This is a genomic window from Candidatus Thiothrix putei (genome assembly GCA_029972225.1).
In the GTDB taxonomy this organism is placed as follows: Bacteria; Pseudomonadota; Gammaproteobacteria; order Thiotrichales; family Thiotrichaceae; genus Thiothrix; species Thiothrix putei.
Map to the genome: position 1 here is coordinate 1,821,896 of CP124756.1, position 230,686 is coordinate 2,052,581.

The window sequence follows — 230,686 nt, forward strand, 5'->3', positions numbered from 1 at the left end:
GTGGTTGTGGGATTAGGGATAAGTTCTAGCAAACAGTTGCTCTTGCCTTTGACCATGACTTTTATTGCAGCAGCGGCATTTTCGGCTGGGATGAGGATTCTATTGTTATGGGCTAATAGCCGTTTGACAGTAGCTATGGGTGTGCAATTGCGAAGTGAGTTGTACACCCTTGCCTTATACCAACCTTATGAATATCATGCAGCGAATAATAGCAGTGATTTAATTAGTATGACCACTGAAAAAGTCGCCAATGTTATTTACTCAGGCGTTTTGCACGTGCTGATGTTGGTCAGCGCATTGGTTATGAGTATTGCCGTGATTGTCACGCTGATGTTGGTGAATATTTGGGTTGCTTTGGTTGCCTTTGCTGTTTTAGGTGGGGGATATGTATTAATGGGTTTTTTGGTACGGCAGCGTATTGAGAAAAATAGTCAGATTATTGCACTAAATCAACCGTTAGCCGTTAAATGTATGCAGGAAGGCTTGGGTGGTATCCGTGATGTCATTATCGGTGGTAGCCAGCCTGTGTTTAGCCACCTTTATACAAGCGTGGTGTCTCGTATACAAACAGCAAGCATACAAAATATTTTTTTAGGTAGTCTTCCCAAACCTGTGCTGGAAGTTATCGGGGTTACTTTAATTGTATTACTCGCCTATGGCTTACAGGCTTATGGCAATCAACAACAGGCTGTGTTACCTGTATTAGGGGCACTGGCATTAGGTGCACAACGACTCCTGCCTAGCTTACAACAAGTCTATTTTTCTTGGTCAATTATTAAGAGTTCGCAAGCTGTGTTGGCGGATGTAAATCAGTATATCGCCCAAGCTGATCCGTTAAGAAAACCTCAGCCGCTTATTCAGCCGCTATCTTTTCAGGATGCTATTACGTTACAGAATGTTTCTTTTCGATATGCGGGAACGGATTCATGGGTATTGCGGGATATTGAATTACGTATTCCTAAAGGAGCTAGGGTCGGCTTTATTGGGGAAACGGGTAGTGGCAAGAGTACATTGGTGGATATTGTGATGGGTTTGCTGTCCCCAACACAAGGACAGTTATTGGTTGATGGGGTGGCGGCTGAGCGGCTGGGTATGTCGGCTTGGCAGGCTAATATTGCGCATGTACCACAGAGTATTTTCTTATCAGATACTTCAATGACAGAAAATATTGCATTTGGCGTTCCACTCGCCAAGATTGATCTGGAACGAGTCAAACAAGCCGCTAAACAAGCTCACATTGCGACGTTTATTGAAAATCTACCCGATGGTTATCAAACCTTGGTGGGTGAGCGTGGTGTGCGCCTATCAGGTGGGCAACGACAGCGGATTGGTATTGCACGGGCTTTGTATAAGCAGGCTTCGGTAATTGTGTTTGATGAGGCAACTAGTGCTTTGGATAATGAGACAGAGGCAAATGTTATGGAAGCGATTGAGTCGTTAAGTAACAACCTTACGATTATTATTATTGCACATCGCCTAAGCACTTTGAGAAAATGTGATGTGATTTATAACATATTTCGTGGAAAAATAGAAAAGACATCATGGCGCACTTAATAGTTGAGCCACTTGCAAAATTACATTTTCAGCGTGAACCTTCCTTCATCTGAAGGAAAAAAGAAGTGTGGGCTGCCGTTTTCGGCGATAATAGAAGCGTCAAAACAACCATTAAGCCCACGCTATGAATTCTACCGAACGCGCCCTGATTGCACAACGCTGGAGTTTGCTGCAAATTGAAATACTACCTTGCTTCAATGATGCCTTTGGCACATTGACCCCCAAGCTTGAAAAACTCATTCACGTACTGGAGCTGACGCGCATTGAAGATTTTGTGCGCTCTTTTCGTGATGGGTCTGGACGGCCAGCGACGGAGCGATCTTGGTTTGCCAATGCTTTTGTCGCCAAAAGCGTGCTCAATATTGTCAATACGCGAGCACTCATTGACCGGCTGCAAAACGATCGCTCCCTGCGACGCATCTGCGGGTTTCCCCTGACCAAGAAACTGCCTTCCGAATCCACCTTTTCACGTGCCTTCGCTGAATTTGCTGAACAGCGTTTAGCGGAACGTGTGCATGAAACGTTGGTGAAAACGTATTTGGGCGATGCGCTGATCGGCCACCTGTGTCGGGATTCAACAGCCATTGAGGCACGTGAACGGCCTGTTGCCGAGGAAAAGCCAAAGAAAAAACAAGGGCAAACACGGATTCAGCGCCAACGGGAACAGTCACTTCAGCAAGCACTCGATGAGATACCGGTTCAGTGTAACCGGGGGACGAAGAAGAATGCCCAAGGCTACAAGCACAGTTGGAACGGCTACAAACTGCATATCGATACCGCCGATTGTGGTGTCCCGATAGCAGCCATTCTGTCTTCCGCCTCCTTTCACGACAGCGGGGCAGCCATCCCACTCTCTCAAATCAGTGCCCAACGTGTCACCAGTCTCTACGACCTGATGGATGCGGCCTATTGCAGTGCTGATTTGCACGAATACAGCCGTCATCTGGGGCATGTCCCCCTGATTGATCACAATCCTCGCGGCGGACAGAAAGAAGCGTTTGAACCTGCTGATGCCGAGCGTTACAAAATTCGCAGCACCGTAGAACGAACCAATGCCCGCCTGAAGGATGAATTTGGTGGTCGGAATGTGTGGGTGCAAGGTGCGCAAAAAGTTTACAGCCACTTGATGTTTGGGATTTTGGTGTTGAGTGCTGATCAACTGATGCGTGTCTTGTTATAAAGCGACTGGGTTTGAAAAAACACGGGAAGACTGACTGAAAAACAGGAGCAGTCGCATCGGTATGGGTGAAATTTAGCAAAAGTTACGGGAAAACTGAAAAAGCTCAGGTTTCGTTGGTCAAATTGAGTAAAAAATCGGCTGAATATGCGGCGTTCGGTCAATGCTGAAAATTGAGCAACTCAGTTTGTCGGATTTTGCAAGTCGCTCAGTTATTACAAACATGAATTCACATTCAAACAATGGAATTTAAAAATCAATGAAAAAGCTATTAAAAAAACTCATCTATTCAATGGGCTATCATCTAGTCGCAAAAGAATACACTTCAAATTTATTACTTGCCGAACGCCTTAAGAGTATAATCAAGCATTATAGTGTGGATTGCATATTTGATGTTGGTGCGAATCACGGTCAATATGGAAACTTTTTAAGAAATGTTGTATTATACGATGGCATAATAGTTTCATTTGAACCTGATCCAGATGTTTATAATGCTTTATTGAAAACCGCTTTTAATGATAGCAAATGGAAAACATATAATATGGCATTAGGGAGAAGCTCTGGTTCGCTTCCATTTAATATCATGAAGAACAGTGTTTTTAATTCTTTTTTAACTCCAAGCTCGTATGATACCGATATATATGACGAATTTAATAGAATTTCCAACACAATTAATGTGGACGTTAGCACTGTAAAAATAATGATTCATGAAATAAAAAAGAAATACAACGTAAATAGATTTTTCTTAAAATTGGATACACAAGGATATGATCTTGAGGTTTTTCATGGTGCTACTGATTGTATGGATTATATAGTAGGAGTTCAAACTGAAGTATCAATCACTCCAATTTACAAAAACATGCCATCTTTTCAAGAATCTGTAAAGTTATTTAAAACCAATGGTTATGATATAAGTGGTTTGTATGCGGTTGACGAAAATCGCTTTCCTCATGCACATGAATTTGATTGCATATACTTACCAAAATAAACTTTTATTTTACTCAATCCACAACAGTTATAATTAAAAATGCATAACTATATTAATAATGTTTCTGTAATTATACCTGCATTCAATGCTGAGCGATTTATTCACAATGCAGTTAACTCTGCCTTACAGCATAGTTGTGTAGTTGAAATTATTATAATAGATGATGGCTCTGTAGATGGAACTCATAAAATCTGTACAGAAATATCAAACAATAACAGTAGAGTAAAAGTAATAAGCCATGAAGGAAAATGCAATAAAGGCGCTGGAATATCGAGGAATATCGGAATACAACATGCGACCTGTGAGTTTATTGCATTTCTTGATGCAGACGACTTATACCTTGAAAACAGGTTCAATAATTCGTTGGATATATTAAATAAGCATCAAAACATTGATGCCACTCATGAAGTGCTAGGTGTTTTATATCATGATAATGATGTAGAAAAAAAACATTTAATGAGAATGATTCAGTTAAAAAAAAACATATCAAAAAAAGTTCTTCCATTAGAATATACCGGCATAGAACAAAATATATTACCTAACGACCTTTTTTTGCACTTGCTTATGACTGATAAAGGTTGGATTCATTTAAACACATTAACCATTCGTCGATCTTCATTGGTGAATTTTTCTTTATTTAACTCTAACATTTTAGGTGAAGATTCTGATTTCATTATGCGATTAGCTTGCGAACGCACCGTGATAGGCACAAACTGCCTTAAACCTGTTGCAGTGCGAGGAATACATAATAACAATAGAATAACCGATCAAAAAATAATCAAAAAAGAAAGTAAAATTACTGATTGGTTGCAATTATTGGAATATTCATTGAAAAATAAAAAAAATGATGCAATTGTATATATAGTTTTTCGCTACACAGATAATTCTTCAAAAATAAAAAAATTACTTCTAATTATGTCATTATTAGCTAAAAAACCTAAATTTATCATTCCATTTTTCTTGGGGATAACGGCATACTATGAAAAAACTTAATGTAATATTAATTATCTCCCCTGAATCTTGGGATTCGCATACTGTTAGCAAACACAATTATGCCATAACTCTGTCGCAGCAAGGCTTTACTGTATATTTCCTAAACCCTTTCAACGATACAAAAAGACAACCACAAATTATCAAGATACAAGAAAATCTTTACACTGTAACTTCATCAAAAGTAGCCAAAGGTTTGCGTTACTACCCAGGCTTTTTACGGCATTGGCTTGAAAGACGCTGGCTGGAAAAATTAGAAAAAAAAATTAATGCATTTATAGATACTATCTGGTTATTTGAAAACTCACGCTTTTTTGATTTATGTTTTGCAGAAAATCGGCTAAAAATATATCATCAAGTAGACCTAAACCAAAACTTCAATCCAAAGAAAGCTGTTACAACTTCAGATATTTGTTTTTGTACGTCGAATATTATTCGCAATAATCTACTGAAATTTAGTACTAATATCTATAAAATTCATCACGGTCTAGCGAAAATTGACTCAAACATAGAAATAAAAAGAGAACAATTTAAAGTTTTTAACAAACAAGCAATACAATGTATTTATATGGGCAATCTGGATATGCTTTATTTAGATGTGGAGCTACTTGCTAATATAGCTTCTCATTTTTCAGATGTGCAATTTCATTTTGTTGGCGGATATAATAAGAACGGCAGGTTATACAAGTTGTCAGAAAAATTAACTAATATACACTGGTGGGGGAAGGTAGATAGCACAATAATATCTTTTATTTTAAAACACGCTGATCTTTTATTAGTAACCTACCAAGAGCATCATCACTCTGATCAAAGTAGTCCCCACAAATTCATGGAATATTTTGCGAGCGGTAAAGTCATTGTTGCAACTTACACTGATGAATACAAAGACAAACGTCATTTGCTTGAAATGGTTGATCATAACAAAGACTATCTAGATGCCATCAAAAAGGTTATCAGTAACCTAGACTACTACAACAGTCATGATAAACAACAACAACGTATCGCTTTCGCCCAAGAACATACCTATGAAAAACAACTGGACAGAATCTTCACTTTACTCAAAAAACATCAACTGGTTTAAAAAACATCTATGCCAAAATCCAAAAGAGTCATCATCTACCTATATAACCGCCTGTTTGATCCCCTGATTCAGTCCAACTTCTGGTTATACATCCGCAGTTATTTGGATGACCTCGCAAATCCGATACAATTCCACCTGATCACCTACGAAGACCCGCGCTTTCCTCTGAACGAAGAGCAAAAATCCAAAGTTGCGCAATGGCAGCAACAAGGGTTGAACTGGACTCCATTGACATGGCACGCTGGTACTGGTCTCGCCAACAAGTTCAAAGACTTATTCTCAGGTCACTTCGCAGTTGCCAAGCTGCGCACCAAAGGCTACAACCACGTTGTTTCTCTCGGTTCAGTAGCAGGTACCTTTGCCTACGTTTATGCGCAAACATTGGGCATACGCACTTTTCTCTACCAATACGAGCCGCACAGTGAATATGCTATCGACAATGGCATGTGGGCGGGCGATAGTTTGCAATACAAACTCTCCCACTTTCTGGAGCGCCGTTCCGCCGAATACGCCAGCGTTATCGCCTCTGGTACACGTTTTATGCAAGAGCGGTTGGAAAACGACTGGAAAGTAAAAGCCAAATTCTTCCGTATCCCTACCGTTGCCAATGAAGATAAATTCACCTTCAACCCCGTAGATCGGGCAGCAGTCCGCCAAGAGCTAGGCTTAAAACCGGATCAATGGGTGCTGTATTACCCCGGTAAATTTGGCGACTTATATTACCGCGAAGAACTGGCATGGATGTTCAAGTGGCTCAATGAAGAATGCCCTGATTTGCATCTGTTGATTGTCACACCACATACCGATGAGGAAGTTCACACCCTGTTTGCTCAAGCTGAAGTCCCTCAACACACTTACTCAGTGTGTCACAGCGACTATCAAGACATTCACCGCTATGCTTTTGCCTGTGACTTCGCCATTATTTCCGTCCCCCCCGGCCCTTCCAAATGTTTCATTTCCAATATTAAGGTAGGAGAATACCTCTGTGCCGGGCTGCCATTTCTGATTACTCGTGGTGTTTCAGAAGACTTTGAATACGCCGAACAACGTGGTGTTGGGGTAGTCGTCGATGATTTTGTCAAAGACGAAGCCAAAAAAGCCTGGCCAGAGATTAAAGCCTACCTAGAAATGGATGCCGAGCAACGCCGCCAACATTGCCGGGAAATCGGTTTGGGCTATCGTGGTTTTAGCACCCTAAACCCTATCTTCAAGGCCGCCATCGACACCCTGACCCGGAGAAACACATGAATCTCAGCGCATTAGCTAACAAAAAAATCCTGATTACTGGTGGCACCGGCTCAGTCGGTACAGCCTTGGTGGAAAGGATTCTGGAACTACAACCGCAAGTCCGCCAGATCATTATTTTCTCCCGCGATGAACAAAAGCAATTCAGTATGGCGCACCGCTGGCCTAGCAAACACTACCCAGTGCGCTATCTATTAGGTGATGTGCGCGACCGTGAACGGGTGATGACGGTGATGAAAGGCTGTGATTTAGTCATCCACAGTGCGGCGATGAAGCATGTACCAGCCGCCGAAGACAATCCCCAAGAGTGCATCAAAACCAATCTGATAGGCTCACAAAACATTATTGATGCCGCACTATTTCATCAGGTGGAACGGGTGGTAGCACTATCCACCGACAAGGCCGCACAACCCATCAACGCTTATGGCGCATCCAAACTGCTGTTGGAAAAATTGTTTGTCCACGCCAACCTGATTGACGACGAAAGCAATACCCGTTTCTCAGTCGTGCGCTTTGGAAATGTCTTTGGCAGCAAAGGCTCGGTCATCCCTTTTTTCCTGAAGCAACGCGAACAAGGTTTCCTGCCCATTACCGATGCGGGTATGACCCGTTTCAGCATTACCATGCGCCAAGCCGTGGATATGGTCTTATTCACCCTGATAGAAAGCTGGGGCGGGGAAATTGTCCTACCTGTTGCACCATCCTACCGCATCACCGATGTCGCCACCGCCATCGCCCCAAACGCAGAACAGCGTATTGTCGGCATACGCCCCGGCGAAAAACTGCATGAACTCATGTTCACCACACACGATGCTCCACGAGTCGTGCGCCAAGGCAACTACTACATCATCTGCCCTGAAGTCGGGTGCTGGCAACTCAACGACTACTGCCAAACCACCAATGCTGAATCCATCCCCTTGCAGCAGAATTATGACTCCGGCGAAAATAGTCAATGGATGGATATAGCCGCGATCCAGCAATTGCTTCATGAAGAAGTGATGATGTAATAATGTAATTCACTACTTTATATATCACCCGGAGTTTAATTTGTGAAAAATAAAAACATAAATATATATGAAGATAAAAATACAGTTCAATTTTACGAAAATTCGCAAGAATTACATGAAACTGAAAAAAAACTCTTTGACACGTACTTAAACAGCTCCATGTCAATACTAGATATTGGTATAGGTGCTGGTAGAACCACCCGACATCTGATTAAAAAATGCTCATGCTATATAGGCATCGATTACTCTCAGAAAATGATCGAATCTTGTAAAGCACAGTTTCCCAGCTTAGAGCTATTTGTAGTTGATGCTACTGATCTTAGTCAGTTTAAAAACAATCAGTTTGATATGGTAATTTTTTCTTTTAATGGCCTTGACTATATATCACCCGATACAAGAAGACATCAATGTATCAAGGAAATAAATCGAGTTCTTAAGAAAAATGGCACTTTCATTTTCTCTCATCATTATTCAAAATCCATCTATTTATACCCTGACCTATCAACTCCATATCTTTCAAAAAAATTATGGCGCACTTTTAGGTCAATAATAAAAACAATGTTTATATTTTCCAAAACCATTATATCGACAGCATATTGGAAGGAGAGTGGCTATGTGCATGACTACATACATGGGCATGGGGGATTGCTAACTTATGTCACTACACCAAATAAAGTGAAAAAAGAGTTTTCTTCACTTGGATTTCAAATCACCGATGTAATGAGCAATCTTTACCCTAAAACAGATAATCCAAATGCTACATTCTGGTATTACTATGCTGCACGGAAAATAAATAATGACATCATTCGATGATTTGATTTTTATTGACAATGACTGGATTTATCAAAAACACTATGGATGGGAAATATTATATGAAAATAGTAGTAATAAACTATTAGTGAAATCATTTTTCTTTATAAGAAGATACTTATTACTCTCTGTAGACACTAGCATAGAAGATATCTCATCTATAATTAAAAAGATCAATTATCCAAAAATCTTATCTGAAATAATAATTCATGACTTTAGTGGGAAAGATTTGTCGCTCTTAATTTATAGACATCAAAAGCCACAAAAAAGCACTCCAGAAAATCACCTTCTCTTTGATAAAACGCTGATTGTAAATTTATCAAAAAGCAAACAAGAGCTTTGGGAAGATATGTCAAAAGATTACCAGCGAAAATGTTTAAAAGCCAAAAATAATGGCATCACCATAGAAAAAAATACACAATCGTTAAGAGATTTATGCAGCTTTCACGTTGACTATACAAAGTTCGCAAACGAAAAGGGACTCTTTTTACCTGAAATTCAACAGATGAAATCCATGATTGATAAAAAAAGCATTATACTTTTCAAGAGCATGAAAGAAAAAGAGGTTCTTAGCCAAATTATTGTTTATACCTCTAATAAAAAAGCTTTGTTTTTGTATGGCGTAAATAATAAAAAGAGCAATGATGGAAATGGGCAGTACATTCAATGGTCTATAATGGAATATTTGAAAGAAAATAATTATTTATTTTATGATCTATGTGGCATACGCTCTATAGATCCCAATGATGGCCTATATAAATTCAAGCGCGGATTTACATCAAATATTGTAGATCTTGGTAGTGAATGGCACTACCAAAATAAAAGCATGCGCAAATTAAAATCAGTATTATCGAAACTAAAGAATTATTTTTATGTTTTATAGAAAAGCCATTATCACAACTCTATTTTACTCTGGAGTATTTCATGTATTCTATATATTTAATACATTTTTCTTTAGGAAATTTCCTGTACTACTTTTTCATCGAGTGACTGACGATTACGATCATTTTACTGAGCCACTTTCAATAGCAAACTTCGATGCCATCTTATCTTTTCTGAGTAAATACTATAATTTTATTGAATACTCAACTTTTTCGCAACTGACAACCTACAAAAAAATAAAGCCATTTTCCTTAATAACCTTTGATGATGCCACCAAGGATTTTCGTGACAATGCACTTCCTATTTTATTAAAAAATAGAATACCATGTATTCAATTCATACCCACGCATCATGCACATGATGGTACTGAAATATGGCCCATCCAATTATTCTCCCACGAAAAATTTTTAGATCCAACAGATGCTCACTATCGAGCAAAGAAAAAGCTTAACCATCTTATGTTAGAATCATTTGAACATCGAAGGAAATACCTAACCGAGGTAAAAACCATTAATCAAACAACTGTCCCCACATTGACATGGAATGAATTACGCAATATCCAATCAACTGCTAAGCAAGTTGTATCATTCGGGTCACATTCGGATACACATGAGATACTACCAACATTGCCGCCTAATGAGCTTTGTCATGAATTAAGTAAAAGCAAACTAGCTATAGAAAAAGAATTAGGTATATCTCCTAATGCGATTGCTTACCCAAGTGGTCAGTATGATAGCAAGACATTAGAAATTGCCTGTAATTACTATAAGTTTGGCTTCACAACAGATCAATGTTTAGCTAAAATAAGCCAGCTAAGCTCTGAGAATGGCAGACTATCCATTCCAAGATTCCTTATGTATACAACCAATCCTCACGAAGTTTTTATAAGGATAAATGGAATGCAACAAATTATTACTTATCTACGCTCATGTCATCATCTTATTAAAAAATCTGGAAAAAACGTGCGTGACTAAAAGAAATTTACTTTTCGTATCAATTGCTTTCCCACCAAAAAATGATTCTGAATGTATTCAGACATCTAAATACTTCAAGTATCTTATGAAAAGCAACCAATTCAATATAGATGTTGTAACTTCAGCAATACCCACTCTTTTTATGCCAGTTGATGAAAGCTTAAAAAAATACTCTTTAGGGGTTCGCCAACTAATTAATATCGCTTTTTTTGAATCGAAGCTGATTAACTTCCTTATAAAGAAAGTTACACCAAATATTTTACAACAACCTGATTCAAAAAGAAATTTTTCACTACAATGGAAACATGTAACCAATCAACTTTCACACAAGCCTGATATAATTTATTCAAGATCATTCCCTTTATCATCGACAATAATGGCATACTATCTGCATCAACACTATCAAAAACCTTGGATTTTGCATCTTAGTGACCCATGGACTTTGCCTCATAGATTAAGATTAATCAACATGGATTCCCGCACTCGAAAATGGAATTCATCAATGGAGTATAAATGTTTAGAAGCGGCATCGCTGATAACCTTTACATCGAATAGAATAGTCGATCTTTATAAAGAGCATTATCCCGAATTTTCTCACAAAATGAGAATCAGCTATAATGTTTTTGATACTGATGATATTACCATTTCCGAACCCAAAGACTTTTCAAATACTTTAAAAATTGTTTACACTGGAGGTCTTGATGCTGCCAGATGCCCTGATATGATTCTTGATGCAATTCAAATAATAAACGATAAATTCCCAAATCTTGCAAAGTACTTAAATGTGACTTTTGCCGGTCATTTGGACAGAAGAAATCGAGCCATTTTCAGAAATTGTCACATACCACAAATTCATCATATTGGTCATCTGTCGTTTAAAGACTCCTTGGATCTTCAAAAAAATGCAGATATTTTATTACTTATTGATACGCCTATGAACTCTATAGAAGAATCCATCTTTTTTCCATCAAAACTATTAGACTATATGCTTATGAAGAAGCGTATAATTACCATTACCAACATGAACAGTACTGCTTGGGAAGTCGCATCAGAATGTAATTTAGGAGACTGCATACCACACAATGAAGTTGATAAGTTAGTCACTGTACTGCTAAAAGCAATAGATAATTTTATAAACAGAAACATAGGGTACTTTACCATTAAAAATATTGACATGAAGTACTCAGCAGAAAAAAATGTCTCCTGTCTCATTAGGAGAATAGAGAATATCTGCAATGGATAAAAAAAATATTGCCATTATCCTTGGCACACGCCCTGAAGCCATTAAACTTCTGCCTGTATACAAAGCTCTTCAGCAAACAAAAGAGCTAATCCCGATACTCATCTCAACAGGTCAACACAAAGAAATGCTAAATAATATATTTACACTCTTTGATGTTACCCCTGATATTGAACTCAATGTCATGCAACCTAATCAAAGCCTAACCGAGCTTACCGCACGCTTATTCTCATCCATTGGACAAAAACTGGCAGCAAATCACTACCATACCGTCTTGGTACAAGGTGATACAACAACTGCCTTAGTCGGCGGTATTGTCGGGCATTACCAAAAGAGCCACTTGCAAAATTACATTTTCAGCGTGAACCTTCCTTCATCTGAAGGAAAAAAGAAGTGTGGGCTGCCGTTTTCGGCGATAATAGAAGCATCAAAACAACCATTAAGCCCACGCTATGAATTCTACCGAACGCGCCCTGATTGCACAACGCTGGAGTTTGCTGCAAATTGAAATACTGCCTTGCTTCAATGATGCCTTTGGCACATTGACCCCCAAGCTTGAAAAGCTCATTCACGTACTGGAGCTGACGCGCATTGAAGATTTTGTGCGCTCTTTTCGTGATGGGTCTGGACGGCCAGCGACGGAGCGATCTTGGTTTGCCAATGCTTTTGTCGCCAAAAGCGTGCTCAATATTGTCAATACGCGAGCACTCATTGACCGGCTGCAAAACGATCGCTCCCTGCGACGCATCTGCGGGTTTCCCCTGACCAAGAAACTGCCTTCCGAATCCACCTTTTCACGTGCCTTCGCTGAATTTGCTGAACAGCGTTTAGCGGAACGTGTGCATGAAACGTTGGTGAAAACGTATTTGGGCGATGCGCTGATCGGCCACCTGTGTCGGGATTCAACAGCCATTGAGGCACGTGAACGGCCTGTTGCCGAGGAAAAGCCAAAGAAAAAACAAGGGCAAACACGGATTCAGCGCCAACGGGAACAGTCACTTCAGCAAGCACTCGATGAGATACCGGTTCAGTGTAACCGGGGGACGAAGAAGAATGCCCAAGGCTACAAGCACAGTTGGAACGGCTACAAACTGCATATCGATACCGCCGATTGTGGTGTCCCGATAGCAGCCATTCTGTCTTCCGCCTCCTTTCACGACAGCGGGGCAGCCATCCCACTCTCTCAAATCAGTGCCCAACGTGTCACCAGTCTCTACGACCTGATGGATGCGGCCTATTGCAGTGCTGATTTGCACGAATACAGCCGTCATCTGGGGCATGTCCCTCTGATTGATCACAATCCTCGCGGCGGACAGAAAGAAGCGTTTGAACCTGCTGATGCCGAGCGTTACAAAATTCGCAGCACCGTAGAACGAACCAATGCCCGCCTGAAGGATGAATTTGGTGGTCGGAATGTGTGGGTGCAAGGTGCGCAAAAAGTTTACAGCCACTTGATGTTTGGGATTTTGGTGTTGAGTGCTGATCAACTGATGCGTGTCTTGTTATAAAGCGACTGGGTTTGAAAAAACACGGGAAGACTGACTGAAAAACAGGAGCAGTCGCATCGGTATGGGTGAAATTTAGCAAAAGTTACGGTAAAACTGAAAAAGCTCAGGTTTCGTTGGTCAAATTGAGTAAAAAATCGGCTGAATATGCGGCGTTCGGTCAATGCTGAAAATTGAGCAACTCAGTTTGTCGGATTTTGCAAGTCGCTCAAAAAATTCCTGTGGGTCATGTTGAAGCTGGCTTACGCACCTACAATAAATGGGCTCCTTACCCAGAAGAATGTAATCGCAGGATGCTAAGTGCTGTTGCAGACTATCACTTCACACCTACCAGCACAGCAACACAGGCATTACGAAAAGAAGGGATTAGCGAGGGAATTTTCCAAGTAGGTAACACTGTTATTGATAGCTTACTAGGCATACATAATAGCATTCAGCAAAATCTAAACCAGTATAACGCTCAATACGCCTTCCTACCATCTCATCCCAAATCAATCATTCTGGTTACAGGACATCGCCGTGAAAGCTTTGGGGAAGGCTTCCAAGCTATCTGCCAAGCCCTATTAAAAATAGCCAAACAGCATCCTGAAAAGTATTTGCTTTACCCCGTACACCTCAACCCTAATGTTCGTGCTACCGTTAATGCGCTACTAGCTGGATATGACAATATTAAGCTGATTGATCCCGTACCTTATGATGAAATGGTCTACCTGATGAGTCGAGCTTGGTTAATCATGACCGATTCAGGAGGGATTCAAGAAGAAGCTCCCAGCTTGAATAAGCCTGTTATTGTCATGCGGGAAACGACTGAACGTCCTGAAGGTATTGCGTCTGGCTGCTCAGTTTTAGGAGGTATTAGTGCCGAAAGCATTTATCAAAACTTTTGCAGAATAAATGATTCTGAAATCATTTATCGTCAAATGGCAGCAGCTTTAACTCCCTATGGAAATGGAAAATCATCGTTGAAGATAGCTTCAATCTTAAAAAACAGCTTAGTCACTGATAAAGTGAAAAAAAATCCTCCAAACAACCAACAATGATTATTTATTATCTATTATTTATAATTCCTGCGCTGATATTTATTGGCAAGCCTAATATTATAACTAAAAAACATGCTGATTACTTGTTTTTTTCTATTATTGCGATATTCTTAATTGGCTATCGCAGTGGAACAGGTGGTGATTGGGGGAATTATTTTCATCAATTTAAAAAAATTGGTGAAAATACATTATTTCAATATATTTTCGACAACACTAAGAATAGTCATGAGTTTGCTTTCGATACCCTGTTTTGGCTAGGATATAACTATGCTGACTTTTATTTAGTCATGACCGTATTTGCAGCCTTTTCTTTTTATGCTCTCTATTATTTTGCCAAAAATCAGCCTTATTTCTGGCTAACGGTTGCGATTGCCGTACCGTTTTTTGTTGTGATCATGGTGATGGGCTATACCCGCCAAGGCTTAGCATTGTCTGTACTCATGATCGCGATTGGCTATCTAGCTAAAGGCAAACCCATTTATTATTTATTAGGGGTAATTATCGCTACAGGATTTCATAACTCAGCTATTGTTTTTTCCGTACTCGCTATTCCTAGTTTTTTCAAAATGAATAAATACCGCAGTATCGGGCTAATGATAATATTTCCAGCAGCATTAATAGGCAGTAGTTTTGTAGAGGAATATTTTTCTACTAAAGTACAGAATTACATTGTAGAGGCAGGTTATAAAGGTAGTTATATGTCCTCCAGTGGGGCATTCATCCGTATTCTCATTAATGCAGCAGCAGGCAGTGCCTTTTTTCTCTATCGTAAACAATGGCAACAGATATTTCCTCATGATTATTACATATGGCAACTGTTAAGCATTGCTACCTTGGCTTCCATTCCACTTATGTTTTTAGCATCATCCACTTCGGCTGATCGCATGGCTCTTTACCTATTAATGGTACAAATGGCAATATGGCCTCGTGTGATCTACATGAGCAAACCTCAAAATCGTCAATTGTTGATGTTCGGCAGTATTGCTGCCTATGGCAGTATCCTAGCAATTTGGCTGAATTATGCAGACAATGTTTGGATGTGGCGTAAACGGTCATTCTAGCCCGTCGTTGATATCCGCAAACAAATCCGAGCGCAATGGCTTATCCGCAAACCGTTGTTTCCAACATCTTGGCGTAAGGTCTTGCACCTGAGAAGCGGGATGCTCACTAACGCGCAACAGAACATCCATCAGATAGACATACGGGTTAATGTCATGCAGGCGGCAGGTGGTGATCAGGCTTTGGATGATGCCCACGTGTTCCGCGCCGAGTTCTGTCCAGCAGAACAACCAGTTTTTCCTGCCCATGGGGATGGGCCGCAGGGCGCGTTCGATGTGGTTGGTATCCATTGGCACGTCGGGATCTTCCAGAAACACGCGCAGTTCGTGTTCGCGGCGGATGACATAACCAAGGGCTTTGGTCAGCGGGTTGGAGGGGACTAAATCGGTACGTTGTAATTGGGTTTGGCACCATTCAAAGAACTGGTCGACCAACGGCTTGCTGTGGGTGAGGCGGTAGGTACGTTTGGCTTCCCCGTCGAGTTTTTTCTCGTTAATCTGGGCTTCGTGCTGATAGAGTGCCGCGATAGTGTCAAGGGCTTGGCGTACTGCTTGTGGTTCAGCGGTTTCGGCGGCAATGAAGGTGCGACGGCTGTGTACCCAGCATTGGGCATGGGTAATCTTGTCATTGGCGTTGACGTAACTGGCATAAGCACGGTAACCGTCGCTGAGCAGTGTGCCGCTGAACTGTTGGCGAAGAGTCTTTTCAATGTGTTGCCGCCCACGGCTGGCGGAGAAGGTGAAGACGATTTCGTCCTGATCCCCGTACAGCGGCCAGAAGTAGCCTTGCTTCATCTTGCCGTTGCCTGCGGGGCTGGCTTTGATGGGGGTTTCGTCCATCGCCAGCAGCTTGCTTTGCAGTACACTGGCGAGTTGCGCTTCGGCAATGGGTTTGAGCAGGTCGATGGCACGTTTCACCGCATTGGTCAGCGTCGTGCGGCTGAGGGTGATCCCCGCTTGGGTCAGGCGTTGGTGCTGGCGGTACAACGGCAGGTGGTACTGGAACTTGTCCACCAACATCCCCACCAAAAAGCTGACATCGGTGACACTACGTTCCAGCACGTTGGCGGGTGCAGGGCTGGGAAGTGGTGGGTTGCTGAGCGAAGCCGAAGCACTGCCCTTACGTTTGATGACCGGGCGCTCGTATTGCAGGATGAGGTAGCTGGCAGGGCGTTGCGCCACCCGATGGGTCACCTGGGTGCCGATCACCTCATACTGGTCAGCCTCTTCCCCCTGAAGTTCCGGCGGGGTGAGGTGAATCACCTTGACCGGGACATCGGCGGTAAAGCGTAACCCGCTGTCATTCACGCAGTCATCCGGGCGCAGCTTGGGGGCTTTACCGCGTTGGTAGGTGACGGTAATGCTTTCACCCTCGGGTGCGGCAACCGGGGTGGCGGCGGGGGCAAACAACGGCAACTGCGCCACCGGTATCTCAACCGGACGCTTTTCCGATTTGCTGCCAAAGACCTGTTGCCTGAACCACACCAGTTGGCGTTTTAATTCAGAAACTGCCTGTTGCAGGACGGCATTGTCTGCACGTAACCCCGCATTTTCCTCACGCAACGCCAGCATTTCCGCCACAATCGGCGGCATGGGAACGCTGGTGTCAGACGGGGTGGATGGCTTTAAAATCATGGGCTTATTGTACCAGAATGTGGCTGCACAGGATACTGGTAACGCTTGAATTGTCTGGATTTTTGCACCTCAATGCCCGCCAAAATCAACTGCAAATCCGTCCGGGTCAGTTCGCGCTGCCCGCTGGTTGTCGGCTGCACCCGGTATTGGCCCTGCTCCAGGCGTTGGCTCCATAAGCAATAGCCGCTGGGTTCAAAATAGAGGATCTTCATCTGGGTTTTACGTAGGTTCACAAACACGAAATAATGCCCACTCAGGGGATTTTGCCCTAACTGGTTTTTCACCAAAGCGGTCAGCCCCGTAAAGCTTTTGCGCATGTCGGTGGCTTGGGTGCATAGCCAGATGCGGGCGGTGGCTGCGGGGGCAAACATCAGCGTTGGCTCAGGCGTAGTTCAACACCATTCCCCAAACTCAGCACAATGTGCCAGCCTTGCCCCAGCGCGGCATGACCCGCCGATAATGCTCCCAAGTCGATGAAGGTATTGGCGGGAACGGCTGGTTCCTCCACGCCATCTGCGGAGCGTAGACGCTGCCGCCATTGGCAAAAACTGGCGTAACCGATACTGTGCTGTTCACAAAATGCCGGGGCGGATAAGCCGCTGGCTTGCCATTGGCTAATGAGGGTTTGCCATTCGCTGGCACGGCGGTGAGGGCGTTTCATTGAGGTTTCCTTCGGTTGTTCAGGTTGGAAACCAGTTTAGGACGTGGAAATCGCGAGGGCTAGACGTGCTGAAATGGTCGCTTACTTTGGATGTGGCTACCTTACCGCCATCATCTGCTGGGAACGCTGTAAATTGCCAGTTTTCTCTAAAAAACGCGGCAAGCGCCTGCTATTTCTGACCAAGTACGACCAAACAGGAGCCAGCAGCCGTTACCGTACCTACCAATACCTACCACACCTCACGAGTATTGATTATAGTGTTTCTCCCCTGTTGACAGGCCAATACCTGCAACAACGCTTTACCCAAAGCCGTTTGGCACAACTGTGGTTTATTGCCAAGGCTTATGCAGCTAGGTGCTGGTGTATCCTACAAGCACCGCGCCATTACGACTTGCTATTTATCGAATACGAATTATTGCCTTATTTTCCTGCATGGCTAGAACGCTACCTGCACTGGCGTAAAATCCCTTATATTGTTGATTACGATGACGCACTCTTCCACCAATACGACCATCACCGTAATCCGGTTATTCGTCAGCTATTAGGTAACAAAATCGCTACCGTAATGCGCCTTTCCCAGCATGTGATTGCCGGAAACCGTTACTTGGCAGAATACGCCCATAACGCTGGAGCAAAATGCGTTAGTATTATTCCCACGGTGATTGACCTTGAACACTACCGAAAAGCGGCTGATTACCCCAAAGCTGAAGTATTCACTATCGTTTGGATTGGTTCACCCAGCACTACCCCTTATTTGAAGGAAGTCCTACCAGCCCTGCAAACACTCAGCCAACACTACCCGCTACGCTTACGTCTGATTGGTGCGGGCGATATAGACATGCCGGGTATTACCGTGGAACGGCTTGCATGGCAACAAGACAAAGAAGTTGAATACATCAGCCAATGCCACGTCGGCATCATGCCATTGCCTGACACCCCTTGGACACGCGGGAAATGTGGCTTCAAACTGATCCAATACATGGCTTGTGGCTTGCCTATCATAGCTTCTCCTGTAGGGATTAATGCTGAAATCATTGAGTCTGGTAAGAATGGTTTTTTAGCGTCAAATCATAAAGATTGGATAACTGCCATCGAGAAGTTTTTAAAACATCCAAAATCAGCAAGTGATATGGGGGAAACAGGGCTTAAAAAAATCATACAGAAATATTGCTTAAAGAAAACCCAGAAAAAGTTCGCTACATTAATTCGATGCAAACTGGAAAAATATGAATAAAGAAATGATTTATCACTTTCATTCGATAAAAATCTGTGAAATGTGTGGAGCAGATACAAACAAACACAAACTGATAGGTCAACGTTTGAATAGTTCACAAGGCATGAAGCCTAAAAGAAAACTGGGTATTTCTGTTTCAGTCATGCAATGCTCGAATTGTGGATTAATTTATTCATCTCCTCAACCCATACCCAACAACATTCAAGATCACTATGGCATTCCTCCCGAAAACTATTGGAAAAAGGAGCAATTTACCCATGATAAAAACTATTTTAAAACAGAAATTGAAAATGTCAAAAGTTTACTAAGTTTAACTTCCAAAGTTAAGCCAACAGCCCTTGATATTGGCGCTGGTCTTGGTAACGCCATGCTATCTCTAAAATCCGCAGGAATGGATGTCTATGGGCTAGAACCATCCATTCCATTTTATGAGCGCGCTATTTCTATTATGGGAATTCCAAATTCTCGATTAAAACTAGGTGCTGTCGAAGATATAGAGTATGAAGAGAATTTTTTCGATTTTATTACCTTTGGAGCAGTATTTGAACACATATATCAACCAAGTCTAGCACTGAAAAAAGCTTTGGCATGGCTTAAGCCGGGTGGAATCATACACATTGAAGTGCCTTCAGCAGATTATTTAATTCAGACACTGATTGATAAATACTTCAGGTTAGTTGGCACTAATTACACAACCCACATCAGTCCAATGCACCAACCCTACCACCTTTATGAGTTCAGATTAAAATCCTTTCAGGAATTGGGTAAAAACCTGAGCTTCACGATAGCTAAGCACCAATACTATGTCTGCCCAATTTCCCCTCCTGTGCCAAAAATGCTTCATCCATTGCTTAGACGCTATATGGCTGCAACCAGCACCGGTGCTCAACTTGCTGTTTACCTAAGAAAAAAAGATTAATGTGCGGTTTAACCGGATTTTACGCCATCACCCCATTCCCAGAAGCCACCGCCCAACGCATGGCTGCTGCCTTGCACCACCGTGGTCCCGATGATGCAGGCATTTGGTCAGACTCAGGCATCACGCTGGCACACCGTCGCCTTGCGATCCTCGACCTCAGCCCCACTGGGCATCAACCCATGCACGCCAATAATGGGCGTTACGTCATCGTTTTCAACGGCGAAATCTACAACCACCTTGAACTACGCCAACAACTCCCCACGCTTAACTGGCGCGGCACATCCGACACTGAAACCCTGCTTGCCTGCATTGAACACTGGGGCATCGAACGCACGCTACAACGTACCATCGGTATGTTTGCCATCGCTCTTTGGGACAGAGAACAACAACACCTCACCCTCGCCCGCGACCGCATGGGTGAAAAGCCGCTGTATTACGGCTGGCAAGGCAATACCTTTCTGTTTGGGTCGGAGTTGAAGGCACTGAAAGCGCATCCGGCGTTTCGTAACGAGGTCGATCGCGGCGCGTTGGCATTATTGTTACGGCATAACTATGTGCCGACACCCTATTCGATCTACCAAGGCATTTACAAACTGCCATCCGGCACGTATCTGACCTTGAACCCGGCACACACAGGGAAGTTACCGCAACCTATCCCTTATTGGTCATTACATAGCGCCATACAACGCGCCCAACAAAACCCCTTTGCAGGTACGGAACAAGAAGCGATTGATACCTTAGAGCGCACCCTGCAACACGCCGTGCAACAGCAACAAATCGCTGATGTTCCGCTGGGTGCTTTCCTCTCTGGCGGTATTGACTCCAGCACCATCGTTGCCCTGATGCAAGCGAATGCTTCCCGCCCCGTGAACACCTTCACCATCGGTACTGCCAGTCACAGCCATAACGAAGCGGAACATGCCAAGGCCGTCGCACGGCATCTGGGAACGCACCATACCGAACTCTACGTAAGCAGTGAGGATGCACTGGCACTAATACCACGCCTCCCCACCCTGTATGACGAACCGTTTGCCGACTCCTCCCAAATCCCCACTTTTTTAGTGGCGCAACTGGCACGCCAACACGTCACGGTTGCCTTGTCCGGTGATGGCGGGGATGAGCTGTTTGGTGGTTACAACCGCTATTTTTGGGCTGAACGCATCTGGAACCGTTTGGCATGGCTACCGGCATCCGTGCGTCACCGTCTGGGTCAAGGTATCCAACACATTCCCATTGCCCATTGGGATCGTATCAACCATGCCGCCCGTACTGTGCTGCCCAGACAGCTACGCACCGCCCAATTAGGTGAGAAAATGCACAAAATGGCGGAACGTCTGGGAACAGTACACGATCTGGATGAACTCTATTACAGCCTAATCAGCGAATGGAAACACCCCTCAGAACTGGTAAGAAATTCCGTAGAACCGCCCACCTTGCTGACATCCCCCCACCAATGGCCACCCCTCACTGACAGCCGTGAACGCATGATGTATCTCGACAGCATGACCTATTTACCGGATGACATCCTCGTCAAGGTAGACCGTGCAGCAATGGGCAACAGCCTAGAAACCCGTGTGCCATTGCTTGACCATCGGGTGGTGGAGCTGGCGTGGCGTTTGCCCATGCACCTGAAAATCCGTGACGGACAAGGCAAATGGCTATTGCGCCAAGTACTGTACCGCCATGTTCCCCCCGCTTTGATCGAACGCCCCAAAATGGGTTTTGCCATCCCGATGGATGATTGGCTACGCGGCCCACTGCGTGACTGGGCAGAACACTTACTGGATGAACAACGCTTGCAACAACAAGGGTATTTCAACCCTGAACCTATCCGCCGCCGCTGGCAACAACACTTGGGCAATGCTTGCAACGGGGCTTATTCGTTGTGGAGTGTGTTGATGTTTCAGGCGTGGTTAGACCACAACTAAACCGCTAGAACAGGAGGGCAATGCCATGCGTATTGCAGTCATTTCCAATACCACGTGGTATCTCTATAACTTTCGTCTCAGCCACATGCTGGCTTATCAGCAGGCAGGGCATGAAGTCATCGCTATCGGCCCTGATGAGCCGCATTACATCAGCAAGATTGAAGCCGCTGGCATCCCGCACCATGTTTTTAATGTTTCGGGGGATGGCATTAACCCCGTGCGCGAATTGCAGTCGTTGTGGTCGTTGGTCAAAACGCTGAAACGGTTGCGTATTCAGGTGATTTTGAGCAACACCCCTAAAGGCAATATTTATGCTGCCGTTGCCGCCCGCTTGTTGGGGATTGCCATTATTCCCAATGTTTCTGGATTGGGGCATGTGTTTATTCATCCTTCTTGGCTTACCCATCTGGTTAAACTCTTTTACCGCATTGCGTTTGCCTACCCGCAGCATGTGATGTTCCAAAACCGTGATGACCACGATTTTTTTATACAGCAACGCCTGATCCGCCCACAACAAGCCAAGTTGATTCCAGGATCAGGCATTGACTTACTGCGTTTTATCCCCCCTGCATCAACCACAGAGCAGGGTAGCAAGGAAACGTCGGATAAATCCCTCACCTTTTTGCTGCCTGCCCGCTTATTGTGGGATAAGGGGGTCGGGGAATTTGTAGAAGCGGCGCGGCACATTCGGCAACGCTACCCACAGATGCGCTTCCAACTGTTAGGGTCAACCGATATTGCCAACCCCGCCGCTATCCCGCAGGCAACAGTGAAGCAGTGGCATCAGGAAGGGGTGGTGGAGTATCTGGGCAAAACGGACAACGTGATACCTTTTATCCAGCAGGCAGATTGTGTCGTTCTGCCATCCTATCGGGAAGGCACTCCCCGCAGTCTGTTGGAAGCCTCTTCGATGGGCAAGCCAATTATCACCACCAACACCGTGGGATGCCGCAATGTGGTCGAAGAGGGTATCACGGGCTACTTGTGCCGCTTACAAGATGCCAATGATCTGGCGCAAAAGATGCTACAACTGCTGTCATTGGGTACAGAACAACGCTTACAGATGGGCTTGGCGGGACGGCGTAAAATGGAACGTGAATTCGATGAAAAAATCGTCATTGATACCTATCTGCAAACCATTCGTGATAAAACATACCGATTACGCAAACGTGATTTCATTATGAATGGTTTGAAAAAACTAACGTTCTACACCAAATGATCTTAAACGTTCTACACTAAATGATCTGGCTCAATATGCGTTTCAGGGTCTTATCCCAACAGCAGCGAAAGCAAGGACTGTAAGGCAGCTTGCCCCCGTTTCCTGATGTTGTGAAGAGACTCGAAGAATGCAAGGTAACACGGTAGCTTTTCTTGTGAGATCCCCCGATGAGGTCGTAACCATGAGCGTAACAGTGACCAAAAACCTTCCATCGTATTGACGTGGACTTCATGGAAACCGTCACCATCTTCGTCACGGGCATATTCGCCTGCGCCATGGTTGACGGTTTTGTGGGCATAGCCCCATTCTTCCAATCGGCTGTAAATGTTGTACTCATCGGTGTAGACCAGCGTGCCTGCTGCCACCGTTTCCACAATCAACGGCTTGATCGTCGTCTGTTTCACATTCGCCAGCATACGGATCACGACCTCCCCGGAACGCTGGATCATGCCGAAAATGGGTGGTTTGTCCTTTTCCAGTGTCCCACGCCCCGGCGCACCTTTCAGGGCGCGGCGGCGACCTTCACGCCCAGCATCCGCGACGGCTTCGGGGTTTCCCTTGTGTCCAGCCTTGACATAAACCTCATCAAATTCAACATTCCCAAACAGGTTTACTGGCGTTTTTTTCTCGACACCACGCCGTAACTGTTCCGTCATCGCCTGAACATCATCCTTGTTCAACCCCAATTCGCGGGCGATTTGTTGGTTGGACAGGTTCAACGACATCAGGTACAGGCACAACACCCACACCTTCAGCGGCTGGTGGTGGCCTTCAAACACCGTGCCCGTCAGGTCATCAAAACGCTTTTGGCAATCCTTACACTGGTAACGCTGGCGTTCCTGCTGGGTGTCATCCTTGCCTCGACGGATAGTGTCCTGTGAACCGCAGTGCGGACAAATCACCCCATTAGGCCAACGCACGGAACGGACTTGCTCGAAACAGGCGGCATCACTGGTCAGGCTGGAAATACTGATGAGCGAGGTCATAAAGCCTCTCCTTGGCTATCGGAAATGACTAACTTTACCGCTATCCATCACGTTTGCAATGCCGGGGAAAACAAGACCCTGAAACGCATATTGAGCCATGATCTTATAGGAGGATATATCCCATGACATGCCATAACCCCTTGAGCAAAGTAGTGCTTACCTTATCCTTAGCTGGCAGTTTGTTCTGCTCATCGGCAGTGTATGCGGCGGAAGATTTGCACCAGCCTGCCTTTAACGTGGCGCAGCAAGTGCTGGAGTGCATTGCTAAAGAATATGCCTATGGTAATCAAGTCCCACAATTCCTTGCGGATATTGTACAAAACAAGATAGCGGAACATGGCACAGCCGCGAAGCTCACACTAGAACGGCTGGCAACACGGGTAGGGCGGGGTACATTGAACAATGTCCCCCATTTGCCGCCAGCATTGGCAGCATGGGCAGCCAAAGAAGCCGCCCATATTAATCGGGAAGGTGCGGAAATCATTATTGAAACCCGTAGCGATGTAGACTCCTGCACAGCTCCAGGGCTGTATGTGCCCGGTGGTGTAGCGGGTGTCGGTGCTGGGGCACTTGGCACAGTCGGCACTATCAACATGACCTATGTGTTAATCGGTGGCGCATTGGTTACAGCCGGGGTTTTGGGTGGTGCTAGTAATGGCAGTAGCAGCGGGGATACGGGTGGTAATATCAGTCCATAACACAGCACGGTATTGTTTATAATGAAAAACCTCCCACAAAATAACGGGGTTCAGCCAAGGCAGGCATTGGCTGCCCAACCATCGCAGCCTGTTGCTTTTTCCACCTTACTGGCTGATGCTGCGGGACAAGATGACGCTGGCGGCATTGACCTGCGTGCCATCTGGTTAACGCTGAAACGCCACAAAATCACCATCCTGCTGGTGTTCTTGAGCGTTTTTATCATCAATGCCTTGGGCGCATTAGGCAAAACTCCCATTTATCAAGCGACTATCACGCTAGAACTTCGCCCAGAAGAACAGCGGGTGTTGAATTTCGGGGTCGAAGCCCAAGGGATGGCCGATTACATGGCGGCCTCGCTGTTTTACCAAACCCAGTATGAATTGCTGAGAAGCCGGACACTGGCTGAGCAAGTCATTGACAGAATGGGGCTGGAAAGCCGCTTTGCACAGGCAAACGCCCCAGTTATTCCTGTCGCCCAGCCTTTTTATGCCGAAACCTTAGCCGCTGTGAAACAAACGCTGCGTTCATGGCGGGATGCGTTGCTACCGACAACGCCAGACGAGCCAAAGAATGCTGAGGTTGTCAATAACACAGAAAGCGAGGGGGAAACCGAAAATCCGGCAGTTTCCCGTTTCATGGGAAGCCGGAAGATTGAGCCTGTTGAGGAGTCACAAGTCGTCACGGTGACATACGACGATGCTGACCCCAAGTTGGCGGCAGCGATTGCCAATGGGATTGCTGACACTTATATCAACATGAGTCTGGAACGGCGCACGGCTTCTACCCGCCATGCGGAAAAATTCCTGCAAGAGCAATTGGTTCAAGCCAAAAGCAAACTCGAAACGGCTGAAACTGAACTCGTACAATACGCAGAAAAGAAAGCCATCTATAATCTTGGCGACAAGCAACCCTTGATCGCCCAACAGCTTAACAGTGCCAACGAAGCCTTGATGGAAGCCCGCAAAGAGCGCATTGCGGCTGAAAGCGCCTACCAACAAGCCCAGCTCAGCAGTGTGCAAACCAAGGCACAGACCAACCCCGCGCTTGATGCCCTCAAGCAATCCCTTACCAAATTGCAAGTTGAGTATCAGGAAAAGTCCGGTATTTACGATGATGGCTACCCGGTCATGCAGGAACTGCGTAACCAGATGACCCTGCTGGAAAACAATATCCAGCAGGAAATCCAGTCAGAAACCCAAGTTGCCAGCACCACACTCAAAGCCAATTATCTGGCTGCAAAGCAAAAAGAAGACCAACTCCAAGCCGATGTCAAACAATACAAGGTCGACTTGCTCAGCAACCAAAACAGCGGGATCGGTTACAACACCTTGCAGCGTGAAGTGGAAATCAGCCGGGGGCTGTATGAGGCACTGCTGCAACGGGTCAAGGAGGTCAGCGTGGCAGGGCTTGCCACCACCAGCAATGTGGCGGTCGTGGATTCCGCGTTAATCCCCTCCTCCCCTTACAAACCGGACACCCGCAAGGACTTGTTAAGCGGAGCTTTGCTGGGGTTAGTCTTGGGGATCGCGGTGGCTTTTCTATGGGAATACTTGGATGACCGGGTGAAAGTGTTCGAGGAACTGGAACGCCACGTCGGCAACGTGCCATTATTGGGGATACTGCCTGCTCTGCACCGTAAGCAACTGGATGGGCACAACTATGCACTGTTGACTCAACAAAAACCCGCGTCCGCTGTCGCTGAAGCCAGCCGTTCCCTGTGTACCAACTTGATGCTGGCTACCCGTTCTGGTATGCCACGCCTCCTGAATATTACCAGTACCGAAGCAGCAGAGGGGAAAACAGCAACCGCCATCAATCTCGCCACAGCCTTTGCCCAGACGGGGAAACGGGTGCTATTGATAGACGCTGACTTACGCAAACCGACCATCCACAAACACTTAAAGATAGCGAATATTAAGGGCTTTTCCCACTACCTGATTGGGCAGGAAAACTTGCAGTCGTTAATCCAACCCTGCCTATTAGATGGGGTGGAAGTCATTACCGCAGGCCCTCCAGCCCCTAACCCTGTGGAATTGCTGCATAGCCTCCGTATGGCAGAGTTAAGGGCGTTTGCCTATGCGCCTGCTTGCCCGTTTGATGTGATTATTCTTGACTCACCCCCAGTATTGGGCTTGGCAGATGCACTCATCATAGGGCATAACACCCAAGCCACCCTGATGGTCGTGGCGACCAAACAAGTACGGATGCGTAACCTCAAAACGGCTATCAATCGCTTGAATCAGGCACAAGCCAATGTCATTGGGATTACCATGAGTAAAAATCCCCAAGATTCGCATGATAGCTATCACTACCATTATGGCGATGCGGCATCACTGCCTCCAAAAGAAACAGTCAGCCGGTGATTTCCCCCACCTTGTTGCTGCGCCGCCTGCTACTGGTGCTGCTAGTGGGAACTGCCTTGGTAATCAGCGCCAGCTACCGTACTGCCAAGGTCGGGCCGGAAGATTACCCCGATTCCGGTCGCCCACTCGCGCACAGTGGTATCGGTTGGCAAACACTCGATGCTCAGGACTGGTTGCAACGGGCACAACAAGCGGAAGTCAGCGGCGATTTGGCACAAGCACAAACCTTCGCACACAACGCGCTGGCCGTGGATGTCAGCAGCGGCAAGGCGATAGTGCGCCTTGCCAACCTTGCCAACCGTCAGGGGCAAATCCAACAAGCCCAAGCATTAGCGACCTATGCAGGGCAATTGGCAAAGGCACAAGACACGACACAAGTATACCTTGCTGCATTCTGGGGCAGCGTGGGGAATCTGCCTAAGCAACTGGCGGCGCTGGATGTGCTGATGACCCGCGATGGCTCCATGCAAGCCGCCTTTTTCCCTGTATTGCACGGGTGGTGGCTGAATGCCGCTACCACCCGCCCCTTATTTACCCCCCTGATGGCGAAACCGCCCGCGTGGTGGCCTGCTTTTTTCAGCCATATCTTGCAAGACTCGCAGACCCCGCCTGATGCTCTGGCAGCGTTATACCAGCAGCCATTAGTGGGCGGGTATCGCTTGCCGGAAACCCAAACGGCCCAATATATTCACTACCTGACCCAGCGGCAGCAATGGCGTGAAGCGCGGGAAGTGTGGCTGGAAAATCTGCCCGCAGACTACACGCCATTCAAGGGGTTGGTGTATGACGGGGGATTTGAAGGGGAGCGGCACAATACCGGCTTCGACTGGTTTTTTATCCCGCACGAATTGCTCAGCATCAAACAGCAGGCAACGTTTGATACGCAAGGCGAGCACTCATTGCGTCTGATCTTGCGGGATGCCACACACCTTAACGTCCAGCACGTATGGCAGCGGCTGGTATTACCCCCTGGGCAATACACTTGGCGTTTCCGTTACCGCATTGACCGGATGAGTACCCTCAAAGGCTTGCAATGGCGGATACGCTGTGTAGCTGATGAGCAGCGGGTATTAGCAGAATCTGCTGTGTTACGCGATGTCACCCCGTGGAAGGCTTTGCAGGCTACCGTCAAGATTCCGGCGGATTGCCCGGTGCAATTATTGCGCCTCGAAGCCAGTAGCCCCCGTTTGCATGAGCAGGTGTTTGCTGGGGATATTTGGTTTGATGCGGTGGAGATCAGCCCTGATGCGCCTTAATGCCCTGTTTGGTGTGAGTCTTGCTCTGTTGTGTTTTGCGCCGCTGATGCGCAGTGGGCGGCTAATGTCTGCCCTGTTGGTGCTGGAACTGTTGGGCGGGCTGCTGTTGCTGCTGGCATTGTGGACACCTGCACCGCCGCGCCGTATCCCCTTGCTGCTGAAGGTGTTGCTGGTGAGCATGGTGCTGCTGCCATTGGTGTATTTGCTACCGATTCCGGCAGAGTGGTGGCGGCAATTGCCGGGGCGGGCGTTATACGCGCAAAGTCTGGATATTTTGGAACAGGCGGGCAAGTCGCCTTACCTTACCCTGTCGTTGCTGCCACAACGCACGCTGTCGTCGTTGCTGGCACTGTTGCCGGTGTTGGGGATGCTGTTGGCGGTCTTGCTATTGCCGGTGCAGCGGGTGAAATGGCTGGTGTATGCGTTCCTGTTGATGGCGGTGGTGCAGGCGTTGCTGGGGCTGTTCCAGTATGGCACTGGGGCGGCATGGGCATTCAGCGGGGGGGTGGAAGCCGCCCGTTATCTGGCAGTGGGGACGTATGCCAACTCCGACCATTTTGCCGCGTTGATGGTGATGGCGTTGCCGATGGCGTTGGCGTTGACCGCGTATTATGCCCAGTCTGGCGACCCTAGGCGGGAAGGAGGCTTGAGTCGGTTGTCAGGTATGCACCGTGCGGGGGCTTACTTTTTATTGGGGCTATTGCTGCTGTTGGCGGGGGTGTTTGCGCGTTCCCGTACCGGGGTTGTGCTGGTGATGTTGGCTATCTTGCTGTTGGCGGGGGTGTTTTCTCGGCATTTGGGTGGGCGGCGTTCGGTTGGCATCGGTACCGTAACGCTGGTGGTTGCTGGCGCGGTGGCGGCAGATATTGGGCTAATCCCGGTACTCAACCGCTTTGCTGTTGACCCGTTAACCGATGTGCGGTGGCATACCTTTGCCGTCACTTGGCAGGCGATCCGTGAATTTTTCCCGCTGGGTAGTGGCCCTGGCACGTTTCAGGCGGTGTTTTTAGGGTTTCAACCACCAGATTTGCCGCAGTTTATTAACCATGTGCATAACGATTATCTGGAATGGCTGTTTGAAACCGGGATGCTGGGTGTAGTGTTGTTGTCACTGGCGCTACTGGTGTATGGCTATGGCTGGTGGCGACTGCGTGGGCGGGCGTGGGATGCCTTCCGCTTTATGCAAACGGCGGCAGGCTTGGGCGTATTGCTGCTGATGCTGCATGGTTTGCTGGATTTTGTGTTCCACACACCTGCCAATGCGGTGTTTTTCGCATTTTTGTCAGGGGTATTTTTGCACTTGGGCGGGGCAGATTGTGCCGTAACCAACAGATCAACTAAACTCAATGGTTGACAATACATTTCTCATTAATAACCGTAGGAGATTCGTCATGACCGATAAATTTGACCCCCAATCCCCGGAAGCCCAAGCCTTGGCGGCGGATGCACTGGCTCGCCGCGAGTTCCTGAAAAAGCTGGGTAAATACGCGGCTGTTACCAGTGTCAGCACAGCGACCCTGCTGACCGCACAGACCGCCACAGCGGCTTCTGCCGCATACTGCGCAAAGGCTAGTTGCCTCCCCTTTATCGGCTCCTGTAGTAAGGGTTCTTACGCTGGGTGCAGGTGTACGGTGTTTGGTTGCGTCCCAGACTAGTTCAGCATATGAACACTGCCAGCCTATTTGTGCAATCACTGTGTCACGGCGATACCCAATTCCTGTTCCAGCGGATGGGGGATGCGCTGCACGTTCCCGATAAGGCAACCTTCATGATCTGGGAGGCGTTGCAGGCGGGTATCGCTGCCAGCGACATTGCGGCGGCGCTGGCTGAGGCAAACCCCGCCGCAGACTGCCAACGCGATGTGGCGGCGTTGCAAGCGCAATGGGTGCAACTCGGTTTGCTGGGTGTTGCCCAGCCCGCTACGGATACCCCCCACTTCAGCCATTACTTCCAACCCGCCCTTGACACGGTGTGCGTGACCACCAACCAGCAGGCGCTGCATGATTACCTGCAAACACTCTACCCCGGTGTTGTGCCGCCGCCGCCCAGTGTCGGAACAGCGCATTTGCACATTGCGTTTGACCCGGCTCAAGCCACTTATACCCTGTGGCAAGACGGGCAGCATCAGGCAGATTGCCCCAGCTTTGACGATGCGGTCATCACGGCGGTCTTTTTGATAGGCGAAATCGCTACCCACGAAGAACCGCGCCTGCTGGTGTGCCATGCTGCTGCGGTGCAATGCCAAGGTGCAGCGGTGCTGATGCCTGCTGCTGCGGGTAAAGGCAAAAGCACCCTCACCGCGATGCTGTTGCAGCACGGTTGCCAACTCATCAACGATGACATCGTGCCGGTGAACCATGACGGCAGCATTACCGCGATCCAGCAACCGCTGAAAATCAAATCCGGTGCATGGGAGGTCTTGAGCAAGCACTACCCAGCCTTGCACACTTACCCTGCCCATACCCGCAGTGACGGGCAACAGATGAAGCATCTCCCGTTATCTAACGGGCGGTGCGCCGCCGGGGAACGCCTGTGGGTTAGCCTGATGGTCGTTCCCGAATACCGGCAGGGTCAGGCAGGTATCACCACCCAAGCCCTGAGCGAGACCGAAAAGCTGCAACATTTCATCACTGCCCAGCCATTTTTCACCCACCCGCTGACCCGACCTTACCTGCAACGGGTGCTGAGCTGGTTGGCAGCCATCCCAGCGTACCGTGTGGTCTACAGTGATGGTGCGGCAGCCGTTGCCCTGATCGAAACCCTTATTCTGCAAACTCACCTTCCGAAGGACACCGCATGACCACTGCCATCCACACCCGCTTGCGCACGCATGACAGCTTCCACCCGCTGCTGCATAACACTTTCGGCTTTGTGTTGTCTGCCCTCAGTCTGAGCCGCACCGCTGACGATCTGCGCCATGATTGCGACCTTGCCAGCCTCAACTGGATGTTCACTTATGCTCTGGCGGATGAAACGTTGGTTGCGACGTTGTTGTACTCGCGCATCCGCGAAAAGCAGCTTGAGGCGTATTGCCCCGCCGATTTCATCGCTGCCTTGCAGGTTATCCATGCAGCCAATGCCGAACGCAACGCCCAGCATCGGCAAATCTTGCTGCAAACGGTGGCTATCCTCAATCAAGCGGCGATTACCCCTTGCCTGCTCAAAGGCGCTCATGCCTTGATGGGGTTGATGCCGGATGCGGAATCACGCCTGATCCGTGACATTGATTTGCTGGTTGCCAAAGAGCAAGCGCAAACCGCCAAGCGAGCCTTGTTGCAAGCCGGTTATTATCAGGATAATCAGTTAGCGCAAGCGGCGGAAGACGATGAGGCGCATCACCAGCTTAAACCGCTTTACCACCCCAGTGGGCGTGGTTATGTGGAAATTCACCGCCACCCCAATTTTGCCCTGCTATACCCGAATCTGATGGATGCGGTATTTAACCCTGACCAGCTTAATCTTGCCGAGCGTGATGGGGTGCGCTTTTACTACAATCATCCTTGGCAATTGCTGCTGTACAATCAGATTCACCATTTCCACAGCGATCTTGACGCGACAGCCAGACCTGATTTGCGTCAATTGGCGGAACAATCTGCCTTATTGCACCGCCTTGCGGGAGATACGGAACTGGCAAGCCGCTTCGCTGCTGTCCTCGGCAAACAGGCGACTCAAGCCCACCTGCAATTTACCTTGTTGGCGGAGCTGTTTGGCGATAGCCCACCTGCTGCCTTGATGCCGCCGCTGCCAGGTCAAGCCGCTGCCCACTTGCAGGATATAGTGGGGAAAATGCTCGGAGACCCTGCTTCACTCAAACGCCGCCGTTGGGTGGCGTTTGCCTCGTTGTTTAGCTTCGCCGCCAAGCAATTGGTTAACCCCACCTTCCTCAAACATAACCTCACCAAAGCAGAGTGGTATCGGAACCTGATCCCCAAAGTTCTCAGTGCCGTCGTTGGAGGACGTAAGAAAGTATGAACAGCAACAAGCATACACCCCGTGTGGCATTGGCTATCGCCATCCTCACCCTCTCAGGCACTGGATGCAGCAGTAGCCCCGCCATCAGCACCACCCCTTCAGCCACGATTAGCGGGCTGGATGCGACGACCACCCAAGCGGAAGATTACCGTATTGGCGATTCTGACCTGCTCGACATCAAGGTATTCCGGGCGGATGAACTTTCCCGCGAAGTGCGGGTGGATGCCGACGGCAATATTACACTGCCATTGCTGGGGAAAGTTGCTGTCAACGGCTTAACCCAGAGTGCCACCGAAACCAAACTGGCCGAACTGTTTGTCAGCAAGCGGCTGCTCAAAAATCCGCAAATAACCGTCTTCATAAAAGAACGCACCTCACAGCGGATCACGCTCGAAGGCGAAGTCAGCAAACCCGGCATTTACCCCATTAGTGGTCAGGTGACGGTATTACAAGCGATGGCGTTGGGTGGTGGCCCTAGCGCTCTAGCGGCTACGGATAAAGTGGTTCTGTTCCGCCGCGACGGGGAACAAAGCAAGGGTTATTTAATTGATTTAGGTGCCATTCGGGGCGGCAAGCTGGCTGACCCCTATGTACGCAACGATGACCGCATTGTGGTACACCGTTCCGACAGCCGCTATTGGTTACGCGAGGCGGGTACACTGCTGAACCCGCTTACGACTTTGAACGGTTTGGTGCGTTAACGCTTTGTCATATCCCATGGGATCATATTCCCTCAAGGAGCTACCCACTCTTCAAAGCGCGGGCTATCCTTGAAGGCATCTTATCCACTCATGGTTATCAGGCAAAGCGTACATGAAACTTGCACCCCGAAGCACGTACAACCCCGAAATTACGCAGCGAAATCAAGGCGTCGCCACTCACGCAAGCAGCGCTGGCGAAGCAATACAATGTCAGCCGCCTGACGATCCGCAAATGGCAGAACCGTGAGGAGATGACCGACAAATCGCACCGCCCCGATACGCTGCACACCACGCTGACCGAAGCACAGGAATGGCTGGTGGTGGAGCTGCGCAAGACCCTGCTGTTGTCGCTGGATGACCTGACCCACATCACCCAGGAATACATCAATGCCGACGCCAGCCGTTCGGGTATTGACCGCTGCCTGCGCCGTCATGGGATTGCCAACTTGGCGGTGATGAAGCGGGAACTGTACGGCGAAGATCCGCCACCGAAAAAGGTGTTCAAGGACTACGAGCCCGGCTATATCCATATTGACATCAAATACTTGCCGAAGATGCCCGACGAGAAAGAACACCAATACCTGTATGTCGCCATTGACCGCGCCAGTCGCATGGTGTGCCTTGCCATTTACCCAGACAAAACCGCTGCCAGCACGGCGGATTTTCTGAGTAAGGTGGAGCAACGCTTCCCCATCAAGGTGCAATACGTGCTGACCGACAATGGCAAGGAATTCACCGACCGCTTTACCCGTAAAGGCGAACGTGACCCCACTGGCAAGCACAAATTCGACAAAGCCTGTGAACGCATCAAGGCTGAACACCGCCTCACCAAACCACGCCACCCCCAAACCAACGGCATGGTGGAACGCTTCAACGGGCGTATCAGCGACTTGTTGCAAACCACCCGTTTCGCCTCATCCAATGAATTGGCTGAGGCGATCAAACATTATGAACGGCTTTACAACCACTGCATTCCCCAGAAAGCACTGGGATACAAAACCCCTATTCAAGCACTCAAAGAATGGCAGAAAAAGAAGCCAGATTTATTCAAAAAGAAAGCATATGATCTGTCGGGACTTAACACGCGCAAGGTTAGGCCATCGGGGCGCGGGGGACATTGATTCAGATCAAGTCCGCTCACTCATAACCTTGATGTAAACCGTATAAATCAACCCCAGCAATACCAAACACCACACCGCAAACCCCACCCACACGATCAGCAGTGAAATCCACTGCAACGGTGGAAACTCCGCCGCCAAACCCAAGCGATAACTGGCAACCGCGTACATCCCCAGCGGAAACACCATGCTCCACATCGCCGGTTCGTAGCGTAGCGGGTAACGTTTCACCCCGTGCTTCCATACCCCAAAGATCACCAGCATCGGAATCCACCAAGTTGCCCACGACCACAACAACATTGCTACGCCATCAATAAACGGGTGCAAGGCTTGTAAAAAGTGCAGGCTAGGCGAGGTTTGCAATAACACCGTTCCGGCATTCACCCCTGCCGCCGCTGCACCCATAATGACCCACAACAAGGGTGAAGTGTCTTCCGGCTGAAATCGCTGGAAGAATATCCGGTAGCAAAATAAGGTGACAAAAATCCCGTATAACACCAGCCCCAGCAGCCACAGCAAATGCACTTCCACCAGCATGTAATCGGTGTAAATGCCCAAATCCGGCGCAACGTAAGCGACCATTTCAGCACGTCTAGCCCTCGCGATTTCCACGTCCTAAACTGGTTTCCAACCTGAACAACCGAAGGAAACCTCAATGAAACGCCCTCACCGCCGTGCCAGCGAATGGCAAACCCTCATCAGCCAATGGCAAGCCAGCGGCTTATCCGCCCCGGCATTTTGTGAACAGCACAGTATCGGTTACGCCAGTTTTTGCCAATGGCGGCAGCGTCTACGCTCCGCAGATGGCGTGGAGGAACCAGCCGTTCCCGCCAATACCTTCATCGACTTGGGAGCATTATCGGCGGGTCATGCCGCGCTGGGGCAAGGCTGGCACATTGTGCTGAGTTTGGGGAATGGTGTTGAACTACGCCTGAGCCAACGCTGATGTTTGCCCCCGCAGCCACCGCCCGCATCTGGCTATGCACCCAAGCCACCGACATGCGCAAAAGCTTTACGGGGCTGACCGCTTTGGTGAAAAACCAGTTAGGGCAAAATCCCCTGAGTGGGCATTATTTCGTGTTTGTGAACCTGCGTAAAACCCAGATGAAGATCCTCTATTTTGAACCCAGCGGCTATTGCTTATGGAGCCAACGCCTGGAGCAGGGGCAATACCGGGTGCAGCCGACAACCAGCGGGCAGCGCGAACTGACCCGGACGGATTTGCAGTTGATTTTGGCGGGCATTGAGGTGCAAAAATCCAGACAATTCAAGCGTTATCAGTATCCTGTGCAGCCACATTCTGGTACAATAAGCCCATGATTTTAAAGCTATCCACCCCGTCTGACACCAGCGTTCCCATGCCGCCGATTGTGGCGGAAATGCTGGCGTTGCGTGAGGAAAATGCTGCCCTGAAACAGGATATATACTTCAACCGCCCATAATTGCAGATTCCTCAAAGGTCTGAAAGTTGAGAGTCAGCAAGGAGTCCAAGGCTTTTTTATGCGTAGTGTGGGTTTGTGCCAAACAGGCATCAATGGCCTGCGCAAACGCGGTAAAGTTTTCATGGTAACGTGAATACAGGCATTCCTTCTTCACAAACTTCCAGAGGCGCTCAATCAGGTTCAGGTTGGGGGAATAAGCGGGTAGGAACAACAGTTCGATCCCGAGTGTTTGGGCGAATGTTTGTACCAGGCTACAGCGCTGGTAACGGGCATTGTCCATCACCAAGGTCACCGGGACATCCAGGGCCAATGCCTTGATTTGCCGAAGCAACTGACAAACACTTTGGGAGTTGATGTAACTGTCATTGGTCACGGTGACCAGTTCATGGGTGACTGCATTCAACGCACCGAGGACATTGTAGCGCTGGCGTCCGGCAGGGGCGCGGATGAACAGCCGGGTGAAACACCACAGGAACCCCAGAAACGGGGCCAGGACAAAATGGGCGGCGTCGACAAAGAAAACGGCGCGTTTTCCGGCCTTGGCCTCCTCAAGACGCGGCTCCAGCTCTTTTTTTAAAAGTCTCCTGGGCAGCAGGGTCGGCTTTCGCCGGTATCATCCCCACCTTCCTGACGGACAAACCCAAGTCATGCAGGAATAGCCGCACGGCTTCCCGCTTGAGTTCAAGGCCGGTTAAGCGCTGTATATCAGCGATCGCCTGACTGATCCGGGTCGGTGGATGCTTCTCAAAATGTTTCTTCAGGGGACTCACGGAAAGGTTCCAACCGGCGGGTTGGGCGACGGAAATCCAGTTGTTCCAAGGCAGCGATCCCACCTTGTTGGTAACGTTTCAAATAACGGGTGACCGTCGTTGAACTCACCTGTGCCAGCCGTTCAATGTCCCCATGCGCCATTCCCTGGCTTTTTAGCCACAACACTTCCATCCGTTGGCGGACGCGAGGGTGGGCATGGCGGTAACGCCCCTCATTCAAGGCGGTTTGATCGGATTCGCTGAAGTCTATCTGGATCATGGAAAGGACGACCGGTTGCCAATAACAGCCGTACTTTGCTTGAGGGCTTCTCATTATTCAACAGCTATTCACGGGCAAAGTATAGCTGAATTGAAACGCCAATTGGCGTGGTTCAGGCAACATGTCTTTGGCAGCAAATCGGAAAAGCGTCCGGTTGAGATACCGGTGGCGCAGTTGCCGTTGTTTGCCCCCGCAGTCGCCCCAGTTGCCGCACCCGAGGGTGAAAGCATTACCGTCACCTACCAACGCGGCAAAGCCCCCAAGCTGCGCCCCGATGACTGCGTGAATGACAGCGGGTTACGCTTTACCGCCGATGTCCCGGTCAAGGTGATTCACCTCACCCCGCCGGAACTTCAGGGGGAAGAGGCTGACCAGTATGAGGTGATCGGCACCCAGGTGACTCATCGGGTGGCGCAACGCCCTGCCAGCTACCTGATCCTGCAATACGAGCGCCCCGTCATCAAACGCAAGGGCAGTGCTTCGGCTTCGCTCAGCAACCCACCGCTTCCCAGCCCTGCACCCGCCAACGTGCTGGAACGTAGTGTCACCGATGTCAGCTTTTTGGTGGGGATGTTGGTGGACAAGTTCCAGTACCACCTGCCGTTGTACCGCCAGCACCAACGCCTGACCCAAGCGGGGATCACCCTCAGCCGCACGACGCTGACCAATGCGGTGAAACGTGCCATCGACCTGCTCAAACCCATTGCCGAAGCGCAACTCGCCAGTGTACTGCAAAGCAAGCTGCTGGCGATGGACGAAACCCCCATCAAAGCCAGCCCCGCAGGCAACGGCAAGATGAAGCAAGGCTACTTCTGGCCGCTGTACGGGGATCAGGACGAAATCGTCTTCACCTTCTCCGCCAGCCGTGGGCGGCAACACATTGAAAAGACCCTTCGCCAACAGTTCAGCGGCACACTGCTCAGCGACGGTTACCGTGCTTATGCCAGTTACGTCAACGCCAATGACAAGATTACCCATGCCCAATGCTGGGTACACAGCCGTCGCACCTTCATTGCCGCCGAAACTACTGAACCACAAGCAGTACGCCAAGCCCTTGACACTATCGCGGCACTCTATCAGCACGAAGCCCAGATTAACGAGAAAAAACTCGACGGGGAAGCCAAACGTACCTACCGCCTCACCCACAGCAAGCCGTTGGTCGACCAGTTCTTTGAATGGTGCCAAACCCAATTACAACGTACCGATTTAGTCCCCTCCAACCCGCTGACCAAAGCCCTTGGTTATGTCATCCGCCGCGAACACGAACTGCGCGTGTTTCTGGAAGATCCCGACGTGCCAATGGATACCAACCACATCGAACGCGCCCTGCGGCCCATCCCCATGGGCAGGAAAAACTGGTTGTTCTGCTGGACAGAACTCGGCGCGGAACACGTGGGCATCATCCAAAGCCTGATCACCACCTGCCGCCTGCATGACATTAACCCGTATGTCTATCTGATGGATGTTCTGTTGCGCGTTAGTGAGCATCCCGCTTCTCAGGTGCAAGACCTTACGCCAAGATGTTGGAAACAACGGTTTGCGGATAAGCCATTGCGCTCGGATTTGTTTGCGGATATCAACGACGGGCTAGAATGACCGTTTACGGCGCAACCATCACCCCCAACAATACCAGCGATTGCGTGGCAATAATCGAGGTCAGCCAGTCACCATGCACCACATTCACGGTATGCGGATGCGTCAAAAACGTCAGCACGCTAAAACTCAGGTACAACAGCAATGACCACACCACAAAGGCAAACGCCCAACACGCCAACGCCAATTGCGGGTAGCCGTGTTGATGCAGCAAAATCCCCACCACATTGGTCGATACCACCAGCGTAAAAAACGCAAATACCCGCCGGATATTCAACAAGTCGATTTTCACCGCTTGCGGGAAACGCCATAAACGCCAAGCACTCAAACCCAGCATGATGACCCATGTCAGCAACGCTGCCATGAATAGCCCCTCCGCCAGCAGCGTTTGCCCGATCATGTCAAACGCAATGCTCAAGATGCCGCTCGCCATTGCTACTGCGAAGTAGCCGGGTGGCAAGCCTTCCAGCCAGCGCAGGGTATTGTTATCTTTTAGATTTTCTAGCGCATTGTTCATGTACCCACACTTTCCTCATACGTTTTGCCATCGCGAATATGATACAGCCGTTTAAAGGTCGGAATAATCTTCTCATCATGCGTGACCACAATAATCGCGGTTTGATGCTGTTGCGCCATGTCGTTGAGGATTTTTACCACCGCTAATGCCCGTTCGCCATCCAGCGGCGCGGTGGGTTCGTCGGCAAGAATTACTGGCGGATTATTTGCCAACGCCCGCGCAATCGACACGCGCTGTTGTTCACCACCGGAGAGCAGTGCCGGATTGGATTTGGCGCGATGGGCTACGTCGAGAGCTTCGAGTAATTCCAACGCACGGCGGCGGGCTTCCTTGTTGGATTTGCCCGCCAGCATCGGCAACAGCGCCACATTGTCGGTCACGTCCAAAAACGGGATCAGGTACGGGGCTTGGAACACAAAGCCGATGCGGTCACGGCGTAAGGTGCGTAAATCTTTCACCTTCCATACCCCATCGAAAATGGCTTCGCCGCCCAAAAACATCTGCCCTGCGGTCGGGTCAATCACTGCGCCCAGACATTTCAGCAAGGTACTTTTGCCCGAACCGCTGGGGCCGACCAGCCCAACGACTTCGCCGGGGGCAATGCGCATATCCACGCCTTTGAGCGCATCCACCGCCGTGTCGCCGCTGCCGTAACGTTTGCATAAGCCGCGTAATTCAATCGCCGGAGTGGTGTTATCTGCCATGTTCAGCCTCCTATGGCTTCAGCGGGATCAACTTTTAACGCGGCGCGAATCGCCATGACGCTCGCCAGCGTACACACCACCACGATCACCAGCAGCCCCAGCACAGCATCCAGCGGTAACAGCAAGACGTATTTGGGGAAAACGGGTGCCCACAAGGTCGCCACCGTTTTGCCGATAATGAAACCCACCAGCCCCAAGCCGAGGGATTCCTGCAAAATCATCCACGAAATCGTGCTGTTGCGCGTGCCGATCAGCTTCAACACCGCAATTTCGCGGATTTTGCCCAGCGTCATGGTGTAGATGATGAACGATACAATCGCGGTGCTGACAATGGTGAGGATGACGAGAAACAAGCCGATTTGCTTGGCGGAGGTGGCAATCAGTTTTTTCACCGAAATCTCTTCCATGTCGGCGTAGGTGTAGGCTTGCAGGTGTTTCCAGCGTTGGATGTCTGCCGCCAGTTGCGCCGCATCCCACCCCGCCCGCACTTGCACCAGCACGGCATTGACGTTGTGGCTGGTGGTTTGGCTCATCTGCACCGCTTCCAGCAAACCCGGCACGTTGGGGCGGTTGAAAGCGGGGTTGGCGGCGGTACGTTCACGCCCGCTCACAATCGCGTCGTTGTCTTTTTGGAATTGTGCCGCTTGTGCATCCGCCAGCGGGATAAACACCATCGGGTCGCCGCCGGACGATACCGTGCGTTGGCTCAAGCCGACAATGGTGTACTCGTTGCGGCGAATGCGGATTTTTTCGCCCAGCTTGAAACCGGCTTTCACGTCCGCCACGGCTTCGTAATGCGAACGGGTCACGTGCCGTCCGGCAATCAGTGACGGCGGCGCACCCGGTTGCCCCGACCCGAAACCGACGACCATGACGCGGGTATCCTTACCCTGATGCTGCACTTGCATGGTGAAATAGGTGACATTGGCGGCTTGTTGCACCCCCGGCATTCCCAAAATGCTGCGGTAAACATCGTCGGGCAGGCTGGACGATTCGGCGTAAGGCCCTTGGGTATCTTTTTGCACCACCCATACATCCGCCTGACTGTTGCGCAATAACACCTGCGCGTCATCCACCATGCCACGAAAAATCCCCGCCATCGACAGCGTGACCCCGATCAGCAAACCCAAGCCAATGCCAGTGAGGACGTATTTTGACCACGAATGCGCAATGTCACGGGCGGCAAGGCTGATCATAGTTTCTCTACCACTTTGATTTTGCTATCAGCACTGAGGGCGCTGCTGGTGTAGACCACGATGGTGTCATCCGCCTGCAAGCCGCTGAGGATTTCTACCTGACCGTCGAGCGAATGGATGCCAGTTTGCACAGAGGTGAATTGCAGGCTGTTGTCAGGGTTGAGTTTCCATACGCCGGATTGCCCCGTTTGTTGCTGAATGGCGGCGTTGGGAATCACCAGCGCGGAATCTTTTTGTCCGGTTTGCAGGGTGACTTCCGCCAGTTCGCCAGAGGATAACGCAGCGGGAACAGGGGTGAACGCGATGCCGACAAGGCGTTCTTCGGTGACGCTATCGCTTAACGGTTCGATGCGTACCAGCTTGCCGGGTAAGGCTTGTTGCGGGGCAGAACGCAGGGTGATGCTTGCCGTTTGCCCCGCTTGTAAACCCAAGGCAAGGCGTTGGTCGATGCGGGCTTTGACCCAGTAGCTTTGCGGGTCAGCAAGGGTGAGAACCGCCTGACCTGCAACCAGCGTTGTGCCCGGTTCGGCATCGCGGCTGGTGATCATGCCTGCAACGGGCGCGGTCAGGGTGAGGTTGGCTTGTTGTTGGCGCAAGGCTTGCTGTTCGGCTTGCAGGCGTTGCTGTTCCTTTTTGGCGACAGCGGCGGCGGCATGGCTGGCTTCCACAGCGGCGTTGGCAACGGCTAAATCTTGCTGACGGGCATCGCTGCTGCTTTGGCTGACGAGTGCTTTGGCGGCAAGGATTTGCTGACGCTGGGCTTCGTGCTGGGCAAGGGTGAAACGGGCGTTCGCCTCCTTGGTTTGCGCGTTGGCACTGGCGATGCTGGCAGTGGCGCGTTCGGCGGCTAAACCAGCGGCTTGAATGCGGGAATCCAGGTCAACCGAATCCATGATTGCCAAGGTTTGCCCCGCTTGCACGCTGTCGCCGACATCGACCAACACTTGCTGGACGCGCCCCGCAGCCGTGGGGTCGATGCGGTAGTTGTAACGCGCTTCCACCGTACCAATGCCAAACACGCTGGCACTGATGGCTTGGTTTGTCACCGTCGCTACCGTGATGCGGGTGGCTGCCATTGACCCTTGTTGGGTCACGACCCAGCCAAAACCGCCCAGCACCACCACGACAATCAGCGGTAACAAGATTTTTTTCAATAACGGCGATGTCATGGCGCAACCTCCTGACGGATAGCACTTAAATACAATGCCCATACCCCCGCCATCATGGGCTGAATGCTGGTGCTTGAACCCAGCAACATGGCTTGCATCACCAAGCCCTGAATCGAGCCGATGAATAAGGTGGCAGCACTGCGTTCATCCAGACTTGGCGAGACTTGCCCAGCGGTTTTGGCTTGCTGGAGTACGCGGATCAGAATGCCGCTGTAGGTTTGCAACATCGCCGCGACTTGCTGCTTGACGGGGGAAGCGGCGGGTTGCTGCAACTCGTGGAAAATGAAGCGCGGCACACCGGGGTTTTCCTGCACAAATTGCAGGTGGGCGTGGAAAATATTGTCCAGACTGGTGAGCGGGTCGGGGGATGCTTGCGCCGCCGTTTGCACCAAGGGCAGCAAGGTGGCTTCCAGCCATTGCGCCACGTTCAACCAAATCGCCTGTTTATTGGGAAAGTGACGAAAGACTGCGCCTTGGCTCAAGCCGACCGCTTTGGCAATGTCGGTGGTGGTAATGCTGGCGGGTTCTTGTTGTGCCGCCAGATTTAGCACTGCCTGCACCATTTCGGCTTGGCGGGCTTGTGCCGGTTGGCGTAGGGAAACGGTGGCAGCATTCATGGCAGGTATTCCAGTGTTTATGTTAGCGAGTACTTACTAACATAGTACGGCGGACACGTGCGAAATGCAATCCCTGTGTTTATCGCCCGGTCAGCAAGGCATACAACTGCGGCAATTTCTGTGGCAACTCTTCCGCCTTTTTCACCAGCACCCAGCCGTTTTGCCCAAACAGACGCGGCAAATAATCTTCCGCCTTATCGTCGATGGTGACGCAAAACGGTTTCAAGCCTTTGCGCCGCGCTTCCTGTAACGCCATGCGCGTGTCTTCCAGCCCGTAACGCCCTTCGTAAATGTCGAGGTCGTTGGGTTTGCCATCGGTCAGCAGCAATAGCAGTTTTTGCTGCGAAGGCTCGGCTTCCAGCAATTGCGTGGCGTGGCGGATCGCAGCACCCATGCGGGTGTAATAGCCGGGTTGGGTAGCCATAATGCGTCCGCGTACTTGCCCGTCGTAGCGTTCGGTAAACTTTTTCAGGTGGTAAAAGCGCACGTTCTGGCGATTGAGCGAGTTAAAGCCGTAAAGGGCGAAACGGTCGCGGGTGGCACTCAGGCTTTCGGCAAACAGGATCAGCGCGTCACGCACCACGTCCACCACCCGCGCAGTATTGCTGACCCAACTGTCGGTGGACATGGAAAAATCCGCCAGCAACAGACACGACAAATCACGCCCTTGTTCACGGCAATCGCGGTAGACCATTGGCATATCGACTTGCCCGCGCTGGTGTTCGGTGAGGTGCAGGATGTAACTATCGGTGTCGAGTTCTGTGCCGTCTTGCTGGTGATTGCGCCATTCGCGGCGCGGTTGCAGGGCTTCAAAGCGGCGGCGTAGTTTGCGGGCGGGGGCTTGCAAATGGACGGGCAAGGCGAGTTCTTGCGCCCCGCGTGGCAGCATGACTTGCAGACGGCAATGGTTGGGCAACAGGCGTTGCTTGCGATAATCCCATTCGGGGAGGGGGATGCCTTCCCCTTGCGGAAGGTCGTCGTACTCGGCGTTGGGTAAATCCAGATCGAGTTTGATTTTCTGGGAACTGGCTTTGCGGTCACGCGCTACGGTGATCACGTCCATGTCTTCAGCAGCGCGGGCGGCATCGTCGTTGGGGTCTTCGTCGGTGGTGCGGTTAACGGGGGTGTATTCTGTCCAGGAAAACAGGCTTTCAAGGCGGAATAGTAATAAGCCGCTGTTGCCGTCGGGCATGTCGGTGCGTTCGGCGCGTTGGCGTTTGCTGCTGGCGGCGGGGGCTTGGCTGTTGGAGTTGGATTCGGGAGGCGCGGGTGCTGCTATACCTTACAGCGTCAAGACCTGAACATTTTTAAAGGTTTGAAAATTTGTTGTCATCAACTGGGTCAGTTCTTTCTTGTGATCGGTATCCAGCTTGTCGAGACAGTTGGTGATGGCCGCCTTGAAAGCGGGAAACTTATCATAGTATTTCGAGTACAAGCATTTTTTCTTGACGAACTTCCACAACCGTTCAATCAGATTGAGGTTGGGTGAATAGGTCGGTAAAAATAATAGTTCAATATTGAGCCTTTTCGCACAGGCAAACACGGCTTCACAGCGTTGATACTTGGCATTATCCAAGACCAAAGTGATCGGTATTTTGAGTGCTAACGCTGCAATTTTTTCCAATAATTCACACACGCTGTTAGCGTTGATATAGGAGTCGTTAGTGATCGTGATGAGTTGTAGCGTTATCGCATTGAGTGCGCCCAATACGTTGTAGCGTTGTCGACCACAGGGGGCTTTGATGAATACGCGGGAAAATGACCACAAAAACCCCAGAAACGGTGCTAACACGAAGTGGGCGGCATCGACAAAAAAAGGGCGCGTTTGCCCTCCTTAGCCTCCTGAATGCGCGGTTTTAGTTCATTTTCCAGGAACTTTTCTTGTGCTTCCACATCAGCTTTGGCGGGTATCATCCCCACTTTATGGATGTCCATCCCTATTTTCTTCATAAAGACACGTACCCTGTCCTCACTGCGTTTGATGCCTGTCAGCTCCTCAATCTTAGCGGCTGCCGCCTTGCTGGTTGCGGGGGGATATTCACGAAAATAGGCTTCAATCTTGTCTTTATATGCCATCAAATCACTCTGTGGTTTATTGAATCGTATTTCTTTAAGAGCTTCTAAACCGTTAGGTTGTAGGTAGGCGTTTAGGTAGGCAAGCAGCGTGGCTTCTGTAATCCTTTCCAATCGTTTGATTTCCTTATGCGTCAACTGTTGGGATTTCAGGTACAGCACGGACATTTTCTTACGGACTCTGGGATGAGGATGGCGCTCCTTCCAGTAGAACAGCTCCGCTATCTCATCCTCAGTGAAAGTGATTTTTAATGTCATACATTACTCATGGCTGCTTTTGTTACCAGTCATCTAACCATATTTCCCTGATCAAAAAAACTATTTTATGGCACGGACTGGTATAAGGAAACCGGCGTGGTGGGTTGTGGGGTGTTGGGTGGCGGAATGAGGGTTAGGGGGAGTTCGGTGGCTTCGGGGTGGATGGTTTGCCATGCGGTGAGGAGGCGTTGATGGCGGGTTGTCGGACTGAAGTCCGACCTACTGGCGGTGGTGGTTAGCCACAAATACATTTCGCGATTCAATTCACGTTGTGGGAATAGGGCGATGCTGTCGGGCAAATTCAGGCTTTCCGCATCACGCCATGCTGCTTGCGTTTTTAGCCCTGTTCCGGCAATGCGTTGCATGAGATTGCGCGGGGCATTGCTGGCAACGTCGGTGCTTTGGCGGATTTGTAAACCCGCGTCGCCGCTCAAGGCGCGTAATACAATGCCAAGGGTTTTGCGCATTTCGTCCAAATTGACCCGCGCTTGGGGGTATTCATGGTTTACACTTTGCGTAACCAATTTGTGCCAAACTTTACCTACCCATTCTTCCATTGTTAGCCTTTATTGCATGAAATTAGATAATTACACCCTGACTGTCTTGCACCGCTCGCCGCTGTTTCGCGCCCTTGAACCCGATCAGTTCAATGCCTTGGTGGATACGGCGCATTTGTACACCTTGAACGAAGGCGAATTTTTGTTTCGGCAGGGCGACCCGATGAACGAAGTTTTCGTGTGCAGCAAGGGCTTTATGAAACTGTTCCGCCTGACTCCGAATGGTGATGAGAAAGTGGTGGACATTATTGCCCCCGGTAGCAGTTTCGCCGAAGCGGTGTTGTTCATGGGCGGGCAGCAATATCCGGTACACGCGGTGGCGCTCAAACCCGCCATCGTTGTCGGCATCAATGCAGCGCAATACGAACAAATGCTGCGATCTTCCATCGACCTGTGCTTCGGCATGATGGGGCTGATGAGCCGCAGGATGCACTGGTTGCTGAACGAAGTTGACCGTTTGACGCTGCATAATGCTACTTTCCGCCTGGTAATTTGGTTGCTGGAAATGCGGTGCAGTGATCCTTCCTGTGACCGCATTGTGCTGGATGTGCCGAAGCATGTCGTGGCTTCGCGCCTGTCGATCAAGCCTGAAACGTTCTCGCGCATCCTCAAGCGCCTTGCCAGCCAAGAGCTGATTGCAGTGAATGATCAGCATATTACCTTGCTGGATGTGGCGGCGCTGGAAGCGTTGGTACGCATCGAGCTTTAAGCGAAAAATGTATTAACCACTTCCATTAAGGCTTCCACCGTTTCGGGGTCATCGGTCAGTGGCTCGACCAGCGCGGCGCGGCAGGCGGCGAGTGGCTCGAAGCCGTCCTGCATTAGCGTAGCGGTATAGACCAGTAAACGGGTGGAGTCGGATTCTTCCAGATCATGTTCTTTTAGCACCCGCAAGGCGTTTGCCAGCTTGACCAGTTGCGCGGCGAGTTGGGTATCCACACCGGTTTCTTGCGCCACAATACGGGTTTCGATCTCTGGTTTGGGATAGTCGAAACGCAGTGCCACGAAACGCTGGCGGGTAGAGGGTTTCATGCCCTTGAGCAAATTCTGGTAGCCGGGGTTGTAGGACACCACCAGCATGAATTCGGGCGGCGCGTGTAAGGTTTCGCCCGTGCGTTCGATGGGCAGGATGCGGCGGTTGTCGGAGAGTGGGTGCAAGATCACGGTGGTATCTTTGCGGGCTTCCACCACTTCATCCAGATAGCAGATTGCGCCTTCGCGCACCGCACGGGTTAAGGGGCCGTCGTTCCAGTAGGTTTCGCCATCGCCGATGAGATGCCGCCCGACCAAATCTGCTGCGCTTAAATCGTCGTGGCAGGCAACCGTGTACAGCGGTCTGCCCAGCTTGGCTGCCATGTGTTCGACGAAGCGGGTTTTGCCGCAACCCGTGGGGCCTTTCAGCAAAACCGGCAGTTGGCGGCGGAAGGCGTGTTCAAACAGCGTCACTTCCTGCGCTTGGGCTTGGTAATGCGGGAGGATCAAATCGTGTGCGCGGCAATTCATGTCTTATACCCATTCAAATCAAGCATGGGGCAAGATTATGGCAATGCAGCACACCGGGGCATTGACTCAGGTCAAGCGCCCGAACCCTGTTTTATGGGCCTGGTGCTTGCCCCGCCTGCAACAACTCAAAGATCAACCGTGCAAACTGCTTGGTCTTTTCCGGGCTTTCCAGCAATTGCAGCATCTGGTTCTGGTGCGCTTCGCTGCTGCCGATAATCGCGTCATCTACCGCTTGGCTGAAATCCCCCAGCATCGCTTGTTCAGCACTGTTGTTGGCAAGCTGGCGCATCACCAGACCGTTTTCCCGCACCTTGTCGCGCACGGTGTAGGCGTAATTCACCATGTCCGTCTCGCTCAGGTTATCGGTGACGAACACTTCATTCAGGCGAGCAATAATGGCGGAAAGGAAGGCTTCCTCGCGGCTTTTCGTTGGTTTTGTTCAAGCCCGATACCTCGTTGCAGCCTGCGGGGTTTGTAGGCAGGGAGATTTGTCTGGATGTTAGCACAGAATGGGGAATCGCTTGCGGTGAATAGGCGCGTTAATCACCGCAAGGTATGCGGCGATTAGGCTTGCGCTTGCGGTGATTAGCGGCTATAAACACCGTAAAAGATGCGGTGATTATGATGAAATGGATACACCAACAGCCTGAATGGCCTCAATTTCACTGGGATGACAAAGCCTTGAGTACGCCACTGGCACAACTCCGTCACCAACAAGGCCACTTGCTGGGGCGAATGTCGCACCTTGGGTTTTCACTCCAGATGGAAACCAGCCTGAATAGCTTGACCAGTGATGCAGTGAAATCCTCCGCGATTGAAGGTGAACAACTGGATCGTGAGGAAGTGCGCTCTTCGATTGCGCTCCAGTTGGGGATGGATAAGGGCGGTCATTTGCCCTCCAGTCGCCATATCAATGGCATTGTCGAAGTGTTGCTGGATGCGACGCAGGCTTACCAGCAACCGCTGACCGAAGAACGCCTGTGCGCTTGGCATTCCGCGCTGTTTCCGAGTGGCTTTAGTGGCATGACACCGATTATGGTCGGAATGTGGCGACCGCCTTCTGCCGGGGCGATGCAAGTTATCTCCGGGGCTTTTGGGCGCAGGCGGGTGCATTTTGAAGCACCGGATGCTAACCGGCTACCTGATGAAATGGCGGCGTTTCTCGACTGGTTTGAGCATGACGGCGGTCTTGACCCTGTGCTGAAAGCGGGTGTGGCGCATTTCTGGTTTATCACTTTGCACCCGTTTGAAGATGGCAATGGGCGGATTGCGCGGGCGATTGCCGATATGGCGTTGGCGCGGGCGGATGCTACTCCGCAACGCTTTTACAGCATGTCGGCGCAAATTGAAGCCGAGCGCAAACATTACTATGAGCAACTCGAACGCCAGCAACGCGGTTCGCTGGATATTACCCCCTGGCTGAGCTGGTTTTTGGCGTGTTTGGGGCGGGCAATTGCCAGTGCGGAAGCAGCATTGGGCGCGGTATTGCACAAGGCCAAGGTGTGGGAACACCTGCACCTTTACACAGTAAATGAGCGGCAACGTCTGATTATTAACCGGATGATGGGTGAGTTTGAGGGGTACATGAATACCTCGAAATACGCCACGATGGCGAAATGTTCGACGGATACGGCATTGCGGGATATTGGCGCGTTGGTGGCTTGGGGCGTGTTGGTGCAGAATCCGGCGAAGGGGCGCAGCACCAGCTATCGGCTGGTGACGGCGGAGGAGTTGAAGACAGCCGATGTCAAAGAAGTCGCTGAGGATATGGCTGTTCTCCGTGAATGGTTTCAGCAACAGGAATGCAGTGAATAGCGGGGCTAATCGCCGCAAACAATGCGGTGATTTTGCCAATATTGACACTTTTGGTGTTGAGGCGATTACGCCGGGGTGTTTGGAAGGTTAAGTGTCGCATCCTCCTGATCCTGTAACCGCAGCCGCGCCCGTTCTATAGCCTGATGCAAACGCTGCTCCAGCAAGGCTTTGGGTGGCAAGGTCGTCAGGTATTCCGCTACATGGATGCCGCTGTTATCCAGCTCCAGCAGTTCGATTTGTTCCTGCTTTTTTCCGGCGCAGAGGATAATTCCCAAGGGTGGTTGTTCGCCCGGTTCTTGTTCGTAACGGGCAAGCCAGCGTAGGTACAATTCCATCTGGCCTTTGAATTCGGGTTTGAAATGACCGATTTTCAGGTCAATGGCAATCAGGCGTTTGAGTTTGCGGTTGTAGAACAGCAGGTCAATGTAGAAATCATCGTTGTCGATGTGCAGGCGTTTCTGGCGGGCGATGAAGGTGAAACCTGCGCCCAACTCCAGCAGGAATTGTTCCAGATCACGCAGAATAGCGTCCTCCAAATCTTTTTCCAGATAGTGGTCGTTGAGTTCGAGGAAATCGAGTAGGTAGGGGTCTTTGAACAGCAAGTCCTGACTGATTTGCCCTTGGCTTTGCAGGTATTGCAGCTCTTTGGTGATGGTTTGTTCCGGCTTTTTGGAAATGGCGGTGCGTTCGTACAATTGGGAGTCGATGCGTTCTGCCAAGGTGCGGGTTGACCAACGGCTGGTAATGCTCATTTGCACGTAAAAATCACGTTTTAACGGCTCGTCAATGGCAAGCAACTGCCTGAAATGCGTCCAACTCAATTGTGTACGCAGTGCGTGCAAAATCTCATTATCGGGGAAATACTCGGCAAATTTCACCATATTCGCCAAATTGCGTTTTGACCAGCCGCGCCCGAATTCAGCGGATAGCTATTGCGCCAGCGTGCTGATGATTTGCTGACCGTATTCGCCGCGTTGACCCTTGAGGATTTCATCCGCGATACGCTTGCCGACTTGCCAGTACAACAGGGTCAGCTCTGCATTGACCGCAATAGCTGCCCGTTGTTTGGCGTTCTGGATGAGTGCTTTGATGTCGCCCGCCAGACTCGGATTGATTATTTCCTGACTCATACTGCCTCCTTGTTCGACTGCCAACCCCGCACATCAATCTTGCCTGTCACCGCCGCCGAAATCAGTGCCGCCCGCCGCTCTTGCAACAACCCAATCTGCTGAGATGCTCGATTCAGTAAATTATCTAGCTTTTTTTCGTATATTTTGCACTGGTTATACTTTGCCCGTGAATAGCTGTTGAATAATGAGAAGCCCTCAAGCAAAGTACGGCTGTTATTGGCAACCGGTCGTCCTTTCCATGATCCAGATAGACTTCAGCGAATCCGATCAAACCGCCTTGAATGAGGGGCGTTACCGCCATGCCCACCCTCGCGTCCGCCAACGGATGGAAGTGTTGTGGCTAAAAAGCCAGGGAATGGCGCATGGGGACATTGAACGGCTGGCACAGGTGAGTTCAACGACGGTCACCCGTTATTTGAAACGTTACCAACAAGGTGGGATCGCTGCCTTGGAACAACTGGATTTCCGTCGCCCAACCCGCCGGTTGGAACCTTTCCGTGAGCCCCTGAAGAAACATTTTGAGAAGCATCCACCGACCCGGATCAGTCAGGCGATCGCTGATATACAGCGCTTAACCGGCCTTGAACTCAAGCGGGAAGCCGTGCGGCTATTCCTGCATGACTTGGGTTTGTCCGTCAGGAAGGTGGGGATGATACCGGCGAAAGCCGACCCTGCTGCCCAGGAGACTTTTAAAAAAAGAGCTGGAGCCGCGTCTTGAGGAGGCCAAGGCCGGAAAACGCGCCGTTTTCTTTGTCGACGCCGCCCATTTTGTCCTGGCACCGTTTCTGGGGTTCCTGTGGTGTTTCACCCGGCTGTTCATCCGCGCCCCTGCCGGACGCCAGCGCTACAATGTCCTCGGTGCGTTGAATGCAGTCACCCATGAACTGGTCACCGTGACCAATGACAGTTACATCAACTCCCAAAGTGTTTGTCAGTTGCTTCGGCAAATCAAGGCATTGGCCCTGGATGTCCCGGTGACCTTGGTGATGGACAATGCCCGTTACCAGCGCTGTAGCCTGGTACAAACATTCGCCCAAACACTCGGGATCGAACTGTTGTTCCTACCCGCTTATTCCCCCAACCTGAACCTGATTGAGCGCCTCTGGAAGTTTGTGAAGAAGGAATGCCTGTATTCACGTTACCATGAAAACTTTACCGCGTTTGCGCAGGCCATTGATGCCTGTTTGGCACAAACCCACACTACGCATAAAAAAGCCTTGGACTCCTTGCTGACTCTCAACTTTCAGACCTTTGAGGAATCTGCAATTATGGGCGGTTGAAGTATACAAGAAAATCCTCCCCCAACCCCTCCTTTTGCAAAGGAGGGGAGCAAGAGAGTTCTTTGTCTTGCCTCCCCCTTTGCAAAAGGGGGATTGAGGGGGATTTTCTTCAACGCTTGAAGCGCAATGCCTCAGGATAGGGGAACACATCTTCGTACTTGCCCGCCTTGATCTTATCCTGCTTCTCTTTCCAATAACGTGCATCCAACAAATTCCGATGGTATTTGAGGAAAGTTTTGCGGATTTTGGGCGTAGACAGCAAAAACGTACCGAATTCTTCCGGGAACACGTCATTCGGCTCGACCGAATACCACGGTTCGGAACGGAACTCGTCTTCCGGGAAGCGCGGCGGTGGAATCTTGCGGAAATTGCATTCCGTCATGTAGGTAATTTCGTCGTAATCGTAGAACACCACGCGCCCTTGCTGCGTGACCCCGAAGTTTTTGTAGAGGAAATCGCCGGGGAAAATGTTCGCGCCCGCCAATTGCTTGATGGCATTGCCGTAGTCTTCGATCACCCCTTCCAGAACGTCATCGTCAGCGGTTTCGATGAAAATGTTCAGCGGAATCATGCGCCGTTCCATATAAACATGGCGGAACACCAGATTGTCGGTGTCATAACTGATGCTACTGGCACAGGTTTCTTGCAGTTCCTCCAGCAGGCTGGCATCGAAACGTTCCAGTGGCAGCGCAACGTTGGAATATTCCAGCATATCCGCCATGCGCCCCACGCGGTCGTGGCGTTTCACCAACTGGTATTTTTCCTCAACCTGTTGGCGGGTGAATTCTTTTTGTGTGGCGCGAATTTGTCCTTGATGATCTTGAACACGTAGGGGTAAGAGGGCAGGGTGAATACCATCATCACCATGCCGCGTATCCCTGGCGCGATCACGAATTCATCGCTGGAATGCTTCAAGTGGTGCAAAAAGTCGCGGTAAAACGCCGATTTGCCCTGCTTGTGCAAACCAATCGCTGAATACAGCTCTGAGGTATCGCGGCGCGGCAGCAATTGTTGCAGGAAGCACACCACCGCCGACGGCACTTGATGTTCCATCATGAAATACGCCTGCGAGTAGCTGAAGACCACGGAAAGCTGCTTTTCCCCCCACACCAGCGCATCAATGTACAAACCACCGTTTTCATTGTTGAGAATGGGCAGGGCGAAGGCGGTTTCTTCACGCCCATTGATCATGCGCCCGACCAGATACGCCGCCTTGTTACGGAAAAACGGGTGGCGGATCACGGCAAGCTGGAAATTCAGTTGTGCCTTGCGGTTGGTCTTGCCGGGGTAGTGCTTGACGATGGCGCGGTAAATATTGCGCAGGTCGCGTTCGAGGTTTTCAAACGGCAGCACAAATCCCGCATTGTGGAGGATGCTGATAATGGATTCGCGCAAGCCGCTCGTGCCGGGGTAGTAGCACACGTAGCTGGTTTCTTCTGAATCAATGTATTCGGTCGAAATCGAGCTACGCACAAAGATGAATTCGTTGGTGTAGTACTGGCGTGGAAATTGGCGGCAAAACACTGAGGTGTAGAAGGTTTCCGCCAGTTCCGGCTGTTGGTGATCCAGCAACAGGCGCATGTAACAGTGTTTGACTTCGCGCCATAGGCTGGGGTCGATGGTCTTGATTTCATACAAATCGCGGGTCAGGGCAATGGTTTCCTTGATGCGATGATCATACAACATAATGCGTTCGCGGGAGGCGAGTTGCACCGCTTTCCAATCCGCATCCTCAAAACGCTGACGTGCGCCAGCGGTGATTTGCTGGAAAATAGCAAAGTGCCGGTTAAAGCCTTGCAGGATGGTGGTGGCAATGCCGCGTGCAAGAGAATTGATCTGCAAAGCCTGTTCTGCCATACCCTACCCACCTAAAATATCCAAGGAAAGAGGTCAGAATATTACAGGAATATTTATGTGCGCTGCAACAAACGCATTGAAATGGCATGTTGTCGACAATTACCGAGATTAGGTTAGTGCGGCGGAGTTAGACGTGTCTCACTGACCGATGCTAACCAGCGGATGACGCCCTCTCCGACCTCTCGTCCGCTGGCAAAGCACGCTGTCAGGAGATAACCGCCTGTCGGCGCTTCCCAATCCAGCATTTCCCCCGCGCAAAATACCCCCGGTAAGTGCCGCAACATCAAATTTTCATCCAAGGCTTCAAACGGTACGCCGCCTGCGGTGCTGATGGCTTCGTCAATGGGCGTGGTCGCGGTGATGGTAATGGGAATGGCTTTTAAGGTTGCAGCGAGCAGTGGAATGTTTTGCCAGTGTGCTTTATCCAGCGTTTCAAACAGCAGTGCTGCTTTTACCCCATCCAATTTCCAATGGCTTTTTAGAAAGTTGCCCAGCGTTTTGTTGGCGGGCTTTTTGTGCAAGGCGGCTTCAAGCTGGGCGTGGCTGTGGTTGGGGAGTAAATCCAAGTGGAAGGTGGCTGAACCGTGTGTATCCAGCGTGTCACGTAAGCGAGCAGAAAAGGCGTAGATTAAGCTGCCTTCCACGCCGCGTGCGGTGACGATCATTTCACCCATGCGCGTTTCGGTTTGCCCCGTCAAATCGGTGAAACTTAAAGTGACGGATTTTAGCGGTGAACCGGCAAAGCGGCTGCTGAGGTGTTCGCTCCATGCACACAGAAAGCCGCAGTTGGTGGGTTTTAAGGGGGCGATGGGGATCTGACGGTCGGTTAGCAGCTTGACCCATGCGCCATCGCTGCCGAGTTTTTTCCAGCTACCACCGCCGAGGGCGAGAATGACTGCGGTGTAGGGAACGGTAATTGTACTTGGGGGTGTTTCAAACACAAGTTGCCCCTGCGCATCCCACCCCACCCAACGATGACGCGGATGCACCCGCAACCCGTTACGTTTCAGCCGTGCCAACCACGCCCGCAATAACGGCGCAGCTTTCATTTCCTTAGGAAACACGCGCCCCGATGTGCCAACAAACGTTTCTACGCCCAATTTCGCACACCACGCCCGCAATTCTTCTGCGCCAAAGCGTGCTAACAGCGGTTGTAATTGCGGTTGATGTTCGGCGTAGCGGCTGCAAAACGCCTCAAACGGTTCATAGTGGGTAATGTTCAAACCGCCAATCCCCGCCAGCAAGAACTTGCGCCCCAGCGTCGGCATGGCATCGTACAAATCCACCGCATAACCCGCGTTGGTAAGCTGTTCTGCCGCCATAAGTCCAGCGGGACCGCCGCCGATAACGATCACGCTCAACTGCGAATCCCAATGCCTTTATTCAACAAATACAGGCTAAATCCGCCCAACAAGCCGATAAAACCGATGATTACCGCGTAACTTACCCAAATCGCCATATCCGACGCGCCCAAAATGCCGTAACGGAAGCCATTCACCATGTAGAGCACGGGGTTCAGCAAGGAAATGTTCTGCCACAGCGGTGACAGCATCGCAATCGAGTAAAACACCCCGCCCAAATACGTCAGCGGCGTCAGTACGAAGGTTGGGATAATGGTGATGTCATCAAAACTTTTCGCGTACACCGCGTTGATTATCCCCGCCAACGAAAACAGTACCGATGTCAGCAGCACAATCGTAAAGGTGATGAAAATATGTTGCACACTCAGGGTACTGAAGATCAGCGATACCAGCGTGACTGCCAACCCAACCGCCAAGCCACGCGCTACGCCACCGCTTACAAAGCCTGCCAGAATGATCCAATTCGGCATCGGCGATACCAGCATTTCGGCGACATTGCCCTGAAATTTGCTGCCGTAAAACGACGACACCACGTTGGCGTAGGAGTTGGTGATCACGGTCATCATGATCAAGCCCGGCGTAATGAAGTCGATGTAGCTATGCCCTTCCATATCGCCAATTTGCGAGCCGATCAGATTGCCGAAAATCACGAAATATAGCGCGGTGGTGATCACGGGGGGAACAATGGTTTGTACCCAAATCCGTGCGAAGCGCAGCACTTCTTTGACCAGAATAGTGGTGTAGGCTGTCCAGAGTTGTTGAGCATTCATTGCTTGTTGTTCTCCACCAAATCCATGAAAAGTTGTTCTAAGCGGTTGGTTTTATTGCGCATACTGTTGACGATGACACCGTGTTCATTGAGGAAGGCGAACACTTTGTTGAGTGAGTAGTGTTCTTTGTGGAATACCGCTTCCAAAGTGGTTGGGTCTTGCAGGGTGAAATGGCACAGGTTGCTGGTAGTCGGTAATACCTGCACCGGGCTGGCAAGGTCGAAGACGTAGCTTTCGGTATCCAGTCGGTTGAGAAGCTGTTTCATGCTGGTGTTTTCGATCAACTCGCCTCGGTCGATAATGCCGATATTGCGGCACAGGCTTTCGGCTTCTTCCAGATAGTGGGTGGTAAGAATGATGGTTGTGCCATCCGCGTTGAGTTTGCGCAGGAATTCCCACATCGAACGGCGAATTTCGATGTCAACGCCAGCGGTGGGTTCGTCGAGAATCAGCAGGCGCGGTTGGTGGATGAGGGAACGTGCAATCATCAGGCGGCGTTTCATGCCACCGGAGAGGGTGCGGGCTTGGTCGCGGGCTTTTTCCCACAAACCGAGTTGTTTGAGCAGCACTTCGGCACGGGCAAAGGCTTCGGCACGCGGGATGCCGTAATAGCCGCCTTGATTGACCACGATTTCAACGACTGGCTCGAAAATATTGAAGTTGAATTCTTGCGGCACTAGCCCGATTTGCGCTTTGGCTTGTTCGCGTTGGGTATCGAGGTCGTAGCCGAAAATGCTGACCTTGCCTGCGGTTTTGTTCACCAAGGAACTGGCAATGCCGATGGTGGTGGATTTGCCTGCGCCGTTTGCACCGAGCAGGGCGAAGAAGTCGCCTTGTTCCACGCGCAAGTCGATACTTTTGAGGGCGGTGAAGCCGTTGCCGTAGGTTTTTTGTAAGCCTTGAATGTCGAGAGCCGTCGTCATGGTGATTTTTCTGTTGAAAACGAAACGTGAATGTTAGCACGTATCTCACGAGTGGGGATTTGTTGTGACATAATACGCGCCATTATGAAATTGTATGATCTGTTAACTGTTGGACAAGCCAAGCATTGGGCGCACTGGCTGTGGCGCGTGCCGTTGTTGCTGTTCATGGCGTTGTGTGTGTGGTTGCTGATTTTTCGTTGGCTGCCAGTGCCGACTTCTGCGTTTATGTTGCGCCAAGATGTGGTGGCTATCTTTAGCGCGGAAACGCCGTTTGTGCGCCACGATTGGGTGAGTTTGGAGGAGATTCCGCGCCACATGCAGTTGGCGGTGATTGCGTCCGAAGACCAGCGTTTTGCCGAACATTGGGGTATTGATATGGTGGCGACCGAGGCGGCGATTCGGGCGGAAATGCGCGGGCGTGGCAAAGGTGGCGGCAGCACGATTACCCAGCAGTTGGTGAAAAACCTGTTCCTGTGGGAAGGGCGGAGTTATCTGCGCAAGGGCTTGGAATGGGGCATTTCTGGGGTGATGGAAATCTTCTGGTCGAAAGAGCGGATTCTGGAGGTTTACCTGAATACCGCGCAGTTTGGTAAGGCGGATTATGGCGTGGGGGCGGCAAGTGCGAATTTGCTGCATAAGCCGGTGGGCAAGCTGGGGGCGGCGGATGCGGCGTTGCTGGCAGCGGTGTTACCCGCGCCGCGCAAATACAGCGTGGTGAAGCCGTCGGGGTATGTGCGGGCGCGGCAGAGCCGGATTTTGCGGCAGATGCGTTCGATTGGTGGGGCGGCGTATTTGCAGAAGTTGGATTGAGCTGCGTGGTGACCACGAAGGGTGGTAGTAGTGCTATTACATCGTTTTTGGCTAAATTCTACTAACGCACGATTTCCAACCGCACATCCGCCGTACCCGGCAATATCAGCCCAAGCTGTTCCGCCGCTGCCAACGACACATCGACAACCCGCCCCGCTTTGTAAGGCCCACGGTCATTAACCCGCACGACGACAGAACGCCCGTTTTGCAAATTAGTCACACGCAGCAACGTGCCGAAAGGCAAGCTGGGGTGAGCGGCGGTCATCGCATACATATTGTACGGTTCACCGCTGGCAGTCGGGCGACCGTGGTATTGGTGTGCGTAGTACGAAGCCTTGCCTGCCATTGCTGTTCCCGTGCCAAGTGTTTGGCAAGCGACCAGCAAGCAGCAGGACAGTAGCGGCAAGATGCTGGATTTATTCATGATTTCCAAAAAAAAACATACGACGGATTTTGTCAATAAATGCATTAACATTTAAGAATATACGGGAGTTGCGTTAGAATATCGACATGGCAAGAATCTTTATCTCCGCAACCCACAAATCCTCTGGCAAGACCACGCTTTCGATTGGTCTGTGCGCTGCTTTGCACGCTCAAGGCTTGCGGGTACAGCCGTTCAAAAAAGGCCCCGATTACATTGACCCGCTGTGGCTCGGTGCAGCCAGCCAGCGCCCTTGCCACAACCTCGACTTCAATACCATGACACCGGATGAGATTATCCAGACGGTGCAACATTATTCGCTGGACGCTGATATTGCGCTGATCGAAGCGAATAAAGGCTTGTACGACGGCATGGCGCTGGATGGTTCGGATAGCAATGCTGCCGTTGCCAAGCTGACCCGTTCGCCCGTCATTCTGGTGGTGGATTCGCGGGGGATGACCCGTGGCGTAGCACCGTTGTTGCTGGGTTATCAGGCGTTTGATCGGGAAGTGAATATTGCCGGAATCATCTTCAACCGTGTGGGTGGGGCGCGTCATGCTGCCAAGTTACGCGAATCTGTTGAGCATTACACCGATATTAAGGTGCTGGGTGCGGTGCAAAACAATTCTGAGATGGAGATTGAGGAACGCCATCTGGGGTTAATGCCGAGCAATGAGAGTGGCGAAGCAGAGGCGCAGATTGCGCGGATTCGGGAGCTGGTGGCAGAGCAGGTGGATTTGGGGGTGTTGTTGGGGATAGCGTCTGGTTCCTCTTCGCTCCCGCCACCCCTTGCGGGGGAAGGGCTGGGGATGGGGGGGAATGCTCCATCTCTCCGCATCGGCATCTGCCAAGACCCCGCCTTCGGTTTTTACTACCCCGGCGACCTCGAAGCTCTCCAACAAGCAGGCGGAACCCTCGTTCCCGTCAACACTCTGCAAGACACAGCTTTGCCAGCCATCGACGGCTTGTTCATTGGCGGTGGTTTCCCCGAAACCCACATGCAGCAACTCGCGGCGAATGCATCCATGCGCGAATCCATCCGCACCGCCATCGACAACGGCTTGCCCACCTACGCCGAATGCGGGGGTTTGATGTACCTATCCCGCAGTCTCATTTGGAATGGGCGGCAAGCGGATATGGTCGGCGTGATTCCCGGCGATGCGGTCATGCATACCAAGCCGCAGGGCAGGGGTTACGTGAAATTGCAGGAAACCGCTGACATGCCCTGGCCGGGTGGCGATATGCTGCACACCATCAACGCGCATGAGTTCCACTACTCGCGCCTTGAGAATTTGACCGCGACGGGTAAATTCGCCTACCGTATGCGGCGCGGAACCGGCATTGACGGTCAACACGATGGCTGGGTTTACCGCAATTTGTTAGCCTCTTACACGCACATGCGCGACACCTCGCAATTTCGCTGGGCGCAGCGTTTTGTTGAATTTATTCGCCAGACTCAAAGGAAAATTACTGCATGATCACAGTTACCCCCACTGCTGCTAACCAGGTTCGTACCGCATCGGTACAAGGCAATGCCATTGGCTTGCCGTTACGGATTGCCATTCAGAAAAAGCCGGATGGCGGATTTCATTACCTGATGGGATTTGATGATCAAAGCAAAGACGGCGACCAAAAAATGGAATCCGAAGGTGTGGCGTTAGTGGTGGATGAAGCTTCCCAACCTTTAGTGGCAGGCATGACGCTGGACTACGTGGAAATTGACGGTAAACTGGAGTTTGTCTTTATTAACCCGAATGACCCTAACTACCGTCCACCACAGGCATAATTTCGTGCAAGAAAGCGTTGTCAAACTCCCCATTCCCACCACACTGCGCCAGCAGGCAGAGGTTGACGATGCTACTGCTACGGCTTCACGTGACAGTTACTGGGCGAGTCAGGAAGGTCGCCCGGTGATTGATTTGCCTTGGCAGGCACAGGTGAGCCTGATGGTGTTGTTTTTCACGTTCACGGTAATTGGCGCAGTCTATTTTTGGGCAACCAGCAGCAAAGCCGAGTACCAGTGGATTGCACCGGTGATGACTGGCTTGTGGATCATGGCCGGTGGTGGGGTGTTATCGCTGCTGTATTGGGTGTGGCGTGAGTTTTCTAAATTTGGGGCGGAATTATCCCGATGGGCGATTCGTCTGCGTAAAGGCGATTTGAGTGCGCGGATGCCGATTTCAGGCAAAAGTTGCCCATCACGCAAAATTCGCGAGCAAATCAATGCGATTACCGAAGATTATCAAGCGCTGTCACGGGTGCAACAAAAGCGCATGAGTCGGCAGGAAAAGTACATTGCCCAAAAAAAGCGTCACTTGAGCGTTCTCTATGAAGTCGCAAGCTGTGTAAATCGTGCCGATAGTCTGGAGGATTTGCTGAACCGTTTTCTGCATACGTTGACCGATGTAGTGCACGCGGAAGCAGCGACGGTGCGTTTGCTGGATCGCGAAGGCAATATGCGCTTGGTGTCTAGCATTGGTTTGAATACCGCCGCCTTAAAAGCGGAAGAAACCTTGCCATTACCCGGTTGCTTATGCGGCAAAGCTGCCAGTGACCGCGAAATCAAAATGCGGGGTGATGTTTCACAATGCAATGTGATTCTAGGCAAGCCTTTATGTGCGGGTAAACAAGACTTGGAAATGCTGGCGATTCCGCTGCAATACCGTGATAAAATTTTGGGTGTTTATAATCTATTCATTCGTCAAGGGCGTTATGACAAACTGGAAGACGATGAATTATTGCTGAGCATCGGTCAGCATTTGGGTATGGCGATTGAGAAAGCCAATAGCGATGAAGACATGCGCACCTTATCCATTATGGAAGAGCGCACTCGTATGGCACACGAGTTGCATGATTCACTGGCACAAACCCTTGCCAGCTTGCGTTTTAAAGTGCGTTTGCTGGATGACTCGTTCAATCGCGGGGTGGAAGCCGATATGTGGCATGAGTTGGAGGTGTTGGAAAACACCATCGACGAAGCCTACGCGGAGCTACGCAGTCTGATCACGGATTTCCGTGCGCCGATTGATGGTAAAGGTATCTTGCGTGCCGTTGAGCGCCTGACGGAGCGTTTCCGCCAAGAAACTGGCATGGAAGTCTTTTTCTATCACAATTGGGCGCTAAAAGATTTGTCCCGTGAAGCGGAAATTGAAGTGATTCGGATTGTGCAAGAAGCGCTGACCAATATTCGTAAGCATAGCCAAGCATCCACCGTGCGTCTGCTCTTGCACAGTAGCGAAGAAGGCAAATGCAGTATTTTGGTGGAAGATGACGGCATCGGTTTGCCTGATCCTTTGCCTGAACCCAATCCAACCACTGGCGAACACATCGGTTTACGCATTATGCAGGAGCGAGCCGAAAAGATCGGTGGTGAGATACAGTTTGAAAGTGAGCCGGGTGAGGGTACACTGATACAATTGAACTTCGATGCACCACCAACCAAGAAGCTCTCTGACTTGTTTGGCGTGTAACCCGCTCTGATGACCACAGTAACAAGCGACCCCACATGAACGAAAAAGTATTGTTGATTGATGACCACACCCTGTTTCGTGCAGGTTTGGAAGATTTGCTGACACGGCGGGGTATCCGTGTGGTAGCTGCGGTCGGCAGCGGTGATGAAGGGCTGGCGGCTGCACTGAACCTTGAACCCGATATTGTCTTGCTGGATATGCGGATGCCACAAATGGATGGCCTCAGCGTATTACGCCAGTTACGCAAGAATACCCCTAATTTGCGCGTGGTCATGCTGACGACCAGCAGTAATGAAAATGATCTGGTGGAAGCGTTACGCAGCGGGGCACGCGGTTATTTGCTCAAAGATATTGAGCCGGATGAACTGGTTGTGGCATTGCGTGAAATCGTGGCGGGTAAAACGGTGGTTGCGCCCGAACTTGCCCCCGTATTGGCTAGAGTAGTGCAAGGCGGGGATGCACGTGCTAATGAAGATAAAATTGCTAACCCGTTTTCCGAGCTGACGCCCCGTGAATACGAAATCCTGACGTTGCTGGCAGAAGGTCAAAGCAACAAAGTCATTGCCCGCAATTTGGGTATATCGGATGGCACGGTAAAACTGCATGTGAAAGCTATTTTACGTAAATTGAATGTGAGTTCGCGCATTACGGCGGCGGTGATGGCGGTGGAGCACGGTATCCGTGTGGAAGCGGCTAACGCTGAGAATTAAATCTGCCTGAGACTATTATGAAGACTGAAAAAACCTTCGCAGCGTTGGTCGCTGATGCACTGCTGCATATTCAAGAAGTTATGCCGTGGGATGTTGAGGAAATGCAGGCGAGCAATCCTGATCTGCTCATTGTCGATATTCGTGAAGCGGATGAATACGCGGCTGCTCATATCGAAAACGCCTTGCATGTGCCGCGTGGTATTTTGGAAGCATCCTGCGATTGGGGTTATTCCGACACGATTCCTGAATTAGTACAAGCGCGGGATAAGCCGGTTGTATTGGTATGCCGTTCAGGAAATCGTACTGCATTAGCGGCATTAACGTTACGTTTGATGGGCTATCAGCAGGTGTATTCCATGAAAACAGGGGTACGTGGCTGGAATGATTATGAGCTACCGTTGTTCAATAACGCGGGTGAGCAAGTGGATATTGATTGGGCAGAAGCGGAATTAAATCCACCGGTACGCCCCGATCAGTTGGAGTCTAAACCATAGGTCGTGTACCCAAATACATTTTTTGTATGTATTACGCAACATATCAATAAAATCAACCAACGTATTGTCTCTTTACTGCTACACTTGCGTTACTTTGTGTGAAAAACGCCCGATGTGCCGGGTAAAGTAAGGAGATCAAGCGTGATGAAACAAACATCCTCTCAAACATTGGCAGGTATGCTGGTGTTGTTGGTAAGTTTAACCGTATCGGGTTGTGCAAACTTTTCTGAAATGATGGTGGGTGCAGTATCTAGTATCAATCCATTCAAGCAACAAACAGAGGCAGAAGCACCTGATGCGGCACCTATTAATAAAGGTGTGCCTTTAGCCGAGCCTAAATCCAGCATTCGGGTGGAAACCAAGCCACCCGAACCCAAAGGGCAACAAAAGGTTGAAGTTAACGTGGGTAACAATAAGCAATGCACAACCTTCTGTGCTTTGCCATTACGTAAACCTCCGGCGTCTAAGTAGCAAACGACTTTCCTGTTATGAGCTACAAGACAACATAGAACACCCTGCCTTATGCCGTGCCCATTCAGGGCGTTTTTCGGCAAATGTTGCGTATTGCGCTTGCTCGTCGTAGGGATGACGCAAGACTGTTAACAATTCCGTGATGAGACTATTATCCCCGCTGGCTGCTTGGTCAATCGCTTGTTGCGCAAGGTAGTTGCGTAGCACGAAACGTGGATTAACCGCATTCATGCGCTTCTGACGTTCACCTGTTGGCATGTTATCTTTTTGTAAACGCTGACAATATTGCTGTAACCAGTTATTCCACTCGGCATGATACTGTTGCAATAGGTCGTCACGGTAGAAAGCGGGGTAGAGTGGTGTGAGTGTCGGTTGTTGCACGTCTAGCATCGCAAGGTTGCGGAAGAACAGCGTCATGTCCACTTCCGTTTTGTGCAACAGCTCAAACGCGCTATTGATCCATGGTGCATCTTCATCGGAAAGTTCCCGAATTCCGAATTTCGCCGCTAGCATCGTACCGAAAGTTTCGCTGTAAGTATCGGCATATACTTGCGAACCGGCATCCAACACACTGACATCGCTGATCACCGGTTTCAGCGCATCTTTTAAACGTGCCAGATTCCAATGACCGATGTAAGGTTGCTGCCCGTAGCTGTAACGTTTGCCTTGTGCATCGGTGGTGTTAGGTGTCCACATGGGGTCGTAATCTTCCAGCCAGCCGTAGGGGCCGTAATCAATCGTTAAGCCGAGAATCGACATATTGTCGGTATTCATCACGCCATGCACGAAGCCGACGCGCATCCAATGCGCAATCATGATGGCTGTGCGGCGGCAGATTTCCAAGAACCATTGCCCGCGCTTTTCCTGTGTATCGCCTCGCAGTTCGGGGTAATCACGGGCGATGGTAAAATCCACTAACTGTTCCAGCAAACCGATGTCGCCGCGTGAGGCGGGCAGTTCAAAATTGCCGAAACGTATGAAGGAAGGCGCGACACGGCAAACAATTGCACCGGGTTCAATTTGCGGGTTGCCATCGTAAAACATGTCACGTACCACGCCATCGCCGGTTGCGACCAAGCTCAGGGCACGCGTAGTAGGAATGCCGAGGTGATGCATGGCTTCACTGCACAGGAATTCGCGCACGGAGGATCGCAACACGGCACGTCCGTCAGCGCGGCGTGAATAGGGAGTGGAACCTGCGCCTTTGAGTTGCAATTCCCAACGTTCGCCCGCGTTGTTGATGGTTTCGCCGAGGCTCATGGCACGTCCGTCGCCTAATTGTCCTGCCCAGCCGCCGAACTGATGCCCGCCGTAGCAGGCGGCGTAGGGTTGCATCCCGGTCATGAGCTGGTTGCCGCCGAATACTTGCGCGAAATCGGGGTGTTGCATGTCGGCATCTGTCCAACCTAATAGCGTGGCGACTTCGGATGAGTACGCCAGCAATTGCGGATTGGCTACCGGCGTGGGTTGCACGCTTGACCACAGTGCATCATACACTTGACGTGGCATATTAATTCCGTCGGTATCGCCGGGGAGTTCGCGTACAAAACGGTTATCAAAAATTAGGGGACGCATGGGGAATCCTGTTGGTGGAGTGTCCGCAAGCAAACCAGATGATGGGGAGCATGTCGAGAAGCCGTAATGAGCGGGGTGGATTCCGTTGTGCCATGAAAAAAGGGAGTGCTAACGCACTCCCTTAAATTCCGTTGTTGGAAATATTATCTTCGGAGGAGGATATTATTATTTCAATGCATCAGCAGCCAACGGCTTCATTTCTGCCGCGTTTGCTGCAACTTCTTTGCGCAGTGCATCTGGCATTGGGATCAAGCCTTTGTCTGCCAAATAACCGTCATTACCCCATGCTTCTTCGCTAGTGAATTCAGCAACGAATTCTTTGATGCCTTTCACTTGGTCAACGTGCGCGTTTTTCACGTACATGAACAATGGGCGAGAAACAGGGTAGCTGCCGTCAGAAATGGTTTCAAACGTAGGGGCAACACCACCTACTTTAGAGCCTTTCACTTTGTCGTTGTTTTGTTCCAGGAAGCTGAAACCGAAGATGCCCAGTGCATTCGGGTTAGCTTCCAGTTTTTGTACGATCAGGTTGTCGTTTTCACCGGCTTCGATGTAAGCACCGTCTTCACGCATGGTGGTACAAGCGGCTTTGTGCTCTTTTTCTTTGGCTTTAGCTTCGTCAGCTTTGCCGTCTTCTTTCAGCTTTTTGGATTCAGCGTGAATGGCATCCAGTGCTTCGATACCTTTACAGCCGCCTTCCATGACCATTTCGGAGAAAGCGTCACGTGTGCCGGAAGTTGGCGGTGGACCCAGAACTTCGATTTTTGCATCAGGCAGTGCTGGGTTGACTTCTTTCCACGTTTTGTAAGGGTTGGCAACCATTTCGCCTTTGTCATTCGGCAGGGTTTTAGCCAGTGCCATGAACAAATCTTTCATGCTCAGGTCATAATCAGCCGCGCTTTTTGCGTTAGCAATCGCGATACCGTCAAAGCCAACTTGTACTTCTGTGACTTTATCGACGCCATTTTTGGTGCAGTCTTCCAACTCGCTTTGCTTCATGCGGCGTGAAGCGTTAGTGACGTCAGGGGTTTCGATGCCTGCGCCGGAACAGAACAGTTTGAAGCCACCACCAGTACCGGTAGATTCAACTTTCGGTGCTGCATTGCCAGTTTTCTTAGCAAATGTTTCAGCAACGCTGGTAGAGAAAGGGTAAACAGTGGAAGAACCCACGATTTCGATGTTGTCACGCGCTTGTGCAGCAGTAGCAGACAGTGCAATACCCGCAGCAATCGCCAGAGCAAGTTTCTTCATTTGAAAGTCTCCAAAGTTTTAGGTCAATCGTCTTCAATCAGTGTCAGTGTTGAACTGCTGCGAACTATAAGCGCGGAATATGACAGCTTTGTGACAAACACAAAAAAATACGGTGATACACTTTCGTTCGGGAATGTAACCCAATAACCTCAAGGCATCGGAAACTAGGAAAATAAAATGCAGCGATTACGCAGAATAGTACGGTTGATTCGGTTAGCGACACACACAGGTGTCGGTGTGTTACTGACAGTGTTATTTGCCGGGGTGTGGCAAGCCACTTTCTATCCGCGTTTGGTGCGCTGGTGGCTAGGCAAAGCAGGGCGGATTATTGGGGTTCAACTCAATGTGGTAGGTAAGCCTGCGGATGAGGCAGTGTTGATGGTGGCTAACCATATTTCGTGGCTGGATATTGCGTTGTTGGGCGGGGTGGCTAATCCACGTTTTTTGTCAAAGCAAGAAGTACGTCACTGGCCGGTGATTGGTTGGTTGGCGGCGAAATCCGGAACGTTATTCATTACACGCGGTAAAGCGGGCGCGGCAGCACAAGCGGCTACGACGATTTTGCAAGCGTTACAGGCGGGGGATTCGGTATTGCTGTTTCCAGAAGGCACGACAACGACCGGAAATGATGTACGCACCTTTCATGCGCGTTTGTTTGCACCTGCATTTGAGGCGGGTGTGGCGGTGCAGCCGGTGGCATTGCGTTATCCGGGGCAAGACGGTTTGACGAACCCTGTCGTGCCGTATGTCGATCAGCAATCCTTGTGGGATAATTTGAAAGCGTTGTTAGCGGAAGCGGAGGTTCAGGCAGAAATTCACTTTCTACCGTTAATGACAACGCAAGGTATTGACCGCAAAGCACTGGCGGCGGCTTGTGAGCAACAAATCCGTGCTTTTTGTGCGATGCAGCAGTAAGCTTTAGGGATTGTTTTAACAGGAGCAGACTGATGGCGCACTGGGTACGTTTTTCCGCCGAGGGTGAAACCCGTTTTGGCACGTTGGCACACGGCATTATCACGGAATATTGCGGTGATATGTTCGCCGAACATTCGCTGAGTGGGCGTGAATTTGCCTTGGCAGCCGTGCAATTGTTGCGCCCGTGTGAGCCTTCCAAGCTGATTGGTTTGTGGAATAATTTTCAGGAACGGGCAATGGTCGAAAATCTGCATAAGCCTGCACATCCACTGTATTTCCTTAAAGCCGCTAACAGTTTTGCGGGGCAGGGTGAGGTTATCCCACGCCCAAGTACTTACAACGGCATGGTGGTGTTTGAAGGGGAATTGGGTATTGTCATCGGTAAACGTTGTAAAGGTGTTTCGCTGGAGCAAGCGCCTGACTACGTTTTCGGTTATACCTGTGTGAATGATGTCACCGCACGTGACTTGCTGAAACAAGACCCGGTATTTGTACACTGGACGCGGGCGAAAAGTTTCGATCAATTTGGGGTGTTTGGTCCGAGCATTGCCACAGGGCTTGATGCGTCTGAGTTGCGAGTTAGGGTTGAGTTGAATGGAGAGGAGAAGCAAAACTATCCGGTGGCGGATATGTTCTTTTCACCGCATGATATTGTGAGTCAGATTTCGCACGATATGACGTTGGAGGCGGGTGACATTATTGCTTGCGGCACATCAGTGGGCGTGTGCGGAATGAATGATGGGGATACTGTGGTGGTCAGCATCGCGGGTATCGGCGAGCTGACCAACCGTTTCGGTTAAGCGTTAAGTGCTTAGTGAGAATTGGTGGGTGGTTTGGCACTGTGGCTTAAGCGATCCGTGAGGGCATACAACACGCCGGATACCACAAAGGTTAGATGAATGCCAACCATCCACGCCATTTCTTCGGTGGAAGGAGCATGGGGTGAACCCAATGCCATGAAAGATTTGAGCAGATCGATCCCTGAAATAGCGACGATAGAGCCGATGAGTTTGAGTTTTAAATCGCTGAAACCGATATGCCCCATCCAGTCGGGGCGATCCGCGTGACCGTGGAGATCTTCCATTTTAGACACAAAGGTTTCATAGCCGCTAAAAATGATAATAATCAGTAGGTTCATGATTAGGGAAATATCGACCAGTGAGAGGACGCCAATGATAATGTCGTCATCGGTGGCCGTCATAATGCCTGCGGCTAACCCCCAGAGGATTTTCACCGCTTTGAACAGTAATACGACTAGAGCCGCTACTAAGGCTAAATAAACGGGAGCGAGTAACCAGCGGCTTGTGAAGAGGAAATGCTCAAATAAACTTTCAATGTATTTCATGGTGATGTTTGCTTTTTTGCTAGGTTGAGAATGGGCGCAATCATAGGGGGTGTGTCGGGCAGTGGCAATAAACATGGTAGCATTCGCCAAAATACGGGATGATAGACACCTTTTGTACCGACACGATGATGGAGATTATGGATTTCGACCACGCTGAACTGTTGACCATTAAGGATTATATTCGCTGGGGCGCAAGCCGCTTTGCTGAGGCTGAACTGAGTTTTTCTCACGGTATGTCCTCACCGTTTGATGAAGCCGCTTATTTGGTGCTGCATACGCTGCATTTACCAGTGGATACCCCCGACTTGTATTTTGACAGCCGTCTGACGGGCAGTGAACGTGCAGCCGTTGCTGACATCGTGCAACAACGGGTGGAAACGCGTAAACCAGCGGCGTATCTGACGAATGAGGGTTGGTTTTTAGGCTTACCGTTTTATGTGGATGAAAATGTCTTGATTCCGCGCTCGCCGATTGCGGAATACATTGAAAAACAGTTTTCACCGTGGATTGAACCGCATCAGGTACATACTATTTTGGATCTTTGCACCGGCAGTGGTTGCATTGGTATTGCTTGTGCTTATGCGTTTCCCCATGCACGGGTCGATTTGAGCGATATTTCTGAGGCGGCTTTGGAGGTTGCTCAGGTGAATATTGAGCGCCATAACCTTGCAGGGCAAGTGGAGGCGATTCAGTCTGATTTATTTGAGCATTTGCAAGGCCGTCAGTACGACATTATTGTCAGCAATCCCCCGTATGTGGATGCAGACGATATGGCTGCATTAACCCCAGAGTTTTTACATGAGCCTGCTGAATTAGCGCTCGCTTCTGGGGAGGATGGTTTGGCACATACACGCCGTATTTTGCGTGATGCAGCCACGCATCTTACGGAAAACGGTATTCTGATCGTGGAAGTGGGCAACAGCCAATACGCGTTGCAAGCGGCCTACCCAGAAGTTTTATTTCATTGGTTAGAGTTCGAGCGCGGCGGTGATGGTGTATTCCTGCTCACCGCCGATCAAGTACGGGAGTTAGCCGGTCACTGATACGAATAATAGGAGGTATTGTTACCTACCGCCTGTATACGGGTATGTGGTGCTGCCGCTGTTATTGTTGGTATAGCATTGGGTTTTTTGCGCTTCTGGCAAGCTGTTGAGTGGTGTGAAACCCTGTGCGAGAGCCGCATTCATGGAGTTGCTGGTTACGGTGAAAATATTGATTTTGCCATCAGCACCACCGCAGAATGCGGGGTACATGCGTCCATCCATGCCGCAACTGCTGGCGGTAACAATTGCACCACCGGCTTGGAGTTGACGCTGCATTTCTGCCAGTGGCACACCGCCACCTTCACACTGGCGCGAGCCTTGGTATTTGTACACATCCACATAAGTAACGGGTGTTGGCGTCGCTGGTGGATACGTGGTTGTGCCCCATGGATTCCACGGGTTGACGTAAGCGTCGTTGGGTACACAAGCACTTAACAAGAGGCCGGAGACTAAGGCCGCAACTCCGATTTTGATAGGCAACATAAGTGACTCTCCTTCGCAAAAAAATGGGTAGCATCATTTCAACGAATATTCATTTCAATGACAACTACCCATTTGAGTGGCTGGAATGGCTTTCAGTTCCAGCTTGCTGTATTAATGACTATCGGTGGCTTAACCCATCGCTAACATCAGCTTGTTCAGGCGATTGACGAAGCCCGCAGGGTCTTCCAGTTGCCCGCCTTCCGCCAGAATGGCTTGATCCAGCAAGATACTGGACCATTCGCCAAAGCGCTCATCATCGGTTTCCGCTTCCATGCGCTTTAGTAAGGGATGCGTCGGATTGATTTCCAAAGCAGGTTTGGTATCTGGCATTTCATGACCGGCCTGTTTCATTAGTTGCTGCATGTACAATGCCATGTCGTGCTCATTCAGTACAATGCAAGACGGTGAGGTGGTTAAGCGGTGTGAAACGCGCACTTCGCCAACTTTTTCGCCCAATGCTGTTTTTATGTGCTCGACCATGTTCTTGGCTTCGGCTTCAACTTTGGCTTGTTCCTGTTTGTCTTCCTCGGTTTCGAGTTTGGACAGGTCGAGCTGACCTTTAGCGACGGATTGCAGCGATTTGCCTTCAAACTCCATCAAATGCTGTACCAGCCATTCGTCTACGCGATCAGACAGTAACAGCACTTCGATGCCTTTTTTGCGGAACACTTCCAGATGCGGGCTGTTTTTCGCAGCGGTGTGGCTGTCGGCGGTGATGTAGTAGATTTTGTCCTGACCTTCTTTCATGCGGGCGATGTAGTCTGGCAAGGAGACGGTTTGTTCTGCACTGTCATCCAGTGTGGAAGAGAAGCGCAGCAATTTGGCGATTTGTTCGCGGTTGCTGAAGTCTTCGCCTGGGCCTTCTTTGAGGACTTTGCCGAACTCTTTCCAGAATTTCGCGTATTTTTCCGGTTCGTTGGCAATCATGTTTTCCAGCAAACCAATGACTTTTTTCACTGAGGCATTTTTCATGTTCTCGATGATTTTATTGCCTTGCAGGATTTCACGCGACACATTCAGCGGCAGGTCGTTGGAATCCAGTACACCGCGCACAAAACGCAAATAGCGTGGCATCAGCTTGAATTCTTTGTCTTCCATGATGAAAACACGCTGTACGTACAGCTTCAAGCCGTGGGTGTTGTCACGGTCGAACAGGTCGAAGGGGGCTTTGGAGGGCAGGTATAGCAAGGACGTATATTCGTACTTACCTTCGACGCGGTTGTGTGACCACGCCAGCGCGTCTTCCCAGTCGTGTGAAACGTGTTTGTAGAATTCCTGGTATTCCTCATCCTTCACTTCGGATTTGGCACGTGTCCACAGCGCATTGGCTTTGTTGACGGTTTCCCATTCATCCTTGATTTCACCGGCTTCGGTTTTACGCATGTTCACCGGCAGCGGGATGTGGTCAGAATACTGGCGGATGATATTGCGCAAACGCCAGCCGTCAGCCAACAGCTTTTCGTCTTCTTTGAGGTGCAGGACAATTTCTGTACCACGGGTGGCTTTCTCGACCTGTTCCAGCGAGTAGCCGGATTGCGCATCGGATTCCCAACGGACACCTTCAGAAGCAGCAGCACCCGCGCGGCGAGTGGTCAGCGTTACTTTGTCGGCAACGATGAAAGAGGCGTAGAAGCCTACCCCGAACTGCCCGATCATGTGCGAGTCTTTTTTCTCGTCGCCGGTCAGTTTGCTCAGGAATTCTTTGGTGCCAGATTTGGCAATCGTGCCGATATTGGTCACGACTTCATCGCGGCTCATGCCGATGCCGTTGTCGCGCACGGTAATCGTGCCTGCTTGTGCGTCGAATTCGACTTCCACGCGCAATTCGCTGTCGTTCTCGTAGAGGCTGTCGTTGCCAATGGCTTCAAAACGCAGCTTGTCGCACGCATCCGAACCGTTAGATACCAACTCGCGCAGGAAAATTTCCTTGTTGGAATACAGTGAGTGAATCATCAGGTGTAACAGTTGATTCACTTCGGTTTGAAATTGCAGGTTTTCTTTATTGCTTGTTGCCGTCATGGGTTGTGAGTCCTCATATCTTGTGTATTTCGATGTGCACAGAATGGGGGGTAAGGTGAAAATTTCAAGGGGCGAGTCTGAGTACTATTCAGTTCATCGAGATTCTTCTTCAGTTCATCATTTGATCGATATAAAAAATACTTTGTCTTTCATATAGTGAAGTTGAGAGCTAATGATGAAATGGTGTTGAATAATTTTCATAATTTATCTTGAAACATCTGCTATTTTTATACTAGATATTAACAAGGATTAGTTCGTGAAGAATTTTATCTTGTATTCATGGTTTATTGTCATTTCTGGTTGTTTGGGCGTTTTTTTACTAAAAAATGGAGTTGGATATGTCTAAAAAATTATCAATTATCGCGTTTGGGTGTGCTGTTGCATGGTTAGTATCCGGTTGTTCCAGCGTCATGGTGGGAAGTGCGCCTGATAAAAATCCACCTAAGTTGTTGAAGGCTGAAAATGTGCGGGGTTTGGATAAAGGGAAAGTCGCAGATGTACAATGGGATCGGCCCATCGCTTTTGGTCCAGTCCCAACGAACCTCCAGGTAGTAGGCGATGCTGCGTGTCAAGCGGGTGGTTTTGCCAAAGCCATCGGATACCATCCTTCTGCTATCGGCTTAGATGGGAAAGCAATCGCAGGTGGCGGCTACTTTTGCTCCAATAGTTAACAAAAATAATTGTTTGGTCTAGCTAAAAGGCTGTTCTGTAGCCTTCTCTCTCTCTTGTGAAGGAGAAGGCTATTTATTATCAATTAATCATCTGCTCACAAAACACATCACCCTGACCTTTATCACGGAACCATTTGGTGATGATAGTTTTTTCACCTTCCTCGACAGGCATTCCATGATGCAGTGTTTGACGATTAGGTAGGCCATCTGGATAGAGGTTGTTCCAGATGACAGCCTGCCCTTGTTTTGGATAAAAGGTATGGTCTAGGTACAGAAAATGTGTTCCCCCACCTTTAAGGGTATTATTTAAATAAACCATAAAAGTCCATGTCCGTTGGCCTTGTTCTTCTGCAAATTCGTGATAGGCTGGTGTGTTAGGCGTAAAATGATCATGGTGTGCTTTAAGTTCTTTGCCTACCCCGTAATGTTGGGCTTGGATTGGCTCTGAATAGGGTAGGCAGATGCCAAGGGTGCGGGCTATTTTTTCATCTATGTAATCAACAAAAGGATCTTCGTTATGACGCAGATGACAGGTCATGCTGGTGCGGAATGCTGGGTCACCATTGTAATGGGAAACCGTGGAAGGGGATAAATTCTGTTTCGTGAGAGCAATGATGCGCTCGCACTCACTTGGACTGAGGAAGTTATCAATAGTATAGAGTTGTAATATATCAGTCTCGAAACGTTTTGCGCCTAAAGCTAAACCACGCACATCCATAAGTGTCGATAGTGTTTGATGGTCAAAGGTTGTGTTTGTCTGTATGGGCTGTGTTTCTATACCTGTTGGGTACATGTCCCCCATCATTTGTTGAATCGTGTTGGCATTGAAGCCGTTGTTACGCATGATTCTGTATATTTCTTCTGTATTACACTGACGTGAAAGGTTGGTATCTAACCAGTCTTTCCATTCTTGATCCATTGCAAACATGACAACCCCCTTCTTTATCCATCAATAATCACATTTATATAGTAAGTCTCTGACTATTTTCTATGTCATAGGTCAATATTTTTAATATCAATCCGGCATAACAATAAATACATTGTCACCTTGCGGTGTTACTTGAGTAGGTTGCACTTTTTTCTTGGGCGATGTAGCTGGTGGTGAACCCACAACAAAGGTACTTTCTGTCACAGGGATGACAACTGCGGTAGTAGCTGGCGTTGGTTTTGGGTGAGTTATAGGTTGTGAAATGGTTATCGGTGGTGCAGGCGGTGTCACAACAGCAACGGGGATAGGGGGAGGGGGGGCTTCTCGAACATCTGTTGGTGCTGGTATATCGACCGTTGCCTGAGTCTTCATTGAAACGTTGTTATTTTGATGTGGCATCTTTATAGGTGTCTGTGCCTTGTCAGGTAACGGTTTTTGGGTCGACTTTTCTACAGGCTGGTATTTTTTATTTTCGGTTGTTGTTTTAGTTACAACTTGGGCGGTCGTTTCAACGATTTGCTTTTCAGTGGACGTTGTAGTGGCGGTCAATACAGCATTGCCTATCGGTGTGACGGGCTGTACGTTCATTTCTTTGGAAAGAATGGGTTGTTCCGTTGGCGATACGCGATTAGCCGTTATTGAAACAGCATGGGTGTCGGGTGTGGCAATCGTTAGCTTTTCTGAACTTTCCAAGTTTGGGGTAATAGTGGTGGCAATGGGATTTACTATAGCTGGTAAAGATTGCTGGTAAAATTGATAGATGCCTGTCAGGAGTAAAAGTATGAGAGGTACTGCTGCAATCGTTACAGGGCGGGCAAAGCGTGAGGTTGTTTGTTGAGTAGCATCATTGTTCATGGGTATGCTGGTAAACGCATGTACTAACTCATAGGGGGACGTTTGGCGTTCATAACGTTCCAGCGCCAAGCCTCGTTGCAGGCTTTTTTGGGATTCCGGGGGTAAGTTTGTCAGTAAAGAAGGAGAGGTTTTCTTCTCGTAAGCCTCCAATGTACTCAGCGCACCGAAAGGAGGAGAGTCATGTAAGATCTGGTAAGCAATACAGGCAATAGAGAAAGTATCATCTTGATGAGTGGGCAGAATGCCACGGGCTGCTTGAGGGCTGCAATAGGCAGAATATATAGAAATTTTGGGTTTTATTTCTGCATTTAAGCTTGTTAAAATTCTCAGGGCAATTACAACTGGTGCATTCAAAAAAACATATTGACTTTCTTTGCATAAAATAGCACCAGGTTCAATGAAGCCAAAACCGTTCTTATGACTGATCTGTTTAGCGGCTTGTAAGGTTCCAAGTAGCAAGGGTTGTACGCGTTCCATAGCTATAGCTACACTTGATGAGCATGACTCTATGAGCTTGTGTAGTAATAGCTCTGTACACGGCTCATCCAACACAATCCAGTAAACGCCTTGAAATTCGCAAGTACCTGCCACCTTCAAAGGAGAGTTTTTCTGAGTAAATCCCTCTATTACCCTTGGCATAACATCATGAAAATTTGGATAAGCAGCGATCTCCGGTGCGACGGCTAACATTATGACCTGCTTTGGTGCATCGTCTTGATGAGCACTGATGAAATCATGTGCACAAAAAAACTTCCCTAAAGCGGTTGTTGAAAGTGGTTCGCCCAGTTCGTAGCGATCGGCAATAATAAGATTATGCTTGGTTTGCATGTTCAGCGGTTATTCCCCAAGTATACTTGTCTCAGAATCAACTCTGGTATGGGTGATTCAGTCATACTAGAATTATATGTCGTTAAATACTTTTGTTTATATGGAAAGCACACTATAATAATATCACTTTATTATGGCAGTGATCCACTGCATAATAAACGGTGTATTTGTTCTGATTAAAATGATGGAAGGAGGCTTCCAATGAATGTCATCAAAAAACTTTCAATGTCCGCAATGGTTGCAGTAGCGCTGGTTGGTGGTGTGTCTACCCCAGCTTATGCAAATCTGTCTGACCAAGAATTATCCAGTGCACAAAGTGTCGTCTTTAACGCGGCTAATACAGCAGCTCAGAATGCGGTTTCAGCAGGTTTAACGGGTGAACCAGCCGCTTTTGCTATTGCCCAAGCTGCAAACACAGCAGCAGCCACTATTCCGGGTTTAACAGGTAGCCAGTTGGCTTCTGTTGTGGCTTCAGCTACGTTACAAGCGGCAGCAGCAGCTAACATTCCTGGCGTAACTGCTGCGATTGCTGCTGCACAAGCAGCGACTGTTACAGGTGTAGCTGCTGGTACGGCTATTTCCGTGATTCCAGCCGTTTCCGCAGCAGGGGGAACTATACTCGCGGGCGGTAGCTTTAATGTGTATGTGGCAACTGCGGCTGGTTTAGCTGCTGCTGTTGCTGCATCTAAATGTGGTGGTGGTACAAGTTCTAGTTCTACAAGCTTGAGTGCGGGTAGTCCTTCAGGTGGTGGTACGCCTGTTCCTCCGCCATCGCCACCGCCAACGCCAACGCCAACGCCAGTTAGTCGTGGCTAATAACTCTATGTTCCCATGAACAAAAAGCCCTCATGATTGAGGGCTTTTTTCTGTTAAGTGCCTTATCGCTTGAATAGTAAGCGACCATTTCAGCACGTCTAGCCCTCGCGATTTCCACGTCCTAAACTGGTTTCCAACCTGAACAACCGAAGGAAACCTCAATGAAACGCCCTCACCGCCGCGCCAGCGAATGGCAAACCCTCATTAGCCAATGGCAAGCCAGCGTAAACGGTCATTCTAGCCCGTCGTTGACATCCGCAAACAAATCCGAGCGCAATGGCTTATCCGCAAACCGTTGTTTCCAACATCTTGGCGTAAGGTCTTGCACCTGAGAAGCGGGATGCTCACTAACGCGCAACAGAACATCCATCAGATAGACATACGGGTTAATGTCATGCAGGCGGCAGGTGGTGATCAGGCTTTGGATGATGCCCACGTGTTCCGCGCCGAGTTCTGTCCAGCAGAACAACCAGTTTTTCCTGCCCATGGGGATGGGCCGCAGGGCGCGTTCGATGTGGTTGGTATCCATTGGCACGTCGGGATCTTCCAGAAACACGCGCAGTTCGTGTTCGCGGCGGATGACATAACCAAGGGCTTTGGTCAGCGGGTTGGAGGGGATTAAATCGGTACGTTGTAATTGGGTTTGGCACCAGGCGAATTCGTATCATAAGTGCATAGCCCGTTAATCGAGGCGGGATGCGGCTTTCCTCATCAGGTCAGAGGCAAAATGTGGTAAAAAGCATCCCGAAAAACCACTGACAGGAGAGCTTCATGGCTTACACACACCTTACCTCTGAGGAGAGGCATTATATCGAAACCCGGCACAAGATGAAGGAATCGACGGCAACAATCGCGTTAACCTTGGGGCGCAGTCAATCGACGATCAGTCGTGAACTGACCCGCAACCGAGGGCAACGCGGCTATCGGCACAAGCAAGCGCACGCCAAAGCGCAACAACGCCATGCGGACAAGCCCAAAGCGGTCAAGTTGACCCCGGAACTGGCGGTCAGCATTGATACGCTGCTGGAACAGCAATGGAGTCCTGAGCAGATCAGCGGTCGACTGAAAGCGGAAGGCAAAGCCACTATACCTTACAGCGTCAAGACCTGAACATTTTTAAAGGTTTGAAAATTTGTTGTCATCAACTGGGTCAGTTCTTTCTTGTGATCGGTATCCAGCTTGTCGAGACAGTTGGTGATGGCCGCCTTGAAAGCGGGAAACTTATCATAGTATTTCGAGTACAAGCATTTTTTCTTGACGAACTTCCACAACCGTTCAATCAGATTGAGGTTGGGTGAATAGGTCGGTAAAAATAATAGTTCAATATTGAGCCTTTTCGCACAGGCAAACACGGCTTCACAGCGTTGATACTTGGCATTATCCAAGACCAAAGTGATCGGTATTTTGAGTGCTAACGCTGCAATTTTTTCCAATAATTCACACACGCTGTTAGCGTTGATATAGGAGTCGTTAGTGATCGTGATGAGTTGTAGCGTTATCGCATTGAGTGCGCCCAATACGTTGTAGCGTTGTCGACCACAGGGGGCTTTGATGAATACGCGGGAAAATGACCACAAAAACCCCAGAAACGGTGCTAACACGAAGTGGGCGGCATCGACAAAAAAGGGCGCGTTTGCCCTCCTTAGCCTCCTGAATGCGCGGTTTTAGTTCATTTTCCAGGAACTTTTCTTGTGCTTCCACATCAGCTTTGGCGGGTATCATCCCCACTTTATGGATGTCCATCCCTATTTTCTTCATAAAGACACGTACCCTGTCCTCACTGCGTTTGATGCCTGTCAGCTCCTCAATCTTAGCGGCTGCCGCCTTGCTGGTTGCGGGGGGATATTCACGAAAATAGGCTTCAATCTTGTCTTTATATGCCATCAAATCACTCTGTGGTTTATTGAATCGTATTTCTTTAAGAGCTTCTAAACCGTTAGGTTGTAGGTAGGCGTTTAGGTAGGCAAGCAGCGTGGCTTCTGTAATCCTTTCCAATCGTTTGATTTCCTTATGCGTCAACTGTTGGGATTTCAGGTACAGCACGGACATTTTCTTACGGACTCTGGGATGAGGATGGCGCTCCTTCCAGTAGAACAGCTCCGCTATCTCATCCTCAGTGAAAGTGATTTTTAATGTCATACATTACTCATGGCTGCTTTTGTTACCAGTCATCTAACCATATTTCCTTGATCAAAAAAACTATTTTATGGCACGGACTGGTATATTTGCCATGAAGCCATCTACCAGCATGTACTCAGGGACAAGCGTAAGCGACCATTTCAGCACGTCTAGCCCTCGCGATTTCCACGTCCTAAACTGGTTTCCAACCTGAACAACCGAAGGAAACCTCAATGAAACGCCCTCACCGCCGCGCCAGCGAATGGCAAACCCTCATCAGCCAATGGCAAGCCAGCGGCTTATCCGCCCCGGCATTTTGTGAACAGCACAGTATCGGTTACGCCAGTTTTTGCCAATGGCGGCAGCGTCTACGCTCCGCAGATGGCGTGGAGGAACCAGCCGTTCCCGCCAATACCTTCATCGACTTGGGAGCATTATCGGCGGGTCATGCCGCGCTGGGGCAAGGCTGGCACATTGTGCTGAGTTTGGGGAATGGTGTTGAACTACGCCTGAGCCAACGCTGATGTTTACCCCCGCAGCCACCGCCCGCATCTGGCTATGCACCCAAGCCACCGACATGCGCAAAAGCTTTACGGGGCTGACCGCTTTGGTGAAAAACCAGTTAGGAACTGTCCCGAAATAACTTCCCTCTTTTCTGCTAACAGCGAAAGGGGGAAGATAGCCCCTTGTAATGCCAATCAACACCGAGGATGAGCCAATGGATGTTTACCCATCAGCCATAGAAAAACAAATGCAGCGGTTCTACCAATCGCTCAATGAGCGTGACCGCCGCCGCTACGCCGCCGTGGAAGCCGTCCGGCTTGGGCACGGGGGGCAGGACTACATTTCCCGGTTATTGGACTGTGACCCCAAAACCATCCGCCACGGGTTGACGGAGTTGGAATCGGAAGATGGCTTGCCCACCGTAAGGCAGCGAAAAAAAGGGGCGGGCGCAAACGGCTGAACGCTACGCACCTGCAATTGGATGAGCATTTTCGCCAAGTTTTAAAGGATCATACGGCAGGCGACCCCATGCGGGAGGCGGTGAAATGGACGAACCTGTCACGTCGGCAGATTGCCCGGCGGATGCAGGCATTGGGGACATCGGCTGGGAAAAACGTGGTGTCGCGCCTATTGCGGGAGCACGGCTACCGCCGCCGCAAGCCCCAGAAGAAACGCACCATGGGGCAACACGCTGACCGTAATGCCCAGTTTGAAAAGATTGCCCAACTCAAACAAACCTACCTGCAAGCAGGCAAACCCGTGATCAGCATTGACACCAAAAAGAACTCAACAGTCATAAGTTCTCCCCATTCCCCCAAGCAGCACGAAATCCCTTAGAGTAGGCGTTACCAGCGACCTATTATCCAAGGGACATCATGCTAGTTGATCTATACCAGAACCTTCACCACTTTAAAAGTGAATTTTCGCGCCAGCGAGCATGGCTATTGTTTTGCGCCATCATCCTGAGCTTTTTAGCGGCGACCGAGATGAGCGGGGTCACGTCGATGTGCCGTTACTGGTTATCGGATGAACGGGGCTACCATCGGTTGCTCCATTTTTTTCGTGCCGGGTCTTACCATCCTGAGCGGTTACGGGCGAGCTGGCAGCGGTGGGTGTTGTCCCATGCGCCGCCGGTTGAGGTGGCGGGGCGTTTGGTGGTGCTGGGCGACCATACCCATGTGGTTAAGGATGGTGGGCGGATGCCGGGGGTCGTTTCCTTGCGGGAAACCTCGGAAACCCAAAGCAAACCGGACTATTTCCGGGGGCAGTGTTGGGGAGCCGTGGGGTTGTTGGTGGGGAGCCTGTCCGCCTGTTTCTGCCTGAAGCTGAGTTTGCAAATCCATCAGGGGTTTCGGCATTTGGGGGAAGAGGATGCTAACGACCCGACACTCAAACTGGGGACACGGGTGGTGCAGATGGCGTTGTCGTTTGCGCAGGTGAATGACCGCCCGGTGTGGCTGGTGCTGGATGCGTTCTTTGCCACGGCTTCGGTGTTCCGGCTGGCACGCTCGGTTTGGTCGGTGGCGTTACAACAACCACTGGTGCAGGTCATCACCCGCGCTAAAAAGAACTATGTGGCCTACTTCCCTGCGCCACCCAAACCGCCGGGAAGGCGTGGGCGGCAACGCCAGTACGGGATGAAGCTGGTGTGTAAACGGTCATTCTAGCCCGTCGTTGATATCCGCAAACAAATCCGAGCGCAATGGCTTATCCGCAAACCGTTGTTTCCAACATCTTGGCGTAAGGTCTTGCACCTGAGAAGCGGGATGCTCACTAACGCGCAACAGAACATCCATCAGATAGACATACGGGTTAATGTCATGCAGGCGGCAGGTGGTGATCAGGCTTTGGATGATGCCCACGTGTTCCGCGCCGAGTTCTGTCCAGCAGAACAACCAGTTTTTCCTGCCCATGGGGATGGGCCGCAGGGCGCGTTCGATGTGGTTGGTATCCATTGGCACGTCGGGATCTTCCAGAAACACGCGCAGTTCGTGTTCGCGGCGGATGACATAACCAAGGGCTTTGGTCAGCGGGTTGGAGGGGACTAAATCGGTACGTTGTAATTGGGTTTGGCACCATTCAAAGAACTGGTCGACCAACGGCTTGCTGTGGGTGAGGCGGTAGGTACGTTTGGCTTCCCCGTCGAGTTTTTTCTCGTTAATCTGGGCTTCGTGCTGATAGAGTGCCGCGATAGTGTCAAGGGCTTGGCGTACTGCTTGTGGTTCAGTAGTTTCGGCGGCAATGAAGGTGCGACGGCTGTGTACCCAGCATTGGGCATGGGTAATCTTGTCATTGGCGTTGACGTAACTGGCATAAGCACGGTAACCGTCGCTGAGCAGTGTGCCGCTGAACTGTTGGCGAAGGGTCTTTTCAATGTGTTGCCGCCCACGGCTGGCGGAGAAGGTGAAGACGATTTCGTCCTGATCCCCGTACAGCGGCCAGAAGTAGCCTTGCTTCATCTTGCCGTTGCCTGCGGGGCTGGCTTTGATGGGGGTTTCGTCCATCGCCAGCAGCTTGCTTTGCAGTACACTGGCGAGTTGCGCTTCGGCAATGGGTTTGAGCAGGTCGATGGCACGTTTCACCGCATTGGTCAGCGTCGTGCGGCTGAGGGTGATCCCCGCTTGGGTCAGGCGTTGGTGCTGGCGGTACAACGGCAGGTGGTACTGGAACTTGTCCACCAACATCCCCACCAAAAAGCTGACATCGGTGACACTACGTTCCAGCACGTTGGCGGGTGCAGGGCTGGGAAGCGGTGGGTTGCTGAGCGAAGCCGAAGCACTGCCCTTGCGTTTGATGACGGGGCGCTCGTATTGCAGGATCAGGTAGCTGGCAGGGCGTTGCGCCACCCGATGAGTCACCTGGGTGCCGATCACCTCATACTGGTCAGCCTCTTCCCCCTGAAGTTCCGGCGGGGTGAGGTGAATCACCTTGACCGGGACATCGGCGGTAAAGCGTAACCCGCTGTCATTCACGCAGTCATCGGGGCGCAGCTTGGGGGCTTTGCCGCGTTGGTAGGTGACGGTAATGCTTTCACCCTCGGGTGCGGCAACTGGGGCGACTGCGGGGGCAAACAACGGCAACTGCGCCACCGGTATCTCAACCGGACGCTTTTCCGATTTGCTGCCAAAGACATGTTGCCTGAACCACGCCAATTGGCGTTTCAATTCAGCTATACTTTGCCCGTGAATAGCTGTTGAATAATGAGAAGCCCTCAAGCAAAGTACGGCTGTTATTGGCAACCGGTCGTCCTTTCCATGATCCAGATAGACTTCAGCGAATCCGATCAAACCGCCTTGAATGAGGGGCGTTACCGCCATGCCCACCCTCGCGTCCGCCAACGGATGGAAGTGTTGTGGCTAAAAAGCCAGGGAATGGCGCATGGGGACATTGAACGGCTGGCACAGGTGAGTTCAACGACGGTCACCCGTTATTTGAAACGTTACCAACAAGGTGGGATCGCTGCCTTGGAACAACTGGATTTCCGTCGCCCAACCCGCCGGTTGGAACCTTTCCGTGAGCCCCTGAAGAAACATTTTGAGAAGCATCCACCGACCCGGATCAGTCAGGCGATCGCTGATATACAGCGCTTAACCGGCCTTGAACTCAAGCGGGAAGCCGTGCGGCTATTCCTGCATGACTTGGGTTTGTCCGTCAGGAAGGTGGGGATGATACCGGCGAAAGCCGACCCTGCTGCCCAGGAGACTTTTAAAAAAAGAGCTGGAGCCGCGTCTTGAGGAGGCCAAGGCCGGAAAACGCGCCGTTTTCTTTGTCGACGCCGCCCATTTTGTCCTGGCCCCGTTTCTGGGGTTCCTGTGGTGTTTCACCCGGCTGTTCATCCGCGCCCCTGCCGGACGCCAGCGCTACAATGTCCTCGGTGCGTTGAATGCAGTCACCCATGAACTGGTCACCGTGACCAATGACAGTTACATCAACTCCCAAAGTGTTTGTCAGTTGCTTCGGCAAATCAAGGCATTGGCCCTGGATGTCCCGGTGACCTTGGTGATGGACAATGCCCGTTACCAGCGCTGTAGCCTGGTACAAACATTCGCCCAAACACTCGGGATCGAACTGTTGTTCCTACCCGCTTATTCCCCCAACCTGAACCTGATTGAGCGCCTCTGGAAGTTTGTGAAGAAGGAATGCCTGTATTCACGTTACCATGAAAACTTTACCGCGTTTGCGCAGGCCATTGATGCCTGTTTGGCACAAACCCACACTACGCATAAAAAAGCCTTGGACTCCTTGCTGACTCTCAACTTTCAGACCTTTGAGGAATCTGCAATTATGGGCGGTTGAAGTATATATCCTGTTTCAGGGCAGCATTTTCCTCACGCAACGCCAGCATTTCCGCCACAATCGGCGGCATGGGAACGCTGGTGTCAGACGGGGTGGATAGCTTTAAAATCATGGGCTTATTGTACCAGAATGTGGCTGCACAGGATACTGATAACGCTTGAATTGTCTGGATTTTTGCACCTCAATGCCCGCCAAAATCAACTGCAAATCCGTCCGGGTCAGTTCGCGCTGCCCGCTGGTTGTCGGCTGCACCCGGTATTGCCCCTGCTCCAGGCGTTGGCTCCATAAGCAATAGCCGCTGGGTTCAAAATAGAGGATCTTCATCTGGGTTTTACGCAGGTTCACAAACACGAAATAATGCCCACTCAGGGGATTTTGCCCTAACTGGTTTTTCACCAAAGCGGTCAGCCCCGTAAAGCTTTTGCGCATGTCGGTGGCTTGGGTGCATAGCCAGATGCGGGCGGTGGCTGCGGGGGCAAACATCAGCGTTGGCTCAGGCGTAGTTCAACACCATTCCCCAAACTCAGCACAATGTGCCAGCCTTGCCCCAGCGCGGCATGACCCGCCGATAATGCTCCCAAGTCGATGAAGGTATTGGCGGGAACGGCTGGTTCCTCCACGCCATCTGCGGAGCGTAGACGCTGCCGCCATTGGCAAAAACTGGCGTAACCGATACTGTGCTGTTCACAAAATGCCGGGGCGGATAAGCCGCTGGCTTGCCATTGGCTGATGAGGGTTTGCCATTCGCTGGCACGGCGGTGAGGGCGTTTCATTGAGGTTTCCTTCGGTTGTTCAGGTTGGAAACCAGTTTAGGACGTGGAAATCGCGAGGGCTAGACGTGCTGAAATGGTCGCTTACGCTGGTGTTGTGGGAAGCCTTTGACCATGCTGATTTTTTCCGTGAAGTGACCCTGTGCATTTATGGCAAGGAGGAGTCGGTACGCCTGATGTCCCATACCCTGTGGTGGAAACCGTTAGGGCAGCCGCTGCAATTTGTCTGGGCAGTCACTTCCCGTGGCCCCATCCTGCTGATGTGTTCGGATTTGGTGCTGGACGCGGAAACCATCCTCACCCTGTACTGCCGACGCACCCGGATTGAAACCTTGTTTGATGCCCTGAAAAATACCATGGGCGCATTCCGCTTCCACTTCTGGAGCCGTTACCTGCCGCGCCATTCCCGGCGACCTACCGCCAATCGGCATCTCAAAGCCCCCCAAGCACAGCACCTCCCCACGGTGGTGGCCTGCTGGCAGGCAATGGAAACCTTTGTGTTGTGTGCCTGCATCGCCACCGGTTTGCTACAACTGTTTTCCCTCAAGTACCATGAGGGGCTTTGGAAGCAGCAGGTCTTGTATTTGCGCACCCGTTCCCGTGAATTGCCTTCCGAGAACACCGTGCGACAGATTTTAGCACCACTACTGGCACGGCAATTACTGCGCTCTCCCCCCAAAGCCTTCTGGTGGCGAATTAACGCGGCCGTCAACGGCGATGAGGACGATGATAGGCAAACATGAACCGCTAACAGCGGGAAAATACCCATAATCAAGGTGTTAAAACAGCAGTTCAGTAAGGCTGCTGCCTAACATCATGCTTGGTTTTGGGGGAATGTCACGACTGTTGAGAAAAAGAAGGAACTGCTGGGCAACTTTTACCGTGAAGGGGTAACGGATGCCGTCGAACCCACGGAGGTCAATGACCATGACTTCCCCAGCTATGGCAATGGTCAGGTGATCCCCCACGGCATCTACGACCTTGCCCGCAACGAAGCGGCACTGCACCTGAACACCAGCCACGACACCACCGAGTTTGCCTGCGAAAGCCTTGGCTTATGGTGGCGTGAGCAAGGGAAACCCAACTACCCCGAAGCTGACGAGCTGTTGGTCTTATGTGACGGTGGTGGCAGCAACAGTTCCTCTGCGTACCTGTTCAAGCAAGACTTGCAGGCATTGGCGGACAGCCTGAACCTGACAATACGCATCGCCCACTACCCGCCCTATTGCTCCAAATACAACCCGATTGAACACCGACTGTTCCCCCATGTGACCCGTGCCTGCCGGGGTGTGCCGTTGGAAACGGTCGAAACCGCCAAACACTACATGGCAAAAACGGAAACCACCACTGGCTTGAAGGTCGCTGTCCGCATCATCAGTAAAGTTTTTGAAACCGGGCGCAAGTATACCCAAGCGTTCAAGGATAACATGACCATCCAGTTCGATGACTTCCTGCCAAAATGGAACTACTCCGCTGTCCCTCAGTCCCCCTGATTTCGGGAAGTTATTTCGGGACAGTTCCTTACTGCGTCTGGCACGCCTGATTGTCCACTTGCATAACCGCAGGCTCGCAGGCGCTTACGCTGACAGACTCTACCGGCAACGTATGGATAAACTCCGCGAAGCCTTTCGGCAGACATTGGTAGCAGGTAGCGGCTTACGGCAAGCACAACATCCTGATAAGCCCACTAAAACCGCTAACCAGTGCCAACGTTTACTGGATGATGAGCTTATGTTATGGACATTTCTGCGTCATCCCGGTGTTCCTCTGACCAATAATGCCGCCGAACGGTAAACGGTCATTCTAGCCCGTCGTTGATATCCGCAAACAAATCCGAGCGCAATGGCTTATCCGCAAACCGTTGTTTCCAACATCTTGGCGTAAGGTCTTGCACCTGAGAAGCGGGATGCTCACTAACGCGCAACAGAACATCCATCAGATAGACATACGGGTTAATGTCATGCAGGCGGCAGGTGGTGATCAGGCTTTGGATGATGCCCACGTGTTCCGCGCCGAGTTCTGTCCAGCAGAACAACCAGTTTTTCCTGCCCATGGGGATGGGCCGCAGGGCGCGTTCGATGTGGTTGGTATCCATTGGCACGTCGGGATCTTCCAGAAACACGCGCAGTTCGTGTTCGCGGCGGATGACATAACCAAGGGCTTTGGTCAGCGGGTTGGAGGGGACTAAATCGGTACGTTGTAATTGGGTTTGGCACCATTCAAAGAACTGGTCGACCAACGGCTTGCTGTGGGTGAGGCGGTAGGTACGTTTGGCTTCCCCGTCGAGTTTTTTCTCGTTAATCTGGGCTTCGTGCTGATAGAGTGCCGCGATAGTGTCAAGGGCTTGGCGTACTGCTTGTGGTTCAGCGGTTTCGGCGGCAATGAAGGTGCGACGGCTGTGTACCCAGCATTGGGCATGGGTAATCTTGTCATTGGCGTTGACGTAACTGGCATAAGCACGGTAACCGTCGCTGAGCAGTGTGCCGCTGAACTGTTGGCGAAGGGTCTTTTCAATGTGTTGCCGCCCACGGCTGGCGGAGAAGGTGAAGACGATTTCGTCCTGATCCCCGTACAGCGGCCAGAAGTAGCCTTGCTTCATCTTGCCGTTGCCTGCGGGACTGGCTTTGATGGGGGTTTCGTCCATCGCCAGCAGCTTGCTTTGCAGTACACTGGCGAGTTGCGCTTCGGCAATGGGTTTGAGCAGGTCGATGGCACGTTTCACCGCATTGGTCAGCGTCGTGCGGCTGAGGGTGATCCCCGCCTGGGTCAGGCGTTGGTGCTGGCGGTACAACGGCAGGTGGTACTGGAACTTGTCCACCAACATCCCCACCAAAAAGCTGACATCGGTGACACTACGTTCCAGCACGTTGGCGGGTGCAGGGCTGGGAAGCGGTGGGTTGCTGAGCGAAGCCGAAGCACTGCCCTTGCGTTTGATGACGGGGCGCTCGTATTGCAGGATCAGGTAGCTGGCAGGGCGTTGCGCCACCCGATGGGTCACCTGGGTGCCGATCACCTCATACTGGTCAGCCTCTTCCCCCTGAAGTTCCGGCGGGGTGAGGTGAATCACCTTGACCGGGACATCGGCGGTAAAGCGTAACCCGCTGTCATTCACGCAGTCATCGGGGCGCAGCTTGGGGGCTTTGCCGCGTTGGTAGGTGACGGTAATGCTTTCACCCTCGGGTGCGGCAACCGGGGTGGCGGCGGGGGCAAACAACGGCAACTGCGCCACCGGTATCTCAACCGGACGCTTTTCCGATTTGCTGCCAAAGACCTGTTGCCTGAACCACGCCAGTTGGCGTTTTAATTCAGAAACTGCCTGTTGCAGGACGGCATTGTCTGCACGTAACCCCGCATTTTCCTCACGCAACGCCAGCATTTCCGCCACAATCGGCGGCATGGGAACGCTGGTGTCAGACGGGGTGGATGGCTTTAAAATCATGGGCTTGTTATACCAGAATGTGGCTGCACAGGATACTGGTAACGCTTGAATTGTCTGGATTTTTGCACCTCAATGCCTGCTAAAATCAACTGCAAATCCGTCCGGGTCAGTTCGCGCTGCCCGCTAGTTGTCGGCTGCACCCGGTATTGCCCCTGCTCCAAGCGTTGGCTCCATAAGCAATAGCCGCTGGGTTCAAAATAGAGGATCTTCATCTGGGTTTTACGCAGGTTCACAAACACGAAATAATGCCCACTCAGGGGATTTTGCCCTAACTGGTTTTTCACCAAAGCGGTCAGCCCCGTAAAGCTTTTGCGCATGTCGGTGGCTTGGGTGCATAGCCAGATGCGGGCGGTGGCGGCGGGGGCAAACATCAGCGTTGGCTCAGGCGTAGTTCAACACCATTCCCCAAACTCAGCACAATGTGCCAGCCTTGCCCCAGCGCGGCATGACCCGCCGATAATGCTCCCAAGTCGATGAAGGTATTGGCGGGAACGGCTGGTTCCTCCACGCCATCTGCGGAGCGTAGACGCTGCCGCCATTGGCAAAAACTGGCGTAACCGATACTGTGCTGTTCACAAAATGCCGGGGCGGATAAGCCGCTGGCTTGCCATTGGCTAATGAGGGTTTGCCATTCGCTGGCACGGCGGTGAGGGCGTTTCATTGAGGTTTCCTTCGGTTGTTCAGGTTGGAAACCAGTTTAGGACGTGGAAATCGCGAGGGCTAGACGTGCTGAAATGGTCGCTTACGCCGAACGTGCCATCCGCCCCTATGTCATCTGGCGTAAGACCAGTTTTTTCAGCCAATCTTTCCGGGGCGACCAATTCCGCCCGTTGATACTGACTATTGTGGAAACCTGCAAACGCCTAGGTGTCAGCGCTTACCGAATTATCCGCCAAGCGTGCCAGCAGGCATTGGCTAAAAAGCCGGTGACGGTGCGTTTGCCTATTCCTCCACCGCGAGTACTGAATCCGGTTACTGGACTTATTGCCGCTTAAGGGGAGCTGTTCCGTGAACAGTTACCGGTGCGTTTGCCGATTCCTCCACCGCAAGTACTGAATCCGGTTACTGGATTTCTTGCCGCTTAAGGGGAGCTGTTCCGTGAACAGTTACAACGGTTACTCCGTGAACAGTTACCAATGGGCATTATCGAGTTTGTTATATTTCCACGAAACATGACAATTATCATTAAAAAAGTCAAACAAAATACACTTGTCACCCCACCACCACCTTGTTCAGAAATATTATTTATACTCAGTGGGGAATCTATAACTTCCGTTGAAGGCATTGGTGATGCTTGATAAGAACTTGTTAAAGTCATCGCAGCTCTCGTGTCTACTAAACCGTAGCCACTATCGAAATCAAATCCAGCACCTGCAAATGTTTTAACACTATCATTAAGCTGTAGGATATCAGTTGCACTTCGCTGCAATATTAATTGAATATCCATTGGTTGTAATTGCGGTTTACTTTCCAGCAATAAGGCGACAACCCCTGCAATATGAGGTGTTGCTGCTGAGGTGCCTAAAATATTCGGCATTCCATCATCGTCAGTATCTATCTGTCCAAAGAACGTCGTATTCACATCATCAGGGGCAACAACATCAGGTTTTTTTGCAACAATAATCTTATCAAGTGCATTCCCTTTTAAATCAAACAACAATGGCATACCACCTGATGAAGAGTAAAATGCAACCAAAGGAGGGGAAACTCCAAATGCTGGTGTTTCTTTGTAATTCGCAGCACCAACAGTAATCGCAAATTCTGAGTTAGCATGGCCAAATATTGAACTACTACTAGTGTTAAACTCTTGAATAGCATAATCGGGACCATCAACAACAATGTATTTTAGTAAACCCGGAGATTTTCCCGAGGCTTTTGTAATCATAAGATCAAATTGTGTTTCACCAGAACCAATCGGGTTAAAAAATGATAGGATTTCTACCGGATCCTTACCAAGATTATTATATTGAGAAGCTGCCAACATCTTGCTATGCGATTTATTAAAAATAAACATATCAAGATCTGTTTCAGTACCAGGTGAACCACTAATTGAAAAAGCAGGTGAGTCCCATTGAAATAGGAATACTATATTATTACCTTCTGGGATATTAATAGTTTGATAAACATCAACCTTAGAGCTAGGATCAAAGTCATGGGCATTCAAATGAAGGGTGGAGTTTACATAATCATCATAATAACTTTGATAAGATTGTCGACCATTGTTACCCGCTGCAGATAAATACACGACACCTGACTTCACAACACGCTCTACTGCTTGCGATATTATGTCTTTTTGAAAAAAACTAGCGGATAGAGGTTTGAAGTCATCTATAATAATATTAGCTTTATACTTAAATGCCAAATCCAGAATCGCATTAGCCGTATTAGCAAATCCATTAGCTGCACTAAAAAAAACAAGGTTAGCATCAGGCGCTATATCATGAATGATTTGCATCAATGCTCTACCTTCATCTGTTTTCTCCGAACAGTCTAATGCATCTTGAACAGCAAACGCCTGTTCTGGGAGGTCTTTGCTCTCTTTATCTTTGGAAGCACCATGCAAACAATCATAGCTATCTGATAAAATCCCTATAGTTATTCCCTGACCAGTTTTCCCAAACTGTTGACGAGCTACATCGGCTTGAAGAGCAATATCACCATTAGAAACAACAGAACCGGCAGCAGTCATCACTTGACTGAGACGTATTTCATTCAGAGATACCAGCGAATCCACTAATTTTAATGAACTGACAGGAAGTTGACCTGAAACAATACGTCCATGGATAGAGGCTGATTTTATCCCTAATTTTTTTAAGTCATTCAAAAGAGTATTAGGATCATGCTTAGCAATAGCATCTATTACCAACAACTCTTCACTACTTTCAGATTTCGCCTGTAGTTTACCTAAGAACTCGGACGTTTCTGTTTTATTTACCTGTTGTAAGAGTCGCACTAATTCAGGTCTGAGTTTCGTTGATTTGACTGATTGATTATTATAATCATCAAGACTATAAATCTCATCAGCCCAAGTAACGTTCAAGGTGAATACTGAATAACAAAGCAACATACCCAAAATATATATAATGCGCATACTATATTTAGCCATAAATATGATAACCGAATGTCATTGTAATTTTAACAGCGCTCTTTTCGGATAATATTGCAAGGAATCTCGCATTAACCTTACCTTATTATCTAAACCTAATAAAGAATTAATAGCCAAGTTATGATCAACAGGTGTTCCAAATCCTTTTTTACCTAATACAAAAGTCTCTCCTTTCCAATTTTTTATAAAATCATGGATAGACTCAGCAATATTGCCAGCACTCGGATCAGCTAAAAAAACTTTATCTTCTTTAATCCCCCTTAAAACCACAAAATGTTTATAACTCTTTCCGCTCAAATAAACAATAACAGGTCCCGTCAGCTTTTTAAGAGCTGACAATTCCAAACGAACACTAGCTGCTTGATAACCGTATGACTGACTAATTTTTTCAAGCTCAAGAAAAGACAGTCCATCTTTCTGAATCCGTGAATACTCTTCCTTATCAAATATTTCTTCTATTTTATCTAATATTTCTTGTTCAGTAACATCATCGTTGAAATAATACCTCATTAACGTTGCCAATGATGAAGCACCGCAGGAATAATCATAATTTTGAATAACAACATTATGTTGAGTAGTGCCTTTCCAAGTAGTTATTTTATTGCTTGAGCTATTGATAGGATGTCCCATATTGCTAAGCAATGGATCATGAGAAACACAAGATGTGGATAAAACACTGATAAATGATGCTATAGCAACATAATGTAAAAAACGGACAATCATCTAATATCCTTGATCACAGTGACACCCACACCAACATCCTGAGCGTCATCTGTCAACCCTATATTAAGGCTAGTTTCAATATTAGTATCTGAACTAAACCGGTATGACATAGCTCCAACAAAATCAATAGGTTCAGAACTTGATCCATTCACTGTTTTCTGATTCACTTGACTTTCTTTCTGATAGCTACCAGACACTCTGCCAGAAAAAGCAACTGCGCTATTAACCGCTAAGCCTGTACCAAATCCATAGTTAAACGACTCACCTAGTTTTACATTATACCCGTATTGTTCATCATCAAAAGTGTGTGTATAACCAGCATTCACAAAGACAAAAGCTGGATCGATTGTTTTTGCCAAAGAAAAACCTAATGAAGTAGACAACAACCCAGAACTATTGGTTAAATCATTCAGACTATCAGGATTACTGCCTTCACCGGTAGGGATAGAAACACCTAAAGCAGCAGTAACCGAGGGGGTGGTTGCAGACTCTGTTTTTATTTTATATTTTGCTCCTAAAGCAAGGTCACCTATCCCTGATTCAGTTTCTTTGCTTACATCAGTAACAGAAACCACTTGGTTTTCAAGATATTGAAAAGGGAGGGACGCACTTACTTCCAAAGAATCAGCTAAACCATAACTAACGCCGACAGGAATTGAAGCTTGCCGAGTACGGGATTCCCTAAAATTTTGCTGACTTTCATCGGTTGCATAACCTATGCCGATAGATACCTGCAATTTTTTAGGCTTCAACAACACCTCAGAATCACGCAGAAATAAACGATTTATTTCCTCTTCGGAAGATGGGGATTGCCCGATAATTTGCGAATCGGCTTTGGTCACCTCATCAGCGTAAACTACATTTGCAAGTAGAAGAGCACTTAAAAAAAAAGCTTTAATCGTTTGTAGCATGATGATACTAAACCCTTAAACTGTTATTGTGTTTTTAACAATTATTTTTCTCATCGTAACACTGCACCAAGCGCCTAAGCAAGAGCAATCACATTAAAACTTAGGGTAAGTGATCGTGATGAGTTGTAGCGTTATCGCATTGAGTGCGCCCAATACGCATCTCCTTATACACAAATCAGTCCTCCCCCAACTCACTAGCCATCTGAATGCCATAAATGCAGTCAAGCACCCTTGAGTAGCCAAGCCAGATACTTTTAGACCCCGGTTCGCCGTCGGATTTTCTGCCCAGAAAGCCGCCCAGTTCTGCCAGATTGCGGATCACTTGATTGAGGGTAGGTATGCCATCGGGTAGTGCTTTTTTGCCGAGTCGGAAGGAGACTTTCCATTCCAAGGGGTCAAACACCAGATCAGCAGGAAGTTCTGGACAGGTACGCCCCAACCGCATCAGAAACATAATCCGCCAGGCCACCATGATGTAGAGCGCGAGGGCTTTTTCGATGCGCTCTTTGGTGTCCAGTTGCAGTTTTTCGACGCGACAACCGACTTTGAGGACATCAAAAAACATCTCGATCTCCCAACGTGCCCGATACCAGTCGATGAGTTCACAGGCAGCATCGGCGGTCTCCACACAGCGGTTGGTGACTAAACGCCAAATGAAGGGCGATTTTCCGGCGGGTGGGTTGATTTCTTTGGCTTGTAAACGGTCATTCTAGCCCGTCGTTGACATCCGCAAACAAATCCGAGCGCAATGGCTTATCCGCAAACCGTTGTTTCCAACATCTTGGCGTAAGGTCTTGCACCTGAGAAGCGGGATGCTCACTAACGCGCAACAGAACATCCATCAGATAGACATACGGGTTAATGTCATGCAGGCGGCAGGTGGTGATCAGGCTTTGGATGATGCCCACGTGTTCCGCGCCGAGTTCTGTCCAGCAGAACAACCAGTTTTTCCTGCCCATGGGGATGGGCCGCAGGGCGCGTTCGATGTGGTTGGTATCCATTGGTACGTCGGGATCTTCCAGAAACACGCGCAGTTCGTGTTCGCGGCGGATGACATAACCAAGGGCTTTGGTCAGCGGGTTGGAGGGGACTAAATCGGTACGTTGTATACCTTACAGCGTCAAGACCTGAACATTTTTAAAGGTTTGAAAATTTGTTGTCATCAACTGGGTCAGTTCTTTCTTGTGATCGGTATCCAGCTTGTCGAGACAGTTGGTGATGGCCGCCTTGAAAGCGGGAAACTTATCATAGTATTTCGAGTACAAGCATTTTTTCTTGACGAACTTCCACAACCGTTCAATCAGATTGAGGTTGGGTGAATAGGTCGGTAAAAATAATAGTTCAATATTGAGCCTTTTCGCACAGGCAAACACGGCTTCACAGCGTTGATACTTGGCATTATCCAAGACCAAAGTGATCGGTATTTTGAGTGCTAACGCTGCAATTTTTTCCAATAATTCACACACGCTGTTAGCGTTGATATAGGAGTCGTTAGTGATCGTGATGAGTTGTAGCGTTATCGCATTGAGTGCGCCCAATACGTTGTAGCGTTGTCGACCACAGGGGGCTTTGATGAATACGCGGGAAAATGACCACAAAAACCCCAGAAACGGTGCTAACACGAAGTGGGCGGCATCGACAAAAAAAGGGCGCGTTTGCCCTCCTTAGCCTCCTGAATGCGCGGTTTTAGTTCATTTTCCAGGAACTTTTCTTGTGCTTCCACATCAGCTTTGGCGGGTATCATCCCCACTTTATGGATGTCCATCCCTATTTTCTTCATAAAGACACGTACCCTGTCCTCACTGCGTTTGATGCCTGTCAGCTCCTCAATCTTAGCGGCTGCCGCCTTGCTGGTTGCGGGGGGATATTCACGAAAATAGGCTTCAATCTTGTCTTTATATGCCATCAAATCACTCTGTGGTTTATTGAATCGTATTTCTTTAAGAGCTTCTAAACCGTTAGGTTGTATACCAGTCCGTGCCATAAAATAGTTTTTTTGATCAAGGAAATATGGTTAGATGACTGGTAACAAAAGCAGCCATGAGTAATGTATGACATTAAAAATCACTTTCACTGAGGATGAGATAGCGGAGCTGTTCTACTGGAAGGAGCGCCATTCTCATCCCAGAGTCCGTAAGAAAATGTCCGTGCTGTACCTGAAATCCCAACAGTTGACGCATAAGGAAATCAAACGATTGGAAAGGATTACAGAAGCCACGCTGCTTGCCTACCTAAACGCCTACCTACAACCTAACGGTTTAGAAGCTCTTAAAGAAATACGATTCAATAAACCACAGAGTGATTTGATGGCATATAAAGACAAGATTGAAGCCTATTTTCGTGAATATCCCCCCGCAACCAGCAAGGCGGCAGCCGCTAAGATTGAGGAGCTGACAGGCATCAAACGCAGTGAGGACAGGGTACGTGTCTTTATGAAGAAAATAGGGATGGACATCCATAAAGTGGGGATGATACCCGCCAAAGCTGATGTGGAAGCACAAGAAAAGTTCCTGGAAAATGAACTAAAACCGCGCATTCAGGAGGCTAAGGAGGGCAAACGCGCCCTTTTTTTGTCGATGCCGCCCACTTCGTGTTAGCACCGTTTCTGGGGTTTTTGTGGTCATTTTCCCGCGTATTCATCAAAGCCCCCTGTGGTCGACAACGCTACAACGTATTGGGCGCACTCAATGCGATAACGCTACAACTCATCACGATCACTAACGACTCCTATATCAACGCTAACAGCGTGTGTGAATTATTGGAAAAAATTGCAGCGTTAGCACTCAAAATACCGATCACTTTGGTCTTGGATAATGCCAAGTATCAACGCTGTGAAGCCGTGTTTGCCTGTGCGAAAAGGCTCAATATTGAACTATTATTTTTACCGACCTATTCACCCAACCTCAATCTGATTGAACGGTTGTGGAAGTTCGTCAAGAAAAAATGCTTGTACTCGAAATACTATGATAAGTTTCCCGCTTTCAAGGCGGCCATCACCAACTGTCTCGACAAGCTGGATACCGATCACAAGAAAGAACTGACCCAGTTGATGACAACAAATTTTCAAACCTTTAAAAATGTTCAGGTCTTGACGCTGTAAGGTATAGGTGACGGTAATGCTTTCACCTTCAGGCGCGGCAACTGGGGCGGCGGCGGGGGCAAACAACGGCAACTGCGCCACCGGTATCTCAACCGGACGCTTTTCCGATTTGCTGCCAAAGACCTGTTGCCTGAACCACACCAGTTGGCGTTTTAATTCAGAGACCGCCTGTTGCAGGACGGCATTGTCTGCACGTAACCCCGCATTGTCTGCACGTAACCCCGCATTTTCCTCACGCAACGCCAGCATTTCCGCCCCAATCGGCGGCATGGGAACGCTGGTGTCAGACGGGGTGGATGGCTTTAAAATCATGGGCTTATTGTACCAGAATGTGGCTGCACAGGATACTGGTAACGCTTGAATTGTCTGGATTTTTGCACCTCAATGCCTGCTAAAATCAACTGCAAATCCGTCCGCGTCAGTTCGCGCTGCCCGCTGGTTGTCGGCTGCACCCGGTATTGCCCCTGCTCCAGGCGTTGGCTCCATAAGCAATAGCCGCCGGATTCAAAATAAAGGATCTTCATCTGGGTTTTACGCAGGTTCACAAACACGAAATAATGCCCACTCAGGGGCTTTTGCCCTAACTGGTTTTTCACCAAAGCGGTCAGCCCCGTAAAGCTTTTGCGCATGTCGGTGGCTTGGGTGCAGAGCCAGATGCGGGCGGTGGCTGCGGGGGTAAACATCAGCGTTGGCTCAGGCGTAGTTCAACACCATTCCCCAAACTCAGCACAATGTGCCAGCCTTGCCCCAGCGCGGCATGACCCGCCGATAATGCTCCCAAGTCGATGAAGGTATTGGCGGGAACGGCTGGTTCCTCCACGCCATCTGCGGAGCGTAGACGCTGCCGCCATTGGCAAAAACTGGCGTAACCGATACTGTGCTGTTCACAAAATGCCGGGGCGGATAAGCCGCTGGCTTGCCATTGGCTAATGAGGGTTTGCCATTCGCTGGCGCGGCGGTGAGGGCGTTTCATTGAGGTTTCCTTCGGTTGTTCAGGTTGGAAACCAGTTTAGGGCGTGGAAATCGCGAGGGCTAGACGTGCTGAAATGGTCGCTTACGGCGGAAATGCTGGCGTTGCGTGAGGAAAATGCGGGGTTACGTGCAGACAATGCCGTCCTGCAACAGGCGGTCTCTGAATTAAAACGCCAACTGGTGTGGTTCAGGCAACAGGTCTTTGGCAGCAAATCGGAAAAGCGTCCGGTTGAGATACCGGTGGCGCAGTTGCCGTTGTTTGCCCCCGCCGCCACCCCGGTTGCCGCACCCGAGGGTGAAAGCATTACCGTCACCTACCAACGCGGCAAAGCCCCCAAGCTGCGCCCCGATGACTGCGTGAATGACAGCGGGTTACGCTTTACCGCCGATGTCCCGGTCAAGGTGATTCACCTCACCCCGCCGGAACTTCAGGGGGAAGAGGCCGACCAGTATGAGGTGATCGGCACCCAGGTGACCCATCGGGTGGCGCAACGCCCTGCCAGCTACCTGATCCTGCAATACGAGCGCCCCGTGATCAAACGCAAGGGCAGTGCTTCGGCTTCGCTCAGCAACCCACCGCTTCCCAGCCCTGCACCCGCCAACGTGCTGGAACGTAGTGTCACCGATGTCAGCTTTTTGGTGGGGATGTTGGTGGACAAGTTCCAGTACCACCTGCCGTTGTACCGCCAGCACCAACGCCTGACCCAGGCGGGGATCACCCTCAGCCGCACGACGCTGACCAATGCGGTGAAACGTGCCATCGACCTGCTCAAACCCATTGCCGAAGCGCAACTCGCCAGTGTACTGCAAAGCAAGCTGCTGACGATGGACGAAACCCCCATCAAAGCCAGCCCCGCAGGCAACGGCAAGATGAAGCAAGGCTACTTCTGGCCGCTGTACGGGGATCAGGACGAAATCGTCTTCACCTTCTCCGCCAGCCGTGGGCGGCAACACATTGAAAAGACTCTTCGCCAACAGTTCAGCGGCACACTGCTCAGCGACGGTTACCGTGCTTATGCCAGTTACGTCAACGCCAATGACAAGATTACCCATGCCCAATGCTGGGTACACAGCCGTCGCACCTTCATTGGGGTGTGAACAAAAGTGCGGTAAACCTCATGCCGCCTCAGCGGTGTTTCGCCAATAATGCTTCCATTGCTGGTTTCCCCGCATGACCCTCAACGCCAACATATCCGCCGCATTATCACTTTTCCACCATGCCCCCGATTTTTTTAAGCGTTGCTGGATGATGTAACGGTGTGCACTTTCTATTTCGCCCGACCCCACGGGCAATCCGAGGGATTTTGCTGTCGGGTAATCCAGTTGCTCAATGCGGTTGCTCAGGTAACGGTGACAAGCTCGTACTGGGGCGTTACTGTCTTCTACCGTTTCTGCTTCGAGGAAAGGTTTCAGTGTGTCGATGACCGCTTGAGCTTGACCATCCTGTAGGGCTTTTTTCTGTTTGGCAAACCATTTATCCTTGTCCTTGAGGCATGAACAGCTTGCGGATGCTGCTGATAGGTATTCACAAACATGATAAAAATCAATCAGGTAATGTCCTTGTGTGCCAAATTGTTCATCCACTTGACGGTTGATCCAGCTTGCCCCATCACCCACCGCATGGAGGAACGTGCTTTTTCCAAATCCAGCACGGCAGGCGGTGTCGAATAAGATTTTTCCAGCATCTTCTACCGTGCCACCGAATATTGCGCCAAACGTTGGCGTAGCACTGCCTTTGGCGTGGGCAAGACACAGGCGGGCTTCTTTCCAGCTTTCCTTTTTGCCTTTGCGCTTGTCGGGGGCTGTTTCGTCAATCTCGACGATGGGGATCATGCTGCCGTCCATTTCGGCAATGACATAGGCTTTTCCCAACGTGCTTGGATAGTCTTTTATCAACACTTGGGATTCATGGATGCGTTTGGCGTGACCTTCGGTGATGTGTCGGATGCTGCTGGATGCCAGCCGTATCCCGTAATGTTCTTCTAATTTATCAGGCACTTGAGCAAATGAACAGTCCGCCCCAAAGTCCGTCACCGCCCGTTGCAGCGGGAGCGAACAGCCTCGGCAAACAACCTCGGCACTCTGGCTAAAGGGGCGGACACGCTTGCCGGGAATCCGGTAGACCGGTTCGCTTATGTGGATTTTTCCGTAGGTCGTGTGCCAATGACAGTTTTTTTTCCACTCTTTACATACTTCCCAATGCCTTCTTCACAGGCTGGGGCTGTGCATTTTTCTACACGTTTGTTTGCCCATGCAGTGATCGCATCATTTCCCATTTGGCGCAGTTCTTCTATCACCCGCTGTTCGGCGTCTGCTGCTTTGATAATGTCATCACCGGCATTTTCAACCACCTCGATTAGCCCTTCCATCCGAGCTTTTAATGCTGGGTTGCGGTTCAAGGCTTCTAAAAGTTTTTGGTCGCGGGAGCTAACTGTCAACATGGGAAAGTCCTTTTTCTCTGGTTTTAGGGGATGCCATCTTAGTCTACAGGACACCGCACTTTTGTTCACACCCCAAGGAAGATGGCAAGTTCAAAGTGCCAACCTTGCGCAATGTGGCGGTGACAGCGCCGTATATGCACAACGGGGTGTTTGCCGATTTGCGCACCGTTGTTTTATTTTACGACAAATTTAATAATGCGCAACGCACGCTCAACCCAGAAACTGCTAAACTGTGGGTCGCCCCAGAGGTTGATAAAAATCTGGCTTTGGAAACCGAAGAGTTTCAAGCATCTGCCTTGAAAGATTCGGAAGTTGATGCGTTAGTCGCCTTTATGAAAACGCTGGCTGATCAGCGTTATGAGCATTTACTCAAATAAAACACGTTTACTTTGGAGCTTATTGAACATGTATGCAGTTAAATTTTTGGCATTGGCTATTGCCATCACTACCGCCGCCAGTTTGGGGGCTTGCTCGAAGGCAGAAAGCCTTGGGGCGAATAGCACGGTTGCGGCTGCCCAGCAGGGTTCGGTGAGCAATGTGTCGAATGCCGAATTACAAACCTTGCTGGATCAAAAAGTCACGCTGGTGGATATTCGTTTGCCGGAAGAGTGGCAGCAAACCGGCATTGTGGCGGGTAGTCATCCGATTACGCTGTTTCAGAAAGACGGCTCGGTGGCAGCGGATTTCCTCGCAAAAATTCAGAAAGTTGCGCCGACAGATAAGCCTGTGGCGCTGATTTGCCGGACGGGTAATCGTACTCGTGCGGGGGCGGACATGTTGGCTCAGGTGGGTTACAAGCAGGTGTATAACGTGACCAACGGGATTATGGGCTGGATCAAGGAAGGTAAGGCGGTTGTGCGCCAGTAACACAGCCGCAGTCTTATGGATTAACGGCTGCATGGTGGAGCGTCAATTAGCATTGAGCAGGCGTTGGAATTGGTTGCGATCAAGTTGTGCGCTGCTGCTCCACAAGGCCATGCGGGCGCTGAACGAGGGCGTGCTGTCTGTGCGAGCCTTGCGCCAACACTTTGCCTACCCGGAAGGTTGCTGCGGTAAATGTCATCGCTGCTTGCGTGAAATGATCAACGAGCATTTGCAGGGTGAGTCAACAAACCGAAGCTGTCAGCGTGTGGAAGCGTGTCCGGCCTGATACCAAGCGTTGTTCAGACAATGGGAATACAGCACCTTTTAAACCAGTCGGCAAGTTCTGCCTCTGCAATATTTCCAGCCGCTAATTGCTCAAACATAATGACCGCTTCGGGTTCGGGAGCATCCAGCTCAAAACTGTTGAGTTCCAGAAAAATTGCACCGACTGCCAGGGCTACCCGCTTATTGCCGTCAATGAACGGATGATTTTTGGCAATGCCAAAGCTGTAGGAAGCGGCGAGTTCAAACAGTGTTGAATGCGCTTCATAAGTTAAGCGTTGCTTGGGTCGTGCGAGGGCTGAATCCAGCAGCGACTTGTCACGAATGCCCGGACTGCCGCCGTGTTCTGCCAGCAACATCTGATGCACAGCTAACGTGACATCTTCCAACACCCATCTCGGTTCAATCATTTTGCCAACTCACGGAAGGCATTGCGGTATTTTTTCAGCACTTTTTCAGCAGCCTGCATTTGGTCGTCGAAATCCTGCTGATAGGGTGTCAGGGTGAAACCTTCCGGGCTTTCCACCAGATACAGGCTGTCGCCTTTGCCTACTTTCAGTTTTGCCAGTGCTTCTTTGGGAAGGACGATGCCAACGGAATTGCCGATGGCGGTGAGTTTGACTTGTAACATGGGATGGTTTTCCGTTAGTACGAATGTAATAACGTCAGTGTAGGCGTAGGGTGGGTGGAGCGCAAGCGATACCCACGATTACCCATTTATCCAACCAATTTCGCCAACAACGCCGGTTTAATCGCCTCAATCCAGGCACTCAACCGTGCCTCGGTCAGCAAGCTTTGTGACTGCTGATCCAGCACCAGCCCGACAAACTGCCCATCCACCACCGCAGGCGATTGCTTGAAGTTATAACTCTCCGTAGACCATTGCCCAACCACGTCCGCGCCACCCGCCACGCCCCAACGGTACAAATGAATCAGCGAATGAGCAAAGCGGTCGGGGTATTTTTCCTGATCGCCCAGCCCATACAGCGCAATCACCTTGCCGGACAAATCCTTGCCCGCCAGTTGCGGCATGAAATCTTCCCAACTGCCATCCTGAATATCGGTGCTTTTGCCCGGTAGCTGGTCGATGCCGTAAGTGGCAGTGCCCAGAATCAGCGCATTGTATTGCAACAGTTCTTCGGCAGTATACCTTACAGCGTCGAGACCTGAACATTTTTAAAGGTTTGAAAATTTGTTGTCATCAACTGGGTCAGTTCTTTCTTGTGATCGGTATCCAGCTTGTCGAGACAGTTGGTGATGGCCGCCTTGAAAGCGGGAAACTTATCATAGTATTTCGAGTACAAGCATTTTTTCTTGACGAACTTCCACAACCGTTCAATCAGATTGAGGTTGGGTGAATAGGTCGGTAAAAATAATAGTTCAATATTGAGCCTTTTCGCACAGGCTTTTTCCAATAATTCACACACGCTGTTAGCGTTGATATAGGAGTCGTTAGTGATCGTGATGAGTTGTAGCGTTATCGCATTGAGTGCGCCCAATACGTTGTAGCGTTGTCGACCACAGGGGGCTTTGATGAATACGCGGGAAAATGACCACAAAAACCCCAGAAACGGTGCTAACACGAAGTGGGCGGCATCGACAAAAAAAGGGCGCGTTTGCCCTCCTTAGCCTCCTGAATGCGCGGTTTTAGTTCATTTTCCAGGAACTTTTCTTGTGCTTCCACATCAGCTTTGGCGGGTATCATCCCCACTTTATGGATGTCCATCCCTATTTTCTTCATAAAGACACGTACCCTGTCCTCACTGCGTTTGATGCCTGTCAGCTCCTCAATCTTAGCGGCTGCCGCCTTGCTGGTTGCGGGGGGATATTCACGAAAATAGGCTTCAATCTTGTCTTTATATGCCATCAAATCACTCTGTGGTTTATTGAATCGTATTTCTTTAAGAGCTTCTAAACCGTTAGGTTGTAGGTAGGCGTTTAGGTAGGCAAGCAGCGTGGCTTCTGTAATCCTTTCCAATCGTTTGATTTCCTTATGCGTCAACTGTTGGGATTTCAGGTACAGCACGGACATTTTCTTACGGACTCTGGGATGAGGATGGCGCTCTTTCCAGTAGAACAGCTCCGCTACCTCATCCTCAGTGAAAGTGATTTTTAATGTCATACATTACTCATGGCTGCTTTTGTTACCAGTCATCTAACCATATTTCCTTGATCAAAAAAAACTATTTTATGGCACGGACTGGTATATTATCCAGACTTTCGTAATCCTCCACACGCAACGGTGAGGAGAAGTCCTTGTAAAAGCGGGAAAATGTGCCGTGTGACTGATCGGAATCGAACCCTGTAAACGGTGTTGCGCTGTCGATGAAATATTGCGCCAATAGACGTGCGGTCAGCGATTTGCCAACGCCGCCTTTCTCGCCGCCGATGAAATGTACCCTGCCCATTATTGTCTCCATGATTACTGGTGGTTAAGATGCGCATTATGCAACATTCAAGCCAGCCCGAACCAATTCTCCCAGTTGATGCCGTCCTCAACGACCTCAAACAAGCCCTGCGTGAACGTCACGAAGTCGTGCTGGAAGCCCCACCGGGCGCGGGCAAAACCACCCGTGTTCCCTTGGCTTTGCTGGATGAGCCGTGGCTTTTGGGCAAAAAAATCCTCATGCTCGAACCGCGTCGTATTGCCGCCAAAAATGCCGCGCACCGCATGGCAAGCCTGCTGAACGAAAGCGCCGGCCAAACCGTCGGCTACCGGATGCGGTTGGACAACAAAACCAGCCGCCAGACCCGTATCGAAGTCATTACCGAAGGCATCCTCACCCGGCAATTACAGCAAGATCCATCGCTGGACGGCGTTGGCTTGGTGATTTTCGACGAATTCCACGAACGCAATCTCGATTCCGATCTCGCCCTCAGCTTGTGTTTGAAGGGGCGTGAACTGTTCCGCGATGACAGCAATCCGCTGAAACTGCTGGTCATGTCCGCCACTTTGGATAGCGTTGCGATTGCTAGTTTGCTGGATGATGCGCCAGTGGTACGCAGTGAAGGCCGTACTTACCCAGTAAACATACGCTATGGGCAAGCCGCCAAACCCAATGAGCGCATCGTCGAACGCATGGTTGCCACCCTGCGGCAAGCCTTGAGCGACAACCCTGACAGCAGCATCCTCGCTTTCCTGCCCGGTCAAGGCGAAATCCACCGCACCACCGAAGCCCTCGGCGAATGGCTGGTGGAACGCCGCATCCGTGGCGTGCACTTGCGCCCGATGTACGGCAACCTCACGCTGGACGAACAGCAACAAGCGATTGCTCCATTAACCGCTGCCCACGCGGGCGAACGCAAAGTGGTGCTGGCAACCAATATCGCCGAAACCAGCCTGACCATCGAAGGCGTGGATGTGGTGGTCGATTCCGGGCTGGTGCGCGAAGCCCGTTTCGACCCTGGCACTGGCATGACCGGCTTACACACCACGCGCATTTCCCGCGCCTCCAGCACCCAACGTGCCGGACGTGCGGGCCGACTTGCCCCCGGTGTGTGCTATCGACTTTGGACGGAAAGCCAGCAGGAACAACTTGCCGCGCACAATACCCCCGAAATCTTACGTGCCGACCTCGCCCCACTCGCCCTACAATTGTTGCAATGGGGCGTGGATGATCCGGCGGAACTGCGCTGGCTGGATGTGCCGCCCTCCGGCCTTTGGCAACAGGCATTGGACTTGCTGGAAACGCTCGGCGCGATTCAACGCAAAGGCAAAGCCACGGTGCTGACCGCGCACGGGCAAGTCATGTGCAATCTGCCCGTGCATCCGCGCCTTGCCCACCTGCTGATTTGCGGCGCACAAGCCGGACACTTGAACGCCGCTGCCAACCTTGCCAGCTTGCTTTCCGAGCGCAATCCGTTCAGTCAGGATAATCCCGACATTAGCCACCCGCTGGAAATACTGGCAGGCACAAGCCGTTGTCCGTACCAGCAGCAGGACTGGTTACAACGCACCCGCCAACTGGCAAACCAGTTCGTGGAACAAATCCGCAGCCAGAAACTGCCGGAAAGTGGCGTGAGTTTTTTGCTGCCCGCCACGCAAATCAATGGCTATTTGCTGGCCTGTGCCTACCCCGATCGAATTGCCCGACGGCGGCATTCCGGCGGCTACCAACTTGCTAACGGGCGCAGTGCCGACCTGCCCGACAAACACGCGCTCGGCAATCAGGCATGGCTGGCGATTGCCGAAGTCAGCAGCATGGTGGGCAAAAGCAGTGATACTATCCGCTCCGCTGCCGCACTGGATGACAAGCTGTTTGCGAGTGCATTGGCAGATCAGGTGCGCGAGCAAACCGTGGTGGAATGGGATAACAAAGCGGGGCGTTTCATTGCCGAAGCCCAGCAAAAAATCGGCGCGTTGGTACTACAGCGCAAAGCCCTGCAAGCCGTGCCGAGTGAAGCCAAAAGCACCGCGCTGATCGGTTTCATCCGCAAGCAAGGGCTGGATGTATTGCCCTGGCAGGCGGAACAGGAACAATGGTGCGCACGGATTAACCTGTTACGCAGCGTCGAGCCAGAACGACACTGGCCTGATGTCAGTCGCGCCAACTTGCTGACAACACTGGAAGAGTGGCTTGCGCCGTATCTGAATGCAGTTAATGTGCTGGGTGATTTCAAAAAGCTCGATTTGACCACTATTCTCAGCGGTCTATTGCCGTGGGACATGCAACAACGTCTCGAACAGCTTGCCCCTAAATCGCTTGAAGTGCCTTCTGGGCATTCCATCGCTATCGACTATAGCCAGTCGCCGCCGGTACTCGCGGTGAAATTGCAGGAAATGTTTGGTTGCCAACAAACCCCGACCATTGCCAATGACAGGGTGGCGTTGCTGGTGCATTTGCTGTCTCCGGCGGGCAGGCCGTTGCAGATTACGCAGGATTTGGCGGGGTTTTGGCGCACTTCTTACCATGAGGTGAAAAAGGATATGAAGGGGCGGTATCCCAAACATCCGTGGCCGGATGATCCCTTGCAGGCAATTGCTACGCGCAAGGTCAAACGGTTAATGTGAGACTCGCCGAAACACCCAAGGCTGCAATAAACGCCGGATCGTGCGAGACCACCAGCAATGCGCCGGGGTAATCCGCCAAGGTTTGTTCCAGCAATAAGCGCGAATCCAGATCCAGATGGTTGTCAGGTTCATCCAGCAACAGCAAGGTTGGGGCATTCTCACCCACCAGCACAGCCAGTAAAGCTACTTTCAAACGTTCGCCGCCGCTCAGTTCCTTCAAGGGTTGCAATGTCTTGTCGCCGCGCATCCGCAACCCTGCTAGTTCGGTGCGCAGTAGGGTTTCGCTGGTATCAGGGTGCAAGCGTTGCAGGTTGGTTAGCGCGGATTCGTGCTCATCCAGCAGACTGAAGTGCTGATCGAGATACACGCAACGCCCATGCACTTCGCAAACACCTGAGATTGGTTGTTCCAACCCGGCAATCACGCGCAGAAGGGTGGATTTGCCAGAACCATTCCTGCCTTGGATATGCCAGCGTTCGCCCTGCTGTACGGTGAGGGTCAACGGCGCATGGTGTACGTAAGGCAACACCAGTTCGGAAAGGTGCAGGCACAGGCTGTGATGCGCGGCTTCGGGGGCAGCGCGTAAGGTTTGCGGTTTGATGATCTCCAGCCGGGTTTGGGTAGTGCCCAATTCGCTTGCCAACTGTTCGGCGCGTTGCTGGTGTTGCTGCTTGAGTTTGGAGAGCGTGTTTTCTGAGCGATCTTGTTGCGCATCCATCAGCAATTTGCTTTGCGAACCGGAATGGCGTTGGCGTTCACCCTGTTTGCGGCGATGGGCGGATTTTTCCAACGCAGCCTGTTGTTCGAGTTTTTGTTGCTGGCGGTTGCGTTTGAGCGTCGCTACTTGCTGTTCCGTGGCGGAAACTTGGGCATCACGGATGGTGTGGTAGATGGCGTAATTGCCGCCGTATTCGTTCAGGCCGTGCTGATCCAGTTCCAGAATCCTCTCCACCTGTTGCAGCAATTCGCGGTCATGGGTGGAAACCAATGCGCCCGCCGGGTGTTGGGTCAGCTTCGCCAATAGCCACTGGCGACCTGCGGTATCCAGATGGTTGCTGGGTTCGTCCAGCAGCAGGTAGTGATCAGGTTGCAGGAATGCACGGCACAGTGCCAGCCGGGTTTGTTCGCCGCCACTCAGGTGTTGGATGGGTGTCGACAGGGGTAACTCCAGACCCGCTTCATGCAGTTCCTGTTCCCACAAGGCGGGCAGATGCCAACGGTCTTCGACTTGTGCAAAATCTTCCGCGCTGGCTTCACCGGACTGGATGCGCTCGAAACTGTCATACAACACGCCAACGCCCAAAGCATCCGCCAGGCGCAGACCTTGCAGGCGTTGCAGTTGCCGCACCCAATAGAACGGCACAAGCCAGCGGATGCTGCCGCTAGTGGGTGGGAAATCTTGCGCCAGCAGGGCAAGCAATACTGATTTGCCTTGCCCGTTGCGCCCGACCAGCCCGGTCAATCCGTCGGTCAGGGTTGAGGAAAGCCCGGAAAATACGGTCTTGGTATCAAACTGCTGGGTTAACTGGGAAAATTGGCAGACTACCTGCCTCATAAATACCTCCAAGCATTCTGCCGAGATTTCCGCTCAGCCATTTTGCATCAGTGTTGTGCTTTGGAGTAAGCTACAACCATCATTTTTGGATAATTCTGGAAAGTAACATGACTGCATGGTCGCTGGTACATTACCACTGGAACGCATGACGCTGGCTGATAAATTGGCGCTGATTGAACGGGTGTGGGAAAGTCTGACGCAGAAGAACGCTGATTTTGCATCCCCAGCATGGCATGGTGAATTATTAAGATCCAGATTGGTAGCAGTGGAAAATGGCACGGTGACTTTCCGCCCGTTGGATGAGGTCAAACAACGTCTGCGTCGCCCGACTACCCCATGAGAATTCGGCTTTGCATGAGGGGAGGATGCTGTTGTGCTTGATACGGGCATATTCCAATTCACGCACATTACCCGGCCAGCCGTGGTGCATGAGCGCACGAATCGCGCCGTCCCCAATATCCAGTGCTCGCCCTTGCTTGTTACTGATCTTGTTGACCAGAAAGCGGGCAAGGTCGGGGATGTCTTCCAGCCGTTCGCGCAACGGCGGCATAATGATCGGCATCACGTTAAGGCGGTAATACAAATCTTCGCGGAATTCGCCCGCTCGCACTTCCTGTTCCAGATTGCGGTTGGTGGCGGCGATGACGCGCACATCGACCTTGAGAGTGCGCGTACCGCCGACGCGCTCGAACTCGCCTTCCTGCAATACCCGCAGCAGTTTGGCCTAGAATGCAGGGGTGATTTCGCCGATTTCATCCAGAAACAACGTGCCGCCGTCGGCTTGCTCGAAACGCCCTTTGCGTTGGCTGACCGCGCCAGTAAACGCGCCTTTTTCATGCCCGAACAGTTCGGATTCGAGCAAATTGTCCGGTAAAGCGGCACAGTTGAGTTTGATGAAAGCATTGTTTGCACGGGGTGAATGGTAGTGGATGGCGTTGGCAATCAGCTCTTTACCCGTGCCGGATTCGCCGCGAATGAGTACGGTTGTGTTCCACTTGGCGACTTGCCGCGCTTGGTCGAACACCACCTGCATCACGCGGGTGCGTCCGATCAGGTTGGCGAAACCGGATTCGCCCTTGACCTCGCGGCGCAAGGAGTCGCGTTCCTTTTGCAGTTCCTGCTTGTCGCTGGCGACTTCGTTGGCAAGGACTACATTTTGCCCGATCAGGTTGCCGATCATTTCGAGGAAACGGCGGCGTTCGCCCAGCAAATGCAGTTCGCCTGCATCCGCTGCGCAAGTTGCGTGCAAGCCTGCCCGTGCGGGCTGTTGCTGCTGGAAATGGCTGCCAATGCCCGCGCTGGCAACCTCGACGATGCCGTCACCAAACTGGGGCTGATGGATTGCATCGCTTGCGGCTCGTGTTCCTACGTTTGCCCTGCGCACATCCCGCTGGTGCAGTATTTCAACTACGCCAAGGGTGAACTTGCGGCTCTGGTCAAGGTAGCACCAGTGGTTATGGTCAGGGTTATGGCAGTGGTGCCAGTGATGCTTCTGGATTTGGGCGTGGCAAAGGTGATGCTGATGGTGAGGTTGATTTCACCATTACCCTGAAGGGTAAAGGTAAAACAGACATGGCAAGTGACATGGCCGGTAGTGGTCGTGGCGATGGTGCCAGCAATCTGCAAGGCAGTGGTTATGGCTACGGCAACGCCTACAACAATGTGTACGGCACGGGTAATTCATCACAAGGTGGTTATGGTAACAACCCTTGGGGTGGTTACGGTGGTTATGCCTAACAACATGATGCCGCAGGGGGCGCAAATGCCTCAGATGCAAATGCCGATGATGCCGGGCTATGGTGCTGCCCCCATGCAGCAAGCCCCAAGTTTTGAGCAAATGTATCAGCAGATGTTAATGCAACGTGCGCAAGCCGATGCTTTTTTCAAGAAAGTAGAAGAGCAGCGTAAGGCTGCGGCGGAAAGACAAGCTGCGGCAAAAGCGGCAGCATCGGCTGCTGCACCAGCACCGGCTGCACCGGCTACGCCTGCGGCTGCGACTCCAGCAGTCGATATGCCACCTGCACCGCCAGCGCCTGCTGTACCAGCAGCACCAGCCGCTAAGTAATCGCGGAATCTGTAATCAGGGCGTGTTTATTCACGCCTTGATTATGGTGATAATGAACTCAGCCGACCTGTAACGCTTGCTCTAGTGTTTGCCGGATTTGTGCTTGTTGCTCTTCATCTACAATCATTTCGCAGTCGCGTGTCGTGACATAGAAAATATCCTGCGCTTGTTCCCCTAAGGTGTTGATACGTGCATTATGCACGCGGATACCTAAGCCATCCATTGCCTCACCCAGTCGAGATAGCAGCCCCGGCATATCGCCCGCGTTGATTTCCAGCAATGTCAGGTTTTTTTCGGGTTGCTGGCTAAAAGAAATGCGTGTTGGCACATTGAAATTGCGCAGAATTCGGGGTTTACGATGCATGGGGTGGTAAGGTTTTTCGCGTTCGAGATTGTCAGTCAGGGTATCAATAATGTGTTGCTGGTCAGTGTCATTGATAATGAGCTGATTGTCAGGGCCTAGAATGTGCAGGGTATACAGGTCGAAACCTTCGGTGGTGGAGACGATCCGCGCTTGCACGACGTTGAGATTAAGCTGCTCTAACGATGAGACTACCCGTGAGAAGAGATCGTCCCGATCTTTGCTATACACAAATAATACATTGCTGCTACCCGATACCGTGCGCCGGATATGGATCAAGGTGGGCTTGAGGGCAGCTTCGGTGAGAATATGGCGGGTATGCCACAGCACCGATTCCACGGAATGTTGCAGGTGATAGTCCGCCCCAAATTGGTTCCAGAGTGCGAGGCATTCGGCTTCGTTAAAGCCTTCGAGCAAGAGTGGTTCCAGTACGGCATTGCGTTTTTCTTCGATCAGTAGTGTGCTTTCACGCGACAGCAGGGTTCGATTGCTCAACACGCGGCGGGTGGAATGGTAAAGCTCGTGTAGCAAGGCTTGTTTCCAGCCATTCCACAGTTTGGGATTCGTGCCGCGAATATCCGCAATCGTGAGCAAAAACAGGCAATCGAGGCGGCTTTGCGAGGCAACAATTCCGGCGAACTCCTGAATCACCATCGGGTCACTGATGTCTTTGCGTTGCGCTGTCATACTCATGAGTAAGTGATGACGGACTAGCCAGCTAACCAAGGAGGCATCATGCAAGTTAAGCCCGTGTTCACGGCAGAAATCATACGCATCGCTTGCGCCGAGTTCAGAATGGTCGCCGTTACGCCCTTTGGCAATGTCGTGAAATAACCCGGCTAAATACAATAATTCAGGGTCACGCAGGGTTTTGAAGACTTCTGCGCACAAGGGGAGTTCTTGAGCGCCAACGGCGGTGCTGTAACGCCGTACATTGCGTAATACAAACAGGGTATGCTCATCCACCGTGTACATGTGGAACAGGTCGTACTGCATCCGCCCGACAATATTGGCAAACGCCGGGATGTACGCCGCGAGGATGCCGTAGCGATTCATCAAGCGCATCACAAACGTAATGCCCTTGGGTTGGCGCAAGATTTGGATGAACAGTTGCCGATGACGCGCTTGCTGGCGAAAACTGGCATCAATCCGGTGTAAATTGTGGCGAATCAGGCGGGTAGTATCCGGTGTTAACCCTGTGACCCCCGGTGTCATTTGCAGTAACAGGAAGATTTCCAGCAAGGCGGTGGGGTACAGCACAAAAACATCGGGTGAGTTGACCGAAATCAAGTTACCACGTTTTTGATACCATTCGCCCAACATTTCCGGTAGTGGCGGGTGTTGCGTGAGGATACGTTCACGGAAAATCCCCATCAGCATGTCGCTGAGGCGCTCTAACTCGGTGATGGTGCGGTAATAGCGCTGCATGAAGGCTTCGACAGCCGCATTATTGGTGTCATCGGTATAGCCGAATAAGTGGGCAAGGCTGCGCTGATAATCAAACAGCAAGCGGTCTTCTTTGCGTTTAGCCAGTTCATGCAGGGCAAAGCGAATGCGCCACAGAAATAAGCGGCCTTCCCGCAAGGTTTCAAACTCATCGTATTCCAGTAAGCGGTTTTCGTAGAGTTCTTGTAAGGAGAGCGTGCCATATTCGCGGTACGTCACCCAACTGATGGTTTGGATGTCACGTAAGCCGCCGCGTCCTTCCTTAAGGTTGGGTTCGACACGGTGTGAGGTGTCACCCAGCTTGAGGTAGCGCTTTTGCTGCTCTTCCAGTTTGGCTTGGAAGAATTCACGGCTACTCCACATGTGCTCGGTGGATATGGCTTCATGTAAGCGCATAAATAGCTTTTCGTTGCCACTGAGGTAACGCGACTCAATCAGGTTGGTGATAACGGTCAGGTCTTCACGCGCGGTTTCTAGGCATTCATCCAAGGTGCGTACACTGTGACCTACATCCAAACCAACATCCCAGAGTAGGGTGATGAAGGAGGACAGGCGTTCACAGCATTCTTCCCCCGGCGTTTCGGTCAGCAGGATTAGCAGGTCAATATCCGACGCAGGGTGTAACTCCTGTCTGCCATAGCCACCGACAGCAATCAGCGTGGCACGGTGGTATTGAGGAATACCGTTTAAGCTCCACAAATGCCGTAAGAGTGTGTCAATGAATTCGGCATGATCCGCCAGTAAGGTGCGAATATCTTTGCCCGTGTGAAATTCTTCGCACAGCAGTTTACGCGCATTCCGGATGGCTTGGGCGTAATCGGCGATGTGTAGCGTGTCACGTTCGAGCAGCCGGTCATAAACCTCTAATAGAGGATTGGTAGGCATCATAGGGTGTTACGCCAGTTAGCTTCTTCTTCACGGAGCGTGAGGATTTCAAAGCCAGCGTCTGTTACTAAAATGGTGTGTTCCCATTGAGCAGACAATTTGTGGTCTTTGGTAACAGCCGTCCATTGATCCGGCAGGATTTTCAGGTGGCGTTTGCCTTGATTGATCATTGGCTCGATGGTGAAAATCATGCCTGTCTCCATGATGATTTTATCGCTGTCTTTGCTGTAGTAGTGCAGGATTTGCGGTGCTTCATGGAAGCGGTTGCCAATGCCGTGACCGCAGAACTCTTCGACCACACTGTAGTTATACGCATGGGCGTGGCGCTGGATGGCTTTGCCAATATTGCCAAGTGGCGCACCTGGGCGTACTTCCAGAATGCCAAGGTACATGCATTGTTGGGTGATGTGGCTCAGACGCTTGCCTGCAATCGTGGGTTCGCCGACATGAAACATTTTGCTGGTGTCGCCGTGGTAGCCGTCTTTGATGACAGTAATATCAATGTTTAACGCATCGCCCTGTTTGAGTTTTTTGTCACTGGGGATGCCATGGCAAACTTGATGGTTAATGGATGTGCAGATGGATTTAGGGAAGGGCGGTTCACCGTAATTCAGCGGTGCCGGAATCGCTTGCTGTACATCGACAATGTAGTCGTGGCAGATTCGGTTGAGTTCGTCAGTGGTCACGCCCGGTTTGACGTATTCCCCGATCATGTCCAATACATCGGCTGCCAGTTTACCTGCTACCCGCATTTTGGCGATTTCATCCGCCGTTTTGATGGTTATTGCCTGATCTCGTTGTGTCTTCGCCATTTGTGGTTGTTCCCGGTAGCACTCAAAAGCGTTTCATGGTATAAAGCGCCCGCGAATTCCGCAAATAGTTTTACATTTAATCCACACATACATCGACACGACACGCAGGGTGCTTGCCTTAAAAACAAGTTGCGTTTGTTGGGATGTATGGAGGCATAACCCATACAGGAGCTTATCATGCCTAAAGTTACCATGCGCCAAATGCTCGAAGCTGGCGTTCACTTCGGTCACCAGACCCGTTACTGGAACCCTAAAATGGGTCAGTTTATTTTTGGTGAGCGTAACAAAATTCATATCATCAACCTTGAGCAGACACTGCCAATGTTTAATGATGCGACCAACTTTATCGGTAAGTTGGCAGCAAAAGGCGGCAAAATCATGTTTGTCGGTACGAAGCGTTCGGCACGTGAAGCGGTTCAGGATGCGGCAACTGCTTGCAAAATGCCTTATGTTAACCACCGCTGGTTGGGTGGGATGCTGACTAACTTTAAAACCGTTAAGCAATCCATCAAGCGCCTGAAAGATCTGGAAAAAATGGCTGAAGATGGCACTTTTCAGAAGCTGGGTAAAAAAGAAGTGCTGATGCTGACTCGCGAATCTGAAAAGTTAGAGCGCAGCCTTGGCGGTATCAAAGACATGCGTGGCCTGCCTGATGCGATTTTCGTGATCGACGTAGGCTACGAAAAAATTGCAGTTCAAGAAGCTAACAAGCTGGGTATCCCGGTTATCGGCGTGGTGGATACTAACAACTCCCTGCAAGGTGTTGATTATGTCATTCCGGGCAACGATGACGCGATCCGTGCTATCCAACTGTATGTTTCTGCTGCTTCTGATGCGGTTAGCGAAGGTCACACGGCGGCGGCTATTGCCCCAGAACCTGAAGCACCTGCCAGCACGGAAGAAGTGGCTGCTGACGACGCAACGACTACCGACGCTGCTGGCGAATAAGCCAGCCCGTTCAAACAAGGAGTTATCCCAATGGCAATTACTGCTGGAATGGTGAAAGAACTGCGCGAACGTACTGGCGCAGGCATGATGGAATGCAAAAAAGCCCTGACTGAAACCAATGGTGACATGGAAGCGGCTATCGACCTGATGCGTAAATCCGGTGCAGCGAAAGCTGACAAGAAAGCCGGTCGTGTGGCAGCGGAAGGTCGTGTCATCGTAGCACTGGCTGACGATGCAAAAACGGCGGCTATCGTTGAAATCAACAGCGAAACCGACTTCGTTGCGAATGACAGCAACTTTGTTGAGTTCGCCGATGCAGTTGGTTTGGCAACGCTGAAAGCACAACCGGCTGACGTTGCGGCTTTGTCTGCATTGACACTGCCAAATGGTCAAACCGTAGAAGAAAACCGTACTGCCCTGATCGCTAAAATTGGCGAAAATATTCAGGTACGTCGTTTCCAGTTGGTTCACGCCGGTGAGTGTGGTCAAATCGCTTCATACCTGCACGGTACACGTATTGGTGTGGTTGTATGCATCGAAAACGGTGAAGCAGAAATGGGCAAGCATATTGCTATGCACATTGCTGCCAGCCGCCCGGCTTGTGTAGACGAGTCTGGCGTACCTGCCGAATTGGTTGAGCGTGAACGTGAAATCCAGATCGACATCGCCATGCAAAGCGGTAAGCCACGCGACATCGCTGAAAAGATGGTGGTCGGTCGCATGAAGAAATTCTTGGGCGAAATCACCTTGGTTGGTCAGCCGTTCGTCATGAATCCTGATCAAACCGTTGGTGATTTGCTGGCATCCAAAGGTGCGAATATTGCCCAATTCGTGCGTCTGGAAGTTGGTGAAGGCATCGAAAAGAAACAAGAAAACTTTGCTGATGAAGTGGCTGCACAAGCAGCGGCAGTAGCAGCAGGGAACTAACGAAGCGCCTAGCGGCTCTTCTCGCAAAAAGGGGCACTGGTTGCCCCTTTTTGCTGTCACCTGTATAAATACATCCATTTTACCCAATAGCAGCAGGCGTACCTATGTCATCTATAGCTTCCAGCCCTCAACCCCGTTTTCGTCGTATTTTGTTAAAACTCAGTGGTGAAGCCTTATTAGGTAACCAAGACTCTGGCATCGACCCTGACATCCTGTACCGCGTGGCAGGCGAAGCCCTTGCAGTACAACGTTCCGGTGTACAAATCGCGATTGTGATTGGTGGCGGCAATTTGTTCCGTGGTGCTGGCTTGGCAGAAAAAGGCATGGATCGGGTGCGTGGCGACCAAATGGGTATGTTGGCGACAGTGATGAATTCCCTTGCCATGCAGGATGCTATCGAGAAACTGGGGGGTAATTGCCGGGTGTTGACTGCATTGGGTATTGATCAGGTGGGCGAACGTTATTCCGCCCATCAGGCACGCCGCTATTTGGAGCAGGGCGACATCGTTATTTGCGCAGCAGGCAGTGGTAATCCCTTTTTTACGACGGATACGGCTGCCAGCTTACGCGGGGTTGAATTACAATGTGATTTGCTGCTGAAGGCGACCAAAGTGGACGGTATCTATGATGCTGACCCGAAAAAAAATCCTGCGGCTAAACGCTTTGATCGGTTATCCTTCGAGACAGCAATCCAGCGCCAATTAGGCGTGATGGACTTAACGGCAATGGTAATGTGCCGTGACAATAAACTGACCTTGGGTGTGTTCGATATGTTCGCACCGGGGGCGCTTGCTGCAATCGTTTGCGGTGAGAATATTGGGACTTTGGTTGAGGTTTAAGGTAATGATTGCAGACATTAAAAAAGATGCAGAGCAGCGGATGCAGAAAAGCATTGAAGCCCTGCGCAATGATTTGACTAAAATTCGTACTGGTCGTGCGCATCCCAGTTTGTTGGATCAGGTCACGGTGGATTATTACGGTTCAGATGTGCCTCTCAGCCAAGTGGCGAATGTCAGCACCGAAGATGCGCGTACTTTGAAAGTCGTGCCATGGGAAAAGCAGATGGCCTCCAAGATTGAAAAAGCCATTTTGACCTCTAACCTTGGTTTGAACCCTGCGAATGATGGCAATGCGATTCGTGTACCTTTGCCTGCATTGACCGAAGAGCGCCGCCGCGATTTGGTCAAAGTGGTAAAAGGTGAAGCGGAAGGGGCGCGAGTGGCTATTCGCAATATTCGTCGTGACGCTAACTCTGATTTCAAAGCCTTGCTCAAGGAAAAGGAAATTTCGGAAGACGAAGAGCGCCGCGCTACGGATGAGATCCAGAAACTGACTGACCATTTCATTAAGGAAGTGGAAGCCGTGCTGGAAAAGAAAGAAAAAGAATTGATGGAAGTTTGATTGTTGCTGCCACTTGGTTAATAAGTGGCATTGGCATGGGGCCTGAATGACAAATACAACGCCAAAAGATGCGGTTCCCCGGCACGTTGCTATCGTGATGGATGGCAACGGACGCTGGGCAAAAGCACGTTATCTTCCTCGTTTAATGGGGCATCATCGTGGGGTGGAGTCTGCCCGCAAGGTTATTCGTGGGTGCAGTGACGCAGGGGTAGAATGTCTAACCCTGTTTGCCTTTAGCAGTGAAAATTGGCGGCGACCGGAAGAGGAAGTCAGCGGTTTGATGTCACTGTTTATGTCTGCGTTAGAACGTGAAGCGGCAGCGCTGTTCCGGCATAACGTCAAAATGTGTTTTATTGGTGATCGCAGTGGTTTTTCTGCTAGTTTGCAGGAAAAAATTCACCAAGTTGAAGCGATGACGGCGACTTGTACCGGGATGCGCTTGCTAATTGCGGCGAATTACGGTGGGCGTTGGGATATTTTGCAAGCGGTACGCACTGTTGCCAGCCAAATTGCAGAAGGTGAAGTGGATGTTGCGACGTTAGATGAAGCAACGTTCAGTCGTTTGCTATCCACAGATGGTGTACCTGAACCTGATTTGTTTATTCGCACAGGTGGGGAAAAACGTATCAGTAACTTTTTGATGTGGCAATTGGCATACGCTGAATTGTATTTCACGGATGTATTATGGCCGGAATTCGATGAGCAATGCTTGCGCGATGCCTTGCAGGACTTTGCGCGTCGGCAGCGGCGTTTTGGAATGACGGGTGAGCAGGTATCAGGAGGAAAACATGCTTAAACAACGGGTTATTACGGGGTTGGTGCTGATTTTATTGGTGTTTGCCGGTATTCGATTTTTGCCAACCGAGTTATTTGGCTTGTTTTCATTAATGTTCATTGTTGGCTTGGGGGCTTGGGAATGGGCAGGATTGACCGGATGTTATCTGCCAGAAAAACGCATGGCAGGCACAATGATGATTCTAACAGCTTCGATTCCGCTGGTATTTATTCGACCTGACCCGGTATGGGTGTTGTCCGTGAGTGTGCCGGTGTGGCTTCTCGTGTTAGTGGCACTGAAAATTTACCCGCGCAATGCTGGTTTTTATAAGAAACATGCGTTGGCGATGCGTTTGTCTGGCATTTTAGTGTTATTGCCTGCTTGGTATGCGTTGATGCATTTGCATGTGATGCATTACAACTACGTGATCTATCTGATTACGTTAATTGCTCTGGCGGATACCGCCGCTTATTTTACCGGTCGGGCGTTTGGCAAAAATAAGTTGGCACCGGATTTAAGCCCCGGCAAAACCAAGGAGGGTGTGTCAGGTGCGGTGGTTGCAACAGCAGTGTGGGCCTCTCTTGCCGTTTTCTGGCTGGATATTCCTGAGGGTAAGAGTACTATTTTCATGGTGTTGTCGATGTTAGTAGTATTGATGTCAGTGGCCGGTGACTTGTTTGAAAGTTTGTTGAAGCGTGAGGCGGGGGTGAAAGACAGTGGGCGAATTTTACCTGGGCACGGTGGAATTCTGGATCGAATTGATAGCTTGTTAGCAGCAGCACCATTATTCGTACTGGGTTTGTTGTGGTTGGGGATTTATCGTGGCATCTAAAGGCATTACGATTTTAGGTGCAAGTGGCAGCATTGGGGTAAGTACCTTGGATGTATTGGCACGTCACCCTGAGCGCTTCCATGTGTTTGCTTTGACCGCCAACAGCAATGTGGATAAGTTGTTTGAGCAATGCCAGCAGTTTCAGCCGCGTTATGCGGTGATGGTCGATCCCGTGGCAGCGGCAGTGCTGGAACAGCGTTTGCAAGCAGTAGGCAGTGACGTGGTAGTGTTGGCTGGCGCGGAAGCTTTGGATGCGGTTGCTGTCAGCCCTGATACCGATTATGTGATGGCAGCCATTGTCGGCGCGGCGGGTTTAGTACCAACGTTAACGGCTGCACGTGCAGGTAAGCGGGTAATGTTGGCGAATAAAGAAGCATTGGTAATGTCGGGGCAGTTATTCATTGACGCAGTGCGTGAACATGGCGCGGAATTGTTGCCGATTGATAGCGAACATAACGCGGTGTTTCAGTGTCTACCTAGTGATGGTAGGAACGGGGTAGAAAAGATTTTGCTGACGGCTTCTGGCGGTCCTTTCCGTACATGGGCTGCTCACGATTTGTATGACATTACCCCCGAACAGGCAGTAGCACACCCCAATTGGTCGATGGGGCAAAAGATTTCGGTAGATTCTGCGACCTTGATGAACAAAGGTTTGGAAGTGATTGAGGCTTGCTGGTTATTTGGTCTGCCAGCCGAGCGTGTGGAGGTGGTCGTACACCCGCAAAGTACCATTCATTCGATGGTGTCCTATAATGATGGTTCGGTGTTGGCTCAGTTGGGCAACCCGGATATGCGTACCCCGATTGCGTATGCGTTGGGGTGGCCTGAGCGCTTAGCGTCAGGGGTAGCACCGTTGGATTTGTTTGCTACCGCAAGGCTGGATTTTGAGCAGCCGGACAGGGAACGTTTTCCGTGCCTGCAACTGGCTTACGATGCCCATGTGCGCGGTGGTTATGCCACGATTGCACTGAATGCGGCAAATGAAGTGGCAGTTAAAGCCTTTTTGGAGCGGGAAATCGGGTTTACCGATATTCCGATACTGGTAAAGGATGTGATGCTTCAGGCATCCACAGGCACACCGATGAACCTCGAAGAAATACTTATTCAGGATGAGGAAAGCCGTTTGCGTTCACTATCTTGGATAAAAAGCAAGAAAATACATTAAATCATGAACTTGTTGATCATAATTCCTGCATTTCTCGTCGCGATTGGTCTACTGGTAACAGTACACGAATTCGGGCATTTCTGGGTCGCCCGCAAGCTGGGCGTCAAAGTATTGCGTTTCTCGGTTGGTTTTGGCAAACCGCTGTGGCGGCGTGTTTCCAAAGACTCCGATCAGATTGAATACGTGGTAGCAGCATTACCGTTTGGTGGCTACGTTAAAATGCTCGATGAACGTGAGTGTGAGGAAGGTGGCGAAATTCCTGAGCATGATTTGCCGCGTGCGTTTAATCGTCAAAAATTGTGGAAGCGTGCGGCGATTGTGGTCGCAGGCCCCATGGCTAACTTTATTCTGGCTATCCTGATTTATGCGATGGTGAATATGATCGGTCAGGATGCGATGCGCCCGTATGTCGATGTGGTGAAAGATTCCCCGATGGCGTTGGCAGGGTTCCAGCCCGGTGATGAGGTCACGGCAATTAACGGTATTGCGACGACTTCATGGGAAGATATGCGCATGTTGTTGATTGAGGAATACCTGAAATCGCCACAATTGCTACTCAGTGCCAAAACGCAAGAGGGTACAGCGGTACAACGTGAGTTAAATCTTACGGGTGTGGCGATGTTTAAGGAAAAAGCCGGAGCATTGGATAAGCTAGGTTTGAATCCTTGGTTGCCACCTTACGATGTGGTGGTTCATGCAGTATTACCCGATACGCCCGCTGCACAAGCAGGTTTACAAGCGAACGATAAAATCTTGCAAATAGATACGCTTAAGCCGACGAACGGGCGTGTTTTCATTGAATATATTCAGCAACATGCTGACCAGCCAGTGACATTAACGGTGGAGCGTGCAGGCAATATTCATACCTTGAATATCACGCCACGGATTAACCCAGCCAGTGGTGTCACAACCGCAACCATCGGGGCGCAATTAGCCCCCCCACCTGCCAGTTTGCGTGAGCAAGTATATTTCACCCAGTCGTATGGTTTGGTGGAGTCTTTAGGGCGCGGTGTGGAAAAAACCTGGCAAATGTCCGTGGTGACATTAAAATTAATGGGACGAATGCTGACAGGTGAAGTTTCGTTGAATAATATCAGTGGCCCGGTGACTATCGCGCAATATGCGGGTGTTACTGCTTCGATTGGTTTTACGGTTTACCTTGGTTTTCTCGCGATTGTGAGCATTAGCCTTGGGGTATTGAACTTATTGCCTATCCCGATGTTGGATGGTGGGCATTTGTTTTATTATCTGCTTGAGTGGATAAAAGGTAGTCCTGTGTCGGCAGAAACGGAAGCGGTAGGTTTCCGGGTGGGAATGGCAATCATTGGCGGACTGATGGTGCTTGCTTTGTATAATGACATTACACGGTTATTAAATTAATTATGAAAAAACACACACTTGTAATTTCAGCGGTAAGCTGTTTGTTGGCTGTTTCTCAAGCTGCCTGGGCTGCTGCCTTTGTAGTACGCGACATTGAAGTGAATGGTTTAGAGCGTATTGCGGCGGGTACTGTGCTGAATTACCTGCCAGCTCGTGTTGGTGAACAGTTCAACGATGCACAATCGGCGGAGGCTATCCGTTCGTTGTTCCAGACCGGTTTGTTTGAAGATGTGCAACTGGGTCGCCGTGGTGATGTGTTGGTGGTAAACGTGGTGGAACGTCCTGCCATCGGTGAGTTAACGATCACCGGTAATCGCAAGATTCCCACTGAGAAGCTGATGGAGGTCTTGAAACTGCGCAATATCAGCAAAGGTGACACGCTCGATAAAGCCGCTTTGGCAACGATTCAGCGTGAACTGGAAGAGCAGTATCAAGGCATGGGGCATTACGGTGTTGACATTAAGACCACCATTGAAGCGCTGCCACGTAACCGAGTAGCGGTTAAGATTAATATCAATGAAGGTAATGTTGCCCGTATTCAGAAAGTCAATATTATCGGCAATAAAGCCTTTCCAGAGTCTGTATTGTTGAAACAATTGGAGTCTGGGCCACGCGGCGCATTTTCTATTCCTTTTTTGAGCGATAGTGACCAGTATTCCAAAGAAAAGCTGATGGCAGATTTGGATGCGCTGAACAGTTTTTACCGTGATCGTGGCTATATCAATTTTGAAATCACTTCGGCTGATGTGTCGATGTCACCGGACAAGAAGAATATTTTTCTGAATGTCAGTGTTAACGAAGGTGATCAGTACCGTATCGGCAATGTCAGCGTGGCAGGCAATCCGGGCTTGTCACCAGAGCAATTGGGTGAAGCGGTTAAATTGCGTAAGGGCGAAGTCTTTTCGCAAAAAGCCTTGGAGGAAACGCGCAAAAACTTGTCCAACAAGCTCGGTGCGCAAGGCTATGCATTCACCAAGGTTGCAGCAACCCCTGATTTTGATGAAGCCAATAAGCAAGTGGGTATCTTGTTGTCAGTCGATCAGGGTAAGCGCACTTATGTGCGGCGTATCGACATTCGCGGGAATAACCGTACCAAGGATGAAGTCTATCGCCGTGAATTGCGTCAGGTAGAAAGTTCATGGTTCTCAAAAGAACAGGTAGAGCGTTCTAAAACCCGTTTGCAACGTTTACCGTATGTTGAAGAAGCAACCATTGAAGTCGAGCCAGTAGCAGGTACTAATGACCAAGTTGACCTGATTGTAACCGTGAAGGAGCGTTCCTCTAACCAGTTTCGGGTGGGCGCAGGCTATTCCCAATCGCAAGGGGTATTGTTCAACGTCAACCTGAATCAAGACAACTTCATGGGGACGGGTAAAAAGCTGGATGTAAACGTTGATAACAGCAAGGTCAACAAAAATTACAGCATCGGTTACACCAATCCTTACTATACACCGGATGGTATCAGCCGTGGTTTTAGTACCTATTACAAGGAATACGATGCAGAGGCAGAAGATATTTCGAGCTATGCATCCAACCGTTACGGTGGTAGCGTTAATTACACTGTGCCATTGAGTGAACATGATTCTGTGTATGCCAGCGTCGGTGCTGAGAAGCGTGAAATTGTTCTTGGTAGCGATCCAGCCCAGCGCATTAAAGACTTTGTGGCAAGCAATGGGGATGAATATACCCAATTACCGGTAACAGTGAGTTATGTGCACGATACCCGCAACCGTACTGTGTTCCCCACAGAAGGTCAGCGTCATCGGGTCTCTTTGCAAGCAGCAGCGCCGGGCAGTGATTTGCAGTACCAGAAGTTAAGCTATGATGGTGCTGCCTATAAGCCGGTGACTGACAATGTAACTTTCGCGGTGAAAGGTAAAGTTGGCAGCAGTAATACCGGCGGTGATCTCGATAGTTTACCGTTTTTCGATAAGTATTATGCAGGTGGTATCAACAGTGTGCGTGGCTTTGAGCAAAGTTCCCTAGGGTCACGTGATGAGAAGGATGACCCTACCGGGGGCGATTTGTCGGTAACAGCGACGGCTGAAGTCCAGTTCCCGGTTCCCTTGGCTGAAGATGTCAAAGGTCTCAAAATGAGCACTTTTGTGGATGCTGGTAATGTCTTCAATGATACCGGCGACTTTAAAGCGGATGAATTACGTTACTCAGCAGGTGTGGGCGCGGTGTGGTTGTCACCGATTGGCCCGTTCGAGGTTAGTTACGCTAAACCCTTGAATGCTGAAGACGGTGATAAAGAGCAAAAAGTACAATTCAGTATTGGGGCGTCGTTCTAAATCATGCTAAAAGCCAGTGCGTTATGGTTGTGGGTGCTGATTCTTTGGGGTCAGCCTGTGGTGGCAGTCGATGAGGTGGCTGCTCAACATTCCGTGCGCATTGCCATTGTGGATGTTGCCAGTTTGCTTGAAAACGCGCCGCAGTCGAAAGCAGCAGACGCTAAATTGAAGTGGGATTTTGTGCCGCGTGAGCAAAAATTGGAGGCTGATCAAAAAGCTATTCGTCAATTAGAAGATGAGTTGACTGCCCGTAGCGAAGCAGGTGTGTTGTCTGAAGCAGAAAAAGTACAGCGTCAGCGTGAATTGCGTGACTTACAGCGCAAATATACCCGTGAAATGGAAGATTTCCGTGAGGCAGTGCGCAGTGCTCGTGATATGGCCATCGATACCTTGCAAGCAGGTATTATTCAAGCTATTGGTGAGGTACGTGAGCAAGAGAAAATCGACATCGTGTTGCGCGAAAGTAATTACATTGTTGCCAGTGACCGTATTGATATTACTGCCAAAGTTATGTTGCATTTGGAACAAAAGTTTCAAGCGCAACAGACGTTAGAGCCTCCTGCGGGTAAACAGGAATGAAAGCCATGCCAAAGGGTTTCTCGTTACAGGAATTAGCAGAATACACAGATTCTGATATACGAGGTGATGCTCAGTTACGCTTGTATTCAGTTGCTTCCATTGAGAAAGCCGTGTCAGGCGACCTCAGCTACATTCGTGATGCCAAATACCGGCATTATTTACAAACGTCTGAAGCCAGTGCGTTAATTTTGCCGCCCGATATGGCGCAAATCTATCAGGGTAACTGTCTCGTTAACCCGAATCCTTATCTTGCTTATGCGAAAGTCGTGACTCTGCTGTACCCGGTTACGCGCCCTACGGTGCTGATTCACCCTAGTGTGGTGATCGGTGACGGGGTTGAGCTAGGCGCAGATGTAGTGATTGAAGCTGGTTGTGTTATTGGTGATGGTTGTGTCATTGGTGATGGGAGCTGGCTGCACGCTAACGTTACCTTGTATGCGGATACGCGCATTGGCAAACGCTGTATCATTCATTCTGGTGCAGTCTTAGGTGCTGATGGCTTCGGGTTTGCTCCCGATCAGAAAACATGGTTTAAGATTCCGCAGATCGGTAATGTGGTGGTTGGCGATGATGTCGAGATAGGTGCAAACACGACGATTGACCGTGCGGCGATGGGATCAACCGTGATTGGTAATGGCGTGAAACTCGATAACCTGATTCAGATCGGGCATAACACCCAGATTGGTGATTACACCGCGATGGCTGCCTGCACTGCGGTTGCGGGTAGTGTGCAGATTGGCAGGTATTGTCAAATTGCAGGCATGTGCGCGATTGCAGGGCATTTGAGTATCACGGATCATGTGGTAGTAACAGGTACAAGCATGGTTTCGCATTCGATTACCAAACCAGGGGTATATTCTTCCGGCACAACAATAGAGGAAAATGCTGTCTGGCGTAAGAACGCAGTGCGTTTTAACCAGTTGGATACGTTAGCTCGCCGTTTACAGGAGTTGGAAAAACAACTAACGGCTTTACAAAATAAAGGGAGTACTTGAACCGCAATGGGCACAATGAACGTTGAAAAAATTAGAAATTACTTGCCGCACCGTTACCCGTTTTTATTGGTCGATCGGGTGTTGGACTATGAAGTCGGCAAATCTTTGACCGCGATTAAAAACGTGACGGTGAATGAGCCGTGGGTCAACGGGCATTTTCCACACCAGCCAATTATGCCGGGTGTGCTCATTATTGAGGCGTTGGCGCAGGCAACCGGTTTGCTTGGTTTCCGCACCATGGGAGAGGAACCGCAAAACGATACCTTATACTTGTTGGTAGCCGTGGATAAAGCCCGTTTCAAGCAAGCGGTTGTCCCCGGTGATCAGTTGGTGATGAAGGTTGAATTAGTGAAGCGTAAAGGCATTATGTGGGTTTTCAATGCCGAAGCACGGGTCGATGGTAAGCTTGCGGTGTCGGCTGAACTCATGTGTGCGGCGAAAAAAGAGACGGTTGCTTGAGTAGCCTGATTCATCCCACGGCGATTGTGCACCCTGCTGCGCAACTGGCTGAGGGTGTGGAAGTGGGGGCGTATAGCGTGATCGGTGCTGATGTCAGCGTCGGTCGTGCGACACGTATTGGTTCGCATGTGGTGATTGAGGGGCCAACACGCATTGGTGCGGAAAACCAGATTTACCAGTTTGCCTCGGTTGGGGCAGCGCCTCAGGATAAGAAGTTTAACGGTGAACTTACCGAATTGATCATCGGTGATCGCAATGTGATCCGTGAATGTTGTACCTTGAATCGCGGGACAGCGCAGGATAAAGGCAAAACCGTCATTGGTAATGACAACTGGATTATGGCTTATGTCCATATTGCCCACGATTGCATCATTGGCAATAACACTATTTTTGCGAATAGTGCGACCTTAGCCGGACACGTAGAGATTCGTGACTGGGTGATTTTAGGTGGATTTACCTTGGTTCACCAGTTTTGCACCATTGGCGAACATGCTTTTACGGGGATGGGGTCAGCTATCGGCAAGGACGTTCCCCCTTATACCATGGTGACAGGCGCACCCGCTGAACCGCGCAGTATCAATCTGGAAGGTTTGAAACGCCGTGGTTACAGCATGGATGCGATTCACCGCATTAAGGAAGCACACCGCATTCTTTACCGCCACAACCTGACGACTCAGGAAGCACTCGCCAAAATTGACGTGGATTACGGTGAATACCCTGATATTCGCTTACTGCTTGATTTTTGCCATAATAGTCAGCGGGGGCTGATTCGTTAACGCATGAAGCGTATTGCCATCATTGCTGGGGAAACGTCAGGTGATTTGCTGGCGGCGCGTTTGATTCTTGCTTTACGTCAGTGTATTCCTGAGCTTGAATTTGAAGGCATTGCAGGCAGTGAAATGCAAGCAGCGGGTTGCCAAAGCTTATTTCCCTTAGAAAAACTCTCCGTTATGGGGTTGGTAGAGGTTTTAGCACATTTGCCGGAGCTGCTGTCTATCCGTCATCAGTTGTTACGGCATTGGCAGGCAAATCCCCCCGACTTATTCATTGGCGTGGATGCACCTGATTTTAACTTACCGCTTGCAGCCAAATTACACGCTTTAGGTATTCCTACCGTGCATTACGTGAGTCCTTCTGTATGGGCGTGGCGGGCTAAACGGGTGCGCAACATGCGTGGCAATATTGATTTAATGCTAACGTTGTTTCCATTTGAAGTGGATTTTTACCGTGAACATGGCATGACGGCTGAGTTTGTCGGGCATCCCCTTGCAGACGAAGTGGCGTTTGATGCGAGTCGTGAACTAGCCCGCGAACAGTTGGATTTGCCGTGCCGTCAGCGTATTCTGGCTATTTTACCGGGTAGTCGCAGTGGGGAAGTGCGCCGTCTTGCCCCTGATTTTTTGCGAGCGGCTTGGCAATTGCAGCAGCGTCACCCTGATTTATGTTTGGTGGCACCGGCTGCAACGCCACGGTTACGGCAAGAATTAGAGGCGATACGTCAACAAGTAGCGCCTGATCTTAGTCTCACCGTGTTAGATGGGCAATCGCGTACCTTGATGCAAGCGGCTGATTATATCGTGTTAGCGTCCGGTACAGCGGTGTTGGAAGGCATGTTAGCTGGTCGTTTGATGATCGCCGCGTATCGCGTTGCCCCGTTGACGGCGTGGTTGATTCGTACCTTCCATTTGTTGAAAGTTCGTTTTGTGACCTTGCCCAACAACTTGGCTAATGAGGCGTTGGTAACAGAACTGCTTCAAGAGCAGGTCACCCCGTTGAATCTTGTGCAGGCAGTAGAAAATTTGTTTACCCTACCTGTTGAACGCCAACGCTACATTCTGCAACGTTTTCAAGCATTACACGCACAACTGCGCCAAAACGCGAGTGCCAGTGCCGCTAATGCCATTCTTACCCATTTTTCGGTTAAAAAATCGTAGAGACACGACACCATGGTCTACCTTACCAAACTTAAACACACTGGCTCTGTTATCAGTTCCAGTGATCAATTTGGCGCAAAAATGTTTGAAGTGGCGGCACGCTACTTTTCTCACTATACACGCGGTATTTTTATTGGCACGGGTAGCGGGGTGGTGGCGCAATACTTCATGCAAACACCTGTGCCATTTTCCTTTGTGGAAAAGCACCCAGCGTTTGTGCGTCAGTTTCATGAGCGTTTTGGTGTAAATACGCCGTTACTGGCACAAGATTTTTTCACCCTGCCGATTGATAACAGTGACGCAGGCTTAGCCAATTGCATCATGGTGTCGTGTATGCCGGTGACCGGGCCGTTTTATTCTGAAAAGTTGGTGGAACAGTTCCGCGATGCGCTCAATAGTGGTTCGACGATTGTGCAGATGAGTTATACACCCTTTATTAGGCAAATTCGTTTGTTTGAGCGTTTACAACGTGAAGGTTTTAAGGTGCAACGGGTGAGTACGGTCTTTTTCAATATTCCCCCAGCTTCTGTCTTTGTGTTGAGAAAAGCCTAATGGTGGTTGCGGGCGTGGATGAGGTGGGGCGAGGGCCATTGGCAGGTGCAGTAGTGGCGGCTGCGGTTATTCTTGACCCAAACCAGCCAATCGTTGGCTTGAATGACTCCAAAAAACTCACGGCAAAGCGTCGTGAGCAGTTGGCGGTTGAGATTCGGGCCAAAGCCTTAGCATGGAGCTTAGGACGGGCGGAAGTAGAAGAAATTGATCAGATCAATATTTTGCAAGCAACATTTTTAGCGATGCAACGGGCATTAGAAGGTTTGGCGATTCAGCCCGATTTGGTCAAAATTGATGGTAATCGTTGCCCCGTATCGACGTATGCGATGCAGGCAATTGTCGGTGGGGATGCAACGGTAGCGGAAATCAGTGCGGCGTCGATTCTGGCAAAAGTGGTGCGTGATGCGGAGTTGGTGGCATTGGATGCGATTTACCCACAATACGGGTTTGCTAAACACAAAGGCTATGGAACGGCGGCACATTTAGCGGCATTGCGTGAGTTTGGCGCTACGCCGATTCATCGACGTAGCTTTGCACCGGTCAGGCAAACGCTCGCAGCGTCTTAACCATTGCCCAGCAGTTTTAAGAGTTGCTGTTGAGCGTTAATAGCTGCGGCTTCCTCCCCCTCAGGTTGTTGGCGCAAGTATGTGCCATCAGCCTGCAATTCCCACGCCTGCGTATTGTCTTGCAAGTGCAATTCAAATGCTTCGTGAATAATCCGTTGCCGCAGTTTCTGATCCAGAATCGGGAAAGCCACTTCCACGCGGCGGAAGAAATTACGCGGCATCCAATCCGCACTGGAACAATACAATTCCTCATCACCGGCATTCTGGAAATAAAACACCCGTGGGTGTTCTAAAAACCGCCCCATGACCGAGCGCACATGAATATTTTCGGAAATGCCCGCAATGCCGGGGCGCAGGCAACACACCCCGCGTACCACCAATTCCACCCTTACACCCGCTTGCGAGGCTTGATACAAAGCGCTAATCGTTTGCGGTTCAATCAAGGCATTCATGCGAGCGCGGATCAACGCGGGCTTACCTGCTAAGGCGTGTTGGGTTTCACGCTGGATTTTATCCATGATCGCGAGGTGCAAGGTGAATGGCGCTTCCAGCAAATATTTCAGGTCGCGCATTCGCCCCAGGCCCGTGAGCATGTGGAAGACTTTGTGCACGTCTTCGGTCATGTCTGCTTGACAGGTGAGCAAACCAAAATCGGTGTAAATCCGTGCCGTGCCGGGGTGATAGTTGCCTGTGCCAAGGTGGGCGTAACGGCGTAAGTGTTGACCTTCGCGCCGCACCACTAGACACAGTTTCGCATGGGTTTTGTAACCCACCACGCCATACACCACGTGCGCCCCGGCATTCTGCAATTGATTGGCAAGCCCGATATTGGCTTCTTCATCGAAACGCGCCCGCAATTCGACTACCACCGTGACTTCTTTGCCTAAGCGTGCTGCCCGAATCAGGTGCTTGACCAGTTCGGATTGTTTGCTGGTGCGGTACAGCGTCATTTTAATCGCCAATACATTGGGGTCTTTGGCGGCTTGCTCAATAAAATCCAGCACCGTTTGGAAACTTTGGTAAGGGTGATGCATCAAGACATCGCTGTGTTTGATGCGTTCAAACAAATCCGGGTGGCGCTCAGCGACCGATGGGGCAGGGCGGAACGGTGGAAAGCGCAAGTCAGGGCGATCCACCAAATCGGCAATGGCCATTAAGCGGTTAAGGTTGACTGGGCCATTGACGTTGTAAACATCCTGTTCACACAGGTGGAATTGTTCCATCAGGTATTCGATATTGTCCGTTGGGCAATGGTCGGCGACTTCCAAACGCACCACCGCGCCGTAATTGCGTTGCGGCAATTCGCCTTGCATGGCTTGCAACAGATCGTCGACTTCTTCCTCATCCACGTACATATTGCTGTTGCGGGTGAGGCGGAATTGGTAGCAGCCCAACACTTCCATGCCGGGGAACAGCCGATCAATAAAAGCGTGCAAGATGGAAGAAAGGAACACGAAACTGTCATTGCTGGCAGCCATGCCTTCGGGCAGACGGATAATGCGTGGCAAACTGCGCGGTGCTTGCACAATGGCGGTATCAATTTCACGCCCGAAGGCATCCGTACCTTGCAAGCTGATAATGAAATTCAGGCTTTTATTGATGACATTAGGGAACGGGTGCGCGGGGTCTAGCCCCAGTGGACTCAACAAGGGCATGAGTTCGCGGTCGAAATAATCCGATAGCCAAGCCAGTTGCCGTTCATCCCAATGGGTACGACGTACAAAGTAAATGCCTTCTTGGCGCAGCGCAGGAATGATGGATTCGTTCAACAGTTTGTATTGGGATTCAACCAGTGCGTGTGCCGTGGTCGTAATTTGCCTCAATGCTGCCGTCGGGGTTAAGCCATCTGCACCAATGGAGGCGACATCCAGTTGCAACTGTTGCTTGAGACTGGCTACCCGGACTTCAAAAAACTCATCCATATTCGCACTGGAAATACACAGAAAGCGCAGACGTTCCAGTAGCGGTACACGCGGGTCTTGCGCCAGCTCCATGACGCGGCGGTTAAAGGCAAGCAGGCTGAGTTCGCGATTGAGGTAGTAATCGGGGTTATTCAGGTCGGGTGCAGCATTTTCCTGCATGATAACATCCTGTTCCGTGTTCGGTATTGTTGGTGATGGCGTGCAACCATAGACGCAAGATGTGACAGTTTGATTACAGTTTGTGCGTAGATGGTCATCTTCGCCCAAACGCCAAAGATAGCGCAACGGTAACGACGGCAGGTTTACAGGGGCAGTTGTTGTTATTCTCATGATCGACAGTACACTGTGTAAAGGTTTTATTGGTATAGTTGTATTAACAGTTACCAATCATACACCATGTGGGCTGAATCATAAAAAAATGAGGCATGATTAGATATGTTTGAATTAGTCAAATCTGGCGGGATTATGATGTTCCCCCTGATTCTGAGTTCGATTATTGCATTAGCGATTATTATTGAGCGTTTTTTGTCGTTGCGTGTTAGTAAGGTTGTGCCTTCCAGCGATATTGAACGTGCTCGCAAACTTGCTGGTATCAATAAGCTGGCGGATGTGCAAGTCGATGAACTACGCAACGGTTCGTTGCTGGGGCGTGTTTTGGCAACAGGGCTGGAAAGTCGCGAATTGCCACGCCACATTATGAAAGAGGCTCAATATGCGTTTCAGGGTCTTGTTTTCCCCGGCATTGCAAACGTGATGGATAGCGGTAAAGTTAGTCATTTCCGATAGCCAAGGAGAGGCTTTATGAGCTCGCTCATCAGTATTTCCAGCCTGACCAGTGATGCCGCCTGTTTCGAGCAAGTCCGTTCCGTGCGTTGGCCTAATGGGGTGATTTGTCCGCACTGCGGTTCACAGGACACTATCCGTCGAGGCAAGGATGACACCCAGCAGGAACGCCAGCGTTACCAGTGTAAGGATTGCCAAAAGCGTTTTGATGACCTGACGGGCACGGTGTTTGAAGGCCACCACCAGCCGCTGAAGGTGTGGGTGTTGTGCCTGTACCTGATGTCGTTGAACCTGTCCAACCAACAAATCGCCCGCGAATTGGGGTTGAACAAGGATGATGTTCAGGCGATGACGGAACAGTTACGGCGTGGTGTCGAGAAAAAAACGCCAGTAAACCTGTTTGGGAATGTTGAATTTGATGAGGTTTATGTCAAGGCTGGACACAAGGGAAACCCCGAAGCCGTCGCGGATGCTGGGCGTGAAGGTCGCCGCCGCGCCCTGAAAGGTGCGCCGGGGCGTGGGACACTGGAAAAGGACAAACCACCCATTTTCGGCATGATCCAGCGTTCCGGGGAGGTCGTGATCCGTATGCTGGCGAATGTGAAACAGACGACGATCAAGCCGTTGATTGTGGAAACGGTGGCAGCAGGCACGCTGGTCTACACCGATGAGTACAACATTTACAGCCGATTGGAAGAATGGGGCTATGCCCACAAAACCGTCAACCATGGCGCAGGCGAATATGCCCGTGACGAAGATGGTGACGGTTTCCATGAAGTCCACGTCAATACGATGGAAGGTTTTTGGTCACTGTTACGCTCATGGTTACGACCTCATCGGGGGATCTCACAAGAAAAGCTACCGTGTTACCTTGCATTCTTCGAGTCTCTTCACAACATCAGGAAACGGGGGCAAGCTGCCTTACAGTCCTTGCTTTCGCTGCTGTTGGGATAAGACCCTGAAACGCATATTGAGCCATGAAAGAAAACGTCGAAGAAGCCGGACGGCACGTGGTACAAGAATTGGAACGTTACCTGCCAGCCTTGGGTACAATCATTACGATTGCGCCAATGATGGGTTTGCTGGGAACCGTGCTGGGGATGATCGGGGTTTTCAGTGCGATCAATACCGCTGGGGTGGGCAATCCGCAGCAGATGGCGGGCGGGATTTCCGAGGCATTGGTGACAACGGTCGTCGGCTTGTTGATTGCGATTACCACCTTGGTGTTCGAGCGCTATTTCAAGGCAAAAGTCGATAGCTATGTGGCGATTATGGAACGCGAAGCGCTGCGTTTGATTGAAATTGCTAATTCCAGCCGCAAAACCTTACCGGCGGCAATAACACCAGCGCCAGCCGCCGCTCGCTCTGCGGTGAGCACGCCAGCAGCGTCTCAAGCACGCCCAGCGCCTGCATCAGCACCGCTACCACGCGGGGGTAAACCTGCATGAAGTTTCGTACCCGTGAACGCAGTGAAAGCAAGGTGGACTTGACCTCGCTGATTGATGTGGTATTCATGCTGTTGATTTTCTTCATGGTCACGACTACCTTTGACAAGAACGCTGAACTCAAGATTGAATTGCCCACCGCGAGTAACGTGGCAAGTGCTTCCCCTGAAGACAAGCTGGAGTTATTGATTGACGGGCAGGGGCGTTACTATATCAATGGGCGTGAGGTGTTGAATAATCAGCCCGAAACGCTGTTCCAAGCCATGAGCATGACGCTGGAAGAGATGGGAAATAACACCCCGCCACTGGTCATTTCGGCGGATGCCAGTGTCAATTATCAAGCAGTCGTGACGGCAATGGACATCGCCGGACGGTTGGGGTTGACCAATTTCTCAATGGCAACGTCGCAATCGACCCGCAAACCACAGGAATAGGATGACAACACCACGCACGACGGGTTGGCAGGTTTACCGCCGACTGATTGCTTATTCGCTGGGTTACTGGCACTACTTGGCGCTGGCAGCGGTGGGATTGGTGATCAGTGCGGCGACTCAGCCGTTCTTTGCGTGGGGTCTGAAGCCCTTGCTGGATAAGGCCATCATTCAACGTGACTCGGATACCATTTTGTGGTTGCCCGTCGGTATTCTGGGGTTGTTTTTGTTGCGTGGTGCGGCGATGTTTTTGTCGGGTTATTACATCGGCATGATCGGGCGGCAAGTGACCAAAACCTTGCGCAATCAGGTGTTTAATCAGTTATTACGGATGCCGGTCAGCTTTTTTGAGAATACCCAGTCGGGCAAATTATTGGCTTACGTCAGTTATTACATTGATCAGGTAGCGAATGCCAGTATTCGCGGTATGACGACGTTGGTGCAAGATTCGGTCACTATCTTGGGCTTGTTGGGCTTAATGTTGTGGTATAGCTGGCAATTAACCTTGGGTATTTTGGTGGTGGTGCCGCTGATTGCGCTGATTGTGGTGTATGCCACGCGCCGTTTGCGCCGCTTGAGCCATAAAGTGCAGGATTCGGTGGGGGACGTGACCCAGATTGCCAATGAAATGATCCGTGGTTACAAAGTGGTGCGGATTTTTAATGGCGAACCGTATGAAGAGCGCCGTTTCGGGGCTGCTAATGAGCAGAATATCGAGTTGCACATGAAGCGCATGGTGACTGAATTGCTCAGTACGCCCTTGGTGCAATTCATGGTGGCGTTGGCGCTGGCTGCCATTGTTTTCATGGCAACTCGCGAATCGACGCTGGAAGCTTTGTCGCCGGGTACTTTCATCTCCTTCATTATGGCAATGATTCTGATGCTCACCCCCATCCGCAATCTGACGCAGTTGAATGCGCAATTGCAGACTGCGATTGCTGCCGGTGAGGGTATTTTTGAGTTATTGGATAGCCCTACCGAAGCCGATACCGGCAAGCAAGCGCTCACCCAATGCCGAGGCGAAGTGTTGTTTCAAAACGTTTCCTTCCGTTACCCGAATACCGACAAGTGGGTGTTGCGTGATATTAATTTGCGCGTTAACGCCGGTGAAAAAATTGCTTTGGTGGGAAAGTCAGGCAGTGGCAAAACCACCTTGGTTAACTTATTGCCGCGTTTTTACGATGTGCAACAGGGTGAAATCTTGCTGGATGGGGTGAAACTTTCTGAGCTGAGTTTGTATAACTTGCGCAGCCATATTGCGTATGTGGGGCAGGACGTGGTGCTGTTTAACGATACGGTACGCAACAATATTGCTTACGGCGACATGCGCGGGATGAGTGAGGCGCACATTCGGGCGGCTGCGGAAGCGGCTTTTGCGTTGGAGTTCATCGAAAAACTGCCGCAAGGGTTTGATACCCTGATTGGTGATAATGGCGTAATGTTATCCGGTGGGCAACGCCAACGTTTGTCGATTGCGCGGGCGATTTTGTCGAATGCGCCGGTGTTGATTTTGGATGAAGCCACGTCCGCGTTGGATACCGAATCCGAGCGCCACATCCAAGCCGCGCTGGATAATCTGCTCAGTAACCGTACTACCTTCATGATTGCACACCGTTTATCGACGATTGAGAATGCTGACCGTATTTTGGTGATGCAAGATGGCGAAATTATCGAATCCGGTAAACATGCTGAATTGCTGGCACTGAATGGGCAGTACGCCAAGCTACACGCGCTGCAATTCCACGATGACACTTGAGCGCTGGCTGTTAAACGTTTGGTACGGCAATGATCGACTGGGTAAGTACCTGCTGTTGCCGTTGACGGGGCTGTTTTGTGTTTTAGCGGCAGTGCGGCGTTGGCAGCATAAACGCCAGCAAGTCAAACATGCCGTGCCGGTTATTGTCGTGGGCAATATTTCGGTGGGTGGCACGGGCAAAACGCCGTTGGTCATTTGGTTGGTGGAACGGCTGCGCGAGGCGGGATTTAAGCCGGGGGTGGTGAGTCGGGGGTATCAACGTCAAGCGGGGGATATTGGTGATGAACCGACGCTGATTAAGCAACGCACCCAAGTTCCTATCGCGATTGGCAGCGACCGCAACCAAGCGATTGCCACTTTGCTACAACAACATACTTGCGACATAGTGATTGCTGATGATGGCTTGCAGCATTACCGCATGGGGCGTGACGTGGAAATCTGTGTGGTGGATGGGCAACGGCGTTTTGGTAACGGTTATTGCTTGCCCGCAGGCCCATTACGCGAATCCATCTCGCGTTTGCAATCTTGCGATTTTGTGATCGTCAATGGCGATACCATGCAAATGCGTGGTGATACCTTGGTGAATTTGGTAACAGATGAAACGCAATCGTTAATGACATTGGCAGGCAAAACCGTGCATGTTGTTACTGGCATCGGCAATCCGCAACGCTTTATGCAGACACTGGAGCAGGCGGGTTTGCAGGTCATTCCACACCTTTACCCCGATCATCACGCATTTACTGGCACAGAATTATGCTTTAACGACACACATCCCATCATCATGACGGAAAAAGATGCGGTAAAATGCCGTCAATTCGCTGGGCAAAACGTTTGGTATCTACCGATTGAGGCGATACTGGACGAAACGCTTGCTCAGGCTCTCCTTACCCGTTTACAAGGATTCAAACATGGATAAGAAATTGCTGGAAATTTTGGCTTGCCCCGTCACCAAGGGCCCATTGATTTACGATAAGGATAAGCAAGAACTGGTGTCTAAATCAGCACGGTTGGCTTACCCGATTCGGGATGGTATTCCGGTGATGTTGGAAGAAGACGCTCGCACCCTGACACAAGAAGAAGTGGAGTTATTGCACGAATGAACCCAGTGTTAGTGATTCCGGCACGGTATGCGTCCTCTCGTTTACCGGGCAAACCCTTGCGTGAATTGGCTGGTAAACCCTTGATTCAGCATGTGCACGAGCGGGCAATGGCTGCCGGTTTTGCGACAGTATTGGTGGCGACGGATGACGAGCGCATTCGCCGCGTGTGTACAGGGTTTGGTGCGCAAGTGGTGATGACCGCCAGTACGCATGAAACGGGTAGCGACCGCCTTGCCGAAGTCGTGCAGCAACAAGGTTGGGCAGATGACACCATTGTGGTGAATTTGCAGGGCGATGAGCCACTCACACCGGTGGCAAATTTACATCAATTGGCGCGTAATTTGGCACAGTTTCCGCAAACCAGTATCGCCACATTAGCCACGCCAATCTTGACTGAGGCTGACTTTCTTAACCCTAATGTTGTTAAAGTGGTAAGGGATGTGGCGGGTATGGCATTGTATTTCAGTCGTGCGCCGATCCCGTGTCAGCGTGATACGGGTATTCCCTTACAGGATTATGCGTTGCGGCATATTGGAATGTATGCATACCGTGCGGGCTTTCTGAAAGCCTTTGCCGGGATGCCGCTCGCCCAAACGGAGCAATTGGAAAAGCTGGAACAGTTGCGGGCATTGGCTAACGGTTATCGGATTCACGTGGATATTGCCGCCGAGATTCCGGGGGCGGGGGTAGATACCGAAGAGGATGCATTGCGGGTTGCGGCAATCCTCCGTGATTGATTAATGCTCACTTGTAGATTTATATATTATTATATTCTAATAAGCTATTGTTTTGCTTAATAATAACCATTTGACAGCTTAATACTCCTCTGTCACTATTTCGCAACAAATTTTGAGAAATCGCAAAAATATAGTGGAGGAGTGATTATTTATGTTTAGAAAGACTACCCTGGCTGTGTCAGTATTATTAGCAGTTTCTGCACAACCTGCGTTGGCAACCAACGGTATGCTCATGGAGGGGTATGGCTCTATTTCGACAGGAATGGGGGGAGCCGCCTCTGCATTGGATGTTGGTACATCAGGGATGGCGAATAACCCCGCTACATTAACCATGATGGAAGATGGTGATCAGAAAGTTGAAGTAGCTCTTGGTAACTTACGTCCTGATGTCAGTGTTCAAGTACCAACACCGGGCGGTGTCGTGTCTAGCACATCGGGTGGTGACTCTTATCTAATGCCCGCAGCGGGTTATGTGCGCAAGCAAGGCAAGGTCAGCTATGGTGTCGGGGTGTTATCACAAGGCGGTATGGGAACTGAATTTGCGGCTGATACCCCATTAGGTGCTGCTGCTGGCGGTGGTGCGCGTTCTGAGTTAGGTGTCGGTGCTGTTATTTTCCCCGTCGCTTATGAAGTGAATGATAATTTGTCTGTTGGCGGAACCGTTGATTATGTCTGGGGTGGTCTGGACATGAAGATGGGGATGCCGATAGCCGCTGCGGGGGCTAACCCAGCCGCCCCCGGAACCTTCGCTGATTTTTCGCAAGGCCAGCAAGTTTTGGGTTCTGCCAGTGGTACTTTGGTGCAGGGTTTAGGGACGATGGTTGCTCCAGCAGCCATGACGAGTACTGCGGCAGCCTTTGATTTTTCGAATGATGATGATTTCAGTGGTAAAACCACAGGGGCAGGTGTCAGTGGTAGTCTCGGCGCTACTTATAAGGTAAACCCAAAGCTTACAGTAGGTGGCAGCTATCGGATGAAGACCGCTATGGACGATTTCACGGGTGATGGCAATATGAAGTTGGTTAACTTGGCGACAGGTGCGACCGACGTTAGCATTCCCGGTAAATATACCATCAAGGATTTTCAGTTCCCTGCGACCACTACAGTTGGTGCTGCTTATAAGTTGACGGATAAGACTACCGTAGCTGCTGATGTCAGTCGTATCGGCTGGTCAGATACCATGAAAGATTTTAATTTGAATTTTACAGCCGATAATGGTGCAGCAGCCGATATTTCGATGAAGCAAAACTGGGATGACCAAACCGTGGTGAAGTTAGGAGTTGCCCATGATGTTGATGAGAATTTAACGGTACGCGGCGGGGTTAATTTAGCGAATAATCCAGTACCTGATGCTTACTTAAATCCACTGTTCCCCGCCATTGTTGAAAATCATGTAACGGGTGGTTTGACTTATGGGGTTGGTAAGATGAGCAAAGTATCTGCTTCATTGGCTTATGCGCCGGAAGTTGAGCAAACAAATACCAATACCAATGTTGCCGCTAGTCATTCACAAACCAACGTTCAAGTAATGTACTCTTTCGATTTTTAAAAAATTGATTTGAGAACCTTAAAAATACGTGAGAAAAATAAAAAGCGGGACTTAATGTTCCGCTTTTTACTGAGCATTAGATGAGTGGATGTTCGTGTGTACCAAACGTATGTGAGGGTAGGCGTACCCGCAATAATGCTGATGGTGTTTTTAAAGCAATAGCGCCATGGGCTATGCTATCATGCGGAGAAATAATATAATCAGGTACACCGCACAGTGTGTCGCTGTTAGCATAAAACGTGCGATCAATATCTTCGCCAGCTTCAAATACCGTAAAATATGAATTCTGGTAACGTTCGGCTTGAGTTCGTGCGTTACGACAGGCTTCTGCGAAAGTTTTATGTGTTGAATGATATGTTCCGTCAAGAAAAACCTTGAACATTTAAAAAACTCCTGTCTGCTATTCTGTTGCTATGCTGTAAGAATAAGGTAACAACTTAGGTTGAAGATGTGACCGTAGACACACACCAAAGAAAACATCAATCAAATATTTCTTGCTTGTTTTTTTTTGTTTATAGCTGTGGTGGGTTGAATGATGCGATGTGCCAAAAAGAAAAAGCGGGATTATGTCCCGCTTTAATATGCTTTACGCACTCAGCAAATAGCCCCATTTACTGGATGTGCAAAGACTGTTTAACGAGCAAATAATATAGCCCGTTTAGCCCTGTTTTTATTGAGTTGTTTGTTTTTAATAGCCCCTAGAAATACCGGCTGCCCGACGTGATGTTGCAGCTAATGTGGCAATGCCTACGGTTCTTTTTTCTTCTTGTTTAGGTATGCAAGCATGTGGAGTAATAATGTAAGCGGGGACTCCCTTCATCACTTCTCTTTCTGCATCTAATACTTGTTTTTCCTTGGTATCTCCGGCTTCAAATACCGTGAAATAAGCTTGTTGATTAATGCTTGCTTGCATTCGTGCATACCGACAAGCATTCGTAAAGGTCTCATGCGTAGAGTCGTAGCTGCCATCCAGATAAACATTAAACATGTTGTTAGCTCCCATAAAGTCGTTTCCCATGGGTGCAGAATATTTAAAAAACAGCATGGAGAATGTGACAGTAAACACACTTTTTTATTTTTTCTTAAAAGTTTCTTATTCTATATTTTTTTTACTTATTCATAATATTTTACCATTAAATTAATTAATTTTTGTTATGAATGATAAGGCTGTGTGAAAAATATTTCATAGAGATAAAATGCTGCAATGCCGCATCATACCTTGCTTTGCAGGCTCTCCACACTAATATTGTCGACAATCTTGTTAAAAATCCGCTGTGCACATATAGAAATTACCTTCCTTCCCGTTCTATCATTTGCATTTCCTAGTCCTTAGCTCTTGAAGGTAAATATGGTCGCAAAGAATGTAAACGTGGTGCTGGTAGGCGCAGGCACAATGAGTGCCACCTTGGGCGTGTTGCTGAAACAGTTAAACCCATTGTTGACAATCAGCATCATTGAGCGTTTGGATGATGTCGCTCTGGAAAGCACCAGTGGTTGGAACAATGCCGGTACGGGTCATGCTGCTTACTGTGAACTGAATTACACGCCAGAACAAGCGGATGGCAGTGTCGAAGTGAGCAAGGCTTATGCAATCAACGAGTCCTTTGAGCGTACTCTACAGTTTTGGTCTTATTTGGTGCAACAAGGGGCATTGCCAGAACCCAGTTCCTTCATTAACCCGACGCCTCATTTAAGTTTTGTGTGGGGCGAACGAAACGTGCATTTTCTGCGTAAACGTTTCGAGATGCTGAGTCAGCATCCAATGTTTGCTGGCATGGAGTACAGCGAAGATCCTGCCGTGTTGCGTGAATGGATGCCTTTAGTGATGAATGGGCGTGATCCAGCTCAAGTAGTCGCAGGTACGCGAGTGAAACATGGTTCGGATGTGAATTTTGGTTCCTTAACTCGCAGCATGATCGGTTATTTACAACAGTTTGATGACGTTGACATTCACCTCAAGCATGAAGTCAAAAGCTTGCGCAAGCAGGCTGGCGGTAAGTGGTGTGTTGTAACACAGGAAACAAACAGTCTATTCGATACGCTGACGTTGACAGCGGATTTTGTGTTTTTGGGCGCTGGCGGTGGTGCTTTGCCATTGTTGCAAAAATCTGGCATTGCAGAAGGCAAAGGCTACGGTGGTTTCCCTGTCAGTGGTCAATGGTTGGTGTGTAAAAAACCAGAAATCGTGAGTCAACATTTTGCCAAGGTCTACGGTAAAGCGTCGATTGGTGCGCCGCCGATGTCAGTACCGCATTTGGATACACGCATTATTGATGGTGAAAAAGCGCTGTTGTTTGGGCCATTTGCAGGCTTCACCACCAAATTCCTCAAAGAGGGTTCGATTTTGGATTTGTTCGAGTCGATCAAGCCCAATAATTTGCTGCCGATGACTAAGATAGGGCTAAGCAGTTTTGACCTGATCCGTTACTTGGTGTCGGAGGTTATGCAAAACCACGATTCACGTATGCGTGCTTTGCGCGAGTATTTCCCTGAAGCACGTAACGAAGATTGGACATTGGCAAGTGCAGGGCAGCGGGTACAAATTATCAAAAAAGACCCTGTGAAGGGCGGCAAACTTGAATTTGGCACAGAAGTTATCACGGCTGCGGATGGTTCCTTAGCTGGATTGTTGGGAGCTTCACCGGGTGCTTCGGTCACAGTGACAGCGATGCTGCAAGTATTGGAGAAGTGTTTTCCTAAGGAAATGGCTTCGGATGCTTGGAAAAGTAAGTTGAAAACCATGATTCCATCCTATGGTGAATCATTGGCTAACAATGTTGCGTTGCTTCAGCAGACCCGTGCTTTTACATTGTCGACATTGGGATTGATCAAAGTAGATGACTACCATTGATTCAGACAATGGTAAGAATTGAATTAATTTTATTGTCGACAGATTGAAGGTTTATTACTATCAAATGCCCCAGTGATACGGATATTTGTCTGACATCTTAGGGGATGGCAAGATTCGCAGCAGCGAGCAGAGAGAGGAATAACAGCTTGCTCTAAGCAAGCAATGGCAGATTGCCGACATTTTACCGGTTTCGTTCACTTTATTGATTCTGAGGAACACTACATGACTATGACTCGTGAAGCGCAAATTGCAGCTCTGGAAAAAGACTGGGCAGAAAACCCACGTTGGGCAAACGTCAAGCGTACTTACAGCGCGGCTGACGTAGTACGCCTGCGCGGTTCTTTGCAAGTTGACCACACACTGGCAAAACGCGGTGCTGCGAAACTGTGGGATCTGGTTAACGGCAGTGCGAAAAAAGGCTACGTTAACGCTTTCGGCGCAATCAGCGCGGGTCAAGCGATGCAACAAGCTAAAGCAGGTCTGGAAGCAGTTTACCTGTCCGGCTGGCAAGTTGCGGCTGACGGCAACACCTCAGAAACCATGTACCCTGACCAATCGTTGTACGCTTATGATTCCGTACCTACCATGGTTCGCCGTATCAACAACACCTTCAAGCGTGCTGACGAAATCCAATGGAGTCGTGGCATCAGCCCGACTGACGAAGGCGGTATCGACTACTTCCTGCCTATCGTTGCTGACGCAGAAGCCGGTTTCGGCGGCGTTCTGAACGCGTTTGAACTGATGAAGAACATGATCACCGCAGGTGCGGCTGGCGTTCACTTTGAAGACCAATTGGCCGCTGTTAAGAAATGCGGTCACATGGGTGGCAAAGTATTGGTTCCAACTTCTGAAGCGGTTGAGAAGCTGGTTTCTGCACGTTTCGCTGCTGACGTCATGGGCGTTCCTACCGTTATCCTGGCACGTACTGACGCAGAAGCGGCTAACCTGATCACCTCTGACCATGATGCTAACGACAAGCCGTTCCTGACTGGCGAGCGTACTGCTGAAGGTTTCTACCGCGTTAAGAACGGTCTGGAACAGGCCATCAGCCGTGGCGTTGCTTACGCACCTTACGCTGACATGGTTTGGTGTGAGACTGGTACACCTGACCTTGGCTTTGCGCGTGAATTCGCCCAAGCGGTTCAAGCAGCTTGCCCAGGCCAGTTGTTGTCTTACAACTGCTCACCGTCTTTCAACTGGAAGAAAAACCTGTCTGACTCACAAATCGCATCCTTCCAGGAAGATTTGGCAGCAATGGGTTACAAATACCAGTTCATCACCTTGGCGGGTATCCACGTCAACTGGTTCAACACCTTCCAGTTTGCACACGCTTACGCACGCGGCGAAGGCATGAAGCACTACGTCAATATGGTTCAAGAACCTGAATTTGCTGCTCGTGACAAAGGTTACACCTTCGTTTCCCACCAGCAAGAAGTGGGTGTTGGCTACTTCGATGACGTTACCACTGTTATCCAGGGGGGCGCTTCATCCGTAACAGCGTTGACTGGCTCTACTGAAGAAGAGCAGTTCCATTAAGATTTAACGTTCAGACCGCAAGGTTTGAATAAGTAATCTGGAAAAGCCCGACGCTAACAACGTCGGGCTTTTTAATTTCAGCCATTGCAAGGAGATTTTCATGACAGATTTCAAAACAGCCGACCTGCTCGACGACAACGAAGACAAGCCACTGCAAGTGGTTCAACCGGGTTTTAACAACTACGGTGGTCGCAGCAAATTCTCTGGTGAGATCGTCACCATCAAGATTTACGAAGACAATTCACTGGTGCGGGAACTGGTTGCCGAAGATGGCAAGGGCAGAGTGCTGGTGGTGGACGGCGGTGGTTCTACCCGCTGCGCCTTGCTGGGCGATATGCTCGCTGAAAAAGCCGTGAAAAATGGCTGGAACGGCATCGTCGTTTATGGCCTGATTCGTGATTCTGTCGACATTGGGCAGATGGACATCGGTGTGAAAGCCATCGGCACGCTGCCACTGAAAAGCGTCAAGCGCGGCGTAGGTTTGCGTAACGAAGTGGTGCGTTTCCACGACGTGACGTTTACCCCCGGTCAATACCTGTATTCGGATGAAGACGGGATGATTGTGTCCCCAGTTCCTTTATTAGGTGAAGTTCACTCATAAATGGTTGTAAGTGTCATGGTTTGGTTATGTAAGTCACATGTGCCTTTGCTAAAGGGTGACATTTCCCCGTAAGAATAAAACCCGATTTGTGTGGTGTGCTCTGGCAGATTGTCTAACACGGCTTCGACTTCTTCTTCAGCATCTGCACCCATTACCATGCGACGCCCGACGCAACTGATGGCGATGCACAATACAGGTTTGTCTGTATCAACATCGCACATGAGTGCCGCATTTTCGGCTCCTTCAACCAGTTGCTCTAAATTGGCTCTCATGAGTCGTGCGTGCATGCCGACGGGAATATCACCGGCAAAAGTAAGTGATTGGGTGGCCTCGTCAACCGCTAAAATAGTGCGTACTAACTCTTTGACTTCACCGGGTTTGCATAAGGTTAAAGGGAATCGCAAACCAGTAGCTGGTAGTCCTGCTGCCATTTCACCGAGATAGGTTTTGTATAAAGCCAGTGCTGGTTTGCCCGCTAACTCATATAAGACATTATTCTCAGCACGGGTGACTTCACGTGCTGGGCCAAACGGTTTCCAGCCACCTTTGGAACCGTGGCTGAGGTGGACATCGCCATACAAGCCTAAAGCAGCAACAACACCACTAGTGGGTTTGCCATCTTTTAAGACCCATGTTTTAGTAAAACGCTCACCATCACCCGCCAAGCCACCAGTAACAGTAACGCTTGGGTTAACGACAGCGTTGAAACCTTGAGTGAGTTCACTGCCATTCACTTTCAACCCATCAGAGAGAGTAAAAATACCGCGTAGTCCTTCCCCCATGAGACGGTCTGCCAGTAAGCGTCCGATGGTATATGACTCTTGTGAGTCGTGAATGGCAACGTGTGTGAGACGTAATAAAGTCGATTCAAATGATACCAATGCAATAACGAGACTATCATCGTAAATGTTGCCATTCATGATTTCACCAGCACTGGAGCAGCCCATGAAAATAGCTTGTGGGTATTGTGCCGTTAAAGCGTCGAATGGTTCTGATTTGTCCAAAAAGCCAGAGTGTCCAAACACTAAGACGAGCAGTTGTGGTGCTGTAATCACTGGCAGTTCAGTTGAAAATCCGTGTGTAACAGTATAAGACAGCGTATTTATTTTCATTGCGATACCATTGCATTAATGTGCGATCATTTTTATTAATTGTTAATTCGGTTGAAATGATGGCATAGCTTGCAGCAGTATACCAGCCTTATGGATGAGCAGAATTTACCTTGGCTAACATTTGACTGTTAGTATCAATAAATTCACGGAGAAAAGGTTTGGTACGAGCGCTGCTAAAACGCGCAACTTCCTGACCTTGCTCAAATAATATGACAGTGGGAAAGCCACGAACTTGATTGCGCCCGGCTAATTTCATGTTTTCGTCTTCGTCCGTGTCGATTTTGGCAAGCAACACTTTGCCGTGGTATTCGGGGATAACCGCTTTCAGCACTGGGTCGAGAAATAAGCAGGGGCCGCACCAGTCTGCCCAAAAGTCGACTAGAACAGGATTGCGTAGTGAGGCTTTCAGTACGCGTTCTTCAAAGTCAGCGATACCGTTAATGTTAAAAATGAATGAGTAACTGGTCATGTTGAGCCTTCTGTTTGTGTCGTAGGGCGCAATTATAGCGGCCTGGCAGCAGATGTGTATAATCCCTATGCCTTACTAGAGAGGAATTGGCGCTGATGCACACGATAGTACCGGCAAAAACGGTTTTTTCTTCCCCTATTCATTTTTTGGCTTTCGGTTTTGGTAGTGGTTTGTCACCGGTTGCACCAGGAACTGCTGGAACATTGGCCGCAATTCCTTTGTACTTGTTGCTGGTGCAGTTGCCGCTGTGGAGCTATGTACTGGTACTTTTGCTTATTTCAGTGGCAGGTATCTGGATTTGCGGGGAATCTTCCCGTCGTCTTGGTGTACATGATCATGGTGGAATTGTGTGGGATGAGTTTGCAGGTTTTTTGCTGACGATGCTTGCGGCACCTGGTGGTTGGGTGTGGATTGTGGTCGGCTTCGCCTTATTCCGTTTGTTTGATATATGGAAGCCATGGCCAGTGCGTGTGGCTGACCGTCAAGTGGTCGGCGGCTTGGGTATCATGTTAGATGATATACTGGCTGGTATTTATGCTTGGTTTGCATTGCAAGGATTGGCTTATTTCTTTGCCGCTTAAACAGGAAAAAGCCTTCCAGAAGGAAGGCTTTCAATGCCTGAAACTTGTGATTATGATTAGGCGCTTCAGTATGGAATAAAAAGAAGGGGCGTAGCCCTGTTATTATTTTTCTACCCCTTTAGCCCTTGAACGAGGCTGATTATGTGGGGTGGGCACTGAATTTGAACTGAATATTTCGACTATTTTTCATTCAGTTTTGCTTAAGGTATTATTTAAAAATCAATCACTGGAATGTCATGAACGTCAGAACTCGCTTTGCCCCCAGCCCGACTGGTTATTTGCATATTGGTGGCGCACGTACTGCGCTATTTTCTTGGCTGTATGCCCGTAAGATGGGCGGCACTTTCATTTTGCGTATCGAAGACACCGATCGTGAACGCTCCACGCAAGCCTCTGTGGATGCGATTCTGGAAGGCATGGCATGGCTGAATTTGGGGCATGACGAAGGCCCGTTCTACCAAACCCAACGCTTCGACCGTTACGCGGAAGTGATTCAGCAATTGCTGGAGAGCGGTCATGCCTACCGTTGCTATTGCAGCAAGGAGGAGCTTGAGCAGATGCGCGAAGCGCAAATGGCACGCAAAGAAACCCCGCGTTACAACGGGCTATGGCGTGACCGTCAGGATGAAACACCGCCCGCAGGGATTGAGCCGGTAATACGTTTCCGTAACCCGCAAACGGGTGTGGTGGAAATTAATGATGTGGTGCGTGGCAAAATCACCATTAGCAATGCCGAAATGGATGATTTAATCATTGCGCGTTCTGACGGCACACCCACGTATAATTTGACTGTGGTGGTGGATGATATTGATATGCAGGTAACGCACGTTATTCGTGGTGACGACCATATCAGCAATACGCCGCGTCAGATCAATATTATGCGGGCATTGGGTTTTGAACCACCGAAGTTTGCGCATTTGCCGATGATTTTAGGTTCGGATGGGCAGCGTTTGTCGAAACGTCACGGTGCAGTGAGTGTGATGCAGTACCGTGATGACGGTTTCCTGCCGCAGGCGTTGCTGAATTATTTAGTGCGTTTAGGTTGGTCGAATGGTGATCAGGAGATTTTCTCGCGTGAAGAGATGATCGAATTGTTTTCACTGGAAGCCATCAACCGTGCGCCATCGGCGTTTAATGCGGATAAATTGTTGTGGCTGAATCAGCACTACATTAAGACCTTGCCAGTGGCGGAATTAGAAGCGCAGTTGCAGTGGCATTTGCAGGCGCAAAACTTGGATGTCTCGCAAGGCCCAGCCTTAGCCGATGTGATCAATGCCCAACGCGAACGTGCCAAAACGTTGGTGGAAATGGTGGCGATTAGCCGGTATTTCTACGAAGAGTTTGCTGAATTTGATGCCGCAGCGGTGCAAAAGCAGTTCAAAGCGGATACGGCTGATAATTTGCAGGTGGTGCATGATGAATTGGTTGCTTTGACTGCTTGGCAGGGTGAGGCGATCCACGCAGCCATTCAAGCCGCTTGCGAAACATTAGGCTTGAAATTGGGTAAAGTGGGGCCGCCGTTGCGGGTGGCGGTGACGGGTAGTGCGTCTTCGCCCTCACTGGAAATTACCTTGGAATTGATTGGGCGTGAGCGCACTTTGCAGCGGATTCAGCGGGCAATTGGCTTTATTCGCACTTTGGCGGCTTAAGGTGAGCAATATCCCCCTAAGCTAATACGATTTATGGGGGGTTTTATGCTATGTTTGTATGACTAAAACCTAGCATGAATGAGGAGGATAAATGAAAGTCAAAGACATCATGAATACCAGCGTCAAAACCGCTAAGCCCAATACCCCGGTGCGTGATTTGGTCGAGGTTATGTGCTTTAACAAGATCAGCGGTATGCCGGTCGTGGATGACAATAACAATGTCGTCGGCGTCGTTTCTGAAAAAGACGTGTTACGCAAGATGTTCCCTGACATCTCCGAGGTTGCCAGTGAAGAGGGCGTGCCTGATTTCGAGAAGATGGAAAAAGGTTACAGTGATGCCTTGGGTTTGCAAGCCAGCGATTTGATGAGTAAGTTGGTGGCATCTGCCAGCCCTGAAATGCCGTTGATGAAGGCGGTTTCTATCATGTGTGTGCAAAAAATTCGCCGTATTCCCGTGGTCGAAGCGGGTAAGTTAGTGGGCATTATTAGCCTTGGCGATGTGCACAAAGCAATCTTCGCAAATTCTTTAAAAGGCGCTTGACAGAAACGGCGGATTCCTTCAGAATTCGCCTCTCTTTCGCCGTGGGGCTATAGCTCAGCTGGGAGAGCGCTACAATGGCATTGTAGAGGTCAGCGGTTCGATCCCGCTTAGCTCCACCAATATTGACCGACGTGAGAGTATTTATGGATCGTCTTGGTCGCTACAGCTTAATCACTGGTCTGGTGATAACAGTCGTAGGCTTAGTCTTCGGATTTGGCTTCATGTTTGCAGACAGCGATGAGTTGGCGAAAATGTTTTTACTGGCAGTGCCACTCGGTTTTTTAATAACATTTGCCGGGTTGTCTACCATCGTCATTTTCTCACCACGAGATAATGACACACAATAGGTTTGGAAGTTTACATCAGCGACCCTATCGTCTAGAGGCCTAGGACACGACCCTTTCACGGTTGTAACTGGGGTTCGAATCCCCATAGGGTCGCCACTTTTTTCAGGTTCACATCAGCGACCCTATCGTCTAGAGGCCTAGGACACGACCCTTTCACGGTTGTAACTGGGGTTCGAATCCCCATAGGGTCGCCACTTTTTTCTCGCTGCTCACTCCTTCTCCAATCAAACATTATCACAACATTGTTGTAACCTCTTTGCGCCGAAAAAGTCTATACTGGCATTCTACACAATACATCTAGTCTTGCAGGGTGGAGAACAATAATGGCTTATCAAATTCGTCGCGTGTTACCGTGGTTATGGCTGTGTCTGTTACTGTTACTCATGGGGCAGGCAAGGGCAGAAGAGCCTGTGTCAGTTGCTCCTAGCCCGCAATACAGCAATGAAGCCTTACTGACACAAATGCTGGTGGTGGATGTGTCTGAACGTACTTTGGATACCAGCCCTGCCTTAGCCGTGACGTTTTCACAAGATTTGAACCCGACGGCAGATTACAACACCTTCATTACCTTAACAGCTAACGGCAAAATGGTCGAAGGTAGTTGGGTAATGACGAATGAGACACGCCGTTTATTTTTCAGTAATATCAAGCCACAAACCGATTACCGTGTGCAAATTAGACCGGGTTTAACCAGTAAAAACGGTCTGCAATTGCAAAAACCCTATGATACTAATCTTAAAACCCGTGATATTAGCCCTGCGTTTGATTTTGCCACCACAGGCAGTATTTTGCCTGCGAAATTAACGGGTGGTTTACCGATTCGGGTGGTGAATGTGCCAGAGTTGGATATTGAATTTCTGCGGGTGCAACCAGAAAAATTGCCAGATATGCTGAAAACAATCAGTTTAGGGGGGCGCTTGTCGCAGTGGCAATTGGAAGAAATCCATGCAGTGACAGAAAGTGTTTATTCCCGCCGCTATGTCACCGATGCCAAGTTGAATGCGCGTACTTCGATGTTGATTCCGGTAGAAGATATTCAAGAGTTGAAAACGCCGGGCGTGTATTTTGCCGTAATGCGGGAACCGGGGCGTTTTAACGATGAGGCTTACCGCATTACGCAGTTCGTTGTCACGAATATTGGTTTACATGTGCGTTTGTACGCGCGTGGGTTGGAGGTTTTCGCCAATGCTTTGGATACGGGAAAACCGTTGTCTGGGGTTCAATTGAAATTGCAAGGCGAAAAAGAGGCTTTGACGCTGGAAACGGATGAGGAAGGACGTGTCAGTTTTGAACATCGGCCTGGCGGCGATTTATTGCTAACGGCGCAACAGGAAACACAGTTTGCTTTCTTGGATTTACGTGAAGCGGCGTTGGATTTGTCAGAATACGCAGTAACAGGCTTGCCTGATAAACCCATTGCGCCGTTTATTTACAGTACACGTGATCTATTCCGGCCCGGTGAAGCGATGGATTTATCTGTGCTGTTACGTGACCGTGATGGTCAGGCCGTTTCAGCAAAGAATCTGAATTTACGCATCGTCCGCCCTGATACAAAATTGTTGTTGGAAGAAAACTTGCTTGCGGCTAACGCTGAGTTGGGTTTTTTTACGTATCGCTTACCGATTCCTGTTGATGCTCCCACAGGGACATGGAAAGCGGAAGTTCGCATTAATGCTAAAGATGTTGCGCCTGTTAGCAGTTTTACGTTTCATGTAGAAGACTTCATGCCCGAACGCATGAAGTTGACCTTAACTGCCGAAAATAAATTACTGACTGCTGGTGAAAAGCTCGTTGTGGCGGCGCAGGGGGACTATTTATATGGTGCGCCTGCCAGTGGCAATAAATTGACAGCGGTGCGTACTGTCAGTGTGAATCGTCACCCCTTGCCAGCATTCAACGATTATTATTTTGGTGATCCTCGTGATGAAAAACTGATTAGTCGTGAAGATTTACCAGAAATTTCCTTAAATGAAACGGGTGGTGGCTTTGTGGAAAGTCCTGCTTTGGTGGGAAAAATCAGTTCTCCGCTGACTTTGAGCGTTATCGGTAGTCTGCATGAAACAGGTGGACGTAGTGTCACCCGTAAGCTAGATGTGCCATTTTGGCCGACTCAGAATTTGGTGGGGATTCGCCCCTTATTCAGCAAAGACACGGTTGCTGATAATGGTGAAGCGGGTTTTGAGTTGGTGCGCCTCAATGCACAAGGGCAGCCCGCCCCAGCAACCCAAGCGCTTGCGGTGACGTTGGTAAGAGAAGAAAAAGACTATTTCTGGGAATACAACAATGCTGAAGGCTGGCAACGTAAGGATATTTCCAGTGAATACCCGATTTTACAGCAAAAACTGACATTGGATGCAGCGGCACGAGGTAAAGCTGTGTTTGCTGTGCAATATGGTCACTATCGTTTAGAAGTGGAAGACGCTGAGACAGGTTTGAAAGCGGTTTACCCCTTTCATGCAGGTTGGGATTGGGAGCAAGACGCGAATAATGCAGCACGCCCTGACCAGATTGAATTAGCTTTAGATAAAGCGAAATATCAGGCTGGTGATGTGGTCAAGTTAACCATAACGCCGCCTAGTGCGGGTGAAGCCATTGTTGCCGTGGAGGGTGAGTCACTCTTATGGTCGAAGCGAGTAACCTTGCCAGCAGAAGGCTCAATTGTGGAGATTCCGGTGAGTCAGGAATGGAATCGCCACGACTTGTACATCACGGTGACTTCCTTCCGCCCAGCCAGTAGCCAGCAAAAGATCGCACCTAATCGCGCCTTGGGTGTGATTTTCTTGCCGCTTGACCGGGAACAACGGCGCTTGAATCTCAGTATTGAGGCCGCAGAAAAAGTCTTGCCAGAACAAACTACCACTGTCACCGTGAGTGCAGACAATCTCAGTGGAGAAAAAGCAATAGTCACGTTGGCGGCAGTGGATGCGGGGGTGTTGAGCATTACCGATTTTAAGGCACCAGACCCATTGGCCTTTTATTTCTCACAGCATCAATATACGACCAGCCTGTATGATGCTTACGGCAAAATCATTGAAGGTGTTGAAGGTACGCCATTACGTCAACGTTTTGGGGGAGATGCGAGTGCACGACGTGGTGGTGCTTTGGGGCAAGCAGATGTGCATATCGTCTCGCTATTCAGTGGTGCTGTAGCATTTGATGCCGCAGGTAAAGCAAAAATTGAACTGCCATTACCCGGCTTTGATGGGACATTACGCTTGATGGCGGTTGCCGCAACAGAAGATCGTTTTGGTAGCGCCGAGCGTGAGATGAAAGTAGCCTCTCCGGTTGTGGCGAATCTTGCTGCACCGCGTTTTCTTGCCGCTGGTGACAGCAGTTTCTTGACGGTGGATGTGAATAATACAACGACTGAAGCGCAAGTTGTGAAGCTGAAACTCAGCAGTAATGATTTATTATCCGGCGTGGCGGATACACGAGAACTTATTTTAGCGGCGGGTAAGCGTGAAACCTTGCGATTACCTGTATCGGCTCAACAAGCTTTCGGGCGTGGGCAAATTAATCTGGAGCTGACGGGAAAAGGCTTTACGGCGAGACGCCAAGTTCAAGTCGCAGTGCGTCCTGCCTACCCTGCACAATACTTTTCACAAAACAGTGAGTTAAGTGCAGGTGAAATCTTAACGTTGGATGCCACAACGATTCAACAGTATCAGGCAGCAGGTTTGCAAGCGAGTTTGAGTTTGGCGGCGACCCCACCGTTACCTTTGCGGAGTGCTTTGCAAGGCTTGTTACAGTACCCCTATGGTTGTTTGGAACAAACGACCAGCAGTGCATGGCCTTACTTGTTTTTGGACGCGAACGTCTCTGAAGCGTTGGGTTTAGAACCCTTGGAAATGAAGGAGCGCAATGAGCGGGTGAATGCGGCGTTATTACGTCTTGCAGGAATGCAATTAGCTAACGGTGGTTTCACCTTGTGGGGTGATGCGAACGGTGGGCAGGAAGAATATTGGCTAACACCGTATGTGGTGGATTTTTTGCTGGATGCCAAAGAACAAGGCTTTATCGTGCCTGAGTGGTTGTTACAGCGAGCACTTCAGAATTTGGAAGAACGTTTGCAGGAGGGTGAAGATGCGGCGGAGAGCCGTTATGCGTTTTCGGACATGCCTGCACACTTGGATTTTGCGGCACGTGCCTACGCTGGGTATGTGTTGTCACGCGTAAAGCGTGCGTCACCAGGAACGCTAAAAGTGATGTATGAAAAAGATGTGAGTAAAGCGGCTTCTGGTTTGCCCTTGGTGCATTTGGGGTTGGCGCTTCAGATGATGCCGGGAGGGGATAAAACACGCAGCGAGGATGCGATTCAGCGTGGCTTAGCAATGGTTCGTGATGAACAAAAGTACCTTGGTGATTATGGCAGTAGCTTACGGGATCAGGCGGCGGTGCTGTATTTGTTACTGCGCCACAAAGCCAAGCTGCCACAACTGGCGACTGAAATAAATCAGTTGGTAGAGTTGTTGCATAACCGTACTTATTTCAGCACGCAAGAGCAACTCTTTACCTTGTTGGCTGGCTTAAAGGTACAAGAAAAGGCTAAAACGGGTTGGCAAGCTACACTGACAGTAGGCAATGACACGGTGGATTTGTCGGGTAGTAGTACGCAATACCGTTCCTTAAGTGCTGACGATTTCCAGCAAGGTATTCGGGTGACGGCTAAAGAGCCGCTGTATGTGGCTTTGAGTGTGGATGGTTACCCGAATACAGTACCTGCACCCGACAGTGACCCGATTGAGATACAACGGAGTTGGTACAGTTTGGATGGTAAAAAAGTAGCGCCAGATGGGATTAAAACGGGTGCATTATTGTTGACCCATCTTATGGTGAGTAGCAATAGTGATATTAACGATGCACTGGTTGCGGATTTATTGCCTGCTGGATTTGAGATTGAAAATACCAACTTGTCGAATAACGAATCGTTAGAAGGTTTGCAATTGGAGGGGATGGATAAGCCTGTACTGGAGTTGTTGGGTAGTAGTGAATTGCGTACTCAGGAGTTCCGTGACGATCGTTATGTGGCGGCTTTGCCATTGAGAGCTAAAACGCGCCATCATCTCTTTTATTTGGTGCGGGTGGTGTCAGCCGGACGCTTTGCTGTACCGCCGCCGTATGCGGAAGATATGTATCGACCGGAACTGAATGGTTTAGGTGCTGTGCCGTCTGCATTGGTGATTCCGTAAGAGGGAGCCTTAATGCGTCGTTACCTGATCAGGCTGGGAGCCTCGGTATTGGTTTGCCTATTGCTGTTTATGTTGGCAGATCGGGTATGGCGATTACCAGAGCCTGAGCGGGTACGCAGCGTGTTGATTCTGGCGCAAGACCGCACGCCGTTACGTGCATTTGCCGATAATGAAGGGGTGTGGCGCTATCCGGTGACGTTGGATGAGGTTTCACCCTTGTATGTTGAGGCTTTGCTGACATACGAAGACCGTTGGTTTTACCAGCATCCGGGGATTAATCCATTTGCTTTGCTACGGGCTGGCTGGCAATGGTTGCAAGGTGGGCAAGTTATTTCGGGTGGCTCTACCTTAACCATGCAAGTAGCACGGATTCTGGATCCCCATGAACGTACTGTTGCTGGAAAAATTCAGCAGATGTTCCGTGCGTTGCAATTGGAATGGCATTATAGCAAAACAGAAATTCTGACTTTTTATCTCAATCTTGCGCCGTTTGGTGGACCTATTGAAGGGGTGCAGACAGCCAGTTTTGCATGGTTGCATAAACCTGCCTTGGCCTTGAGTCATGCGGAGGCGGCATTGTTAGCGGTCTTACCCCAAGCACCCTCGCGCTTGCGCCCTGATCGTTCTCCTGAGTTGGCACAACGTTACCGTGATAAAGTGTTGCGGCGTATGGCTACGCAAGGTGTTTGGCAACAGGAAATCGTGGACGATGCCATGCTTGAGCCAGTGATGAAGCTGCGTTTTCAACAGCCACTGAAAGCACCGTTGTTTGCACAACGCATGAAAGCACGGGCGTTTGCAGCAAAGGTATCACGGTTACAGACGACACTGGATGCCAATACACAGTGGGTCGTTGATAATGTATTGCGTAACCGTGTGAACAGTTTGCCAGAGAAAGCGTCCATCGGTGTATTGGTCGTTGAAAATCGTACCGGTTACGTGCGGGCGTATGCGGGGTCGGCTAATTTTCATGATGCTGAGCGTTTTGGGCATGTGGACATGGTGCAAGCTGTGCGTTCGCCGGGGTCAACATTGAAACCGTTTTTATACGGCATGGCACTGGATGATGGCTTGGTGCATTCTGCCAGTTTATTGAGTGATGTGCCGCTGAAGTTGAACGATTATGCGCCGCAGAACTTTTTCCGGCATTTTTCGGGGGCGGTTAGCGTGGCACAAGCCTTACAGCAATCCCTGAATGTTCCGGCAGTGGATGTGTTGCAACGCTTAACACCCAGCGTGTTCGTGGCGCGGTTACGTAATGGTGGCGTCGTCATCAGTTTTCCTGAACAAGCTGAACCGAATTTGAGTGTGATTTTGGGGGGAGCAGGCACAACGTTGGAAGATTTAGTGCGTGGTTTTACTTCACTAGCACGTGGTGGGGTTAGCATCAAACCCCGATTTGTCGAAGATGATCCGCTGGAAGAACGAAGGGTATTGTCAGAAGGGGCTGCATGGATTATTCAGGAGATATTACGGGCGATTCCTCCACCAGAAGGCAGCACGAATGCAGTAGGTGTGGCATGGAAGACCGGGACTAGTTACGGTTTTCGGGATGCTTGGGCGATTGGAGTCAGTGATAGCCATACGGTAGGCGTGTGGACAGGGCGGCCTGATGGCACGCCATTACCCGGTCGTTTAGGTGTCGCGGCAGCCGGACCTATTTTGTTTGATGTGTTTCGGGCATTGCCTAATGGTGTAGATGTTAAGGCGCGTCGTCGCCCTGCTACAGTGATGCAGACAGACATTTGCTGGCCTTTGGGGGAGAGTGCGGCGCAAACGTCCGCTGAACATTGTCATGTGCGTCAGCAAGCGTGGATTTTGGATGGCAATATTCCAGCGACTTTACCGCATTTGCGGCAGCACTCTTGGTCAGCCGGATTGCAGACCTACTGGGTTAACCCCGTAACAGGATTGCGGGTAACGGCAGCCTGCAATACGTCTGAACGCAGTGCCCGGCAGGTCGCACAGTGGCCGTTGGAGTTGCACCCGTGGTTGGCGAATCATGTGTTGGAAAAAATACGCTTACCGGATTTTGATCCTAGTTGTCCACCCGGCAGCGAATATCAGAGTGGGACACAACTGGCTATTCGTAACTTAGATGCTAGTAGCCTGTTGTATTTACCCAAAGACCTTACTGGGCAGCTAGGTAAGGGTGTGACCTTGGATTTGTCTGCGGAAGGTGGCGAAGGGCAATATTTTTGGCTAGTTAATGGTGAGCCAGCAGGCGTTGATACTAAGCGTGGTGGTTTACGTTATACCTTTACACGGGCAGGTGATTATGAACTGACGGTATTTGATGCGGCTGGCTCTGTCGATAAAGTGAGTATTCGAGTCATTAGCCAACCGTAAGTACAGCATTGTGTTGTTATACCGGCAGGTGCAAACGTACCCGTGCGCCAACGTAGGGAGAGACTAGCAATTCAATTTTGCCGCCAATGGCAGAAACAATTTCGGTGCTGACAGCCATACCAATACCTTGACCATCACTCTTACTATCTTCACGAATACCACGCTGCAAGAGTTTATCCGGGTTGTTGATCGGAAAGCCTAATCCATCATCATCAATATCAATAATTAGCATATTGTTATCATGGTGTGCAGAGATTTCTACAATATCTTTACAGAAACGGCAGGCATTGTTGAGTAGGTTGCCAAACAATTCCATCATGTCTTCAGCATCCATACGGCACTTGGCATATTCGTCGACATTGATGCGAATCTCAAAGTGTTTATCACGGTAAACTTTCTGCAAGGTTTCGCGTAGTCGGAACAACACAGGGCGTACTGGCTGGGACAAAATCATCGCGCCTTGGTTGGTCACCATGGCGCGGCGTAACTGATGTCCAATGATTTCGCGAATACGTTCAATTTGTGACTCGAATACCGTCGTGGCTATCTTGATTTGGGTATCAGGGTTAGCATCGCGTCGTAATTGATCAAGCTGATTTTGCATCGTCGTGAGCGGTGTTTTGATGCTGTGTGCCAAGTCATCTAACGTGTCTTTATAGCGCTGTTTTTGGCCTTTTTCATAGCTGAGTAAGCCATTTAGGGCATTTTTGACGGGAAGCAGTTCTTCAGGATAATGGTCACTGATACTGTCTTTATCACCGGCTTCAATCGCTTTAACTTCGTTTTCAAATTCTTTGATGGGGGCAACAACCCAAAAACTCAAGGCCAGTTGCGCAATCAGAACGAGTACGGCGGATAGGAATAACAACACGGCAAATTTTTGCCGCATGTCCTGCATTTCCTTTTGAATGTCAGCAATGGAAACGCCTAAAACAAATTGGAACGTCCCGTATTCTGGATGAAGGAAGCTTTGAATCGCGAGTAAATATTCTTGAGAGTATGTTTGTTGAAGTGTCTGATTTTCTACTAACTTATTGGGATCTTTGGGAGGTAAGGGCTTTAATTGATCAAACGTTGGTTCAAAACTAACCGGGATATTTTTCTTAATGTTGAAGCGCAGCAGGTAGTCATCTTCCATTTGCTGATCTGGCTTGCCCATTGAAGATGCAGTCCAAACAATATCATTATCATTAGTATTTGTGTCGATGATGTAAGCAAAACGGTTTTGCTCCGCATCGTCTAATTTACGAAGGCGAATCATTTCCTTCATTTTTTCTTTCATATCCTCATCATCGGCTAATGGTGAGAATTTTCCATCTGAAAAGTTGAGATAGCCTAAAACATCATAGGAGGTTTCCCTAAGTTCTACTTTTTTTTGATCTATTTTATAGCTATAGGAAAACCAGTGCAGCATCCCGCCGAGCATCAGAATACCGACCATAATAACGCCAAACCCACTGATGAGTTGGCGGCTACGTAATGAACTGAGCATAAGGATGCCTACCGAGTATTCGTATACTTTGCCCGTGAATAGCTGTTGAATAATGAGAAGCCCTCAAGCAAAGTACGGCTGTTATTGGCAACCGGTCGTCCTTTCCATGATCCAGATAGACTTCAGCGAATCCGATCAAACCGCCTTGAATGAGGGGCGTTACCGCCATGCCCACCCTCGCGTCCGCCAACGGATGGAAGTGTTGTGGCTAAAAAGCCAGGGAATGGCGCATGGGGACATTGAACGGCTGGCACAGGTGAGTTCAACGACGGTCACCCGTTATTTGAAACGTTACCAACAAGGTGGGATCGCTGCCTTGGAACAACTGGATTTCCGTCGCCCAACCCGCCGGTTGGAACCTTTCCGTGAGCCCCTGAAGAAACATTTTGAGAAGCATCCACCGACCCGGATCAGTCAGGCGATCGCTGATATACAGCGCTTAACCGGCCTTGAACTCAAGCGGGAAGCCGTGCGGCTATTCCTGCATGACTTGGGTTTGTCCGTCAGGAAGGTGGGGATGATACCGGCGAAAGCCGACCCTGCTGCCCAGGAGACTTTTAAAAAAAGAGCTGGAGCCGCGTCTTGAGGAGGCCAAGGCCGGAAAACGCGCCGTTTTCTTTGTCGACGCCGCCCATTTTGTCCTGGCCCCGTTTCTGGGGTTCCTGTGGTGTTTCACCCGGCTGTTCATCCGCGCCCCTGCCGGACGCCAGCGCTACAATGTCCTCGGTGCGTTGAATGCAGTCACCCATGAACTGGTCACCGTGACCAATGACAGTTACATCAACTCCCAAAGTGTTTGTCAGTTGCTTCGGCAAATCAAGGCATTGGCCCTGGATGTCCCGGTGACCTTGGTGATGGACAATGCCCGTTACCAGCGCTGTAGCCTGGTACAAACATTCGCCCAAACACTCGGGATCGAACTGTTGTTCCTACCCGCTTATTCCCCCAACCTGAACCTGATTGAGCGCCTCTGGAAGTTTGTGAAGAAGGAATGCCTGTATTCACGTTACCATGAAAACTTTACCGCGTTTGCGCAGGCCATTGATGCCTGTTTGGCACAAACCCACACTACGCATAAAAAAGCCTTGGACTCCTTGCTGACTCTCAACTTTCAGACCTTTGAGGAATCTGCAATTATGGGCGGTTGAAGTATAGTATTATGTACGTGTTAAGGTGAAGCGGTAGCCACGACCACGCAGGGTTTCGATAGGCTTGAGGGTATCATCCGGGTCAAGTTTAATGCGTAAACGGCGAATAAACACTTCGATAACATTGCTATCGCGATCGGTATCTTCTTCATACAAGCTATCAGTCAAGCGTGTTTTAGAAATGACTTCACCGGCGTGTAACATTAAGTGTTCTAATACCCGATATTCATAGGCTGTCAGTGTTACTTCCTGCTCATGCACATAAACGCGTTGTTCAGAGGTGTTTAAACGAATCGGGCCGCAACTGAGTTCAGCTTGTGTCCAACGACCCGTGCGCCGTAATTGCACCCGCAAGCGAGCAATCAGTTCTTCAGTTTGGAAGGGCTTGGTCACATAATCATCTGCACCTGCTTCCAGCCCCTCCACTTTACTTTGCCAACGGTCGCGTGCTGTCAAAATGATGATGGGGTAACTCAAGCCTTTAGCACGAATGGAACGGATAATATCCAGCCCCAGATCATTGTTAACAGCCCCCCCTTTTGCATGAGGTAAGCCCAAATCAATCACAGCAATATCAATAGGGTATTCGAGAGCGACATACAGCCCTTGGGAACCATCAGCCGCTAAGTCTACGGTGAAGCCGTTCTTTTTAAGGTTTTCGGCTACTTGTTCGCGAATAATGTTTTCATCTTCTATTATAAGTACGCGCATGACACAGCTCTTTCTTGGTTGGTCAATTGATCATTATTTGGTCAATACAATTCGGGAGCTTTTTAAGCAGCAAACCCCGGTAAGAGCAATCATACACCAGCTTGCCTGTAATAAAAAACAATCAGTGGTAATTATTAATAAAAACTATAAAAAAATACCCGAAGATTCGTTCAGAATTTCGGGTACTTTAAATTAAATTTCTTTATTTTCAATGCTTTTTAGCAGGTTTTTTAGTCACTACATGCAACTTTAATGGTTAGGTATTCACCTTCTAATGAAAGCATTCGCACGATATGACAATCTGGATAGTCAGGTAAAGGTTTTTCCTGAACAGATAATATTCGACCTTTGTAGGCTGCTTTCACTTTTGAAAGGATAGCATCCCGCCCGATTGGTTCTGCAGGATTGCTGCGCTTGAGTGAAATCTTTTTATCACTGTCAGCCGCAACCGCAAAATTTGGTAGCATGGTGATAGCAGCACCCGCAACCATTACGCCGCATAAAGCAGCAAATATGGATCGTTTGAAATCCATCGTGTTTCCCCTGTTACATAAAAAATCAGCTAAAGCGCTAAAACACTCTCGATTGAGAGGTAAGTCATTTATTGGTTAGTATATTAATCGAGCAAAACTGAACAGGGGGTGAATAATCATTAGTTTAACTTATCCAAGGTAATGATAATTATAGGAAAATATTTAAACAGAATAGTCGGTGGATGACCTATTTTCTTACTGAGAAAACACCGATTGATAACAATTCATGTAAGGTGTCAAAACAGGTTTCTTTCGTAAGAAAATTAGAATAATTTTTAGGCAATAGCATGGGGTTTTGGCACAGGTATTCAATAAATTGAAGGTGTTGGGCGTCAATTTTGTAATGGTTACCGTTCGCAAATAGGTGTAAATCACTGGCTGATAGAAAGTACAATATCCGTGCATCCAGCGACTTTTCAAAGCGTTTTTTATGCCTAACCAAACGGCTAAACTCAGCGCGGCTAACAGGTTCAGCTTCAATGGCGGGTGCATTGCCTTTCGGCATGGTTAGGTATTTTCCTACCCATCGCTGTAAAGATTGTTCATCTTGTGGCAGCGCATCGACCACAAAATCAATTAAGCGATCCATGTCCTTGTTGGTCAGTTCACCGGGGTTAGCTTGCGGGATACGCTCAGGATCAGCGAATCGTTGTTGCAACCGCGCATCTTCCAGCGAATCTTCGAGCAACTTTTCCAGCATATCCGCTTGAGAGGGAGCGCGGAAACCGATGGAATAAGTCATGCACTCGTTTAGTGCCACCCCGTAATGCGGCACATTGGGCGGCAGATACAGTAAGTCACCGGGATCAACAATCCACTCCTGTTCGGCTTGGAAATCACGCATGATGCGTAATTCCAAATCAGGCAAGAAATTGTCAGGGTGGGCTGGTTGCGTGGTGATTTGCCAGCGGCGTTGCCCTTGCGCTTGCAATAGGAAAACGTCGTAGGCATCCACATGCGGGCCTACCGAGCCGCCTTCCACCGCAAAACTGATCATCAAATCGTCGATACGCCAGTCGGGGATAAAGCGAAATGGTTCGATGATAGCTTTTAATTCGGGCAAATGTTGATCGGTGTCGTTGACCAGCAATGTCCAATGCGTTGCGGGCAGATTGCTGAAATCGTCATCGTCGAATGCGCCGTGGCGGACTTCCCACGGGTGTGCGCCGCCTTGTTCGATGACGATACGGGCGGTATCGGTTTCACACGCCAAGCCCGCCAACTCGTCTTGGGTAATGGGCGATTGGAAATTGGGGAAGGCATTACGGATCAGTAGTGGTTTTTTTTGCCAGTAATCACGCAGGAATTCTTCAACAGAAATATCACCAAGCATACCCGCCATGTTACACCGCCTTGGCTTGCGCGATGGCATTGCCGATGTACGTCGCGGGTGTCATCGTGATCAGCGCGTCTTTAGCTTCCTGCGGCATATCCAGCGTATTAACGAATTCACGCAAGCCTTCTGGCGTGATGCGTTGTCCACGGGTCAGGGCTTTGAGTTTTTCATACGGTTGTTCGATGCCGTAGCGGCGCATGACGGTTTGGATGGGTTCAGCGAGTACTTCCCAATTGGCATCGAGGTCGGCGGTGGTGCTGGCGGTATTGACTTCGAGTTTGCTGATACCTTTTAAAGCCGATTGGTAGGCAATTAAGGAATGCCCCAAGCCGACACCAAGGGTGCGCAACACCGTGGAGTCGGTGAGGTCACGCTGCCAGCGCGAAATCGGCAGTTTTTGTGCCAGATGCGTCATGAGGGCGTTGGCAATGCCGAGGTTGCCTTCCGCATTTTCAAAATCAATCGGGTTGACTTTGTGCGGCATGGTGGAGGAGCCGACTTCACCCGCGATGACTTTTTGCTTGAAATGCCCTAGGGAGATGTAGCTCCACACGTCGCGGCAGAAGTCGATCAGGATGGTGTTGAAACGCACTACCGCATCGAAGGTTTCAGCGATGTAATCGTGCGGCTCGATTTGGGTGGTGTAAGGGTTCCAGGTTAAGCCGAGTGAGGTGACGAATTGTTCGGCGGTGGCTTGCCAGTCAATGTCGGGGTAGGCGCTGATATGCGCGTTGTAATTGCCGACTGCGCCGTTGATTTTGCCGAAATATTGGGTGGCAAGAATCTGCTGTTGTTGGCGTTGCAGGCGGTAGGCGGTATTCGCCATTTCTTTGCCCAAGGTGGTCGGGGTGGCGGGTTGCCCGTGGGTACGCGATAGCAGTGGAATTTCGGCGTAGTCGTGGGCAAGCTGGCGGATAGCGCCAAGGGTTGCCGCCATGTCAGGCTGAATCACCTGTTCCATGCCGCCTTTGAGCATGAGGGCGTGGGAGAGGTTGTTGATGTCTTCGGAGGTGCAGGCGAAGTGGATGAATTCGCTGACGGCTTCCAGTTCGGCTTGCCCGGCGATTTTTTCCTTGAGGTAATACTCGACCGCTTTCACGTCGTGGTTGGTGGTGCGCTCGATGGCTTTGATGCGCAGCGCATCGGTTTCAGCAAAGTTGCTGATAATGCCTTCTAAAAAAGCGTTGGTGTCAGCGGAAAAAGCGGGGACTTCGCTGATTTGTGGGTGGGCGGCGAGCATTTGCAACCAGCGGATTTCGACGAGGACGCGGTGGTAGATCAAGCCGTATTCGCTGAACCACGGGCGTAATGCCGCTGTTTTGCTGGCGTAACGCCCGTCAGTGGGGGAAAGAGCGGTGAGTGCAGAAAGTTCCATGCCGTATCCTGAGCCAAAAGTCTGAAAGGCTGGGATTGTACCGCAAATTCATCGGGTGTTAAGTCTGTTAATGTGGGTGAAATTATTGTTTGGAAGCATTCATCAAGAATTAATTAAATTGTTAAGTCTGTGTATATTTTTATTGAAAGTGTTTTCTGCTTAAATTACTATCATTGGTAATTATGGGGCGGGCAGCTCTCACGGCTGCCACATAAATCAAGGGGCAATTCATGGGCGATGTCTGTTCGAGAGTCAGCGATACGGTGATTATTGCACATCAGCGTGAGAAGGATGGTGCAAAGCAAACGTTGCAGCAGCACTTGCAAGGTGTAGCCACTCTTTCAAAAACGGCAGCGGCAAAACTGGGGCTGGATGATGCAGGTGAGTTGATTGGCTTACTGCACGATCTTGGCAAGTACAGCAAAGAGTTTCAGGACTACATCAATTCGGCGCTTGGCAATATTGATTCAGATGCTGACGATTACGTGGATGCCAAAGGCAAAAAAGGCAAGGTTGACCATTCTACGGCTGGTGCACAAGCCATTTGGGATGTGCTATCACCGCAAGGGCAACTCCAATCCATCACGGCACAAATTCTTGCGCTTTGTATCGCTTCTCACCACTCAGGTCTGATTGATTGCCTTGAGTCGAATAGTCATACACCTGCTTGGGATAAATTTTCCCACCGAATGCGTAAGCCGGAAGATCGTGCCCATCTCGACGAAGCCCTGTCAAAAATGGATGAAGCCATTCGGCAACGTTTCCAGCAATTGATGGCATCACCGACCCTACATGAATCCGTCATCAATAAGCTGACAGACATTGGCAAGCAAAACAAAGGCGGTGCGCTGACTGCCAGTTTCAAGCAAGGGTTGTTAGTCAGATTATTGTTCAGTTGCCTGATTGATGCTGACCGAGTGGATACGGCCGATTTTGAAAATCCAATCGCTGCGCAAAAACGCTTGAAAGGGCGTTATGCCAGTTTCGACAAGCTGATTGATAGACTGGAAACAAAACTCGTCAGCTTCAAGGCGGATACGGATGTCAATAAAATCCGTAAGCAGATTTCCGATCATTGTTTGCAACGTGCTGGCAGCAAACCCGGTATTTTCACGTTGTCCGTTCCCACAGGGGGTGGCAAGACGTTGGCAAGTCTGCGTTTTGCCCTAAACCACGCCCAAACGCATGAGTTGGAACGAATCATTTACATCATTCCTTTCACCTCCATCATTGACCAGAATGCAGAGGAAACCCGCAAGATTCTTGAACCAATAGGCAGTGGTGATGAAGGCAATATCGTGCTGGAATACCATTCCAACCTGACGCCTGAAGAACAGACGTGGAAAACCAAAATTCTCTCAGAAAATTGGGATGCATCTGTGGTTTACACGACGATGGTACAGTTCCTTGAGACGCTGTTTGGCTCAGGGACTCGTGGCGCACGCCGGATGCACCAACTCTCCAAATCCGTATTGATCTTTGATGAGATTCAAACCCTGCCCATCAATTGTGTTCACCTGTTCAATAATGCTATCCACTTTTTGGTTGATCATTGCGGTAGTTCAGTGGTGTTGTGTACGGCAACCCAGCCTTTATTGAATGAAGTTGATCCGAAAAAAGGTCGGATTGAACTTGCGCCTGATAGTGAAATGATGCCCGAAGTCAAAGAACTGTTTGCGGATTTGCGGCGTGTTGAAGTCATTGATCAGCAGAAACCGGGTGGTTGGAGCTTTGATGAGGTGGCTGATCTTGCTATCGAAGAAATCACGCAATGCGGTAGTTGCCTTGTCATCGTCAATACCAAAAAAGCGGCGCAAAAAATCTTTGAGCTTTGCAAATCACAAATGGATAACAACATTTTCCATTTGAGCACCAGCATGTGTCCGGCGCATCGTAAAGCGATATTAAGCCAAGTCAGGCAGTTGCTTGAGGCAGATGAAGACGTGCTGTGTATCAGCACCCAATTGATAGAAGCTGGGGTGGATGTCGATTTTGGTGCTGTCATTCGTTTTACGGCTGGACTGGATTCGATTGCACAAGCCGCAGGGCGGTGTAATCGGAACGGTAAACGTCCCACGAAAGGGCGTGTCAGTATTGTGAATCCAGCCGAGGAAAACCTCGATATGCTGCCTAGCATCAAGGAAGGTAAGCAGATCACGGAACGCTTACTGGGTGAGTTTGCGGAAAATCCTGAACGGTTTGATCAGGGTGATTTGATTGGCCCGACGGCGATGCAGTGGTATTTCCGTTACTACTTCTTTGAGCGACAGGATGAAATGACCTACCCGGTCAAGTCTATCGGTTGGGATGATAACTTACTGGGCTTGCTATCGAGCAATGAGAAGCTGGTTCAGGATTTTGCACGGGTGAACAACACCAAACCAGCCATTTATTTCAAACAGTCTTTTATGACCTCTGCCAAAGCCTTCAAAGCCATTGATGCCCCAACCCGTGGAATCATTGTGCCGTATGATAAGCGTGGCAACGAAATCATCACCGCTTTGTGTGCCGTTTACGAACCCGATAAGCAATTTGCTCTGCTGCGAGAAGCGCAGCAATACACCGTCAATATTTTTCCTAATCTGCTGACAGCGTTGGATGAGGCTGAAGCCATTCATGCCGTTCAGGACGGTATCGACATTTTGTACCTGATGAAACCAGAGTATTACAGCGAACACTTTGGACTTGCGGATCTCCCAACCCAAAAGGGGACAAACTTTTATGATTTTTAGATCAAGAACCTACGAGTTCAAATTGTGGGGTCGATACGCCCTATTCACTGATCCTGTCACTAAGATTGGTGGGGAAAAGTGTTCGTACCATATCCCGACTTATGAAGCTCTGAAGGGTGTTGCGAAGTCGATTTATTGGAAGCCGACTATTGTGTGGGTGATTGATGAGGTTCGTATCATGAAACCCATCCGCACCCAAACCAAAGGGACGAAGCCACTCGTATTTAGTGGTGGGAATACCTTAGCTATCTATACCTTTCTCGCCGATGCGGAATATCAAGTACGAGCGCATTTTGAATGGAATCTCCAACGTCCAGAACTGGAACATGACCGCAATGCCGCCAAACATTTGGCGATGGCGGAACGCGCATTGAAGCGGGGTGGGCGACAGGATATTTTTCTCGGCACTCGTGACTGTCAGGGTTACGTTGAGCCGTGCGAGTTTGGTGCTGGCGAAGGGCATTACGACAACATCGACGAGTTGGGTTTTGGGTTGATGTTCCACGGTTTTGATTACCCCGATGAAACAGGCGGCAATGAATTACATGCACGTTTTTGGTATCCGACGATGAAAAAAGGTGTGATCTGTTTTGACAGACCGGAACAATGCCAAACCAGAAAATACGTGCGCGAGATGGAATCAAAGCCATTCAATCAGGGCAAGAACTTTTCGGTATTGACCGATGAGGAGATTGAAGCATGAGCTGGTTACAACAACTGTATGACACCTATGAAGAATGCAGCAAAGTACCTGAATTTGTTTCAGGCGATAATCCACTGCTGCCTATTTGCCATACCACGCAAAACGCCCATATCGAGGTTGTTTTGGATGGAGAGGGGCATTTTTTACGGGCGAAAGTGCTATCCAAAGGTGAGTTGCTAACTGTTGTACCTTGTACAGAAGGTTCGGCGGGGCGTTCCGGTAGTAAGCCTGTCAATCATCCACTATGCGATAAGTTGCAATATGTGGCGGGTGATTACGTGGCGGTAGGCGGTGATGTGACGGTGGGATTCAGCAAAAATTCTCAAGAACCTTATCAGAATTACCTGTCACAACTTGCAGCGTGGGTAAATTCTTCAGCTTCTCACCCTAAAGCCAAGGCTATTTATGAGTACGTTAGCAAGGGAACGCTGATTGCCGATTTGGTGAAAGCACAATGCTTGTTTCTGGATGATAAGCAGCAATTGCTGAAAAAATGGGATAAAGCTGAAGATGCGCCTGCCATTTTCAAAATCTTGCCTGCTGGACAAACCGCTGAAGCGGCTTTTATTCGTTGGCGTGTAGAAACACCAAGCGAGTTGGCAACGGCAACGTGGGAAGATCACAACCTAATGTCGGCATGGATTCGCTTTTATAATCAGCGCGAATCAACCAAAGGCTTGTGCATGGTGACAGGTGAAACGGTTGCTTTAGCCACTCAGCATCCATCCGGTATTCGGCATGGTGCTGATAAAGCCAAGCTAATTTCATCTAACGATTCATCGGGTTATACCTTTCGGGGGCGATTTACAGATAGCGAGGGTTCGCAAGCGTGTTCGGTATCATCCGAGGTTTCCCAAAAATCCCATAATGCGTTGCGTTGGTTAGTACAACGTAAACAAGCGTACCGTTTTGGCGATCAGGTGTTTGTGTCATGGGCGAAATCAGGGGAAGAAATTCCTGACCCATTCGCCGATAGCCATGCGTTATTAGGTACTGAACCGGAAGAGGCTGAAACCACCAATATTGGCGATGTCGGGCAGGCATTTGCTAAACGCTTGTCGAAAAAAATCGCTGGTTATCAGACTAATATCGCTGATACCTCCAATATCATCGTCATGGGTTTGGATTCTGCAACACCGGGGCGGATGGCGATTACGTTTTATCGTGAATTAGAACGCTCCGAGTTTTTGGCGCGTCTTGAACAATGGCATACACAATTTGCATGGCATCAGAATTTCAGTAAGGACGTTAAATTCATTGGTACGCCAGCACCCAGAGATATTGCTGAAGCGGCTTACGGACGACGTTTGGATGACAAACTGAAAAAGGCAGTCGTAGAGCGATTGCTACCGTGCATTATCGACCAACACCCCTTTCCGAATGATTTGATGTTTTCCACGATTCAGCGTGTTTCCAACCGTGTCGGAATGGATGGGTGGGAGTGGGAAAAAACATTAGGCATTGCTTGTTCCCTGTTTCGGGGAACGCATCAACAGGAGAATTACCGTATGAGTTTGGAAGAAGACCGCACAACCCGCGATTACCTGTATGGTCGTTTGCTGGCTGTGGCGGATTATATTGAAGAAGTTTCGTTGTCAGACAGTGAAAAGAACCGTCAAACCAATGCGGCTAGATTTATGCAACGGTTTGCCAGTAACCCTTACAAAACATGGCCGATGCTGTATGACCAGTTAACGCCTTACATTGCCAGATTGAAAGCCAACCGTAAGGGTTTGTGGATCAAACTCGAAAATTTGCTGGATGACATCAAATGCAAATTCACAGCAGAGATTTTTACGGATAACGCCCAGCTTTCCGGTGAATACCTGTTGGCTTATCACTGCCAGCGTAAAGAGCTTTGGAAGAAGATTGAAAAAGACACTGCAACCGACCAGTCCGACGATTAATACAAGGAATTCAACACATGACATTGCAAAACAAAATTGATTTCGCGGTTATTCTGCGTGTGAAAAATGCTAATCCGAATGGTGATCCACTCAATGGCAATCGTCCACGTACTGATTATTCAGGAGTTGGTGAAATTACCGATGTGGCGATTAAACGCAAGATTCGGGATCGGCTATTAGAAAAAGGCTACCCGATTTTTGTGCAATCCGATGATCGTAAGAATGACGATGCGACCAGCTTGCAAGATCGTGCTGATAAGCTGTTGGGTAAAAAACTCAGTAGAGAGACAGCATGTGAGGCTTGGTTTGATGTTAGGGCATTTGGGCAAGTATTCGCTTTCAAATCAAAGGATAAAAAAGCAGGTGATGGTGTTTCTATTCCTGTGCGTGGCCCGGTGAGTATTCAATCGGCTTTCAGTACTGAGCCTGTTAACGTGACCAGTACCCAAATCACCAAAAGCGTCAGCGGCGAAGGCGATGGTACAAAACGGGGTTCTGACACAATGGGGATGAAGCACCGCGTGGATAACGGTATCTACGTTTTCAAAGGCAGCATGAATCCGCAATTGGCAGAGAGAACCGGGTTCAGTGATGCGGATGCTGCGGTACTTAAAGAAGTGTTACCTAAGCTGTTTGAGAACGATGCGTCATCTGCCCGACCTGAAGGCAGTATGGAAGTGCTGAAGGTGTTCTGGTGGCAACACAATTCCAAGGGTGGGCAGTATTCTTCTGCCAAGGTTCATCAGACATTGAAGGATGTTAAGCCTGACGGTTCGTTTGAACTGGCTGCGTTAGAGGGTTTGCAGGTTGAAATTCTGGATGGGTTTTGATGGATTGCAACACGGTTACTTTCAGTAGTGAAGCTGGTACACTCTTGAGTATGACTTGTCATACAAAAGGGTATTGCCATGAGAATTAATGCAAGACTGGATGATAGCTACGAGCGCAAGTTTCAGCTTGTGCAGCAGCGCGAGCGGAAGAACCGTTCTGACATTTTGAAAGAGGCGTTGGATAGCTATTTTGCAATCAAGCTTCGCCAAGATGAGGACGAGGCGTTAGCGAAAAACCAGAAACTGTTACAGATGCTGGGCGGTATTATGTCTGCTCCGGCAGATAGTTCTGTGAATTACAAAAAGTACGTGAAAGGGTATCTGGATGAAAAATTCGGTCATCGCTGATACGGGATTCTGGGTCGCCTTACTCAACAAGGATGATGCTTTTCACACGCAAGCAACCACCTATCTGGCGGGTTGTCGTCAAACCTTGGTCACAACCTGGCCTGTGATTACCGAGGCTTGTTATATGTTGTTGAGCCGTCGCGGAATTCAGGCGGTTCGACAATTTCTGGATATGGGGGCGCAGGGGTATTTTGTGATAGTTCCGTTGGAAGTCGAGCAATTGCAACATGCCGCCACATTGATGGAAAAGTATGCCGATTTGCCAATGGATTTGGCAGATGCTTCGATGGTGTTACTGGCTGAAGCCTTGGGGCATGGTCGAATTCTCTCCACTGACCAGCGCGATTTCGATTGTTACCGCTGGAAAAGTCGTCAACCCTTTGAGAACTTGTTGCTACCCAATGTCTGAACCACTCCTCCCCATCATGCTTTCCGCACTGCAACACTACAGCTATTGCCCGCGTCAGTGTGCGTTGATCCATCAGGAGCAGACGTTTGATGACAATGTGCATACGGTGCGCGGCAATTTGGCGCATGAGCGTGTGGATAGTGGTGAAAGTGGCACGGAATATGGGGTGCGGGTGGAGCGTTCGTTGCCGTTGTACAGCGAACGTTATGGGCTGACGGGTAGGGCGGATGCGGTGGAGTTTCTTGATGATGGCACGCCTTACCCCATCGAATACAAGCAGGGTTCGCGCCAGAAGAAAATGCACGATGATGTGCAATTGGTGGGGCAGGCGTTGTGTTTGGAGGAAATGACGGGGAAGGTTGTGCCGGAAGGCGCGATTTTCCACCATAAAAGCCGTCGTCGCCGCGCTGTGCCGATTACGCCGGAGTTGCGTGAATTCACCATTGGTTTGATTGCGAAGGTGCGGGCGTTGCTGGAATCGGGGCAGATGCCGCCGCCTGTGGATGAACGGGCGTTATGTAAGGAATGTTCGTTGCAGGACAGTTGTCAGCCGGATTTGATGGGCAATCGGGGGCGTATTCGCCGTTTGCATGAGCGTTTGTATGACGCGGATGATGAGGGGGATGCGTGAAACAATTACTCAATACCTTGTATGTGTCGACTGATGGGGCGTACCTGCGGTTGGAGGGTGAAACGCTGGTGTTGTCGGTGGATAAGGTGAAGAAGCATCAAGTACCGCTGCATCATTTGGGTGCGATTGTGTGTCTGGGGCGGGTGGCTATTAGCCCAGCGTTGATGGCGCGGAGTATGGAAGACGGGCGCAGCATTGTGTGGTTGAGTGAACACGGGCGGTTTCAGGCACGGGTGGAAGGCCCGGTGAATGGCAATATTTTGTTGCGGCAGGCGCAGTTTCGGGCGGCTGATCGTGTTGAAACTGCACTGGAAATCAGCAAGGCATTCATCGCGGGTAAGTTGCGCAATAGCCGTAATGTGTTGTTGCGCAGTGCGCGTGATAGCAAGGATGAGGCGGCGAAAACGCAATTGGTGCGGGCAGCGAAGTCGTTAGCGATTAATTTGCGCAATTTGGCTCATGCGGAATCGGCGGCGTCGGTGCTGGGCTTGGAAGGCGATGCGGCGCGGGTGTATTTCGAGCAGTTTAATACGATGATCAAGCCGCAGATGCGCGAGGAATTTGAGTACAAGGGGCGTAGTCGGCGTCCGCCGAAGGATACGGTGAATGCGTTGATTTCGTTCTTGTATGCGTTGTTGCTGAATGATTGTCGCAGTGCGTTGGAGACTGTGGGGCTTGATCCGCAGTTGGGGTTTTTCCATGTGGTGCGCCCCGGTCGCCCTGCGTTGGCGTTGGATTTGTTGGAGGAGTTTCGGGCGGTGCTGGGGGATCGGTTGGCGTTGACGTTGATCAATCGCGGGCAGTTGCGGCAGAAGGATTTTGATCTTCGCCCCGGTGGTGCGGTGATGCTGAATGATAGCGGGCGTAAGACGGTAATCATGGCGTATCAGGAGCGCAAGAAGGAAACGTTGCAGCATCCGGTGTTAGAGTCACAGGTGGAGATTGGGTTACTGCCGTTGCTTCAGGCGCGGATGTTGGCGCGGTATTTGCGCGGGGATGTAGAGGCATATATCCCGTTCTTTAACAAATGAGAAAATCGAATGTTGATTTTGGTGAGTTATGATGTTTCGACGCTGGAAGCGGCGGGGCGCAAGCGGTTGCGGCGGGTGGCGAAGGTTTGCCAGAATTATGGGCAGCGAGTGCAGAAGTCGGTGTTTGAGTGCAAGGTGGATGCGATGACGCTGGAAATTTTGCAGGACGCGCTGCTGAAGGAGATCAGTCTGACGGAGGATAATTTGCGGATTTACCGTTTGACTGAACCGCTGACTAAGAACGTGAAGGAGTTTGGCAAGTTTCGGGCGATGGACTTTGATGCGCCGTTGATTTTGTGAGATTTAAAATGCAATCTAACCTTATGATTTTATGATTTTATGATGAATGTGCTATAATCCTTAGGTGAACTGGCGAGACGCGAACCTGTAGCAATGGTGAATTAGCGGGGGGGGTCGCGGAATCGTAACCTATTGATTTTATTTGGAGCGAAACAATGAACCCTAGCCGCGATCCATCCTTCTCGTCCCCACCTTTTTGGCTCGCGCAACCTCGTCAAAAATCTCTTGTATTTTATGCCCTTACAGATGGGCGATTCTCCCGGCTTTATTAGTTGGGAGTGGATTGAAACACTGATCGGGGCTTTTACGTTCCATCCACTGGTATTCTCCCGGCTTTATTAGTTGGGAGTGGATTGAAACCTTTATCCGTATCCAAGGCTCACCGGCTCGCGTGTATTCTCCCGGCTTTATTAGTTGGGAGTGGATTGAAACGCGTTGGAGATTCGCGCCGCCAGTTACCAAACGCTGCATTCTCCCGGCTTTATTAGTTGGGAGTGGATTGAAACATCCTCGTAATCAGATAGACACATATCAAAAGTGTATTCTCCCGGCTTTATTAGTTGGGAGTGGATTGAAACCTCATTTGTTTTGCCAACGCCCGAAATTATTTGATTCTCCCGGCTTTATTAGTTGGGAGTGGATTGAAACTCCCGCTCAGTGTCATATATGGCAATGCGCGAATATTCTCCCGGCTTTATTAGTTGGGAGTGGATTGAAACATCGGTGGCGTCATCCACTGCGCGGTCATAAGCAGATTCTCCCGGCTTTATTAGTTGGGAGTGGATTGAAACAAAAAGCGTGGGCAACGCTACGTTACCCACGCCCACATTCTCCCGGCTTTATTAGTTGGGAGTGGATTGAAACAGGTGATGAGCAACGGATTCTGTTTGCCGAACAACAGATTCTCCCGGCTTTATTAGTTGGGAGTGGATTGAAACTGAACTTGACTTACAGCACGTTGTAGAGGAAATAGAATTCTCCCGGCTTTATTAGTTGGGAGTGGATTGAAACTACTTTAGACCAGGAACATGGTGAATGTGACTGTATTCTCCCGGCTTTATTAGTTGGGAGTGGATTGAAACACACCAAGAACCATCAGGCCAGATGCAAAGGTTTATTCTCCCGGCTTTATTAGTTGGGAGTGGATTGAAACATCCAGTCCATGTACAGCCATTTTGATAGCCAGATAATTCTCCCGGCTTTATTAGTTGGGAGTGGATTGAAACTTACATCTGTAAGCTATTTCTAGATTAGCTTACCTATTCTCCCGGCTTTATTAGTTGGGAGTGGATTGAAACTTCTCTGGTGTGCTTGTTGGTGGCCTTTGGGCTGATTCTCCCGGCTTTATTAGTTGGGAGTGGATTGAAACCTCGTTGTTAAAAAAATCATGGGGTAGCTTGTTACATTCTCCCGGCTTTATTAGTTGGGAGTGGATTGAAACTCAACACGCCCTTAGCTCCTTGCGTACCGCTAACATTCTCCCGGCTTTATTAGTTGGGAGTGGATTGAAACCAATGCTATGGATTTTCCCGTCGTCTTGGTTGTTATTCTCCCGGCTTTATTAGTTGGGAGTGGATTGAAACCCCTTGATTTTATTGTATTTTGTATATAATGAGATTCTCCCGGCTTTATTAGTTGGGAGTGGATTGAAACTCGTGAGCCACTTTCTTTTCTAGGGCGATGACTTATTCTCCCGGCTTTATTAGTTGGGAGTGGATTGAAACACAAGACACCACCGAGACACTGAGAGACACCCCAATTCTCCCGGCTTTATTAGTTGGGAGTGGATTGAAACCACCACCCCGAATCCTTCCCCCTTGATCCATTCCGCATTCTCCCGGCTTTATTAGTTGGGAGTGGATTGAAACATAACGGTCGTAGTCGTCACAGTAGCGGCTCTCGTATTCTCCCGGCTTTATTAGTTGGGAGTGGATTGAAACAGCCGCCGCTTTAAGCGTTGGGTCACTGCCTAATGGCATTCTCCCGGCTTTATTAGTTGGGAGTGGATTGAAACAATGCTGGCGACTATTTACGCCTCCTCCCAGCCCTGATTCTCCCGGCTTTATTAGTTGGGAGTGGATTGAAACAATATCTGCTGCCAGCGTAGTTTGGTTAACTGTCTATTCTCCCGGCTTTATTAGTTGGGAGTGGATTGAAACAAGCCGCGATTGCAAAGAAAGACGAACAGGCAAGATTCTCCCGGCTTTATTAGTTGGGAGTGGATTGAAACGCGGGATAAAAACGCCAGTACCTGCTTAGCAATGATTCTCCCGGCTTTATTAGTTGGGAGTGGATTGAAACCACTATGCCCGCACAGTCACGCATAGAGGCACAGGATTCTCCCGGCTTTATTAGTTGGGAGTGGATTGAAACAATAGCGCCATCGGGTCAGGGATCGAAAACCATTATTCTCCCGGCTTTATTAGTTGGGAGTGGATTGAAACAATGCTGGCGACTATTTACGCCTCCTCCCAGCCCTGCATTCTCCCGGCTTTATTAGTTGGGAGTGGATTGAAACCGCGATGACCGTTTAAAAGTAACGGCGGCATTAATTATTCTCCCGGCTTTATTAGTTGGGAGTGGATTGAAACATACTCTAACGTCGCCGTGCCAGTCATCCTAGGTTATTCTCCCGGCTTTATTAGTTGGGAGTGGATTGAAACTTTTTAAGGGATGCACTGCGCAATCAGCCATCAATATTCTCCCGGCTTTATTAGTTGGGAGTGGATTGAAACAACAGTTGGGGACGTTACTACCACGACCACGACCACATTCTCCCGGCTTTATTAGTTGGGAGTGGATTGAAACTTGTGGGGCTGCTGCTGCGCTCGATTTACTTGGGTATTCTCCCTGCTTTATTAGTTGGGAGTGGATTGAAACCTTTACCCATCAAAAATTCACTTAAATTTATATCATTCTCCCGGCTTTATTAGTTGGGAGTGGATTGAAACCACTCAAACGACTGCAACTTGTGGCTCTGTGCCGATTCTCCCGGCTTTATTAGTTGGGAGTGGATTGAAACGTTCCAGTCCGCTTTTCCACCCGCCTCACGGATGATTCTCCCGGCTTTATTAGTTGGGAGTGGATTGAAACATCCACTGTGAGCCGTCCCACTCCATCACCCGCATTCTCCCGGCTTTATTAGTTGGGAGTGGATTGAAACACGGTCACGTTGAGGGTTTGGTGGTGAAATGGCTATTCTCCCGGCTTTATTAGTTGGGAGTGGATTGAAACTGCCATATTTTCACCTCCTGCATTGAATGGTGATATTCTCCCGGCTTTATTAGTTGGGAGTGGATTGAAACCGTCATTGCCTATCTCTCAGAAAAACGCACGGCATTCTCCCGGCTTTATTAGTTGGGAGTGGATTGAAACTCCCGTTGGTCGAAGGCCAACAAGGTGGGTACAACCATTCTCCCGGCTTTATTAGTTGGGAGTGGATTGAAACATCCCGAAAGGCTCACAGATCAATTCTGAGCGTTCATTCTCCCGGCTTTATTAGTTGGGAGTGGATTGAAACACCCCCACGGCCTCACGTTGTGGGGGTTCGGGCAGGGATTCTCCCGGCTTTATTAGTTGGGAGTGGATTGAAACACCCCCACGGCCTCACGTTGTGGGGGTTCGGGCATTCTCCCGGCTTTATTAGTTGGGAGTGGATTGAAACGCAGCCTGCGTCTGCTTTTTATTCGTTGCCATGTCATTCTCCCGGCTTTATTAGTTGGGAGTGGATTGAAACAGACTGAAGCGCCGCATAGTCAAAAGTCGTGGTATATTCTCCCGGCTTTATTAGTTGGGAGTGGATTGAAACTGACTAGGAGTTTTGTTATGAAATAGTGGTGCAGCATTCTCCCGGCTTTATTAGTTGGGAGTGGATTGAAACAATGGCGTTTTTCGGGTTGTGGTAAGGGTTGGGGAATTCTCCCGGCTTTATTAGTTGGGAGTGGATTGAAACTTAGCTAATATAGTACGAATGCGCGGGATATACAATTCTCCCGGCTTTATTAGTTGGGAGTGGATTGAAACCAGTCGGATACAAGCGCCTTCGCGCTGGAAAAAACATTCTCCCGGCTTTATTAGTTGGGAGTGGATTGAAACAACCACACGCTGATACTGTCGCCGTTTGCGTCAAATTCTCCCGGCTTTATTAGTTGGGAGTGGATTGAAACAATCGCATCGCACGTACTTGTACTACTCCACCAACATTCTCCCGGCTTTATTAGTTGGGAGTGGATTGAAACACCATATTGCTCTAGTGCTTTGGTGCGTAGATTCAATTCTCCCGGCTTTATTAGTTGGGAGTGGATTGAAACATCCACTGTGAGCCGTCCCACTCCATCACCCGCATTCTCCCGGCTTTATTAGTTGGGAGTGGATTGAAACCAACACCTTGCAGCCCTTAAGCGCCTCCACTTCGGATTCTCCCGGCTTTATTAGTTGGGAGTGGATTGAAACTCTCGATTATCTGAGTGAGTCAGAGCGCAACCGCTATTCTCCCGGCTTTATTAGTTGGGAGTGGATTGAAACTTTCAAAATCTGGATAATTTCCGCGTTCATGCTCATTCTCCCGGCTTTATTAGTTGGGAGTGGATTGAAACATTATTTCGCACTCCCATCATTTAGCCACGCCTGAATTCTCCCGGCTTTATTAGTTGGGAGTGGATTGAAACCTCTGAATCCATTGGGTGAATGATTGCCTTAGAGCCGATTCTCCCGGCTTTATTAGTTGGGAGTGGATTGAAACCTCTTGTCGCTTGTACTAATCAGCTTCTTTGAATATATTCTCCCGGCTTTATTAGTTGGGAGTGGATTGAAACGTTTCCACGATCGGAATAGGTGCTAATACTGCCATATTCTCCCGGCTTTATTAGTTGGGAGTGGATTGAAACAGGAAATGTGACGGACACAAAAAAGCCGGATTGCATTCTCCCGGCTTTATTAGTTGGGAGTGGATTGAAACATCACAGCCGTCACAAAACCCGCCAACAAGCCGCATTCTCCCGGCTTTATTAGTTGGGAGTGGATTGAAACGTCATTAAATACCTTACCCGCGTTATATTCCTGCATTCTCCCGGCTTTATTAGTTGGGAGTGGATTGAAACGCGTTTAATCGCGTATTTGTGTTGCCGTGCAAGATATTCTCCCGGCTTTATTAGTTGGGAGTGGATTGAAACACCAGTGGATGGTAATTTGATTCGTCCTTTTCCAATTCTCCCGGCTTTATTAGTTGGGAGTGGATTGAAACACGACTTTGGGAGCGGTGGCGTACCCCTCGCTGGTATTCTCCCGGCTTTATTAGTTGGGAGTGGATTGAAACTTACCGCCTGCGACATTGCCCGAACCGTACAAAATATTCTCCCGGCTTTATTAGTTGGGAGTGGATTGAAACACTCATTTGCCGAATCACTGGAATACGTCACTACATTCTCCCGGCTTTATTAGTTGGGAGTGGATTGAAACGGCATTTACGCCTTTTATCGCACCAGATGCGGCAGATTCTCCCGGCTTTATTAGTTGGGAGTGGATTGAAACACCTGACAAAAGACGGGCGAAAAGCAGACGATGAAATTCTCCCGGCTTTATTAGTTGGGAGTGGATTGAAACGTCTGTGGACTTGTCCCAATACTTATCTAAGCAGATTCTCCCGGCTTTATTAGTTGGGAGTGGATTGAAACGAACTTAAACAAGCCGGATAACATAAGGAAACCAAATTCTCCCGGCTTTATTAGTTGGGAGTGGATTGAAACCATCTGCTCAGAATGTCCAGAATCCATATACGTAATTCTCCCGGCTTTATTAGTTGGGAGTGGATTGAAACTTTGCAATCGCGGCTTGAAATTCTTTTGCCTGCTATTCTCCCGGCTTTATTAGTTGGGAGTGGATTGAAACTTTTCTCGCTGCTTCGAGTTGCTGAACGGGTATAAATTCTCCCGGCTTTATTAGTTGGGAGTGGATTGAAACGTACTATATTAGCTAAACCTGCATTGATTCAGTCATTCTCCCGGCTTTATTAGTTGGGAGTGGATTGAAACATTAATGCGCCGCCTGTTTCGTTCCGTCAGTTCCAAATTCTCCCGGCTTTATTAGTTGGGAGTGGATTGAAACAGTGATTCAAACGTATCAGCGCCTATTACCGAGCTATTCTCCCGGCTTTATTAGTTGGGAGTGGATTGAAACTGCCAATCGGCACATAACAAAACTACGACTAATCGATTCTCCCGGCTTTATTAGTTGGGAGTGGATTGAAACTGAAAAATACCGGTCTAGCATTGAATCGACTACTGATTCTCCCGGCTTTATTAGTTGGGAGTGGATTGAAACGCCGCTTGTATCATTGTCTGCAAACACTAACAAACATTCTCCCGGCTTTATTAGTTGGGAGTGGATTGAAACCTAAACTGAGTCTTGCCTCTCCCTTTCTTCAAGATTCTCCCGGCTTTATTAGTTGGGAGTGGATTGAAACAAGATAGGGCGAAAAGTCCAAACCATCGGGAATAGTATTCTCCCGGCTTTATTAGTTGGGAGTGGATTGAAACCTGAAGACCTGGAAGATGAACCGCTGGACGATCTGCATTCTCCCGGCTTTATTAGTTGGGAGTGGATTGAAACGGGCAGGGTTGGGGAACGGCTTACGCCCGCAGAGGATTCTCCCGGCTTTATTAGTTGGGAGTGGATTGAAACTTCGTCAGAAAGGGTTACATTAAAGCGGTGAGTCATATTCTCCCGGCTTTATTAGTTGGGAGTGGATTGAAACCCGCGTTGCACCCCATGCCTGCAATCCGTAGGAAATTCTCCCGGCTTTATTAGTTGGGAGTGGATTGAAACCAGCAGTGCCAGCTTTTCGCTAAGATCAGTGGTTATTCTCCCGGCTTTATTAGTTGGGAGTGGATTGAAACACGGGCATATTGCGCACGCGCATATTCGGTTGCAAATTCTCCCGGCTTTATTAGTTGGGAGTGGATTGAAACATTGATCAAGGTTGCAGAAAAATTAGCAGTGGCTGCATTCTCCCGGCTTTATTAGTTGGGAGTGGATTGAAACAATGCGAGTTGTGAGCGCTTCGGTGGCGGCATTAACCATTCTCCCGGCTTTATTAGTTGGGAGTGGATTGAAACTCCGCTTGATTTAAACATTGATATGCCAATTTTTGCAATTCTCCCGGCTTTATTAGTTGGGAGTGGATTGAAACATCAATAACCGCGTAGTATTTGCTGAATAGGTTGTATTCTCCCGGCTTTATTAGTTGGGAGTGGATTGAAACAAGCTGCACCGCTGCCTGAGTTGCTTTAACTGTCCAATTCTCCCGGCTTTATTAGTTGGGAGTGGATTGAAACAATTTGAGCACAGAGCCACTGAAAAGCAAAAGCATTCTCCCGGCTTTATTAGTTGGGAGTGGATTGAAACAACCACACGCTGATACTGTCGCCGTTTGCGTCAAATTCTCCCGGCTTTATTAGTTGGGAGTGGATTGAAACAAGCAATCATTGAAACCATGCTTGACGAACTGAAAATTCTCCCGGCTTTATTAGTTGGGAGTGGATTGAAACAATTTGAGCACAGAGCCACTGAAAAGCAAAAGCATTCTCCCGGCTTTATTAGTTGGGAGTGGATTGAAACAACCACACGCTGATACTGTCGCCGTTTGCGTCAAATTCTCCCGGCTTTATTAGTTGGGAGTGGATTGAAACAAGCAATCATTGAAACCATGCTTGACGAACTGAAAATTCTCCCGGCTTTATTAGTTGGGAGTGGATTGAAACCTTCATCGCCCACTCTTTCAGCTCTCTGTCACTGATTCTCCCGGCTTTATTAGTTGGGAGTGGATTGACAAGTGTTGATATGCGCGGGGCAATCCCTGCAATTTGTGTTCTCCCGGCTTTATTAGTCGGGAGTGGATTGACATCGCAAAGTTTAAAACGTGCATGGCGTACTTCCCGTGTTCTCCCGGCTTTATTAGTCGGGAGTGGATTGAAACATTATGGGCGTTGCTCTTGGTGTTCGCGCCTAACGATTCTCCCGGCTTTATTAGTCGGGAGTGGATTGAAACTCACATGAGCCTGTATTATTAATAAGTACTTAGGCATAAGTTACTCGGAACTTTGCAATCGTAACCGATTGATTTGTAAGGGGTGGTTTTTCCGAAAAACTTTTGCATAAGTACTTATGCTGGTCAGATTCTCCCGGCTTTATTAGTCGGGAGTGGATTGAAACGATTTCATCAATCACCAGCAAATCAACGGATGCAAAATTCTCCCGGCTTTATTAGTCGGGAGTGGATTGAAACAAAGTGGTGAAAGCCCTGTTGGCAAAAGCCGACCTTCTCCCGGCTTTATTAGTCGGGAGTGGATTGAAACTAATTCCTCTTTTCCTTTCTCACAATGGATACCGAATTCTCCCGGCTTTATTAAGTAAGTACTTACCCGCTTAATGCGGATGGTAAGTCGTAATCGGGTCTAAAATCGTTGGAATTCCCTCTAATTTAACATTCGTCTTTGGATAATCCAGGGTGTAATGCAGCCCTCGGCTTTCGGGGCGATTGATCGCCGAGCGGATAATCAGCCATGCCACCAACGCCAGATTGCGCAATTCGATTAAATCGCTGGTGACACGGAAATTCGCGTAGTATTCGTCAATCTCGCGTAGCAATAATTCAATGCGATGCTGCGCCCGTTGCAAGCGTTTGGTGGTGCGCACAATGCCCACGTAGTCCCACATAAAACGCCGGATTTCGTCCCAGTTATGGGTAATTACCACACGCTCATCCGAATCCGTCACGCGACTTTCATCCCAGTTAGGGATCGGCAAATCAAGTGCAGGTTCTGGCAAGCGTCGCATAATGTCTTGTGCTGCCGACTTGCCATACACCAAGCATTCCAACAAGGAATTGCTCGCCAGCCGATTCGCCCCATGCAGCCCGGTGTAGGATGCCTCTCCAATGCAATACAGGGCATCCACATCGGTGTGTCCATGATTATCAACCATCACTCCGCCGCAGGTGTAATGCGCCGCAGGCACAACCGGTACGGGTTGCTTGCTCATGTCATAGCCAAACTTTTCGCAGGTGGCATACACATTCGGGAAGTGGCTGAGGATGAATTCACGCGGTTTGTGGCTAATGTCGAGATAAACGCAATCCAGCCCCAGCCGTTTCATTTCGTGGTCAATCGCCCGCGCTACGATGTCACGCGGGGCGAGTTCCGCCCGTGGATCGAAACGCGGCATAAAGCGACTTCCATCCGGTAGCAATAAACGCCCGCCTTCGCCGCGTACCGCTTCAGTGATCAAACTGGATTTGGCATGGGGGTGATACAGGCAGGTGGGGTGAAATTGCATGAATTCCATATTGGCAACGCGGCAACCGGCACGCCATGCCATCGCGATACCGTCACCACTCGCGCCGTCGGGGTTGCTGGTGTAGAGATAAACTTTGCTTGCGCCACCCGTTGCCAACACGGTGAAACGCGCTTGCAAGGTTTGAATGCGTTTGGCTTTGCGGTTGAGCACATACGCGCCGATACAGCGATTACTGCGATGCCCTAATTTACGCGAGGTAATTAAATCGACCGCAATGTGGTGTTCCAATAATTTGATATTGCTGCGCTGGCGCACTTGCCCTACCAGCGTGTGTTCAATCGCTGCGCCACTGGCATCGGCAGCGTGGGCGACGCGGCGGTGGCTGTGTCCGCCTTCGCGGGTTAGGTGTAGGCGCTCAGTATCGTTTTCTTCGCGGGTGAAGGGTACGCCCGCCTCCAGCAGCCATTTGATCGAGCTTGCGCCATTTTCCACGGTAAAACGCACGGCGGCTTCGTCGCACAAACCTGCACCTGCGTTGAGGGTGTCTTCAATGTGCGAAGCCACGCTGTCGGTGGCATCTAAAACCGCCGAAATGCCGCCTTGGGCGTAGACAGTGCTGCCTTCGGTGAGCACATCTTTGCTCAATACCGCAATCTTGCAGTCGTCGGGCAGGCTGAGTGCTAGGGTAAGGCCAGCCGCACCGCTGCCGATGATTAATACATCATACATATTTATCTCGCTTATTCCTGTGCGGAATTGATCAGGTTTAACTATTCTAATATTGCTGTATGGCATGTAGCATATAGTCTTAGTGAGATAATAACCAAGGAGTAAGGCCCTGATGGGCATGAGCCTAACCGATCTCGAACTGGTGCAACGTGTCCAGTCGGGGGATAAAAGATCATTTGACGTGTTAGTGTTGAAATACCAGCACAAGGTTGTCAGCCTTGTGTTGCGCTATGTTCACGACCACGATACCGCTCAGGATGTCGCGCAGGAAGCTTTCATTAAAGCCTACAAAGGGCTGAAAAACTTTCGTGGTGAGAGTGCTTTTTATACATGGCTTTACCGCATTGCGATCAATAGTGCCAAAAATTATCTGGTTTCCCAAAACCGCCGTTTACCGGATAACGATATTGATGCACATGAAGCGGAACAATTTGAGGGTGAGTCTGCTCTAAAGGAATACGCTACTCCCGAACGCGAGTTGCTGACCGCAGAGATTCAGGCCACGGTGTCGAAAGCCATTGAGGATTTACCGGAAGATTTGCGTACCGCGATCATGCTGCGGGAGCTGGAAGGCATGAGCTACGAAGAAATTGCAGAGACAATGGACTGTCCAATAGGTACTGTACGCTCACGGATTTTCCGGGCGCGTGAGTCGATTGATAAAGTATTGAGACCCTTACTTGGCTAAAACCCCCGAGAGTAGTGTCTCAGGTGCAGGTGAAACTATGAATACCAGTAAAGAAGAATTCTTGTCGGCATTGCTTGACGACGAGAGCGGTGAATTTGAGCGGCGTCGTTTGCTCGATGAGCTGAAAAAAGACGACGCATTAGGGCAAACCTTGTCACGCTACGCCTTTATCGGCGAAACCATGCGTGCCAGCAAAGGGCAACCGATGGGGCAGGGTATTTCCTTGCTATCCCGCATTCAAGACGAATTGGCGGATGAGCCAGCCTATGCGCCGGATAACGTGGTTGCCATGCCAGCGCGTGCTAATACCACAGCAGCGCCTAGCCGTGTGCAAGCGTATCGTTGGTTTGGCATGGGAATGGCGGCAACCGTGGCAGCCGTTGCGGTGGGTGGTTTGCTGTTTTTCAACCAGCCAACGACCCCGAATGCACAAATGGCAGCCGCATTACCTGCTACTGCACCGGTGAACGCGACTACTTCTACTGTGGTTGCCGATGCGGATACCCGTATTCAGCAAGTGGGGCGTGTTGATCCGCAGACCCGCGACATCTTGAAACAGTATGTGGCACAGCATGTCAAATATGCTTCTACCACCGTTATTGCACCATCTATCCGGGCGGTTTCTTATGCTAACGATTAGGTACACGGTTTCACTCGCTGTGTTGGCAGGCAGCTTGGCATGGGCTACGCCGGGCATGGCAAATGAAGCGGTGGATTTACTTGCTAAAATGCACACGGCGGTGCATACCCTGAGTTATGCGGGGACGCTGGTGTATTCTCAGGGTAATGAGCTTTCCAATTACCAAATTAGCCATACACTGGAAAATGGCACGGAAAAGGAAAGTGTAGTGCGTTTGGCGCAAGGTAAAGGCGCGGCGGGCGAGAATGTGGAAAGTTTCTCTCTGGCAAAATTCCAGCAAGTGCAGCCCTTGATGGAAGAGGTGTATGCCTTGGATTTAGGTGGGCAGGAATTCGTTGCTAACCGCAGTTGCCAGATTGTGGTGGCACGCCCGCGTGATAAAATGCGTTACTTGCAGCGTTACTGCATTGAGCCAGAGAGTGGTATGTTGTTGAAATACTCACTGGTTGACCGTTCGCACCGTGCAGTTGAACAGTTGATGTTTACAACGCTGGATATTGCTGCGCCAGCACAAGAGACTCTACCTGCTCCGGCTCAAGCCAGTGCGGCTAGTTCAGCGCCTATCGTTGCTACACCTGCAACGGATTGGGTATTTGCCTCATTACCGGCTGGATTTCAACAAGTTCAGGATTTAAAGCAGGATGGTGTGAATGGGCAAGCGCCTATTCGGCAAATCATTTTGTCGGATGGTATGACTTCCGTGTCGGTATTCATCGCGCCTCCGGGTACGCCCAGCATTTTAGACAGTATCGGGCTGTCAGCCGGTGCAATGAATATTTATGCGACAGAGGTTGCGCAGCATCAGATTACGCTGGTGGGCGAGGTTCCTGCTGTGACCCTGCAACATATCAGTGAAGGCTTACAGTATGTCCGCTGATCAAAAAACAGGCCAGATTAAGTTTGTATCAAGTTCGTTGCCTTATGCTAATCACACAATAGCGAATAATGAGGGCAACGGAATGATTGAACAGACAGCAGTCGTGGTCAGTGTGGAATCGGGGTATGCATGGATTCTGCCGCAACAAAAAGCAGGAGGATGTAGTGGGTGCGCAACCAAAACGAGTTGTGGATCCTCTTCATCACCGTTTGATTTTCTGCGTAAAGAACCGCAGAAAATGCGGGTGTTGAATCCTTCTTATGCACGTCCCGGCGATACGGTTGTGGTAGGAATGCAAGGTGATGCCTTAGTGGTGTACTCCTTGTTGAGCTATTTGTTGCCATTGTTGAGCTTGATTGTGGTTGCTATGTTAGGGCGGGAACTATTGGCAATGGTAGGTATTACTAACGAATGGGCAACCGTTTTTAGTGGCTTGATTGGGCTGTTTGGTGGCTTTCAAGTCGCCAATCTGGTGGCTTCACGTTCGTTCAAATCCAGTGATTTTCAGCCGGTGATTCTACGTGTTGTGGGGCAGCCAGCGTTTTCTGAGCTTACACGCATTGCGTAATGTTAGGGGTGTCATTCCATGTTGATGCAGTGGTTGTGGGTTGGGTTGCTCGCTTGGGGAGTGTTGTCAACAGGAATGACTGCTGCACGTGATTTACCCCAATTTACTGAGTTGGTGAAGCAAAATAGTCCGGCGGTTGTCAATATCAGCACCAAACAAAGCATTTCCCCAAAACAAATGCTGCCTGAAGAACTCCAGTCACCAGAAACCGAAGAGCTGTTTGATGAATTAATGAAGCGCTTTTTTGAGCGTGATGGTGGTGGCGGTCACCCCTTCGATTTTGATAGTAATTCACGGGGTTCTGGGTTCATTTATTCTCAGGAGGGTTACATTGTTACCAACCACCATGTTGTCGCGGATGCAGATGAGATTACGATCAAGTTGACTGACGGGCGTGAACTACCTGCGCAATGGGTGGGAAGTGATGAACGTACTGATATTGCGGTCTTAAAAGTCGCGGCTGCTGGTTTGCCGGTGTTAAAAATGGGCAAGTCAGAGTTATTGGAAGTAGGGGAATGGGTGTTGGCGATCGGTTCACCCTTTGGTTTCGATCACAGTGCGACGGCTGGCATTGTCAGTGCAAAAGGGCGTAGCTTACCGGATGAAAACTACGTGCCATTTATTCAAACCGATGTGGCGATTAATCCAGGTAATTCTGGTGGACCTTTGTTCAATCTTGATGGCCAAGTGGTGGGTATTAATTCGCAGATTTACAGCCGTTCTGGTGGTTTTATGGGGGTTTCCTTTGCGATTCCGATTGATATTGCCTTAGGCGTAATTGAGCAGTTGAAGAGCACGGGGAAAGTATCACGGGGTTGGATCGGTGTTTATGTGCAAGAAATAAGTGCAGATTTGGCGCAGTCCTTCAATATGAGTAAAGCTGAAGGTGCCTTAGTGTCACAAGTTATCATGAGCGGGCCAGCCGCACGGGTGTTGAATCAGGGGGATGTTATTTTGTCATTTGCCGGTAAGCCAGTGGCAAATGCGGGAGCATTACCGCCTATCGTGGGTAATATCGCGGTCGGTGAATCGGTAGCCGTTGACATCTTACGAGAAGGCAAGCGTGAAACGGTTACATTGACGGTGAGTGAGCAGCCAACTGACGATAAGGCTAAATCAGCAATAAGCGTTACGCCGCAACCGCTGCCAATGGCAGGTACATTAGGGTTGCAAGTGACAGATGCTGAATCCAGTGTCGTAGTTGAAGCCGTGATTGGTGAACCAGCACGCAGCACCGGTATTGTGGCAGGCGATATTTTATTGCCCAACTGGATGGCAAAACCATTACCTCTAGTGCTGATTTCAAAAGTATTGCTGCAACACTGGAAGCGGGGAAAACGGTCGCAGTGCTGGTACAACGTGAGGGTTCGGCACGTTTTCTAGCCATGAAGATCGAGCCAAATGCAAGAGAGTGAAGCCAAAACGCATCTGACCGTGTATTATCGCGTGGGCTGTCACCTTTGTGAGGAGATGATAGCCCTTTTGTGTGAGTTTCAGGATGAGTTGAAATTCACCTTCGGGCTGGTAGACATCGACGCGGATGCAGAATTGAACGTGCGTTTTAATGCGGATGTCCCAGTGGTAGCGTGGGGAGAGCGGATTTTATTCCGGCATTTCCTCGATGAAGCGATTTTGAGGCAAGCATTACAGCATGGGTGAGGCGAACAAAAATATCCGCAACTTTTCGATCATTGCGCATATTGACCACGGTAAATCGACATTATCTGACCGTTTTATCCAGTATTGCGGCGGTTTGGAACAGCGTGAGATGGAAGCACAAGTGCTGGATTCGATGGATTTGGAGCGTGAGCGTGGCATTACCATCAAGGCACAAAGCGTGTCGTTGGATTACAAAGCGCGTAATGGCGAAACCTATCATTTAAACTTCATCGACACACCGGGGCATGTGGATTTCTCCTACGAAGTCTCACGTTCCCTGTCCGCCTGTGATGGTGCATTGCTGGTGGTAGATGCGTCGCAAGGTGTGGAAGCGCAAAGCGTTGCCAACTGCTACACTGCGATTGACCTCAATTTGGAAGTCGTCCCCGTCCTCAATAAAATTGACTTGCCTGCGGCTGACCCTGACCGCGTGTGCCAGGAAATTGAGGATATTATCGGCATTGATGCGTCGGAAGCGATTCACGTCAGTGCTAAAAGCGGTATCGGCATTGAAGATCTGCTGGAACAGTTGGTGCAACGCATTCCACCACCCGTGGGCGACCCCGATGCACCGCTAAAAGCCTTGATCATTGACTCGTGGTTCGACAACTACCTCGGCGTAGTGGTGTTGGTGCGGGTCATTGATGGCGAAATCCGCAAGAAAATGAAAATCCGCTTCATGTCCAGCGGGCGTGATTTCCAAGTCGAACGTGTCGGCGTGTATACCCCGAAAATGAAAGACTTGGATGTATTGCGAGCAGGCGAAGTGGGCTTCATGATTTCCGGTATCAAGGAAATCGCCGTCGCAAAAGTGGGCGATACGCTGACCGATGCGCAACGTCCTGCTACCGTCCCGTTGCAAGGTTTTAAGGAAATTCAGCCGCGTGTTTTCGCCGGTTTATTCCCAATTGAATCAGACCAGTACGAAAACCTGCGTGACGCACTCTCCAAACTCAAATTAAACGATTCCGCGCTGTTCTATGAGCCAGAAACCTCGCAAGCCTTGGGCTTCGGTTTCCGTTGCGGCTTCTTAGGCATGTTGCACATGGAAATCGTGCAAGAGCGTCTGGAACGCGAATACAACCTCGATTTAATTTCTACCGCGCCCACGGTTATTTACGAAGTCGTGCTGACCAACGGTGAGACCAGTTTCATCCACAGCCCATCCGAATTGCCACCGATCAATAAATTGGCGGAAATCCGTGAGCCGATCATTGTGGGTACGATTCTTGTGCCACAGGAATACGTCGGTAACGTGATTACGTTGTGCATCGAAAAGCGCGGTGTGCAAAAGAACATGCAATACATGGGCAACCAAGTATCGCTGACGTTTGAATTGCCGCTGGCAGAAGTGGTGATGGACTTTTTTGACCGCCTGAAATCGTGCAGCCGTGGTTACGCCTCATTCGATTACGCGATGGATCGTTTTGAAGCTGCTCCAATGGTGCGCGTCGATGTACTAGTCAATGGTGAGCGCGTTGATGCACTGGCACTGATGATTCACCGTGATTTTGCCCAATCTCGCGGACGCATATTGGTGGAAAAGATGAAAGACCTGATTCCCCGCCAAATGTACGAAGTGGCGATTCAGGCAGCCATCGGTAGCAATATCATTGCCCGCAGCACGGTGAAAGCGATGCGCAAAGACGTAACGGCGAAATGCTACGGCGGTGACGTGAGCCGTAAGCGCAAGTTGCTGGAAAAGCAAAAAGAAGGCAAAAAACGCATGAAGCAGGTCGGCAGCGTGGAAATTCCACAAGAAGCGTTCCTCGCTGTATTAAAGGTCGGCGACAAATAAAACGAGGCTCAATATGCGTTTCAGGGTCTTGTTTTCCCCGGCATTGCAAACGTGATGGATAGCGGTAAAGTTAGTCATTTCCGATAGCCAAGGAGAGGCTTTATGACCTCGCTCATCAGTATTTCCAGCCTGACCAGTGATGCCGCCTGTTTCGAGCAAGTCCGTTCCGTGCGTTGGCCTAATGGGGTGATTTGTCCGCACTGCGGTTCACAGGACACTATCCGTCGAGGCAAGGATGACACCCAGCAGGAACGCCAGCGTTACCAGTGTAAGGATTGCCAAAAGCGTTTTGATGACCTGACGGGCACGGTGTTTGAAGGCCACCACCAGCCGCTGAAGGTGTGGGTGTTGTGCCTGTACCTGATGTCGTTGAACCTGTCCAACCAACAAATCGCCCGCGAATTGGGGTTGAACAAGGATGATGTTCAGGCGATGACGGAACAGTTACGGCGTGGTGTCGAGAAAAAAACGCCAGTAAACCTGTTTGGGAATGTTGAATTTGATGAGGTTTATGTCAAGGCTGGACACAAGGGAAACCCCGAAGCCGTCGCGGATGCTGGGCGTGAAGGTCGCCGCCGCGCCCTGAAAGGTGCGCCGGGGCGTGGGACACTGGAAAAGGACAAACCACCCATTTTCGGCATGATCCAGCGTTCCGGGGAGGTCGTGATCCGTATGCTGGCGAATGTGAAACAGACGACGATCAAGCCGTTGATTGTGGAAACGGTGGCAGCAGGCACGCTGGTCTACACCGATGAGTACAACATTTACAGCCGATTGGAAGAATGGGGCTATGCCCACAAAACCGTCAACCATGGCGCAGGCGAATATGCCCGTGACGAAGATGGTGACGGTTTCCATGAAGTCCACGTCAATACGATGGAAGGTTTTTGGTCACTGTTACGCTCATGGTTACGACCTCATCGGGGGATCTCACAAGAAAAGCTACCGTGTTACCTTGCATTCTTCGAGTCTCTTCACAACATCAGGAAACGGGGGCAAGCTGCCTTACAGTCCTTGCTTTCGCTGCTGTTGGGATAAGACCCTGAAACGCATATTGAGCCTAAAACGAATAGGAATAGAACATGGATTTTGATTTGGAATTTTGGCTAGTCACTGCTACTGCCGTTACGGGGGGTATTTGGCTGCTGTATGCGGTGTTTGGCAAGAAAAAAACGGCTGATGATGAGCCGGTATTGTTGGAATACGCGCGTTCGTTCTTTCCGGTATTGTTGGTCGTTTTATTGCTACGCTCCTTTGTTGCCGAGCCTTTCCGTATCCCTTCTGGTTCGATGCTGCCAACGCTGGAAATTGGCGATTTTATTTTGGTCAATAAGTTTGCATATGGTTTGCGTTTGCCTGTATTACACCATAAAGTGTTGGAGATAGGTGAGCCACAACGTGGTGATGTTGTGGTATTCCGCTTTCCGGATAATCCCGAAATTGATTACATCAAACGCCTTATTGGTGTGCCGGGTGATGTAGTGAGTTGGAATGATAAGACGCTGATCGTGAACGGGGTGGAATTAAACCGTTCATTATTGGGTGATTATCTGCGCCCTGATCAGAAAACCCCACCATCAATTCATCTGAAAGAAGATTTGTTGGGCGTTTCCCATGATATATTAGTGACGCTCGGACGTGTGGGACCTAGCGGTTCCGTGACTGTTCCAGAAGGTCATTACTTCATGATGGGTGATAACCGCGATAACAGTAATGATGGACGCATGTGGGGTTTAGTCCCTGAAGGTAATGTCGTGGGAAAAGCGACCATCGTGTGGATGCACATGAACTGGGGGGGGGATGGTTTCAATTTTTCGCGGATTGGCAATGGTATGCAGTAGGCTTCGACTCCGCTCAGCCAACGAATTGTTCCCAGAAGTAGTGAATGAAGGGGGCGTTCCCTGAGCGGAGTCGAAGGGAATGCTCATTAATGAATAACAATAAAGGTAAATCAGTATGCGTAAGCAGAAAGGTGCAACATTTTTGACATGGGTTGCGGGGGCAGGTGTGGTGATTTTTGCTTTCATTACGGCGGTAAAGCTTGTTCCCTTGTATATGGAATTTTACACAGTACGTTCGCTTGTGGATCGAGTGGCACAAGAGTCTTCCAGTAAGACTTCAGTTCAGCAAATTCGGCGTAAAGTCGATGATTATATGAATGTGAACAGTTTGAACTCCTTGGCATCCAGCGATTTCAAAGTGGTGTCAGTCGAGGGTAAAAATGATGTGAAAGCACTTGAAATATACTATGAAGTGCGCAAACCTTGGGTGGCGAATATTGACTTTTTGCTGACATTTGAATATTCCAAAAAGCTGGGAGCGGCTGACGATACTTGAACAAATTGACCAAGCTACTGGGTAGCGAATTGATGGCGACGGATACCTTTGTCCGTGCCATCACCCACCGCAGCGCGGAGGGTAAGCATAATGAGCGCATGGAGTTCCTTGGTGATAGCGTGCTTGGGCTAATTATCACCACGGAGCTTTATCAGCGAATGCCACGTGCCAGCGAAGGCTATTTAAGCCGTTTGCGGGCGTCATTGGTGAATGAAAACGCCCTCGCGGGGATTGCGGTGGAACTCGCCATCGGTGATTTTTTGCGTTTAGGGTCGGGCGAGCTGAAAAGTGGTGGTTTTCGGCGCAAATCCATTATTGCGGATGCGTTCGAGGCGATTGTCGGCTGCATTTACTTGGAGCAGGGCATGGATGCCGCGAAAAAGTTTGTGCTGACCGCCTACGGTGATCGCTTGGATAATTTGCCAGCGGAAGACAGCCTCAAAGACCCCAAAAGCCGCTTGCAAGAATTTCTGCAATCACGCGGGCATGAGTTGCCCGATTACAATCTGATTGACACGCAAGGCGAAGCACATAAACAAACCTTTACGGCAGAATGCGTTATCCCCAAACTCAATATCCGTACCACGGGTACTTCCGGTAGCCGCCGCAAGGCAGAGCAGGAAGCCGCCGGACTCGCATTTCAACAGGTAACAGCCAAATGACAGACACGACCCCTTCTACCCAACGTTGCGGCTATGTCGCTATTGTGGGTCGCCCGAATGTGGGCAAATCCACGCTGATGAACTTGTTGATTGGCTTCAAAGTATCCGCCACGGCGAACAAGCCGCAAACCACGCGCCACAGCATTCGCGGTATTTTGACCGAAGACGATTACCAAATCATTTTCGTGGATACGCCAGGGATTCACCGCACTTCCAAGAGCTTGCTGAACAAGACTATCAACCTCGAAGCCGTTGCCGCGCTGGAAGGCGTGGATGCGGTGGTGATGATCGTGGAAGCGTTGAAATGGCAGGATGAAGACGATTTGGTCTTGCAACGCCTAGGGCATGTCACTTGCCCGGTGTTTCTGGTTGCCAATAAAGTTGATCGCATCGAGAAAAAGGAACGCCTGCTGACGTGGTTGCCTGACGTATTGAAGAAATACCCGTTCAAGGAAGTGTTCCCGCTTTCCGCCACCAAAGGCATGAACGTACCACAGCTTAAAGCCGCACTCGCGAAAGTCATGCCGCAACAGGATTGGGTCTACGCCGAAGACGACGTGACTGACCAATCCACCCGTTTCATTTGTGGCGAGCTGATCCGCGAACAATTGATGACGTATTTGCATCAGGAAATGCCGTATTCCACCGCGATTGAAATCGAAACTTTCGAGGAAAAGCCCAAGTTGACCGAAATTAACGCGGTAATTTGGGTCAGCCGTGACAACCAGAAAGGCATTGTGATCGGTAATCGTGGCGAGACGCTCAAACGCATTGGCAGCTCGGCACGGATTGCGTTGGAAGCCTTCCTTGAGCGCAAAGTGATGCTGAAATTGTGGGTGCGGGTGGAAGAGAATTGGGAAAACAGCCCACGGCATCTGCAAAGTTTGGGGATTTCAACTTGAAGAAAATCCCCCTCAGTCCCCCTTTTGCAAAGGGGGAAGCCCATCGTGCTATCCCTCTTGTTCCCCCCTTTGCAAAAGGGGGGTTAGGGGGGATTTTCTTTTGACCCCCGCTTTCATCCTGCGGCGTAATCCCTACCGCGATACCAGCCTATTGCTGGATATGTTCACTCGCGACGCTGGCAAGATCACTTGCGTTGCCAAATTCGGGCAAGGTAAAGGCACACGCTCCAAAGGAATGCTCGAACCTTTCCGCCAACTCGACGCCAGTTGGACGGGCAAGGGCGAAGTCTTCACCCTGTTCAATGCCGAAGAAAAACGCCGTTTTCCGCTGAAAGCGGTTGGTTTGGTGCGGGCGGTATACGCCAACGAATTGCTGCTGCGGGCGCTATGGCAACACCAGCCGCAGCCGGAATTATTCGCGCAATACCAGCAAACGCTGTTCCGCCTCGAAAATCTCGCCGATGTACTCGCACTGCCGCTGTTTGAACTGGACGTGCTGGCAATGGCAGGCTATGTTCTCAATCTATGGCACGATGATGCAGAAGGGCATGACATTGAACCTGCGATGCGTTACCGTTTCCGCCCCGACCACGGTTTAGCGGCGGATATGGGGGAGGGCAAGGGCGTGCCGATTTCCGGCAACTTGCTGATCGCCTTACGTGAACCCGAAGCGATGAACCCCGACCAGCGCTTGGAATTGCGCCATACCCTTGATTACCTGATCCAGATGTTGCTGAAAGGCAAAACCTTGAATGCGAGAAAATTGTTCCATGAATAAGATCGAACTCGGTGTCAATATTGACCATATCGCTACCTTACGCCAAGCACGCGGCACGGCTTACCCCGATTTACTGGAAGCGGTGCGGCTGGTGGAAGACGCAGGCGCACACGCCATCACCATCCATTTGCGCGAAGACCGCCGCCATATTCAGGATGTGGATGTATACGCGATTCGCCAAATGTGTACGCGCCGTTTGAATCTGGAGCTGGCGGCAACCGATGAAATGGTTGGCATTGCCTGCGACGTATTGCCGAATGATGCGTGCGTCGTTCCCGAAAAGCGCGAAGAACTCACCACCGAAGGCGGTTTGGACATTATCGGGCAATTCGAGCGCGTGCGCAGCGTGACCCAGCGCTTGAATGCGGCGAATATCCGCGTGTCGCTGTTTATCGAGCCGGACATTGAGCAAATCCGGCGCGTGCCGGACATTGGTGCGCCCGTGATTGAATTGCATACCGGCACGTATGCGAATGCCACGGGCGAAGCCAAACAGCGTGAACTGAACCGTATTCGGGAAGCCACTGAATTTGCGCACAATCTTGGTATTCAAGTGAACGCGGGGCATGGCTTGGATTACCACAATACCCAAGCGATTGCAGCAATCGACAATATCCGCGAACTCAATATCGGGCATTCGATGGTAGCGCGGGCGGTGTTTGTCGGTATCCGTCAAGCGACGGTGGAAATGTTGGCATTGATGCAAGCAGCAAGAAACCGGATATGACCATTCTCGGCATCGGCACGGACATCGTGGAAATCGCTCGCCTTGCAGCCACCCTGCAACGCCACCCCGTCCGCTTTCCCGAACGCATCCTGCACCCCAACGAACTGGAACGTTTCACCAATCAAGCCAATCCAGCGGCATGGCTGGCGAAACGCTTTGCTACCAAAGAAGCCCTTGCCAAAGCTCTTGGCACAGGTATTGGCAAAGAAGTCCGCTTGCAAGAAATCGAAACCACCCATGACCCACGCGGCAAACCACTGCTGCAATTGCACGGCGTAACGTTGACAACTGCCACCGCAATGGGCGTAACGTCATGCCAGCTTTCAGTCGCCGATGAGCGTACCCACGCGCTCGCTTTCGTGATTTTGGTGGGGATCTGACGTGGCACACCACTTGTGCAATTCCGCTACTAACGTCGGCGTATCCAATGGCTTACCCAAATGCCCGTTCATTCCCGCTTTCAAGCATTCGGCAATGTCAGCCGACATCGTATTCGCCGTCAATGCAATCACCGGAATGGCTGGGTTGCGTACTGCTGCCATCCCTGCATGAATGCTGCTCCCACGTATATGGCGGCAGGCTTCCAGACCGTCACATTCGGGCATTTGCACATCCATCAGCACTAAATCGTAGTCGGCATCAATCAGGTGTTGAATCGCTTGCGTGCCGTTTTCGACCAAATCGACTTGAGTTAGACCCAACGTTTCCAGCATGGCTTGCGCGATGATTTGGTTAATCGGGTTGTCTTCTGCCAGCAAAATGCGGCAGTCAGGGTTTAGCGGTGCATCCGGCGGTGTGGCGGTGGCGGGTATTGTCTCAGGGGTTGGTGTGGCTACCTGATACGGCAGCTCGAACCAGAAACACGAGCCTCGCCCTTCTTCACTGTGCATTCCAATCTCGCCGTGCATCAGGCTGACTAACTGCTTGGAAATCGCCAGCCCTAGCCCCGTGCCGCCGTATTTGCGTGCGGTTGACGATTCCATTTGCTGGAAACTGTGGAACAACAGCCGTTGCTTTTCAGGGGGAATGCCAATGCCGGTGTCGGTAATGTCAAAGCGCAGCCGTTCGCCATTTTCAGTGCGTTTAATCGTCAGTGTGATCGCGCCCACCTCGGTGAACTTAATGGCATTGCCGAGTAAGTTGAGCAAGATTTGTTGGGTGCGAATTTCATCGCCCAGCAAATAAGGCGCAATGTCGGCACTGATATTGATGGTGAACGTTAGCCCCTTTTCCTTGGCACGAATCTCCAGCAAATGCTGCAAATGCGCCACCATGTCGCGTAGCGGATAGCTGGTTTGTTCCAACGCCATTTTGCCTGCTTCGATCTTGGAAAAATCCAGCAAATCATTCAGCAATGCCAGCAGCGTTTTGCCACTGCGGTGGATCAGGGCAACGTATTGTTGTTGTTCAGCGGTTTTCACCAACGGTGTCAGCAATTCGCTTGCACCCAGAATACCGTTCATCGGCGTGCGCAATTCGTGGCTCATATTGGCTAGAAACTGGCTTTTGGCTTGATTGGCGACTTCGGCGGTTTCCTTGGCGGCTGCGAGTTTGGCGGCTTGTTGCTCCAGCAAATCATTTTTGTACAGGAGCTGGTAGTAATCATGATGCAGGCTTTTGCCAAAGGTCTGGGTGACAGCACTGAACAGGAGTAGCGACACGGCGATGGTGTACGCGCTGGCAGTACCCATGCTCACCAGCACAATGATTTGCGGCCAAATCATGATATTGACGTAGGCGATAAACAAGGGGTGGTGGGGCGCAAGGCTGGTGGTTGTGCCGACACACAGCATCAACAGTGGCATTAATATCAGCGTTCCCTGTTCCGCCAGCCCGACATGCACCAGCCCCCACGCGGTGAACAGCGCCCAGACACTGACGGACACTATCAGGTTGATGCTAAGCAGCAGTCGTGCTCTATCGGGGCGTGCCTTGTAGTGGACAGGAAATTGTTTCAATAATACAAAGCGTATGCTGCCTAAAATCAGCATTAACAAACCTATACCGTAAACGAGGGTGGGGTTGTGCTGTACAATATCTGTCCCCAACACCAGCACGCCCCAACTAATCATGTAAGGGAACACGCCATTGATCGAGCGGCGGCTCAGGTCGTAGTCGCTTTGGATGCGCATGGCAGCAGAGACGGGGACGTTTCCTACGGATACAGAATTCATACGATTTCCGATTTGTTTTTATGATGAGTGGTAGTGACGTTACCGCATTGCGGCTTAAGGTCAAGTCAAATCCGCCAGTAGGTAGCGAATCCGGGGGATGGCTGGTAAGCTCTTTACCTTGACACAAAATCAAGAGCGCCGGACATGCATTACCCCACCATCGAAGACTTCATCGGCAATACCCCGCTAGTACGTTTGCAACGCTTACCGGGTCAAACTACCAACACCATTCTGGTGAAACTGGAAGGCAATAACCCCGCCGGTTCAGTCAAAGATCGTCCTGCACTTTCGATGATCCAGCGAGCGGAAGCGCGTGGTGACATCAAGCCGGGCGACACCTTGATCGAAGCCACCAGCGGCAATACTGGCATTGCGCTGGCGATGGCTGCCGCGATCAAAGGCTACAAAATGGTGCTGATCATGCCCGAAACCATGAGTGCCGAACGCCGCGCTTCCATGAAAGCCTACGGCGCGGAATTGATCCTCGTCAGCAAAGAGGCGAGCATGGAGGGGGCGCGTGACCTTGCCATGCAAATGGATCGTGACGGCAAAGGTAAGTTGCTGAATCAATTTGCCAATGAAGACAATCCGCTGGCGCATTTCCATTCCACCGGCCCTGAGATCTGGCGCGATACCCATGGGCAAGTGACGCATTTTGTCAGCAGCATGGGGACGACCGGAACGATTATGGGCACAGGGCGTTTCCTCAAATCCAAGAATCCTGATGTGCAAATCGTGGGCGTGCAACCGGCGACGCAAACCGACCAGATTCCAGGCATCCGTCGTTGGACACCGGAGTATTTGCCGGAAATTTTCCACCGCGATGAAGTTGACCGCGAAATGGATATGAGTCAGCCGGAGGCGGAAGACACCATGCGGCGCTTGGCGTCGGAAGAGGGAATTTTCTGCGGGGTATCGTCGGGTGGGGCAGTGGCTGCGGCGTTGCGTTTGTCCAAGGAAGTCGAGAATGCCACCATCGTGGCGATTATTTGTGATCGGGGCGACCGTTACATTTCCACTGGCGTGTTTCCGGCATAGGCACTGATGGATTATTCAACCCTCGATTACCTGCGCAAGCACGACACCACTTGGCGTTTGCTGACCGCCAGCCATGCGCCGCTGATCGTCAGTTTCTTGTACGCCACCTTTATCAAGCCCAACGAACGTTCCTTGCCGTTTGATCAGGTGAGTACCCAACTGGACGACTACCTGTTCCACCTGCGCGACCGCGAAGGGGAGGGTGCATTTCCCAAAACCGCCCGCCAATACCTCGACGACTGGGCAAATGGCACTAGCCCCTACCTGCGCAAATATTACGTGCAAGGCCGCGACATCCCGCAACTGGATTTGACTCCGGGGGCGGAAAAAGCAGTGGAATGGCTGCAAGGCTTGCAACCACGCCAGTTCGTCGGCACCGAATCGCGCCTGATGACCCTCTATCGCCTGTTACAGGAAATCGTGCAGGAAGCTGAGCAAGACCCCGCCGTTAAAATCGCCGAGTTGGAAAGACAAAAAGCGGAGCTGGAACGCCAGATTACCCGCATCCGTTCCGGCTTGGTGGAGGCGGCTGACCCGACCCGCATCAAGGAACGTTGGTTTGAAGCCGAAGACACAGCGCGTAAATTGCTGGCCGATTTCCGCCAAGTCGAATACAACTTTCGCACCCTCGATCAGGAAGTGCGCGAACTGATTGCCACCAGTGACAAACGCAAGGGCGAGTTGCTGGACGAGATTTTCGAGCAACAAGACTACATTCGCGATTCCGAACAGGGGCGCAGTTTCAATGCCTTCTGGGAATTCCTGATGTCGCCGCAACGCCAGCAAGCACTGGAAAACATGACCACCGCAGCCTTGCAGCAAGAGGCTTTGCGTGAAGTCGATGACCGCCAGTTTTTGCCGCGCATTGGCTATTTCCTGCTGGAAGCGGGCGAAAAAGTGTTTCGCACCAACGCGCAATTGGCAGAACAATTACGCAAATACTTGGCGGATCAGGCGTGGATGGAGGACAAACGCATCCTGCAATTGATTCGGGGCATTGAAAAGTCCGCCGTGGCAATGCGTAATTCCCCGCCGGAGACGACTATTTTTCGCCAGGTTGCTACCCTTGATCAGCCGCGTTTGGCAATTGATTTGGTGATGGAACGCAGCCTGTTCGAGCCAAAAACCAAGATCGCACTGGCAGCGGTGAGGCTGGAAGAAGCCGATGAATCCGTCGATGTGCAAGCACTTTACAACCAACATTGGGTGGATGAAGCCCGTTTGCGCGGCAATATCCGCCGCCTGTTGCACGAGTATTCGCAGGTCAGTTTGGCGGAAGTGTTGCAACAATACCCGCTGCAACAGGGCTTGGCGGAACTGGTTGCCTACCTGAACCTTGCCAGCAAGGATGCCAAAGCGGCGGTGGATGAGTCCGTCGAAGAGGTGCTGCCGTTGGGTGATGCAGGGCGCACGGTGCGCTTGCCGCGCATCCTGTTTACCCGCTGATTTATGCCATAATCAGGCGATACTGAACGTTTGCAACGGATAACGCCCCGGAGTTTCTATGTTGACCCAAAAAGAACTGCTCAAACTGCTGGCTGATATGGAGTCCGACCGTGTGGAACGCACCGTTTCCACCAACAAAACCGACAAGTTTTCCCAAGCAGTGTGTGCATTTGCCAACGATTTGCCCAATCACCGTGAGCCGGGTTATCTGTTGATCGGAGTGGATGACAAAACGGGTAAGCCTGTTGGTTTGCAAGTGACGGACGAATTGTTACTGAATTTGGCGGCTTTGCGTTCGGATGGCAATATTCAGCCGTTGCCGGTGTTGGTGGTCAGCAAGTTCAGCTTGCCGGAAGGGGACGTGGCAGTGGTGGAAGTTCAGCCCTCCAATCTGCCGCCTGTGCGTTACAAAGGGCAGGTATGGATTCGGGTCGGCCCGCGCAAGGCTATCGCCAACGAACAAGAAGAACGTTTGTTGAGTGAACGCCGGACGTCCCGCGCCCATACGTATGATGCCTTACCCATGATCGGGGTGGGGATTGAAGAACTCTCGCTGCCGTTATTTAGCGCATACCGTCAGGAGGTGGTGGATGCCGAAGTGATTGCGGCAAACCATCGTACCCATAAAGAACAGCTTGCGTCACTGCGCTTCTATGACTTGCAGTATGATTGTTGCACGGCGGGTGGTTTGCTGTTATTTGGCAAACGACCTCGGTATTACTTTCCCGGTGCTTATATCCAATACCTGCGTTTGCCGGGTGAGGGTTTGACCGATTTGCCAACGGATCAAGCTGAAATCGCTGGGGATTTGCTGAGCGTATTGCGTGAACTGGATACCCGCATCAAGAGTAATATCCAGTCAACTTTGCATTCGGTATCAGTGTTGCGCGAGCGTTTGTTGCCCGATTATCCCGAAGTGGCCGTGCGTGAATTGTTGCTCAATGCCGTTATGCACCGTGATTACCAGTCAACTACACCGATTCGTTTTTATTGGTATAGCGACCATATTGAAATACAGAGTGCGGGCGGACTTTATGGCAGCGTTACCAAAGATACACTGACCCGCCGTAGTAGTTACCGTAATCCGGTGATTGCCGAAGCCATGAAAGCACTGGGTTATGTCAACCGTTTTGGTTATGGCATCCAGCGGGCGCAAGCTGTGCTGCAACAAAACGGCAACCCTCCGGCTGAATTCGATATTGATGAACACGTATTCCATGTAACCCTGCGGAAGCGGCCTGAATGACCACTGATACCCAAACCCCCAACCTTGCCCCCGTCCTGATTCAGCTTTTCAAAAGCGTGGTCTACGCCGACCAACACCCGCGTCTGTGGCAAGCCCTGCTGGAATTGCAAGCCGCCGTGCGCGATTACATCCGCATCCTCGGCCTGACCCTGTACCTTGACGAAGCCGAAGGCTACGCTTTCCTGCGCCAGCAAGACACCGAAACCGACGACGAAGACAGCCCCGATACCCCGCGTCTGATCGCCAAACGCACTCTGACTTACCCCGTCAGCCTGTTGCTGGCTCTGCTGCGTAAACGCCTTGCCGAACAGGATGCCACGGGTGGCGACAGCCGCGTGGTACTAGAACGCACCCAAGTTGTCGAAATGATGCGCGTGTTCATGCCCGAACACAGCAACGAAGCCAAAACGATCGACCAGATCAACATTGCCATCAACAAAGTGATCGAATACGGCTTTTTGCGCACCCTCAAACAGCAGGACGACATGCTTGAAATCCGCCGTATCCTCAAAGCCTTCGTCGATGCGCAATGGCTGGGCGAACTGGACACTAAACTCAAAACCTACCAGCAATACGCGAGTGCCACGGATGAATGACCCGCAACCTCTTTCCCTCGATTTCGCCAGCGACGACACCCAAACCGGCTTCCGCCTCCACCACCTCGAAGTCTACAACTGGGGAACCTTCGACCAGCACGTCTGGAAAATTGCCCCGCAAGGCCACAACGCGCTGCTGACCGGCGACATCGGTTCCGGTAAATCCACGCTGGTGGATGCAATCACCACCCTGCTCGTCCCCACCCAACGCATCACCTACAACAAAGCAGCGGGCGCGGAAGGCAAGGAACGTTCCCTCGGCTCTTACGTGCGCGGCGAATACAAAAGCGAAAAAAACGAACTGGGGCAGGGCGCAAAAGCCGTTGCCCTGCGCGATGAAAAACACTACAGCGTGTTGCTCGGCTGGTTCTACAACCCCGGCTTTGCCCAAGGCATGACGCTGGCGCAAGTGTTCTGGCTCAAGGAAGGCAGCCGTCAGCCTGAACGCTTTTACGTCACCGCCGAGAACCTGCTGACCATCCGCGAACACTTCGCCAACTTCGGCAATGACATCAGCGCACTACGCAAACGCTTGGCGAAACTGCCCGGCGTGGCGGTCATCGACACCTTCAAGGAATACGCTGCCCGCTTTCGGCGCTATTTCGGCATCCAGTCCGAACAGGCACTCGACCTGTTTTACCAAACCGTGTCGATGAAATCGGTCGGCAATTTGACCGATTTTGTGCGTACCCACATGCTCGAAGACACGGGCGTAGAACAGCAAATCCACAGCCTGTGCCGCGATTTCGACAACCTCAACCGCCTGCACGAAGCGGTATTGAAAGCACGGCGGCAAATCAGCCTGTTGCAACCGCTGGATAGCAACCTTGCCGATTACACCCAGCTCAGCAGCAGCATCCACGCCCTGCGAGCCGCCCGCGAAGCCTTGGGCTGCTGGTTTGCCGTTCAGGAAGTGGGTTTGCTCACTGAACGCCTGCAAAACCTGCGCCACGATGCCGAACGCCTCAGCCATCGGCGCACCCAGCTTGAAACCAGCATCCAGACCTTGCGCACCCAAGAGGACGATTTGCACCGCAGCATCGAAGACCAAGGCGGACGACGCTTGCGTGAACTCGAAAAAGAAATGGCGACGCTGGAAAAAGACCGTACCCGCTGCCAACGCCAGTACGACCACTGGCAGACCAATATCACCCAACTCGGTTTGACGGCTGAGTTGAGTGAAGACAACTTCTACCACAACCGCCAGCGCGTCGAAGTGCTGGAGGCTGACATCCAGCAACAAGAACGGGTGTCACAGGCAGAATACGATGATTACGCCATTCGTCTGCACCTGCAACGTGGTCAGCAGCAACAGTTGCAGGCTGATATTGACTCGCTGCGCCAACGCAAGAGCAATATCCCACGCCAAAACCTCGCCATGCGCCAGACCATGCTGGAAGTGCTGAACCTGCCGGAAGAAGACTTGCCGTTTGCGGGCGAATTGCTGCAAGTGGACGAAACCGAACGGCTGTGGGAAGGTGCTGCCGAGCGCGTCTTGCACAATTTCGGCTTGAGCCTGTTAGTGCCGGAACGCCATTACGAGCGCGTCAGCCACTACGTCGAACAGACCCATTTGCACGGGCGGCTGGTGTATTACCGTGTGCAAACCCCCAGCACCTCGCGCCGTGGCGAACTCGACCCGCAATCGCTGGTACGCAAGCTGCGCATCAAGGCCGACAGCGAATTTTACCCTTGGCTGGAACACGCGCTGCACGAACGCTTTGACTACCATTGCGCCACCGACATGCAAGATTTCCGTCGTCACCACCAAGCCCTGAGCCAGAACGGACAGGTCAAAGGCGGTGGGCAACGCCACGAAAAAGACGACCGCCACAACTTGCACGACCGTTCCCGCTACGTGCTGGGCTGGAGCAACCGCGACAAATTGCAGGCACTGGAAGCGCAAGCCGAAGCCTTGATTCGGCAGATTCACCAAACGGCGGATGTGTTGTCACAAGTCGAACGCCAACGCCAAGGTTTGCGCCAACAGCAAAATGCGCTGCGTGATGTGCAAAAGGTGCGCGATTTTAGCGAGATTGACTGGCACACCCCGGCACGCGCCATGCAGCAACTGCGTGAAGAACAGCAGCGCATCGAGAACAGTTCCGACATCCTGCAAAGCCTGCAAGCGCAATTGCAAACCAGCCGCCAGCAACGCGAAGAGGCCGACCGCAAGCACAGCGAGGTATTGCTGGAACAAGGCACGCTGAACAATAAAATCACCAATGCGGAAGATGAACAGGCACGCGCCACCGAACAAGCCGCCTTGCTGCCCGCAACCGCGTTGGCACAACACCACGGCTTGCTGGAACACTGGCGGCAACAAGTGTTGGGCGATACCGCGTTCAATTTACGCAGTCTGGGCAAGCAGCAAAGCGACATCCGCAGCGCGATGCAGGCGCACCTCGACAGCGATGAAGGCAAAAACCGGCGTTTGTCGCAGAAAATCGTCCAGCAAATGCAGGATTACAAGCGCGATTACCCCGCTGACACCAGCGAAGTGGATGCCAGCCTCGAATCGGCGGGCGAATTCCAGCGCATGTTGGCGGTGCTGCAAAGCGAAGACCTGCCACGCCACGAACAGAAATTCAAGGCGATGCTGAATGAGCAGACCATTCAGGGCATTGTGATGCTGCAAAACCAGTTGGAAAAGGAACGTCGCGCCATCGACGACAAACTCGATGCGATCAACCGTTCCTTGCAGGGCATCGAATACAACGCGGGCACGTACATCCTGTTGTTGGCGACCCAGACGCAAGACGCAGAAATTCGTGATTTCCGGGCGGATTTGCGCCAGTGCCTGAGCCACAGCCTTGACGATGACGAGATGTACACCGAAACCCGTTTCCTGCAAGTCAAACACATTATTGACCGCCTCAACGGGCGCGAAGGCTTCAGCGAGCTTGACCGCAAGTGGATGCGCAAAGTCAGCGATGTGCGCAACTGGTATGTGTTTTCGGCGAGTGAACGTTGGCGCGAAGACGATACCGAACGCGAGTTTTACAGCGATTCTGCCGGAAAATCGGGCGGGCAAAAGGAAAAGCTGGCGTATACGGTGCTGGCTTCCGCGCTGGCCTACCAGTTTGGGCTGGAATGGGGGCAGGTGCGTTCGCGCTCGTTCCGCTTCGTGGTGATTGATGAGGCATTTGGGCGCGGCTCGGACGAATCCACCCGCTACGGGCTGGAACTGTTCCGCAAGCTCAATTTGCAACTGCTGATCGTCACGCCGTTGCAGAAGATTCATGTGATTGAGGATTACATCAACTCGGTGCATTTCGTGCATAACGAAGCGGGGCAGAAATCGCTGGTAAGGAATTTGAGTATTGAGGAGTATCGGCGGGAGAAGGCTGGTAGGGTGGGAGGAGCGTAGCTCCACCCGCCCTACGTTTTTCTACCAGTAGTACTCGTGTGGTTTGTGGTTGCCGAGTGGGAATACCAAGGCATCGGCATCTGCGCCCCTTTTCACCGCATGGCACAAACGGTGGTTTTGCTGGCGGCGGGGGCGAGTCATATGCAAGCGCGTCCACCAGCTTGGTGTACTCATGGTGTGGTAACGGGGTTTGCCACGATACTGGGCTTTGATCTTGCCGTGGGCATCGCGGTCTTGGCTTTTGTTGCGTACAGACATGCACGTTCTCCAAATGTTAAACATTCAGAAAATGTCAGCCTCGAAATACCAGTGTTTTAATAACAACATGCGGTTTATCCTCAAGTTCAGATTTACGGGGGGGGTAATCAACTGTTGGCGGTCAACACCCGAAACCCCGCCTGATCAAAATGCTTGTCAAACGCCAAGGCTGTGGTGAGCCTCATTTCACGCATGACAACGAATGACAGGCAATCGACCATGCCCCATTCTTTATCGCGGTAGCGTTGGTACAGATCAAAAGCGTCCTTGAACAGCAAGGGATTCATGTGAATCAGCGTCACATCCTCTGCTTCCTGAAAGTGCTGGATGATTTCGACAGCCTGTGTTTTGAAGCTGCGGGAAAGGGCGTTGCCTACTTCCAGCAGGACTGCATCGGTTGTTACCAGTGGATGCCCAACAAAATACGGTTCGAGTTGCAGGGCTTCATCGTGATGCTGGTCGTTGGCGTTGATGTACGCGAGTACGTAACCCGTATCGACAAACAAAGGTTCAACCATGTGTTTGCCCCAGCACGTAAGCATCGTGGTTCTCGGACAAGTCGGGTGCTGCATGGATTTTTTCGATGGTACGCAGGCGTTCCAGTAGTGTTTTGGGTTTAGGCGTTGCTGGAGCTGCTTCGTTGGCAGGCAGCAAAATAACCCGCACGGATAAACCTTCCCACTGTTGACGGTACATTTCTGGTATCAACAACATGCCGCTGTGTGGGGTGGCATTGAATTCAATGGCTTGCATGGTGTTCTCCTGTTTTTGCGTATAGTGGGATTCTAGCATGGAAAGCGTTGTGTCCTCACCCTCCGCTGGCTCTACCTAACAACGTAGAGCTAACTGGTGCAGCGCGGCTTTATCGCGCAGCGTCCAGCGACTGAAAGGCGCGAGGCTGAGCGCCGGGTTAGCCATAGCGTGCCACCATGGTTTGATAGTACATGCCATTAAACGTCTTCGGCGGCTCAGTAGCCGTGAAGCCGAGGCTTTCATACACGGGAACTGCAAACAGAGATGAACGAACCGTAAGCGAATTTCCCAACGCCCCTCTGCGTAAAGCGAAATGCCACAGTTGTTTGCCAATGCCAAGTTTTTGATAAGCAGGATGAACGAAAAAATATTTCACATGATTCTTATCGCTAACAGCGAGAACGCCAGCAAGTGTTTGTTCTTGAACAGCCACCAGCCAAACCACTTGTTCAGACTTGAGTAGGTTTGCTATCTGATTGGGTTGTACGCTTTCTCTATACCATTCGGGGCATGGTTGTTCGGGCGTAAAGCAGCACGCGACAGAGGTTGAGTAAATTAACTCGGCAATATCGGAAGCATCAGCTTCCAGTGCTTGGCGTATTTCGGGGCTATTTTTCATGACTAACGTAAACCAATAGACCTAATGTCGCCGTTAAAAACGACATCCTGTCGCATATTTCCGACTGGATGCCAATGATTTCAAGGAATTCTAGCGTATCCTTCCGCGCAATACGACCTACACGGGAAGTGGCAAACGACTCGTTATCTATATATAATGAACCAATTGTATATAGGAGTACGCCCCATGCAAGCAGGACTCGCCGAAATCCAGAAAAACATCGCCATCCTCACCACGCTCACGGAGCCGTTGCAGATCGTGGATAAACGCCGCAAGCAAATCATTGCCACGGTTTACCCTCGTCTTGTTACCCACAATGCCCAACGGCTGGCTGGCAAATACCGCCAGCGCATCCCAACCGCCCTACGCGCTGCCTCGTTTGAAGAAGCCCGCGAAGTTGCCCTGTTAGCGGCGATGAAGGAAAAATATGACGTTGCTGATTGATACCAATATCATCCTCCGCTACCTCGTGGGCGACCATGCCGAATTTCTGGCGAAATCCACCGAACTGTTTGCAGAGGTTGAACGCGGCGAGCAAAACATCATTATCCTCGACAGCGTAGTGATGGAGGCGTTTTTTGTCCTGACCAAATTCTACCAACTGCCCAAGGCGGAAGTGATCGACGACCTCAAGACCATTCTCGCCTTCGCAGGCGTGATCAATGACGACAAGTTCCAGATTATCGAAACGCTCAACCTCGTCCTCTACAAAAACATCGACTTCGTGGACGCGCTATTGTGCGTGAAAAGCAAGCTGTACGGGCTGGAATTGTTCAGCTTCGATGACCGCCTGAACAAACGCTGTTCCTGACAATGGCTATCCACTTAAAGCGGAACAGTTTGTCAGTCCCTCGAAGATTCTCACCCCTCAGCTCGATTCCTGTCGCCTCATGCTATAATCACCCCATCGCCCAACAGAATAAGCACATGGACATGATCAAGTTTCCCTACGCCATCAGTGACTTTCACCTATTACGCACTAAGCCTTACCTGTACCTTGACCGGACAGACTGTATTACCAGACTCGAAGAGTCAGGGCGGCAACTGGTGTTTCTGCGCCCGCGCCGTTTCGGCAAATCGCTGTTGCTGTCCATGCTCGCCAATTACTACGACATCAACACGGCAGGGGAGTTTGAAACCCTGTTCGGCGGGTTGGCGGTCGGCAACGATCCCACGCCCGAACATAACCAATACCTGATCCTGCGCTGGGATTTTTCCAAGGTATCAGGGCAAGGCGATGTGGAGCAGATTAAGCAGAATTTGTTCAAACACCTCAATGAACGTATGACAGATTTTGTGCAAAATTACCAAGCCTTGCTACGGTTTCCCGTGCGTATCTACGATGACGATGCACTGGCGACCTTTGAATCTCTAAGCAGTGTTGTCAAAAATAGCGGTCATACTGCCTACTTGCTGATCGACGAATACGACAACTTCGCCAACGAAGTCTTGGTGCATGACGCGGGTAATACCAAACGCTACTACGACTTGCTGGAAAGCGAGGGTATCGTCAAAACGCTGTTCAAGGTGATCAAAGGCAACGTGTCTGAGGGCAAAATTGCCCGCGTCTTCATCACCGGCGTGTCGCCCTTGGTGTTGAGTGATATGACCAGCGGCTATAACGTAGCCACCAATATTTCGCTGGATGAAGATTTCAACGGGATATGCGGGATTGCTGAGGCGGAATTGAGCGGCTTAGTCAGCGAAGTCTTGCACGACTGCGGTCTACCCGCCACGCAAGCTGCTACGGTGTTGGACACCATGCGCCAGTTTTACAACGGCTACCGCTTTTGTGCCGATGCCCGCTTCCCCACGGTTTATAACCCCACTTTGTGCTTTTACTTTTTGCGGGCGTATCAAAAACGCTGCAAGCCACCAGCGGAAATGCTGGATGCTAATCTCGCCATGGATGCCAGCCGCGTGCGTTACATCGCCAGCCTGCCCGAAGGTGGCAATGTCATCGCCAATATCCTCGACGAACAAAATCCGGTATTGCTGCCCTATTTGGAAACGCAATTCGGTGTGGAGCAATTGCACCGGCTGCAAACTGACCCGCGTTACATGGCATCCTTGCTGTATTTCTTCGGGGTATTAACCATCGGCGGCACGGCAGGGCCATTGGAAGAAATGAAGCTGGAAGTGCCGAATCGGGTTATTTTTGCGCTGTATGTGGACACCTTGCGTGAAAAAGCCTTACCCGATTTGGCAGACCGTCGCCACGTTGAAGCGCTTGCTAAACAGTTTTATCAAACGGCAGATTTGCATCCCTTAGCCGATTACCTTGAAACCCGCTATTTCAAGGCATTCAACAACCGTGATTATAAGTGGAGCAATGAACTCACCATCAAAACCGCGTTTATGAGCCTGTTATTCGATGATATGTATTACATCATGGACTCGGAGGCGGCACTGCAACGGCGTTATGCGGATTTGTTGATGATTATTCGCCCCGACCAACGCCGCTTGGCAGCGTTGAACGACTTCGTGCTGGAATTTAAATACCTGCGATTGAAAGCACTGGGGCTGACGGCAGAAGAGGTACGGGCGCAAAGCCGTGAAGCCTTGCAACAACTGCCTGCGGTACAAGAAGCTATTCAAGCAGCCTTATTGCAATTGCAGGATTACCGCCGCGTATTGGTGGAAAAATACCGCGAACCGCAGCGTTTACACTGCTTTGCGGTTGTCGCATTGGGCTTTGAGCGGTTGGTTTGGGTGGAGCTGGGGGAATAGAGGAAAGACTTTGATCACCCCCGCCGACATCCGCACCAAAGCCCAAAAACTCTGGGACAGCGGGCGCATCCTGCAAGACGCATGGGAAGCAGGCGAGCTGTTCCCGTGGGAAATCCCCTTCCGCAAGCCCAACGCCAGCGCACAAATGGAACAGTTCGCCCAAGTGCGCGGCTGGATCACCACCCTCAAACAAGCCAGCGTTGAGGCAAAAGGCTACGGCTACCGCATCGGCTACCGCGAAGTACAGCACCGCCAACTCGGCACACAACTGTTGCCGGACACGATCAGCTTCGACACCCGCGATGATTTGCTACGCTTCATCCAGAAAAAACAGGTATTCCCCGCCCTGTACCAAACCGGGCTAGAAACCGCCACCGAATTTCCAGTGTTACGCGCATGGTTGCTCAAATACCCCACCAAACTGATGGAACACGCATCAGTCTGGCCTGCCTTACTGGCAGTATGCCGCTATTTCCTGCACCAGCCGCGCCCGGAACGTTACCTACGCGAACTCGACATCCCCGGCGTAGACAGCAAATTCATCGGGCAACACAAAGCGATTTTGAGCGAATTGCTGGATGCCGTACTGCCAGAATCCGCCATTGACCCCGATAGTACCGGCCTGCGCCAATACGGTTTCGAGCGCCGTTATGGCTTGAAATACGACGAACCGCTGTTACGCCTGCGCTTGCTGGATACCGCCCTCAGCCCGGTCGCAGGTATAACCGATGTCAGCCTGCCGTTATCGCAACTGGCGCAATGGGAAATCCCCTGCCAGCGCGTGTTTGTCACCGAAAACAAAACCAACGGTCTGAGTTTTCCCGCCACGGCGCAAGCCATCGTGATCTTCGGGCTTGGTTACGGCGTAGATGCCTTGGCAGAAATCCCTTGGTTGCACACCCGCCCGCTGATTTACTGGGGCGACCTCGACACCCACGGCTTCTCGATCCTGTCGCGGCTGCGCCGCTATTTCCCGCACACCCAGTCCCTGCTGATGGATGCGCCAACCTTGCAGCAATACGCGCATTTATGCGTCGAAGAGCCGGAAAACGCCCGCTGTACTGATATACTCCAGCACTTGCAGCCGGAAGAAGCCGCCGTTTACCAACACTTGCAACAAACCCATCAGCGGCTGGAACAGGAACGGATTCCGATGGCTTATCTCCAACAACAATTGACCCAGTTGACACATGACCTCGAAATTTGACGAAACAAAATTCTTTCACCTTTCTGAAAGCACCCAGCAGTTGCTGGAATTCATGTCCATTATCTACGCGCCGATAGCGGCAACCCCGTTGTCAAAACTGTCTCCGGTGAATATGGACGTTAAAGTATTGCGCCCCTTGCTGGACGATCTAGTGCGTCTCGATTATCTCACTGTTACCAGCAATAACTATTACGCATGTACGCCTGAGACTCGTGATGAATTGACCCGCCGTAGTTTGCAGCATGGGCGATTTGCTGCCTTGGCAAAGGTGGTGGATATTCACATCAGCCCAGAGCAACCAGCAAAGTGGTTTGGGCATAAAATCTGGACGGATGCGGATCACGCCTTACGCGACCTACGTTTGCAGGCACTGTTCGGCAATGGCAGAACGTTGGCGATGTTACTGGAACGTGCTAATCAGCAATGCGCCAATAGTCCCAAATTTCAACCGCATCCGTGGTTCACTTTGTGGGGAAAGTCGCTAGACCCCGCGTGGCTACCGTTTATTCCTGAAACCATTTTCCTGCAATTTATCGCCCCGATTTATTTATCAGTGGCTGACAAGAATAACGAGAATGTCAGCCCACTTTGGGCGCATTGCCAGCAACTGCTGCAAGCCGAACAGATGGATACCAGCGCACTCTGGACAGTGTTTGGTGGCACGTATTATTGGCAAATGTTCCAGCGCCAACAATGGGCAAGCCCGTTGGCAGCGCAACCGCCAGCCGATAGCGGGGTACGTTTGGAATACTGGCATCTGTTTGCTTCGGCTCAGGCACTTTCCCAAGGCAAGCGGGATGAAGCCATCAGCCTGTACCAAGCAGGTTTGAAACTGTTGCGCAAACGTCAAGGCAGCCGTAAGGCGTTGTACGGTACACCATTGGAAGTCGTGTATGTCCTCGCGCTATTGTTGGACGGTTCGGCAACATCGCTCAAGGAAATTCCCATCTATTTCAAAGAGTTTGGTGGTGGTAACAAAACCTATCAGGCACTGGCGCACTTCGCCAGTTCACGCCTAATGGGTAAGGCAGAGGCGCTGGATGATGACCTGGAATCGTGGCAACAAACGCCTTTATCGTTTTTGTTTGCCTTGATCGTGCGCCATTGGTTGGAGCAAACCATCCCTAGCACATGGTTAGAAGCGGCTGTCATTCGCTATCAGCAGATGGCAAGTATCGGCTATACGTGGTTGGCAAACGAATACGCTGCCGCATTAGCGCAACTGCTACCCAGCAAAGACAAACGCAAGTCTTACTATGTCGATTCATCCGCTGCCACACACACCGAGGCAGGCACGCAACCGCTGATTACCCTGTATCAACCTCAACCCGCGTGGGAACGTACCTTGCAGGCGTTGCAGCGTTTAGGCGCAGCCGCCCCCAGCAAGTCTGCCGCAACCGCCAAAGTGGGTGCTGAACGGGTCATCTGGGAATTAAGCAAGCAAAAATACGCTTCTCAAACCGAGTATTCCATTCATCCTACTTTGCAGAAAGCCACCAAAACGGGCTGGTCGGCGGGGCGCAATATTGCCCTGAAACGCCTTGCCACCGAGCCGGAAACGGTTGCTGCCCTGAGTGAGGAAGATCGGCGTATCTGCCAAGGTATCCACCTCTACAGCTATGGCTATTACGAAAAAAGCTACGAACTGCACATTGCCAATGTGTGGCAACACCTGATTGGGCATCCGCGTGTATTCTGGGTGGGAGCGACGAATTCCCCGCTCGACATCCAGCAAGGGCGTGAAGAACTGCAAATTCTCAAGGAAAAGGGCAAGCTACGCATCAAGCTGTTCCCCGAATTACCGCATCCCAGCGAGGCATACAAAGCCGACAGCTATTTTGTGGTGGAAGAAACCACCCTGCAACTCAAGCTCTACAAACTCACTGCCAGCGTATTGCAATTGCACAGCATTTTGGGCAAGTCCGGTTTGCTTGTTCCCGCTGAAGCGGAAGCGACTGTCCGCCAAACCCTGTCTGCACTTGCGCCGCTGATCACCATTCAGTCCGACATTGCGGGCATGGATAACGCTGAAACGGTCGAAGCCGATCCACGTTTGCACATCCACCTATTGCCGTGGGGCGAAGGCTTGCGGATGCTGATGCGCGTGCAACCTTTCGGCAACATTGGCCCGATCTTTCCACCGGGCAGTGGGCGCAGTAATGCCATGACCGAAGTTGACCGCAAGCCGCTCAAAACCACCCGCAACCTCAAGCAAGAGCGCAAACAGGCGGACGCTCTGCTACAAGATTGCCCCGCTTTATCCACTTGGGAAGACCCCAGCGATGACCTGTTGCTGGACGACCCCGAACAATGCCTTGAAGCCCTGCAACAACTTCACGCCCTCGGCGACAAAGTAACGCTGGCATGGCCGGAAGGCGAGAAGTTGCGCATTACCCAGCAGGTCAGTGGCAACAATCTTTCACTCAAGATCAAGCAATCCGGCGAATGGTTTGACATCGACGGCAAGCTGTACATTGATGAAAACCTCGTGCTGACCTTGCGTCAATTACTCGACCTCAGCCAAACCGCGAAAGGGCGTTTTGTGCAACTGGCAGACGGGCAATTCCTTACTCTGACGCGCCAGTTTCAGAAAAAGCTCGATACCTTACGCGCTTATGCGGAAACGTCCGGTAAGCAGGGCTTGAAAGTCGGCGCACTCGCAGGCATGGCGTTGGAAGATTTCATCGACGAAGCAGGCAAACTCGAAACCGACAAACACTGGAAAGCACAAGTTACCAAGCTGAAAAACGTGCGTAATAGCCAGCCAGTTGTGCCTGCCAATTTGCAGGCGGATTTGCGTGACTACCAAACCGAAGGTTTCCGCTGGATGATGCGTTTGGCGGAATGGGGTGTGGGCGGCTGTCTGGCAGACGATATGGGGTTGGGCAAAACCGTGCAGACGCTGGGTTTGCTGCTGGCGCGTGCTGATAAGGGTGCGGCGTTGGTGGTTGCGCCGGTTTCGGTGTGCAATAACTGGTACAGTGAATGCCAGCGGTTTGCCCCCAGCTTGCGTCCGGTGTTCTACCGTGGCAAAGACCGTCAAGCCTTGCTGGATGATTTACAGCCGCATGATCTGCTGATTGCCAGTTATGGCTTGTTGCAGCAAGACAGCGAGGCTTTCCAAGCCATCCGTTGGACAACAATTGTGCTGGATGAGGCGCAAGCCATTAAGAACGCCAATACCAAACGTACCCAAGCCGCTTACCAATTGCAGGGCGATTTTCGCTTGGTCACGACAGGCACACCGATTGAAAACCATCTGGGGGAATTGTGGAGCTTGTTCCGTTTCCTCAATCCGGGGCTGTTGTTTTCGCAGCAAAAGTTTGGCGAACGCTTCCAGACCCCGATTGAGCGTGACAGTGACGACAAGAGCCGCCACGCGCTGAAAAAGCTGGTGCAGCCCTTTATATTGCGGCGTACCAAAAATCAGGTGTTGCAGGAATTGCCGCCGCGTACCGAAATTACCTTATCGGTGAGTTTGAGCGATGCTGAAATGGCGTTGTACGAAGCTTTGCGCCAACAAGCCTTGGAACGCCTTAGCGAAGAAACCGCCGATGGTGAGAACAAGCACCTGCAAGTGCTGGCGGAAATTACCCGCTTGCGTCTAGCGGCGTGCCATCCGCAATTGGCGATGCCGGGAAGTACGTTGCCGTCCAGCAAATTGCAGGCATTCGGTGAATTGGTGTTGGAATTGCGCGAAAATCAGCACAAAGCGCTCGTATTCAGTCAGTTCGTCAAACATTTAACGCTGTTGCGCGAATGGCTGGACGAGCAGGGCATTGCTTACCAGTATCTGGATGGTTCGACCCCGATGGAACAGCGCAAGGAACGGGTAGATGCCTTCCAGCGCGGCGAAGGCGACATTTTCCTGATCAGCCTCAAGGCAGGCGGGTTTGGCTTGAATCTGACGGCGGCGGATTACGTGATTCACATGGATCCCTGGTGGAATCCGGCGGTGGAAGATCAAGCCTCTGACCGGGCGCACCGCATTGGGCAACAACGCCCCGTGACGGTCTACCGTTTGGTGGCAGAAAACACCATCGAAGAAAAAATTGTTAAACTGCACGCCCTCAAGCGCGATTTAGCGGATAGTTTGCTGGAAGGCTCGGATGTGAGCGGCAAGCTGTCGGCACAGGATATGCTGGAGATGATTCGTGGCGGCGTATGAATAGTTACCAAAGGATATTAAATTGAACACATTAGTCTTCGACATCGAAACCATCCCCGACATTGAAGGCGGGCGCAAACTCTACGACCTTGGCGACCTCGACGCTGATGGCATCGCCAAAGCCATGTACCACCTGCGTTTCCAAAAAACTGGCACGGAATTTCTGGCGCACCACCTGCATAAAATCGTCGCCATTTCCGTGACGTTTCGTGGCAAAGGCGACGACTTCAAAGTCTGGACGCTAGGCGACGAATCCGCCGATGAAAAAGAAATCCTGCAACGCTTTTTCGACGGTATCGACCGCTACACCCCCACCATTGTCTCGTGGAATGGCAGCGGTTTCGACCTGCCCGTGATCCACTACCGTGCCATGAAGCACAAAATCTGCGCCCCGCGTTACTGGGACATGGGCGAAGACGACAGCAGTTTCAAGTGGAACAACTACATCAGCCGCTACCACACCCGCCACACCGACTTGATGGATTTGCTGGCACTCTACAGCGGACGCGCTAATGCGCCACTGGACGAACTCGCATCGCTCTTCGGTTTCCCCGGCAAAATGGGCATGAGTGGCGCGAAAGTGTGGGATGCGTATCAAGAAGGCAAACTCGCCGACATCCGCAACTATTGCGAAACCGACGTGCTGAATACCTGGTTGGTTTACTTGCGTTTCCAGTTGATGCGCGGGCATATCCTTATCGACAAATACAATAGCGAGTGCGAGTTGGTGCGCAAGCATTTGCAAGCATCCGGCAAGGAACATTTACAAGCCTTTGAAGCCGCATGGGAGGAGGGGGCGTGAACGGTTACTTCTGCTGATCCACAAACCACACCGCTGCTTCTACCCGTGAACGCAGGTTGAGTTTGCGCAACAAATGCTTGACGTGAACTTTGACCGTGCCTTCGGTGATGCCCAGTTCCCGTGCTACCAACTTATTGCTTTTGCCCGCCGCGACGCGCTCCAGAATGCGTTGTTCCTGCTCAGTCAAGCCTGCTTCGGAGCTGGTTTTTGGGTGAATCGCGTCGTGGCGCATGGCGTGTGCCAGCAAGTTGATCAGGCGTTCGGTCAGGGTAATCCGGCCTGCTGCCGCTTCCGCCAGCTTTTCCACCAAATCTTCGGGTTCCATTTCCTTGAGCAAATAGCCGTCTGCACCCGCACGTAACGCTGCCACCAAATCACTCGCCTGATCGGAAACGGTCAGCATCACTACCCGTGCATCGCTGCCAGAGGCTTTGATGACTTTCAACACCTCAATGCCGCTCATGTCCTTCATGTTCAGGTCGAGCAGGATCATGTCAGGGGCAAGCTCCAATGCCATGTTGATGCCCTCCTGCCCGTAGGAGGCTTCGCCGACGATGATGAAATCAGGAACCATATTGACCAAATAGCGCACGCCTTTGCGAAACAAGGGATGATCGTCCACGATCAGCAGGCTTTGCGGGGTTTCAGGCGGCATGGACAATCCTTGTTTTGGGGGTGAAATCGAGTTGTACGCAAGTACCGCCGTTCGTGCGCGGTAAATATTGCAGTATGCCATGCAAGGCGCGGGCGCGTTCGTCCATAATCGCCATGCCGTAATGGTGCAGGTTGGCGGTTTTTTGGATACCTGCGCCGTCATCTTCGATGCGCAATTGCAGGCTATTGTTATCGTCTTGGCGTTGCAACGATACCCACGCTTGGCTGGCGTGCGCGTGTTTGAGGGTATTGGATAAGGCTTCGCGCACGATTTGCAACAGGTGAATTTCTTCGTTGGGGGTCAGGTTGAGGTTGCCTAGACTGACCTCCAGCGCAATCGGCAAGTTGCCGCGTTCGGCAAATTCGGTGGTGGTTTGTGCCAGTGCCATGCCTAAATCGTCGTCTTCCATACGCAAACGGAAGGTGGAGAGCAACTCGCGCAATTGCTGGTAGGAACTGTTGAGTCCATCGCGTAATTCTTCCAACGCGGCGGTGACTTCGGTGGTATCCGCCGGATTTTTTACAGCAGTGCGCAAGCGGCTGACTTGGATTTTCATGTACGCCAGCGATTGCGCCAAGGAATCGTGCAGTTCGCGGGCGATGACGGCACGTTCTTCCAGCAAGGAAACGCGGCGGTGCTGTTCGCTGCGTTGTTCGGAGGCAATGGTGACACCGATGTGGCGCGACAGGGCTTCCAGCAATTGCACTTGCCAGCGTTCGGCGGTGGTGTTGGCGGGGACATCGACAGCTAACATGCCGTAGCGTTTTTCTGCATCGGTAAGCGGCATCCGCAAGATTTGGCGACCGTCGGGGAGCGTGTCCATGCGGGCGGCGTGCGGGTCGTGGCATTCGGCGCAACTGTTGGCGCGTTGGCACAGGGGGCTTTTGCCATCACTGGCGGTGGTGGCGACGACATCGCCTTGTTGGTCGTTGTCTTCTTTGAGGCAAATCGTGCCATTGCCCAAGCCCAGCACCGCTTCGGCATCTTTCAACACATTATGGAAAACGGCGCGGTCAGGGGCAATGCCATGTAAGCGCGTGATGGAGCGATACAGCAAATCCAGCGAACGGTTGCTGCGGGTGAGTTCGGCAGTTTTTTGTTCGACCCGTGCTTCGAGGTCTTGGTAAAGTTTGGAGAGATCTTCTGCCATCAGGTCAAAAGCTCGTCCTAGTTGCCCGATTTCGTCTTCACCCGCAAGGTCAGTGCGTACCGCGAGATTGCCTTGGCGGATTTGGTCGGTTAGCCCCAATAGCCCTTTGAGCGGGGTGGTTTCGTCGGCGGGCAATACGGAGAGGATCGAGTTCGCCGCCAAATCGGTTTCAAAGCGTTGGATGGCTTGCTGCAAGTCGCTGCGGTGCGTGGGGTTGGGGTCATGCAGGATGCGTTGGTAGAATGATGCCATGCGCCAGCTTTGCATCCGCAAACTTCCGGCAACGTTGATGGCTTCGCCGTTGCCTTGGGTGGTTTCCGCGACCATCCATGACGTGGACATGCCGACAATCGCCAGAACCGTGATGGCAGCGATCATCCCGCCTAGTCGTAGCAGCAAGGAATTTTGGAGTTTTTTCCACAGAATGCGGTTCACGCGGTGATTTCCTCGTGTTGTTATTGGATGCTGCGCTCTGATTCTAGGGTAATACATTTGGGGGAGGGGCGGATGGAAATAACGGTGTACTACTTTGGTGGTAGTCACTTACTTGATCATGCGTCGCGAGTGGTTTGTTTACGTGATATAGGTCAGACAAGCTGACGCTCTGCGGCGTAGAATGGGTGGAAAACTTATTTTAAAAGGAGTCAGCGTGCATACCATCCAAGACATCCGAAATATTGTCTTCACCGGACATACAGGCGCAGGCAAGACCAGCCTGATCGAAGCCCTGCTGTTTCAGGCAGGCGAAACCACCCAACAAGGCGTTATTGAAAAAGGCAATACCGTCACTGACTGTGATCCGCTTGAACAACAACATCAACATTCCCTGTATATTTCTGTCGCTACTGCCCACCATGCCGGTTGCCATATCAATTTGATCGACACACCGGGATACCCTGACTTTCAGGGGCAAGTGCTGACGGCGTTGTCAGCCGCTGATACGGTAGTGGTAGTGATTAATGCCCTGGCAGGTATTGAACCCATGAGCCGCAAAATCATGGAATGGGCAAGCCAGCAGCATTTGCCGTGCATGGTCGTGGTCAACCGCATTGATGCTGCACCCGACAAGCTGGAAAAGTGTCTTCAGGAAATTACCGAGGTGTTTGGTCGCGAATGCCTGCCACTGGAGTTGCCCGTCAACCACGCGGCGCAAGTGGTGGAGGTGTATGACCACGAATCCGGCGCGGCGGATTTTTCTTCGGTAGCGGCAGCCCATACTGCCTTGATCGAGCAGGTGGTGGAAGCAAATGAATCTGCTATGGAACATTATCTGGAAGAAGGTACTGTACCTGCGGCTGAATTGCATGAAGCGTTTGAACAGGCTTTGCGTGAAAACCATCTGGTTCCGGTTTGCTTTACGTCTGCCAGAACTGGCGCGGGTATTCCTGAACTGTTGGATATTATCGCCAAACTTGCCCCCAATCCGTTGGAGGCTACGCCGCACCCCTTTATCCGTCATCAAGGCGAGAAAACCGTGGAAACATGGGCAGTTCCCGACCCGGATAAGCCATTGCTGGCGCATGTTTTCCATGTCGAATTCGACCCGTTTGTGGGCAAGCTGGCTTTGCTGCGGGTACATCAGGGCAGCCTGAAACTGGGCAGTCAGGTGCTGGTGGGTGCTGAAGGCAAACCCGTCAAGATTGCCCATTTGTATCGCTTGCAGGGTAAAGAACGTATCCCTGTTCAGCAGGCTATGGCGGGCGATATTTGTGCTGTTGCCAAAATCAGCGAGATTGAGCCAGACACCATTTTGCATGAACGGCATGAAGATGATGGCATCGAAATATCCGGGATGACCTTACCTACGCCACTGGTGGGTTTTGCCCTGCGTGCCAAAAAACGCGGCGATGAACAAAAACTGTCGGATGTGTTGCACAAACTGGTCGCGGAAGATCCCTGTTTGCGCATTGAATACGATACGGCAGCCAATGAAACGGTATTGCGTGGTTTAGGCGATTTGCATTTGCGCATTGCGCTGGAACGCATGAATCAGCAATACCATGTGGAAGTCGAGGCAGCTCCGCCCCGGATTCCTTACCGGGAAACCATTACCAAGTCGGTGCAGGCGCAATATCGCCACAAAAAGCAAAGTGGCGGGGCAGGGCAGTTCGGTGAGGTGCAGATTGAAGTCGAACCGTTGGAACGTGGTGCAGGCTTTGAATTCGTCAACCGTATTGTGGGTGGGGCGATTTCTGGCTCATTGATCCCAGCGGTGGAAAAAGGGGTACGTCAGTTATTGGCATCAGGGGCAATTAGCGGGCATCCGCTGATGGATCTCCGGGTAACATTGCTGGACGGCAAGATGCACTCGGTGGATTCCAAGGAAATTGCCTTCGTGGTGGCTGGGCGCAAAGCCTTTATGCAAGCCGTTGCCGACGCCAGCCCCATTATTCTGGAGCCACTGGTTGATTTGGAAGTAACGGTTCCCGCCACTGCAATGGGTGACATTTCCGGCGATCTGGCAACCCGGCGGGCGCAGATTCATGATGCGCAAGCCGATGCAGCAGGCAATATGGTTATTCAGGCCAAAGTCCCGCTGGCGGAACTGGACGATTACGCCTCACGCCTGAATTCGCTGACGGGCGGCGAAGGTAGCTGGGCTATCCAGTTCAGCCACTATGAGCCGACCACGGAAAAGACCCAGCAGGCATTGATGGCGCAGTACCAAGCTGCTGAAGTCTAGGCCGCAATAGCTTGGTACGTATGGGTATGGGGGAGAGGTTTCCTACTTCTTCTCCCATGTATCCTTTAACCCGATCACCCGGTTAAATACCGGTTTGTCAGCCGTCGAATACTTGGAATCCAGCACAAAATACCCCTCGCGCTCAAACTGATAGCGATCTTCCAGCGTGGCTTGCGCCAGCCCGATTTCGCCCTTGCAGCCGTTGAGGATTTCCAAACTGTGCGGATTCATGAATTCCAGAAAGTTTTTGCCGCCTGCATCCGGGGCGGGGTCGCTGAACAAACGGTCATACAAACGCACTTCGCAATCCACGTTATCACGCGCTGATACCCAATGAATCACGCCTTTGGCTTTTATGCCATCGGCTGGGTCTTTGCCAACGGTATCCTCGATCACGCGAGCGCGAATTTCGATGATGTTGCCATCGGCATCTTTCACCGCTTCATCCGCTTCGATCACGTAGCTGTTACGCAGACGTACCCGTTTGCCCAGCACCAAGCGCTTGTACTGCTTGTTAGCTTCTTCGCGGAAATCGTCCTGATCAATCAGAATTTCGCGGCAAAATGGCATGGCGCGTGTCCCCAGCGCCTCATTTTGCGGATGTACCGGCGCAGTCATGGTTTCCACCTGATCATCAGGATAGTTGGTCAAAGTGACTTTGAGCGGGCGCAAGACGCACATGGCACGCGGGGAAATGTTGTTCAAATCTTCGCGGATGGCGAATTCCAACATGCCAAGGTCTACTACGCCTTCGACTTTGGTCACGCCTGCCATTTCGCAGAAATCGTTAATGGCTTTGGGGGTGAAACCCCGGCGACGCAACCCCGAAACGGTGGGCATACGCGGGTCATTCCAACCGTCAACGTGCTTTTCATCCACCAATTGCTTGAGCTTGCGCTTGCTGGTGACGGTGTAATTGATATTGAGGCGTGAGAATTCGTACTGGTGTGGGGTCGCAGGCACGGGAATATTGTCGATAAACCACTCGTACAACGGGCGATGCACTTCAAATTCCAGCGTACATACCGAATGGCTGATGCCTTCAATCGCGTCACTTTGCCCGTGCGCGTAATCGTAAGACGGGTAAATGCACCATTTGTCGCCCGTTTGATGATGCGTAGCACGTTTAATGCGGTAAATCACCGGGTCACGTAAATTAATATTGGACGATGCCATGTCAATCTTGACGCGCAAAGTACGGCTGCCATCGGGGAATTCACCGGCACGCATCCGCGTAAACAAATCCAGATTTTCCTCAACAGAGCGGGTGCGAAACGGGCTTTCTTTACCGGCTTCAGTCAGGTTGCCACGGTATGCCCGCATTTCTTCAGCGGTTAAATCGCACACAAACGCCTTGCCCGCTTTAATCAGGTAAACCGCCCAGTCGTAGAGTTGGTCGAAATAGTCAGAGGCGTAATGCACCTCGCCATCCCATTGATAACCCAACCATTGCACATCCGCCTTGATGGATTCGACGTATTCTTCGTCTTCTTTTTCGGGGTTGGTGTCATCCATGCGCAGGTTGCACTTGCCGCCGAATTTCTGTGCTAAACCGAAGTTCAGCCAGATGGATTTGGCGTGACCAATGTGCAGGTAGCCGTTAGGTTCGGGGGGGAAGCGGGTGCGCACGCTGGTCACTTTGCCGCTTTCGAGGTCTTCTTTGACGATACGCTCAATAAAATTGAGGGGTTTGCTGATTTCTTCGCTCATGGGGTAGTTCTTGTCGATTATTGCAATGCAGGAATTAGACTATTAAGCACCGCCATTGTCCAGTGCGGTGCTTACCCATTTGCGTTGTGGTGCTTAATGCCCTGGTTTGCAGATGTCGTGACGCACTATTGCACGTAGTGTCAATGTCACCAGCAAAATCACCAACAGGCTTAGCAACACCAGTAAACCGCTGGCAATCCACAGATACGCCGCCGCTTGCGACTGTTCATACATAATAAAGCTGGCAATGGTAATCGCCGCCAACGGGAACGAATACGCCCACCAAGGCATTCCAAACTTCAATTTCGCAAAACGCCCAATTTGGCTAAACAACAAAATGGTCAGGAATAATCCAAAGAAATACAGCACCCGTGCAAACGCATCCAGCTCATTTTCCAAGCGCATGTAGGCGATAAACCCCACCGCTGGCGGCGCAATCAAAATGAACAAACTTGGCAACAAAAATGCATCAATCGCCTGATGAAACATCATGCGGTTAAACACCAGCGTCATTAAAATCAGCCAGAAAAACATGCCGACGCTAAAGAAAAACCACGACACATCCACAAAACCGAGCGGCACGCCAACGACTGGCACGAGCACATTCCCCACCGCCGGAATAAACCAAGCAGGGTTAATGTGCTGAATTTGGAAATGTTCGTGGTGCATCCATTTATTAATCACATACAGCGTAAACACCAGATGCAATAACGTTCCCGCCACCCAGACGGGCAAGGCAAGCTCAGCATTCGCTCCATACAATGCCGTCGCAATCAGCAATAAACTGATCGAAATGGTCGGGAAAAAACTGAGCTTGACCGGATGCGCCAACTCCTGCGCCACACTCTGCGGGTAACGCCACGCCTTGCTTACATACAGCAGGAATAACAGTGCGAAGACACTGATGGTCACTGCCAGCATCCCGACGTTGATACCCAAATCGCGGTGAAAGACGTGCTGGGCTTTTTCCCACGCAATCGTTAAACCGGATAAGCCCATTACCACCGAAAAGAACGAGATGGGTAAAAAGGCTAAGCGCCCGTGTGGTGCAGGAGTGTGTTCCATGATGCCAATCCTCAGTCGTTGATGACCAATGCTTTTGCCCAAGCTTCCATCGCATTATTGGCAAGCGGCATAGGCGCTTCCATAAAGCTGATCACGAAAGTATCGGCTTTTTCAGCAATGCCAATGGCGCGGGGGCGGACTGCCAGCACTTGCGGGTTAGGTAAATGCGTACCGAAGCAGAACACCACGTTTTTAGCCGCAATAATGTCGGCGGCGATTTCGCCTTGTGGCAATGCTTTGGTGTGCGCGTAATGGTCAAAAACGGCGATGAATTGGGCAACAGGGTGTTCGGCGATTTTCGCTAAGAAATAATCAACAATGCCGTCTACGGTGCGGTGGGCAATTTCATTTTTGCCGACTTCCATGGTGAATACGGGGTATTTTTCTTGCAGCATCATTTGTTTCATGGGGATTCCTTCTAAAAAGTCAGAGAGCTAAAAGTAGGGGCGATTCTAGGGCTTGGCAAGCGGTTTGGCATTGAAAAATAGCAAACTAAAGCACTAAGGTATTATTCCCGTGATGGCTGCATGGCAATGGTGGCTTGTGTGATATATGTCAAAAATACCCAGCAAAACCTTGCGATTTAGCAAGGTTGATTGGTGTCTTGCGCTTCAGACTAAGCCTTAATAAATAGATGTCAATGAACATCGTTGTATCGCGCTATACCAGTCCGTGCCATAAAATAGTTTTTTTGATCAGGGAAATATGGTTAGATGACTGGTAACAAAAGCAGCCATGAGTAATGTATGACATTAAAAATCACTTTCACTGAGGATGAGATAGCGGAGCTGTTCTACTGGAAGGAGCGCCATCCTCATCCCAGAGTCCGTAAGAAAATGTCCGTGCTGTACCTGAAATCCCAACAGTTGACGCATAAGGAAATCAAACGATTGGAAAGGATTACAGAAGCCACGCTGCTTGCCTACCTAAACGCCTACCTACAACCTAACGGTTTAGAAGCTCTTAAAGAAATACGATTCAATAAACCACAGAGTGATTTGATGGCATATAAAGACAAGATTGAAGCCTATTTTCGTGAATATCCCCCCGCAACCAGCAAGGCGGCAGCCGCTAAGATTGAGGAGCTGACAGGCATCAAACGCAGTGAGGACAGGGTACGTGTCTTTATGAAGAAAATAGGGATGGACATCCATAAAGTGGGGATGATACCCGCCAAAGCTGATGTGGAAGCACAAGAAAAGTTCCTGGAAAATGAACTAAAACCGCGCATTCAGGAGGCTAAGGAGGGCAAACGCGCCCTTTTTTTGTCGATGCCGCCCACTTCGTGTTAGCACCGTTTCTGGGGTTTTTGTGGTCATTTTCCCGCGTATTCATCAAAGCCCCCTGTGGTCGACAACGCTACAACGTATTGGGCGCACTCAATGCGATAACGCTATACTTTGCCCGTGAATAGCTGTTGAATAATGAGAAGCCCTCAAGCAAAGTACGGCTGTTATTGGCAACCGGTCGTCCTTTCCATGATCCAGATAGACTTCAGCGAATCCGATCAAACCGCCTTGAATGAGGGGCGTTACCGCCATGCCCACCCTCGCGTCCGCCAACGGATGGAAGTGTTGTGGCTAAAAAGCCAGGGAATGGCGCATGGGGACATTGAACGGCTGGCACAGGTGAGTTCAACGACGGTCACCCGTTATTTGAAACGTTACCAACAAGGTGGGATCGCTGCCTTGGGACAACTGGATTTCCGTCGCCCAACCCGCCGGTTGGAACCTTTCCGTGAGCCCCTGAAGAAACATTTTGAGAAGCATCCACCGACCCGGATCAGTCAGGCGATCGCTGATATACAGCGCTTAACCGGCCTTGAACTCAAGCGGGAAGCCGTGCGGCTATTCCTGCATGACTTGGGTTTGTCCGTCAGGAAGGTGGGGATGATACCGGCGAAAGCCGACCCTGCTGCCCAGGAGACTTTTAAAAAAAGAGCTGGAGCCGCGTCTTGAGGAGGCCAAGGCCGGAAAACGCGCCGTTTTCTTTGTCGACGCCGCCCATTTTGTCCTGGCCCCGTTTCTGGGGTTCCTGTGGTGTTTCACCCGGCTGTTCATCCGCGCCCCTGCCGGACGCCAGCGCTACAATGTCCTCGGTGCGTTGAATGCAGTCACCCATGAACTGGTCACCGTGACCAATGACAGTTACATCAACTCCCAAAGTGTTTGTCAGTTGCTTCGGCAAATCAAGGCATTGGCCCTGGATGTCCCGGTGACCTTGGTGATGGACAATGCCCGTTACCAGCGCTGTAGCCTGGTACAAACATTCGCCCAAACACTCGGGATCGAACTGTTGTTCCTACCCGCTTATTCCCCCAACCTGAACCTGATTGAGCGCCTGTGGAAGTTCGTGAAGAAGGAATGCCTGTATTCACGTTACCATGAAAACTTTACCGCGTTTGCGCAGGCCATTGATGCCTGTTTGGCACAAACCCACACTACGCATAAAAAAGCCTTGGACTCCTTGCTGACTCTCAACTTTCAGACCTTTGAGGAATCTGCAATTATGGGCGGTTGAAGTATACAACTCATCACGATCACTAACGACTCCTATATCAACGCTAACAGCGTGTGTGAATTATTGGAAAAAATTGCAGCGTTAGCACTCAAAATACCGATCACTTTGGTCTTAGATAATGCCAAGTATCAACGCTGTGAAGCCGTGTTTGCCTGTGCGAAAAGGCTCAATATTGAACTATTATTTTTACCGACCTATTCACCCAACCTCAATCTGATTGAACGGTTGTGGAAGTTCGTCAAGAAAAAATGCTTGTACTCGAAATACTATGATAAGTTTCCCACTTTCAAGGCGGCCATCACCAACTGTCTCGACAAGCTGGATACCGATCACAAGAAAGAACTGACCCAGTTGATGACAACAAATTTTCAAACCTTTAAAAATGTTCAGGTCTTGACGCTGTAAGGTATAGCATTTCAGTAGCAGCCTTTGGTGGGGTCAATGTGGTGTGTGGTTACTCACATTCTCCCATGAAAGGCTGCGCCTTACCTTATCCCGAACTCAGGTTCTGAAAGTAGAATGCATCCACGATGAACGATTTGCCACACGGGATGCCATGAAACAAACCGTTTTCGAATACATCGAAACCGATTACAACCGGAACCGCTTGCACAGTACCTTGGGCTATCTCAGCCCGTTGGACTTTGAAGCACAATTCCTCACAAGTTGAGGTGTCCGGGTTTAAGGGGCTAGATCAAACTTCTTGGTAACGAGGTGCTTGTCTTCCGGCAACAGGCGGTCATAAGCGCCCCAGTCATCGGTGCATTACAGGCGGAAGTTGAAGCTCTTTACCCTGTCCAGCAGTATTTTCAGCGTGTCATCGCCCCGTGAACCCAGGGCATAGACAAATACCCGCTTGATGGTAAGCGACCATTTCAGCACGTCTAGCCCTCGCGATTTCCACGTCCTAAACTGGTTTCCAACCTGAACAACCGAAGGAAACCTCAATGAAACGCCCTCACCGCCGCGCCAGCGAATGGCAAACCCTCATTAGCCAATGGCAAGCCAGCGGCTTATCCGCCCCGGCATTTTGTGAACAGCACAGTATCGGTTACGCCAGTTTTTGCCAATGGCGGCAGCGTCTACGCTCCGCAGATGGCGTGGAGGAACCAGCCGTTCCCGCCAATACCTTCATCGACTTGGGAGCATTATCGGCGGGTCATGCCGCGCTGGGGCAAGGCTGGCACATTGTGCTGAGTTTGGGGAATGGTGTTGAACTACGCCTGAGCCAACGCTGATGTTTGCCCCCGCAGCCACCGCCCGCATCTGGCTATGCACCCAAGCCACCGACATGCGCAAAAGCTTTACGGGGCTGACCGCTTTGGTGAAAAACCAGTTAGGGCAAAATCCCCTGAGTGGGCATTATTTCGTGTTTGTGAACCTACGTAAAACCCAGATGAAGATCCTCTATTTTGAACCCAGCGGCTATTGCTTATGGAGCCAACGCCTGGAGCAGGGCCAATACCGGGTGCAGCCGACAACCAGCGGGCAGCGCGAACTGACCCGGACGGATTTGCAGTTGATTTTGGCGGGCATTGAGGTGCAAAAATCCAGACAATTCAAGCGTTACCAGTATCCTGTGCAGCCACATTCTGGTACAATAAGCCCATGATTTTAAAGCCATCCACCCCGTCTGACACCAGCGTTCCCATGCCGCCGATTGTGGCGGAAATGCTGGCGTTGCGTGAGGAAAATGCTGCCCTGAAACAGGATATAGCTGAATTGAAACGCCAATTGGCGTGGTTCAGGCAACATGTCTTTGGCAGCAAATCGGAAAAGCGTCCGGTTGAGATACCGGTGGCGCAGTTGCCGTTGTTTGCCCCCGCCGCCGCCCCGGTTGCCGCACCCGAGGGTGAAAGCATTACCGTCACCTACCAACGCGGTAAAGCCCCCAAGCTGCGCCCGGATGACTGCGTGAATGACAGCGGGTTACGCTTTACCGCCGATGTCCCGGTCAAGGTGATTCACCTCACCCCGCCGGAACTTCAGGGGGAAGAGGCTGACCAGTATGAGGTGATCGGCACCCAGGTGACCCATCGGGTGGCGCAACGCCCTGCCAGCTACCTCATCCTGCAATACGAGCGCCCGGTCATCAAACGTAAGGGCAGTGCTTCGGCTTCGCTCAGCAACCCACCACTTCCCAGCCCTGCACCCGCCAACGTGCTGGAACGTAGTGTCACCGATGTCAGCTTTTTGGTGGGGATGTTGGTGGACAAGTTCCAGTACCACCTGCCGTTGTACCGCCAGCACCAACGCCTGACCCAAGCGGGGATCACCCTCAGCCGCACGACGCTGACCAATGCGGTGAAACGTGCCATCGACCTGCTCAAACCCATTGCCGAAGCGCAACTCGCCAGTGTACTGCAAAGCAAGCTGCTGGCGATGGACGAAACCCCCATCAAAGCCAGCCCCGCAGGCAACGGCAAGATGAAGCAAGGCTACTTCTGGCCGCTGTACGGGGATCAGGACGAAATCGTCTTCACCTTCTCCGCCAGCCGTGGGCGGCAACACATTGAAAAGACTCTTCGCCAACAGTTCAGCGGCACACTGCTCAGCGACGGTTACCGTGCTTATGCCAGTTACGTCAACGCCAATGACAAGATTACCCATGCCCAATGCTGGGTACACAGCCGTCGCACCTTCATTGCCGCCGAAACCGCTGAACCACAAGCAGTACGCCAAGCCCTTGACACTATCGCGGCACTCTATCAGCACGAAGCCCAGATTAACGAGAAAAAACTCGACGGGGAAGCCAAACGTACCTACCGCCTCACCCACAGCAAGCCGTTGGTCGACCAGTTCTTTGAATGGTGCCAAACCCAATTACAACGTACCGATTTAATCCCCTCCAACCCGCTGACCAAAGCCCTTGGTTATGTCATCCGCCGCGAACACGAACTGCGCGTGTTTCTGGAAGATCCCGACGTGCCAATGGATACCAACCACATCGAACGCGCCCTGCGGCCCATCCCCATGGGCAGGAAAAACTGGTTGTTCTGCTGGACAGAACTCGGCGCGGAACACGTGGGCATCATCCAAAGCCTGATCACCACCTGCCGCCTGCATGACATTAACCCGTATGTCTATCTGATGGATGTTCTGTTGCGCGTTAGTGAGCATCCCGCTTCTCAGGTGCAAGACCTTACGCCAAGATGTTGGAAACAACGGTTTGCGGATAAGCCATTGCGCTCGGATTTGTTTGCGGATATCAACGACGGGCTAGAATGACCGTTTACTCTTGAGATGGGGCGACCAGGCATACCATAGCCAGCGTTGTTGAGATTTTTTGCCGACATACGACCATTGCTCATCCATTTCGCACACCAACTCTATACCGGCTTTGTCACTGGCTTCATTGAATGGGAGCGGTGAGATGGTTGGTGGGGCGAGTTTTTAAATGGGCAATGACGGTCGTGACGCTGATCCCCCAACACACGCCCGGTATCACGCACACTGGAACCGTTCATCGCCATATCGCTGATTTTGGCGGCCACGCCCGGTTTGTTGGCTTCATACAGGTATTCCAGTTGAAAACAATGGTGGCAATCACGGCAGCGGTAGCGTTGGAGACCACTTCGTGCTTTGCCATGGCGGTAGACCAACCTTGGCAGGACGGACATTTCACCTGAATGCTTGCCATCAGAACCTCGCAGGAAAAAATCCTCATCTTACTGCAAGTGGGACTTCAACTCATCTAAAGCACGACCGAAAAATCCTTCCTTTTTAAAAGCACCCCAGTTATTTACAATAATCTTACTTTTAGCCCACTGGGTGCTGAAAACAGCCGTTGAGACCAAGCAAATGAATTAGCCTTCGATGGAACAGTTACTTTCATTGCTACGTAGTGATCTTCGCTTTCCATGAAATTCTTGTTCATTGAGTCAACGACCCTCCATGCACCATCAATATAGATTTCTGCCCAGTTATGATAATCTTGAGCCTTGAGGAGTTTGTTGCTCTCGACAATAAAACCACTCATCATTCTCGCGGGAATGCCTTTCGCTCTAGCCAAAGCCCCAAAGAGGTACATATGTCCAGTGCAATCCCCTGTTTTTTCTTGTAATGTATGCAGAGCACCTCTTTCCTGCGCTAAGAAACCTGATGCAGTCACATTTTCCGAAATCCAAGTATAAAGTTCTTTTGCAACATCACGTTGGTTCGTCATCTTGATTGGGCCTAACACTTGTTGCAACTGAGGGTCAGTGAACTCAAGGTATTTCTCAACTTTTAGATAAGACTCCTGATCAAGCAAAGATTCGGCTATAGATTGCTCATACATAGCAAGCTCAACCCTAACATCAATAATCCGGGTTTCATAAGGTGTCAATTTGGGTAAATAAAATAGTAATGATTGATTCCACAGATCATGGGAAACTGTTTCAGACTCCATAGAAGCCTCAATACGTCTTACCGCTTGACGGGAAATATTGGCGGGCAGTGCCAACTGAATCATAGCATTGTCAACAGGCTTATTCTGAGGATTCATAATCTCAAGCTTGTAACGAATGGTTTTCTCAGTTAGTACCGACTTTCCAGAAAATAACCTACTGAAGCGCTGATCATTATCCAAATAAGAATAACCAAACCGCACCAACGGAATGACTAACAGCAAAATACTTAGTAAAAACAAACCATGTCTGGTGATTTTTTTCAACATAAACCCTCAATCAAGTGATCAGTCAATCCTTCATTAGAATTCACTGACCACCTTAATTTCATAAAATGATTAGTCACAATTAATACATTTAAGCTGCACATTATCAATTAACCCTCCATAGCCATTCTGTTTACCAAGCGCTTTCAGAAATAGGCTGTTATTCCGCTTACGTCCATTAATGACAAAGGAGCCACTTGCAAAATTACATTTTCAGCGTGAACCTTCCTTCATCTGAAGGAAAAAAGAAGTGTGGGCTGCCGTTTTCGGCGATAATAGAAGCGTCAAAACAACCATTAAGCCCACGCTATGAATTCTACCGAACGCGCCCTGATTGCACAACGCTGGAGTTTGCTGCAAATTGAAATACTGCCTTGCTTCAATGATGCCTTTGGCACATTGACCCCCAAGCTTGAAAAGCTCATTCACGTACTGGAGCTGACGCGCATTGAAGATTTTGTGCGCTCTTTTCGTGATGGGTCTGGACGGCCAGCGACGGAGCGATCTTGGTTTGCCAATGCTTTTGTCGCCAAAAGCGTGCTCAATATTGTCAATACGCGAGCACTCATTGACCGGCTGCAAAACGATCGCTCCCTGCGACGCATCTGCGGGTTTCCCCTGACCAAGAAACTGCCTTCCGAATCCACCTTTTCACGTGCCTTCGCTGAATTTGCTGAACAGCGTTTAGCGGAACGTGTGCATGAAACGTTGGTGAAAACGTATTTGGGCGATGCGCTGATCGGCCACCTGTGTCGGGATTCAACAGCCATTGAGGCACGTGAACGGCCTGTTGCCGAGGAAAAGCCAAAGAAAAAACAAGGGCAAACACGGATTCAGCGCCAACGGGAACAGTCACTTCAGCAAGCACTCGATGAGATACCGGTTCAGTGTAACCGGGGGACGAAGAAGAATGCCCAAGGCTACAAGCACAGTTGGAACGGCTACAAACTGCATATCGATACCGCCGATTGTGGTGTCCCGATAGCAGCCATTCTGTCTTCCGCCTCCTTTCACGACAGCGGGGCAGCCATCCCACTCTCTCAAATCAGTGCCCAACGTGTCACCAGTCTCTACGACCTGATGGATGCGGCCTATTGCAGTGCTGATTTGCACGAATACAGCCGTCATCTGGGGCATGTCCCTCTGATTGATCACAATCCTCGCGGCGGACAGAAAGAAGCGTTTGAACCTGCTGATGCCGAGCGTTACAAAATTCGCAGCACCGTAGAACGAACCAATGCCCGCCTGAAGGATGAATTTGGTGGTCGGAATGTGTGGGTGCAAGGTGCGCAAAAAGTTTACAGCCACTTGATGTTTGGGATTTTGGTGTTGAGTGCTGATCAACTGATGCGTGTCTTGTTATAAAGCGACTGGGTTTGAAAAAACACGGGAAGACTGACTGAAAAACAGGAGCAGTCGCATCGGTATGGGTGAAATTTAGCAAAAGTTACGGTAAAACTGAAAAAGCTCAGGTTTCGTTGGTCAAATTGAGTAAAAAATCGGCTGAATATGCGGCGTTCGGTCAATGCTGAAAATTGAGCAACTCAGTTTGTCGGATTTTGCAAGTCGCTCAAAGTAATAGCGCTGCCAACCTGTTCTATGCATCTGGTTTAAAATACCAAGGCTTTTACTGTTCCAGATAACCTCTACCTGATTCTCTGTTTCATGTTTACCACGTGGCACATAATCGAGACTCAAGAGATATTGATAATCAGGTTCCATTTTACTCACGATGTAGCGAACGGTAGAACCATTTCCAGACTCCAGTGCCAACTTGGCATTCCCTTCACTGGCGGTAATACCACCAATTTTTCCAGTTTGGATCATGATTTGGCCTTGGGTTGCAAGCCATCCCTTTATGGCTTGCATCACACCCCATGTTCCATGATTCAAAGTGCCATACGTTTCAAACGATCCATTATTAATGGCGTTTTCCTCTGAAAGATTAGCAGGAACAATACGCACATCGTCAATAAATCCGGCATCACCATCACCTTGTGCAACAAACCTTAGTATTGCTTCAGGCTTAGTACTTTGAACAAGGTAAGAATATTTAACCCATCCTTTCCTGTTTCCACGAACACTTTGTAATTTGACATTATTCCAGATGACATCCACTGCATTGGCAGTATCCTGACGGCTATTGCTGCTTGGTGAATAATAGAAACTTAATAAATAAGTCTGGCCTGACGTTGTTGTTACCGTTGTTCTGGCAGTGCCATTGCTCACGGTATCAAGCGCCAACTTGTCATTTCCATCAATTGCCGTAATACCGAAAACATCCCCTCTTTGAATATTCAACGTCCCTTTTCCAGCCATCCATCCCGGAATACGTTTGAAGAGTCCCCACGTACCATGATCCAAGACACCATGTTCTTCAAACGACCCATTCTCAACAAGGTTCAATGATTCCGATACTGTGACAGACTTGCTTTCTGTGTGCAGAGAGCCATGATTATCCGTCACTGTCAAGCGAACCTGATAAGTACCGGTGACAGTATAAACGTGACTGGTTGTCATTCCCTCCACACCTGCACTGCCATCACCAAAATCCCATACGTAACGGGCTATGCTGCCATCTGGATCAATGGAAGCACTGCCATCAAACATGACACTTAAAGGTGCTACCCCCGAACCAGGAGTCAGGCTGATTTTTGCTACGGGGGGTTGATTCGCATACGGATTAACATAAACGACTGCGGTAGAAGAACCTGTTGCTCCTTTGTTATCCGTTACCGTCAGTGTCACTGTATATTCGCCTACCGCATTCCAAGTATGACTGACAGTCTTGCCAATGGCGGTTTCACCGTCGCCAAAATCCCAACGATAATCAGCCACTGCCCCATCACTATCGGTGGAAGCGCTTCCGTCAAACGTAGCACGGAACGGGGCTGTACCTGACAAGGTATCCGCCTTGATGACAGCTACCGGAACCGCATTCGTTGCATGGACAGTAACGCCCACAGAAACCGTATGGGTTGCTCCCAGATTATCCGTCACGGTCAAAGTGACCGTATAATTGCCCGCTGCATTGAAGGTATGGCTGAAATTGGGTGAATTCAAGTAATAAGTGCATAACCCACCAACTTTTCGGCCTCTATGCCGGATAGTTCTCGGAACACCTCGTAAGGTGTCTTGAATCCCAGACACTTCCTTGGTCTGTTGTTGAGTTTATGTACAGCCTCCAGTACCTGTCGGGTGGTCACGTCCAATAGCCCCATTGCCTTGGGGAAGTATTGGCGTAACAGCCCATTGGCGTTCTCATTTTGCCCACGCTCCCACGAATGGTAGGGCTTGGCGAAATACGTTTCGCACCCAAGGGCTTGGGCAACTTGCTCATGTTTGGCAAACTCTTTGCCGTTGTCGAAGGTGAGCGTGTGCACCCAATCCTTGAAGCTGTCCAGCAAGGTGATAATGCTGCTGGTTACGGCTTCTGCGGTCTTGTTTGCCACTGGAAAAGCTAGGCGTAGCTTGGATTTGCGTTCATCCAGTGTCACCAGTGCGCCTTGGTGTCCCTTGCCGATCATGGTGTCGGCTTCCCAGTCACCGAGCCGTTCACGCTGGTTGGCTACCGCTGGGCGTTCGTCAATGTCCACTCGGTTGGGGATGCCTTTGACGCTGCCCGTTTTACTGCCGTAACGCTGGCGGTATTTCTTCGTATGGCGGCGCAGGTTCAGGTACAGCTTGCCGCCCGCACGCTTGTCCCTGAGTACATGCTGGTAGATGGCTTCATGGCAAATAGTCGTTTTGCCTTCCGCTTTCAGTCGACCGCTGATCTGCTCAGGACTCCATTGTTGTTCCAGCAGCGTATCAATGCTGACCGCCAGTTCCGGGGTCAACTTGACCGCTTTGGGCTTGTCCGCATGGCGTTGTTGCGCTTTGGTGTGCGCTTGCTTGTGCCGATAGCCGCGTTGCCCTCGGTTGCGGGTCAGTTCACGACTGATCGTCGATTGACTGCGCCCCAAGGTTAACGCGATTGTTGCCGTCGATTCCTTCATCTTGTGCCGGGTTTCGATATAATGCCTCTCCTCAGAGGTAAGGTGTGTGTAAGCCATGAAGCTCTCCTGTCAGTGGTTTTTCGGGATGCTTTTTACCACATTTTGCCTCTGACCTGATAAGGAAAATCGCATCCCGTCTTGATTAACAGGCTATGCACTTATGATACGAATTCGCCTGAGTACCTGCTTGGTACTCGCGCAAGTTATTGTAGGTATCCCCATCAGGGTCATCATTGGCATCAGCAGCATTATTTGGATCCAGACTGTACTGCCGCTCCCAATAGTCCGGCATACCATCATGGTCACTGTCAGTCATTACACTCCCCGTAACCGTTATCTGCATCGTTTCTAAGACAGTCAGCGTGTTATCCTGTGCATCCTTCGCGACAAAGGTCAGGGTATAAGAACCCTTATCGGCTGCACCTTCGGGAGGCTGCCAACTGAACCTTCCCATACCATTCCCCAAGTCGGTAAAGAAAGGCGTGCCCGGTAAAGCAGATAAGTCGACACTGAGTAATGCCTGCTCCAACGTGTTCTGATCCAACGCCTGTACCATGAATGTTAATACGCCCCCCTCTGTCACACTGCGGTCAGGGATGTCGATAAACGTTGGCGGGGTATTGGCAACAAAGGTGTAACTGACCATTTGTTCCAGACTGTCGGCCAGATCAGACCGGCGGGCAATCGCCTTGACCGTGGTGGTAACGCTTACCTCAAACGGTGCCACATAAAGTTGTGTCGCCGGGTTGTTATCCGGCTCCGGGGATGAACCATCCAGCGTGTAGTAAAGTGCTGCCCCTTCACTGGCAGAACTGATACTGACCATCACGGGTTCAGAAATGACCCCTTTCCCAGGTGTGATGACAGGTGCTGCTGCTGTTGCCAGATTGACATGACGGCGTAGCAAGATTGTATCCGCTTCGCTGGCGGTGTTGTCGGCAGCGAATACTGCCCCATCAATAGTCAGGATACCCACCGTTTCCTGTGCATGGACGGTTTCCGCATCCGCTGAGGATTCCTCTTCAAGCCGCAGGCTGGTAATGCCATCCTCAAGATTCACAGCGGCATCGGTGAGCGCAAATCCAGTGTGGCCTGTTACATAAGTTTTATCAGCAACTGAAAGGCGGCTGTTGACATAAGGTGAATAAACTGCCAAGTAGCCAACCCGTTCTTTTCCGTGATTTGTATTAGCTTCCTCTTCAAACAATGCTGCCTCAAAACCCTCAGCGGTCACACTGCGTGCTCTGACTGTCACCGGATCATTGTCATTCATGGTCTGAATGCTTAGCAGCACTTGGGGTGTTCCAGCGAAGCTCTGGAAAAATTTGCGGGGTGTCCAGCGCTCTTCACCGGCAACGTCAAACTGACCAACTTCCCAGATACTGCCATCGCTCATCACATGGCGACCAGCTTCCAACACCAGATAAGGTACAGATTCAAGTTCGTGCTTGTCGTCTTGGTAATTCCACTCTTGCAAACGTAGCTTAAAGCTGTCAGCAGCCACATTACGGATACGCACTAGGGCAGAATCGGCTTCATTATCCGTGGGTATCCCTGCAATGACCACCGGATTAGTAAAACCGGGCAGGTTAACGGTCTGCCAATCGCTGCCCAGCGCGGCATGACCTGTCAGGAAGCCTAGGTGTGCAGGGGTTTCTGGATCAGTGCCTTGGCGGAACTCATCCAGGTCACTGATGCCGTCACCGTCAAAATCGCCCGTTCCATCCCGATCCAGCGTGCCGAAATGTTCCAGTTCCCAGGCATCGTCCATGCCATCGCCATCGGTATCATTGCCAGGGTTTACCGTGATGAATGCCTTGCGGGTGGCTTGCAGTTCACCATCACTGGCGATGAAGGTAATTTCGTGCTTGCCTGCCTGACCCGTTGCCGGTGTCCAATCGAATACCGCCTTGCCATTGCCTTGATCTACGAACATAGCACCTGCGGGCAGGTTTGTGGCGCTCAGCAGCGGAGTCGCCCCATTCGGATCAGAAGCTTCCACTAGGAAGGAAATCTGTTTACTCTCATTGGTGGTTCGGTCAGGTATGAACTGCAATACCGGCGCTTGCGGCACATTAGCTTTCTCATCAAACACCAGCGTGTATTTGCCGGTGGAGTTGGCGTCAAACAGATTGAGGGAGTAGT

At 50.3% G+C, this 230,686-nt stretch carries 212 protein-coding genes, 3 tRNA genes, 20 pseudogenes and 1 CRISPR repeat array (2 of these 236 cut by a window edge); of the genes and pseudogenes, 150 read left to right on the top strand and 85 right to left on the bottom strand.

Annotation, left to right across the window (positions count from 1 at the left end; translation table 11 throughout):
- The 15 genes from QJT81_09400 to QJT81_09470 form a co-directional block, all read left to right on the top strand.
- Positions 1-1,554, top strand: partial view of an ABC transporter ATP-binding protein gene (locus QJT81_09400; GenBank protein WGZ96167.1) — the 3' portion only. Its footprint begins 213 nt before the window's first position; 1,554 of the gene's 1,767 nt are visible here — the last part of the coding sequence; the start codon falls outside the window, past its left edge; the stop codon is at positions 1,552-1,554.
- Between the two features lie 124 nt (positions 1,555-1,678).
- Complete coding sequence (locus QJT81_09405; GenBank protein WGZ96168.1) at positions 1,679-2,734, top strand: transposase; 1,056 nt, start codon at positions 1,679-1,681, stop codon at positions 2,732-2,734.
- 256 nt (positions 2,735-2,990) lie between these two features.
- Entirely contained in the window at positions 2,991-3,719 is a 729-nt protein-coding gene (locus QJT81_09410) for an FkbM family methyltransferase (protein WGZ96169.1), read from the top strand.
- A 39-nt stretch (positions 3,720-3,758) separates the two neighbouring features.
- Entirely contained in the window at positions 3,759-4,712 is a 954-nt protein-coding gene (locus QJT81_09415) for a glycosyltransferase family 2 protein (protein ID WGZ96170.1), read from the top strand.
- Complete coding sequence (locus QJT81_09420) at positions 4,699-5,790, top strand: glycosyltransferase (protein ID WGZ96171.1); 1,092 nt, start codon at positions 4,699-4,701, stop codon at positions 5,788-5,790. The genes QJT81_09415 and QJT81_09420 overlap by 14 nt, the downstream gene beginning before the upstream one ends.
- 9 nt (positions 5,791-5,799) lie before the next feature.
- Positions 5,800-7,038 carry a hypothetical protein gene (locus tag QJT81_09425; GenBank protein WGZ96172.1) on the top strand — a complete coding sequence of 413 codons (1,239 nt, stop codon included), beginning with the start codon at positions 5,800-5,802 and terminating at the stop codon, positions 7,036-7,038.
- Positions 7,035-8,042 (top strand): UDP-N-acetylglucosamine 4,6-dehydratase (inverting), encoded by a 1,008-nt coding sequence (gene pseB, locus QJT81_09430; protein WGZ96173.1) that lies wholly within the window; start codon positions 7,035-7,037, stop codon positions 8,040-8,042. Before QJT81_09425 ends, pseB begins: the two co-directional genes overlap by 4 nt.
- A 42-nt stretch (positions 8,043-8,084) precedes the next feature.
- Positions 8,085-8,855 carry a class I SAM-dependent methyltransferase gene (locus tag QJT81_09435; GenBank protein ID WGZ96174.1) on the top strand — a complete coding sequence of 257 codons (771 nt, stop codon included), beginning with the start codon at positions 8,085-8,087 and terminating at the stop codon, positions 8,853-8,855.
- Positions 8,839-9,735, top strand: coding sequence for a peptidoglycan bridge formation glycyltransferase FemA/FemB family protein (locus tag QJT81_09440; GenBank protein WGZ96175.1), 897 nt, complete (start codon positions 8,839-8,841; stop codon positions 9,733-9,735). Before QJT81_09435 ends, QJT81_09440 begins: the two co-directional genes overlap by 17 nt.
- Positions 9,725-10,708 (top strand): polysaccharide deacetylase family protein, encoded by a 984-nt coding sequence (locus tag QJT81_09445; protein ID WGZ96176.1) that lies wholly within the window; start codon positions 9,725-9,727, stop codon positions 10,706-10,708. The genes QJT81_09440 and QJT81_09445 overlap by 11 nt, the downstream gene beginning before the upstream one ends.
- Positions 10,701-11,951 (top strand): hypothetical protein, encoded by a 1,251-nt coding sequence (locus QJT81_09450; protein ID WGZ96177.1) that lies wholly within the window; start codon positions 10,701-10,703, stop codon positions 11,949-11,951. Before QJT81_09445 ends, QJT81_09450 begins: the two co-directional genes overlap by 8 nt.
- Positions 11,944-12,456, top strand: a complete 513-nt coding sequence (locus tag QJT81_09455) for a UDP-N-acetylglucosamine 2-epimerase (GenBank protein WGZ96178.1) — start codon at positions 11,944-11,946, stop codon at positions 12,454-12,456. Before QJT81_09450 ends, QJT81_09455 begins: the two co-directional genes overlap by 8 nt.
- The gene (locus tag QJT81_09460) at positions 12,401-13,456 is read left to right on the top strand and encodes a transposase (protein WGZ96179.1); all 1,056 of its coding nucleotides are present in this window, start codon (positions 12,401-12,403) and stop codon (positions 13,454-13,456) included. Before QJT81_09455 ends, QJT81_09460 begins: the two co-directional genes overlap by 56 nt.
- Before the next feature lie 194 nt (positions 13,457-13,650).
- Positions 13,651-14,493, top strand: a complete 843-nt coding sequence (wecB, locus tag QJT81_09465) for a UDP-N-acetylglucosamine 2-epimerase (non-hydrolyzing) (GenBank protein WGZ96180.1) — start codon at positions 13,651-13,653, stop codon at positions 14,491-14,493.
- Entirely contained in the window at positions 14,490-15,554 is a 1,065-nt protein-coding gene (locus QJT81_09470) for an EpsG family protein (protein ID WGZ96181.1), read from the top strand. Before wecB ends, QJT81_09470 begins: the two co-directional genes overlap by 4 nt.
- Here QJT81_09470 and QJT81_09475 read toward each other — a convergent pair.
- The 3 genes from QJT81_09475 to QJT81_09485 are packed head-to-tail and all read right to left on the bottom strand — an operon-like array spanning position 15,546 to position 17,847.
- Positions 15,546-17,186 carry an IS66 family transposase gene (locus QJT81_09475; GenBank protein ID WGZ96182.1) on the bottom strand — a complete coding sequence of 547 codons (1,641 nt, stop codon included), beginning with the start codon at positions 17,184-17,186 and terminating at the stop codon, positions 15,546-15,548. The genes QJT81_09470 and QJT81_09475 overlap by 9 nt on opposite strands.
- Positions 17,183-17,557 carry an IS66 family insertion sequence element accessory protein TnpB gene (gene tnpB, locus QJT81_09480; protein WGZ96183.1) on the bottom strand — a complete coding sequence of 125 codons (375 nt, stop codon included), beginning with the start codon at positions 17,555-17,557 and terminating at the stop codon, positions 17,183-17,185. The genes QJT81_09475 and tnpB (QJT81_09480) overlap by 4 nt, the downstream gene beginning before the upstream one ends.
- Positions 17,557-17,847 carry an IS66 family insertion sequence element accessory protein TnpB gene (locus tag QJT81_09485; GenBank protein ID WGZ96184.1) on the bottom strand — a complete coding sequence of 97 codons (291 nt, stop codon included), beginning with the start codon at positions 17,845-17,847 and terminating at the stop codon, positions 17,557-17,559. The genes tnpB (QJT81_09480) and QJT81_09485 overlap by 1 nt, the downstream gene beginning before the upstream one ends.
- A 43-nt stretch (positions 17,848-17,890) precedes the next feature.
- Between QJT81_09485 and QJT81_09490 the strand changes: the two genes are divergently transcribed.
- Genes QJT81_09490 through QJT81_09505 form a run of 4 tightly spaced genes read left to right on the top strand, consistent with a single transcriptional unit; the run spans position 17,891 to position 23,147 of the window.
- Positions 17,891-19,081: a glycosyltransferase family 4 protein gene (locus QJT81_09490; protein WGZ96185.1), complete on the top strand. Its 1,191-nt coding sequence runs from the start codon at positions 17,891-17,893 to the stop codon at positions 19,079-19,081.
- Complete coding sequence (locus QJT81_09495) at positions 19,074-20,000, top strand: methyltransferase domain-containing protein (protein WGZ96186.1); 927 nt, start codon at positions 19,074-19,076, stop codon at positions 19,998-20,000. The genes QJT81_09490 and QJT81_09495 overlap by 8 nt, the downstream gene beginning before the upstream one ends.
- Positions 20,000-21,928, top strand: coding sequence for an asparagine synthase (glutamine-hydrolyzing) (gene asnB / locus QJT81_09500; protein ID WGZ96187.1), 1,929 nt, complete (start codon positions 20,000-20,002; stop codon positions 21,926-21,928). The genes QJT81_09495 and asnB overlap by 1 nt, the downstream gene beginning before the upstream one ends.
- A 25-nt stretch (positions 21,929-21,953) precedes the next feature.
- Positions 21,954-23,147 (top strand): glycosyltransferase family 4 protein, encoded by a 1,194-nt coding sequence (locus tag QJT81_09505; GenBank protein ID WGZ96188.1) that lies wholly within the window; start codon positions 21,954-21,956, stop codon positions 23,145-23,147.
- A 50-nt stretch (positions 23,148-23,197) separates the two neighbouring features.
- On the opposite strand, the gene QJT81_09510 is transcribed toward QJT81_09505, so the two are convergent.
- Complete coding sequence (locus tag QJT81_09510; protein ID WGZ96189.1) at positions 23,198-24,133, bottom strand: IS1595 family transposase; 936 nt, start codon at positions 24,131-24,133, stop codon at positions 23,198-23,200.
- 122 nt (positions 24,134-24,255) lie between these two features.
- Between QJT81_09510 and QJT81_09515 the strand changes: the two genes are divergently transcribed.
- The 9 genes from QJT81_09515 (at position 24,256) to QJT81_09555 (ending at position 34,245) form a co-directional block, all read left to right on the top strand.
- The gene (locus tag QJT81_09515) at positions 24,256-24,831 is read left to right on the top strand and encodes a hypothetical protein (protein WGZ96190.1); all 576 of its coding nucleotides are present in this window, start codon (positions 24,256-24,258) and stop codon (positions 24,829-24,831) included.
- 21 nt (positions 24,832-24,852) lie between these two features.
- Complete coding sequence (locus tag QJT81_09520) at positions 24,853-27,195, top strand: polysaccharide biosynthesis tyrosine autokinase (protein ID WGZ96191.1); 2,343 nt, start codon at positions 24,853-24,855, stop codon at positions 27,193-27,195.
- Entirely contained in the window at positions 27,192-28,451 is a 1,260-nt protein-coding gene (locus tag QJT81_09525; GenBank protein WGZ96192.1) for a hypothetical protein, read from the top strand. Before QJT81_09520 ends, QJT81_09525 begins: the two co-directional genes overlap by 4 nt.
- Positions 28,441-29,805, top strand: coding sequence for an O-antigen ligase family protein (locus QJT81_09530; GenBank protein ID WGZ96193.1), 1,365 nt, complete (start codon positions 28,441-28,443; stop codon positions 29,803-29,805). Before QJT81_09525 ends, QJT81_09530 begins: the two co-directional genes overlap by 11 nt.
- A gap of 37 nt (positions 29,806-29,842) precedes the next feature.
- Positions 29,843-30,106: a hypothetical protein gene (locus QJT81_09535; GenBank protein WGZ96194.1), complete on the top strand. Its 264-nt coding sequence runs from the start codon at positions 29,843-29,845 to the stop codon at positions 30,104-30,106.
- Between the two features lie 8 nt (positions 30,107-30,114).
- Entirely contained in the window at positions 30,115-31,251 is a 1,137-nt protein-coding gene (locus QJT81_09540; GenBank protein WGZ96195.1) for a hypothetical protein, read from the top strand.
- The gene (locus QJT81_09545) at positions 31,248-32,423 is read left to right on the top strand and encodes a nucleotidyltransferase family protein (GenBank protein ID WGZ96196.1); all 1,176 of its coding nucleotides are present in this window, start codon (positions 31,248-31,250) and stop codon (positions 32,421-32,423) included. Before QJT81_09540 ends, QJT81_09545 begins: the two co-directional genes overlap by 4 nt.
- Positions 32,420-33,124, top strand: coding sequence for a polysaccharide biosynthesis/export family protein (locus QJT81_09550; GenBank protein WGZ96197.1), 705 nt, complete (start codon positions 32,420-32,422; stop codon positions 33,122-33,124). Before QJT81_09545 ends, QJT81_09550 begins: the two co-directional genes overlap by 4 nt.
- Before the next feature lie 119 nt (positions 33,125-33,243).
- Entirely contained in the window at positions 33,244-34,245 is a 1,002-nt protein-coding gene (locus QJT81_09555) for an IS481 family transposase (protein ID WGZ96198.1), read from the top strand.
- A 6-nt stretch (positions 34,246-34,251) separates the two neighbouring features.
- Here the strand turns inward: QJT81_09555 and QJT81_09560 are convergent, their stop codons facing one another.
- A complete protein-coding gene (locus tag QJT81_09560) occupies positions 34,252-34,854 on the bottom strand; it encodes a tellurite resistance/C4-dicarboxylate transporter family protein (protein ID WGZ96199.1) in 603 nt (200 codons plus the stop codon).
- A 43-nt stretch (positions 34,855-34,897) separates the two neighbouring features.
- Here QJT81_09560 and QJT81_09565 point away from each other — a divergent pair, with 43 nt between their 5' ends.
- The 3 genes from QJT81_09565 to QJT81_09575 are packed head-to-tail and all read left to right on the top strand — an operon-like array spanning position 34,898 to position 35,684.
- A complete protein-coding gene (locus tag QJT81_09565) occupies positions 34,898-35,188 on the top strand; it encodes an IS66 family insertion sequence element accessory protein TnpB (protein ID WGZ96200.1) in 291 nt (96 codons plus the stop codon).
- On the top strand, positions 35,188-35,562 hold the full coding sequence (tnpB, locus tag QJT81_09570; protein ID WGZ96201.1) for an IS66 family insertion sequence element accessory protein TnpB: 375 nt from the start codon (positions 35,188-35,190) through the stop codon (positions 35,560-35,562). Before QJT81_09565 ends, tnpB (QJT81_09570) begins: the two co-directional genes overlap by 1 nt.
- Positions 35,559-35,684, top strand: a complete 126-nt coding sequence (locus tag QJT81_09575; protein WGZ96202.1) for a hypothetical protein — start codon at positions 35,559-35,561, stop codon at positions 35,682-35,684. Before tnpB (QJT81_09570) ends, QJT81_09575 begins: the two co-directional genes overlap by 4 nt.
- Here the strand turns inward: QJT81_09575 and QJT81_09580 are convergent.
- Positions 35,671-36,767, bottom strand: a pseudogene (locus tag QJT81_09580) (IS630 family transposase). The gene QJT81_09575 and the pseudogene QJT81_09580 sit on opposite strands and share 14 nt — an antisense overlap.
- Positions 36,768-36,788: 21 nt before the next feature.
- Here QJT81_09580 and QJT81_09585 point away from each other — a divergent pair.
- A pseudogene (locus QJT81_09585) lies at positions 36,789-38,309 on the top strand (IS66 family transposase).
- Positions 38,310-38,313: 4 nt separating this feature from the next.
- On the opposite strand, the gene QJT81_09590 reads toward QJT81_09585, so the two are convergent.
- From QJT81_09590 to QJT81_09625, 8 genes and pseudogenes are all read right to left on the bottom strand, one after another.
- Positions 38,314-38,823, bottom strand: coding sequence for a hypothetical protein (locus tag QJT81_09590; protein WGZ96203.1), 510 nt, complete (start codon positions 38,821-38,823; stop codon positions 38,314-38,316).
- Entirely contained in the window at positions 38,820-39,527 is a 708-nt protein-coding gene (locus QJT81_09595) for an ABC transporter ATP-binding protein (protein ID WGZ96204.1), read from the bottom strand. The genes QJT81_09590 and QJT81_09595 overlap by 4 nt, the downstream gene beginning before the upstream one ends.
- Before the next feature lie 2 nt (positions 39,528-39,529).
- Positions 39,530-40,723 (bottom strand): ABC transporter permease, encoded by a 1,194-nt coding sequence (locus QJT81_09600; protein ID WGZ96205.1) that lies wholly within the window; start codon positions 40,721-40,723, stop codon positions 39,530-39,532.
- Positions 40,720-41,892, bottom strand: a complete 1,173-nt coding sequence (locus tag QJT81_09605; protein WGZ96206.1) for an efflux RND transporter periplasmic adaptor subunit — start codon at positions 41,890-41,892, stop codon at positions 40,720-40,722. The genes QJT81_09600 and QJT81_09605 overlap by 4 nt, the downstream gene beginning before the upstream one ends.
- On the bottom strand, positions 41,889-42,509 hold the full coding sequence (locus QJT81_09610) for a TetR/AcrR family transcriptional regulator (GenBank protein WGZ96207.1): 621 nt from the start codon (positions 42,507-42,509) through the stop codon (positions 41,889-41,891). The genes QJT81_09605 and QJT81_09610 overlap by 4 nt, the downstream gene beginning before the upstream one ends.
- A gap of 79 nt (positions 42,510-42,588) precedes the next feature.
- A complete protein-coding gene (locus tag QJT81_09615; protein ID WGZ96208.1) occupies positions 42,589-43,701 on the bottom strand; it encodes a VWA domain-containing protein in 1,113 nt (370 codons plus the stop codon).
- A gap of 90 nt (positions 43,702-43,791) precedes the next feature.
- Positions 43,792-44,840: pseudogene (locus QJT81_09620) on the bottom strand (IS630 family transposase).
- A 65-nt stretch (positions 44,841-44,905) separates the two neighbouring features.
- Positions 44,906-45,397, bottom strand: coding sequence for a hypothetical protein (locus QJT81_09625; protein WGZ96209.1), 492 nt, complete (start codon positions 45,395-45,397; stop codon positions 44,906-44,908).
- Positions 45,398-45,413: 16 nt separating this feature from the next.
- Here QJT81_09625 and QJT81_09630 point away from each other — a divergent pair, with 16 nt between their 5' ends.
- Positions 45,414-46,106: a Crp/Fnr family transcriptional regulator gene (locus tag QJT81_09630; GenBank protein ID WGZ96210.1), complete on the top strand. Its 693-nt coding sequence runs from the start codon at positions 45,414-45,416 to the stop codon at positions 46,104-46,106.
- On the opposite strand, the gene QJT81_09635 is transcribed toward QJT81_09630, so the two are convergent.
- Both QJT81_09635 and QJT81_09640 read right to left on the bottom strand, forming a co-directional pair.
- Positions 46,103-46,900, bottom strand: coding sequence for a CbbQ/NirQ/NorQ/GpvN family protein (locus QJT81_09635; protein WGZ96211.1), 798 nt, complete (start codon positions 46,898-46,900; stop codon positions 46,103-46,105). The genes QJT81_09630 and QJT81_09635 overlap by 4 nt on opposite strands.
- A 91-nt stretch (positions 46,901-46,991) precedes the next feature.
- Positions 46,992-47,243, bottom strand: a complete 252-nt coding sequence (locus QJT81_09640) for a hypothetical protein (protein ID WGZ96212.1) — start codon at positions 47,241-47,243, stop codon at positions 46,992-46,994.
- 281 nt (positions 47,244-47,524) lie between these two features.
- On the opposite strand from QJT81_09640, the gene QJT81_09645 reads away from it, so the two are divergent.
- A complete protein-coding gene (locus tag QJT81_09645) occupies positions 47,525-48,715 on the top strand; it encodes a Fic family protein (GenBank protein WGZ96213.1) in 1,191 nt (396 codons plus the stop codon).
- Positions 48,716-48,780: 65 nt separating this feature from the next.
- On the opposite strand, the pseudogene QJT81_09650 reads toward QJT81_09645, so the two are convergent.
- Positions 48,781-49,845: pseudogene (locus QJT81_09650) on the bottom strand (PDDEXK nuclease domain-containing protein).
- A gap of 238 nt (positions 49,846-50,083) precedes the next feature.
- Between QJT81_09650 and QJT81_09655 the strand changes: the two are divergent.
- A pseudogene (locus QJT81_09655) lies at positions 50,084-51,125 on the top strand (IS630 family transposase).
- A gap of 109 nt (positions 51,126-51,234) precedes the next feature.
- Here the strand turns inward: QJT81_09655 and QJT81_09660 are convergent.
- From QJT81_09660 to QJT81_09680, 5 genes are all read right to left on the bottom strand, one after another.
- Positions 51,235-51,873: a bifunctional isocitrate dehydrogenase kinase/phosphatase gene (locus QJT81_09660; protein ID WGZ96214.1), complete on the bottom strand. Its 639-nt coding sequence runs from the start codon at positions 51,871-51,873 to the stop codon at positions 51,235-51,237.
- Positions 51,870-52,982: a bifunctional isocitrate dehydrogenase kinase/phosphatase gene (locus QJT81_09665; protein ID WGZ96215.1), complete on the bottom strand. Its 1,113-nt coding sequence runs from the start codon at positions 52,980-52,982 to the stop codon at positions 51,870-51,872. Before QJT81_09665 ends, QJT81_09660 begins: the two co-directional genes overlap by 4 nt.
- A 113-nt stretch (positions 52,983-53,095) precedes the next feature.
- Complete coding sequence (locus QJT81_09670; protein WGZ96468.1) at positions 53,096-54,337, bottom strand: TIGR03862 family flavoprotein; 1,242 nt, start codon at positions 54,335-54,337, stop codon at positions 53,096-53,098.
- 2 nt (positions 54,338-54,339) lie between these two features.
- Complete coding sequence (locus QJT81_09675; GenBank protein ID WGZ96216.1) at positions 54,340-55,113, bottom strand: ABC transporter permease; 774 nt, start codon at positions 55,111-55,113, stop codon at positions 54,340-54,342.
- Complete coding sequence (locus tag QJT81_09680; GenBank protein ID WGZ96217.1) at positions 55,110-56,036, bottom strand: ABC transporter ATP-binding protein; 927 nt, start codon at positions 56,034-56,036, stop codon at positions 55,110-55,112. The genes QJT81_09675 and QJT81_09680 overlap by 4 nt, the downstream gene beginning before the upstream one ends.
- 30 nt (positions 56,037-56,066) lie before the next feature.
- Between QJT81_09680 and mtgA the strand changes: the two genes are divergently transcribed.
- Positions 56,067-56,846 carry a monofunctional biosynthetic peptidoglycan transglycosylase gene (gene mtgA, locus QJT81_09685; GenBank protein ID WGZ96218.1) on the top strand — a complete coding sequence of 260 codons (780 nt, stop codon included), beginning with the start codon at positions 56,067-56,069 and terminating at the stop codon, positions 56,844-56,846.
- 61 nt (positions 56,847-56,907) lie between these two features.
- Here mtgA and QJT81_09690 read toward each other — a convergent pair whose 3' ends face one another.
- Positions 56,908-57,270 carry a septal ring lytic transglycosylase RlpA family protein gene (locus QJT81_09690; protein ID WGZ96219.1) on the bottom strand — a complete coding sequence of 121 codons (363 nt, stop codon included), beginning with the start codon at positions 57,268-57,270 and terminating at the stop codon, positions 56,908-56,910.
- An 86-nt stretch (positions 57,271-57,356) separates the two neighbouring features.
- Here QJT81_09690 and cobB point away from each other — a divergent pair, with 86 nt between their 5' ends.
- From cobB to QJT81_09720, 6 genes are all read left to right on the top strand, one after another.
- Positions 57,357-58,745 (top strand): hydrogenobyrinic acid a,c-diamide synthase (glutamine-hydrolyzing), encoded by a 1,389-nt coding sequence (gene cobB / locus QJT81_09695; protein ID WGZ96220.1) that lies wholly within the window; start codon positions 57,357-57,359, stop codon positions 58,743-58,745.
- Positions 58,742-59,053: an iron-sulfur cluster assembly accessory protein gene (locus tag QJT81_09700; GenBank protein ID WGZ96221.1), complete on the top strand. Its 312-nt coding sequence runs from the start codon at positions 58,742-58,744 to the stop codon at positions 59,051-59,053. Before cobB ends, QJT81_09700 begins: the two co-directional genes overlap by 4 nt.
- 4 nt (positions 59,054-59,057) lie before the next feature.
- On the top strand, positions 59,058-60,737 hold the full coding sequence (locus QJT81_09705; GenBank protein WGZ96222.1) for a histidine kinase: 1,680 nt from the start codon (positions 59,058-59,060) through the stop codon (positions 60,735-60,737).
- Positions 60,738-60,772: 35 nt separating this feature from the next.
- Positions 60,773-61,447, top strand: coding sequence for a response regulator (locus QJT81_09710; protein ID WGZ96223.1), 675 nt, complete (start codon positions 60,773-60,775; stop codon positions 61,445-61,447).
- A gap of 17 nt (positions 61,448-61,464) precedes the next feature.
- Positions 61,465-61,941 (top strand): rhodanese-like domain-containing protein, encoded by a 477-nt coding sequence (locus QJT81_09715; protein ID WGZ96224.1) that lies wholly within the window; start codon positions 61,465-61,467, stop codon positions 61,939-61,941.
- A 141-nt stretch (positions 61,942-62,082) separates the two neighbouring features.
- Complete coding sequence (locus QJT81_09720; GenBank protein WGZ96225.1) at positions 62,083-62,412, top strand: hypothetical protein; 330 nt, start codon at positions 62,083-62,085, stop codon at positions 62,410-62,412.
- A gap of 15 nt (positions 62,413-62,427) precedes the next feature.
- On the opposite strand, the gene QJT81_09725 is transcribed toward QJT81_09720, so the two are convergent.
- Positions 62,428-63,987, bottom strand: a complete 1,560-nt coding sequence (locus tag QJT81_09725; protein WGZ96226.1) for a YdiU family protein — start codon at positions 63,985-63,987, stop codon at positions 62,428-62,430.
- 165 nt (positions 63,988-64,152) lie between these two features.
- Positions 64,153-65,238: a substrate-binding domain-containing protein gene (locus QJT81_09730; GenBank protein ID WGZ96227.1), complete on the bottom strand. Its 1,086-nt coding sequence runs from the start codon at positions 65,236-65,238 to the stop codon at positions 64,153-64,155.
- Between the two features lie 177 nt (positions 65,239-65,415).
- On the opposite strand from QJT81_09730, the gene QJT81_09735 reads away from it, so the two are divergent.
- The gene (locus tag QJT81_09735) at positions 65,416-66,153 is read left to right on the top strand and encodes a lysophospholipid acyltransferase family protein (GenBank protein ID WGZ96228.1); all 738 of its coding nucleotides are present in this window, start codon (positions 65,416-65,418) and stop codon (positions 66,151-66,153) included.
- A 32-nt stretch (positions 66,154-66,185) separates the two neighbouring features.
- Complete coding sequence (locus QJT81_09740; protein WGZ96229.1) at positions 66,186-66,953, top strand: fumarylacetoacetate hydrolase family protein; 768 nt, start codon at positions 66,186-66,188, stop codon at positions 66,951-66,953.
- Positions 66,954-66,964: 11 nt separating this feature from the next.
- Here QJT81_09740 and QJT81_09745 read toward each other — a convergent pair whose 3' ends face one another.
- Positions 66,965-67,498, bottom strand: coding sequence for a TIGR00645 family protein (locus QJT81_09745; GenBank protein WGZ96230.1), 534 nt, complete (start codon positions 67,496-67,498; stop codon positions 66,965-66,967).
- Positions 67,499-67,596: 98 nt separating this feature from the next.
- Between QJT81_09745 and prmB the strand changes: the two genes are divergently transcribed.
- Positions 67,597-68,541 (top strand): 50S ribosomal protein L3 N(5)-glutamine methyltransferase, encoded by a 945-nt coding sequence (gene prmB / locus QJT81_09750; GenBank protein WGZ96231.1) that lies wholly within the window; start codon positions 67,597-67,599, stop codon positions 68,539-68,541.
- Positions 68,542-68,562: 21 nt separating this feature from the next.
- Here prmB and QJT81_09755 read toward each other — a convergent pair whose 3' ends face one another.
- Complete coding sequence (locus QJT81_09755; GenBank protein WGZ96232.1) at positions 68,563-69,024, bottom strand: hypothetical protein; 462 nt, start codon at positions 69,022-69,024, stop codon at positions 68,563-68,565.
- 129 nt (positions 69,025-69,153) lie between these two features.
- On the bottom strand, positions 69,154-71,043 hold the full coding sequence (htpG, locus tag QJT81_09760) for a molecular chaperone HtpG (protein WGZ96233.1): 1,890 nt from the start codon (positions 71,041-71,043) through the stop codon (positions 69,154-69,156).
- Between the two features lie 338 nt (positions 71,044-71,381).
- Here htpG and QJT81_09765 point away from each other — a divergent pair, with 338 nt between their 5' ends.
- On the top strand, positions 71,382-71,714 hold the full coding sequence (locus tag QJT81_09765; GenBank protein ID WGZ96234.1) for a hypothetical protein: 333 nt from the start codon (positions 71,382-71,384) through the stop codon (positions 71,712-71,714).
- Between the two features lie 79 nt (positions 71,715-71,793).
- Here the strand turns inward: QJT81_09765 and QJT81_09770 are convergent, their stop codons facing one another.
- A complete protein-coding gene (locus QJT81_09770) occupies positions 71,794-72,642 on the bottom strand; it encodes a 2OG-Fe(II) oxygenase (GenBank protein WGZ96235.1) in 849 nt (282 codons plus the stop codon).
- An 87-nt stretch (positions 72,643-72,729) separates the two neighbouring features.
- On the bottom strand, positions 72,730-74,325 hold the full coding sequence (locus tag QJT81_09775) for a hypothetical protein (protein ID WGZ96236.1): 1,596 nt from the start codon (positions 74,323-74,325) through the stop codon (positions 72,730-72,732).
- Between the two features lie 201 nt (positions 74,326-74,526).
- Here QJT81_09775 and QJT81_09780 point away from each other — a divergent pair, with 201 nt between their 5' ends.
- Complete coding sequence (locus QJT81_09780; protein WGZ96237.1) at positions 74,527-75,141, top strand: hypothetical protein; 615 nt, start codon at positions 74,527-74,529, stop codon at positions 75,139-75,141.
- Between the two features lie 232 nt (positions 75,142-75,373).
- Here the strand turns inward: QJT81_09780 and QJT81_09785 are convergent.
- Positions 75,374-75,763, bottom strand: a pseudogene (locus tag QJT81_09785) (transposase).
- 149 nt (positions 75,764-75,912) lie between these two features.
- On the opposite strand from QJT81_09785, the gene QJT81_09790 reads away from it, so the two are divergent.
- Positions 75,913-76,251: a helix-turn-helix domain-containing protein gene (locus QJT81_09790; GenBank protein ID WGZ96238.1), complete on the top strand. Its 339-nt coding sequence runs from the start codon at positions 75,913-75,915 to the stop codon at positions 76,249-76,251.
- On the opposite strand, the pseudogene QJT81_09795 reads toward QJT81_09790, so the two are convergent.
- Positions 76,233-77,280: pseudogene (locus QJT81_09795) on the bottom strand (IS630 family transposase). The gene QJT81_09790 and the pseudogene QJT81_09795 sit on opposite strands and share 19 nt — an antisense overlap.
- A 212-nt stretch (positions 77,281-77,492) precedes the next feature.
- On the opposite strand from QJT81_09795, the gene QJT81_09800 reads away from it, so the two are divergent.
- The 5 genes from QJT81_09800 to QJT81_09820 are packed head-to-tail and all read left to right on the top strand — an operon-like array spanning position 77,493 to position 79,430.
- Positions 77,493-77,783, top strand: a complete 291-nt coding sequence (locus QJT81_09800; GenBank protein WGZ96239.1) for an IS66 family insertion sequence element accessory protein TnpB — start codon at positions 77,493-77,495, stop codon at positions 77,781-77,783.
- Complete coding sequence (gene tnpB / locus QJT81_09805) at positions 77,783-77,902, top strand: IS66 family insertion sequence element accessory protein TnpB (protein ID WGZ96240.1); 120 nt, start codon at positions 77,783-77,785, stop codon at positions 77,900-77,902. The genes QJT81_09800 and tnpB (QJT81_09805) overlap by 1 nt, the downstream gene beginning before the upstream one ends.
- 48 nt (positions 77,903-77,950) lie before the next feature.
- Complete coding sequence (locus QJT81_09810; GenBank protein WGZ96241.1) at positions 77,951-78,223, top strand: hypothetical protein; 273 nt, start codon at positions 77,951-77,953, stop codon at positions 78,221-78,223.
- A 17-nt stretch (positions 78,224-78,240) separates the two neighbouring features.
- Positions 78,241-78,600, top strand: a complete 360-nt coding sequence (locus tag QJT81_09815) for a hypothetical protein (GenBank protein ID WGZ96242.1) — start codon at positions 78,241-78,243, stop codon at positions 78,598-78,600.
- 38 nt (positions 78,601-78,638) lie between these two features.
- A complete protein-coding gene (locus tag QJT81_09820; GenBank protein ID WGZ96243.1) occupies positions 78,639-79,430 on the top strand; it encodes a transposase in 792 nt (263 codons plus the stop codon).
- Here the strand turns inward: QJT81_09820 and QJT81_09825 are convergent.
- Positions 79,422-80,942: pseudogene (locus QJT81_09825) on the bottom strand (IS66 family transposase). The gene QJT81_09820 and the pseudogene QJT81_09825 overlap by 9 nt on opposite strands.
- Positions 80,943-81,017: 75 nt before the next feature.
- Here QJT81_09825 and QJT81_09830 point away from each other — a divergent pair.
- Positions 81,018-82,059: pseudogene (locus QJT81_09830) on the top strand (IS630 family transposase).
- Here QJT81_09830 and QJT81_09835 read toward each other — a convergent pair.
- From QJT81_09835 to QJT81_09845, 3 genes are read right to left on the bottom strand one after another with little or no spacing between them, the layout of a single operon-like run.
- On the bottom strand, positions 82,046-82,171 hold the full coding sequence (locus QJT81_09835; GenBank protein ID WGZ96244.1) for a hypothetical protein: 126 nt from the start codon (positions 82,169-82,171) through the stop codon (positions 82,046-82,048). The pseudogene QJT81_09830 and the gene QJT81_09835 sit on opposite strands and share 14 nt — an antisense overlap.
- Positions 82,168-82,542, bottom strand: a complete 375-nt coding sequence (tnpB, locus tag QJT81_09840; protein ID WGZ96245.1) for an IS66 family insertion sequence element accessory protein TnpB — start codon at positions 82,540-82,542, stop codon at positions 82,168-82,170. Before tnpB (QJT81_09840) ends, QJT81_09835 begins: the two co-directional genes overlap by 4 nt.
- A complete protein-coding gene (locus QJT81_09845) occupies positions 82,542-82,832 on the bottom strand; it encodes an IS66 family insertion sequence element accessory protein TnpB (GenBank protein WGZ96246.1) in 291 nt (96 codons plus the stop codon). The genes tnpB (QJT81_09840) and QJT81_09845 overlap by 1 nt, the downstream gene beginning before the upstream one ends.
- A gap of 65 nt (positions 82,833-82,897) precedes the next feature.
- On the opposite strand from QJT81_09845, the gene QJT81_09850 reads away from it, so the two are divergent.
- From QJT81_09850 to QJT81_09860, 3 genes are all read left to right on the top strand, one after another.
- Positions 82,898-83,572, top strand: coding sequence for a hypothetical protein (locus QJT81_09850; GenBank protein WGZ96247.1), 675 nt, complete (start codon positions 82,898-82,900; stop codon positions 83,570-83,572).
- Positions 83,573-83,695: 123 nt separating this feature from the next.
- A complete protein-coding gene (locus QJT81_09855; GenBank protein ID WGZ96469.1) occupies positions 83,696-84,322 on the top strand; it encodes an ISAzo13 family transposase in 627 nt (208 codons plus the stop codon).
- A 58-nt stretch (positions 84,323-84,380) separates the two neighbouring features.
- Complete coding sequence (locus QJT81_09860; protein WGZ96248.1) at positions 84,381-84,623, top strand: transposase; 243 nt, start codon at positions 84,381-84,383, stop codon at positions 84,621-84,623.
- Positions 84,624-84,627: 4 nt separating this feature from the next.
- On the opposite strand, the gene QJT81_09865 is transcribed toward QJT81_09860, so the two are convergent.
- Genes QJT81_09865 through QJT81_09875 form a run of 3 tightly spaced genes read right to left on the bottom strand, consistent with a single transcriptional unit; the run spans position 84,628 to position 86,929 of the window.
- Positions 84,628-86,268 carry an IS66 family transposase gene (locus QJT81_09865; GenBank protein ID WGZ96249.1) on the bottom strand — a complete coding sequence of 547 codons (1,641 nt, stop codon included), beginning with the start codon at positions 86,266-86,268 and terminating at the stop codon, positions 84,628-84,630.
- Complete coding sequence (gene tnpB, locus QJT81_09870; GenBank protein WGZ96250.1) at positions 86,265-86,639, bottom strand: IS66 family insertion sequence element accessory protein TnpB; 375 nt, start codon at positions 86,637-86,639, stop codon at positions 86,265-86,267. Before tnpB (QJT81_09870) ends, QJT81_09865 begins: the two co-directional genes overlap by 4 nt.
- A complete protein-coding gene (locus tag QJT81_09875) occupies positions 86,639-86,929 on the bottom strand; it encodes an IS66 family insertion sequence element accessory protein TnpB (protein ID WGZ96251.1) in 291 nt (96 codons plus the stop codon). The genes tnpB (QJT81_09870) and QJT81_09875 overlap by 1 nt, the downstream gene beginning before the upstream one ends.
- 43 nt (positions 86,930-86,972) lie before the next feature.
- Here QJT81_09875 and QJT81_09880 point away from each other — a divergent pair, with 43 nt between their 5' ends.
- Complete coding sequence (locus QJT81_09880; GenBank protein WGZ96531.1) at positions 86,973-87,263, top strand: hypothetical protein; 291 nt, start codon at positions 86,973-86,975, stop codon at positions 87,261-87,263.
- Positions 87,264-87,349: 86 nt separating this feature from the next.
- Here QJT81_09880 and QJT81_09885 read toward each other — a convergent pair whose 3' ends face one another.
- The 7 genes and pseudogenes from QJT81_09885 to QJT81_09915 form a co-directional block, all read right to left on the bottom strand.
- Entirely contained in the window at positions 87,350-89,374 is a 2,025-nt protein-coding gene (locus tag QJT81_09885) for a S8 family serine peptidase (GenBank protein ID WGZ96252.1), read from the bottom strand.
- A gap of 18 nt (positions 89,375-89,392) precedes the next feature.
- Positions 89,393-90,097, bottom strand: a complete 705-nt coding sequence (locus QJT81_09890; GenBank protein ID WGZ96253.1) for a C39 family peptidase — start codon at positions 90,095-90,097, stop codon at positions 89,393-89,395.
- The gene (locus QJT81_09895; GenBank protein WGZ96254.1) at positions 90,094-91,008 is read right to left on the bottom strand and encodes a transporter; all 915 of its coding nucleotides are present in this window, start codon (positions 91,006-91,008) and stop codon (positions 90,094-90,096) included. Before QJT81_09895 ends, QJT81_09890 begins: the two co-directional genes overlap by 4 nt.
- A 175-nt stretch (positions 91,009-91,183) precedes the next feature.
- Positions 91,184-91,708, bottom strand: a pseudogene (locus QJT81_09900) (IS4 family transposase).
- A gap of 4 nt (positions 91,709-91,712) precedes the next feature.
- A pseudogene (locus QJT81_09905) lies at positions 91,713-92,102 on the bottom strand (transposase).
- A gap of 18 nt (positions 92,103-92,120) precedes the next feature.
- Entirely contained in the window at positions 92,121-92,630 is a 510-nt protein-coding gene (locus tag QJT81_09910; GenBank protein WGZ96255.1) for an IS630 family transposase, read from the bottom strand.
- Entirely contained in the window at positions 92,624-92,992 is a 369-nt protein-coding gene (locus tag QJT81_09915; GenBank protein ID WGZ96256.1) for a hypothetical protein, read from the bottom strand. Before QJT81_09915 ends, QJT81_09910 begins: the two co-directional genes overlap by 7 nt.
- A gap of 67 nt (positions 92,993-93,059) precedes the next feature.
- Between QJT81_09915 and QJT81_09920 the strand changes: the two are divergent.
- A pseudogene (locus QJT81_09920) lies at positions 93,060-94,108 on the top strand (IS630 family transposase).
- Positions 94,109-94,124: 16 nt separating this feature from the next.
- Positions 94,125-94,469: a hypothetical protein gene (locus QJT81_09925; GenBank protein WGZ96257.1), complete on the top strand. Its 345-nt coding sequence runs from the start codon at positions 94,125-94,127 to the stop codon at positions 94,467-94,469.
- On the opposite strand, the gene tnpB (QJT81_09930) is transcribed toward QJT81_09925, so the two are convergent.
- Entirely contained in the window at positions 94,417-94,791 is a 375-nt protein-coding gene (tnpB, locus tag QJT81_09930; protein WGZ96258.1) for an IS66 family insertion sequence element accessory protein TnpB, read from the bottom strand. The two genes, QJT81_09925 and tnpB (QJT81_09930), sit on opposite strands and share 53 nt — an antisense overlap.
- Positions 94,791-95,081, bottom strand: a complete 291-nt coding sequence (locus tag QJT81_09935) for an IS66 family insertion sequence element accessory protein TnpB (protein ID WGZ96259.1) — start codon at positions 95,079-95,081, stop codon at positions 94,791-94,793. The genes tnpB (QJT81_09930) and QJT81_09935 overlap by 1 nt, the downstream gene beginning before the upstream one ends.
- Before the next feature lie 92 nt (positions 95,082-95,173).
- Here QJT81_09935 and QJT81_09940 point away from each other — a divergent pair.
- Positions 95,174-96,169, top strand: a pseudogene (locus QJT81_09940) (IS66 family transposase).
- A 27-nt stretch (positions 96,170-96,196) separates the two neighbouring features.
- On the opposite strand, the pseudogene QJT81_09945 reads toward QJT81_09940, so the two are convergent.
- Positions 96,197-97,521, bottom strand: a pseudogene (locus QJT81_09945) (UPF0236 family protein).
- Between the two features lie 95 nt (positions 97,522-97,616).
- Between QJT81_09945 and QJT81_09950 the strand changes: the two are divergent.
- Together QJT81_09950 and QJT81_09955 are read left to right on the top strand one after the other, a co-directional pair.
- Entirely contained in the window at positions 97,617-97,898 is a 282-nt protein-coding gene (locus QJT81_09950; GenBank protein ID WGZ96260.1) for a hypothetical protein, read from the top strand.
- A 28-nt stretch (positions 97,899-97,926) separates the two neighbouring features.
- Positions 97,927-98,388 (top strand): rhodanese-like domain-containing protein, encoded by a 462-nt coding sequence (locus QJT81_09955; GenBank protein WGZ96261.1) that lies wholly within the window; start codon positions 97,927-97,929, stop codon positions 98,386-98,388.
- A gap of 296 nt (positions 98,389-98,684) precedes the next feature.
- Here QJT81_09955 and QJT81_09960 read toward each other — a convergent pair whose 3' ends face one another.
- The 6 genes and pseudogenes from QJT81_09960 to QJT81_09985 form a co-directional block, all read right to left on the bottom strand.
- Positions 98,685-99,077: a type II toxin-antitoxin system death-on-curing family toxin gene (locus tag QJT81_09960; GenBank protein ID WGZ96262.1), complete on the bottom strand. Its 393-nt coding sequence runs from the start codon at positions 99,075-99,077 to the stop codon at positions 98,685-98,687.
- Positions 99,074-99,298 (bottom strand): AbrB/MazE/SpoVT family DNA-binding domain-containing protein, encoded by a 225-nt coding sequence (locus tag QJT81_09965; GenBank protein ID WGZ96263.1) that lies wholly within the window; start codon positions 99,296-99,298, stop codon positions 99,074-99,076. The genes QJT81_09960 and QJT81_09965 overlap by 4 nt, the downstream gene beginning before the upstream one ends.
- An 86-nt stretch (positions 99,299-99,384) precedes the next feature.
- Positions 99,385-99,798 carry a flavodoxin domain-containing protein gene (locus QJT81_09970; protein WGZ96264.1) on the bottom strand — a complete coding sequence of 138 codons (414 nt, stop codon included), beginning with the start codon at positions 99,796-99,798 and terminating at the stop codon, positions 99,385-99,387.
- 20 nt (positions 99,799-99,818) lie between these two features.
- Positions 99,819-100,067, bottom strand: a pseudogene (locus QJT81_09975) (transposase).
- 176 nt (positions 100,068-100,243) lie between these two features.
- Positions 100,244-100,789, bottom strand: a complete 546-nt coding sequence (locus QJT81_09980; protein WGZ96265.1) for a hypothetical protein — start codon at positions 100,787-100,789, stop codon at positions 100,244-100,246.
- 61 nt (positions 100,790-100,850) lie between these two features.
- On the bottom strand, positions 100,851-101,075 hold the full coding sequence (locus QJT81_09985; GenBank protein ID WGZ96266.1) for a hypothetical protein: 225 nt from the start codon (positions 101,073-101,075) through the stop codon (positions 100,851-100,853).
- A 38-nt stretch (positions 101,076-101,113) separates the two neighbouring features.
- Here QJT81_09985 and hrpB point away from each other — a divergent pair, with 38 nt between their 5' ends.
- Positions 101,114-103,678: an ATP-dependent helicase HrpB gene (hrpB, locus tag QJT81_09990; protein ID WGZ96267.1), complete on the top strand. Its 2,565-nt coding sequence runs from the start codon at positions 101,114-101,116 to the stop codon at positions 103,676-103,678.
- On the opposite strand, the gene QJT81_09995 is transcribed toward hrpB, so the two are convergent.
- A complete protein-coding gene (locus QJT81_09995; protein ID WGZ96268.1) occupies positions 103,662-105,233 on the bottom strand; it encodes an ATP-binding cassette domain-containing protein in 1,572 nt (523 codons plus the stop codon). The two genes, hrpB and QJT81_09995, sit on opposite strands and share 17 nt — an antisense overlap.
- Before the next feature lie 487 nt (positions 105,234-105,720).
- Positions 105,721-106,239 (bottom strand): annotated as a pseudogene (locus tag QJT81_10000) (sigma 54-interacting transcriptional regulator).
- Between the two features lie 237 nt (positions 106,240-106,476).
- Here QJT81_10000 and QJT81_10005 point away from each other — a divergent pair.
- The 3 genes from QJT81_10005 to QJT81_10015 are packed head-to-tail and all read left to right on the top strand — an operon-like array spanning position 106,477 to position 107,298.
- Positions 106,477-106,785 (top strand): 4Fe-4S dicluster domain-containing protein, encoded by a 309-nt coding sequence (locus tag QJT81_10005; protein ID WGZ96470.1) that lies wholly within the window; start codon positions 106,477-106,479, stop codon positions 106,783-106,785.
- A gap of 20 nt (positions 106,786-106,805) precedes the next feature.
- On the top strand, positions 106,806-106,970 hold the full coding sequence (locus QJT81_10010) for a hypothetical protein (protein ID WGZ96269.1): 165 nt from the start codon (positions 106,806-106,808) through the stop codon (positions 106,968-106,970).
- 25 nt (positions 106,971-106,995) lie between these two features.
- On the top strand, positions 106,996-107,298 hold the full coding sequence (locus QJT81_10015) for a hypothetical protein (protein WGZ96270.1): 303 nt from the start codon (positions 106,996-106,998) through the stop codon (positions 107,296-107,298).
- A 58-nt stretch (positions 107,299-107,356) separates the two neighbouring features.
- Here the strand turns inward: QJT81_10015 and glnD are convergent, their stop codons facing one another.
- Positions 107,357-109,993 (bottom strand): [protein-PII] uridylyltransferase, encoded by a 2,637-nt coding sequence (glnD, locus tag QJT81_10020; GenBank protein ID WGZ96271.1) that lies wholly within the window; start codon positions 109,991-109,993, stop codon positions 107,357-107,359.
- Positions 109,990-110,802 carry a type I methionyl aminopeptidase gene (gene map, locus QJT81_10025; protein ID WGZ96272.1) on the bottom strand — a complete coding sequence of 271 codons (813 nt, stop codon included), beginning with the start codon at positions 110,800-110,802 and terminating at the stop codon, positions 109,990-109,992. The genes glnD and map overlap by 4 nt, the downstream gene beginning before the upstream one ends.
- Positions 110,803-110,979: 177 nt before the next feature.
- Between map and rpsB the strand changes: the two genes are divergently transcribed.
- From rpsB to rnhB, 16 genes are all read left to right on the top strand, one after another.
- Entirely contained in the window at positions 110,980-111,750 is a 771-nt protein-coding gene (rpsB, locus tag QJT81_10030) for a 30S ribosomal protein S2 (protein WGZ96273.1), read from the top strand.
- A 30-nt stretch (positions 111,751-111,780) separates the two neighbouring features.
- Positions 111,781-112,677, top strand: coding sequence for a translation elongation factor Ts (gene tsf, locus QJT81_10035; protein ID WGZ96274.1), 897 nt, complete (start codon positions 111,781-111,783; stop codon positions 112,675-112,677).
- A 104-nt stretch (positions 112,678-112,781) separates the two neighbouring features.
- Positions 112,782-113,516, top strand: coding sequence for a UMP kinase (gene pyrH, locus QJT81_10040; protein WGZ96275.1), 735 nt, complete (start codon positions 112,782-112,784; stop codon positions 113,514-113,516).
- Between the two features lie 4 nt (positions 113,517-113,520).
- The gene (frr, locus tag QJT81_10045) at positions 113,521-114,078 is read left to right on the top strand and encodes a ribosome recycling factor (protein WGZ96276.1); all 558 of its coding nucleotides are present in this window, start codon (positions 113,521-113,523) and stop codon (positions 114,076-114,078) included.
- A 46-nt stretch (positions 114,079-114,124) separates the two neighbouring features.
- Entirely contained in the window at positions 114,125-114,874 is a 750-nt protein-coding gene (gene uppS / locus QJT81_10050; GenBank protein ID WGZ96277.1) for a polyprenyl diphosphate synthase, read from the top strand.
- Complete coding sequence (locus QJT81_10055) at positions 114,867-115,685, top strand: phosphatidate cytidylyltransferase (protein ID WGZ96278.1); 819 nt, start codon at positions 114,867-114,869, stop codon at positions 115,683-115,685. Before uppS ends, QJT81_10055 begins: the two co-directional genes overlap by 8 nt.
- Entirely contained in the window at positions 115,675-116,850 is a 1,176-nt protein-coding gene (gene ispC / locus QJT81_10060) for a 1-deoxy-D-xylulose-5-phosphate reductoisomerase (protein WGZ96279.1), read from the top strand. The genes QJT81_10055 and ispC overlap by 11 nt, the downstream gene beginning before the upstream one ends.
- Positions 116,851-116,853: 3 nt before the next feature.
- Positions 116,854-118,230 (top strand): RIP metalloprotease RseP, encoded by a 1,377-nt coding sequence (gene rseP, locus QJT81_10065; protein WGZ96280.1) that lies wholly within the window; start codon positions 116,854-116,856, stop codon positions 118,228-118,230.
- Between the two features lie 41 nt (positions 118,231-118,271).
- Entirely contained in the window at positions 118,272-120,524 is a 2,253-nt protein-coding gene (gene bamA / locus QJT81_10070; GenBank protein WGZ96281.1) for an outer membrane protein assembly factor BamA, read from the top strand.
- A gap of 3 nt (positions 120,525-120,527) precedes the next feature.
- Complete coding sequence (locus QJT81_10075) at positions 120,528-121,103, top strand: OmpH family outer membrane protein (GenBank protein WGZ96282.1); 576 nt, start codon at positions 120,528-120,530, stop codon at positions 121,101-121,103.
- A 5-nt stretch (positions 121,104-121,108) separates the two neighbouring features.
- The gene (lpxD, locus tag QJT81_10080; GenBank protein ID WGZ96283.1) at positions 121,109-122,098 is read left to right on the top strand and encodes a UDP-3-O-(3-hydroxymyristoyl)glucosamine N-acyltransferase; all 990 of its coding nucleotides are present in this window, start codon (positions 121,109-121,111) and stop codon (positions 122,096-122,098) included.
- Between the two features lie 6 nt (positions 122,099-122,104).
- Positions 122,105-122,557, top strand: coding sequence for a 3-hydroxyacyl-ACP dehydratase FabZ (gene fabZ / locus QJT81_10085; protein ID WGZ96284.1), 453 nt, complete (start codon positions 122,105-122,107; stop codon positions 122,555-122,557).
- A complete protein-coding gene (lpxA, locus tag QJT81_10090) occupies positions 122,554-123,333 on the top strand; it encodes an acyl-ACP--UDP-N-acetylglucosamine O-acyltransferase (protein WGZ96285.1) in 780 nt (259 codons plus the stop codon). Before fabZ ends, lpxA begins: the two co-directional genes overlap by 4 nt.
- Positions 123,334-123,336: 3 nt before the next feature.
- A complete protein-coding gene (gene lpxB, locus QJT81_10095; protein WGZ96286.1) occupies positions 123,337-124,491 on the top strand; it encodes a lipid-A-disaccharide synthase in 1,155 nt (384 codons plus the stop codon).
- Positions 124,492-124,503: 12 nt separating this feature from the next.
- A complete protein-coding gene (locus QJT81_10100; protein ID WGZ96287.1) occupies positions 124,504-125,043 on the top strand; it encodes a hypothetical protein in 540 nt (179 codons plus the stop codon).
- A complete protein-coding gene (gene rnhB / locus QJT81_10105) occupies positions 125,043-125,609 on the top strand; it encodes a ribonuclease HII (protein WGZ96288.1) in 567 nt (188 codons plus the stop codon). The genes QJT81_10100 and rnhB overlap by 1 nt, the downstream gene beginning before the upstream one ends.
- Here the strand turns inward: rnhB and ppk1 are convergent.
- On the bottom strand, positions 125,606-127,690 hold the full coding sequence (gene ppk1, locus QJT81_10110) for a polyphosphate kinase 1 (GenBank protein ID WGZ96289.1): 2,085 nt from the start codon (positions 127,688-127,690) through the stop codon (positions 125,606-125,608). The two genes, rnhB and ppk1, sit on opposite strands and share 4 nt — an antisense overlap.
- A 276-nt stretch (positions 127,691-127,966) precedes the next feature.
- Here ppk1 and QJT81_10115 point away from each other — a divergent pair, with 276 nt between their 5' ends.
- From QJT81_10115 to QJT81_10155, 9 genes are all read left to right on the top strand, one after another.
- A complete protein-coding gene (locus tag QJT81_10115) occupies positions 127,967-128,317 on the top strand; it encodes a hypothetical protein (GenBank protein WGZ96290.1) in 351 nt (116 codons plus the stop codon).
- A 15-nt stretch (positions 128,318-128,332) separates the two neighbouring features.
- Positions 128,333-129,268: an IS1595 family transposase gene (locus tag QJT81_10120; protein ID WGZ96291.1), complete on the top strand. Its 936-nt coding sequence runs from the start codon at positions 128,333-128,335 to the stop codon at positions 129,266-129,268.
- A gap of 23 nt (positions 129,269-129,291) precedes the next feature.
- Positions 129,292-129,762, top strand: a complete 471-nt coding sequence (locus tag QJT81_10125) for a MotA/TolQ/ExbB proton channel family protein (GenBank protein ID WGZ96292.1) — start codon at positions 129,292-129,294, stop codon at positions 129,760-129,762.
- Positions 129,759-130,193, top strand: a complete 435-nt coding sequence (locus QJT81_10130; GenBank protein WGZ96293.1) for a biopolymer transporter ExbD — start codon at positions 129,759-129,761, stop codon at positions 130,191-130,193. The genes QJT81_10125 and QJT81_10130 overlap by 4 nt, the downstream gene beginning before the upstream one ends.
- 1 nt (position 130,194) lies before the next feature.
- Positions 130,195-131,946 (top strand): lipid A export permease/ATP-binding protein MsbA, encoded by a 1,752-nt coding sequence (gene msbA, locus QJT81_10135; protein WGZ96294.1) that lies wholly within the window; start codon positions 130,195-130,197, stop codon positions 131,944-131,946.
- Positions 131,936-132,862 carry a tetraacyldisaccharide 4'-kinase gene (gene lpxK / locus QJT81_10140; protein ID WGZ96295.1) on the top strand — a complete coding sequence of 309 codons (927 nt, stop codon included), beginning with the start codon at positions 131,936-131,938 and terminating at the stop codon, positions 132,860-132,862. Before msbA ends, lpxK begins: the two co-directional genes overlap by 11 nt.
- Positions 132,855-133,046, top strand: a complete 192-nt coding sequence (locus QJT81_10145) for a Trm112 family protein (protein WGZ96296.1) — start codon at positions 132,855-132,857, stop codon at positions 133,044-133,046. The genes lpxK and QJT81_10145 overlap by 8 nt, the downstream gene beginning before the upstream one ends.
- Positions 133,043-133,783, top strand: a complete 741-nt coding sequence (gene kdsB, locus QJT81_10150; GenBank protein WGZ96297.1) for a 3-deoxy-manno-octulosonate cytidylyltransferase — start codon at positions 133,043-133,045, stop codon at positions 133,781-133,783. Before QJT81_10145 ends, kdsB begins: the two co-directional genes overlap by 4 nt.
- A 151-nt stretch (positions 133,784-133,934) precedes the next feature.
- Positions 133,935-135,332, top strand: a complete 1,398-nt coding sequence (locus QJT81_10155) for an outer membrane protein transport protein (protein WGZ96298.1) — start codon at positions 133,935-133,937, stop codon at positions 135,330-135,332.
- A 76-nt stretch (positions 135,333-135,408) separates the two neighbouring features.
- On the opposite strand, the gene QJT81_10160 is transcribed toward QJT81_10155, so the two are convergent.
- Positions 135,409-135,714, bottom strand: a complete 306-nt coding sequence (locus tag QJT81_10160; GenBank protein ID WGZ96299.1) for a hypothetical protein — start codon at positions 135,712-135,714, stop codon at positions 135,409-135,411.
- 306 nt (positions 135,715-136,020) lie between these two features.
- On the bottom strand, positions 136,021-136,398 hold the full coding sequence (locus QJT81_10165) for a hypothetical protein (GenBank protein ID WGZ96300.1): 378 nt from the start codon (positions 136,396-136,398) through the stop codon (positions 136,021-136,023).
- Positions 136,399-136,680: 282 nt separating this feature from the next.
- Between QJT81_10165 and mqo the strand changes: the two genes are divergently transcribed.
- The 3 genes from mqo (at position 136,681) to rraA (ending at position 140,320) form a co-directional block, all read left to right on the top strand.
- The gene (gene mqo, locus QJT81_10170) at positions 136,681-138,183 is read left to right on the top strand and encodes a malate dehydrogenase (quinone) (GenBank protein WGZ96301.1); all 1,503 of its coding nucleotides are present in this window, start codon (positions 136,681-136,683) and stop codon (positions 138,181-138,183) included.
- A 222-nt stretch (positions 138,184-138,405) separates the two neighbouring features.
- Positions 138,406-139,719, top strand: a complete 1,314-nt coding sequence (gene aceA / locus QJT81_10175) for an isocitrate lyase (GenBank protein ID WGZ96302.1) — start codon at positions 138,406-138,408, stop codon at positions 139,717-139,719.
- A gap of 100 nt (positions 139,720-139,819) precedes the next feature.
- Positions 139,820-140,320, top strand: coding sequence for a ribonuclease E activity regulator RraA (gene rraA / locus QJT81_10180; GenBank protein ID WGZ96303.1), 501 nt, complete (start codon positions 139,820-139,822; stop codon positions 140,318-140,320).
- On the opposite strand, the gene QJT81_10185 is transcribed toward rraA, so the two are convergent.
- Positions 140,311-141,432: an FIST N-terminal domain-containing protein gene (locus QJT81_10185; protein ID WGZ96304.1), complete on the bottom strand. Its 1,122-nt coding sequence runs from the start codon at positions 141,430-141,432 to the stop codon at positions 140,311-140,313. The two genes, rraA and QJT81_10185, sit on opposite strands and share 10 nt — an antisense overlap.
- Positions 141,433-141,520: 88 nt before the next feature.
- Positions 141,521-141,901, bottom strand: a complete 381-nt coding sequence (locus QJT81_10190; GenBank protein WGZ96305.1) for a thioredoxin domain-containing protein — start codon at positions 141,899-141,901, stop codon at positions 141,521-141,523.
- Between the two features lie 95 nt (positions 141,902-141,996).
- Here QJT81_10190 and QJT81_10195 point away from each other — a divergent pair, with 95 nt between their 5' ends.
- The 9 genes from QJT81_10195 (at position 141,997) to pbpC (ending at position 152,557) form a co-directional block, all read left to right on the top strand.
- Positions 141,997-142,482: a phosphatidylglycerophosphatase A gene (locus QJT81_10195; protein WGZ96306.1), complete on the top strand. Its 486-nt coding sequence runs from the start codon at positions 141,997-141,999 to the stop codon at positions 142,480-142,482.
- 236 nt (positions 142,483-142,718) lie between these two features.
- The gene (gene gltX / locus QJT81_10200) at positions 142,719-144,131 is read left to right on the top strand and encodes a glutamate--tRNA ligase (protein WGZ96307.1); all 1,413 of its coding nucleotides are present in this window, start codon (positions 142,719-142,721) and stop codon (positions 144,129-144,131) included.
- A 91-nt stretch (positions 144,132-144,222) separates the two neighbouring features.
- Positions 144,223-144,672 (top strand): CBS domain-containing protein, encoded by a 450-nt coding sequence (locus QJT81_10205; GenBank protein WGZ96308.1) that lies wholly within the window; start codon positions 144,223-144,225, stop codon positions 144,670-144,672.
- A 43-nt stretch (positions 144,673-144,715) separates the two neighbouring features.
- Positions 144,716-144,791 (top strand) — tRNA-Ala (locus QJT81_10210).
- 102 nt (positions 144,792-144,893) lie between these two features.
- Positions 144,894-145,019: a hypothetical protein gene (locus QJT81_10215; protein WGZ96309.1), complete on the top strand. Its 126-nt coding sequence runs from the start codon at positions 144,894-144,896 to the stop codon at positions 145,017-145,019.
- 20 nt (positions 145,020-145,039) lie between these two features.
- A tRNA-Glu gene (locus QJT81_10220) sits at positions 145,040-145,115 on the top strand.
- 22 nt (positions 145,116-145,137) lie between these two features.
- Positions 145,138-145,213: transfer RNA gene (locus QJT81_10225), tRNA-Glu, on the top strand.
- Between the two features lie 129 nt (positions 145,214-145,342).
- A complete protein-coding gene (locus QJT81_10230; protein ID WGZ96310.1) occupies positions 145,343-150,208 on the top strand; it encodes an alpha-2-macroglobulin in 4,866 nt (1,621 codons plus the stop codon).
- A 12-nt stretch (positions 150,209-150,220) separates the two neighbouring features.
- Positions 150,221-152,557, top strand: coding sequence for a penicillin-binding protein 1C (pbpC, locus tag QJT81_10235; protein WGZ96311.1), 2,337 nt, complete (start codon positions 150,221-150,223; stop codon positions 152,555-152,557).
- A 16-nt stretch (positions 152,558-152,573) separates the two neighbouring features.
- On the opposite strand, the gene QJT81_10240 is transcribed toward pbpC, so the two are convergent.
- Positions 152,574-154,049 (bottom strand): ATP-binding protein, encoded by a 1,476-nt coding sequence (locus QJT81_10240; GenBank protein WGZ96312.1) that lies wholly within the window; start codon positions 154,047-154,049, stop codon positions 152,574-152,576.
- Between the two features lie 106 nt (positions 154,050-154,155).
- Between QJT81_10240 and QJT81_10245 the strand changes: the two are divergent.
- Positions 154,156-155,197, top strand: a pseudogene (locus QJT81_10245) (IS630 family transposase).
- Between the two features lie 9 nt (positions 155,198-155,206).
- Here the strand turns inward: QJT81_10245 and QJT81_10250 are convergent.
- From QJT81_10250 to purB, 4 genes are all read right to left on the bottom strand, one after another.
- Positions 155,207-155,908, bottom strand: a complete 702-nt coding sequence (locus QJT81_10250; GenBank protein WGZ96313.1) for a response regulator transcription factor — start codon at positions 155,906-155,908, stop codon at positions 155,207-155,209.
- 230 nt (positions 155,909-156,138) lie between these two features.
- On the bottom strand, positions 156,139-156,441 hold the full coding sequence (locus tag QJT81_10255) for a hypothetical protein (GenBank protein ID WGZ96314.1): 303 nt from the start codon (positions 156,439-156,441) through the stop codon (positions 156,139-156,141).
- A gap of 187 nt (positions 156,442-156,628) precedes the next feature.
- On the bottom strand, positions 156,629-157,783 hold the full coding sequence (locus tag QJT81_10260; GenBank protein ID WGZ96315.1) for a cupin domain-containing protein: 1,155 nt from the start codon (positions 157,781-157,783) through the stop codon (positions 156,629-156,631).
- Position 157,784: 1 nt separating this feature from the next.
- A complete protein-coding gene (gene purB, locus QJT81_10265) occupies positions 157,785-159,152 on the bottom strand; it encodes an adenylosuccinate lyase (GenBank protein WGZ96316.1) in 1,368 nt (455 codons plus the stop codon).
- Positions 159,153-159,382: 230 nt separating this feature from the next.
- On the opposite strand from purB, the gene cas3 reads away from it, so the two are divergent.
- From cas3 to cas2, 9 genes are all read left to right on the top strand, one after another.
- Entirely contained in the window at positions 159,383-161,884 is a 2,502-nt protein-coding gene (gene cas3, locus QJT81_10270) for a CRISPR-associated helicase Cas3' (GenBank protein ID WGZ96317.1), read from the top strand.
- On the top strand, positions 161,874-162,587 hold the full coding sequence (cas5c, locus tag QJT81_10275; GenBank protein WGZ96318.1) for a type I-C CRISPR-associated protein Cas5c: 714 nt from the start codon (positions 161,874-161,876) through the stop codon (positions 162,585-162,587). The genes cas3 and cas5c overlap by 11 nt, the downstream gene beginning before the upstream one ends.
- A complete protein-coding gene (gene cas8c, locus QJT81_10280; GenBank protein WGZ96319.1) occupies positions 162,584-164,494 on the top strand; it encodes a type I-C CRISPR-associated protein Cas8c/Csd1 in 1,911 nt (636 codons plus the stop codon). The genes cas5c and cas8c overlap by 4 nt, the downstream gene beginning before the upstream one ends.
- Positions 164,495-164,511: 17 nt before the next feature.
- Positions 164,512-165,324, top strand: a complete 813-nt coding sequence (gene cas7c / locus QJT81_10285; GenBank protein WGZ96320.1) for a type I-C CRISPR-associated protein Cas7/Csd2 — start codon at positions 164,512-164,514, stop codon at positions 165,322-165,324.
- A 78-nt stretch (positions 165,325-165,402) separates the two neighbouring features.
- On the top strand, positions 165,403-165,672 hold the full coding sequence (locus QJT81_10290) for a hypothetical protein (GenBank protein WGZ96321.1): 270 nt from the start codon (positions 165,403-165,405) through the stop codon (positions 165,670-165,672).
- On the top strand, positions 165,650-166,081 hold the full coding sequence (locus QJT81_10295; protein WGZ96322.1) for a PIN domain-containing protein: 432 nt from the start codon (positions 165,650-165,652) through the stop codon (positions 166,079-166,081). The genes QJT81_10290 and QJT81_10295 overlap by 23 nt, the downstream gene beginning before the upstream one ends.
- Entirely contained in the window at positions 166,074-166,712 is a 639-nt protein-coding gene (gene cas4, locus QJT81_10300; GenBank protein ID WGZ96323.1) for a CRISPR-associated protein Cas4, read from the top strand. Before QJT81_10295 ends, cas4 begins: the two co-directional genes overlap by 8 nt.
- Positions 166,709-167,743: a type I-C CRISPR-associated endonuclease Cas1c gene (gene cas1c / locus QJT81_10305; protein ID WGZ96324.1), complete on the top strand. Its 1,035-nt coding sequence runs from the start codon at positions 166,709-166,711 to the stop codon at positions 167,741-167,743. Before cas4 ends, cas1c begins: the two co-directional genes overlap by 4 nt.
- Before the next feature lie 9 nt (positions 167,744-167,752).
- Positions 167,753-168,043: a CRISPR-associated endonuclease Cas2 gene (gene cas2, locus QJT81_10310; GenBank protein WGZ96325.1), complete on the top strand. Its 291-nt coding sequence runs from the start codon at positions 167,753-167,755 to the stop codon at positions 168,041-168,043.
- Between the two features lie 253 nt (positions 168,044-168,296).
- Positions 168,297-176,087: a CRISPR direct-repeat array (repeat unit 37 nt; unit sequence ATTCTCCCGGCTTTATTAGTTGGGAGTGGATTGAAAC).
- 377 nt (positions 176,088-176,464) lie between these two features.
- Here the strand turns inward: cas2 and nadB are convergent.
- The gene (gene nadB, locus QJT81_10315) at positions 176,465-178,063 is read right to left on the bottom strand and encodes an L-aspartate oxidase (GenBank protein WGZ96326.1); all 1,599 of its coding nucleotides are present in this window, start codon (positions 178,061-178,063) and stop codon (positions 176,465-176,467) included.
- Between the two features lie 112 nt (positions 178,064-178,175).
- Between nadB and rpoE the strand changes: the two genes are divergently transcribed.
- The 15 genes from rpoE (at position 178,176) to acpS (ending at position 190,079) form a co-directional block, all read left to right on the top strand.
- Complete coding sequence (rpoE, locus tag QJT81_10320; protein ID WGZ96327.1) at positions 178,176-178,751, top strand: RNA polymerase sigma factor RpoE; 576 nt, start codon at positions 178,176-178,178, stop codon at positions 178,749-178,751.
- Between the two features lie 37 nt (positions 178,752-178,788).
- Positions 178,789-179,391 carry a sigma-E factor negative regulatory protein gene (locus QJT81_10325; protein WGZ96328.1) on the top strand — a complete coding sequence of 201 codons (603 nt, stop codon included), beginning with the start codon at positions 178,789-178,791 and terminating at the stop codon, positions 179,389-179,391.
- Entirely contained in the window at positions 179,378-180,268 is an 891-nt protein-coding gene (locus QJT81_10330) for a MucB/RseB C-terminal domain-containing protein (GenBank protein WGZ96329.1), read from the top strand. The genes QJT81_10325 and QJT81_10330 overlap by 14 nt, the downstream gene beginning before the upstream one ends.
- A gap of 82 nt (positions 180,269-180,350) precedes the next feature.
- Positions 180,351-180,836 (top strand): SoxR reducing system RseC family protein, encoded by a 486-nt coding sequence (locus QJT81_10335; GenBank protein WGZ96330.1) that lies wholly within the window; start codon positions 180,351-180,353, stop codon positions 180,834-180,836.
- 18 nt (positions 180,837-180,854) lie between these two features.
- Positions 180,855-182,219 carry a Do family serine endopeptidase gene (locus tag QJT81_10340; protein ID WGZ96331.1) on the top strand — a complete coding sequence of 455 codons (1,365 nt, stop codon included), beginning with the start codon at positions 180,855-180,857 and terminating at the stop codon, positions 182,217-182,219.
- A gap of 18 nt (positions 182,220-182,237) precedes the next feature.
- Positions 182,238-182,495, top strand: a complete 258-nt coding sequence (locus tag QJT81_10345) for a glutaredoxin family protein (protein ID WGZ96332.1) — start codon at positions 182,238-182,240, stop codon at positions 182,493-182,495.
- Positions 182,488-184,293, top strand: coding sequence for a translation elongation factor 4 (gene lepA, locus QJT81_10350; GenBank protein WGZ96333.1), 1,806 nt, complete (start codon positions 182,488-182,490; stop codon positions 184,291-184,293). Before QJT81_10345 ends, lepA begins: the two co-directional genes overlap by 8 nt.
- 102 nt (positions 184,294-184,395) lie before the next feature.
- Complete coding sequence (locus QJT81_10355) at positions 184,396-185,331, top strand: IS1595 family transposase (protein WGZ96334.1); 936 nt, start codon at positions 184,396-184,398, stop codon at positions 185,329-185,331.
- A 44-nt stretch (positions 185,332-185,375) separates the two neighbouring features.
- The gene (lepB, locus tag QJT81_10360; GenBank protein ID WGZ96335.1) at positions 185,376-186,134 is read left to right on the top strand and encodes a signal peptidase I; all 759 of its coding nucleotides are present in this window, start codon (positions 185,376-185,378) and stop codon (positions 186,132-186,134) included.
- Positions 186,135-186,249: 115 nt separating this feature from the next.
- The gene (locus QJT81_10365; GenBank protein ID WGZ96336.1) at positions 186,250-186,630 is read left to right on the top strand and encodes a DUF4845 domain-containing protein; all 381 of its coding nucleotides are present in this window, start codon (positions 186,250-186,252) and stop codon (positions 186,628-186,630) included.
- The gene (gene rnc, locus QJT81_10370) at positions 186,627-187,292 is read left to right on the top strand and encodes a ribonuclease III (GenBank protein ID WGZ96337.1); all 666 of its coding nucleotides are present in this window, start codon (positions 186,627-186,629) and stop codon (positions 187,290-187,292) included. The genes QJT81_10365 and rnc overlap by 4 nt, the downstream gene beginning before the upstream one ends.
- Positions 187,289-188,194 carry a GTPase Era gene (gene era / locus QJT81_10375; protein WGZ96338.1) on the top strand — a complete coding sequence of 302 codons (906 nt, stop codon included), beginning with the start codon at positions 187,289-187,291 and terminating at the stop codon, positions 188,192-188,194. Before rnc ends, era begins: the two co-directional genes overlap by 4 nt.
- Before the next feature lie 100 nt (positions 188,195-188,294).
- Positions 188,295-188,972, top strand: coding sequence for a DNA repair protein RecO (gene recO, locus QJT81_10380; GenBank protein ID WGZ96339.1), 678 nt, complete (start codon positions 188,295-188,297; stop codon positions 188,970-188,972).
- Positions 188,965-189,699 carry a pyridoxine 5'-phosphate synthase gene (gene pdxJ, locus QJT81_10385; protein WGZ96340.1) on the top strand — a complete coding sequence of 245 codons (735 nt, stop codon included), beginning with the start codon at positions 188,965-188,967 and terminating at the stop codon, positions 189,697-189,699. Before recO ends, pdxJ begins: the two co-directional genes overlap by 8 nt.
- The gene (acpS, locus tag QJT81_10390; GenBank protein WGZ96341.1) at positions 189,696-190,079 is read left to right on the top strand and encodes a holo-ACP synthase; all 384 of its coding nucleotides are present in this window, start codon (positions 189,696-189,698) and stop codon (positions 190,077-190,079) included. Before pdxJ ends, acpS begins: the two co-directional genes overlap by 4 nt.
- On the opposite strand, the gene QJT81_10395 is transcribed toward acpS, so the two are convergent.
- Positions 190,023-191,873: an ATP-binding protein gene (locus tag QJT81_10395; GenBank protein WGZ96342.1), complete on the bottom strand. Its 1,851-nt coding sequence runs from the start codon at positions 191,871-191,873 to the stop codon at positions 190,023-190,025. The two genes, acpS and QJT81_10395, sit on opposite strands and share 57 nt — an antisense overlap.
- A gap of 144 nt (positions 191,874-192,017) precedes the next feature.
- On the opposite strand from QJT81_10395, the gene cysM reads away from it, so the two are divergent.
- From cysM to QJT81_10420, 5 genes are read left to right on the top strand one after another with little or no spacing between them, the layout of a single operon-like run.
- On the top strand, positions 192,018-192,911 hold the full coding sequence (cysM, locus tag QJT81_10400) for a cysteine synthase CysM (protein WGZ96343.1): 894 nt from the start codon (positions 192,018-192,020) through the stop codon (positions 192,909-192,911).
- Between the two features lie 6 nt (positions 192,912-192,917).
- Positions 192,918-194,357 (top strand): DUF3375 domain-containing protein, encoded by a 1,440-nt coding sequence (locus QJT81_10405; protein ID WGZ96344.1) that lies wholly within the window; start codon positions 192,918-192,920, stop codon positions 194,355-194,357.
- Positions 194,358-194,415: 58 nt separating this feature from the next.
- Complete coding sequence (locus QJT81_10410) at positions 194,416-195,603, top strand: ATP-binding protein (GenBank protein ID WGZ96345.1); 1,188 nt, start codon at positions 194,416-194,418, stop codon at positions 195,601-195,603.
- Positions 195,600-196,199, top strand: coding sequence for a DUF4194 domain-containing protein (locus QJT81_10415; protein ID WGZ96346.1), 600 nt, complete (start codon positions 195,600-195,602; stop codon positions 196,197-196,199). Before QJT81_10410 ends, QJT81_10415 begins: the two co-directional genes overlap by 4 nt.
- Positions 196,192-199,569 (top strand): ATP-binding protein, encoded by a 3,378-nt coding sequence (locus QJT81_10420; GenBank protein ID WGZ96347.1) that lies wholly within the window; start codon positions 196,192-196,194, stop codon positions 199,567-199,569. The genes QJT81_10415 and QJT81_10420 overlap by 8 nt, the downstream gene beginning before the upstream one ends.
- 21 nt (positions 199,570-199,590) lie before the next feature.
- Here the strand turns inward: QJT81_10420 and QJT81_10425 are convergent, their stop codons facing one another.
- From QJT81_10425 to QJT81_10440, 4 genes are all read right to left on the bottom strand, one after another.
- Positions 199,591-199,827, bottom strand: coding sequence for a hypothetical protein (locus QJT81_10425; GenBank protein ID WGZ96348.1), 237 nt, complete (start codon positions 199,825-199,827; stop codon positions 199,591-199,593).
- A gap of 107 nt (positions 199,828-199,934) precedes the next feature.
- Positions 199,935-200,345 carry a PIN domain-containing protein gene (locus QJT81_10430; GenBank protein WGZ96349.1) on the bottom strand — a complete coding sequence of 137 codons (411 nt, stop codon included), beginning with the start codon at positions 200,343-200,345 and terminating at the stop codon, positions 199,935-199,937.
- A complete protein-coding gene (locus QJT81_10435) occupies positions 200,338-200,580 on the bottom strand; it encodes a hypothetical protein (protein WGZ96350.1) in 243 nt (80 codons plus the stop codon). The genes QJT81_10430 and QJT81_10435 overlap by 8 nt, the downstream gene beginning before the upstream one ends.
- Positions 200,581-200,737: 157 nt before the next feature.
- Positions 200,738-201,199: a GNAT family N-acetyltransferase gene (locus QJT81_10440; protein WGZ96351.1), complete on the bottom strand. Its 462-nt coding sequence runs from the start codon at positions 201,197-201,199 to the stop codon at positions 200,738-200,740.
- A 186-nt stretch (positions 201,200-201,385) separates the two neighbouring features.
- On the opposite strand from QJT81_10440, the gene QJT81_10445 reads away from it, so the two are divergent.
- The 6 genes from QJT81_10445 (at position 201,386) to QJT81_10470 (ending at position 210,106) form a co-directional block, all read left to right on the top strand.
- Positions 201,386-201,643: a hypothetical protein gene (locus QJT81_10445; protein WGZ96352.1), complete on the top strand. Its 258-nt coding sequence runs from the start codon at positions 201,386-201,388 to the stop codon at positions 201,641-201,643.
- Entirely contained in the window at positions 201,627-202,010 is a 384-nt protein-coding gene (locus QJT81_10450; GenBank protein WGZ96353.1) for a PIN domain-containing protein, read from the top strand. The genes QJT81_10445 and QJT81_10450 overlap by 17 nt, the downstream gene beginning before the upstream one ends.
- A gap of 122 nt (positions 202,011-202,132) precedes the next feature.
- Positions 202,133-203,929, top strand: coding sequence for an AAA family ATPase (locus tag QJT81_10455; protein ID WGZ96354.1), 1,797 nt, complete (start codon positions 202,133-202,135; stop codon positions 203,927-203,929).
- 10 nt (positions 203,930-203,939) lie between these two features.
- On the top strand, positions 203,940-205,136 hold the full coding sequence (locus QJT81_10460) for a DUF2220 family protein (GenBank protein ID WGZ96355.1): 1,197 nt from the start codon (positions 203,940-203,942) through the stop codon (positions 205,134-205,136).
- Positions 205,120-209,304, top strand: coding sequence for a DEAD/DEAH box helicase (locus QJT81_10465; protein WGZ96356.1), 4,185 nt, complete (start codon positions 205,120-205,122; stop codon positions 209,302-209,304). Before QJT81_10460 ends, QJT81_10465 begins: the two co-directional genes overlap by 17 nt.
- Before the next feature lie 22 nt (positions 209,305-209,326).
- Positions 209,327-210,106 (top strand): 3'-5' exonuclease, encoded by a 780-nt coding sequence (locus tag QJT81_10470; protein ID WGZ96357.1) that lies wholly within the window; start codon positions 209,327-209,329, stop codon positions 210,104-210,106.
- 4 nt (positions 210,107-210,110) lie between these two features.
- Here the strand turns inward: QJT81_10470 and narL are convergent, their stop codons facing one another.
- The gene (gene narL / locus QJT81_10475) at positions 210,111-210,761 is read right to left on the bottom strand and encodes a two-component system response regulator NarL (GenBank protein ID WGZ96358.1); all 651 of its coding nucleotides are present in this window, start codon (positions 210,759-210,761) and stop codon (positions 210,111-210,113) included.
- Positions 210,751-212,346 (bottom strand): histidine kinase, encoded by a 1,596-nt coding sequence (locus QJT81_10480; protein ID WGZ96359.1) that lies wholly within the window; start codon positions 212,344-212,346, stop codon positions 210,751-210,753. Before QJT81_10480 ends, narL begins: the two co-directional genes overlap by 11 nt.
- 214 nt (positions 212,347-212,560) lie before the next feature.
- Between QJT81_10480 and fusA the strand changes: the two genes are divergently transcribed.
- On the top strand, positions 212,561-214,594 hold the full coding sequence (gene fusA / locus QJT81_10485; protein ID WGZ96360.1) for an elongation factor G: 2,034 nt from the start codon (positions 212,561-212,563) through the stop codon (positions 214,592-214,594).
- A 42-nt stretch (positions 214,595-214,636) separates the two neighbouring features.
- Here fusA and QJT81_10490 read toward each other — a convergent pair whose 3' ends face one another.
- The 3 genes from QJT81_10490 to QJT81_10500 form a co-directional block, all read right to left on the bottom strand.
- Positions 214,637-216,304, bottom strand: a complete 1,668-nt coding sequence (locus QJT81_10490) for a glutamine--tRNA ligase/YqeY domain fusion protein (GenBank protein WGZ96361.1) — start codon at positions 216,302-216,304, stop codon at positions 214,637-214,639.
- A 93-nt stretch (positions 216,305-216,397) separates the two neighbouring features.
- Positions 216,398-217,369 (bottom strand): SLAC1 anion channel family protein, encoded by a 972-nt coding sequence (locus QJT81_10495; GenBank protein WGZ96362.1) that lies wholly within the window; start codon positions 217,367-217,369, stop codon positions 216,398-216,400.
- An 11-nt stretch (positions 217,370-217,380) separates the two neighbouring features.
- Positions 217,381-217,776 carry a hypothetical protein gene (locus QJT81_10500; protein ID WGZ96363.1) on the bottom strand — a complete coding sequence of 132 codons (396 nt, stop codon included), beginning with the start codon at positions 217,774-217,776 and terminating at the stop codon, positions 217,381-217,383.
- A gap of 339 nt (positions 217,777-218,115) precedes the next feature.
- Between QJT81_10500 and QJT81_10505 the strand changes: the two genes are divergently transcribed.
- From QJT81_10505 to QJT81_10540, 8 genes and pseudogenes are all read left to right on the top strand, one after another.
- A complete protein-coding gene (locus tag QJT81_10505; protein WGZ96364.1) occupies positions 218,116-218,661 on the top strand; it encodes a hypothetical protein in 546 nt (181 codons plus the stop codon).
- Positions 218,655-218,783: a hypothetical protein gene (locus QJT81_10510; protein ID WGZ96365.1), complete on the top strand. Its 129-nt coding sequence runs from the start codon at positions 218,655-218,657 to the stop codon at positions 218,781-218,783. The genes QJT81_10505 and QJT81_10510 overlap by 7 nt, the downstream gene beginning before the upstream one ends.
- A gap of 64 nt (positions 218,784-218,847) precedes the next feature.
- Positions 218,848-219,889 (top strand): annotated as a pseudogene (locus QJT81_10515) (IS630 family transposase).
- 51 nt (positions 219,890-219,940) lie between these two features.
- Complete coding sequence (locus QJT81_10520) at positions 219,941-220,294, top strand: transposase (protein ID WGZ96366.1); 354 nt, start codon at positions 219,941-219,943, stop codon at positions 220,292-220,294.
- Between the two features lie 103 nt (positions 220,295-220,397).
- Positions 220,398-220,559: pseudogene (locus tag QJT81_10525) on the top strand (IS3 family transposase).
- A gap of 277 nt (positions 220,560-220,836) precedes the next feature.
- Positions 220,837-221,127, top strand: a complete 291-nt coding sequence (locus QJT81_10530; protein WGZ96367.1) for an IS66 family insertion sequence element accessory protein TnpB — start codon at positions 220,837-220,839, stop codon at positions 221,125-221,127.
- Complete coding sequence (gene tnpB / locus QJT81_10535) at positions 221,127-221,501, top strand: IS66 family insertion sequence element accessory protein TnpB (GenBank protein WGZ96368.1); 375 nt, start codon at positions 221,127-221,129, stop codon at positions 221,499-221,501. Before QJT81_10530 ends, tnpB (QJT81_10535) begins: the two co-directional genes overlap by 1 nt.
- 77 nt (positions 221,502-221,578) lie before the next feature.
- Positions 221,579-223,117: pseudogene (locus tag QJT81_10540) on the top strand (IS66 family transposase).
- Positions 223,118-223,218: 101 nt separating this feature from the next.
- Here the strand turns inward: QJT81_10540 and QJT81_10545 are convergent.
- Together QJT81_10545 and QJT81_10550 are read right to left on the bottom strand one after the other, a co-directional pair.
- On the bottom strand, positions 223,219-223,509 hold the full coding sequence (locus QJT81_10545) for an IS1-like element transposase (GenBank protein ID WGZ96369.1): 291 nt from the start codon (positions 223,507-223,509) through the stop codon (positions 223,219-223,221).
- 122 nt (positions 223,510-223,631) lie between these two features.
- Positions 223,632-224,546, bottom strand: a complete 915-nt coding sequence (locus QJT81_10550) for a transglutaminase-like domain-containing protein (protein WGZ96370.1) — start codon at positions 224,544-224,546, stop codon at positions 223,632-223,634.
- 306 nt (positions 224,547-224,852) lie between these two features.
- Here QJT81_10550 and QJT81_10555 point away from each other — a divergent pair, with 306 nt between their 5' ends.
- The gene (locus QJT81_10555; GenBank protein ID WGZ96371.1) at positions 224,853-225,908 is read left to right on the top strand and encodes a transposase; all 1,056 of its coding nucleotides are present in this window, start codon (positions 224,853-224,855) and stop codon (positions 225,906-225,908) included.
- Between the two features lie 117 nt (positions 225,909-226,025).
- Here QJT81_10555 and QJT81_10560 read toward each other — a convergent pair whose 3' ends face one another.
- The 3 genes from QJT81_10560 to QJT81_10570 all read right to left on the bottom strand — a co-directional run.
- A complete protein-coding gene (locus tag QJT81_10560; protein ID WGZ96372.1) occupies positions 226,026-227,606 on the bottom strand; it encodes a PKD domain-containing protein in 1,581 nt (526 codons plus the stop codon).
- A complete protein-coding gene (locus QJT81_10565) occupies positions 227,603-228,598 on the bottom strand; it encodes an IS30 family transposase (protein WGZ96373.1) in 996 nt (331 codons plus the stop codon). Before QJT81_10565 ends, QJT81_10560 begins: the two co-directional genes overlap by 4 nt.
- A gap of 85 nt (positions 228,599-228,683) precedes the next feature.
- Positions 228,684-230,686: the 3' portion of a chitobiase/beta-hexosaminidase C-terminal domain-containing protein gene (locus QJT81_10570; GenBank protein ID WGZ96374.1), read on the bottom strand. Its footprint extends 1,258 nt past the window's final position; the window shows 2,003 of its 3,261 coding nt (coding positions 1,259-3,261); its start codon lies off the right edge, out of view — the gene reads right to left on this strand; its stop codon occupies positions 228,684-228,686.

What these genes read in the sequence shown, in the direction of transcription:
- QJT81_10445 (WGZ96352.1), top strand. Translation starts at nt 201,386, where the DNA reads ATGCAAGCAGGACTCGCCGAAATCCAGAAAAACATCGCCATCCTCACC.
- cobB (WGZ96220.1), top strand. Translation starts at nt 57,357, where the DNA reads ATGGCAAGAATCTTTATCTCCGCAACCCACAAATCCTCTGGCAAGACC.
- tnpB (WGZ96258.1), bottom strand. Translation starts at nt 94,791, where the DNA reads ATGTTTACCCCCGCAGCCACCGCCCGCATCTGGCTCTGCACCCAAGCC.
- cas2 (WGZ96325.1), top strand. Translation starts at nt 167,753, where the DNA reads ATGTTGATTTTGGTGAGTTATGATGTTTCGACGCTGGAAGCGGCGGGG.
- fabZ (WGZ96284.1), top strand. Translation starts at nt 122,105, where the DNA reads ATGGGCACAATGAACGTTGAAAAAATTAGAAATTACTTGCCGCACCGT.
- QJT81_09865 (WGZ96249.1), bottom strand. Translation starts at nt 86,268, where the DNA reads ATGATTTTAAAGCCATCCACCCCGTCTGACACCAGCGTTCCCATGCCG.
- QJT81_09770 (WGZ96235.1), bottom strand. Translation starts at nt 72,642, where the DNA reads ATGTTTGCAATGGATCAAGAATGGAAAGACTGGTTAGATACCAACCTT.
- QJT81_10555 (WGZ96371.1), top strand. Translation starts at nt 224,853, where the DNA reads ATGAATTCTACCGAACGCGCCCTGATTGCACAACGCTGGAGTTTGCTG.
- QJT81_09590 (WGZ96203.1), bottom strand. Translation starts at nt 38,823, where the DNA reads ATGAACAATGCGCTAGAAAATCTAAAAGATAACAATACCCTGCGCTGG.
- QJT81_10015 (WGZ96270.1), top strand. Translation starts at nt 106,996, where the DNA reads ATGCCTCAGATGCAAATGCCGATGATGCCGGGCTATGGTGCTGCCCCC.
- QJT81_10115 (WGZ96290.1), top strand. Translation starts at nt 127,967, where the DNA reads ATGTTTGAATTAGTCAAATCTGGCGGGATTATGATGTTCCCCCTGATT.
- QJT81_09625 (WGZ96209.1), bottom strand. Translation starts at nt 45,397, where the DNA reads ATGGAAGAATGGGTAGGTAAAGTTTGGCACAAATTGGTTACGCAAAGT.
- msbA (WGZ96294.1), top strand. Translation starts at nt 130,195, where the DNA reads ATGACAACACCACGCACGACGGGTTGGCAGGTTTACCGCCGACTGATT.
- gltX (WGZ96307.1), top strand. Translation starts at nt 142,719, where the DNA reads ATGAACGTCAGAACTCGCTTTGCCCCCAGCCCGACTGGTTATTTGCAT.
- QJT81_10430 (WGZ96349.1), bottom strand. Translation starts at nt 200,345, where the DNA reads ATGGTTGAACCTTTGTTTGTCGATACGGGTTACGTACTCGCGTACATC.
- ppk1 (WGZ96289.1), bottom strand. Translation starts at nt 127,690, where the DNA reads ATGCAGGAAAATGCTGCACCCGACCTGAATAACCCCGATTACTACCTC.
- QJT81_10530 (WGZ96367.1), top strand. Translation starts at nt 220,837, where the DNA reads ATGAAACGCCCTCACCGCCGCGCCAGCGAATGGCAAACCCTCATTAGC.
- purB (WGZ96316.1), bottom strand. Translation starts at nt 159,152, where the DNA reads ATGGAACTTTCTGCACTCACCGCTCTTTCCCCCACTGACGGGCGTTAC.
- QJT81_09505 (WGZ96188.1), top strand. Translation starts at nt 21,954, where the DNA reads ATGCGTATTGCAGTCATTTCCAATACCACGTGGTATCTCTATAACTTT.
- QJT81_09875 (WGZ96251.1), bottom strand. Translation starts at nt 86,929, where the DNA reads ATGAAACGCCCTCACCGCCGTGCCAGCGAATGGCAAACCCTCATTAGC.
- QJT81_09630 (WGZ96210.1), top strand. Translation starts at nt 45,414, where the DNA reads ATGAAATTAGATAATTACACCCTGACTGTCTTGCACCGCTCGCCGCTG.
- QJT81_09470 (WGZ96181.1), top strand. Translation starts at nt 14,490, where the DNA reads ATGATTATTTATTATCTATTATTTATAATTCCTGCGCTGATATTTATT.
- QJT81_09545 (WGZ96196.1), top strand. Translation starts at nt 31,248, where the DNA reads ATGACCACTGCCATCCACACCCGCTTGCGCACGCATGACAGCTTCCAC.
- QJT81_10410 (WGZ96345.1), top strand. Translation starts at nt 194,416, where the DNA reads ATGTTGACCCAAAAAGAACTGCTCAAACTGCTGGCTGATATGGAGTCC.
- rpsB (WGZ96273.1), top strand. Translation starts at nt 110,980, where the DNA reads ATGCCTAAAGTTACCATGCGCCAAATGCTCGAAGCTGGCGTTCACTTC.
- QJT81_10495 (WGZ96362.1), bottom strand. Translation starts at nt 217,369, where the DNA reads ATGGAACACACTCCTGCACCACACGGGCGCTTAGCCTTTTTACCCATC.
- QJT81_10255 (WGZ96314.1), bottom strand. Translation starts at nt 156,441, where the DNA reads ATGGATTTCAAACGATCCATATTTGCTGCTTTATGCGGCGTAATGGTT.
- cas5c (WGZ96318.1), top strand. Translation starts at nt 161,874, where the DNA reads ATGATTTTTAGATCAAGAACCTACGAGTTCAAATTGTGGGGTCGATAC.
- QJT81_09425 (WGZ96172.1), top strand. Translation starts at nt 5,800, where the DNA reads ATGCCAAAATCCAAAAGAGTCATCATCTACCTATATAACCGCCTGTTT.
- tnpB (WGZ96201.1), top strand. Translation starts at nt 35,188, where the DNA reads ATGTTTGCCCCCGCAGCCACCGCCCGCATCTGGCTATGCACCCAAGCC.
- map (WGZ96272.1), bottom strand. Translation starts at nt 110,802, where the DNA reads ATGGCGAAGACACAACGAGATCAGGCAATAACCATCAAAACGGCGGAT.
- QJT81_09780 (WGZ96237.1), top strand. Translation starts at nt 74,527, where the DNA reads ATGAATGTCATCAAAAAACTTTCAATGTCCGCAATGGTTGCAGTAGCG.
- hrpB (WGZ96267.1), top strand. Translation starts at nt 101,114, where the DNA reads ATGCAACATTCAAGCCAGCCCGAACCAATTCTCCCAGTTGATGCCGTC.
- QJT81_09675 (WGZ96216.1), bottom strand. Translation starts at nt 55,113, where the DNA reads ATGAATGCTCAACAACTCTGGACAGCCTACACCACTATTCTGGTCAAA.
- QJT81_09915 (WGZ96256.1), bottom strand. Translation starts at nt 92,992, where the DNA reads ATGGCACGGACTGGTATACAACCTAACGGTTTAGAAGCTCTTAAAGAA.
- QJT81_10010 (WGZ96269.1), top strand. Translation starts at nt 106,806, where the DNA reads ATGGCAAGTGACATGGCCGGTAGTGGTCGTGGCGATGGTGCCAGCAAT.
- QJT81_10500 (WGZ96363.1), bottom strand. Translation starts at nt 217,776, where the DNA reads ATGAAACAAATGATGCTGCAAGAAAAATACCCCGTATTCACCATGGAA.
- cas4 (WGZ96323.1), top strand. Translation starts at nt 166,074, where the DNA reads ATGTCTGAACCACTCCTCCCCATCATGCTTTCCGCACTGCAACACTAC.
- QJT81_10250 (WGZ96313.1), bottom strand. Translation starts at nt 155,908, where the DNA reads ATGCGCGTACTTATAATAGAAGATGAAAACATTATTCGCGAACAAGTA.
- acpS (WGZ96341.1), top strand. Translation starts at nt 189,696, where the DNA reads ATGACCATTCTCGGCATCGGCACGGACATCGTGGAAATCGCTCGCCTT.
- QJT81_09485 (WGZ96184.1), bottom strand. Translation starts at nt 17,847, where the DNA reads ATGAAACGCCCTCACCGCCGTGCCAGCGAATGGCAAACCCTCATTAGC.
- QJT81_09680 (WGZ96217.1), bottom strand. Translation starts at nt 56,036, where the DNA reads ATGACGACGGCTCTCGACATTCAAGGCTTACAAAAAACCTACGGCAAC.
- glnD (WGZ96271.1), bottom strand. Translation starts at nt 109,993, where the DNA reads ATGATGCCTACCAATCCTCTATTAGAGGTTTATGACCGGCTGCTCGAA.
- tsf (WGZ96274.1), top strand. Translation starts at nt 111,781, where the DNA reads ATGGCAATTACTGCTGGAATGGTGAAAGAACTGCGCGAACGTACTGGC.
- QJT81_10330 (WGZ96329.1), top strand. Translation starts at nt 179,378, where the DNA reads ATGCTAACGATTAGGTACACGGTTTCACTCGCTGTGTTGGCAGGCAGC.
- QJT81_10055 (WGZ96278.1), top strand. Translation starts at nt 114,867, where the DNA reads ATGCTTAAACAACGGGTTATTACGGGGTTGGTGCTGATTTTATTGGTG.
- QJT81_09410 (WGZ96169.1), top strand. Translation starts at nt 2,991, where the DNA reads ATGAAAAAGCTATTAAAAAAACTCATCTATTCAATGGGCTATCATCTA.
- mqo (WGZ96301.1), top strand. Translation starts at nt 136,681, where the DNA reads ATGGTCGCAAAGAATGTAAACGTGGTGCTGGTAGGCGCAGGCACAATG.
- lpxD (WGZ96283.1), top strand. Translation starts at nt 121,109, where the DNA reads ATGCCAAAGGGTTTCTCGTTACAGGAATTAGCAGAATACACAGATTCT.
- QJT81_10240 (WGZ96312.1), bottom strand. Translation starts at nt 154,049, where the DNA reads ATGCTCAGTTCATTACGTAGCCGCCAACTCATCAGTGGGTTTGGCGTT.
- aceA (WGZ96302.1), top strand. Translation starts at nt 138,406, where the DNA reads ATGACTATGACTCGTGAAGCGCAAATTGCAGCTCTGGAAAAAGACTGG.
- QJT81_10465 (WGZ96356.1), top strand. Translation starts at nt 205,120, where the DNA reads ATGACCTCGAAATTTGACGAAACAAAATTCTTTCACCTTTCTGAAAGC.
- QJT81_09575 (WGZ96202.1), top strand. Translation starts at nt 35,559, where the DNA reads ATGATTTTAAAGCTATCCACCCCGTCTGACACCAGCGTTCCCATGCCG.
- lepA (WGZ96333.1), top strand. Translation starts at nt 182,488, where the DNA reads ATGGGTGAGGCGAACAAAAATATCCGCAACTTTTCGATCATTGCGCAT.
- QJT81_09640 (WGZ96212.1), bottom strand. Translation starts at nt 47,243, where the DNA reads ATGGTGAATTACGCCTACACCGTGCGCGACAAGGTGCGGGAAAACGGT.
- lpxK (WGZ96295.1), top strand. Translation starts at nt 131,936, where the DNA reads ATGACACTTGAGCGCTGGCTGTTAAACGTTTGGTACGGCAATGATCGA.
- asnB (WGZ96187.1), top strand. Translation starts at nt 20,000, where the DNA reads ATGTGCGGTTTAACCGGATTTTACGCCATCACCCCATTCCCAGAAGCC.
- lpxB (WGZ96286.1), top strand. Translation starts at nt 123,337, where the DNA reads ATGAAGCGTATTGCCATCATTGCTGGGGAAACGTCAGGTGATTTGCTG.
- QJT81_10325 (WGZ96328.1), top strand. Translation starts at nt 178,789, where the DNA reads ATGAATACCAGTAAAGAAGAATTCTTGTCGGCATTGCTTGACGACGAG.
- pseB (WGZ96173.1), top strand. Translation starts at nt 7,035, where the DNA reads ATGAATCTCAGCGCATTAGCTAACAAAAAAATCCTGATTACTGGTGGC.
- QJT81_09765 (WGZ96234.1), top strand. Translation starts at nt 71,382, where the DNA reads ATGTCTAAAAAATTATCAATTATCGCGTTTGGGTGTGCTGTTGCATGG.
- uppS (WGZ96277.1), top strand. Translation starts at nt 114,125, where the DNA reads ATGACAAATACAACGCCAAAAGATGCGGTTCCCCGGCACGTTGCTATC.
- QJT81_09800 (WGZ96239.1), top strand. Translation starts at nt 77,493, where the DNA reads ATGAAACGCCCTCACCGCCGCGCCAGCGAATGGCAAACCCTCATCAGC.
- QJT81_10120 (WGZ96291.1), top strand. Translation starts at nt 128,333, where the DNA reads ATGAGCTCGCTCATCAGTATTTCCAGCCTGACCAGTGATGCCGCCTGT.
- QJT81_09645 (WGZ96213.1), top strand. Translation starts at nt 47,525, where the DNA reads ATGAAATGGATACACCAACAGCCTGAATGGCCTCAATTTCACTGGGAT.
- pdxJ (WGZ96340.1), top strand. Translation starts at nt 188,965, where the DNA reads ATGAATAAGATCGAACTCGGTGTCAATATTGACCATATCGCTACCTTA.
- QJT81_09715 (WGZ96224.1), top strand. Translation starts at nt 61,465, where the DNA reads ATGAAGACTGAAAAAACCTTCGCAGCGTTGGTCGCTGATGCACTGCTG.
- QJT81_10260 (WGZ96315.1), bottom strand. Translation starts at nt 157,783, where the DNA reads ATGGCGGGTATGCTTGGTGATATTTCTGTTGAAGAATTCCTGCGTGAT.
- QJT81_09535 (WGZ96194.1), top strand. Translation starts at nt 29,843, where the DNA reads ATGACCGATAAATTTGACCCCCAATCCCCGGAAGCCCAAGCCTTGGCG.
- mtgA (WGZ96218.1), top strand. Translation starts at nt 56,067, where the DNA reads ATGTTAGCACGTATCTCACGAGTGGGGATTTGTTGTGACATAATACGC.
- QJT81_09475 (WGZ96182.1), bottom strand. Translation starts at nt 17,186, where the DNA reads ATGATTTTAAAGCCATCCACCCCGTCTGACACCAGCGTTCCCATGCCG.
- QJT81_10230 (WGZ96310.1), top strand. Translation starts at nt 145,343, where the DNA reads ATGGCTTATCAAATTCGTCGCGTGTTACCGTGGTTATGGCTGTGTCTG.
- tnpB (WGZ96250.1), bottom strand. Translation starts at nt 86,639, where the DNA reads ATGTTTGCCCCCGCCGCCACCGCCCGCATCTGGCTATGCACCCAAGCC.
- QJT81_10450 (WGZ96353.1), top strand. Translation starts at nt 201,627, where the DNA reads ATGACGTTGCTGATTGATACCAATATCATCCTCCGCTACCTCGTGGGC.
- QJT81_09405 (WGZ96168.1), top strand. Translation starts at nt 1,679, where the DNA reads ATGAATTCTACCGAACGCGCCCTGATTGCACAACGCTGGAGTTTGCTG.
- era (WGZ96338.1), top strand. Translation starts at nt 187,289, where the DNA reads ATGACAGACACGACCCCTTCTACCCAACGTTGCGGCTATGTCGCTATT.
- QJT81_09890 (WGZ96253.1), bottom strand. Translation starts at nt 90,097, where the DNA reads ATGATTGTCCGTTTTTTACATTATGTTGCTATAGCATCATTTATCAGT.
- rseP (WGZ96280.1), top strand. Translation starts at nt 116,854, where the DNA reads ATGAACTTGTTGATCATAATTCCTGCATTTCTCGTCGCGATTGGTCTA.
- QJT81_10505 (WGZ96364.1), top strand. Translation starts at nt 218,116, where the DNA reads ATGACATTAAAAATCACTTTCACTGAGGATGAGATAGCGGAGCTGTTC.
- QJT81_10455 (WGZ96354.1), top strand. Translation starts at nt 202,133, where the DNA reads ATGATCAAGTTTCCCTACGCCATCAGTGACTTTCACCTATTACGCACT.
- QJT81_10215 (WGZ96309.1), top strand. Translation starts at nt 144,894, where the DNA reads ATGTTTGCAGACAGCGATGAGTTGGCGAAAATGTTTTTACTGGCAGTG.
- QJT81_09460 (WGZ96179.1), top strand. Translation starts at nt 12,401, where the DNA reads ATGAATTCTACCGAACGCGCCCTGATTGCACAACGCTGGAGTTTGCTG.
- QJT81_10435 (WGZ96350.1), bottom strand. Translation starts at nt 200,580, where the DNA reads ATGCAAGCCATTGAATTCAATGCCACCCCACACAGCGGCATGTTGTTG.
- QJT81_09730 (WGZ96227.1), bottom strand. Translation starts at nt 65,238, where the DNA reads ATGAAGAAACTTGCTCTGGCGATTGCTGCGGGTATTGCACTGTCTGCT.
- tnpB (WGZ96245.1), bottom strand. Translation starts at nt 82,542, where the DNA reads ATGTTTGCCCCCGCAGCCACCGCCCGCATCTGGCTATGCACCCAAGCC.
- QJT81_09455 (WGZ96178.1), top strand. Translation starts at nt 11,944, where the DNA reads ATGGATAAAAAAAATATTGCCATTATCCTTGGCACACGCCCTGAAGCC.
- QJT81_10415 (WGZ96346.1), top strand. Translation starts at nt 195,600, where the DNA reads ATGACCACTGATACCCAAACCCCCAACCTTGCCCCCGTCCTGATTCAG.
- QJT81_10395 (WGZ96342.1), bottom strand. Translation starts at nt 191,873, where the DNA reads ATGAATTCTGTATCCGTAGGAAACGTCCCCGTCTCTGCTGCCATGCGC.
- QJT81_09960 (WGZ96262.1), bottom strand. Translation starts at nt 99,077, where the DNA reads ATGATTGAACCGAGATGGGTGTTGGAAGATGTCACGTTAGCTGTGCAT.
- QJT81_09600 (WGZ96205.1), bottom strand. Translation starts at nt 40,723, where the DNA reads ATGATCAGCCTTGCCGCCCGTGACATTGCGCATTCGTGGTCAAAATAC.
- QJT81_09995 (WGZ96268.1), bottom strand. Translation starts at nt 105,233, where the DNA reads ATGAGGCAGGTAGTCTGCCAATTTTCCCAGTTAACCCAGCAGTTTGAT.
- QJT81_09835 (WGZ96244.1), bottom strand. Translation starts at nt 82,171, where the DNA reads ATGATTTTAAAGCTATCCACCCCGTCTGACACCAGCGTTCCCATGCCG.
- QJT81_09980 (WGZ96265.1), bottom strand. Translation starts at nt 100,789, where the DNA reads ATGACATTAAAAATCACTTTCACTGAGGATGAGGTAGCGGAGCTGTTC.
- htpG (WGZ96233.1), bottom strand. Translation starts at nt 71,043, where the DNA reads ATGACGGCAACAAGCAATAAAGAAAACCTGCAATTTCAAACCGAAGTG.
- QJT81_10190 (WGZ96305.1), bottom strand. Translation starts at nt 141,901, where the DNA reads ATGACCAGTTACTCATTCATTTTTAACATTAACGGTATCGCTGACTTT.
- QJT81_09690 (WGZ96219.1), bottom strand. Translation starts at nt 57,270, where the DNA reads ATGAATAAATCCAGCATCTTGCCGCTACTGTCCTGCTGCTTGCTGGTC.
- QJT81_09550 (WGZ96197.1), top strand. Translation starts at nt 32,420, where the DNA reads ATGAACAGCAACAAGCATACACCCCGTGTGGCATTGGCTATCGCCATC.
- pyrH (WGZ96275.1), top strand. Translation starts at nt 112,782, where the DNA reads ATGTCATCTATAGCTTCCAGCCCTCAACCCCGTTTTCGTCGTATTTTG.
- QJT81_10185 (WGZ96304.1), bottom strand. Translation starts at nt 141,432, where the DNA reads ATGAAAATAAATACGCTGTCTTATACTGTTACACACGGATTTTCAACT.
- QJT81_09445 (WGZ96176.1), top strand. Translation starts at nt 9,725, where the DNA reads ATGTTTTATAGAAAAGCCATTATCACAACTCTATTTTACTCTGGAGTA.
- QJT81_10130 (WGZ96293.1), top strand. Translation starts at nt 129,759, where the DNA reads ATGAAGTTTCGTACCCGTGAACGCAGTGAAAGCAAGGTGGACTTGACC.
- QJT81_09510 (WGZ96189.1), bottom strand. Translation starts at nt 24,133, where the DNA reads ATGACCTCGCTCATCAGTATTTCCAGCCTGACCAGTGATGCCGCCTGT.
- QJT81_09775 (WGZ96236.1), bottom strand. Translation starts at nt 74,325, where the DNA reads ATGCAAACCAAGCATAATCTTATTATTGCCGATCGCTACGAACTGGGC.
- QJT81_09595 (WGZ96204.1), bottom strand. Translation starts at nt 39,527, where the DNA reads ATGGCAGATAACACCACTCCGGCGATTGAATTACGCGGCTTATGCAAA.
- QJT81_10405 (WGZ96344.1), top strand. Translation starts at nt 192,918, where the DNA reads ATGGATTATTCAACCCTCGATTACCTGCGCAAGCACGACACCACTTGG.
- rpoE (WGZ96327.1), top strand. Translation starts at nt 178,176, where the DNA reads ATGGGCATGAGCCTAACCGATCTCGAACTGGTGCAACGTGTCCAGTCG.
- QJT81_10290 (WGZ96321.1), top strand. Translation starts at nt 165,403, where the DNA reads ATGAGAATTAATGCAAGACTGGATGATAGCTACGAGCGCAAGTTTCAG.
- QJT81_09420 (WGZ96171.1), top strand. Translation starts at nt 4,699, where the DNA reads ATGAAAAAACTTAATGTAATATTAATTATCTCCCCTGAATCTTGGGAT.
- QJT81_09665 (WGZ96215.1), bottom strand. Translation starts at nt 52,982, where the DNA reads ATGGCAGAACAGGCTTTGCAGATCAATTCTCTTGCACGCGGCATTGCC.
- QJT81_10440 (WGZ96351.1), bottom strand. Translation starts at nt 201,199, where the DNA reads ATGAAAAATAGCCCCGAAATACGCCAAGCACTGGAAGCTGATGCTTCC.
- QJT81_09565 (WGZ96200.1), top strand. Translation starts at nt 34,898, where the DNA reads ATGAAACGCCCTCACCGCCGTGCCAGCGAATGGCAAACCCTCATCAGC.
- QJT81_09955 (WGZ96261.1), top strand. Translation starts at nt 97,927, where the DNA reads ATGTATGCAGTTAAATTTTTGGCATTGGCTATTGCCATCACTACCGCC.
- QJT81_09740 (WGZ96229.1), top strand. Translation starts at nt 66,186, where the DNA reads ATGGCGCACTGGGTACGTTTTTCCGCCGAGGGTGAAACCCGTTTTGGC.
- QJT81_09520 (WGZ96191.1), top strand. Translation starts at nt 24,853, where the DNA reads ATGAAAAACCTCCCACAAAATAACGGGGTTCAGCCAAGGCAGGCATTG.
- QJT81_09790 (WGZ96238.1), top strand. Translation starts at nt 75,913, where the DNA reads ATGGCTTACACACACCTTACCTCTGAGGAGAGGCATTATATCGAAACC.
- QJT81_10550 (WGZ96370.1), bottom strand. Translation starts at nt 224,546, where the DNA reads ATGTTGAAAAAAATCACCAGACATGGTTTGTTTTTACTAAGTATTTTG.
- kdsB (WGZ96297.1), top strand. Translation starts at nt 133,043, where the DNA reads ATGAACCCAGTGTTAGTGATTCCGGCACGGTATGCGTCCTCTCGTTTA.
- rnhB (WGZ96288.1), top strand. Translation starts at nt 125,043, where the DNA reads ATGGTGGTTGCGGGCGTGGATGAGGTGGGGCGAGGGCCATTGGCAGGT.
- QJT81_09935 (WGZ96259.1), bottom strand. Translation starts at nt 95,081, where the DNA reads ATGAAACGCCCTCACCGCCGCGCCAGCGAATGGCAAACCCTCATTAGC.
- QJT81_10345 (WGZ96332.1), top strand. Translation starts at nt 182,238, where the DNA reads ATGCAAGAGAGTGAAGCCAAAACGCATCTGACCGTGTATTATCGCGTG.
- QJT81_09845 (WGZ96246.1), bottom strand. Translation starts at nt 82,832, where the DNA reads ATGAAACGCCCTCACCGCCGTGCCAGCGAATGGCAAACCCTCATCAGC.
- QJT81_10155 (WGZ96298.1), top strand. Translation starts at nt 133,935, where the DNA reads ATGTTTAGAAAGACTACCCTGGCTGTGTCAGTATTATTAGCAGTTTCT.
- QJT81_09820 (WGZ96243.1), top strand. Translation starts at nt 78,639, where the DNA reads ATGCTAGTTGATCTATACCAGAACCTTCACCACTTTAAAAGTGAATTT.
- QJT81_09735 (WGZ96228.1), top strand. Translation starts at nt 65,416, where the DNA reads ATGCAGCGATTACGCAGAATAGTACGGTTGATTCGGTTAGCGACACAC.
- QJT81_09965 (WGZ96263.1), bottom strand. Translation starts at nt 99,298, where the DNA reads ATGTTACAAGTCAAACTCACCGCCATCGGCAATTCCGTTGGCATCGTC.
- QJT81_09635 (WGZ96211.1), bottom strand. Translation starts at nt 46,900, where the DNA reads ATGAATTGCCGCGCACACGATTTGATCCTCCCGCATTACCAAGCCCAA.
- QJT81_09515 (WGZ96190.1), top strand. Translation starts at nt 24,256, where the DNA reads ATGACATGCCATAACCCCTTGAGCAAAGTAGTGCTTACCTTATCCTTA.
- QJT81_09725 (WGZ96226.1), bottom strand. Translation starts at nt 63,987, where the DNA reads ATGCGTCCCCTAATTTTTGATAACCGTTTTGTACGCGAACTCCCCGGC.
- tnpB (WGZ96240.1), top strand. Translation starts at nt 77,783, where the DNA reads ATGTTTACCCCCGCAGCCACCGCCCGCATCTGGCTATGCACCCAAGCC.
- QJT81_09415 (WGZ96170.1), top strand. Translation starts at nt 3,759, where the DNA reads ATGCATAACTATATTAATAATGTTTCTGTAATTATACCTGCATTCAAT.
- QJT81_10420 (WGZ96347.1), top strand. Translation starts at nt 196,192, where the DNA reads ATGAATGACCCGCAACCTCTTTCCCTCGATTTCGCCAGCGACGACACC.
- QJT81_09615 (WGZ96208.1), bottom strand. Translation starts at nt 43,701, where the DNA reads ATGCCCGACGGCAACAGCGGCTTATTACTATTCCGCCTTGAAAGCCTG.
- QJT81_09700 (WGZ96221.1), top strand. Translation starts at nt 58,742, where the DNA reads ATGATCACAGTTACCCCCACTGCTGCTAACCAGGTTCGTACCGCATCG.
- tnpB (WGZ96368.1), top strand. Translation starts at nt 221,127, where the DNA reads ATGTTTGCCCCCGCAGCCACCGCCCGCATCTGGCTATGCACCCAAGCC.
- QJT81_09495 (WGZ96186.1), top strand. Translation starts at nt 19,074, where the DNA reads ATGAATAAAGAAATGATTTATCACTTTCATTCGATAAAAATCTGTGAA.
- QJT81_10100 (WGZ96287.1), top strand. Translation starts at nt 124,504, where the DNA reads ATGGTCTACCTTACCAAACTTAAACACACTGGCTCTGTTATCAGTTCC.
- QJT81_10195 (WGZ96306.1), top strand. Translation starts at nt 141,997, where the DNA reads ATGCACACGATAGTACCGGCAAAAACGGTTTTTTCTTCCCCTATTCAT.
- QJT81_10075 (WGZ96282.1), top strand. Translation starts at nt 120,528, where the DNA reads ATGCTAAAAGCCAGTGCGTTATGGTTGTGGGTGCTGATTCTTTGGGGT.
- QJT81_09610 (WGZ96207.1), bottom strand. Translation starts at nt 42,509, where the DNA reads ATGAATGCTGCCACCGTTTCCCTACGCCAACCGGCACAAGCCCGCCAA.
- QJT81_10340 (WGZ96331.1), top strand. Translation starts at nt 180,855, where the DNA reads ATGTTGATGCAGTGGTTGTGGGTTGGGTTGCTCGCTTGGGGAGTGTTG.
- QJT81_10490 (WGZ96361.1), bottom strand. Translation starts at nt 216,304, where the DNA reads ATGAGCGAAGAAATCAGCAAACCCCTCAATTTTATTGAGCGTATCGTC.
- cas7c (WGZ96320.1), top strand. Translation starts at nt 164,512, where the DNA reads ATGACATTGCAAAACAAAATTGATTTCGCGGTTATTCTGCGTGTGAAA.
- QJT81_09745 (WGZ96230.1), bottom strand. Translation starts at nt 67,498, where the DNA reads ATGAAATACATTGAAAGTTTATTTGAGCATTTCCTCTTCACAAGCCGC.
- QJT81_09755 (WGZ96232.1), bottom strand. Translation starts at nt 69,024, where the DNA reads ATGTTGCCTATCAAAATCGGAGTTGCGGCCTTAGTCTCCGGCCTCTTG.
- cysM (WGZ96343.1), top strand. Translation starts at nt 192,018, where the DNA reads ATGCATTACCCCACCATCGAAGACTTCATCGGCAATACCCCGCTAGTA.
- QJT81_10355 (WGZ96334.1), top strand. Translation starts at nt 184,396, where the DNA reads ATGACCTCGCTCATCAGTATTTCCAGCCTGACCAGTGATGCCGCCTGT.
- prmB (WGZ96231.1), top strand. Translation starts at nt 67,597, where the DNA reads ATGATAGACACCTTTTGTACCGACACGATGATGGAGATTATGGATTTC.
- QJT81_10295 (WGZ96322.1), top strand. Translation starts at nt 165,650, where the DNA reads ATGAAAAATTCGGTCATCGCTGATACGGGATTCTGGGTCGCCTTACTC.
- QJT81_09440 (WGZ96175.1), top strand. Translation starts at nt 8,839, where the DNA reads ATGACATCATTCGATGATTTGATTTTTATTGACAATGACTGGATTTAT.
- QJT81_10565 (WGZ96373.1), bottom strand. Translation starts at nt 228,598, where the DNA reads ATGGCTTACACACACCTTACCTCTGAGGAGAGGCATTATATCGAAACC.
- QJT81_09885 (WGZ96252.1), bottom strand. Translation starts at nt 89,374, where the DNA reads ATGGCTAAATATAGTATGCGCATTATATATATTTTGGGTATGTTGCTT.
- QJT81_09895 (WGZ96254.1), bottom strand. Translation starts at nt 91,008, where the DNA reads ATGCTACAAACGATTAAAGCTTTTTTTTTAAGTGCTCTTCTACTTGCA.
- QJT81_09985 (WGZ96266.1), bottom strand. Translation starts at nt 101,075, where the DNA reads ATGGGCAGGGTACATTTCATCGGCGGCGAGAAAGGCGGCGTTGGCAAA.
- QJT81_10125 (WGZ96292.1), top strand. Translation starts at nt 129,292, where the DNA reads ATGAAAGAAAACGTCGAAGAAGCCGGACGGCACGTGGTACAAGAATTG.
- QJT81_09925 (WGZ96257.1), top strand. Translation starts at nt 94,125, where the DNA reads ATGCTTTCACCTTCAGGCGCGGCAACTGGGGCGGCGGCGGGGGCAAAC.
- rraA (WGZ96303.1), top strand. Translation starts at nt 139,820, where the DNA reads ATGACAGATTTCAAAACAGCCGACCTGCTCGACGACAACGAAGACAAG.
- lepB (WGZ96335.1), top strand. Translation starts at nt 185,376, where the DNA reads ATGGATTTTGATTTGGAATTTTGGCTAGTCACTGCTACTGCCGTTACG.
- QJT81_10545 (WGZ96369.1), bottom strand. Translation starts at nt 223,509, where the DNA reads ATGTCCGTCCTGCCAAGGTTGGTCTACCGCCATGGCAAAGCACGAAGT.
- QJT81_10425 (WGZ96348.1), bottom strand. Translation starts at nt 199,827, where the DNA reads ATGTCTGTACGCAACAAAAGCCAAGACCGCGATGCCCACGGCAAGATC.
- QJT81_10365 (WGZ96336.1), top strand. Translation starts at nt 186,250, where the DNA reads ATGCGTAAGCAGAAAGGTGCAACATTTTTGACATGGGTTGCGGGGGCA.
- nadB (WGZ96326.1), bottom strand. Translation starts at nt 178,063, where the DNA reads ATGTATGATGTATTAATCATCGGCAGCGGTGCGGCTGGCCTTACCCTA.
- cas3 (WGZ96317.1), top strand. Translation starts at nt 159,383, where the DNA reads ATGGGCGATGTCTGTTCGAGAGTCAGCGATACGGTGATTATTGCACAT.
- QJT81_09540 (WGZ96195.1), top strand. Translation starts at nt 30,115, where the DNA reads ATGAACACTGCCAGCCTATTTGTGCAATCACTGTGTCACGGCGATACC.
- QJT81_10160 (WGZ96299.1), bottom strand. Translation starts at nt 135,714, where the DNA reads ATGTTCAAGGTTTTTCTTGACGGAACATATCATTCAACACATAAAACT.
- QJT81_09530 (WGZ96193.1), top strand. Translation starts at nt 28,441, where the DNA reads ATGCGCCTTAATGCCCTGTTTGGTGTGAGTCTTGCTCTGTTGTGTTTT.
- QJT81_10335 (WGZ96330.1), top strand. Translation starts at nt 180,351, where the DNA reads ATGATTGAACAGACAGCAGTCGTGGTCAGTGTGGAATCGGGGTATGCA.
- QJT81_09710 (WGZ96223.1), top strand. Translation starts at nt 60,773, where the DNA reads ATGAACGAAAAAGTATTGTTGATTGATGACCACACCCTGTTTCGTGCA.
- tnpB (WGZ96183.1), bottom strand. Translation starts at nt 17,557, where the DNA reads ATGTTTGCCCCCGCAGCCACCGCCCGCATCTGGCTATGCACCCAAGCC.
- frr (WGZ96276.1), top strand. Translation starts at nt 113,521, where the DNA reads ATGATTGCAGACATTAAAAAAGATGCAGAGCAGCGGATGCAGAAAAGC.
- QJT81_09605 (WGZ96206.1), bottom strand. Translation starts at nt 41,892, where the DNA reads ATGACATCGCCGTTATTGAAAAAAATCTTGTTACCGCTGATTGTCGTG.
- narL (WGZ96358.1), bottom strand. Translation starts at nt 210,761, where the DNA reads ATGCCGCCTGAAACCCCGCAAAGCCTGCTGATCGTGGACGATCATCCC.
- pbpC (WGZ96311.1), top strand. Translation starts at nt 150,221, where the DNA reads ATGCGTCGTTACCTGATCAGGCTGGGAGCCTCGGTATTGGTTTGCCTA.
- QJT81_09810 (WGZ96241.1), top strand. Translation starts at nt 77,951, where the DNA reads ATGCCAATCAACACCGAGGATGAGCCAATGGATGTTTACCCATCAGCC.
- QJT81_10145 (WGZ96296.1), top strand. Translation starts at nt 132,855, where the DNA reads ATGGATAAGAAATTGCTGGAAATTTTGGCTTGCCCCGTCACCAAGGGC.
- QJT81_10205 (WGZ96308.1), top strand. Translation starts at nt 144,223, where the DNA reads ATGAAAGTCAAAGACATCATGAATACCAGCGTCAAAACCGCTAAGCCC.
- cas8c (WGZ96319.1), top strand. Translation starts at nt 162,584, where the DNA reads ATGAGCTGGTTACAACAACTGTATGACACCTATGAAGAATGCAGCAAA.